A 230,686-nucleotide genomic window follows, 5' to 3' on the forward strand; every position below is an offset into this window, starting at 1 on the left:
ACAACTGTTCATGTTTCATTTAAGGAAATCACAGATTACGAGATAAATATAGGCATTAGTAATATTGGTAAACCCTTATCAACATTATGGGTTTATATTCTTGACGGTAATATGGGAGTTGTTCCAGAGGGCTGTTTGGGGGAGATCTATATCGGTGGTGCTGGTGTTTCGCGGGGTTACCTTAACCGTCCCGATCTGACGTCTTTGCGATTTGTAGCTGATCCCTACCGTCCCGGGGAGCGTCTTTACCGTACGGGCGATCTCGGTGTTCGTCTGTCAGGTGGAGAGATCGAGTACCGGGGCCGTATGGACGACCAGGTAAAGGTGCGTGGCTACCGTATCGAGCTTAGCGAGGTTGACCGTTTTGTTCAGAGCTGTTCGGGTATCCTGGGTAGTGTTACCGTTGCACGTGAGGTCAATGGGGGGGACCGGGAGCTTGTTTCGTATATTGTTAGCTCTGTCCCTGTTGATGTGGGCGCTCTTCGAGCGGAGCTTGGGGAGCTGGTTCCGTCTTATATGGTTCCGTCGCGTTATGTTGAGCTTTCGGAGCTTCCCCTGACATCGAACGGTAAGGTCGACCGGAAGTCATTGCCTGATCCCGACGAGGGTGTGTTGGGCACGGGTACGGAGTATGTGGGTGCGCGTAATGCGGTGGAGTCTCTTCTGGTTTCGATCTGGGAGGAAGTTCTGGGCCGTTCGGGCATCGGTATCCACGACAATTTTTTTGATCTTGGGGGGAACAGTCTGCGGGCTATCCGTCTTTCGGGCAGTGTTTCGCGGAGTTTCCATGTTCAGATGTCCCTGCAGGACCTTTTCCTGCACCCTACGGTTTCGGGTCAGTCAGGTCTTCTTTCCAGGGGCAACCTTCCGGGCGTTGTAGGCATCGCTCGGGTTCCCGACAGTGATTCCGGTTACCCTTTGTCGTCCTCGCAGCGTCGTCTATGGGTTCTGAGCCAGTTTGATGGGGGCAGCATGGCCTACCATGTTCCGTCGGTTTATGTTTTCCGTGGTGTTCTGGACATTTCTGCACTGGAGGGGTCTTTCCGCGAGCTCATCGGGCGCCATGAGATCCTTCGGACGGTTTTCCGTACGGTTGATGGGGGAGATGTGCGTCAGGTTGTTCTTTCAGCGGAAGATGCGGGATTTTCCCTTGCATACCGTGATCTTATTGGAGAGGGTTATGCAATAGAGGGAGGGGGTGTTGAGGGGCTGCTGTCCTCTGAGATCGTGCGTCCTTTTGACCTATCTTCGGGCCCCCTGCTTCGTGCGCACCTTTACCGTACAGGTCCCTCGGAGTGGGTTTTTCTGTGCACGATGCACCATATCATCAGTGATGGCTGGTCTATGGGTATCATGGTCAAGGAAGTTCTGTCGCTTTATGGTTCGCTTTCTTCTGGTTTGGTGGCGGATCTGCCGTCGCTTGAACTTCAGTACCGTGATTATGCGAGCTGGGAGTCTGGTCATCTGTCCGGGGACTTTTTTTCTGTCTCTCGTTCCTACTGGCTTGAGCAGCTGGGGGGTGAGCTTCCGGTGCTGCAGCTGCCTGAGGACCTTGTGCGTCCTGCAGTAAAGAGCTACCGTGGTTCCCGTGTTTCTGTTTCGTTGTCGTTGTCTGACTCCGTGGCCTTCCGTTCTGTGCTGCAGGGGTCAGGCTGTACGCTTTTCATGGGCTGTCTGGCTTCTGTCAACGGTCTTTTTTACCGTTACAGCGGTCAGACAGACCAGGTCATCGGTAGTCCCATTGCTGGGCGTGAGCATGCCGGTCTTTCCGGTCAGCTGGGTTTTTATGCGAACACGCTTGCTTTTCGGAGCCGTTTTACGGGAGAAGAAGATTTTCTGGGGCTTCTGTCGCATGTTCGTTCTGTGTGCCTTGGCGGTTATGCGCACCAGCTTTATCCTTTTGAGCGTTTAGTTGAGGAACTGGGAGTTGTCCGTGACATGGGGCGCAACCCGCTGTTCGATGTCATGTTGAGCGTTCAGGAAGATAGTGCTATAGGGTCTGGTGCTGTTTGTGTGGGCGGTGTTGAGGTTAGCGGTTACGAGGGTTCTTATGGGGACTCTACGAGCAAGTTTGACCTTCTGTTTACGTTTTCGGAATCCGGGGGCGTTCTTTCTGTTGGGCTTGAGTACAGCACGGATGTTTATAGCGATTCGCGGGCGCGGATTATCCTTGAGCACCTGCGTAGTTTCATCTGCTGTGTGTCATCGGGTCCTGGGGTTCGTCTTAGGGAAGTTGCCTATCTGGGGGCAGATGAGGTCGATCGTCTTGTTTATGGGGTTAATGCGACGGATGTTTCTTATCCTGAGGGGGAGAGTGTTGTGAGTCTTTTTGAGTCTAGTGCGGCTCTTTATGGTGATCTTCCGGCTGTGGTTTACGGGGATCGGGAGCTGAGCTACCGTGATCTGGACGTTTTGTCGAACCGTCTTGGGGACTATCTCAGACGGGAGCACGGTGTTGGCCGTGAAGTTCTTGTAGGTTTGCTTTTGGAGCGTTCGGAATGGATGGTGGTTGCGATTCTCGGTGTTCTTAAGGCCGGAGGAGCCTATGTTCCCATTGACCCCGGTTATCCGCGGTCGAGGGTTGAGTATATGTTGTCCGACAGTGGCTGCCGTGTTGTGATAGATGACTCTTTTCTGTCCGATTTTCAGTCGGTGATGGGCGATTACAGCGCGGGTTCCCTTGAAGGGGTTATCGATGGCAGTGACCTTGCATATGTTATCTATACTTCGGGTTCTACGGGTGAACCCAAGGGGGTTATGGTGGAGCACAGAAATGTGGTTAATCTAATTTTTTCTCAACTATCAACTTTTAATATTGATCATACTGATAATGTATTACAGCTTTCGAGTTATGCTTTTGATGCTTCTGTCGAGCAGATTTTTTTAGCTATTTCTAGCGGAGCGAGGTTAACATTAGTTTTTGAATATCAGAGGTTTGATCCTGTTGAATTAAATGCGGTACTTTCGGAGAAAGGTATCACTCATTTAGATACAGTTCCTAGTTTATTGATGCTACTAGATCCCAGATCATATAAGACATTGAAACGTGTTGTTTCTGGTGGAGAGCCTTGCCCTGCTAGATTAAAAGAATGGGAGGAATATTGTTTGTTTTATAATTCTTATGGCCCTACAGAAACAACTGTTACCTCAACAATGCAGTTATTAAATGGGGCTTCTAATATTGTTACGATAGGTCGACCTTTGCATAACGAATATATCTATATTCTTGACGGTAATATGGGAGTTGTTCCAGAGGGCTGTTTGGGGGAGATCTATATCGGTGGTGCTGGTGTTTCGCGGGGTTACCTTAACCGTCCCGATCTGACGTCTTTGCGATTTGTAGCTGATCCCTACCGTCCCGGGGAGCGTCTTTACCGTACGGGCGATCTCGGTGTTCGTCTGTCAGGTGGAGAGATCGAGTACCGGGGCCGTATGGACGACCAGGTAAAGGTGCGTGGCTACCGTATCGAGCTTGGCGAGGTTGACCGTTTTGTTCAGAGCTGTTCGGGTATCCTGGGTAGTGTTACCGTTGCGCGTGAGGTCAATGGGGGGGATCGGGAGCTTGTTTCGTATATTGTTAGCTCTGTCCCTGTTGATGTGGGTGCTCTTCGGGCTGAGCTTGGGGAGCTGGTTCCGTCTTATATGGTTCCGTCGCGTTATGTTGAGCTTTCGGAGCTTCCGCTGACACCGAACGGTAAGGTCGACCGGAAGTCATTGCCTGATCCCGACGAGGGTGTGTTGGGCACGGGTACGGAGTATGTGGGTGCGCGTAATGCGGTGGAGTCTCTTCTGGTTTCGATCTGGGAGGAAGTTCTGGGCCGTTCGGGCATCGGTATCCATGACAATTTTTTTATTCTTGGGGGAGATTCGATCAAGTCTATCCAGGTTGTTTCGCGGCTTCGGCAGGGAGGGTATGGTCTCGGTATCCAGGATATCCTCCGTTTTCCGACGATTTTTTCACTTTCGGGGCTTGTTGTTGCTCTTTCCCGAGAGCCTTTTCAGGGGGTAGAGACGGGTACCTTTGGTCTCAGCCCGATCCAGCATTTATTTTTTGAGGAGATACAGGTTGACCGTCATCACTATAACCAGAGCGTGATGCTTTCCTACGATGGTGTTCTGTTGGAGGATGGTATCCGTTTCTGTTTGGGCTCACTGATGCGCCATCATGATTCGCTGCGTTATGTTTACCGGGAGGGTCCTTCCGGTTGGTTCCAGGAGAACTCGGGGGATGCTGTGCCCTTGCTGGATGTGGTCAGCATAGGGGATGACGCTGATCTTGTGGCGCACTGTGAGCGATTACAGGGAGAGTTCAGTCTTTCCGGTGGTCCGCTTTTCCGGGGCTGTATCTTTCGGCGTGACGAAGGGGACCTGTTGTTTCTTTTGTGTCACCACCTTGTGGTTGACGGTGTTTCCTGGCGGATCCTGGTGGAGGATCTTTCTCATCTTTACCAGGGGTATGTTTCTGGGCGGGGCCATGATCTTCCTTCCAAGACAGATTCCTATGGCTACTGGCAACAGAGCCTTGTCCGTTATTGTGGGAGTTCGGCATTGCAGGAAGAGTCCGCTTACTGGTCTTCTGTTGATTCAGGGGATTATGATGATCTCCGGGTGGATTTCCCTGGGGGGTCCAATCTATATGGTGATGTTTCGAGTGAGCATTTTGTTCTGGACAGGGGGACCACTGCAAAGCTTGTGGGGAGCTGTTATTCGGCCTACCGTACAGATATCAATGATATATTACTGGCATCGCTTGGTCTTTCCCTGCATGGGGAGTTCGGTATGAGTCATATCCTTGTCGGACTTGAGGGGCACGGCCGGGAGCCGATCGGTGAAGATGTTGATGTCAGCCGTACGGTAGGCTGGTTTACCAGCATATATCCGGTGGTTCTGGATATTGACGGAGGCAGCACTGCACTGGATAATCTTTTGTGCATAAAGGAGCGTGTTCACCGTGTTCCGAACAAGGGTATCGGCTATGGTATTTTGCGTTATCTCGGTGGTGCCGGCTATAGTAGTTCCCCTAATGTTGTTTTCAATTATCTTGGTGATTTTGGTGTTTCGGGCTCCGCTTCCGGGGGGGAGGTTTTCGGTTATCGTGGAGGTTCGTGGGGTTCAGGAATATCTAGTGCAGGGCCTCGGACTTCTCAATTGGATTTTACGGGTATGATCATTGACGGTGAGCTTCATTTTACTGTTGTCTATAGCGGGTGCCTCCATCTGCGCTCTACGGTGCAGGGTGTCCTTGCTTGTTTTGAGGGTCACCTTCGTTCGCTTGTCGGCATTCTTTCGGAGTGCCGAGAGGCCTATGTTACCCCTGTGGACCTGAGCTATAATTCCCTGGATCTGGCGAGTGTGCGGGATCTGGATCTTAGTGTCGGTGTGGAGGATCTCTATGAGCTGAGCCCTCTTCAGCAGGGACTTTATTACCACTGGTTATCTTCGGGAGGCTCCGGGGGGCTTTATTTTGAGCAGCTCAGGTGCAGTATTGAGGGGTCGCTCGACAGTACAGTTCTTTCCCGGAGTTACGCGCATCTTGTGGAGCGCCATGGGGTCCTTCGGACCTTTTTCACGGATGCCTATGGGGACCGTATCCTGCAGGTTGTTGCACGTGAGGCTGTGCCCGACTTTGTTTATATCGATTCGCGTGCTTCGGAGGATTTTTCTCTTTCGGAGTATCTTTCGGCAGATGTTTCCCGGGGTTTTGACCTTGGTAGGGGTTCACAGATGCGTCTTTCTGTTGTACGTGTTTCCGAGGACCGTTATGAGTTTATCTGGAGCCATCACCATATTTTGATGGACGGCTGGTGCGTGAGTATCCTTGTGAACGATTTTTTTTCGATCTATGGATCCCTGTGCCGTGGGGAGCATCCCGGGCTAGCTTCTGTGCGCCCGTATTCGGACTATATCACGTGGCTTAGGGGTATAGACCGAGTATCTTCGTATGCATACTGGCGGGCGTATCTTTTGGGTTATGAAATGCTGAGCGGCCTCCCTAAGGGATTGGCTGCTGGTGAGAGCGGTGGATCTGGGCATGGCCATTTGTCCTTTGTTCTTGACGGGGCTGCTTACGGTTCCCTTCGGACATTATGTTCTGGTTTAGGAGTTACCGAGAGTACTTTTTTCCAGTGTGCCTGGGGCATTCTTCTGGGCCGTTATAACGACCGTGATGATGTTGTTTTCGGTACGGTTGTTTCGGGTCGTCCCAGTGATCTTGTGGGGGTAGAGGACATGGTGGGTCTTTTTATCAACACTGTTCCCGTGCGGGTACGTATTGTTGAAGGCGAGAGTGTGCATGACCTTTTACTCCGTGTGCAGGGCGACTCGATTTCGGGGCTTGGCCACCATTATGTTCAGCTTGCTGACATTCAGTCGGAGAGCGGTTTTTCGGGGGCTCTATTTGACCATATAGTTGTTTATGAGAACTATCCGGTGCAGGAGCGTCTGGAGTCCTCACAGTTTGATTTCAGGGTGCTTGGGGCCACTGCTCTGGAGCAGACGAACTATGGTCTTACGGTTGTTGTTGTCCCTGGAGATACTTTCGGGGTACACTTTCATTATGACAGGAGTGTGTATCCGGAATGGCTTATCGGCGGTATTGCCAGGCATCTTGAGGAGCTTTTGGGCAATATGGTTTCGGATGTGTTGCAGGGGGGGGCTTCGGTTGCCTATCTAGGATCAGATGAGGTCGATCGTCTTGTTTATGGGGTTAATGCGACGGATGTTTCTTATCCTGATGGGGAGAGTGTTGTGAGTCTTTTTGAGTCTAGTGCGGCTCTTTATGGTGATCTTCCGGCTGTGGTTTATGGGGATCGGGAGCTGAGCTACCGGGAATTATCGCGTGTTGTAAACGACCTGTCGCAGATCATCATCAGTTTAGGAGGCAATAAGGGCACAGGGGTTGGAGTTTTCCTGGATCGTTCGGAATGGAGTGTTATAAGTATGCTTGCTGTTATGAAATGCGGCTGTATCTACATTCCTATGGAGAAGGAACTGCCGGAGTCGAGACTTTCTTATATTATGGCAGAAAGTGGAGCTGCGCTTCTCATCACGGATACAGAAGGACCGGAATGGGCAGGTTCTTATCGTTTTATTAATGTACAAGATCTTCCAGAAGTTCCTGACGGGGATGCAGCTTCTGTTCATATCGGATTGGAGGATGCTTCATTCCTATTGTATACTTCCGGCTCTACGGGAATACCCAAAGGTGTTGTACAGACCCATTCTACGCTTTATAACCTGACGATGTGGAACCGCCTGGGGGCCGGTTTAAGATGGGGGCGGAAGCATCTTCAGTTTGCCTCATTTGGTTTTGATGTATCATTAAATGATGTTTATTATGTACTGTCAACGGGTGGTGAGCTGCATGTTGCCAGTGAGGCAGCTCGCAGGGATTTTGATCTGCTGAGGAGTTATATTATAGATAGTGGGATCAATATATTATATATGTCCTATTCTGCTTTGAGAGTATTTTTTGATTCCATGGGAGGGAATGGTCTTTCAGGGCATCAGATAGAGGAGATACTTTCCACAGGGGAACAGCTCTATATAACCGGGAATTTAAGGAAATTTTTGGAGGATTACCCTGAGGTAGATATATTTAATTTTTATGGTCCTACAGAGACACATGTTGTCACTTCTGTTTCTTATAGGCATAGTTGTCATATTTTACCGGACCGGGCCACGATAGGTACCCCGATTTACAACACATGGATCTATATTCTTGACAGTAATATGGGAGTTGTTCCAGAGGGCTGTCTGGGGGAGATCTATATCGGTGGTAGCAATGTGGCCATTGGCTATAATAATCAGCCTGATCTGACGTCTTTGCGATTTGTAGCTGATCCCTACCGTCCCGGGGAGCGTCTTTACCGTACGGGCGATCTCGGTGTTCGTCTGTCAGGTGGAGAGATCGAGTACCGGGGCCGTATGGACGGCCAGGTAAAGGTGCGTGGCTACCGTATCGAGCTTGGCGAGGTTGACCTTGCGCTTCAGAGCTGTTCGGGTATCCTGGGTAGTGTTACCGTTGCGCGTGAGGTCAATGGGGGGGATCGGGAGCTTGTTTCGTATATTGTTAGCTCTGTCCCTGTTGATGTGGATGCTCTTCGAGCGGAGCTTGGGGAGCTGGTTCCGTCTTATATGGTTCCGTCGCGTTATGTTGAGCTTTCGGAGCTTCCGCTGACATCGAACGGTAAGGTCGACCGGAAGTCATTGCCTGATCCCGGTCAGGGTGTGTTGGGCACGGGTACGGAGTATGTGGGTGCGCGTAATGCGGTGGAGTCTCTTCTGGTTTCGATCTGGGAGGAAGTTCTGGGCCGTTCGGGCATCGGTATCCACGACAATTTTTTTAGTATGGGTGGAAATAGCCTTAAAATTATCCTATTGGTTTCTAAAATTAAGACCATATTTGATATAAAAATGTCTGTTTCAGATATTTTTATGTTTCCTACAATTGAACTTCAAGGTAAAGCTATACAAGCGCAAATGTGGATTTTACAGAAACAAAATAAAAAATAACCAATTATATGAAATCAATTATAGACCTCATACTCCTTTTAATAGATAAAGGTATTGATATAACAGTGCGAAATGGTAAATTAATTATCTCAAATGAGGATAAATTAGATATTTCGATAATAAAAGAAATAAAATTGAGGGAAACAGAGTTAATTAGTTATTTTTCGGTAATTAACCAGAATAATTCGACTGATTCTATACCCAGGACTGATATTTCATCTAGTTACCCTTTATCGTCCTCGCAGCGTCGTCTATGGGTTCTGAGCCAGTTTGATGGGGGCAGCATGGCCTACCATGTTCCGTCGGTTTATGTTTTCCGTGGTGTTCTGGACATTTCTGCACTGGAGGGGTCTTTCCGCGAGCTCATCGGGCGCCATGAGATCCTTCGGACGGTTTTCCGTACGGTTGATGGGGGAGATGTGCGTCAGGTTGTTCTTTCAGCGGAAGATGCGGGATTTTCCCTTGCATACCGTGATCTTATTGGAGAGGGTTATGCAATAGAGGGAGGGGGTGTTGAGGGGCTGCTGTCCTCTGAGATCGTGCGTCCTTTTGACCTATCTTCGGGCCCCCTGCTTCGTGCGCACCTTTACCGTACAGGTCCCTCGGAGTGGGTTTTTCTGTGCACGATGCACCATATCATCAGTGATGGCTGGTCTATGGGTATCATGGTCAAGGAAGTTCTGTCGCTTTATGGTTCGCTTTCTTCTGGTTTGGTGTCGGATCTGCCGTCGCTTGAACTTCAGTACCGTGATTATGCGAGCTGGGAGTCTGGTCATCTGTCCGGGGACTTTTTTTCTGTCTCTCGTTCCTACTGGCTAGAGCAGCTGGGGGGTGAGCTTCCGGTGCTGCAGCTGCCTGAGGACCTTGTGCGTCCTGCAGTAAAGAGCTACCGTGGTTCCCGTGTTTCTGTTTCGTTGTCGTTGTCTGACTCCGTGGCCTTCCGTTCTGTGCTGCAGGGGTCAGGCTGTACGCTTTTCATGGGCTGTCTGGCTTCTGTCAACGGTCTTTTTTACCGTTACAGCGGTCAGACAGACCAGGTCATCGGTAGTCCCATTGCTGGGCGTGAGCATGCCGGTCTTTCCGGTCAGCTGGGTTTTTATGCGAACACGCTTGCTTTTCGGAGCCGTTTTACGGGAGAAGAAGATTTTCTGGGGCTTCTGTCGCATGTTCGTTCTGTGTGCCTTGGCGGTTATGCGCACCAGCTTTATCCTTTTGAGCGTTTAGTTGAGGAACTGGGAGTTGTCCGTGACATGGGGCGCAACCCGCTGTTCGATGTCATGTTGAGCGTTCAGGAAGATAGTGCTATAGGGTCTGGTGCTGTTTGTGTGGGCGGTGTTGAGGTTAGCGGTTACGAGGGTTCTTATGGGGACTCTACGAGCAAGTTTGACCTTCTGTTTACGTTTTCGGAATCCGGGGGTGTTCTTTCCGTGGGGCTTGAGTACAGCACGGATGTTTATAGCGATTCGCGGGCGCGGAGTATCCTTGATCACCTGCGTAGTTTCATCTGCTGTGTTTCATCGGGTCCTGGGGTTCGCCTTGGGGAAGTTGCCTATCTGGGGGCAGATGAGGTCGATCGTCTTGTTTATGGGTTTAATGCGACGGATGTTTCTTATCCTGATGGGGAGAGTGTTGTGAGTCTTTTTGAGTCTAGTGCGGCTCTTTATGGTGATCTTCCGGCTGTGGTTTATGGGGATCGGGAGCTGAGCTACCGTGATCTGGACGGTTTGTCAAACCGTCTTGGGGACTATCTCAGACGGGAGCACGGTGTTGGCCGTGAAGTTCTTGTAGGTTTGCTTTTGGAGCGTTCGGAATGGATGGTGGTTGCGATTCTCGGTGTTCTTAAGGCCGGAGGAGCCTATGTTCCCCTTGACCCCGGTTATCCGCGGTCGAGGGTTGAGTATATGTTGTCTGACAGTGGCTGCCGTGTTGTTATAGATGACTCTTTTCTGTCCGATTTTCAGTCGGTGATGGGCGATTACAGCGCGGGTTCCCTTGAAGGGGTTACCGATGGCAGTGACCTTGCATATGTTATCTATACTTCTGGTTCTACGGGTGAACCCAAGGGGGTTATGGTGGAGCACGGTAACCTGGTGAACTATGTTCTTTGGTCGATGGACTTTTATCTTGGGAATGTTTCCGGGGGATATTTTGGGGTTCCCAGCTCTTTGTCTTTTGATCTGACGGTTACGAGTATCTATAGCGGTCTGCTATCCGGAAGCGGTCTTTATATTTATGGCGATGGTACCGATACTGCTGATATTGTCCGCGACTCTTTGCGTGGTGAGTGCGGAGTTGGCTCTATCAAGCTGACACCTTCGCATGTGCGTCTTCTGGGTTCACTGGATTCTTTTAAGGGTAGTGTCGGTAGAGTTATCCTTGGTGGAGAGGAGGTTTTTCCGAGTGATGTTAAACTGCTTAGTTCAGTTATCGATGGTGTATCGCTTTATAATGAATATGGTCCTACGGAGGCTACAGTTGGCTGTATGGTCAAGAGCCTGGAGCCGGGTTCCGGAGTTACGCTCGGATTACCTATCAGTAATACATGGGTTTATATTCTTGACGGTAATATGGGAGTTGTTCCAGAGGGCTGTTTGGGGGAGATCTATATCGGTGGTGCTGGTGTTTCGCGGGGTTACCTTAACCGTCCCGATCTGACGTCTTTGCGATTTGTAGCTGATCCCTACCGTCCCGGGGAGCGTCTTTACCGTACGGGCGATCTCGGTGTTCGTCTGTCAGGTGGAGAGATCGAGTACCGGGGCCGTATGGACGACCAGGTAAAGGTGCGTGGCTACCGTATCGAGCTTAGCGAGGTTGACCGTTCTGTTCAGCGCTGTTCGGGTATCCTGGGTAGTGTTACCGTTGCACGTGAGGTCAATGGGGGGGATCGGGAGCTTGTTTCGTATATTGTTAGCTCTGTCCCTGTTGATGTGGGCGCTCTTCGAGCGGAGCTTGGGGAGCTGGTTCCGTCTTATATGGTTCCGTCGCGTTATGTTGAGCTTTCGGAGCTTCCCCTGACATCGAACGGTAAGGTCGACCGGAAGTCATTGCCTGATCCCGACGAGGGTGTGTTGGGCACGGGTACGGAGTATGTGGGTGCGCGTAATGCGGTGGAGTCTCTTCTGGTTTCGATCTGGGAGGAAGTTCTGGGCCGTTCGGGCATCGGTATCCACGACAATTTTTTTGATCTTGGGGGGAACAGTCTGCGGGCTATCCGTCTTTCGGGCAGTGTTTCGCGGAGTTTCCATGTTCAGATGTCCCTGCAGGACCTTTTCCTGCACCCTACGGTTTCGGGTCAGTCAGGTCTTCTTTCCAGGGGCAACCTTCCGGGCGTTGTAGGCATCGCTCGGGTTCCCGACAGTGATTCCGGTTACCCTTTGTCGTCCTCGCAGCGTCGTCTATGGGTTCTGAGCCAGTTTGATGGGGGCAGCATGGCCTACCATGTTCCGTCGGTTTATGTTTTCCGTGGTGTTCTGGACATTTCTGCACTGGAGGGGTCTTTCCGCGAGCTCATCGGGCGCCATGAGATCCTTCGGACGGTTTTCCGTACGGTTGATGGGGGAGATGTGCGTCAGGTTGTTCTTTCAGCGGAAGATGCGGGATTTTCCCTTGCATACCGTGATCTTATTGGAGAGGGTTATGCAATAGAGGGAGGGGGTGTTGAGGGGCTGCTGTCCTCTGAGATCGTGCGTCCTTTTGACCTATCTTCGGGCCCCCTGCTTCGTGCGCACCTTTACCGTACAGGTCGCTCGGAGTGGGTTTTTCTGTGCACGATGCACCATATCATCAGTGATGGCTGGTCTATGGGTATCATGGTCAAGGAAGTTCTGTCGCTTTATGGTTCGCTTTCTTCTGGTTTGGTGGCGGATCTGCCGTCGCTTGAACTTCAGTACCGTGATTATGCGAGCTGGGAGTCTGGTCATCTGTCCGGGGACTTTTTTTCTGTCTCTCGTTCCTACTGGCTTGAGCAGCTGGGGGGTGAGCTTCCGGTGCTGCAGCTGCCTGAGGACCTTGTGCGTCCTGCAGTAAAGAGCTACCGTGGTTCCCGTGTTTCTGTTTCGTTGTCGTTGTCTGACTCCGTGGCCTTCCGTTCTGTGCTGCAGGGGTCAGGCTGTACGCTTTTCATGGGCTGTCTGGCTTCTGTCAACGGTCTTTTTTACCGTTACAGCGGTCAGACAGACCAGGTCATCGGTAGTCCCATTGCTGGGCGTGAGCATGCCGGTCTTTCCGGTCAGCTGGGTTTTTATGCGAACACGCTTGCTTTTCGGAGCCGTTTTACGGGAGAAGAAGATTTTCTGGGGCTTCTGTCGCAAGTTCGTTCTGTGTGCCTTGGCGGTTATGCGCACCAGCTTTATCCTTTTGAGCGTTTAGTTGAGGAACTGGGAGTTGTCCGTGACATGGGGCGCAACCCGCTGTTCGATGTCATGTTGAGCGTTCAGGAAGATAGTGCTATAGGGTCTGGTGCTGTTTGTGTGGGGGGTGTTGAGGTTAGCGGTTACGAGGGTTCTTATGGGGACTCTACGAGCAAGTTTGACCTTCTGTTTACGTTTTCGGAATCCGGGGGTGTTCTTTCCGTGGGGCTTGAGTACAGCACGGATGTTTATAGCGATTCGCGGGCGCGGATTATCCTTGAGCACCTGCGTAGTTTCATCTGCTGTGTTTCATCGGGTCCTGGGGTTCGCCTTGGGGAAGTTGCCTATCTGGGGGCAGATGAGGTCGATCGTCTTGTTTATGGGGTTAATGCGACGGATGTTTCTTATCCTGAGGGGGAGAGTGTTGTGAGTCTTTTTGAGTCTAGTGCGGCTCTTTATGGTGATCTTCCGGCTGTGGTTTACGGGGATCGGGAGCTGAGCTACCGGGAATTATCGCGTGTTGTAAACGACCTGTCGCAGATCATCATCAGTTTAGGAGGCAATAAGGGCACAGGGGTTGGAGTTTTCCTGGATCGTTCGGAATGGAGTGTTATAAGTATGCTTGCTGTTATGAAATGCGGCTGTATCTACATTCCTATGGAGAAGGAACTGCCGGAGTCGAGACTTTCTTATATTATGGCAGAAAGTGGAGCTGCGCTTCTCATCACGGATACAGAAGGACCGGAATGGGCAGGTTCTTATCGTTTTATTAATGTACAAGATCTTCCAGAAGTTCCTGACGGGGATGCAGTTTCTGTTCATATCGGATTGGAGGATGCTTCATTCCTATTGTATACTTCCGGATCTACGGGAATACCCAAAGGTGTTGTACAGACTCATTCTACGCTTTATAACCTGACGATGTGGAACCGCCTGGAGGCCGGTTTAAGATGGGGGAGGAAGCATCTTCAGTTTGCCTCATTTGGTTTTGATGCCTCATTAAATGACGTTTATTATGTGCTGTCAACGGGTGGTGAGCTGCATGTTGTCAGTGAGGCAGCTCGCAGGGATTTTGATCTGCTGAGGAGTTATATTATAGATAGGGGGATCAATATATTGTCCATGTCCTATTCTGCTTTGAGAGTATTTTTTGATTCCATGGGAGGGAATGGTCTTTCAGGGCATCAGATAGAGGAGATACTTTCCACAGGGGAACAGCTCTATATAACCGGGAATTTAAGGAGATTTTTGGAGGATTACCCTGAGGTAGATATATTTAATTTTTATGGTCCTACGGAGACACATGTTGTCACTTCTGTCTCTTATAGGCATAGTTGTCATATTTTACCGGATCGGGCGACGATAGGTACCCCGATTTACAATACATGGATCTATATTCTTGACAGTAATATGGGAGTTGTTCCTGAGGGCTGTCTGGGGGAGATCTATATTGGGGGTAGCAATGTAGCCATTGGCTATAATAATCAGTCTGATCTGACGTCTTTGCGATTTGTAGCTGATCCCTACCGTGCGGGGGAGCGTCTTTACCGTACGGGCGATCTCGGTGTCCGTCTGTCAGGAGGAGAGATCGAGTACCGGGGCCGCATGGACGGCCAGGTAAAGGTGCGTGGCTACCGTATCGAGCTTGGTGAGGTTGACCTTACGCTTCAGCGCTGTTCGGGTATCCGTGATAGTGTTACGGTTGTACGTGAGGTCAGTGGTGGGGACCGTGAGCTTGTTTCGTATATTGTTGGCGCGGGCGCTGTTGATGTGGGCGCTCTCCGGGCTGAGCTTGGTGAGCTGGTTCCGTCTTATATGGTTCCGTCGCGTTATGTTGAGCTTTCGGAGCTTCCCCTGACATCGAACGGTAAGGTTGACCGGAAGTCATTGCCTGATCCCGATGAGGGTCTGCTGGGTACGGGTACGGAGTATGTTGGTGCCCGCAATGCGGTGGAGTCTCTTCTGGTTTCGATCTGGGAGGAAGTTCTGGGTCGTTCTGGCATCGGTATCCACGACAATTTTTTTGATCTCGGGGGGAACAGTCTGCGGGCTATCCGTCTTTCGGGCAGTGTTTCGCGGAGTTTCCATGTTCAGATGTCCCTGCAGGACCTATTCCTGCACCCTACGGTTTCGGGTCAGTCAGGTCTTCTTTCCACGGGCAATCTTCCGGGCGTTGCGGGCATCGTCCGGGTTCCCGATAGTGATTCCGGTTACCCTTTGTCGTCCTCGCAGCGTCGTCTATGGGTTGTGAGCCAGTTTGACGGGGGCAGCGGTGCCTACCATGTTCCGTCGGTTTATGTTTTCCGTGGTGTTCTGGACATTTCTGCACTGGAGGGATCGTTCCGCGAGCTCATCGTGCGTCATGAGATCCTGCGGACGGTTTTCCGTACGGTTGACGGGGGAGATGTGCGTCAGGTGGTTCTTTCAGCGGAAGATGCGGGATTCTCCCTTGCATACCGGGATCTTACCGGAGAGGGTCATGCAATAGCGGGGGGTGTTGTTGATGAGCTGCTGTCCACTGAGATCGGGCGTCCTTTTGACCTATCTTCGGGCCCTCTGCTCCGTGCGCACCTTTACCGTACGGGTCCCTCGGAGTGGGTTTTTCTGTGCACGATGCACCATATCATCAGTGATGGCTGGTCTATGGGTATCATGGTCAAGGAAGTTCTGTCGCTTTATGGTTCGCTGTCTTCTGGTTTGGAGTCGGATCTGCCGTCGCTTGAACTTCAGTACCGTGATTATGCGAGCTGGGAGTCTGGTCATCTGTCCGGGGACTTTTTTTCTGTTTCTCGTTCCTACTGGCTTGAGCAGCTCGGGGGTGAGCTTCCGGTGCTGCAGCTGCCTGAGGACCTTGTGCGTCCTCCGGTAAAGAGCTACCGTGGTTCCCGTGTTTCTGTTTCGTTGTCGCCGTCTGACTCCGTTGCCTTCCGTTCTGTGCTTCAGGGGTCCGGCTGTACGCTTTTCATGGGCTGCCTGGCTTCCGTGAACGGACTTTTTTACCGTTACAGCGGTCAGACAGACCAGGTCATCGGTAGTCCCATTGCTGGGCGTGAGCATGCCGGTCTTTCCGGCCAGCTGGGTTTTTATGCGAACACGCTTGCTTTTCGGAGCCGTTTTACTGGAGAAGAGGATTTTCTGGGGCTTCTGTCGCAAGTTCGTTCTGTTTGCCTTGGCGGTTATGCACACCAGCTTTATCCTTTTGAGCGTTTGGTTGAGGAACTGGGAGTTGTCCGTGACATGGGGCGCAACCCGCTTTTCGATGTCATGTTGAGCGTTCAGGAAGATAGTGCTGTTGGGTCTGGTGCTGTTTGTGTGGGGGGTGTTGAGGTTAGCGGTTACGGGGGTTCTTATGGGGACTCTACGAGCAAGTTTGACCTTCTGTTTACGTTTTCGGAATCCGGGGGCGTTCTTTCTGTTGGGCTTGAGTACAGCACGGATGTTTATAGCGATTCGCGGGCGCGGATTATCCTTGAGCACCTGCGTAGTTTCATCTGCTGTATTTCAGCGAATCCTGGAGTTCGTCTTGGGGAAGTTGCCTATCTGGGGGCAGAAGAGGTCGATCGTCTTGTTTATGGGTTTAATGCGACGGGAGTTTCTTATCCTGAGGGGGAGAGTGTTGTGAGTCTTTTTGAGTCTAGTGCGGCTCTTTATGGTGATCTACCGGCCGTGGTCTACGGGGATCGGGAGCTGAGCTACCGTGATCTGGACGGTTTGTCGAACCGTCTTGGGGACTATCTCAGACGGGAGCACGGTGTTGGGCGTGAAGTTCTTGTTGGTTTGCTTTTGGAGCGTTCTGAATGGATGGTGGTTGCGATTCTCGGTGTTCTTAAGGCCGGGGGAGCCTATGTTCCGATTGACCCCGGTTATCCGCGGTCGAGGGTTGAGTATATGTTGTCCGACAGTGGCTGCCGTGTTGTTATAGATGACTCTTTTCTGACCGCTTTTCGGTCGGTGATGGGCGATTACAGTGCGGATTCCCTTGAAGGGGTTACCGATGGCAGTGACCTTGCATATGTTATCTATACTTCTGGTTCTACTGGTGAACCCAAGGGGGTTATGGTTGAGCACGGTAATCTGGTGAACTATGTTCTTTGGTCGATGGACTTTTATCTTGGGAATGTTTCCGGGGGATATTTTGGGGTCCCCAGCTCTTTATCTTTTGATCTGACAGTTACGAGTATCTATAGCGGTCTGCTATCCGGAAGCGGTCTTTATATTTATGGCGATGGTACCGATACTGCTGATATTGTCCGCGACTCTTTGCGTGGTGAGTGCGGAGTTGGCTCTATCAAGCTGACACCTTCGCATGTTCGTCTACTGGGTTCGCTGGATTCTTTTAAGGGTAGTGTCGGTAGAGTTATCCTTGGTGGAGAGGAGGTTTTTCCGAGTGATGTTAAACTGCTTAGTTCAGTTATCGAGGGTGTATCGCTTTATAATGAATATGGCCCTACGGAGGCTACAGTTGGCTGTATGGTCAAGAGCCTGGAGCCTGGTTCCGGAGTTACGCTCGGATTACCTATCAGTAATACGTGGATCTATATTCTTGACGGTAATATGGGGGTTGTTCCTGAGGGCTGTCTGGGGGAGATCTACATTGGTGGTGCTGGTGTTTCGCGGGGTTACCTTAACCGTCCCGATCTGACGTCTTTGCGATTTGTAGCTGATCCCTACCGTGCGGGGGAGCGTCTTTACCGTACGGGCGATCTCGGTGTCCGTCTGTCAGGAGGAGAGATCGAGTACCGGGGCCGCATGGACGACCAGGTAAAGGTGCGTGGCTACCGTATCGAGCTTGGCGAGGTTGACCGTTCTGTTCAGCGCTGTTCGGGTATCCTGGGAAGTGTTACGGTTGTACGTGAGGTCAATGGTGGGGACCGTGAGCTTGTTTCGTATATTGTTGGCGCGGGCGCTGTTGATGTGGGCGCTCTTCGAGCGGAGCTTGGGGAGCTGGTTCCGTCTTATATGGTTCCGTCGCGTTATGTTGAGCTTTCGGAGCTTCCGCTGACATCGAACGGTAAGGTTGACCGGAAGTCATTGCCTGATCCCGATGAAGGTCTGTTGGGTACGGGTACGGAGTATGTTGGTGCCCGTAATGCGGTGGAGTCTCTTCTGGTTTCGATCTGGGAGGAAGTTCTGGGCCGTTCGGGCATCGGTATCCACGACAATTTTTTTATTCTTGGGGGAGATTCGATCAAGTCTATCCAGGTTGTTTCGCGGCTTCGGCAGGGGGGGTATGGTCTCGGTATCCAGGATATCCTCCGTTTTCCGACGATTTTTTCACTTTCGGGGCTTGTTGTTGCTCTTTCCCGAGAGCCTTTTCAGGGGGTAGAGACGGGTACCTTTGGTCTCAGCCCGATCCAGCATTTATTTTTTGAGGAGATACAGGTTGACCGTCATCACTATAACCAGAGCGTGATGCTTTCCTACGATGGTGTTCTGTTGGAGGATGGTATCCGTTTCTGTTTGGGCTCACTGATGCGCCATCATGATTCGCTGCGTTATGTTTACCGGGAGGGTCCTTCCGGTTGGTTCCAGGAGAACTCGGGGGATGCTGTGCCCTTGCTGGATGTGGTCAGCATAGGGGATGACGCTGATCTTGTGGCGCACTGTGAGCGATTACAGGGAGGGTTCAGTCTTTCCGGTGGTCCGCTTTTCCGGGGCTGTATCTTTCGGCGTGACGAAGGGGACCTGTTGTTTCTTTTGTGTCACCACCTTGTGGTTGACGGTGTTTCCTGGCGGATCCTGGTGGAGGATCTTTCTCATCTTTACCAGGGGTATGTTTCTGGGCGGGGCCATGATCTTCCTTCCAAGACAGATTCCTATGGCTACTGGCAACAGAGCCTTGTCCGTTATTGTGGGAGTTCGGCATTGCAGGAAGAGTCCGCTTACTGGTCTTCTGTTGATTCAGGGGATTATGATGATCTCCGGGTGGATTTCCCTGGGGGGTCCAATCTATATGGTGATGTTTCGAGTGAGCATTTTGTTCTGGACAGGGGGACCACTGCAAAGCTTGTGGGGAGCTGTTATTCGGCCTACCGTACAGATATCAATGATATATTACTGGCATCGCTTGGTCTTTCCCTGCATGGGGAGTTCGGTATGAGTCATATCCTTGTCGGACTTGAGGGGCACGGCCGGGAGCCGATCGGTGAAGATGTTGATGTCAGCCGTACGGTAGGCTGGTTTACCAGCATATATCCGGTGGTTCTGGATATTGACGGAGGCAGCACTGCACTGGATAATCTTTTGTGCATAAAGGAGCGTGTTCACCGTGTTCCGAACAAGGGTATCGGCTATGGTATTTTGCGTTATCTCGGTGGTGCCGGCTATAGTAGTTCCCCTAATGTTGTTTTCAATTATCTTGGTGATTTTGGTGTTTCGGGCTCCGCTTCCGGGGGGGAGGTTTTCGGTTATCGTGGAGGTTCGTGGGGTTCAGGAATATCTAGTGCAGGGCCTCGGACTTCTCAATTGGATTTTACGGGTATGATCATTGACGGTGAGCTTCATTTTACTGTTGTCTATAGCGGGTGCCTCCATCTGCGCTCTACGGTGCAGGGTGTCCTTGCTTGTTTTGAGGGTCACCTTCGTTCGCTTGTCGGCATTCTTTCGGAGTGCCGAGAGGCCTATGTTACCCCTGTGGACCTGAGCTATAATTCCCTGGATCTGGCGAGTGTGCGGGATCTGGATCTTAGTGTCGGTGTGGAGGATCTCTATGAGCTGAGCCCTCTTCAGCAGGGACTTTATTACCACTGGTTATCTTCGGGAGGCTCCGGGGGGCTTTATTTTGAGCAGCTCAGGTGCAGTATTGAGGGGTCGCTCGACAGTACAGTTCTTTCCCGGAGTTACGCGCATCTTGTGGAGCGCCATGGGGTCCTTCGGACCTTTTTCACGGATGCCTATGGGGACCGTATCCTGCAGGTTGTTGCACGTGAGGCTGTGCCCGACTTTGTTTATATCGATTCGCGTGCTTCGGAGGATTTTTCTCTTTCGGAGTATCTTTCGGCAGATGTTTCCCGGGGTTTTGACCTTGGTAGGGGTTCACAGATGCGTCTTTCTGTTGTACGTGTTTCCGAGGACCGTTATGAGTTTATCTGGAGCCATCACCATATTTTGATGGACGGCTGGTGCGTGAGTATCCTTGTGAACGATTTTTTTTCGATCTATGGATCCCTGTGCCGTGGGGAGCATCCCGGGCTAGCTTCTGTGCGCCCGTATTCGGACTATATCACGTGGCTTAGGGGTATAGACCGAGTATCTTCGTATGCATACTGGCGGGCGTATCTTTTGGGTTATGAAATGCTGAGCGGCCTCCCTAAGGGATTGGCTGCTGGTGAGAGCGGTGGATCTGGGCATGGCCATTTGTCCTTTGTTCTTGACGGGGCTGCTTACGGTTCCCTTCGGACATTATGTTCTGGTTTAGGAGTTACCGAGAGTACTTTTTTCCAGTGTGCCTGGGGCATTCTTCTGGGCCGTTATAACGACCGTGATGATGTTGTTTTCGGTACGGTTGTTTCGGGTCGTCCCAGTGATCTTGTGGGGGTAGAGGACATGGTGGGTCTTTTTATCAACACTGTTCCCGTGCGGGTACGTATTGTTGAAGGCGAGAGTGTGCATGACCTTTTACTCCGTGTGCAGGGCGACTCGATTTCGGGGCTTGGCCACCATTATGTTCAGCTTGCTGACATTCAGTCGGAGAGCGGTTTTTCGGGGGCTCTATTTGACCATATAGTTGTTTATGAGAACTATCCGGTGCAGGAGCGTCTGGAGTCCTCACAGTTTGATTTCAGGGTGCTTGGGGCCACTGCTCTGGAGCAGACGAACTATGGTCTTACGGTTGTTGTTGTCCCTGGAGATACTTTCGGGGTACACTTTCATTATGACAGGAGTGTGTATCCGGAATGGCTTATCGGCGGTATTGCCAGGCATCTTGAGGAGCTTTTGGGCAATATGGTTTCGGATGTGTTGCAGGGGGTTTCTTCGGTTGCCTATCTAGGATCAGATGAGGTCGATCGTCTTGTTTATGGGGTTAATGCGACGGATGTTTCTTATCCTGAGGGGGAGAGTGTTGTGAGTCTTTTTGAGTCTAGTGCGGCTCTTTATGGTGATCTTCCGGCTGTGGTTTATGGGGATCGGGAGCTGAGCTACCGTGATCTGGACGGTTTGTCGAACCGTCTTGGGGACTATCTCAGACGGGAGCACGGTGTTGGCCGTGAAGTTCTTGTAGGTTTGCTTTTGGAGCGTTCGGAATGGATGGTGGTTGCGATTCTCGGTGTTCTTAAGGCCGGAGGAGCCTATGTTCCCCTTGACCCCGGTTATCCGCGGTCGAGGGTTGAGTATATGTTGTCTGACAGTGGCTGCCGTGTTGTGATAGATGACTCTTTTCTGTCCGATTTTCAGTCGGTGATGGGCGATTACAGCGCGGGTTCCCTTGAAGGGGTTACCGATGGCAGTGACCTTGCATATGTTATCTATACTTCTGGTTCTACGGGTGAACCCAAGGGGGTTATGGTGGAGCACAGAAATGTGGTTAATACGATAAATTATCAAATGAAGGTGTTTAAAACATCTTCAGGAGAAAGGCATCTTCAATTTTGCAGTATTTCGTTTGATGCTTCCGTATCTGAAATTTTTACATGTTTGTTTTCAGGATCGTCATTGTTTATTATTCCTGAGATAATAAGATTAAATCCTGGTTTTCTTAATGAGTATATTGAAATTAAAAGTATAGACACTATTACTTTGCCAGTTGGTTTTTTTAATATAATGTCTGATAAGACATTAATTAAAGTAAAGAGAATAATACTTGGCGGAGATATTTTAGATGGAAATAAGATAGATAGTTTTATAGATAAATCAATATTTCATGTTTATGGGCCTACCGAGACTGCGATTACAGCAACTGTATATATAGCACATAGGCATTATCTAAAAAATAGGTTTATACTCCCACTCGGATTACCTATAGGTAATACATGGATCTATATTCTTGACGGTAATATGGAGGTTGTTCCTGAGGGCTGTCTGGGTGAGATCTACATTGGTGGTGCTGGTGTTTCACGGGGTTACCTTAACCGTCCCGATCTGACGTCTTTGCGATTTGTAGCTGATCCCTACCGTCCCGGGGAGCGTCTTTACCGTACGGGCGATCTCGGTGTTCGTCTGTCAGGTGGAGAGATCGAGTACCGGGGCCGTATGGACGACCAGGTAAAGGTGCGTGGCTACCGTATCGAGCTTGGCGAGGTTGACCGTTTTGTTCAGAGCTGTTCGGGTATCCTGGGTAGTGTTACCGTTGCACGTGAGGTCAATGGGGGGGATCGGGAGCTTGTTTCGTATATTGTTAGCTCTGTCCCTGTTGATGTGGGCGCTCTTCGGGCTGAGCTTGGGGAGCTGGTTCCGTCTTATATGGTTCCGTCGCGTTATGTTGAGCTTTCGGAGCTTCCGCTGACACCGAACGGTAAGGTCGACCGGAAGTCATTGCCTGATCCCGAGGAGGGTGTGTTGGGCACGGGTACGGAGTATGTGGGTGCGCGTAATGCGGTGGAGTCTCTTCTGGTTTCGATCTGGGAGGAAGTTCTGGGCCGTTCGGGCATCGGTATCCACGACAATTTTTTTGATCTTGGGGGGAACAGTCTGAAATTGATTCAAGTGGTTCAAAGAATGAGCATACAGCACAATTTAAAAATCTCTGTAACTGATGTTTTTAAATATCCGAATATAAATGAACTTTATAAATTTTTACAAAATTCAGATACAACTAAAGATGATAAAGCCGCTTTTTTGAATACAAATATTCTCGACAATACATTAAGAATATTAAATACAAAAGAGGATTAACCAATAAGTGAATTTTATGGTGAAAGACTATTGATAACAAACGGAAGGTTGATCGGAAATCATTGCCTGATCCCGATGAAGGTCTGTTGGGTACGGGTACGGAGTATGTTGGTGCCCGTAATGCGGTGGAGTCTCTTCTGGTTTTGATCTGGGAGGAAGTTCTGGGCCGTTCGGGCATCGGTATCCACGACAATTTTTTTGATCTTGGGGGGAACAGTCTGAAAGCGATGGAACTATCCCTGTTGGTTAGAAAAAAAATTGATGCAAAAATAGACTTAAGAAAGCTATTTCTTCATGCCGATATCGAAAGTTTAGCTGCTGAAATAGACCATGCTTTGTGGTTTGGAAAAGCTGATAATGTCAAAACTGACGATGAAAATAAAACGTATATAAGCGTATAGTTATCATAACTGTAAAATAAATATAATTTATGAACGATATTTTATCCTTTCTGAGGAAGAAGGAGATTGAGCTAAAAGTTGATAATAAAGATCTGTTGGTTAAGTTTCCCGGTAAGAAATTAGATAATGATGTTTTAGAAGTTATTAAGGCAAATAAAGAACTTTTACTGGCATATTTAACAGAGTTAAATCGTCAAAGTATTATTGATTCTATACCCAGGACTGATATTTCATTTAGTTACCCTTTGTCGTCCTCGCAGCGTCGTCTATGGGTTGTGAGCCAGTTTGACGGGGGCAGCGGTGCCTACCATGTTCCGTCGGTTTATGTTTTCCGTGGTGTTCTGGACATTTCTGCACTGGAGGGATCGTTCCGCGAGCTCATCGTGCGTCATGAGATCCTGCGGACGGTTTTCCGTACGGTTGACGGGGGAGATGTGCGTCAGGTGGTTCTTTCAGCGGAAGAGGCGGGATTTTCCCTTGCATACCGGGATCTTACCGGAGAGGGTCATGCAATAGCGGGGGGTGTTGTTGATGAGCTGCTGTCCACTGAGATCGGGCGTCCTTTTGACCTATCTTCGGGCCCTCTGCTCCGTGCGCACCTTTACCGTACGGGTCCCTCGGAGTGGGTTTTTCTGTGCACGATGCACCATATCATCAGTGATGGCTGGTCTATGGGTATCATGGTCAAGGAAGTTCTGTCGCTTTATGGTTCGCTGTCTTCTGGTTTGGAGTCGGATCTGCCGTCGCTTGAACTTCAGTACCGTGATTATGCGAGCTGGGAGTCTGGTCATCTGTCCGGGGACTTTTTTTCTGTTTCTCGTTCCTACTGGCTTGAGCAGCTCGGGGGTGAGCTTCCGGTGCTGCAGCTGCCTGAGGACCTTGTGCGTCCTCCGGTAAAGAGCTACCGTGGTTCCCGTGTTTCTGTTTCGTTGTCGCCGTCTGACTCCGTTGCCTTCCGTTCTGTGCTTCAGGGGTCCGGCTGTACGCTTTTCATGGGCTGCCTGGCTTCCGTGAACGGACTTTTTTACCGTTACAGCGGTCAGACAGACCAGGTCATCGGTAGTCCCATTGCTGGGCGTGAGCATGCCGGTCTTTCCGGCCAGCTGGGTTTTTATGCGAACACGCTTGCTTTTCGGAGCCGTTTTACTGGAGAAGAGGATTTTCTGGGGCTTCTGTCGCAAGTTCGTTCTGTTTGCCTTGGCGGTTATGCACACCAGCTTTATCCTTTTGAGCGTTTGGTTGAGGAACTGGGAGTTGTCCGTGACATGGGGCGCAACCCGCTTTTCGATGTCATGTTGAGCGTTCAGGAAGATAGTGCTGTTGGGTCTGGTGCTGTTTGTGTGGGGGGTGTTGAGGTTAGCGGTTACGGGGGTTCTTATGGGGACTCTACGAGCAAGTTTGACCTTCTGTTTACGTTTTCGGAATCCGGGGGCGTTCTTTCTGTTGGGCTTGAGTACAGCACGGATGTTTATAGCGATTCGCGGGCGCGGATTATCCTTGAGCACCTGCGTAGTTTCATCTGCTGTATTTCAGCGAATCCTGGAGTTCGTCTTGGGGAAGTTGCCTATCTGGGGGCAGAAGAGGTCGATCGTCTTGTTTATGGGTTTAATGCGACGGGAGTTTCTTATCCTGAGGGGGAGAGTGTTGTGAGTCTTTTTGAGTCTAGTGCGGCTCTTTATGGTGATCTACCGGCCGTGGTCTACGGGGATCGGGAGCTGAGCTACCGTGATCTGGACGGTTTGTCGAACCGTCTTGGGGACTATCTCAGACGGGAGCACGGTGTTGGGCGTGAAGTTCTTGTTGGTTTGCTTTTGGAGCGTTCTGAATGGATGGTGGTTGCGATTCTCGGTGTTCTTAAGGCCGGGGGAGCCTATGTTCCGATTGACCCCGGTTATCCGCGGTCGAGGGTTGAGTATATGTTGTCCGACAGTGGCTGCCGTGTTGTTATAGATGACTCTTTTCTGACCGCTTTTCGGTCGGTGATGGGCGATTACAGTGCGGATTCCCTTGAAGGGGTTACCGATGGCAGTGACCTTGCATATGTTATCTATACTTCTGGTTCTACTGGTGAACCCAAGGGGGTTATGGTTGAGCACGGTAATCTGGTGAACTATGTTCTTTGGTCGATGGACTTTTATCTTGGGAATGTTTCCGGGGGATATTTTGGGGTCCCCAGCTCTTTATCTTTTGATCTGACAGTTACGAGTATCTATAGCGGTCTGCTATCCGGAAGCGGTCTTTATATTTATGGCGATGGTACCGATACTGCTGATATTGTCCGCGACTCTTTGCGTGGTGAGTGCGGAGTTGGCTCTATCAAGCTGACACCTTCGCATGTTCGTCTACTGGGTTCGCTGGATTCTTTTAAGGGTAGTGTCGGTAGAGTTATCCTTGGTGGAGAGGAGGTTTTTCCGAGTGATGTTAAACTGCTTAGTTCAGTTATCGAGGGTGTATCGCTTTATAATGAATATGGCCCTACGGAGGCTACAGTTGGCTGTATGGTCAAGAGCCTGGAGCCTGGTTCCGGAGTTACGCTCGGATTACCTATCAGTAATACGTGGATCTATATTCTTGACGGTAATATGGGGGTTGTTCCTGAGGGCTGTCTGGGGGAGATCTACATTGGTGGTGCTGGTGTTTCGCGGGGTTACCTTAACCGTCCCGATCTGACGTCTTTGCGATTTGTAGCTGATCCCTACCGTGCGGGGGAGCGTCTTTACCGTACGGGCGATCTCGGTGTCCGTCTGTCAGGAGGAGAGATCGAGTACCGGGGCCGCATGGACGACCAGGTAAAGGTGCGTGGCTACCGTATCGAGCTTGGCGAGGTTGACCGTTCTGTTCAGCGCTGTTCGGGTATCCTGGGAAGTGTTACGGTTGTACGTGAGGTCAATGGTGGGGACCGTGAGCTTGTTTCGTATATTGTTGGCGCGGGCGCTGTTGATGTGGGCGCTCTTCGAGCGGAGCTTGGGGAGCTGGTTCCGTCTTATATGGTTCCGTCGCGTTATGTTGAGCTTTCGGAGCTTCCGCTGACATCGAACGGTAAGGTTGACCGGAAGTCATTGCCTGATCCCGATGAAGGTCTGTTGGGTACGGGTACGGAGTATGTTGGTGCCCGTAATGCGGTGGAGTCTCTTCTGGTTTCGATCTGGGAGGAAGTTCTGGGCCGTTCGGGCATCGGTATCCACGACAATTTTTTTATTCTTGGGGGAGATTCGATCAAGTCTATCCAGGTTGTTTCGCGGCTTCGGCAGGGGGGGTATGGTCTCGGTATCCAGGATATCCTCCGTTTTCCGACGATTTTTTCACTTTCGGGGCTTGTTGTTGCTCTTTCCCGAGAGCCTTTTCAGGGGGTAGAGACGGGTACCTTTGGTCTCAGCCCGATCCAGCATTTATTTTTTGAGGAGATACAGGTTGACCGTCATCACTATAACCAGAGCGTGATGCTTTCCTACGATGGTGTTCTGTTGGAGGATGGTATCCGTTTCTGTTTGGGCTCACTGATGCGCCATCATGATTCGCTGCGTTATGTTTACCGGGAGGGTCCTTCCGGTTGGTTCCAGGAGAACTCGGGGGATGCTGTGCCCTTGCTGGATGTGGTCAGCATAGGGGATGACGCTGATCTTGTGGCGCACTGTGAGCGATTACAGGGAGGGTTCAGTCTTTCCGGTGGTCCGCTTTTCCGGGGCTGTATCTTTCGGCGTGACGAAGGGGACCTGTTGTTTCTTTTGTGTCACCACCTTGTGGTTGACGGTGTTTCCTGGCGGATCCTGGTGGAGGATCTTTCTCATCTTTACCAGGGGTATGTTTCTGGGCGGGGCCATGATCTTCCTTCCAAGACAGATTCCTATGGCTACTGGCAACAGAGCCTTGTCCGTTATTGTGGGAGTTCGGCATTGCAGGAAGAGTCCGCTTACTGGTCTTCTGTTGATTCAGGGGATTATGATGATCTCCGGGTGGATTTCCCTGGGGGGTCCAATCTATATGGTGATGTTTCGAGTGAGCATTTTGTTCTGGACAGGGGGACCACTGCAAAGCTTGTGGGGAGCTGTTATTCGGCCTACCGTACAGATATCAATGATATATTACTGGCATCGCTTGGTCTTTCCCTGCATGGGGAGTTCGGTATGAGTCATATCCTTGTCGGACTTGAGGGGCACGGCCGGGAGCCGATCGGTGAAGATGTTGATGTCAGCCGTACGGTAGGCTGGTTTACCAGCATATATCCGGTGGTTCTGGATATTGACGGAGGCAGCACTGCACTGGATAATCTTTTGTGCATAAAGGAGCGTGTTCACCGTGTTCCGAACAAGGGTATCGGCTATGGTATTTTGCGTTATCTCGGTGGTGCCGGCTATAGTAGTTCCCCTAATGTTGTTTTCAATTATCTTGGTGATTTTGGTGTTTCGGGCTCCGCTTCCGGGGGGGAGGTTTTCGGTTATCGTGGAGGTTCGTGGGGTTCAGGAATATCTAGTGCAGGGCCTCGGACTTCTCAATTGGATTTTACGGGTATGATCATTGACGGTGAGCTTCATTTTACTGTTGTCTATAGCGGGTGCCTCCATCTGCGCTCTACGGTGCAGGGTGTCCTTGCTTGTTTTGAGGGTCACCTTCGTTCGCTTGTCGGCATTCTTTCGGAGTGCCGAGAGGCCTATGTTACCCCTGTGGACCTGAGCTATAATTCCCTGGATCTGGCGAGTGTGCGGGATCTGGATCTTAGTGTCGGTGTGGAGGATCTCTATGAGCTGAGCCCTCTTCAGCAGGGACTTTATTACCACTGGTTATCTTCGGGAGGCTCCGGGGGGCTTTATTTTGAGCAGCTCAGGTGCAGTATTGAGGGGTCGCTCGACAGTACAGTTCTTTCCCGGAGTTACGCGCATCTTGTGGAGCGCCATGGGGTCCTTCGGACCTTTTTCACGGATGCCTATGGGGACCGTATCCTGCAGGTTGTTGCACGTGAGGCTGTGCCCGACTTTGTTTATATCGATTCGCGTGCTTCGGAGGATTTTTCTCTTTCGGAGTATCTTTCGGCAGATGTTTCCCGGGGTTTTGACCTTGGTAGGGGTTCACAGATGCGTCTTTCTGTTGTACGTGTTTCCGAGGACCGTTATGAGTTTATCTGGAGCCATCACCATATTTTGATGGACGGCTGGTGCGTGAGTATCCTTGTGAACGATTTTTTTTCGATCTATGGATCCCTGTGCCGTGGGGAGCATCCCGGGCTAGCTTCTGTGCGCCCGTATTCGGACTATATCACGTGGCTTAGGGGTATAGACCGAGTATCTTCGTATGCATACTGGCGGGCGTATCTTTTGGGTTATGAAATGCTGAGCGGCCTCCCTAAGGGATTGGCTGCTGGTGAGAGCGGTGGATCTGGGCATGGCCATTTGTCCTTTGTTCTTGACGGGGCTGCTTACGGTTCCCTTCGGACATTATGTTCTGGTTTAGGAGTTACCGAGAGTACTTTTTTCCAGTGTGCCTGGGGCATTCTTCTGGGCCGTTATAACGACCGTGATGATGTTGTTTTCGGTACGGTTGTTTCGGGTCGTCCCAGTGATCTTGTGGGGGTAGAGGACATGGTGGGTCTTTTTATCAACACTGTTCCCGTGCGGGTACGTATTGTTGAAGGCGAGAGTGTGCATGACCTTTTACTCCGTGTGCAGGGCGACTCGATTTCGGGGCTTGGCCACCATTATGTTCAGCTTGCTGACATTCAGTCGGAGAGCGGTTTTTCGGGGGCTCTATTTGACCATATAGTTGTTTATGAGAACTATCCGGTGCAGGAGCGTCTGGAGTCCTCACAGTTTGATTTCAGGGTGCTTGGGGCCACTGCTCTGGAGCAGACGAACTATGGTCTTACGGTTGTTGTTGTCCCTGGAGATACTTTCGGGGTACACTTTCATTATGACAGGAGTGTGTATCCGGAATGGCTTATCGGCGGTATTGCCAGGCATCTTGAGGAGCTTTTGGGCAATATGGTTTCGGATGTGTTGCAGGGGGTTTCTTCGGTTGCCTATCTAGGATCAGATGAGGTCGATCGTCTTGTTTATGGGGTTAATGCGACGGATGTTTCTTATCCTGAGGGGGAGAGTGTTGTGAGTCTTTTTGAGTCTAGTGCGGCTCTTTATGGTGATCTTCCGGCTGTGGTTTATGGGGATCGGGAGCTGAGCTACCGGGAATTATCGCGTGTTGTAAACGACCTGTCGCAGATCATCATCAGTTTAGGAGGCAATAAGGGCACAGGGGTTGGAGTTTTCCTGGATCGTTCGGAATGGAGTGTTATAAGTATGCTTGCTGTTATGAAATGCGGCTGTATCTACATTCCTATGGAGAAGGAACTGCCGGAGTCGAGACTTTCTTATATTATGGCAGAAAGTGGAGCTGCGCTTCTCATCACGGATACAGAAGGACCGGAATGGGCAGGTTCTTATCGTTTTATTAATGTACAAGATCTTCCAGAAGTTCCTGACGGGGATGCAGCTTCTGTTCATATCGGATTGGAGGATGCTTCATTCCTATTGTATACTTCCGGCTCTACGGGAATACCCAAAGGTGTTGTACAGACCCATTCTACGCTTTATAACCTGACGATGTGGAACCGCCTGGGGGCCGGTTTAAGATGGGGGCGGAAGCATCTTCAGTTTGCCTCATTTGGTTTTGATGTATCATTAAATGATGTTTATTATGTACTGTCAACGGGTGGTGAGCTGCATGTTGCCAGTGAGGCAGCTCGCAGGGATTTTGATCTGCTGAGGAGTTATATTATAGATAAGGGGATCAATATATTATATATGTCCTATTCTGCTTTGAGAGTATTTTTTGATTCCATGGGAGGGAATGGTCTTTCAGGGCATCAGATAGAGGAGATACTTTCCACAGGGGAACAGCTCTATATAACCGGGAATTTAAGGAGATTTTTGGAGGATTACCCTGAGGTAGATATATTTAATTTTTATGGTCCTACGGAGACACATGTTGTCACTTCTGTCTCTTATAGGCATAGTTGTCATATTTTACCGGATCGGGCCACGATAGGTACCCCGATTTACAATACATGGATCTATATTCTTGACAGTAATATGGGAGTTGTTCCTGAGGGCTGTCTGGGGGAGATCTATATTGGGGGTAGCAATGTAGCCATTGGCTATAATAATCAGTCTGATCTGACGTCTTTGCGATTTGTAGCTGATCCCTACCGTGCGGGGGAGCGTCTTTACCGTACGGGCGATCTCGGTGTCCGTCTGTCAGGTGGAGAGATCGAGTACCGGGGCCGCATGGACGGCCAGGTAAAGGTGCGTGGCTACCGTATCGAGCTTGGCGAGGTTGACCGTTCTGTTCAGCGCTGTTCGGGTATCCTGGGAAGTGTTACGGTTGTACGTGAGGTCAATGGTGGGGACCGTGAGCTTGTTTCGTATATTGTTGGCGCGGGCGCTGTTGATGTGGGCGCTCTCCGGGCTGAGCTTGGTGAGCTGGTTCCGTCTTATATGGTTCCGTCGCGTTATGTTGAGCTTTCGGAGCTTCCGCTGACATCGAACGGTAAGGTTGACCGGAAGTCATTGCCTGATCCCGATGAGGGTCTGCTGGGTACGGGTACGGAGTATGTTGGTGCCCGCAATGCGGTGGAGTCTCTTCTGGTTTCGATCTGGGAGGAAGTTCTGGGTCGTTCGGGCATCGGTATCCACGACAATTTTTTTGATCTCGGGGGGAACAGTCTGCGGGCTATCCGTCTTTCGGGCAGTGTCTCGCGGAGTTTCCATGTTCAGATGTCCCTGCAGGACCTATTCCTGCACCCTACGGTTTCGGGTCAGTCAGGTCTTCTTTCCAAGGGCAATCTTCCGGGCGTTGCGGGCATCGTCCGGGTTCCCGATAGTGATTCCGGTTACCCTTTGTCGTCCTCGCAGCGTCGTCTATGGGTTGTGAGCCAGTTTGACGGGGGCAGCGGTGCCTACCATGTTCCGTCGGTTTATGTTTTCCGTGGTGTTCTGGACATTTCTGCACTGGAGGGATCGTTCCGCGAGCTCATCGTGCGTCATGAGATCCTTCGGACGGTTTTCCGTACGGTTGATGGGGGAGATGTGCGTCAGGTTGTTCTTTCAGCGGAAGAGGCGGGATTTTCCCTTGCATACCGGGATCTTATTGGAGAGGGTTATGCAATAGAGGGAGGGGGTGTTGAGGGGCTGCTGTCCTCTGAGATCGGGCGTCCTTTTGACCTATCTTCGGGCCCCCTGCTTCGTGCGCACCTTTACCGTACAGGTCGCTCGGAGTGGGTTTTTCTGTGCACGATGCACCATATCATCAGTGATGGCTGGTCTATGGGTATCATGGTCAAGGAAGTTCTGTCGCTTTATGGTTCGCTTTCTTCTGGTTTGGTGTCGGATCTGCCGTCGCTTGAACTTCAGTACCGTGATTATGCGAGCTGGGAGTCTGGTCATCTGTCCGGGGACTTTTTTTCTGTCTCTCGTTCCTACTGGCTTGAGCAGCTGGGGGGTGAGCTTCCGGTGCTGCAGCTGCCTGAGGACCTTGTGCGTCCTGCAGTAAAGAGCTACCGTGGTTCCCGTGTTTCTGTTTCGTTGTCGTTGTCTGACTCCGTGGCCTTCCGTTCTGTGCTGCAGGGGTCAGGCTGTACGCTTTTCATGGGCTGTCTGGCTTCCGTCAACGGTCTTTTTTACCGTTACAGCGGTCAGACAGACCAGGTCATCGGTAGTCCCATTGCTGGGCGTGAGCATGCCGGTCTTTCCGGTCAGCTGGGTTTTTATGCGAACACGCTTGCTTTTCGGAGCCGTTTTACTGGAGAAGAAGATTTTCTGGGGCTTCTGTCGCATGTTCGTTCTGTGTGCCTTGGCGGTTATGCGCACCAGCTTTATCCTTTTGAGCGTTTGGTTGAGGAACTGGGAGTTGTCCGTGACATGGGGCGCAACCCGCTGTTCGATGTCATGTTGAGCGTTCAGGAAGATAGTGCTATAGGGTCTGGTGCTGTTTGTGTGGGGGGTGTTGAGGTTAGCGGTTACGAGGGTTCTTATGGGGACTCTACGAGCAAGTTTGACCTTCTGTTTACGTTTTCGGAATCCGGGGGCGTTCTTTCTGTTGGGCTTGAGTACAGCACGGATGTTTATAGCGATTCGCGGGCGCGGATTATCCTTGAGCACCTGCGTAGTTTCATCTGCTGTGTTTCAGCGAATCCTGGAGTTCGTCTTGGGGAAGTTGCCTATCTGGGGGCAGAAGAGGTCGATCGTCTTGTTTATGGGTTTAATGCGACGGGAGTTTCTTATCCTGAGGGTGAGAGTGTTGTGAGTCTTTTTGAGTCCAGTGCGGCTCTTTATGGTGATCTACCGGCCGTGGTCTACGGGGACCGGGAGCTGAGCTACCGTGATCTGGACTGTTTGTCGAACCGTCTTGGGGACTATCTCAGACGGGAGCACGGTGTTGGCCGTGAAGTTCTTGTTGGTTTGCTTTTGGAGCGTTCAGAATGGATGGTGGTTGCGATCCTCGGTGTTCTTAAGGCCGGAGGGGCGTATGTTCCCATTGACCCGGGTTATCCGCGGTCGAGGGTTGATTATATGTTGTCCGACAGTGGCTGCCGTGTTGTTATAGATGACTCTTTTCTGTCCGATTTTCGGTCGGTGATGGGCGATTACAGTGCGGATTCCCTTGAAGGGGTTATCGATGGCAGAGACCTTGCATATGTTATCTATACTTCTGGTTCTACGGGTGAACCCAAGGGGGTTATGGTGGAGCACAGAAATGTGGTTTCTTTTTTCTTAAACTTTAATGTGAGTTTTAAAGAAATGAAATCGATTTTGTTTTTTACTAACTACACATTTGATATATCAGTCCTTGAAATCTTGGGAGGACTTTGCCATGGTTTGATTATAAATGTTTTGGATAGCAACGATCCTGAGGTAATTATAAGGGGAATTTTGAACAGGGACGTGGATGTTGTGCAAACTACCCCGTCGCGGCTTAAAGTTTTGCTGTCATATGATGAAAATTTCGTTGATAAGATCAAGATGTTAATAGTTGGAGGAGAGCTTTTGCCAATAAACCTATTTGAGAAGCTAAAGAGTTTTGGTAAAACGGAAATATACAATATGTACGGGCCAACTGAAACAACAATTTGGAGTACAGGATTAAAAATAAATGCAAGTGAAAGATGTACGATAGGTCGCCCCTTGCATAACGAATATATTTATATTCTTGACGGTAATATGGGAGTTGTTCCTGAGGGCTGTGTGGGTGAGATCTATATCGGTGGCGCTGGTGTTTCCCGGGGTTACCTTAACCGTCCCGATCTGACGTCTTTGCGATTTGTAGCTGATCCCTACCGTGCGGGGGAGCGTCTTTACCGTACGGGCGATCTCGGTGTCCGTCTGTCAGGAGGAGAGATCGAGTACCGGGGCCGTATGGACGACCAGGTAAAGGTGCGTGGCTACCGTATCGAGCTTAGCGAGGTTGACCGTTTTGTTCAGCGCTGTTCGGGTATCCTGGGTAGTGTTACCGTTGCACGTGAGGTCAATGGGGGGGATCGGGAGCTTGTTTCGTATATTGTTAGCTCTGTCCCTGTTGATGTGGGCGCTCTTCGGGCTGAGCTTGGGGAGCTGGTTCCGTCTTATATGGTTCCGTCGCGTTATGTTGAGCTTTCGGAGCTTCCCCTGACATCGAACGGTAAGGTCGACCGGAAGTCATTGCCTGATCCCGACGAGGGTGTGTTGGGCACGGGTACGGAGTATGTGGGTGCGCGTAATGCGGTGGAGTCTCTTCTGGTTTCGATCTGGGAGGAAGTTCTGGGCCGTTCGGGCATCGGTATCCACGACAATTTTTTTGATCTTGGGGGGAACAGTCTGCGGGCTATCCGTCTTTCGGGCAGTGTTTCGCGGAGTTTCCATGTTCAGATGTCCCTGCAGGACCTTTTCCTGCACCCTACGGTTTCGGGTCAGTCAGGTCTTCTTTCCAGGGGCAACCTTCCGGGCGTTGTAGGCATCGCTCGGGTTCCCGACAGTGATTCCGGTTACCCTTTGTCGTCCTCGCAGCGTCGTCTATGGGTTCTGAGCCAGTTTGATGGGGGCAGCATGGCCTACCATGTTCCGTCGGTTTATGTTTTCCGTGGTGTTCTGGACATTTCTGCACTGGAGGGGTCTTTCCGCGAGCTCATCGGGCGCCATGAGATCCTTCGGACGGTTTTCCGTACGGTTGATGGGGGAGATGTGCGTCAGGTTGTTCTTTCAGCGGAAGATGCGGGATTTTCCCTTGCATACCGTGATCTTATTGGAGAGGGTTATGCAATAGAGGGAGGGGGTGTTGAGGGGCTGCTGTCCTCTGAGATCGTGCGTCCTTTTGACCTATCTTCGGGCCCCCTGCTTCGTGCGCACCTTTACCGTACAGGTCCCTCGGAGTGGGTTTTTCTGTGCACGATGCACCATATCATCAGTGATGGCTGGTCTATGGGTATCATGGTCAAGGAAGTTCTGTCGCTTTATGGTTCGCTTTCTTCTGGTTTGGTGGCGGATCTGCCGTCGCTTGAACTTCAGTACCGTGATTATGCGAGCTGGGAGTCTGGTCATCTGTCCGGGGACTTTTTTTCTGTCTCTCGTTCCTACTGGCTTGAGCAGCTGGGGGGTGAGCTTCCGGTGCTGCAGCTGCCTGAGGACCTTGTGCGTCCTGCAGTAAAGAGCTACCGTGGTTCCCGTGTTTCTGTTTCGTTGTCGTTGTCTGACTCCGTGGCCTTCCGTTCTGTGCTGCAGGGGTCAGGCTGTACGCTTTTCATGGGCTGTCTGGCTTCTGTCAACGGTCTTTTTTACCGTTACAGCGGTCAGACAGACCAGGTCATCGGTAGTCCCATTGCTGGGCGTGAGCATGCCGGTCTTTCCGGTCAGCTGGGTTTTTATGCGAACACGCTTGCTTTTCGGAGCCGTTTTACGGGAGAAGAAGATTTTCTGGGGCTTCTGTCGCATGTTCGTTCTGTGTGCCTTGGCGGTTATGCGCACCAGCTTTATCCTTTTGAGCGTTTAGTTGAGGAACTGGGAGTTGTCCGTGACATGGGGCGCAACCCGCTGTTCGATGTCATGTTGAGCGTTCAGGAAGATAGTGCTATAGGGTCTGGTGCTGTTTGTGTGGGGGGTGTTGAGGTTAGCGGTTACGAGGGTTCTTATGGGGACTCTACGAGCAAGTTTGACCTTCTGTTTACGTTTTCGGAATCCGGGGGTGTTCTTTCCGTGGGGCTTGAGTACAGCACGGATGTTTATAGCGATTCGCGGGCGCGGATTATCCTTGAGCACCTGCGTAGTTTCATCTGCTGTGTTTCATCGGGTCCTGGGGTTCGCCTTGGGGAAGTTGCCTATCTGGGGGCAGATGAGGTCGATCGTCTTGTTTATGGGGTTAATGCGACGGATGTTTCTTATCCTGAGGGGGAGAGTGTTGTGAGTCTTTTTGAGTCTAGTGCGGCTCTTTATGGTGATCTTCCGGCTGTGGTTTACGGGGATCGGGAGCTGAGCTACCGGGAATTATCGCGTGTTGTAAACGACCTGTCGCAGATCATCATCAGTTTAGGAGGCAATAAGGGCACAGGGGTTGGAGTTTTCCTGGATCGTTCGGAATGGAGTGTTATAAGTATGCTTGCTGTTATGAAATGCGGCTGTATCTACATTCCTATGGAGAAGGAACTGCCGGAGTCGAGACTTTCTTATATTATGGCAGAAAGTGGAGCTGCGCTTCTCATCACGGATACAGAAGGACCGGAATGGGCAGGTTCTTATCGTTTTATTAATGTACAAGATCTTCCAGAAGTTCCTGACGGGGATGCAGTTTCTGTTCATATCGGATTGGAGGATGCTTCATTCCTATTGTATACTTCCGGATCTACGGGAATACCCAAAGGTGTTGTACAGACTCATTCTACGCTTTATAACCTGACGATGTGGAACCGCCTGGAGGCCGGTTTAAGATGGGGGAGGAAGCATCTTCAGTTTGCCTCATTTGGTTTTGATGCCTCATTAAATGACGTTTATTATGTGCTGTCAACGGGTGGTGAGCTGCATGTTGTCAGTGAGGCAGCTCGCAGGGATTTTGATCTGCTGAGGAGTTATATTATAGATAGGGGGATCAATATATTGTCCATGTCCTATTCTGCTTTGAGAGTATTTTTTGATTCCATGGGAGGGAATGGTCTTTCAGGGCATCAGATAGAGGAGATACTTTCCACAGGGGAACAGCTCTATATAACCGGGAATTTAAGGAGATTTTTGGAGGATTACCCTGAGGTAGATATATTTAATTTTTATGGTCCTACGGAGACACATGTTGTCACTTCTGTCTCTTATAGGCATAGTTGTCATATTTTACCGGATCGGGCGACGATAGGTACCCCGATTTACAATACATGGATCTATATTCTTGACAGTAATATGGGAGTTGTTCCTGAGGGCTGTCTGGGGGAGATCTATATTGGGGGTAGCAATGTAGCCATTGGCTATAATAATCAGTCTGATCTGACGTCTTTGCGATTTGTAGCTGATCCCTACCGTGCGGGGGAGCGTCTTTACCGTACGGGCGATCTCGGTGTCCGTCTGTCAGGAGGAGAGATCGAGTACCGGGGCCGCATGGACGGCCAGGTAAAGGTGCGTGGCTACCGTATCGAGCTTGGTGAGGTTGACCTTACGCTTCAGCGCTGTTCGGGTATCCGTGATAGTGTTACGGTTGTACGTGAGGTCAGTGGTGGGGACCGTGAGCTTGTTTCGTATATTGTTGGCGCGGGCGCTGTTGATGTGGGCGCTCTCCGGGCTGAGCTTGGTGAGCTGGTTCCGTCTTATATGGTTCCGTCGCGTTATGTTGAGCTTTCGGAGCTTCCCCTGACATCGAACGGTAAGGTTGACCGGAAGTCATTGCCTGATCCCGATGAAGGTCTGTTGGGTACGGGTACGGAGTATGTTGGTGCCCGTAATGCGGTGGAGTCTCTTCTGGTTTCGATCTGGGAGGAAGTTCTTGAAATGGAAAGTATTAATATTAAAGATGATTTTTTTAGTTTAGGCGGAAATAGCCTCAAGGCTATTCTATCTGTTTCTAAAATCAACAATATATTTAATGTAAAAATGTCTACTTCAGATATTTTTATGTTTCCTACAATTGAACTTCAAGGCAAAGCCATACAAACGCAAATCTGGATTTTACAGACACAAAATAAAAAATAACCAATTATATGAAAGCAATTATAGATCTCACACTCCTTTTAATAGATAAAAGTATTAATATAACAGTACAAAATGGGAGATTAATTGTCTCTAATAGGACTAAAAATAAAGTTTTTAGTGAAAAAAAATAAGATTTCAAGAAAAATTAACTACTTTGTAATATATTTTAGTAAATACGATTTTATGAACCATACAAATAACTATACAGGGCTAGAAGTTGCAATTATTGGTCTATCTTGTAGGTTTCCTGGAGCAAATAATTGGAGGGAATTTTGGGAGAATATCAAATCTGGTAAGGAGCAGCTTAAATATGTGGATTTTGAAGAAAGTATGAATCTGGACGAAGGTTATATAAATTCATATTTTTCTGTAGACAATAAAGATAAATTCGATCCAGTATTTTTCGGTTATCGACCCGATGAGGTAGAAATCATGAACCCAGTGCATAGAATGTTCCATGAATGTGTGTGGGAGGCTCTCGAAGATAGTGGATATGGAAATTCGAAAACTAGAGACATCACTGGAATATATGCAGGTGCCAATTCTGATTTCGATTGGCAAGTATATTCTAAAATTAAAGGAAGTGGTGCAACTATTGATAATTTTACAAAAGATATTCTATCAAATCGAGATTTTTTATGCTCTCTTATAGCATATAAATTAGATTTACGTGGACCTGCTTGTTTTGTTAATACGGCCTGTTCAACATCTTTGGTTGCAGTCCATATGGCGTGTAGAGCTTTATTAACAGGAGAAGTGAATTTGGCTATTGCAGGAGGAATAACATTAAAGTTAGAAAAAGAACAAGGATACCTTTATCGTGATGGTTTAACTATGTCGAAAGATGGTCACTGCCGAACCTTCGATAAAGATGCAACAGGTACTGTTGGAAGTGAGGGCGCAGGAGCAATTATTTTAAAGAGATTGGACGATGCGATTAAGGATGGAGACAATGTCTATGCAATAGTTAAGGGATCGCATATTAATAATGATGGAAATAGAAAAGTAGGATTTACAGCTCCAAGTGTGGTAGGGCAAACAGACTGTATTAAAGGAGCTTTAAAATTCTCTAAAGTTGATTATAAATCAATTGAATATATTGAAGCTCATGGTACGGCTACTAAATTAGGAGATCCTATAGAAGTGGCAGCTCTTAATAGAGCCTTTAATGATGACTGTTCACATGTTTGTAAGATTGGTTCCGTAAAGACAAATATTGGACATCTAGACATCGCAGCAGGAATCGCGGGGCTAATAAAAACAGTATTGGCATTGAAATTTAGGATGTTACCACCTAGTCTACATTTTAATGAAGCTAATCCAGAAATTAATTTTGCACAAGGCCCATTTGTTGTAAACAAAATATTAAGTAAAATTTCTAGTAAAACTGTTGCTCGTGCTGGGGTAACATCTCTAGGGATAGGAGGCACGAATGCTCATGTTGTCCTTGAGGAATTTAAAAATAATGAGACTTCAAGAAAAGAAAATAATGAAACACTTAAATTATTAGTTTGTTCTGCCAGAACTTCTTCATCGTTATCTGATTTGCTACAGAGACTAGCTTTATTTATCAAAACAAATAAAAATACAGATTTATCTGATTTATGTTATACACTTTTGATCGGCAGAACTGAGTTTGAACATAGAATAACTATTGAATTCGAAGCTAGAGGTGATCTTTTGATGATGTTGGAAGCTGAAGCTTCTTATCCAAAACAATTTACTTTAAACAAAAATGTGTCTCCAATTTTTATTTTAGGCGATAACTCTCAAATTTCTATCGATGCAGTGCGTAGCTTTTATAAAATATACGGAGGGTTTCGTGAAATAATTGACCACGGGCTGTCGTGTTTGGAGCGAATTGCAGGCAATAATATTTATTGGAAATATATTTTTTTAAGAGAAAATCCTGATTGGGAGGTAATTAGTAATCTAGATCCATTGTTTTTTTTAATAGAATATGGAATTGCCCACTTTTTAACGAGTGTGGGTATAAAACCAGCTTTTATTATCAGTTTTGGTAGAGGGGAATACGTTTCTGCCTGCTTAGCTGATGCATTTATATTAGAAGATGCTCTATGGGTATTGTATGAAAGGGAAAAAAACACTGAAGCTAAATATTTAGAGATTCTTCAGAATGTTCAATTTTCAAAAACAAAAATCCCTTTTTATTCAAGTGCCTTAGGTAAAGTTATAACGGCAGGTACCCAATTGGATATAAGTTATTTATTACAGCCTTCAAACGAACAGATTACAATTTATGATATCATTAAAATTACAAATGTCGATCTTGATAATTCACTATTTATAGAAATTGGAAATCTCTCTTATGTTTCAACTTTAACTCAAGAAATGTCTAGGGAAGATGTAAAAAATATTCAAATAGATTGTTCGATAATAAATGGTTCAATTTTAGATAGTTTTTTGAAAAGTATAACTAAGATTTGGGAATATGGATTTAATATAGATTGGCAAATTTTGGTAAAAGGAATGGGTAATAGGATCTCTATACCAACATATGCGTTTGATCAAAAAGTTTTTCCATCAGAGGTTGACTTTCAAGATTTGCTACGAAGTGTAGGCGAAACGAAACTGGTTAATAGAGATATTCTTGATTGGTTTTATATTCCTCAATGGAAATTACTGAATAAACATATTTATGATGATAATTTTTTAAAGAATAAAACAATAATAGTGTTTAGTAATCAGGGGGATTTTTTTGATAAGATAATCGAGGGTCTTGAGTGCGATAATGTTGTTGTAAAGATTTTAAGAGGAAGTAAATTTTTGGAAAGATCAACAAATTGTTATGAGTTAAATCCAAATAATGAAAATGAGTATCACCAACTTTTTGCAATGTTTAAAAGTAGAAATGTTTTGGTAGATAGTGTTTTACATTTGTGGAATATTGATTCCCAATTAACCACTATACGAAATATTTCTGATGAATATGACCATTATCATTTAATAGGATATCAATCTATATTGAAGATAGCTCGGACTTATTCACTGTTTTTCGGAGCAAAAGATCTATCATTCGATTTAGTAAGCGATAGAGTATATTCTTTAAACTCTGTGGATATTAACATAGCTGATAAAAGTTTGGGTATTGGAGCTCTAAAAGTCGTTTCTTTGGAATTCCCCAATATAAAATGTAGAAGTATAGGGATCGAGAGTAGCGGTGAACAAGGCCATTTTGAAATTTTAAATGAAATTAAAAAATATCATAAACATTTCATTGAAGTATTGATAAAAAATGGAATAAGATATTGTAAAGATTTCGAGAAATTAGAATTAACTAAGTCATTAGACAAATTTAGTTTTCGTAAGGGAGGGATATATTTAGTAACAGGTGGTACGGGTGGTTTGGGCCGCGTTTTAGTTCAGTTTCTTATTAATCAATATGAGGCTAAAGTTATAGTTTTGAGTAGAAGTTCTAATAATGAAGATATAGGGCAGGTAAGTGATATATTTTATTTGCAATGTGATATAGGATGTTATGATATTGTACAAAAGAAAATTCATGAAATAGAGTTACAGATCGGTAAAATTAATGGTGTATTTCATTTAGCTGGTAATGCAGATTTTGGTGGTGTAATAGTAAAAAGAAATGAAACTGACGAATCCTCTATCTTTAGCCCGAAAATTTTAGGGATAAAAAATCTTTATAATATTTTTCACAAAAGAAATCTAGATTTCTTTTTAAATTTTTCTTCTTTGGCTGCTTCTTTCGGGGCTTTTGGTCAGGTTGGATATACTGCAGCAAATTCTTATATAGATTCATTCGTTAATCAATACAATACTGAATTTCCATTCATTAGTGTGCAACTAGATCGAGTGCTAGATGTAGGTATGGCGACGAAAGTTAATTATATAAAGAAATCTAACTTAATCGGGGTTGGGGATGACTTTGGTCTGTTTTCGAGAGATTTTTGTAATATTATTGAATATGTGTTAAGTATAGGTGTTAAAAATCAAATTATTTCAAGAAAAGGAATTGAGTTCTATAAAAATAGATACTTGAAATCTGAAGACAAATTTAATATATCCGAACTGGCTAATTCAAAGGGCGAGATTGGTGAAATCCATAGTTTGAATAAATTGATAGAACTTTTTGAAAGCTTTTTTGGAATTAAAGGTATTCAAAAAAATGATAATTTTTTTGACTTGGGAGGCGATTCCTTAAAAGCAATGACATTTTTGAGAGAATTAAGAGCGAGTTTTGGTGTAGATCTTTCTTTGGCGGAATTATTTGATTTGGAAGATATTAAGGAATTGTCTCAAGTTATTGATGAGGTTAGATCATTTAAAGATCAGAATAAATCCTTAGGTAAATCAAGCTTTATTATATGAAAATTCTACATTTATTAAAAGTTTTAAAAAATTCTAATATAGAATTATCTGTGAATGGTGAAGATCTTATAGTTCATCATTCAGAGTTTGATATTCCAAACCCTTTATTAATAGATGAAATTAGGAGAAATAAGGTAGAAATTTTAAATTTTTTTAATAAAAATTCATCAAATAGGATTAATAAGGCGGCCGATAGTGATTCCGGTTACCCTTTGTCGTCCTCGCAGCGTCGTCTATGGGTTGTGAGCCAGTTTGACGGGGGCAGCGGTGCCTACCATGTTCCGTCGGTTTATGTTTTCCGTGGTGTTCTTGATATTTCTGCACTGGAGGGATCGTTCCGCGAGCTCATCGGGCGTCATGAGATCCTGCGGACGGTTTTCCGTACGGTTGATGGGGGAGATGTGCGTCAGGTTGTTCTTTCAGCGGAAGAGGCGGGATTTTCCCTTGCATACCGGGATCTTACTGGAGAGGGTTATGCAATAGAGGGGGGGGGTGTTGATGAACTGCTGTCCTCTGAGATCGGGCGTCCTTTTGACCTATCTTCGGGCCCCCTGCTTCGTGCGCACCTTTACCGTACAGGTCCCTCGGAGTGGGTTTTTCTGTGCACGATGCACCATATCATCAGTGATGGCTGGTCTATGGGTATCATGGTCAAGGAAGTTCTGTCGCTTTATGGTTCGCTTTCTTCTGGCTTGGTGTCGGATCTGCCGTCGCTTGAGCTTCAGTACCGTGATTATGCGAGCTGGGAGTCTGGTCATCTGTCCGGGGACTTTTTTTCTGTTTCTCGTTCCTACTGGCTTGAGCAGCTCGGGGGTGAGCTTCCGGTGCTGCAGCTGCCTGAGGACCTTGTGCGTCCTTCCGTAAAGAGCTACCGTGGTTCCCGTGTTTCTGTTTCGTTGTCGTTGTCTGACTCCGTTGCCTTCCGTTCTGTGCTGCAGGGGTCAGGCTGTACGCTTTTCATGGGCTGTCTGGCTTCCGTGAACGGACTTTTTTACCGTTACAGCGGTCAGACAGACCAGGTCATCGGTAGTCCCATTGCTGGGCGTGAGCATGCCGGTCTTTCCGGCCAGCTGGGTTTTTATGCGAACACGCTTGCTTTTCGGAGCCGTTTTACTGGAGAAGAGGATTTTCTGGGGCTTCTGTCGCAAGTTCGTTCTGTTTGCCTTGGCGGTTATGCGCACCAGCTTTATCCTTTTGAGCGTTTGGTTGAGGAACTGGGAGTTGTCCGTGACATGGGGCGCAACCCGCTTTTCGATGTTATGGTGAGCGTTCAGGAAGATAGTGCTGTTGGGTCTGGTGCTGTTTGTGTGGGGGGTGTTGAGGTTAGCGGTTACGGGGGTTCTTATGGGGACTCTACGAGCAAGTTTGACCTTCTGTTTACGTTTTCGGAATCCGGGGGCGTTCTTTCTGTTGGGCTTGAGTACAGCACGGATGTTTATAGCGATTCGCGGGCGCGGATTATCCTTGAGCACCTGCGTAGTTTCATCTGCTGTGTTTCAGCGAATCCTGGAGTTCGTCTTGGGGAAGTTGCCTATCTGGGGGCAGAAGAGGTCGATCGTCTTGTTTATGGGTTTAATGCGACGGAAGTTTCTTATCCTGAGGGTGAGAGTGTTGTGAGTCTTTTTGAGTCTGGTGCGGCTCTTTATGGTGATCTACCGGCCGTGGTCTACGGGGACCGGGAGCTGAGCTACCGTGATCTGGACTGTTTGTCGAACCGTCTTGGGGACTATCTCCGACGGGAGCACGGTGTTGGCCGTGAAGTTCTTGTTGGTTTGCTTTTGGAGCGTTCTGAATGGATGGTGGTTGCGATTCTCGGTGTTCTTAAGGCCGGAGGGGCGTATGTTCCCATTGACCCCGGTTATCCGCGGTCGAGGGTTGAGTATATGTTGTCCGACAGTGGCTGCCGTGTTGTTATAGATGACTCTTTTCTGACCGCTTTTCGGTCGGTGATGGGCGATTACAGTGCGGATTCCCTTGAAGGGGTTACCGATGGCAGTGACCTTGCATATGTTATCTATACTTCTGGTTCTACGGGTGAACCCAAGGGGGTTATGGTGGAGCATCGAAATGTAGTCAACACAATTCTTGGTCAGCAAGAAATATTCGGAGTAATTAAGCAAAAAAAACATCTCCAGTATGCATCATTTTCCTTTGATGCTTCTATTTCCGAGATTTTTGTTTGTTTATTTTCGGGAGGAAGTCTCTACATAGTGGATAATTTGACAAAAGAGGATCCAAATCTTCTTGGGAGTTATATCGAAAATAATTCAATATCAATTGCTACTATTCCACCTGCCATCCTTAGTCTTATGGGAAATAAATTCTTTAAGGAAGTAGAGGTTTTGATATTTGCAGGGGAGGTCACTTCACAAGAGACCTATCAAAAATTCGGAGAAGTACTGAATTACTTTTATAATGCATATGGGCCAACTGAAACTAGCATTTGTGCAAGCATCTATAAAGGTGAAGTATTATTGTGTAAATCACTTTCCAATGTACCCATTGGATTACCTATAGGTAATACATGGATCTATATTCTTGACGGTAATATGGAGGTTGTTCCTGAGGGCTGTCTGGGTGAGATCTACATTGGTGGTGCTGGTGTTTCACGGGGTTACCTTAACCGTCCCGATCTGACGTCTTTGCGATTTGTAGCTGATCCCTACCGTCCCGGGGAGCGTCTTTACCGTACGGGCGATCTCGGTGTTCGTCTGTCAGGAGGAGAGATCGAGTACCGGGGCCGCATGGACGACCAGGTAAAGGTGCGTGGCTACCGTATCGAGCTTGGTGAGGTTGACCGTTTTGTTCAGAGCTGTTCGGGTATCCTGGGAAGTGTTACGGTTGTACGTGAGGTCAATGGTGGGGACCGGGAGCTTGTTTCGTATATTGTTGGCGCGGGCGCTGTTGATGTGGGCGCTCTTCGGGCTGAGCTTGGGGAGCTGGTTCCGTCTTATATGGTTCCGTCACGTTATGTTGAGCTTTCGGAGCTTCCGCTGACATCGAACGGTAAGGTTGACCGGAAGTCATTGCCTGATCCCGATGAAGGTCTGTTGGGTACGGGTACGGAGTATGTTGGTGCCCGTAATGCGGTGGAGTCTCTTCTGGTTTCGATCTGGGAGGAAGTTCTGGGCCGTTCGGGCATCGGTATCCACGACAATTTTTTTGATCTTGGGGGGAACAGTCTGCGGGCTATCCGTCTTTCGGGCAGTGTTTCGCGGAGTTTCCATGTTCAGATGTCCCTGCAGGACCTTTTCCTGCACCCTACGGTTTCGGGTCAGTCAGGTCTTCTTTCCAGGGGCAACCTTCCGGGCGTTGTAGGCATCGCTCGGGTTCCCGACAGTGATTCCGGTTACCCTTTGTCGTCCTCGCAGCGTCGTCTATGGGTTCTGAGCCAGTTTGATGGGGGCAGCATGGCCTACCATGTTCCGTCGGTTTATGTTTTCCGTGGTGTTCTGGACATTTCTGCACTGGAGGGGTCTTTCCGCGAGCTCATCGGGCGCCATGAGATCCTTCGGACGGTTTTCCGTACGGTTGATGGGGGAGATGTGCGTCAGGTGGTTCTTTCAGCGGAAGAGGCGGGATTTTCCCTTGCATACCGGGATCTTACTGGAGAGGGTTATGCAATAGAGGGGGGTGTTGTTGATGAGCTGCTGTCCTCTGAGATCGGGCGTCCTTTTGACCTATCTTCGGGCCCTCTGCTTCGTGCACACCTTTACCGTACAGGTCGCTCGGAGTGGGTTTTTCTGTGCACGATGCACCATATCATCAGTGATGGCTGGTCTATGGGTATCATGGTCAAGGAAGTTCTGTCGCTTTATGGTTCGCTTTCTTCTGGCTTGGTGTCGGATCTGCCGTCGCTTGAGCTTCAGTACCGTGATTATGCGAGCTGGGAGTCTGGTCATCTGTCCGGGGACTTTTTTTCTGTTTCTCGTTCCTACTGGCTTGAGCAGCTCGGGGGTGAGCTTCCGGTGCTGCAGCTGCCTGAGGACCTTGTGCGTCCTTCCGTAAAGAGCTACCGTGGTTCCCGTGTTTCTGTTTCGTTGTCGTTGTCTGACTCCGTTGCCTTCCGTTCTGTGCTTCAGGGGTCAGGCTGTACGCTTTTCATGGGCTGCCTGGCTTCCGTGAACGGACTTTTTTACCGTTACAGCGGTCAGACAGACCAGGTCATCGGTAGTCCCATTGCTGGGCGTGAGCATGCCGGTCTTTCCGGCCAGCTGGGTTTTTATGCGAACACGCTTGCTTTTCGGAGCCGTTTTACTGGAGAAGAAGATTTTCTGGGGCTTCTGTCGCAAGTTCGTTCTGTTTGCCTTGGCGGTTATGCGCACCAGCTTTATCCTTTTGACCGTTTAGTTGAGGAACTGGGAGTTGTCCGTGACATGGGGCGCAACCCGCTTTTCGATGTTCAAGTTCTTTTTCAATATAATGATAATTCAATTGGTTTTGATAATAAAGATTTAAATATCAGTCCTTATAATGGGGTAGAAAATATAAATGCTGCTTTTGACCTGATATTTTTGTTTTCGGAATCGGAAGGAAGGCTTTCTGTAGATCTACAGTACAACACGGATGTTTATAGCGATTCGCGGGCGCGGAGTATCCTTGAGCACCTGCGTAGTTTCATCTGCTGTGTTTCAGCGAGTCCTGGAGTTCGTCTTGGGGAAGTTGCCTATCTGGGGGCAGATGAGGTTGATCGTCTTGTTTATGGGTTTAATGCGACGGAAGTTTCTTATCCTGAGGGGGAGAGTATTGTGAGTCTTTTTGAGTCTAGTGCGGCTCTTTATGGTGATCTACCGGCCGTGGTTTACGGGGATCGGGAGCTGAGCTACCGTGATTTGAATGGTTTAGCTAATCAGGTTAGTTATCATTTACGTACGCAGCACGGAGTTGGAGATGGTGCATTGATCGGAATTGTGCTGGATCGTTCGGAATGGATGGTGGTTGCGATTCTCGGTGTTCTTAAGGCCGGAGGAGCTTATGTTCCCATTGACTCGGGTTATCCCCAATCAAGAATAGATTATCTTATTCAGGATAGCTGTTGTCAAGCAATCATAACACAGGCTGATTATATTTTCAATTTTTCGAATTTTGAAGGGAGTCTATATGCTATAGATATAGAAATAAATTCTGAGGACACGTGTTTTGAGAATGTACCTATAGTAATTAGTAGCAGTGACCTTGCATATGTTATCTATACTTCTGGTTCTACGGGTGAACCCAAGGGGGTTATGGTGGAGCATCGAAATGTAGTCAACACAATTCTTGGTCAGCAAGAAATATTCGGAGTAATTAAGCAAAAAAAACATCTCCAGTATGCATCATTTTCCTTTGATGCTTCTATTTCCGAGATTTTTGTTTGTTTATTTTCGGGAGGAAGTCTCTACATAGTGGATAATTTGACAAAAGAGGATCCAAATCTTCTTGGGAGTTATATCGAAAATAATTCAATATCAATTGCTACTATTCCACCTGCCATCCTTAGTCTTATGGGAAATAAATTCTTTAAGGAAGTAGAGGTTTTGATATTTGCAGGGGAGGTCACTTCACAAGAGACCTATCAAAAATTCGGAGAAGTACTGAATTACTTTTATAATGCATATGGGCCAACTGAAACTAGCATTTGTGCAAGCATCTATAAAGGTGAAGTATTATTGTGTAAATCACTTTCCAATGTACCCATTGGATTACCTATAGGTAATACATGGATCTATATTCTTGACGGTAATATGGAGGTTGTTCCTGAGGGCTGTCTGGGTGAGATCTACATTGGTGGTGCTGGTGTTTCACGGGGTTACCTTAACCGTCCCGATCTGACGTCTTTGCGATTTGTAGCTGATCCCTACCGTGCGGGGGAGCGTCTTTACCGTACGGGCGATCTCGGTGTTCGTCTGTCAGGAGGAGAGATCGAGTACCGGGGCCGTATGGACGACCAGGTAAAGGTGCGTGGCTACCGTATCGAGCTTAGCGAGGTTGACCGTTCTGTTCAGCGCTGTTCGGGTATCCTGGGTAGTGTTACCGTTGCACGTGAGGTCAATGGGGGGGATCGGGAGCTTGTTTCGTATATTGTTAGCTCTGTCCCTGTTGATGTGGGCGCTCTTCGAGCGGAGCTTGGGGAGCTGGTTCCGTCTTATATGGTTCCGTCGCGTTATGTTGAGCTTTCGGAGCTTCCCCTGACATCGAACGGTAAGGTCGACCGGAAGTCATTGCCTGATCCCGACGAGGGTGTGTTGGGCACGGGTACGGAGTATGTGGGTGCGCGTAATGCGGTGGAGTCTCTTCTGGTTTCGATCTGGGAGGAAGTTCTGGGCCGTTCGGGCATCGGTATCCACGACAATTTTTTTGATCTTGGGGGGAACAGTCTGCGGGCTATCCGTCTTTCGGGCAGTGTTTCGCGGAGTTTCCATGTTCAGATGTCCCTGCAGGACCTTTTCCTGCACCCTACGGTTTCGGGTCAGTCAGGTCTTCTTTCCAGGGGCAACCTTCCGGGCGTTGTAGGCATCGCTCGGGTTCCCGACAGTGATTCCGGTTACCCTTTGTCGTCCTCGCAGCGTCGTCTATGGGTTCTGAGCCAGTTTGATGGGGGCAGCATGGCCTACCATGTTCCGTCGGTTTATGTTTTCCGTGGTGTTCTGGACATTTCTGCACTGGAGGGGTCTTTCCGCGAGCTCATCGGGCGCCATGAGATCCTTCGGACGGTTTTCCGTACGGTTGATGGGGGAGATGTGCGTCAGGTTGTTCTTTCAGCGGAAGATGCGGGATTTTCCCTTGCATACCGTGATCTTATTGGAGAGGGTTATGCAATAGAGGGAGGGGGTGTTGAGGGGCTGCTGTCCTCTGAGATCGTGCGTCCTTTTGACCTATCTTCGGGCCCCCTGCTTCGTGCGCACCTTTACCGTACAGGTCCCTCGGAGTGGGTTTTTCTGTGCACGATGCACCATATCATCAGTGATGGCTGGTCTATGGGTATCATGGTCAAGGAAGTTCTGTCGCTTTATGGTTCGCTTTCTTCTGGTTTGGTGGCGGATCTGCCGTCGCTTGAACTTCAGTACCGTGATTATGCGAGCTGGGAGTCTGGTCATCTGTCCGGGGACTTTTTTTCTGTCTCTCGTTCCTACTGGCTTGAGCAGCTGGGGGGTGAGCTTCCGGTGCTGCAGCTGCCTGAGGACCTTGTGCGTCCTGCAGTAAAGAGCTACCGTGGTTCCCGTGTTTCTGTTTCGTTGTCGTTGTCTGACTCCGTGGCCTTCCGTTCTGTGCTGCAGGGGTCAGGCTGTACGCTTTTCATGGGCTGTCTGGCTTCTGTCAACGGTCTTTTTTACCGTTACAGCGGTCAGACAGACCAGGTCATCGGTAGTCCCATTGCTGGGCGTGAGCATGCCGGTCTTTCCGGTCAGCTGGGTTTTTATGCGAACACGCTTGCTTTTCGGAGCCGTTTTACGGGAGAAGAAGATTTTCTGGGGCTTCTGTCGCATGTTCGTTCTGTTTGCCTTGGCGGTTATGCGCACCAGCTTTATCCTTTTGAGCGTTTGGTTGAGGAACTGGGAGTTGTACGTGACATGGGGCGCAACCCGCTGTTCGATGTCATGTTGAGCGTTCAGGAAGATAGTGCTATAGGGTCTGGTGCTGTTTGTGTGGGGGGTGTTGAGGTTAGCGGTTACGAGGGTTCTTATGGGGACTCTACGAGCAAGTTTGACCTTCTGTTTACGTTTTCGGAATCCGGGGGCGTTCTTTCTGTTGGGCTTGAGTACAGCACGGATGTTTATAGCGATTCGCGGGCGCGGATTATCCTTGAGCACCTGCGTAGTTTCATCTGCTGTGTTTCAGCGAATCCTGGAGTTCGTCTTGGGGAAGTTGCCTATCTGGGGGCAGAAGAGGTCGATCGTCTTGTTTATGGGTTTAATGCGACGGGAGTTTCTTATCCTGAGGGTGAGAGTGTTGTGAGTCTTTTTGAGTCCAGTGCGGCTCTTTATGGTGATCTACCGGCCGTGGTCTACGGGGACCGGGAGCTGAGCTACCGTGATCTGGACTGTTTGTCGAACCGTCTTGGGGACTATCTCAGACGGGAGCACGGTGTTGGCCGTGAAGTTCTTGTTGGTTTGCTTTTGGAGCGTTCGGAATGGATGGTGGTTGCGATCCTCGGTGTTCTTAAGGCCGGAGGGGCGTATGTTCCCATTGACCCGGGTTATCCGCGGTCGAGGGTTGATTATATGTTGTCCGACAGTGGCTGCCGTGTTGTTATAGATGACTCTTTTCTGTCCGATTTTCGGTCGGTGATGGGCGATTACAGTGCGGATTCCCTTGAAGGGGTTATCGATGGCAGAGACCTTGCATATGTTATCTATACTTCTGGTTCTACGGGTGAACCCAAGGGGGTTATGGTTGAGCATAGAAATGTGGTTTCTTTTTTCTTAAACTTTAATGTGAGTTTTAAAGAAATGAAATCGATTTTGTTTTTTACTAACTACACATTTGATATATCAGTCCTTGAAATCTTGGGAGGACTTTGCCATGGTTTGATTATAAATGTTTTGGATAGCAACGATCCTGAGGTAATTATAAGGGGAATTTTGAACAGGGACGTGGATGTTGTGCAAACTACCCCGTCGCGGCTTAAAGTTTTGCTGTCATATGATGAAAATTTCGTTGATAAGATCAAGATGTTAATAGTTGGAGGAGAGCTTTTGCCAATAAACCTATTTGAGAAGCTAAAGAGTTTTGGTAAAACGGAAATATACAATATGTACGGGCCAACTGAAACAACAATTTGGAGTACAGGATTAAAAATAAATGCAAGTGAAAGATGTACGATAGGTCGCCCCTTGCATAACGAATATATTTATATTCTTGACGGTAATATGGGAGTTGTTCCTGAGGGCTGTGTGGGTGAGATCTATATCGGTGGCGCTGGTGTTTCCCGGGGTTACCTTAACCGTCCCGATCTGACGTCTTTGCGATTTGTAGAAAATCCCTACCGTCCTGGTGAGCGATTCTATTGCACCGGAGATTTTGCTCGGTGGCTAAATAATGGCTCAATCGAATTTTTAGGACGAAAAGATGATCAAGTAAAAATACGTGGGCAGCGGATTGAATTAAATGAAATAGATACTTTCGTTCAACAATTTTCAGGAGTCAATACTTCTAAATCAGTTATGGCTGAAAAGCTAGGGATGGAACCGCAATTGATAACATATATTGTGTCATCTGAAAAAGTTGATATTAAAAAACTTCGAAAATTTCTTGCTGCAAAAATGCCTATAAGCTTACTACCGAATAGTATTATACAATTGGACGAATTTCCACTTAATTTCAATGGAAAGACAGACATACATCGACTAAGAATATTCCCTGAGCAAGAAGAGATTGAAGAGGAAGGATTTATAGGTCAATTCGAGGAAGAAACCCAAATGTTATTATTAGAAATTTGGAAAACAGTTTTAAAAGTAGATGAGTTAGGTGTAAAAGATAATTTTTTTGATATTGGAGGTGATTCTTTTAAATGTATTTCGGTCTTAAATTTCTTGAAAATGCAGTCAACATTTGAGTTATCTATAAGGGATCTCTATTTAAACCCTACGATAGAAGAATTGTCTAAATTAATTTTGGAGGAAAGGAATGAGTAATAGCGGATTTTATGAAATAATTTCTATAATAAACGTGAAATTATCTGAATATTCTACCAAAGTAGAATATTTGAAATTATGTAAGGAGAATATAATTAATTCAGGGGATAATATAAAAAAACAAGCGAACGCAATAATTATTATAGATATGGAGCTTAGAGCATATCAATTTTGTATTAATGAAATTAATGAGATTAAAAATAGGATATGTACAGAAAGATAATTTATATTAAGGCATGGGGCGGGTTGGGAGATATAGTGCTCTCAACCCCTCTTCTAAAAGAATTGAAACAAAAGGAAAATAAGAGAATTGTTATGTTATGTATTACTTCAAAATATAAAGAAATTTATGACAACAATCCATATATAGATTCTATATTATTATTAAATAAAATTAATAAACTTATTTTTCGAGTTTTGGCTAACTTAAAACTTATAGAAATCATTAGTTTTAATTATGCCAAATTACTTCCTAGTATGTTATTTGAGGAGCATGCTACAAAAATTATGGGACGACTGTATAATATATCTATAAAAAGTTTGACACCTCAGATTTATTTGAAAACGGAGGAAAATTTAGAAGCTCAAGAGATATTAAAAGAATATAAACACCCAATTATAATTCATGCTGCAACGTCATTATACAAGAATAAATTATGGAGTAAAGATAAATGGGAAAAATTGGTTGGAAGTATACCAAGTTACACATTTATTCAAATAGGTAGCGAAGACGAGGATAGAATCAAAGGAACTGTTAATTTACAGGGGCTTACGATCCGAAAGTCGATGGCACTCATCAAATATTCGAAAGCTCTTGTTGGCCTAGATTCTTTTTACGCACACGTCGCTGCAGCTTTTGAAGTGCCGGGCATAGTTTTGTTTGGACCTTCTTCCCCTTTAATTTGGGGTCATAAAACAAATATAAATATTAAAGCAAATGTATTTTGTTCACCCTGTATTGATTTATTAAGAAATGACACATGTCCCCATGAAGTCCTATGCATGGATTTGATAGATTTGAAAGAAGTTCGAGAAGCTATTTTATCTATATAGTGAAATTTTATGTGGTAATATGTGGAACATTTTATATCTTTAAGAAATGTTGAAGCATTTTGTAACTAATTATAAGTAACTAATTTCCATTAATGATTGCTGTAATCAAAGAAATAATAAAGGTATTTGGGATAAAAAAATTTTTTGAATGCATATGTTTGGGACTTTTGTCTGGTGTGTTAAATTTTTTTTTTATAAGATGTATAAGTTTTATATTGTCAATTAATCGTGATGATAATTTCTATGTATTGAGTCCTGACTACTTATGGTTATTGATATTGGTGCTGACATTATATATTTGGTCTCGAAGGTATCTAGCAATCGAGGTTATAACTACTTCACAGAAAGTATTATGGAAATTTCGAATCCATATAATTAACAGTGTTCTGAAATCAACATTTCTTGAAATTAAAAATAAAATTCCAAAAGTTCAAACTGGTTTATTGAATGATGTTAATGTGTTAACTGAGATTTCATTTCTTTTTGTTAATTTAATAACATCATTTATATTATCTTTAGCTTGCTTAATATTTATAATTCAAGTTTCTTTTAAATTATTTTTAATTACGGTAGTAGTCTCCATAGTAGGAGTGTATCTGCATCTTTTTAACGAGAAGACTAATACAAATTTTTTGGCATTGGCACGAGAAAATGAAATCTCATTTGTGGATTATGTTAATAAAATACTAAATGGATTTAAGGAAATACATATAGATCCGAAAAAAGGTTTTTTAATTTTAGAGAAAAGGATAATTTCAGTTAAAGATAGGTCCTTTTTTTTTAATACTAAAGCTAATATAGGTTTTTTGAATAGTCAAATCATTGGACAGATTCTATTCTATATTTTTATCGCGTTTCTATTGGTGAAGATATCTTTTCTTATTGGTATTAAATCCTCTGAGTTAATTAGTGTTGTTTTTGTGTTAATATATTTTTTAAACTCCATTCAATCGTTAGTTGGTTTATTGCCTACTTTTGCCAAAGCAAAAGTAACGCTCTTAAATTTAAAAATACTTGAAAAAGAATTGTCGCAGTCGAACTTTAACAATCTAATTTGTGATAAGAAAATGAAAAAAGATGATTTTTTTAACTTAGAGGTTAAGGAATTGGTGGTTGGTTATTCTAATGATGTTGCTAAATACGAAATAGGTCCATTTAATTGGTCTTTGAATAAAAATGAGGTAGTTTTCATTCAAGGTGCTAATGGCAGTGGAAAAACAACTTTTGTTAATTCCTTGCTAGGTTTAAGTGAGGTATTTAGCGGCTCTATTTATTTAAATAATCAAATTGTTTCTTCATCAAATTTTCCTTTATACAAATCGTCCTTTAGTGTAGTTTTTTCAGATTCATTTATTTTCGATGAATTATTATGGTTTGAAAGATATGATTTGAAACAATTTAATGAATATTTGAAACTGTTTGAAATAGAAGATAAAGTTACAATTGATTCTGATAATATAATAAATAGTGCTCTGTTGTCAACGGGACAGAAGAAACGGTTATCGTTAGTTTTAAACCTACTAGAAAATAATCCGATTATTATTTTGGACGAATGGGCCGCCGATCAAGATCCGTATTTTAAGAAGAAATTTTATACTGAAATACTTTCTATTTTAAAAAATGAGGGATTTTCAATTATAGCCATTACACATGACAATGAATATTTTGATTATTGTGATCGAATTTTTAAAATTGAAACGGGAATAATTATGGAGTTACAAAATACTAAATATCACTAAATTTATATAATGTTAAAACCGAAAATATTTTTTTTGCACTTTGCTGGAGGAAACAAATACTCCTATAATTTTATTAAACCATTTTTATTAAATTTTGAGATTTGCGTATTAGAATTGCCCGGACGCGGTGATCGAATACATGAACCTTTATTAAATAATTTTGAAGAAGCGGCAAATGATCTTTTGAGGCAAATATTGTATCAGCTGTCTGGGGAACATTTCATTATTTTCGGACATAGTATGGGAGCGGCGTTGGCTTTTTATATTACTTATAAGTTAGAAAAACTAGGTAAAAAACCGCTTTTTATAATTGAGAGTGGTAATCCCGGTCCTGGAGTAGTTGTTCGTGAAAACTATTCTTCTCTTGGCGATGATGCATTTTGTGATGTGCTAAAAAAAATGGGTGGAATTCCAGAAGCTTTTTTTTATGAACTTGATTTGATGAATTTTTATTTGCCTATTTTAAGATCTGATTTTCAGATAGTAGACGAGACTCAGTTTTTAGTAAATTTTAAAGTTGCTTCACCTATAATAGCTATGATGGGCGAAGAGGAAGAATATGCTAATAGTATTGCGAATTGGAGCAAACACACATATTCTGAATTTAAAGAGTTTGTGCTTAAAGGGGGGCATTTCTTTATATATATGCATCCCGAAGCAATATCAAGAATAATAAATTTAAATTATGGTAAATATTCTGTTTTCTCAAATTGATTTAATTGGCGATTTGGATTTGACTTTGTATAAGTCGCTACTACCAGATCATATAAAAAAAGAAGTCAACAGATTTCGTTTTATAAATGATCAAAAATTAAGTCTACTAGGTAAATTGATGTTGAAATATGCAATTAATTCGAGTGGTACAGGAGACCTAAACTCGTTTAAAAGAGCGGCTAACAATAAGCCATATATACTTGGATGGAAGAATTTTAATATATCGCATTCGAAGGATACAGTCGTATTTTGCACATCAAGTGCTGATATTGGAATTGATATAGAGGCAATTGATAGTTTATTTGCTGTAGATTTGTGTAACTTTTATACCCGAAACGAAAAAAAAATAATTAATGATACTAATAAAAAAGAGCAGAAAATGATAGAAATATGGGTTAGAAAGGAGGCATTTGCTAAAGCTTCTGGTGCAGATTTAGGTAATATTCTTGATAGTGTTGATTGTACACCAAGTAGTATTTTATACAATGATGAACAATGGAAATTCGTGGAATTTCAAGTAAGTAATGATTTTGTTAGTTTTTTCTGTACGAGCGGCTCTTGTTTGGAATTTAATATACAGACTTTCAATCCTAGATGTTTATTATGAATTCTAAGATATTTTCTCTTGTTTTTTCTACTTTTCTTTTATTTTTAGTGGTAATTGGTTTTTCTTCGAGATTATTTTTTATTCCGCCATTGGGCTCATTATTGAATCCGTTCAGTGGCATAGTGCAAAGTGGAAAGCCAGATTTTATTGATAATAAAATTAAAGTTTTCAAAGTAGCGATTCAAGATGAAGTCAATATTTATTATGATAATCGGTTAGTACCGCATATTTACGCCAAGAATACAAACGATTTGTTCTTTACACAAGGTTATGTATCTGCATTTTTGAGACTGTGGCAAATGGATGTCTCTTCTAGGTTTTCGGCGGGTAAGATGTCTGAGATCTTTAGTGGATCGAACTATTTAGAGTTTGATAGAAAGCGTAGGAGGGAGGGGATATTACAATCCGCTCAGGAAAGTTTACATTTGATTGAGAAAGATGCTGAAACAATTCAAGCTTTAACATCATATACAAATGGTGTTAATGCGTATATTAACAATTTAAGCTATGCTGATCTTCCGCTTGAATATAAAATTTATGATATTCCAGTTGAACCGTGGAGTAATTTAAAATCAGTATTGATATTAAAAGGCTTGTCAAGTACGTTGACGGACTACGAAGAGGATTTAGTTATGTCAAAAATGATTTTATCATTAGGAGACAAAAATTTTAATCGGTTATATCCTGAGTCAGTTGGCAATCTTACTCCAATTATAGGTGATGCAACTAGCGAAAAAAATATGCAAATACAGGTCAAAAAACCTGATTACTTGGATTATTCTTTTTTTGAAAAAAAATCTCAAATACACCCAAGATCTTATAATCCAAATTTGGGTAGTAATGCTTGGGCTATTTCGGGGGAGAAATCTGAATCCGGAAATGTTATTTTAGCGGCAGATCCCCATTTAGAATTGACGCTTCCGAACATCTGGCTAGAAATGCAGATACAATGCCCCGATTTATCCGCTTATGGTGTGGGTATACCTGGTATTCCTTCGATTTTAATAGGTTTTAATTCTGATATCGCATGGGGACTTACAAACGGAGCAGAAGATGTTAAAGATTGGTACAAAATGCAAATTTCTCCGGATTATAAAAGTTATAAAAGTGGTGATAAATGGTTGAGCCTGAATAAACGAATTGATTCCATTAAGCGGCGTGATAGTTTTATTTTTATTGATACAGTATATTATTCTCAATTTGGACCAATTGTATATGATAACAATTTTGGAAAAGGGGATTCGCATAAGGATTTCTCGTTGAAATGGGAATTGAATAATCCTTCAAATGATTTAAAAACTTTTATCAATATCAATAAAGCTAAGTGTAGTAATGATTTTATAAAAGCAATAAAAGAACATAGCATTCCTGTATTCAATTTTGTTTACGCAACGAAAGAAGATACAATAGGAGTCTTTCATCAGGGTAAGATTTTAAATAGACACGTAGGTGTAGGTAAGTTTGTATTCGATGGAAGCAAAGAGTCTGCAAACTTATATAATTATATTCCTATGGATAGCCTTCCACACTCAATTAATCCTATATCAAATTATGTAGTTTCAGCTAACCAGAGACCGACATTGCTATCTTATGAATATTATTTTTCTGGAAATTTTCAGGAAACCAGGGCTCAAAAAATAACGCAGTTATTGACAAAAAAAAGTAAGATGAATATTAATGATATGAAAAATATTCAATTAGATAATACAAATGTAATTGCTGAGGAATATTTGAAGCCGATTTTGAAAATGATTAATACACAATCATTAAATAGCAACCAGTTGAAAATTTATTCTAGGCTTTCTACATGGGATTATCAACATAACTTACAAGATTCTGTAGGCTATTTATATGAACAATTTTTAAACTATTTAACGGATATCACATGGGATGAATTGCAACAATACGATTTTGTACGGCGCGCTCCTAATAGTAGAGTTTTACTCGAAATGATTATTAAAGATCCCGAAAATATATATTTTGATCGTTTGGGGTCCAATCGGATAGAGAATTCATATGATGTCGTAAATGAGGCTTTTGGGGTGCTATTGGATAATATAAATACCGGAATGATCAATCAAAATATGTTGTGGGGGAGTTATAACAGTGTTAATTTTAGGTCATTAGGGAATATGTCAGAATTAGGGATGAACAACGTTGCGACCCCAGGTAGTCCTTCCTCAATAAATGCTACTTCTAATAAATGGGGACCTTCATGGCGTATGATTGTGGAACTTGGAGAGAAACCCAAGGCAATAGGTATTTACCCAGGTGGACAATCTGGAAATTTAGCTAGTAAATATTATCAAAACTCCATAATACCATGGAGGGACGGAACTTATTTTGAACTTAATTTTTACGACAATGAAAAGAAAATACCTAAAAAAAAGCACATGGTATGGAATTTTAGAAAGAATTAGTCTATTATTTTTAAATAGATATTTGTTGTTGATTCTACTTATAATAGCGATTAATATATCGCTCGGACTTTTTACTAATTTGGTATGGTGGGGAGTGATCTTTCCTTTAATAGTCATAGGTTATCTGTTTTTCTTTTTAAACCAGTTTAAAAATATTTTCTTAATTGGGTTCGCAGTTGGCTTTATAATTTGGATGGGCGGGAATATTTTATTTAGTTATTTTTACAAAACAGAAATCTTATTGAAGATTAGCACAATCAAAACACAGTACTCTTTTTTAATATTTTTAGTGGCAGGTTTGATAGGTGGAAGTATTAATGGTTTGAGTCTTTATATTGGAAAATTATTATTTAATTTATTAAAAAAATGAATAACTTATCTTACCTAAAACCAAATTTAGTAGTAGCTCCTTTATTTGATAATTGGTACGCATGGACACATCTTATCTCTCCTGCTACTGCGGCAATGAATTTAACAGGAAGACATCTTAAAATTATGAATTCTTTTATCCAATCCCCTAGAATTCATGCTTCAGCAGTAAAAAATCCTAAAATGCTGGGCGGGCCTTTTATGGATATTAATCCTGATAGAGTTGATGAAATAGTGAAATTAAGGGAGCAGACATTATTAAATCAAGCTAAGCTAATAGAATTTTCAGAAAGCATTAAAACACTTGATTTATTATTGAAAAGACATAAACATGGTTATAGTGTTGAATTGTTATACAATGAAATTCCTGATATTTTAAAAGGGTTCATCGAAATAGTTTATGATTTAAATAATAATCTTTCGTTTAGAATTTATGAAAGTTTACTTTATGGAAGTGAATTCTATAACAAAAGATCCCAATCAATAGCATTATGGCTTACAGAAAATGATGATAGGCCGTTTTGTTTAAGTACACCTTTATTATCGGAATCAAATGTTATACATTTACCAGTGTCGTTTGATGATTCTGGAATTGATAAACTTTGCAGCATGAAACGGAATCCAGGATCGATTACTGACATAGCTTTGGAAATTGGTGTGACAGAGGATCAAATGGATCTTTTTGAAACCTTTTTTACCGAAAGATCACATCCAACATATAGCGTCTATAATTCAGATAAGATTAGGATGAGATACTTTGGACATGCTTGCATATTAATTGAAACGAAGGAGATATCAATATTGGTTGATCCTTTAATAAGCTATTATGGATATGAGTCTAGTGTTGACCATTATTCTGATGTTGATTTACCAGATTTTATAGACTATGTTTTAATTACACACAATCATCAAGATCATGTCGTGTTCGAAACATTAATACCATTGCGGCATAAGATTGGAAAAATTATTGTCCCTTGTACAACGAGTGGCGCACTTCAAGATCCAAATTTGAAACTCACGCTGGAAAATACAGGTTTCAAAAATGTTATAGAAGTGAAAGATATGGAGAAACTTGTCTTAGGGGATTGTGTTTTAACAGGAATCCCTTTCATAGGTGAACACAGTGATTTAAATATTCAGGCTAAATCGTGTTTTCATTTGGCAATATCAGGTTTTACATTAATGTTTGTTGCCGATTCCAGAATAATTGACTTTAAAATTTACGAGCACATAGAGAAAATGGTTGGGGCTATCGATGTAATCTTTTTAGGTATGGAATGTGATGGAGCCCCCTTAACTTGGTTGTATGGGCCATTGTTAACCGAAGATATTTCGAGAGAAAATGATCAATCGCGTCGTCTTTCGGGCTCTGATTATCGTTTAGGAGTTAAATTAGTGGATATTTTTTCGCCTAAAGAAGTTTACGTGTATGCAATGGGCCAAGAGCCTTGGCTAAAATTTATAAGTAGTATAAAGTATACTGAAGAATCCAATCCAATTATACAATCTAATAAATTGGTAGAGGAATGTTTATCTAGGGGGATTATTGCAGAAAGATTGTTTGGTGAAAAGGAACTGTTATACAATTATTCAGGAAATAAGGTTAAATAGCCCCGTTTATTTTGTCAAATTTAATATTGTAGATTTATGTTTGGTTATTTTTCTTTTTGGAAGATATTTTTAAAAAACAACAATAAATATAAGGATTGTTTTACTGAAGATTTTATTAGAAATAGTGGTGTTTTTTTTTCAAAAAAAAAGAAGAAAAGCATGCGTAATTCATGGCAGGAGTTTGTATTACAAATAAAGGAGTATCCTATTGATAAATACAGGGGAAGAGGAATAGTGATTTGTGCTGGGGGATTTGTTTATTTGACCTGCGCTTGGGTCAATATAAAGATGTTGAGAAAGCTCGGATGTATATTGCCTATAGAGGTGTGGTACGAAGAAAATGAATTAAGCGAAGGTATTATTGAAGAACTTAATAAACTAGGAGTTGTATGCAAAAATTACTTTGATTATTCCAATAAGAAGATACATAGCTATGCGCTCAAACCGTTTTCGATCCTACATTCAGCTTTTGAAGAAGTTTTGTTCCTTGATGCAGATAATAATTGTGTTAAAGACCCAACATTTTTGTTTGATACCTCTGTCTATGATAAATATGGATGCCTCTTTTGGCCAGATATTTGGGAAACATCTTTAAATAACTCAATCTGGGATATAATTGGATGTAGACCACAGAATATGCGAGAGCAAGAAAGCGGGCAGATATTGATCAATAAAAAAAAATGTTGGCGAGAACTCAATTTGTGTATGTTTTTCAATGAAAACTATGAGGACTATTACCAAATTTTACTAGGAGATAAAGATACCTTCAAATTTGCTTGGTTAGCAATGGATCGTGAATATTTTATGATTGATACTCCTGTTGCTTATTGCGGGTACGAAAACGAATTTAAAGTGTTTTTTGGTCTTACAATGGTTCAACACGATTTGAATGGCCAAATATTGTTTTTGCATAGAAATCTTATTAAATGGGCAAAGACAAACAATGATGAATTTTTTTGGACTCATATTAAGCGAATTGTAGGGGAAAATGTTAAAATCTATAAACCATTTATTTCAATAAATGAAAGAAAAAATCTGTATTTGGATATACAGGGGGATGTTGAAGTCATTCCGTTTGTTAATTTATTAGGTAATTATGAGTATTTATGCATGGATATCCTAAGTTCCTTAAGGAAGGAAAAATTCTATCTGGAATATTTGTTATATCTCGCTTCGACGATGATAAGGGGTAACTATATGGAAAATAGGGCTAATCTATTTGACAAAGCAAAAGCCACCGACTATGCCAATTTTTAACTTGGCAATCATATTGGAGTGCAGAATTAATAGACTTTCATCCTTTGCGATTATTTAAAAAAAAAATATATATGGAAGAAAAAGTTAAATACCTTTTGTCGAGATTTAGTGCTTTAACGAAGCAGGAAAAGGAAATAGTGATGCGGATTGGGCAACCTGCTTTTGATTTCATTGAAGATATTGTCAGCGAGGAAGTTTTGAGCGATCCTAACCATTTATTAAACTCTATGGCAAAACTATCAAAAAATATTTTGGGAGAATATAGCCAAGCAGTCCTAGTTGATATTGAAGATGGGATTTTCTTAGTTGATTCTGAAGATATGGTTGTTGGTGCGATGTTAAGACAGGAAGGGCGATACCAAAAGGAGGAAATTGAGGCCATAAAATCTTTTATTAATAACGATTCAAAAGTTCTCTTTGTTGGTGCTCATATAGGTGTATTTGCTGTTCCAATAGCAAGAATTGTTGAGAATATTGTGTGTATTGAAGCAAATTTATCTAGCTATAAATTATTAGAGTACAATATGAAGCTTAATAATATTACCAATTGTAAGTTATATAATACTGTTGCTTTTAATTATGATGGTGAGATAGACTTCATAATAAATAGAGAAAATTCAGGAGGAAGTAAGATTGTACCATTCGGAAATTTAGATCCTTATGTAACGGAAACATCAAATATTGTTGAGTTAAGCTGTTGTAGATTGGATTCGCTTTTAAAGGATCAGGATTTTGATGTAGTGATCATGGACTTAGAGGGGGCTGAACTGTTCGCCTTATTAGGAATGCCTAAGATACTTGAGAAAGTGAAGCTTCTTTTTATTGAATTTATACCGCATCACATAAAAAACGTCGCAATGATCGAGATTTCTGCATTTTGCGAACCCTTAGAAATTTTTGATAAATTAATTATACCGGAATTGAGCAAAGAGATTGATAAAGAGGATATTCCTTCGGTTTTGAAAGTGTTTTTTGAGTGTGATAAAAGTTTTGATAGTTTAATTTTTAAAAAAAAATAAGGGAGTGTAACTCTAACTGCGTCATTGGATTAAAAACTTAAAAATCTCTTTCCAGTTTGAGCCTATCTCCAAATTTAATATAAAGTTGGAATATGGTCAAGCCCCAGTTGTGCACTTTTTTTGACCTCTCCCCAAAAAACTGGAGCATTTAAAAGTAGGGAATTCGGTTATGAATTACTAATTTTAAAAGGGAGGAAAAACGATGAAAAAATCAAAGTTTACCGAAGCACAGATCGCCTTTGCGATCAAACAGTCCGAGACCGGTACCCGCGTGGAAGAGGTCTGCAGAAAAATGGGCATCAGCGAGGCTACATTCTACAACTGGAAGAAGAAATATGGCGGTCTTGGCGTGTCGGAGTTGCGTAAGCTTCGGCAACTGGAAGAAGAGAATGCGCAGCTGAAAAAGCTTGTGGCAGATCTTACTCTGGACAAACAGATGCTCCAGGATGTATTAAAAAAAAGTTTTAAAGCCTTCGCAACGTAGAACAATGGTTACGGGCCTCATTTCTGATTATCGAATTTCCCTGCGCAGAGCATGCGAGGTATCTCTGCTGAGTACCTCAGTTTGGTATTATAAACACAATAGACGTGATGACGGTCCATTACGCCTTCGCATAAAAAGCATTGCAGAAACACGTGTCCGTTACGGCATAGAACGGATTGTTGTTCTATTGAAACGTGAAGGCTGGCGTGATAATCCAAAACGGATTTATCGAATTTATAAGGAAGAAGGCTTAAATCTACGTGTGAAACGGCCCAGACGTTGCCGCGCCGCCGCTCATCGATCCGAGAGGCCGGTTTTTTCCAATTTACATGACTGCTGGAGTATGGACTTTGTCGCTGATGCGCTGTTCGATGGCAGGAAAATCCGCTGCTTAACTATAGTGGATAACTATAGCCGTAAATGCATGGCTATTGAGGTTGGACAGGGGCTTAAGGGAAGTGATGTTGTTTCTGTATTGGAAGAACTCAGGTTATTCCAGCAGGCAATGCCTCGGAAAATCCAAGTGGATAACGGATCGGAGTTTATTTCCAAGAATGTCGATAGGTGGGCATATGAACATCAGGTGGAATTAGTATTCTCCAGACCCGGAAAACCAACAGATAATCCGTATATTGAGTCATTCAATGGAAGTTTTCGGGACGAGTGCCTAAATGCGCATTGGTTTCTGTCATTGGAAGATGCGAAGGAAAAAATTGAAATCTGGAGGGAAGAGTACAACACCTTCAGACCCCACAGCTGTTTAGGGGATATGACCCCTGAAATGTTTATCGAAAAACAGGTCAAAACAGCGGGATTTTCTACTTTAGAACACTCCTAAATTCTGGGAGAGGTCAATACGCTAAAGAATCTTTAGTTTCTTAACGTGTATTTTTATATTTATTCAATGTTTGAAAAGCGGGAAGGTTTCAAAATCAATAAAAAATGTGAAGCCCTTTTGAACTCCACATTTCTATAATTTACACACTTTATGAAACAGTGTGACTATATATCAACAACGACATCCATTTTGAAGTCATCATCTTTTAGATGGACGATCTCTGTCGCCTTTTCGTAGTTTGTCGATTTCTTAGAGAAGAAGTCGTGTTGTGTGGTTTCTGTATTCAAGCCATTCAATACAATTGGGTTGACTTGTTTTACTTCAAAGATCGGATCAAAACCTAAGTTCATCAATGCCTTGTTTGCATTGTAACGAACATATTCTTTCACCTCTGCAGTCAAACCGACTTCAGTATAGATCTCTTCGGTATACTTCAACTCGTTTTCATACAAGTTATAAAGTAAAGCCAAGAAACGTGCTTTTACCTGATCTTGATTCTTTAATTTTTTGAATTGATCTTGTGCCATCAATCCGACGAACACACCGTGAATAGATTCGTCAGCGACGATTTTCTTGATGATATCAGCAGAAGCAACCATTTCACCTTGACCACATAACCACAATGGTAGGAAGAACCCAGAATAGAACAAGAAAGATTCCAACAATACGGAAGCGGCCATAGCCATATAAATTTCCTCATCAGAAGCATCCTCCTTGTCGATAGCACGGTAATAGCCGTCGATCATCTGTGCTTTGTACTGTAGGTATTTATTTTGTTGAACCCATTCGAAGATATCATTGATTTCAGCTGTCGTTGAAACCGTTGTGAAAATAGTTGAATATGATTTCGCGTGAATAGCTTCCATCATACACATATAGGATAATACAGCTTTATTCTGTAAAGTATCTATGTGGTCGATGATTTTTGGCATACCTGTATGACTCTGCAAGGTATCTAACAGGGTCAAACCACCTAATGCTTTTTTATAGGCATCTTTCATTTCTGGGCTGATACGTTTCCAACTATCGATATCTTTTGATGGAATGTATTCGGTGTCAATCCAGAATTGACGAATGTTTTGTTCCCAGAACATCAATACATAATCGTTCTCGGGAGTATTCCAATTGACAGCTTTATATGTTTTACTCATTTTTATTTTAAAGTATTAGGCATTTATTATCATGTATTTGAACTTCTGATCCGTTGATTAAGCCAAAAGTTGCCGATAACTTGGCAACTTTTGACCTATTCACATTATATATCCAAATACTAAAATCTCAAGATTAGGCTGAACAAGAGACACATTCGTCGATGGTCGATTTTCTTGTTCGTGTGTAATAAAGGGATTTCAATCCCAATTTATGTGCATAGATGTAATATCTAGACAAATCTCTTGTGGAGTCTTTCGAATTGGTATGCAAAATTGTAGATACCCCTTGATCAATATGACGTTGGATAACCGAAATCAATTTCAATACTTTGAACTGATCCATATCATATGCCGATTTGAAATAGAAATAGTTATCGTTGGTCAGATATGGCATTGGGTAGTAAGTGGTACTATCACCATATTCACGCACTTCAATAATATCCACAATTGGCATGACAGACGCTGTCGCATTCATGATATAGGAAGTTGATTGATTTGGAGCAATCGCCAAACGGTACGCATGGTAGATACCATGTTCTTTGATTTTTGCTTTTAATTCTAACCAATCTTCAACAGTTGGAATGTGTATACCTTCAAACAACTCAGTTACCTTAGCTGTTTTTGGAATGTAATCACGGTTTATGTAATTATTGAAATAAGTGCCATCTGCATAGGCTGATTTCTCAAATCCAACAAATGTTTTTCCACGTTCTTTTGCAATTTCCATGGATGCTTCCAATGAATAGTAGTTCATCATCATGAAGAATGTATTGGCAAAATCCAAGGCTTCATTAGATTCGTACATGATAAAGCTTTTTGCAAGGTAGCCATGTAGGTTCATCGCACCAAGTCCTACGGAGTGCAATTCGCGGTTTGCTTTTGCAATCGAAGGTACCATATCGATGTTGGTTACATCAGTGACCACTGTTAGCGCACGCATCGCTGTTTTCACCGTTTCTTTGATGCGTTTATTGTCCATCACTGTAGCGATATTCAACGAACCAAGGTTACAGGAGATACCATAACGGATTGTATCTTGCTTGCCATAGATCTCGATATCGGATACTTGTGATACCTGCATGATCTCGGTACATAGATTTGAGAATTTCACCTGACCAATTTCATTCAAAGCATGTACACGGTTGGTGTTTTCTTTGAAGAAGATATAAGGGTAACCGGATTCTTTTTGTGTCTGTGCAATCTTAACCAACAGATGACGTGCGTTGATTTTTTTCTTTTTGACATTTGGATTGGTGATCAACTCATCGTACATCTTGTCCATATCCATTTCATCCAAGAATTGTCCATACTCTTGCATCACTGTATGTGGGTAGATCAAATAACAAGGCTCATCTTTCTCGGCTAGCTCCATGAATTTGTCGGGAACGATAATACCGATTGAAAGTGATTTGATACGTACTTTTTCGTCCACATTGATTTTTTTACAATCAAGGAACTCTTCAATATCAGAGTGGAAGATATTTAAGTATACTGCTCCAGCACCAGGACGTTGTCCCAATTGGTTTGCATAAGAGAAGGTATCTTCCATGATTTTCATGATCGGAAGTACACCCCCTGCACGACCTTCAACACCTTTGATCGCCTCACCACGTGCGCGGATTTTGGAGATATTGAATGAAACCCCGCCACCGATAGAGGATAATTTCATTGCTGAATCAACTGCATAACCGATACCGTTCAGGTTGTCACCAATTTCATCCAAGAAACAGGATACCAATTCCCCAGAGCGTTTTTTACCTGCATTCAAGAATGTTGGTGTAGCAGGTTGATACTCTTGGTTGATCATGATTTCGGCGTATTCTATCGCTTTTTTTACACCTTCTTCTCGTGCTAAGAATAAGGATACAGCAACAACGCGATCTTCATAGCGCTCTAGGAATTTTTCACCAGAGTCGTCGCGAAGTGCATAGCTCTGGAAAAATTTAAAGGCTGCCATAAAGGATTCGAAACGGAATTTTTTAGCATACACATAATTGAATACCTCTTCCATTTCTTCAAATGTAAACCATTGGTAAAAATCAATATAGTAGTTGTTTTCTATCAAATAGTCTATTTTTTCTTTCAATGTATAAAAGAACACAGTGTTCTTATTTACATATTCCAGGAAATATGCGCGAACAGCTTCCTTATCTTTATGTAAGCTGAACTCGTCATCATGCTTAATCATGATTTCATTATTAAGCAATATCCAGTTTTTTGCTACTTCGTTTGCTACCATCGCAAAAGTTCTTTAAGATGTCAATAAATTGGTTTATGTCTTCCATTGTTCCGGACAGTTCAAACTTGAATGCCAGTGGAATGTCGAAATCCTGTGAAATACGATCAGCTGCCAAACCGAAATTTGGACCCCAGTTGCGGTTGCCACTGGAGGTTACGGAATAGATATTTTTAGCTTCTCGTTTCATGAATTGTTTTGTGTTTTCGGGCACCTGTCCAAAATTTGTGGTAAATGTGACCAAATGGCCAGGGTGATTTACCTGAAGGTCAGCGCTGATTTTATGGATCTGCCAGCCAGTGATCTGTGCGACTTTATCCATAAAACGCTGTACGTTACCCGTTCTGGAATCGTAATAAATGTGTATCATACTGCTGTCTTTAATTTAATGATACCTTCGATTTATTAAAGTGCAATGGCAGCCAATTCTTCTGGTTTAAAGCCAATGATACGGTGTTGAATTTCTTCATCTTCCAATACGATTACTGTTGGTACCGTACGGATTTTGAATTTTGCGGCTAAGTCAGGTTCATCAAAAGGATTAACCGTTTCATATTGGATACCTTTTTGATCCAAATAAGCCGATACTTGTGCACAAGGAGCACAATCGTTTTTCTCAAATTTGATAATTCTTGCCATGTTTGTATGTTTATTTTTTTTATCCAATCTTCATAGAAAAAGAAAGGTCGTTACTTCGTTGAATTGCCAATTCTTTCATTAGCTTAACAAATATCATATATTTTCTTGCGAAGCGGTAGTTTGACTTTTCCACATTTTGGGTAAAAGTTTGTCATAGGATGCGTTTACTGCTAGTTGGTTGTGTTAAGTGTCTGTTATAGTGCGCGATATGAATGTGGATAACTTTAAATCAAGAAATTTTACCTGTTTTTTACGAAACAATCTAAGTTTAATTTTAGTGTCATAAAACGGCTACAATACTTGGTTTTTTTTATAAATTTATTACATTTTATTGCCCTAATATGCAAAATAAATTTATGAAGAAGCTATGCTATGCTCTCTTGTTGTTATTGTCTTTGAAGACGCATGCACAGGAGAATATCACTTTCCAAAAACCAACTTCCGAAATTTTGGCTTTGGCCGATTTTATTCGACCACCTCAGATAAAAATGTCCAGTGATAACAAATGGATGTTATTCACCTACCGGTCGACCTATAAGAGCTTGGAGGATCTGGGACAGGAAGAAATGAAATTGGCCGGATTGCGTATCAATCCGCGTACAAATATGGAAAGTTCGACAGTCTTTTTTAATAAGATTGGCCTGAAGAAAATTGGACAACAGTTAGAAGAAACAGATTTTGTTGGAATGCCAGAAAATCCCTCTTTGTCAAATTTTGCATTCTCCCCAGACAATAACCGTTTGGCATTTACCAATACAAATGAATCTGGAACCGCACTGTTTGTACTGGATTTAGCAACACGGAGAGTGAAACAATTGACAGCTTATAATCTGAATGCAACATTGGATGCGCCTTTTCAGTGGTTGGGCAATTCAACACGATTAATTATCACGGCCTTACCAAAGGAAAAAAATGCTTTGTTGGATCCTGCCAAGGATCTGCCCACGGGACCGGTCGTATCCACAAGCGACGGCAAAGTATCTCAACTCAGGACATACCAAGATTTATTGAAGAATCCACAGGACGAACGGAATTTTGAAACATTGGTACAATCTAATCTACAGTTTGTGGATCTAGATGGGACGATTTCCAAATTCAAAGATAAAGATATCTATACTGGGGTCGTCTTTTCGCCCAATGGTACCTATGTGATGGTAACAACAATCGCTAAACCCTATTCCTATCTGGTACCAGCTTCGCGTTTTCCACAACAGACGCGGATCTACGATCTATCGGGAAAAGAGATTGCACTGGTTAATGAAGTGCCTTTAACGGAGGTCATGCCAAAAGGATTCTCCTCTACACGTCCAGGTAGGCGTTCTTTGCAGTGGCGTGACGACCAGCCGGCAACCTTAGCTTATGTTGAAGCCCTGGATGGTGGTGATGCCAACAAACCGGCAGAATTTCGCGATGCGCTTTATACATTGGACTTCCCATATACTGGTGCGGGAAAGCTGATTTTCAAAACTAAAGATCGCTATGCTGGGGTTGTTTGGGGCAATGATAAATATGCATTGGTTCATTCGCAATGGTATGATACACGTAATGCGAAAACTTTTGTCGTTAATCCTTCCACTGGGGAATCCAAGTTGTTGCATGATCGCAACAGCCAAGATGTCTATAATGATCCGGGTACAGTATATCAACAAAAAAATGCCCTCGGAACATACAGTATGTATATGGACAAGGACAAAGTCCTATTTGTAGGCAAGGGCTTTACCAAAGAAGGAGAGTTTCCTTTTGTGGAAGAGCTGGATTTGCAAACGTTAAAGAAAAAACGCTTATATACGGCGGCAGCATCTGAATTGCAGGAACGGATTGGAGAGATTGTAAATCCAAAAACCGGTGAATTGTTGATCTCGCTCCAATCGGCATCAGTCTATCCAAATTATTACCTGAAAAACATGAAATCAGGCAAACAGGTTGCATTGACAACATTGGAAAATCCATTTAAATCGCTTGAAAAAGTTCACAAAGAAATCTTAAACTATAAACGTAAGGATGGGGTAGCGCTTTCGGGTACATTATATCTGCCGGCTGGCTATGATCTAAATAACAAGGAGAAATTACCCTTATTGATGTGGGCTTATCCAAGGGAATATAAAGACAAAAATACGGCTGGGCAAAGCACGGCGAACCCAAAGGAATTTACTTTTCCAAGTTATGGATCATTTATTTATTGGGTATCAAAAGGCTATGCGGTCTTGGATAATGCCGCATTTCCAATTGTAGGAGAGGGAAAGAAAGAACCAAATGATACCTTTATTGAGCAATTGGTCGCTAATGCGGAAGCGGCAATCAATGCCGTGGATAAATTGGGTTATATTGACCGAAAAAAGGTTGCTGTGGGTGGGCATTCGTATGGAGCCTTTATGACTGCACACTTATTGTCTAATTCAAAATTATTTGCAGCTGGGATAGCGCGTTCGGGAGCTTATAACAGGACATTAACACCATTTGGTTTCCAAAGTGAGCAACGTAACTTTTGGGATGATCCAGCCCTGTACATGACAATGTCTCCATTTGTCAGTGCTGATCGGATGAAGACGCCATTGCTGCTCATCCATGGTGGAGCGGACAATAATCCGGGAACATTTACCCTACAAACAGAACGTTATTTTCAGGCCTTAAAGAATTTGGGAGCACCCGTGCGCATGGTGATTTTGCCGCGTGAGGCCCATGGTTATGTAGCGAAGGAGAATATCTTTCACCTCCTATGGGAGCAAGATCAATTCCTTGAAAAATACTTAAAGAACTAATTATGAGACCTGATATATTTCGAGAAAAATCGCCATTATCCTCCGATGATTGCTTTGTGGTCTTTGACAGGCGAAAATCTTCTTTCACTTTTCCGGTGCATATCCATCCCGAATACGAGCTCAATTATGTGGAGGGTGCCTCCGGTGCACAGCGTATCATTGGTAATTCTGTAGAAACGATCGGTGAGCAAGATCTGGTACTGATTGCGAGTCCAGAGCTTGAACATGCCTGGAAAGATGGTGAATGTCAGTCCAATGATATCCATGAAATCACCATACAGTTTCACCCCTCGCTTATTGACCAATATCTGGACAAAAAGCAATTTGCAAGTATACAGCAGCTTTTGTCAAAAGCGTCGCGAGGGATTGTCTTCGGAAAAGATACAGTAGATCGGGTGCTTCCTTTGCTTCGCATATTGACCTTGGAGCGCGATGGATTTTATTCGGTCATGAAGCTGCTTGTCCTGCTGTATGAACTGTCAAAAGGTGAAGATATCCGTGTATTATCTACGGCGACAAATTCCGTCTTGAGCAATAGTGAGCTGCTTATGGGACGTCTACAGGAATATGTTGTTGCGAATATCAACAAAGAATTGAGCCTGCCTATGGTAGCTGCGATTATGAACATGAGCAAATCGACCTTCTCTCGTTTTTTAAAATCAGCTACAACATTAAATTTTACCGACTACTTACTTGACTTCCGGATCAATATGGCCGTTCGATTGTTAAAAGAGGAGACTCCAATTGCTGACATCGTCGAGCAATGTGGTTTTAATAGTGTTTCTTATTTCTACCGTGTATTCAAGAAGAAAAAAGGGATAACCCCGATTGAATACAGAAATAGCCTGCGGAAACAGCAGATGATTATCTAGCGATCTAGTTGCAACCTACCCCTATACTCAGATTCTGAGTACATTTTTTCATACATAATGATACCAATGGGTAAGCAAAGGCAATTTGTCTGACAATGACCATGCTGTCTGACAAACGATTGCATCGCGTTGCTCAACGCTGTGAAATAATTCAATAAAAATGAGTTCAGAGTTCAATGAATCACTGTTGACTTGTTTTTAATGTATTGTTTTTCAGCGTATTGTATTTCGTGCTGAACCAATGCATTTTTTCATTAATCTCTTTTTTTTTTTGGAGTGCGCAATCGTTTGCGTTTGTTTTTTTGCGATTCCTTTGTCGGAAATATGAATTAAAAGTACAATACAAATGACCTGATCTTGCTATCCTTGGTTTTTCGTTTTCTCTAATTTCGTCCTATAGACCAATAATAGCATACCAAATTAAGTATAGACATATTATATACAATCTATCTATTTATTGTAAACCTTAAATACACAAAATATGAGAAAAACAGCTCTACTGCTTTTACTTTCGGCTTATGGCACATTTGCTTGGGCGCAACAATCCCAAAAAGTACGAGGGAAAGTCCTTGATGCAGATAATAAGCCAGTGGCGGGGGCCACTGTAAACATCAAAGGTAGCACCGGGGGGACAAAAACTGATGCTGATGGTTCCTTCGCACTTGATGTTGAGAAAGGGAAAACCTTAAAAATTACCTATGTGGGGATGAAGGAACAGGAGATTCTTGTCAATGATGCATCAACTTATAGTATTGTGCTTCAATCAGGAACCGACTTGGATGAAGTTGTTGTTATTGGATATGGTACAGTAAAAAAACGCGATTTGACAGGTGCTGTGGCATCTGTATCGGGGAAGGATCTACAGTCCAATATAGCTAAAAGTACAGCGGGAGCGTTGCAAGGCCGTGTTGCGGGGGTATCCGTGACCAATGCGGGGGGAGCTCCCGGAGCGGGACTGAACGTGACTATTCGTGGTTTAAGCTCTTTTGGTAGCAATACACCGCTTTATGTTGTAGATGGTGTATTTGGGGACATCAATTTGGTGGATCCTAATGATATCGCTTCGTTGGAAGTCTTGAAAGATGCATCAGCAGCAGCGATTTATGGTTCACGTGCCGCTAATGGTGTAGTTATTGTGACCACCAAAAGCGGTCGGCAAAACACAGCCACTACACTCAGCGTAAACGCATTCACAGGTGTGCAAAAGGTTTCCAAAATGTTGGATCTTATGGACGCCACACAATGGAAAAATTTTCAGAAAGAGAATAAGTTACTGCCTCAGAGTGCCGAAGCGATGACAGCTAATACGGATTGGCAGAAAGAAGTATTCCGTGCGGCGCCTATGCATAAAGTTAATGTGGATGTTGCAGGCGGAGGTGAACGTTCAACTTATAGTGTTTCTGCTGGTTACATGGCTCAGGAAGGGATACTTTTGAATACAGATTACAAAACCTTTAATCTACGGACTAAAAATACCTTTAGCCTGTTTAATAACCATCTACGCTTGGGGAATACATTCTTGATTAAGAATGGGGATCAACAGCGGGGATCAGAATTGACGATTACCGATATTTTGCGCCAGAACCCTTTGGTTCCTGTATATGATTCGGCGGTATTGGGTGGGTACGGCACTCATTCTTCCTGGATGAAAAATATCGAAAATCCTGTTGGCGTCCTCAATTTGTACAACAACCAACGTCATCAGACCGATATTATGCTTAGCGGTTATGCGGAGGTTGACCTTTTTGTTAAAGGACTGAAGTATAGGTTGAATGTTGGGGCCAATCGTACTACAGGACGTAATTATAATAAAAAGGCAGAACCACATGTGTATGGTGATAAATTAATACAATCTTATTTGAGGGAAAGTGCATTTTTCAACAATCAGTGGTTGATTGAAAACACTTTACACTATGATCGTACATTTGAAAAGCATACGCTATCTGTTTTGGCTGGATATTCAGCGCAGGAAAACAATAACCGTGGATTTGGTTTGGGACGTTATGATATTCCATTAGGTACAGATGCTATCGATGCCGCAGCAATGGATCAGCAGTCTACCAATGGTAACCTTCAAGAGGATGCGTTGATTTCTCAGTTTGGTCGTTTGATGTACACCTATGACAACCGTTATCTTCTGACTGCTACCATAAGACGCGATGGTTCTTCGAAATTTGCAGAAGGTCATCGCTATGGTGTATTTCCTTCTGTTGCTTTGGGTTGGAACGTGATGAACGAAGCCTTCTTTGAGTCCGCTAAGAAAACGGTCAATGAATTTAAGATTCGCGCCAGCTATGGTCGTTTGGGTAACCAGAATATTGCTAACTACACCACACAGTTCACTACCCAATATGGTATCAATTACATTCAGGGAGGCAAATTGTGGCTAGGTGCTATTCCGGGCTACGAATGGGTATCCCCAAATGCCTTGACCTGGGAAGAAACCGAAACCAGTGACATTGGTTTAGATCTGGCTTTTTTGAATAATCGATTGAGCGTTAGTGCTGACTATTATGTGCGCGAGACTAAGAACATCCTTTTGGGAATCAACCGCGCGCCTTCATCGGGCTTAGGTGGTACTCCGGTAATGAATGCTGGGGTAATCAGTAACAAGGGATTTGAATTTTTGACCAGTTTTCGGGATGCTATAGGCGCGGTTAAATACAATATTTCTGTTAATGCATCTACTGTCAAGAACAATATGAAGGCTGTGACCCTAGGTTCTATACAAGAGTTTGCCGGTTTTAATCCGCATGCTGAAGGAGATATTACCTGGGCGAGAGTTGGCTATCCTATAGGAGGTTTCTGGTTGGTTAAGACTGATGGTATTTTCCAGTCTGATGCTGAAGTACAGGCGTATAAAAGTTCGAATGGTACGGTTATACAGCCTAATGCTAAGGCTGGAGATATTCGTTTTGTAGATTTCAATGATGATGGAAAAATCACAGATTATCAAGATGCCCAGTATTTAGGAAGCCCTTTTCCTAAGCTAGCTTATGGTATCCGAGGTAATGTGGAATATAAGGGCGTTGATTTGGGCGTTTTCTTTGACGGAGTGTCTGGTAATAAAATATATAACTATACCCGGGCGCGTATAGAATCAACCAATGAGGTCAATAACCATGCGACAAGTTTGTTGAACTCCTGGAAAACTTCAAATACCAATACGGATATTCCACGCTACACGCGTGAAGATCCGAATAACAATAGACGTCGTACATCTGACCGTTGGTTGGAGAATGGATCTTTCTTCCGTTTAAAAACCCTGGAGATAGGTTATACATTGCCACAGAATGTGTTGAGCAAAGCGGCATTGAAAAGTGCCCGCATCTTTTTCGCTGGTGACAACTTGTTTACTTCGACAAAGTATAAGGGATACACGCCGGATCTGGGAATCAATTCCGATGAGAATGGCGGTGGGTCCAGTACGATGACCGCAGGGACAGATTATGGTCGTTTCCCTTTGGCACGCACCTTTATGTTTGGTGTGCAAGCCAGCTTCTAAACGACATAATTATGTTTAGTCATTAATTTTAGCATTTTTAAAATACAACTATGAAATTTTTAATCAATAAATATACAATTGCGGTAGTAGTGGGACTGTCGCTAACAGGCTGTTCTAAGGATTTTCTGGACAAAACGAATCCCAATAAGCCGGTGGATGTTGTTTTTTGGAGGGATGAAAACGATGCGGTATCAGCTGTAGCAACTGTTTATTCACCTATTCGTAACCAGATGTCGGGTTATTATGGCGCATGGAGTGGGTATCAGACGATGAATCGGGCGGATGATACGTTTTTTCTGGTCGGGGAAGAAGCCTTTACCTGGGAATTTGTTAATTTTCTGAATAGCGCCTCGACGGGTAATAGTGAGTTTGGGAGCTTATACAAAGGTATTAACCGGGCGAATGTATTTTTCAAAAATATAAATAAAGTGCCTATGGATGAAGCCAAGAAAAAGCAACTGATCGGTGAAGTGAGTTTCCTAAGAGGGATGTACTATTTCTTATTGGCCGCCAACTGGGGTGACGTACCGTTGCGCTTGACGGTCGCTACAGATGATGCGGAACCAGGAGAAGCGGCATCTGCACCGGAGGCTGAAATCTGGAAGCAGGTGATTGCCGATTTCAAAGTAGCTAAAGAAAATTTACCTGTGGATAGACCAGCATCCGAATTGGGACGTGTGACCAAAGGAGCTGCGATTGCACATCTAGGTAAGGCATTAGTGTATACCAAGCAATATAGCGAAGCCGAAAAAGAACTGAAAGTACTACTTTCTTCACCTTATAATTATGATTTAGTAGCTGATTATCAGGATAATTTCAAACATACGACTAAGTTTAACAAAGAGTCGGTATGGGAGTTGGCATACGATGGTACCTTGAGTAGTGGTGGTGTATGGGGGAATGATCAACCAAACTCGCACTTGGGTATGGTGTTGCCTAACTTTGTAGGTCCTGATGGTACTGGAGCATGGTTCAAGATTATGCCATCACCGGCTATTATACGTGATTTTATCGCTGAGGAGAGACCAACAGGATCCGATACCCGTTTCGACAAACGTATGAATGCCAGTTTCCTATGGAAATATTCGGATTACCAGACTGGGGCTGTTGATGGTAAATGGTATGGTAATCAGACTTTTGATGATGTTTGGGAGAAATGTAAAGAGAAATTTAAGCGACATTCTCCTGAAGAGCTTGAAAAAGCTTTTCCAACTATTGATGGAAAACAGGGGCGTTTCTTGATGAATAAGTACACCAATGCTTATATGAATGCTGCGGGTTCCAACTCTCATTATGATCCCGCTAAGAATAACAACAACAATCTACGGGTGTTTCGTTTTTCTGAAGTACTATTGTTACATGCTGAAGCTTGTGCACAGAATGGAAATATTGCAGATGCCTCGTCCAGCCTTAAACGTATACGTAATCGTGCAGGATTGGCTAATAAGACTTGGAGTGGTAAAGATGATTTGATGAAGGAAATCATGAAGCAAAATGAATTGGAGTTTTTCTTTGAAGGACATCGTTTCTTTGACTTAAAACGTTGGTTTGCGTATGCTGACATGAAGAAGATTTTTGTGGATAACAAAAAGCAAGGGGCCAATAATTTCGGGCCTAAGCATTACTATCTTCCTATACCACAGGACGAATTGAATACCAATACCAAAATAGAACAACATCCGTTGTGGAAGTAATTATCAATTTTTCGGAGGAGCTTTTCAGCTCCTCCGAAAAATTAATCTTAACACCTAGGATCTATCAGCAATATAAACTATGTCAGCTACTTGTGTTTTTAATTATTTAAAAAAAAGGAACATCATACCTTATCTATATTTAGGAATGATGGTTATCCTATTTTATTCCTGCGCCAGGAATAGGGATGCTGTGTTAGAGATTCCTTCAAAACAGTCTTTGAATGAATGGGTTGATAAGGGAGAGCTGCTGCTTGACATTACGAAAGGTAAAGAAAACTATGTGTTCAACTTTGAAGGTGGAAAGGTGTCTGTCTCTTTGCAGGAAATTGCAAAAGTGGAACCGCAGCTGGAACGCTGGCAAACTAAGATTACTTTTAGTGATGGTTCGGAACTGGTTGTGCCCAGCAAGGGTACAGACCTTGGCTTTATAGTTGAAGGTATAAAACTTAACCCTTCGGGTTTAAATCCATTGGCGGCTTTGGTTAATGTATGGCTGCCTACCTATGGTCGGGTGAAAGTTACCGTACGGGGGAAACACGGTGATCAGGGCAATATTACCCATTTATGCCAAGATGATACGCCGAAGCAAGGAGTACCCATCTTTGGGCTATATCCCGATTACGACAATGTGGTAGAACTAACCTTTACCAGTATGAAGGGGATAGAACGAGGCAGTACCACGATACATATCCAGACAAATGCTATCGAAATACAGGACTTTCCGCGGTGGAAAAGTATCAAAGCGGAGCCCGCTAAGATGGAACCTGGAGTTAACCTAGTGAACTATCCCGGCATGAGCGAGATAGACGCATCTCTGCCTTATATGATCGATAACGAAGGCGAACTACGCTGGTTATTGGATTTTAAAAAGTCGCCGGAGTTGAAAAAGCTATCTTTATCCATCGGATTGAAACGGACAAAAAAAGGAACATTCATTGCGGGTGACCAATCTGAACCGCGCATTGTAGAAGTTGACATGTTCGGTAACTTGAAGCGTCAATGGGATTTAAGGAAATTAGGCTATACTTTTCACCATGAAATTACAGAGGCTGCCAACAGCAATTTTTTAATAACAGTGACAAAAACAGCCGCGCGTTTAGTTAATGGACAACCCCGAATGAATGACCACATCATTGAACTGAATCCCCAAACAGGGAGCTTGGTCAATGAATGGGATCTGGCCAAGCAGCTGGATACTACCCGTTACGTAAAACCTGACGGTATTACTCCTCCTGCTTTTTCGCAGACGGCAAATAACTGGGCACACAACAACTCCATCGCAGAAATAGGAAATGACTTATTGGTGACTTTACGTTATCAGGGTATTGTGCGTTTTAACCACGCAGGACAGACTCAATGGATGATTTCTCCACATAAATTCTGGGGTGCCAATTATCAATCGTTGTTGCTGAAACCTATTACTGAGGATGGTACAGTTATTACCGATCCTGCTGTCATCAATGGTGATGCAAGCATCGCGGGATTTGACTGGCCTTGGGGCCCCCATACACCAGTGGCACTTTCCGAAGATCGTATTTTAGTTTTTGATAATGGCTACAACCGAAGCTGGATCCCCAATTTTGGATCAGGTGTGAACAATTATAGCCGAGTAGTCGAATATAAAATTGATGCGGCTAAGAAAACAGTGCAACAACTTTGGTCTTATGGAAAAGAAAGAGGGGCAAATGCATTTTCTCAAGCTTTATCGGGGGTACAATACCTGCCACAGACTGGTAATATTCTATTCTTTCCCGGTATGGGGGTGAAAACAAGTATAGGGAATGGAGGTCGCGTGATGGAAATCGATCCGAAGACGAAGGAAGTTTTGTTTGAACTTGAAATAACTACCGGCAGCGGCTCAGCATTTCACAGGGTAACACGTATGCCACTCTATCCTTCGAATTTATAAATAACTTTTTTGAACTTACGTAATTTTATGTCCGAATCCTTTGAGCGCCAGCAAGCTTATATTATCGAAACACAACGTTTATTATTAGAAAAAGCAAACGTTGGATTATTCAGTCCGGGAAAAATTGTCACGCGTTATTTTAATCCTGTTGTCACCAAAGAACATATTCCGCTTACCTGGCGTTACGATTTCAATCCATTGACAAATCCTCATTTTTTGGAACGAATTGCCTTCAATTCAACCATGAATGCTGGAGCAATCTATTGGAAAGGAAAGTACCTGCTATTCGTTCGCGTGGAAGGTGTCGACCGAAAGTCTTTCTTTGCAATTGCCGAAAGTCACAATGGAATAGATCAATTTCGCTTCTGGGATCATCCTGTCTTACTCCCAGATTCGGAATCTGATGAAACCAATGTCTATGATCTTCGGCTTACGGCACATGACGACGGCTGGGTCTATGGAATTTTCTGCAGTGAACGCCGTGCGTCTGATGCTGCTCCAGGCGATCTTTCTAGCGCCGTTGCTTCTACAGGTATCATCCGGTCAAAAGATCTGATACATTGGGAACGCCTACCTAATTTAAAGGCTGGCAGTCAACAACGCAATGTGGTACTGCATCCTGAGTTTGTGGAAGGAAAATACGCGTTTTATACACGCCCCCAGGACGATTTTATTCTAGCAAAAAGCGGTGGTGGCATTGGATGGGCCTTGGTGGAGGATATCACCAAAGCTGTTATCCAAGAGGAAAAGATTATTAATAAACGTTTTTACCATACGATCAAGGAACTTAAAAATGGGGAGGGACCGACGCCACTAAAGACGGAGAAAGGCTGGTTGCACCTCGCACACGGAGTCAGGGGTACTGCAGCGGGCTTACGTTATGTATTATACCTTTATCTCACGAGCCTAGAGGATCCAAGTGAATTAATTGCGGAACCCGCGGGCTATCTAATGGCTCCCGAAGGCGAGGAAAGGGTGGGGGATGTTTCCAATGTGCTTTTTTCTAACGGTTGGATTATGAATGCAGATGGTACCGTGTATATTTATTACGCCTCCAGCGATACACGGACGCATGTTGCAGTTTCTTCCGTAACCAAATTGCTGGATTATTGCCTGAATACACCGGCAGACGGACTCCGCTCAGCAGAATCATTGCGCAAGGTGATTAATCTGATTGATCATAATATGCACTATATAAATAATAAAAGTCGGGGAGAGGTTGGTCATCTCTCACAATAGTGTGGGATCAGGAAGAAATACAAAGTGTACCCGAACCACAATAGATGATCGTAAATAGCATGCCGAAAATAGCGTGCTTAGTACACTTTAGCAACAGGGCAATAAAATGTATGAATAAAAAAAATGGGCAATCAACAAACCAATGCTATGTTAAAGAATGTTTGTGTTAAAATTCTCGCTTTGATCAGTCTTTGTAGTTTAGCATTTTCTGTGCGGGCTCAAGAATCGGAGAGCTTAAAAATTATCTCTTATAATATCTGGAATGGTTTTGAGAAACAGCAGGATCGAAAGGATAAATTTAGTGATTGGATTCGAAAAGAGCAACCTGATATAGTGGCATTGCAGGAACTGGTCAATTTTAAGCAAACAGATCTCGCAAAATTGGCTAAAGCATATGGACATACTTACACGGTTTTATTAAAAGAGCAAGGTTACCCTGTCGGTATTTCCTCACGTTATCCGATCAGGCTTGTAAAAGCACAAGTAGATCAGTTTTGGCATGGGATGCTGCATGTGAAGATCAAAAACTTAGATCTTATCGTAACACATCTAAGCCCTTTTTCCTGGAAATATAGACTTGGAGAGGCAAGACAAATTGTGGAATATGTAAAGAATAATAGCTTGGACAGCTGTATTATTATGGGAGATCTGAATGCCTACTCCCCATTGGATGCCATTTGGTTGGAAACGCAGTCTGTATTGAAAGCGAACTTGACAAAATGGGATCAGGAGCATCCGCAATATGGCAATATGAACTGCAGTAGATTTGACTATCGTGTATTATCAACTTTTCTGGCTGCTGGTTTTGACGATTGTATCGGACGGTACGTATTTCCTAAAATCAAACGTGCCAGCTACCCTGCAGCGACGCTTTACAATTGGAAATGGGGAGACTCCCGGTTGGGGGCCGTTTCTGAACGTCTTGATTATATTTTGTTGTCTGAACCTTTAGCATCTCATGTGAAACAGGTGGAAGTGCATAATGGTCCTGCACTTGAAGGGATATCTGATCATTACCCTGTTTCGGTCGTGATTGATCAATTGGAGAAATAGAAATATAATTGTAGATTGCGGATAACCACGAAAAGAATATTCATGGAAATTTCCGTAATAGATATAGTTATCATCGTCAGTTATTTGCTTGCGATGATTGTCATCGGTTTGATCCTTAAAAAGCGAGCAGCCAAGAATCTTGATTCCTATTTTTTAGGCGGAAAAACGCTTCCCTATTATATGCTCGGTATTTCTGATGCATCGGGTATGTTCGACATCTCGGGAACCATGTGGATGGTTTACCTTGCTTTTGTATATGGATTAAAAAGCATGTGGATCCCTTGGTTATGGCCTGTTTTCAATCAAATTTTTTTGATGGTCTATTTATCGGTCTGGTTGCGACGATCCAATGTCCTGACTGGAGCAGAATGGATCCGTACGCGTTTTGGTCATGGTCGGGGAGCTGACGGAGCCTATACGATCGTCATTCTATATGCCATAGTTGCGGTAATGGGTTTTTTGTGTTACGGCTTTATCGGTATAGGGAAATTCATGGAAGTTTTTTTTCCATGGGAACAGGTATCCCGCTTTATTCCATTGGCGATTGATCCGGCGATGGCCCCTCAATTGTATGGCATTTTCTTTACAGCGATTACGACTTTTTACGTCATGCTTGGTGGGATGCATAGTATTGTGTGGGCGGATATGGTCAAGTTTGGTATTATGATTATTTCGGGAATTGCCATCGCTGTTATTGCTATGCAGCAAGTTAGCCCCGAACTATTGGCCGCAAACACGCCAGAAGGTTGGGACTCGCCCTTCTTCGGTTGGCACCTGGATTTGGATTGGAGTACTTTACTTCCCTCCATAATGGACCGGATCGCCGATGATCAATATAATCTTTTTACGGTATTTGTCATGATGATGCTATTTAAAGGGATATTTATGAGCATGGCAGGACCGGCAGCCAACTATGATATGCAGAAGATATTGGCCTGTAGGTCCCCTAAGGAGGCGGCTTTAATGAGCGGTTCGGTGTCGGTCATCCTACTTATCCCACGTTATCTGATGATTATGGGGTTCACGGTATTAGCGCTAGTATTTTTTCGGGATGAATTTGCACATATGGGCAATCAGATGGATTTTGAAATTATCCTGCCCAAAGCTATCAGCCGCTTCGGAAAGGTTGGGTTGACCGGGCTATTGTTGGCAGGGCTATTGGCGGCATTCATGTCTTCATTTGCTTCAACGATAAATGCTGCTCAGGCTTATCTTGTAAATGATGTGTTGTTGAAGTTTATGTACCGGTCTGCTTCTCCCAAAAAGCAGATCCGTCTGAGTTATGCTGTTTCAATCGCTGTGGTTGTCTGTAGTACTATTATCGGCTTATATGTGCAGAATATAAACTCCGTTTTACAATGGATAGTCTCCGCGTTATATGGCGGTTATATTGCAGCAAATGTATTGAAATGGCATTGGTGGCGTTTTAATGGTGCCGGTTTTTTCTGGGGAATGCTAGCGGGTATATTTGGAGCGATCATATTACCGCAGGTTTTTCCGGATACACTGCCATTATATTTCTTCCCTTTTTTGTTTGTCCTATCTTTGTTTGGCTGTTTTGCAGGGACATGGTTATCCCGGCCTACCGAAGAGGAAGTGCTAGTAGACTTTTATGTGCGTGTACGCCCTTGGGGTTTTTGGGGGCCGATTCATCAAAAAGCACTAGAGAAATACCCTGATCTCAGGAAGAATGATCATTTTAAACGGGATATGGTTAATGTGGCTGTTGGTATAGTATGGCAATGTTGTCTGACCTTGGTGCCAATGTATATTGTGATCAAACAAGGACAGGGCTTGCTCACAACAATCTTGATACTGGGTATTACTACACTTATCCTGAAAAAGAACTGGTATGATAAAATGAATCGTGATGAGGAGGAATATAATGCCTTTATGGTAAAGTACGGGTTGAATAAAACAGACAAGACCGTCACTGAAAAGACGATTATTGACTAACCATACGAACTGTTTTTGACCATATAAAAGCTTTTCGATCATATAAAAATAGGCTACCAGTTGTACTTTGACCGGTAGCCTATTTTTATAAAACGGACTTATTGGATCAGCTAGTTACTTGCTTTGACCTTAAAAGGAATGACATATTCTCCCCATTCCAGTGAAATATTACCTTCGGGAGTCGCATTGATTTTGAACTGCTCCTGACTGTTATCCGATTTACCATTACTGACCGAAACGCGTAGCGCATCGTCTTTGGCGTCATATTTTGTTCCCCATTGATTCCACACTTTGCTGAACATAAGGGTTGTTTCGTGTTCTCCAGGGATACTATAAAGACCGTATTTCCCAGCGGCTAGTTTTTTTCCTTCAACCAATACATCTTTATTGAATTCGATCGTAGTGGCCTCATTGGCGCCTGTACGCCAAACTACACCGGCAGGAACAATATCAACACCGAGCTTGCGACCTTTGAGTGAAGGACGGCTGTAATTGATGTCGATGGTAACACCATCGGTTGTTATTACCTTGGTGTTGTCTGGAGGACTTGGACGTTTGCTTTTGTCTGTCTGGGCGAAGCTAAGTTGACCGATTAGGGTCAAAATCGTTAAAATTAGTACTCTCATCTGTTCTTATTTTTGATTAAACACTTAAATATAAGATTTTTATGTGATGAAAATAGTATTAATTTTAACAGATATAAACGACTGGGCAAATTGTTCAAACCAGTTTTTGATCCTGTCGAAAATATAAATATAGTTCCATTTTCCTGGTATTACTCAAACTAGTCCATAAAAAAATGGCGAGTTTATTTTCAGATCTAAGTTCGCTCATAATAATACAGCCCAAAAGTTAGACAGAAAACTTTTGGGCTGTGGTCCATTCTCTAATTTTGAATGTGCTTCTTTGTTTACTGCATTTAAATCGCAGCTTTTTATTTTTTAGACCAGATATTCGAATAATGTTTGATCTTTATTGATTTCAATGACATCGAATTTGTATTCTTTCATCCGTGCGATCAATGTTTCGTAATCTTCAGGCTTGTTGAGCTCAATGCCGACTAGGGCTGGGCCCCTTTCCCGTTCTGTTTTTTTGATAAACTCAAACCGCGTGATATCGTCTTTAGGGCCAAGAACTTCGGAAACGAAAAGTTTCAATGCACCGGGGCGCTGTGGGAAACGTACGATAAAATAGTGCTTGTATCCTTCATAAAGTAGAGACAGTTCTTTGATCTCACTCATGCGGTCAATATCATTGTTGCCACCTGAAATAATACAGACTACTTTTTTCCCTTTAATTTCATCTTTGTGGAACTCCAATGCGGCAACAGAAAGTGCGCCTGCAGGTTCAACGACGATTGCATCTTTATTGTATAACTCCAAAATGCAGGTACAGATTTTACCTTCAGGAATAGAGCGTGTATCATCGAGGAGTTGCTTAGCAATGGCAAATGTCGTAGCTCCTATTTTTTTTACAGCAGCTCCGTCCACAAACTTGTTGATGTGCTCTAATTCAAAGGGTGCGTCGTGTTCAAGTGCAGCCTGCATCGATGGAGCACCTTCAGGTTCTACACCATAACACTTGATCGCTTTGTTTTTGCTTTTCAGGTAATAGCTTGCTCCAGCAGCAAGTCCACCACCACCGATCGGAATAAATATGGCATCCATATCAGGAAGATCCTGCAATGCTTCAACGGCTACAGTACCTTGTCCTTCGACAACTTTGAGATCATCAAATGGTGGAATGAAAGTTATACCATGTTGTTCCGTGTACGCCAGGGCAGCTTTTTGACAGTCATCAAATGTATCTCCGGTCAATACAATTTCAACATTGCCATTACCCCACATTTCGGTCTGCGAGATTTTTTGACGAGGGGTCGGCCCAGGCATAAATATAACACCCTTAATGTCTAATTTGTTGCATGAAAAGGCTACACCCTGGGCATGATTGCCTGCACTTGCACAGACCACACCACGTTGTCTTTCTTCATCGGTCAACGAAATAATCTTATTGTAGGCACCACGCAATTTATAAGAACGTACAACTTGCAAATCTTCTCTTTTGAGATAGACTTCGGCGTTATATTTTTCGGATAAATGCCGATTATACTGTAGCGGTGTACGATTGACCACAGATTTGATGCGCTCAAGTGTAGCTTCGGAATCGATGTTTAGGGTTGATAGATCCATAGTTAGATGATATGTCTAATGAAGGTAGTAAAGAAAGCGGAGATATCCACCGCTATGTTAGAGATTCTACCTATACTGTGTTTAAAAGTTGATTTAAATTTAGTTGATTTTTATGAAAAAGACCTCGAGTGTATAGAACAAAAAAGTTTATACATGTGATTGTGGAATCCTCTTAAAAAATATGTTCTTGATGAAAAAAGGCTGCATCAGCAGCCTTTCCTTTTTTTATATCTTTTCTTGGATGAGGCTTTTTAGGTCATCATCACAAATATTTTTCTTTTCGTCGGCCAAAACCAAAAAGCGTTGATAGCAATCCGCAAGATCATCTTTTTCAAGATGGAAACCCAAGCGCTCTAAATGGTGTTTAAGTGCATGTCTTCCTGAACGGGCAGTTAAGATGATATCTGCTTCGTCAAGCCCTACATCTTCGGGTCTGATAATTTCATAATTTTCGCGGTGTTTCAAGAAGCCATCTTGGTGGATACCTGAACTATGGGCAAAGGCATTCCGGCCAACAATCGCTTTATTGGGTTGCACAGGCATGTTCATCATTTCACTCACTTTACGTGATAGATAGGTAAACATACGGCTATCAATATTTGAAGTTAAGCTACCGAAAGATTGGTTGTGTACTTTAAGGATCATCGCAACTTCTTCCAATGAGGTATTACCCGCACGTTCACCGATACCATTGATGGTACATTCTACCTGACGGGCGCCGTTTTGTATCGCGGCAATGGAGTTGGCTGTAGCAAGGCCCAAATCATTGTGACAGTGAGCAGAGATGATTGCTTGATCAATATTACGTACATTCTCCTTAAGATACTTGATTTTAGCACCATATTGGTCTGGTAAGCAATATCCGTTAGTGTCTGGAATATTCACCACTGTCGCGCCAGCAGCAATAACTGATTCAATCATTTTAGCTAAAAATTCCAGATCTGCACGGCCCGCATCCTCTGCATAAAACTCAACATCTTCCACATAGGATTTAGCATGTTTTACCGCCGCTACCGCACGCTCTAAAATTTCTTCACGTGTACTATTGAATTTATATTTGATATGCATATCTGAAGAACCAATACCGGTATGGATACGTGGGCGCTTGGCATATTTCAATGCTTCGGCAGCGACGTCAATATCGTTTTGATTAGCACGGGTTAATGCACATATAATAACATCATTCACCGCCTGGGATAACGCTACTACAGATTGAAAATCTCCGGGGCTGGAAACAGGAAAACCAGCTTCGATAATATCGACACCTAGTTTTTCTAAATCCTTCGCGATCTCAATTTTCTCTGGAGTAGTTAATTGGCATCCTGGTACCTGTTCGCCATCACGTAATGTGGTGTCGAAGATGTAAAGATGATTAGGATCGTGTAACATAATTTCTTAATTCAAAAGATTTACAAATAAAAAAGTAAGAAGTAAAACTCCCTACCCATATCTCATTACTATTTAATAAATGCTAATACTTTTTCACCCATTTCTTGCGTACCTAGGACTTTAGAAGCTTCGGTGTGGGCATTGGCGATATCTCCCGTTCTCCAACCTGCTTTTAGTGTTTCAGCAACAGCATTGGTAACTGCTTTTGCTTCTTCTTGAAGACCAAAGCTAATGTCAAGCATTAATGCCGCCGATAGAATTGAGGCAAGTGGATTCGCTTTATTTTGGCCCGCGATATCATGTGCCGAACCGTGGATAGGCTCAAAGAAACCTGTACCATCACCGACTGAAGCTGAGGCCAACATCCCCATTGATCCCGCGATCTGAGATGCTTCATCTGTCAAGATATCACCAAAAAGATTCGCTGTTAATACGACATCAAATTTCTTCGGATTCTTAACCAATTGCATTGCTGCATTGTCGATAAACATGTGTTCTGTTTCAACATCTGGGTATTCTTTCGCAATTTCTTGAACAACTTCTCTCCATAAGCGGGAAGTTTCCAATACATTGGCTTTATCAACTGAGCATAATCTCTTGTTACGGGTACGGGCAGCATCATAAGCTTTACGTGCGATACGCTCTACTTCATAACGGTGGTAGTTCATCAAATCCGAAGCGAAGGTATTGTCCTCATTGCGGTTTTTCTCTCCGAAATAAACGTCACCTGTCAACTCGCGGAAGAAAAGAATATCTGTTCCTTGTAGGATTTCAGGCTTTAAACTTGATGCATCTAATAGTTCATCAAATAAAAGGATAGGACGAAGATTAGCATACAAACCTAATTCTTTACGGACCTTTAATAAGCCTTGCTCAGGTCGTACTTTAGCAGATGGATCATTGTCGTATTTGATATGTCCGATCGCGCCGAAAAGGATTGCATCTGATGCTTTGGCTTTCGCTAGCGTTTCATCTGGAAGCGGATTGCCCGTAGCCTCAATCGCTGTGTGTCCCATGATCGCTTCATCAAAACTGAATTCATGACCATAATTTTCACCGATCTTTTCTAAAACTTTTTTACCCCATGTTGTTACTTCTTGGCCAATGCCATCTCCAGGGATGATTAATATATTTTTTTTCATTGTTTTATTAGTATTGCGTATAGAGATATGAGTATGGAGATGCTATTTTTATAAAATTTGAATATCCATCCGCTCATGTCCATTGTCTAATATCTATTATCTATCGTCTAAATATCTATTGTTAATTATCGTTTTCCACAATTTCTATGTTGATAAAGGCTCTTTTTTGTGGATAACTCGTTCTACGGATTTAATTTCACCCTTTTCCAGCACCATCTTGTTGTCTATACAGGTTGGTAATTGGCTTTGGAAATGACCGACATAAATAAGGGTCTGGCCATTCTTGCTCAGGTCATCGATCACATCGTTGAAATATTGCGATTGTTCCTTGTCTAATCCCTGACATGGTTCATCTAATATAAGCAATTCGGGATGTTTTACAATGGTGCGGGCCAGCAAGGCTAACCGTTGTTGGCCTAAGGGTAAAGATCCTAATGTTTTATGCTTCACTTCTTTGAGATCGAAAAAATGAAGTACCTGATCCAGCTTCTGCTGTTGCTCGTACCCCAATTTCTGATAGAGGCTCATCGAGTCGAAGAACCCCGAAGCGATTGTTTGTCCTACATTGGCATTCATATCGTAGTACCAATGTAATTCGGGAGAAATTATACCAAGATGTTCTTTAATTTCCCAGATACTTTCTCCTGATCCTCTTTTTTTACCAAAAAGGTGGATATCATTTGCATAGGCCTGCGGATGGTCTCCATTGATCAGACTTAATAAAGTCGATTTCCCAGAGCCATTATGTCCTTGCAACAACCATTTTTCACCTGCTTTAACTTCCCAATCGATGTTTTTTAAGACTTGCTTCTCTCCATAAGAAATATGAATCTGTTTCATCTTTACCATGGTTGGAGCGGAGACTTTGGGCGATTGTTGCAAGAAATAAGGTAATTCCTTTCGCTTTCGTGGTATTCCTTTTGAAATTTCGCTATTGTTTTGACGAATGACTATTTTTCCATCCTGGATTTCAGCAAAACGATTGATGCAATCAGGCTGCTCGTCATCATTACTGATAAGCAGGAGTGATACACCCTTTTCTGCAAGCTGATCAAAGACCTGATTCAGATCTTTTCTGGATTGTACATCCAGTCCAGTATAAGGCTGGTCAATAATCAATAGCTGAGGTTGAAGCCATAGCGCTTTGACCAACTGTAGCCTTTTATGTTCGCCACTGGAAAGTTCGATCAACTGTTGATCTTTGAAGTTTTCAAATCCAAAGATGGAGAGGTAAGGTGCTACATCTTCAAAGGATAGCTGTTGTTCCTTTGCAAAATGTTTTAATTCCGCAAAAACCGTTAGTGTATCGTTTTTTGCAAATTTATTGTAGCGTTGTTGGTAGTAGAAATTGCGATCACCTTCCAAATTGGTAAATTGAAACCAATTAGAGACGTAATGCACAATAGCTGGCAAGGGGCTATCCAAATCTAGATGGAAGGATAGGGCACCTTCATATTTTAGTTGTCCCGCAATTGCTTTCGCAAGCGTTGTTTTTCCAGTGCCACTCGGACCACCTAAGATCCATTGTTCACCAGGGAAAATTTGCCAATTTAAACCTTGCAGCACGGTATCTTTACCATGCTGAATAGTTAAATTGGCAATATGGACGACTGGGTCTACCATTTTCTTGTTGTTTCAAATGATTCAATTAAATCTTTTTGATTAAGGATGAAATCGATATCATCGTATCCATTAATCAAGCATGATTTTTTGTATGGATTGATTTCAAATTCAAATTGGTCACCTGTCTCTGTTAACATAACCGTTTGTTTTTCGAGATCAACGATAATCTCTGTGTTTGGATTTTGGTGTACCAGTTCGAAGATTTTCGCTAAGAACTCTTCCGAAACCTGTATCGGCAATACACCATTATTAAGGGCGTTACCTTTAAAGATATCTGCAAAAAACGAACTGATGACAACATCAAAGCCATAGTCTTGAATTGCCCATGCAGCGTGCTCACGGCTAGAGCCGCAACCAAAGTTTTTACCGGCAACCAATATCTTTCCTGAGTAGGTTGGGCTATTCAATACGAAATCTGCTTTGGGTTGATTTTCACTATCAAAACGCCAGTCACGGAACAGGTTGTCTCCAAAGCCTTCTCGTGTGGTCGCTTTTAGAAAGCGTGCTGGAATAATTTGGTCAGTATCAATATTTTCAATAGGTAATGGAACTACCTGTGATGTTAAAGTTTCAAATTTTTTCATGTCAAAAATTAAAAAGTCAAAATTAAATCAATTCTCATGTCTCACTATTCAATACTAGATCAACTCTCTAACATCTGTTACTTTACCAGTTACTGCTGCCGCCGCTGCTGTCAGTGGTGATACCAACATGGTGCGCGCATTTGGGCCTTGGCGTCCTTCGAAGTTTCTGTTTGAGGTTGAAACACAATATTTACCCGCAGGAATTTTGTCTTCGTTCATCCCTAAACATGCCGAACATCCAGGCTCACGCAATTGGAATCCAGCCGCTTCAAATATTTTATCCAAGCCTTCTTCTTTGGCTTGTTTTTCTACCTGCTTGGAGCCTGGTACAATCCATACTTCGACATCCTGTGCTTTTTGTTTTCCCTTAACGAATGAAGCTACTTCACGTAAATCTTCGATACGGGAGTTGGTACAGCTTCCGATGAAAACATAATCAACACGGTTACCTAAGACTGTTGAATCATCCTTAAAGCCCATATAGTCTAAGGCTTTTTGATACGATGGTCTTTCTGATTCAGGTTGTGCATTTGTTGCTGGGATATGTTCTGCAATACCCATACCCATGCCTGGATTTGTACCGTAGGTAATCATCGGGGCGATGTCCGCTGCATCAAAGGTCAATACTTTATCAAAGATGGCGTCTTCGTCTGAATACAATGTTTTCCAGTAGGCTAAGGCATTATCCCATTCTTCTCCTTTTGGTGCGAATTCACGACCTTCCACATAATCAAATGTAATTTGATCGGGTGCGATAAGTCCACCGCGTGCACCCATTTCGATACTCATGTTACAGATGGTCATACGTGCTTCCATGCTCAAAGAGCGGATTGCTGAACCGGCATATTCGATAAAATAGCCTGTACCACCTGCAGCAGAAATCTTGGCGATAATATAGAGGATAATATCTTTTGCGCCAACCCCTTTTTGCAAGGTACCATTAACTTCAATTTTCATTGTTTTGGGCTTGGACTGCAATAAACATTGCGTCGCAAAGACCTGTTCAACCTGAGAAGTTCCAATACCAAAAGCAATAGCTCCAAAGGCACCATGTGTTGAGGTATGGCTATCCCCACAGACCATCGTTTTACCGGGTAGTGTGATACCTAACTCTGGACCAATTACGTGTACAATCCCTTGATAAGGATGACCCAAACCATATAATTCAATACCAAATTCAGCACAATTTTTGGTCAGCATATCGACTTGGTATCGCGATAACTCTTCTTTGATCGGTAAATGTTGGTTGAGGGTCGGTACGTTATGGTCGGCAGTAGCTACCGTTTGCTTTGGACGAAAGACTGGAATTCCTCTTTTGCGTAGGCCATCAAAAGCTTGAGGTGAAGTAACCTCATGAATCAAGTGAGTATCGATATATATAATATCCGGAAACCCTTCTTCACGCTTGACGACGTGAGCATCCCAAATCTTTTCTACTAATGTTTTTGACATTTTTTAATCTCTCTTATGTTATTTTTATTTTAATCAGGGTGATATTGTAAATGTCTCAATATCACCCTGATTTCAATATACTAAATTACGAAATATTCATGATTTTGGAGCATATCTATGGATTGAATTCACCTCAATATGCTATCCGGCTTTAAAAAACAAATAATTCGTATAAATTTTTAAACAGTTTTGATTGCTTTCATTGCTGTCATTGCTTTACGCAATTTACGGCCAACGATTTCTACTGGATGATCACGTAAAATTTCGTTGATAACAACTAATTGGGCATTATCAACTGCTGCATCTTTGTTTTCGTTAAAGTTTTTACCTACTAAATCTGTGTCAACAGTTTTCATGAAATCAGCCAATAAAGGTTTACAAGCTTGATCAAATAGGTAACAACCGTATTCTGCAGTATCAGAAATAACACGGTTCATTTCAAACAATTTCTTACGTGCGATCGTATTTGCGATCAATGGTGTTTCGTGCAATGATTCGTAATAAGCAGACTCTGGTTTGATACCAGCTTCAACCATTGTTTCAAATGCTAATTCTACCCCAGCACGAATGAAGGCGACCATCAAGGTATAATTGTCGAAGTATTCTTGCTCGTTAATTTTAACATCACCAGCAGGCGTTTTTTCAAATGCAGTTTCGCCTGTTTCAGCTCTCCATTTCAATAAGTTAGCATCGCCATTTGCCCAATCTTCCATCATCGTCTTGCTAAAGTGACCTGACATGATATCGTCTTGGTGTTTTTGGAACAATGGACGCATGATATCTTTCAGTTCTTCGGAGATCTCAAAAGCTTTTACTTTTGCAGGGTTGCTCAAACGGTCCATCATACCGCTTACACCACCATGTTTCAAGGCTTCAGTAATTACCTCAACACCATATTGTACCAATTTGGATGCGTACCCAGCTTCAATTCCTTTTTCGATCATTTTGTCGAAAGATAAAATAGAACCTGTTTGCAACAAACCACAAAGAATAGTTTGCTCACCCATTAGATCTGATTTTACTTCCGCTACGAATGAAGATTTCAATACACCAGCTTTGTGACCACCTGTTCCTACACAGTATGCTTTAGCTTCAGCCCATCCTTTTCCTTGAGGATCATTCTCTGGGTGAACAGCGATCAAAGTAGGTACACCAAATCCACGAAGGTATTCAGCACGTACTTCAGATCCTGGACATTTTGGAGCAACCATGATTACCGTGATGTCTTTACGGATTTGCATGCCTTCTTCAACAATGTTGAAACCGTGTGAATAAGATAGGGTTGCGCCTTCTTTCATTAACGGCATAACTGCAGTGATAACCGAAGTATGTTGTTTATCTGGAGTCAAGTTAATGACCAAATCTGCTGTTGGAATCAACTCTTCATAAGTTCCTACATTGAAGTTATTGTCCGTAGCGTTTTTCCAAGAATCTCTTTTTTGTTCAATAGCTTCTTTACGTAGAGCATAGGATACATCCAATCCGCTATCTCTTAAGTTTAAACCTTGGTTCAAGCCTTGAGCACCACATCCTACAATTACGATTTTTTTACCTTTTAAAGCATTTACTCCATCCGTGAATTCGGTGTTGTCCATGAATTCAGCGTGACTTAATTGTTCTAACTGCTCTCTAAGCGGTAAGGTGTTGAAATAATTTGCCATTGTTTTGATTTAGTATTGAGTAATGAGATATGAGAATTGAGATTTTGGTTTTTCAAGCTTATGGCTTACCAGCTTTCTTTCTTCTCTTTTTATTTTTTAATTTCTATTTTTTTAATTTACAAACATCTGCGTTGTGCCAAAGCATAGCCATAATGAACATTATCATGTCCAGAGGTCAAAGCGATAACATCTTCAACTGTATCCATTGGATAACCATAGGTCGCGGTAGAAAAAGAAGTAATCTCTCCGAAAACACCATTTTCGTAGTCTTTGGCGATCTGTTCGATGCTTTTGATGGCAATTTCTTTTAGTTCGTCAATTTCAGCCTGCTCCACAAAACGTGTGGGTTTGGTATCTTTTCTGTAATCCTCGTTGTATTTCACCCAGGAGCTGTCTGCTTTGACACCTGTACGAACATAGACTAAAGTCTGTGTACTCACCACGATATGTCCGAAATTCCAGATAATATTATTATTAAATCCAGTAGGGATTTTGTTGAGTTGCTCTATGGAAAGACTATCCACCAATTCAATGAATTTTTGGCGTGCCTGTAAGATAAATTTAAATGTTTCTTGCATCTGATTACATAGTAAATACATCATCCCGTTTGTCGAGATATTCATTTTCAACGATTTCTATTGACGGTTCCTTTGCTTCAAACTGCACCAATTTGGAGTGGAAACCAGCGCTATCTTTAATGATAGCGATACGGGCACCACGGACAAATTCGATCAATCCGTATTTTGTCAATTCGTCGGTCAACTTATCAATTTCTTCGCGGTGACCTGCAGTTTCAAAAACGATATAATCATTACGGATCACAACCACATTGGCACCATATTGACGTAGTAAACGTTCAACATATACCTTCTCATTGACAACGTCAGCAGGGACTTTATATAAAGCCTGTTCTTGCCAGATCACTTCGTCATTGGTGTTATAGTAAGCTTTAAGAATGTCAATCTGTTTTTCCAACTGACGACAAAGCTTACGTAGAACATCTTCTGCCTCAGTAATGACAATGGTAAATCGATGTATGCCTTCTACTTCGGAAGGGGAGGTATTCAAGCTTTCGATATTGATTTTTCTTCTTGAAAAAATCGTTGAGATCCTGCCGATAAGACCGATAGAATTCTCTGTATATAGGGTAATGGTATATTCTTGTTTTTCCATTTTAAACTTTACTTTAAGCGGATCTCTGATACGGATGTTCCTTGTGCAACCATCGGGAATACATTGTTTTCCTTTCCTACCATAACTTCCAATAGGTAAGCACCATCGTGTTCAAGCATGGTCTGAAGGGCATTACGAAGATCTTTGCGTTCTGAAATTTTCTGTCCATCGATATAATATCCTTTGGCAACTGCAACAAAATCAGGACTAGTGATATTCACGAATGAATAGCGTTTATCATGAAACAGTTGTTGCCATTGACGTACCATACCTAAGAACTCATTGTTTAAGATCATAATTTTCACCTTTGCGCCAAACTGCATGATGGTTCCCAATTCCTGAATGGTCATTTGAATACCACCGTCACCGATGATCGCGACGACAGTTTTCTCTGGCGCGCCGTACCAGGCGCCGATCGCTGCTGGAAGACCAAAGCCCATGGTTCCCAGTCCACCTGATGTTACATTTGATTTACTGTTGTTAAATTTAGCATAACGACAGGACACCATCTGATGCTGACCTACGTCTGTTGTGATAATGGCATCACCACCAGTCAATTCATTCAACACATTGATTACCTCACCCATGGTCATGATATCCGTTTGCGGGTGAAGCTCATTTTGGATGACTTCTTTGATTTCTTCCTGTTCAAGCTGACGGAATTGTGCTAACCATGCAGAATGATCCACAGCATTTACCAATTCGGTAAGCATTGGAAGTGATTCTTTACAGTCACCCCATACCGGTACTGTCGTTTGTACGTTTTTGTCGATCTCAGCAGGGTCAATATCCAAATGGATCACTTTCGCCTGTTTGGCATATTTGTCCAATCGGCCTGTAACACGGTCATCGAAGCGCATGCCGATCGCGATTAAAACATCACACTCATTGGTCATGACATTTGGTGCATAATTGCCATGCATCCCTAGCATACCAACATGAAGTTTGTGGTCTGTTGGAAGGGCACTCAATCCCATGACAGTTGCTGCCGATGGAATGCCCGTCTTTTCGATAAAAGCTTTGAATTCCTCCTCGGCTTTACCTAAAATAATTCCCTGACCGAAAAGTATAAATGGTTTTTTTGCGTTGTTGATTAATTCAGCAGCTTGTTCCACATACTCTTTGCGGACCTGTGGTGCAGGTCTATAACTGCGTACGTGATTACATTTTTCGTAACCGAAGTAATCGAACAATTGTATTTGCGCATTCTTGGTGATATCGATCAGTACCGGGCCTGGACGACCGGTGCTGGCAATATAAAATGCTTTTGCGAGTGCGGCTGGAATTTCAGTTGCGTCAGTGACTTGGTAGTTCCACTTGGTGACCGGTGCGGTAATATTCATGACATCCGTTTCCTGAAATGCATCTGTTCCCAATAGTGAAGCAAAGACTTGGCCTGTAATACAGACGATCGGGTTACTGTCAATCATGGCATCTGCCAATCCAGTAACTAGGTTTGTTGCTCCAGGACCACTCGTCGCGAAGACGACACCTGTACGACCAGAAGTTCTTGCATAACCTTGCGCTGCATGGATTCCTCCCTGCTCATGACGCACCAAGATATGTTTCAAACGATCCGTATAATCATAAAGGGCATCATAAATGGGCATAATTGCACCACCTGGATAGCCAAATACGGTATCAACTCCTTCGCTCAATAAGGCCTCCATAACAGCTTTCGATCCCGAAATTTGTGTCGGAGTTTCCTGCTTGGTAGCAGCCTTATTTTCTGTTATTTCCAGTGTACTCATTACGTTGATTTTTTAGTTTTGTTGATTATTCAGTCTTTTTAGTATTTAGATATTAAATTTGGAGACATTAGATTTGAGATTTCGTTTGTTTAAATCTCTAGATGCTAAGAGTCTCCATTTTTTGATTTCCTATAAATCTGTTACACAGCCTTCTGATGCATCAGCAACGGTTTTAGCGTATTTGTATAACACACCTTTGCTCACTTTTAGTGCAGGTTGTACCCAAGCTGCACGACGTTTTGCAATCTCCTCATCAGAAAGTTGCACATTGATTGTATTATTAACAGCGTCAATCTCGATGATATCGTCATCATGTACCAAGCCGATTAATCCACCTTTGTAAGATTCAGGTGTAATGTGACCTACGACGAAGCCGTGTGTTCCACCGGAGAAACGACCGTCGGTAATCAATGCCACGGATTTACCTAAACCAGCACCTATAATTAGCGAAGTTGGTTTAAGCATTTCAGGCATACCTGGAGCGCCTATTGGGCCTTCGTTTTTAATAACGACCACATCTCCCTGTTTAATTCTACCCGAGGCAATACCAGCGACTAAGTCATGTTCACCGTCGAATACACGTGCAGGGCCGGTAAATTTTTCACCTTCTTTGCCCGATATTTTCGCTACCGAGCCTTTTTCAGCTAGGTTTCCATAAAGAATCTGTAAATGTCCTGTTGCTTTGATTGGGTCGCTCAACGGTTTGATAATAGGCTGATCATAAGCCATAATGGATTTTACGTCAGCTAAATTTTCAGCAACAGTTTTGCCGGTTACAGTAATACAATCGCCATGCAATAAACCTTCATCCAAGAGATATCTCATTACGGCAGGAGTTCCGCCATATTGTTGAAGATCCTGCATCAAGTATTTACCAGAAGGTTTAAAGTCTGCCAGTACAGGAGTTTCATCACTCATACGTTGGAAATCATCCTGAGAAATGTCAACGCCTACAGCTTTGCCGATTGCAATAAAGTGAAGTACCGCATTGGTGCTTCCTCCTAAGATAACGATGGCACGTAACGCATTTTCGAATGCTTTGCGTGTCATGATATCAGAAGGTTTAATATCTTTTTCCAGTAAGGTACGGATGTATTTACCCGCATCTAAACATTCATTTTTCTTTGCTTCAGAGATTGCCGGATTAGAAGAAGAATAAGGTAAGCTCATTCCCAATGCTTCAATTGCAGAAGCCATTGTATTTGCAGTATACATACCACCACAAGCACCGGCTCCAGGACAGGTATGTTTAATGATACCCTCATAATCTTCGTCGGAAAGATTACCACATATACGTTGTCCCAAGGCTTCAAAAGCAGAGACGATGTTTAATTCCTCACCTTTATAATGTCCAGGTGCAATTGTACCACCATAGACCATTAAAGACGGGCGATCTAAACGGGCCATTGCGATAATAGCACCGGGCATGTTTTTATCACATCCAGGAATAGAGATCAGACCATCGTAATATTGACCACCACAGATCGTTTCGATACTATCAGCGATTACATCACGACTGACCAATGAGTAACGCATACCATCTGTACCGTTGCTCATACCGTCACTGACACCGATAGTGCCAAAGGTCAAACCCACTAAGTCATTGTTCCAAACACCTTTTTTGACGATTTGTGCTAAATCATTTAGGTGCATATTACACGTATTACCATCATAGCCCATGCTGGCAATACCGACCTGCGCCTTATCCATATCGGCATCTGTCAAACCGATACCATAAAGCATCGCTTTAGCAGCAGGTTGCGTTTCGTCTTGTGTAAATGTACGGCTGTATTTGTTCATTGCATTTTCGCCGTTAGATAATGACTTCATAATTTTCGTTCTCTAATACTAAATTTTTATATCTTCTTTGGATCGACGCACCTATACTGTGTTCCCACTCTTCTTGATAGATCACATCGTCGACTTGTTTGATTCCGATAATTTCTGCTGCAGTACCGCATAGGAATGCGCTATCTGCAGTATAGATATCTTCTACCATCAATTGTTTTTCAATGACTTCGAAATTCAACTTTTTACAGATGTTTTTAACGGTCTGCCTTGTAATGCCGGGAAATATATTCTTCGCCGGTGGAGTATAGATTTTGAAATCTTTCTCAATAAAAATATTTTCACTGGAAGCTTGAGCGACGAAACCTTCATGGTCAAGCATAAGTGCCTCGTCGAAACCTCTGTTAATCGCTTCCGTTGTTGCCAGAATTGAGTTTACGTACTGCCCTGATATCTTCGAGTCAGTTTTAAAAGATTTGGGATTAGGTCTTTTGATATCAGAGATGCATACACGTAGCAGGTTATGACCAAGATAAGGTCCCCATTCCCAGGCGGCAATCATCAGATTAGCTTCCGTAGAGGAGGTCAGGTGCATATTGGAGCCTGTGAGCACTAGCGGGCGGATATAAGCCTCCCGTAAGTTGTTGACGGCCAAAAGCTCATAGCATTTGTCAATTAGCTCACGGTTGCTCCATTGATAAGGAATTCCAACCGCTTCACAAGATTTCTTTAATCGATCAAAATGCTTGTCCGCCTTAAAGATGCGCGGGCCATTGTGGGTATTGTACGCACGTAGACCATCGAATACAGCGTAGCCATAATGAAGCGATTGTGCAAAGGGATTCAATGCAGCCTCAGAAGCTTTTACAAAAGCTCCGTCTAAATAAATCAATGTGTTCTTGTCGTAATATTTCATAACCCAAAATTTCCCTTATTTAAATAATTCCCTCTTTTGGTTTTTTGCTGGTAAATCATGCTATCTCAGGCCTCGGTAAAAACCTTCGATTTTCATTTCCTCAAGGTAGCAGGAATTACAATAATTGGCAATAGCTAAAGTGCTAATTTTCTATTTAGAATAAAATTTTAAATTTTATAGTTTTAAAAAATTTTAAACTGTTATTATTTGGTTTTTTCGGTCTTAAATTTTGTTAGTCGTATACCGTATTTAAAATTGGTCTACATGGTCAAAAAATTATTTTTTGTTACAAAGGGCAATTTTCTTCCTAAAATGAAGAAATTGTCAAAAAAACTTTAAAAAAAAAGCTTCCGATATTTCTATCGGAAGCTTTTCAATATTTTAAAATCAATTGATTTAATCTCCGATAATTCCTTCAGCAAGCACGGTAATGACATTGTCTTTTGCTTCCACGACGCCACCTTTAATGAACACTTCTTGTCCACCTTTACCTTGTTGAATAATTACTTTTCCATCTTCCAAAGTAGAAACAATTGCCGCGTGGTCTTTCAAAATTTGGAAAGAGCCCGCAGAGCCAGGGACAGTAACAGATGTTACTTCGCCTTCGTATACTAATTTGTCGGGAGTGATAATTGTTAATTTCATTATTCTTAGATATAAGATTTGAGATATGAGATTTGAGAACTTTAGGTTTTCAAATAGATATGAGATAATCGAAAGTCTATTATCTCATACCTATGGTCTAATATCTAAATTAAACTGCTTCTGCTAATAATTTCTTACCTTTTTCGATAGCATCATCAATGTTACCTACTAAGTTGAAGGCAGCTTCTGGATATTCATCGACTTCACCTGCAATAATCATATTGAAGCCTTTGATGGTATCTTTGATGTCTACCAATACACCTTTTAAACCTGTAAATTGTTCGGCTACGTGGAAAGGTTGTGATAAGAAACGTTGGACACGACGAGCGCGGTGAACGGTTAATTTATCTTCTTCAGATAATTCGTCCATACCTAGGATCGCAATGATATCTTGCAATTCTTTGTAACGTTGAAGAATTTCTTTTACACGTTGTGCAGTGTCATAATGTTCAGCACCTAAAACAGCAGGAGAAAGGATACGAGATGTAGAATCCAAAGGATCCACAGCAGGGTAGATACCTAACTCAGCAATTTTACGAGACAATACTGTTGTTGCATCCAAGTGAGCAAATGTTGTCGCTGGAGCAGGGTCAGTTAAGTCATCGGCAGGTACATATACCGCTTGTACTGAAGTGATTGAGCCATTTTTAGTTGAAGTAATACGCTCTTGCATCAAACCCATCTCAGTTGCTAAGGTTGGTTGGTAACCTACAGCTGAAGGCATACGGCCTAATAGCGCGGATACTTCAGAACCTGCTTGTGTAAAACGGAAGATGTTATCGATAAAGAATAGGACGTCACGACCTTGACCTTCGCCATCACCATCACGGAAATATTCCGCAACAGTCAAACCTGACAAAGCAACACGTGCACGTGCACCTGGAGGCTCATTCATTTGACCGAATACGAAAGTACATTTAGATTCTTTCATTAATTCGTGGTCAACAGTGTCCAAAGGCCATTCACCTTTTTCCATGCCTTCCATAAAATGCTCACCATATTTGATGATACCTGATTCCAACATCTCACGCAATAAGTCATTACCTTCACGTGTACGTTCACCTACACCAGCAAATACGGAAAGACCACCGTGACCTTTAGCGATGTTGTTGATCAACTCTTGGATTAATACAGTTTTACCTACACCGGCACCACCAAATAAACCAATTTTACCACCTTTAGCATATGGCTCTAAAAGGTCAATAACTTTGATACCAGTAAAAAGTACTTCTGATTCAGTAGATAGATCTTCGAATTTAGGAGGGACGTTGTGGATAGGACGACCATTCTCTTTACTCAAATTTTGGATACCATCAATGGCATCACCTACTACATTGAATACACGACCTTTGATTTCTTCACCAACAGGCATTTTGATAGGAGCACCAGTATCAACAACTTCCATTCCGCGAACCAAACCTTCAGTTGCGTCCATGGCAATTGTACGTACACGATCCTGACCTAAGTGTTGTTGAACTTCCAATACAACACGTTGTCCATTTTCTTTTTGAATGTACAATGCATCGTAAATTTTAGGTAGATTTTCACTGTCGGCGAAGTTGACGTCAACAACTGGGCCGATAATCTGCGCTATTTTACCAATCTTGGGCATATTATAGGGACTAAATATTTATTAATCAATTTTATATAAGAGACATAAAAGGCCTCTTTTTTGGTCAGCAAAAATAAGGTTATTCGTTTTTAAAAACAAATAGAATTTGCAATTAAATTACAATTTTATTAATGGAGGTCAAAATGTTATCTCTTGTAATTCTGTTAGTTTCGATTCTTGAAGCCACAAATATACTTTTTCCGACGTATTGGTCGTCTATTTTTTAGCATCAGTCCTTCCTTTTTCGAATGGCCATACAATTAGATTCGCATGGTAACTAAATGTGATCGACCTGAAGCGAGGTTACGATTAAGCGCCGCTTCAGGTCGATCGGAATAGAGTAATATAGTCTTTTGGAGACTATATTATATCTTTTTATTTAATTCATCTTGCAATTGACGTTTCAGCAATTGTTCTTTTTCCATCGCCTTTTTACGGAATGTCGCAAACTCTTCTTGCGATTGTTCCGCTGTTTTCTGAAATTCTACGGTGTCAACCTTCGCTTTTCGATAAGAGAATAGGAAGATAAAGGTGGCGACAGCTAAGACTCCAATGATGGTCCAGACCACTGTGCTATATAAACCTTTGGAGGTATTGATGCCCAAGAATGAAAAACTATCTGTTTTTTGCTGTTCCTGTGCAAGCTGATCTTTTAATATCTGAATAGAATCCTGTAAGTTTTTGGTATTGGAGGTATAGTTGCTGGATGAAGATTTTAAGGTATTGATTTCCTTGCGCAACTTGGCTACAGTATCAACAACATTCTTTTTTACAATATCAAGGTTGGTTTTGCGGACCATCTTGAAATCATAATTGTTTTTTGATATATAATTTAAGTGATCAAACTGATTTGCCAAGCTCCCTTTTCTTAGTCCATCCGGGCTGTATTTGTAAGCATCATTGGCCTGCTGGGTGGCGGTAACTGGCGCTGCTGCAGGAGTTTGAGCCTGTAATAAAGTGTACGATGAAATAAATAAAATCGTAAAGAATACAAATGCTAATCTCAATTTGCTCATGTTGTCTATCGTTATTATAATAAGTTTAATCGGGATATTCCAGCTACAAAGCTAGCATATGCCTGTGATAAATATAAGGAATTATTGAAAAAACGAAAATTGAAAGTGAAATATATTTCAGTAAAACATTAAAGGACAATAAAACTAAAATAGATTCAATGCTCGACTTGCCACCTGTTTATCCTGCCATTATCCGAAAATATTATTTGTAAACTTCAATTTGATGCCCAATTGGAAATTGCCTATTGTTTTAAATATTTCCTTTAATGTAGCTTTCTCAATTTTTGTCAGGTTTTCCATCGCAATATAGTTGTCCGGACTCAACTTTGCAATCCGAATCTGATTCGTTTGGTTTTTCAGCCGGATGGACATCAGGTAATAATACGACTGATGGAGCTCATCATATTGTTCTTGGGTAAATATTCCCAGATTCAACAATGCCTTCAACCTACCGCCGGTATTCTCTTCATAAATTTGATTTTTCAGGGCATAGACACGCACGAGGTCGACGATGGGTGTCATTGCTTTCTTAATATTAAATACTTCTGTTGACCCAATGGTTTGTGTTTTTATTGTTTTGAAAAAGGTCAGCGGTGGTTCGTATTGCAACGCATTTTTCGCGATGAACGCAAAAAATCGTTCATTGGGTTTTTGCAACTCGACTGTCAGAAAATCTTTCAGTTGGTCAATGATGTACTGATCACCATATAACCTCCGACAATCGAAAAAGGTAGAGAACTTAATCGCATTTTCCGGAATGCTTTCTTCAATCCACATCTTATAATTGTTTTTCCAATGAGAAAGTGAATGTGTCCACTCGGGATTGCTAGCCATGTAGCCGCCGGTACAATAGCTGAAACCAATCGTGTTTAGATGATCCGAAACCTCCCGTGCAAATTTTAGAAAATAACCTCTTACATATTCCCGCTGTTCGTTGGCCTTGTCTTCATATATAATAGCATTGTCCTGGTCTGTCATCAGTGTCTGCTCTTTGCGTCCTTCACTTCCTGTGACCATAAATACAAACTTGGCCGGTGGTTCGCCCATTGCTTTGATAACTTTCTCGATCACCTTTAAGGCGATGCTGTCCGCAACGGTGGTGATGACTTGATTGGCAATTTCGGCATTAACCCCTCTAGCCAATAACTGATGGATGATTTCGGGGACATTGTTCCATTTGTCACGTAGCTCTTCGCGTGTTTCAGCAAGCTTTACCGATTGGATAAAAACCAGTGGAGATTGCCCCTGCTCGCTCAGGAGCCGATTGCGACTTAGAAAGCCGACGTATTTACCTTCTTTTTCAACGAGCAGGTACCTGGACTTGGTATGAAACATTTTGAGTACAGCTTCATACAGGTAGGCCTGATTAGAAATGCTGACTATCGGGTTGTCCATGACCGAAGCGATAGGTGCTGTGGCAGCTACCTGCTGTGCTATAACACGGTCTCTCAAGGTCATGTCGGTGACATAGCCAATGATAAGGTCTTCATCTTTGATGAACGCACAGCTCACTTTATACTGAGCCATGGTTTGTGCAACCTCATAAATTGGTGTATCAGATGCACAAGCAACAATATCCTTATATACAATATGTTCGATTTTGCGCGAATAGAGCTGATCCGCAGCAAAATAGCTTTCCTCAAAGGTGGCCGGTGATTTGACAAAATGGGCGAACTCTTCATCTAACATTCGTTTTCCAAAGGAATTGGTAAAGAATTGAAAGAATTCTTCATTGGCATTGCAGAGTTCAATAAAATTCTTCCGTGGCAACCGATAGATGATCGTTCCTTTTTTGGCAAGAACAGATTTGAGTGCTTTTGTTCGATTCAATAATACGGAGATCCCACCAAAACAGTAGGGATTATGATGGATCTCAACCAGCCTTTTGTTGTCCGAACTATCCAAGAAAAAAGTTTCATATTCACCTTTCTGTATAAGGTCGACACCCTCCATGTCGGTAATATTCTGCCGATAGACCAAAGTGTCTTTTGCGAAACGGTAGGGATACATCAGTTCAATAAGACTGATCTGAACAGTTTCGGGCAGTACTTGAAAGGGGTGGGTTGACTTTAGCAAGGCGAGGATGTCTTCCGCATTTTTCATAGTAGATATCATGATAAGATGTTATTGAATTCTCCTTGCTGCTTGTCGATATCCTCTTCACTGAGCTCTGCCCGCCGAACCATTTCAAAATAGCATTTTGCTGTAATCGCAGCATCTTTTTCGGCATTGTGTATTGCTGTGGGGATTTCGGAAAATAGTGCTTCGTGTAGCAATGCCAATGGAAGATGGACCATGTTGGGGTTGCGTACATATTTTTTGCTGTGCAACAACGTGCAAAAGCAATTCAGCCCATAAAATGGAATCGGTAAATTCGTTCGATGAAATTCCGCACAGAGTACCTGGAGGTCGAAAGAAAGAAAATGGCCGATCAGCTGAGGCTGATATTTTTTGATATCGTGGCTGAGCTTGCGGAGTACATCCTTCTTCTTTTCACCATGTTTCATCAAAAAGGGTGGCGTAAGACCATGAATCTGTTCAGAAGCCGGACTGATCGGAATCAATGGCTCATAGATATATTTATTGCTACGTTTGACCTCTTGCTGTTTTTCATCAAAAATAATCCAGGCCAATTGGAGTACATGGGGCCAGTTTTCACTATCCGTATATTTTCGATTCCATTTTTTTGGCAAGCCAGAGGTTTCGGTATCCAGGAATAAAAGATATTTCTTCAAAAATTTCAGTGTATTAATTCTAGCTAAACTTAGTTAAAATCCTCTTTATATGCAATGACAAGAAAGGTATTCCCAAATGCCCATAACAGTTCATAACAGTTGAGCCGATGGAAAGGTATATTTTAGTTTTCGTAATACCTAAACGATTATTATGAATGCTGTTTTTGGAGTTTTATTTCATTTTATTGGCGGTTTTGCCTCAGGAAGTTTTTATGTACCCTATAAGAAGGTTAAAGGTTGGTCCTGGGAAACCATGTGGATTCTTGGCGGGCTTTTTTCTTGGATCATTATTCCTCCTGTAGCGGCGATGCTGACCATACCCAATTTTATGGACATTATAAAGGGAAGCAGCAACAGTATTCTTGGCTATACATTTCTTTTCGGTCTACTCTGGGGGATAGGTGGGTTGACCTATGGACTGGGTGTTCGCTATTTGGGTGTCTCGTTGGGAAGCAGCATTATTTTGGGGTTAAGTATGGTTTTCGGCTCATTAATGCCAAGTATTTATTATTTCATGTACCCAACAACAGGTAAGCATGGAATAGACTACTTTTTCACCAGTAATGCCGGAGTATGTATTCTCCTTGGACTCGCTTTATGTTTGCTGGGGGTCTATCTCTGTGGAAAGGCAGGGGTATCGAAAGAAAGACATCTTGCCTCCTTTTCGAAAGCAGGGAGCTCCGACTACAATTTTGGCCTGGGTATTACAGTTGCGATTATATCGGGCATTCTGAGTGCCTGTTTTAATTTTGGCATCGAGGCGGGTAAACCAATGGCCGATATTGCCAATCTGTTTTGGAAAGCTAGCCATCCGGAACAAGGCGAATTTTTATATCAAAATAACGTAACCTATATCGTCATCCTTTGGGGCGGTTTTACAACCAACTTTCTCTGGTGCCTTTACCTCTTGCTGAAAAATAAAACCTTTTCGGAGTATACGAAAAAGGAAGTTCCCAAAAAGCGAAATCTCCTGCTTTGTGCCCTGGCCGGTACAACTTGGTATCTGCAGTTCTTTTTCTATGGAATGGGGGAAAGCCGTCTTGGAAATGGAGCAAGCTCGTGGATTTTACATATGGCCTTTATCATTCTTATTTCAAACGCCTGGGGTATTTTATTGAAGGAGTGGAGGGGGGTTGATCGGGCCACCCACCGGTCTATTATCGCTGGCATAATCACCATTATCCTGTCCATCTGTGTCGTGGGCTTTGCAAAAACATTGGAAAATTAGTGTAAAAATATAAATATGGAAGAAGTGAAAACATACAAATACGTAAACAATTTATGGGATGAACAAAAAGCAAAATCGCTTGGCGAGGATGAGATCGCATTGCTGTTATACCGTTCCAATATTTTGGGAGCAGATCTTCGCATCACCAACTATGGTGGTGGAAATACTTCCTGTAAAGTCAATATGGTCGATCCACTGACAGGTGAAGATGTCGAGGTGATGTGGATAAAAGGTTCCGGAGGTGATATTGGAACCCTGAAAAAATCGGGGCTTGCCGCTTTGTATCTGGAACGCCTGCATAATCTTGAAAGAGTATATAAAGGTATAAATCAGGAAGATGAAATGGTAGAGCTGTTCAATCATTGTATTTTCGACCTTGCCTCTAAGGCACCTTCAATAGATACGCCTTTACACGCTTTTTTGCCGTTCAAACATATTGATCATCTGCATCCGGACGCTGCGATAGCGATTGCCGCAGCCAAAGATGGAAAAGAAATTACCCAGCAGTTATTTGAAGGGACAATCGGTTGGGTCGACTGGCAACGGCCCGGCTTCGATCTAGGGCTGCAATTACGTGCCTGTCTCGAAGAAAACCCAGGGATACGGGGTATCATGCTTGGATCGCACGGTTTATTTACCTGGGGTGATACAGCCTATGCCTGTTATATGAACTCGTTGGATGTGATCGAACGTTGCGCCGCTTATATCGAACAAAATTATGGAAAGAAAGGTCCAGTGTTTGGTGGGCAAAAAAGCGACAGTTTGGATCAGGCCGGACGGGAATCTCAAGCTGTGAAATTGATGCCAGTATTGCGTGGATTCTGTTCTAGCGAACGTCATATGATCGGTCATTTTACGGATGATATACGCGTATTGGAGTTTATTAATTCAAATGACTTAGAACGATTGGCATCTTTGGGGACAAGCTGTCCGGACCATTTCTTACGAACGAAAATTCAACCACTGGTGTTAAATCTGGATAAATCTGAGGATCTGGACGATAGCGCAGCACTCATCGCGAAACTTGAACCTCTGTTTACCGCTTATCGCGCCATGTATACAGCCTATTATGAGCAGTGTAAACACGCCGATAGTCCTGCCATCAGAGATCAAAATCCTGTGATTGTGCTGTATCCCGGTGTTGGTTTGTTTTCGTTTGCCAAAGACAAGCAGACGGCCAGGGTAGCTGCCGAATTCTATATGAATGCCATAAACGTGATGAAAGGAGCCGAGGCCATAAGCGCGTACACGGCCTTGCCAAGACAGGAAGCGTTTGATATCGAGTACTGGCTATTGGAAGAAGCAAAACTACAACGCATGCCTAAACCCAAGGCGCTTTCGGGAAAAATTGCCTTCGTGACCGGTAGCGGCGGCGGGATAGGTAAAGCCATTGCGCGAAAAATGGTGCAAGAGGGGGCAGTAATTGTCCTGACCGATGTCAATACGGAGCGTCTTGCGGGCTGTGAGCAGGAGTTTGTCGGCGAGTTTGGAAGAGATTCGGTTATTTCGATAGCGATGGACGTGAAGGATGAACAACAGATTGTGCAAGCACTACAGCGTACATTACTGGCCTTTGGCGGAATTGATATTATCGTTAATAACGCCGGACTGTCCATTTCAAAATCTATAGAAGAGCATAGTCAGGCGGATTGGGATCTGCTATTCGATGTATTGGTTAAGGGGCAGTTTTTGGTTACACAGGCCATGGTTCCGATTCTGAAACAACAGGGTGTCGGTGGTGATATTATTAATATTGTCAGTAAAAATGCATTGGTAAGTGGCCCAAACAATACCGGCTATGGGAGTGCTAAGGGAGCACAGTTGCATCTGAGTAGGCTCTGTGCAGCGGAGTTAGGACCTTTTAAGATTCGTGTTAATGTAGTGAATCCAGATGCGGTCATCTCGGATAGTAATATCTGGGCCGGGGGATGGGCAGAAGGTCGGGCCAAAGCTTATGGGATTCGTGTAGAAGAGCTGCCGGCCTATTATGCCAAGCGGACATTGTTGAATGAAGTTATTTTACCGGAGGATATAGCAAACGCTTGCTTCTCTTTTGTAGGTGGTCTACTATCAAAATCCACGGGGAATGTTCTCAATGTGGATGGTGGTGTTGCCATGGCATTTGTCCGCTAATTTAGCTATCTTCGGTATTGAGTTTCTGTACTAAAGGAAACTCAGTACCCTATTTTAAATAAACCGAAAACGCAATTATTATGATTTTAGACCCATGTGCTATTGAAGTACATAATGACCAGCTCCGGGGGAAACATCGGCGTGCCTTTGACTTTGTTTCTCGGGAAATTCCACACATCGAAGACATCTTAGAAAAACTACAAAAATTTCAGATCGCGATTCCCAGTTGGGCACTGGGGACTGGAGGTACACGTTTTGGACGTTTCTCTGGCGCTGGAGAACCCGCCACATTAGAACAGAAAATTGAAGACGTGGGCTTGCTTCATGCATTAAATAGGTCGAGTGATGCAATTTCTTTGCACATCCCCTGGGATATCCCCAAGGATGCAAACAGATTAAAACAATTCGCGAGTGGTTTGGGTATCCACTTTGATGCGATGAATTCAAATACATTTCAAGATCAACAGGGGCAGCAACACAGCTATAAGTTTGGATCATTGCACCATGTTGATCCAGCTGTTCGCCAGCAGGCTATCGACCATAATATCGAAGTGATACGTTATGGTGAAGAGCTTGGATCCAAATGTTTATCGGTATGGCTAGCTGATGGTTCATCATTTCCCGGACAGTTGAATTTTCGTCAGGCATTTCAGCATACACTTTCCAGTCTGCAGGAAATCTATCGTCATCTGCCAGCGGACTGGAAGTTATTTGTCGAATACAAGGCTTTCGAACCTTACTTTTATTCGACAACCATTGGCGACTGGGGGCAATCCCTCTTGTTGACAAATAAGCTTGGACCCAAAGCATTCACCCTGGTTGATCTGGGACATCATCTTCCCAATGCAAATATTGAACAGATTGTCTCCCTATTGTTGATGGAAGGTAAATTGGGCGGCTTTCATTTCAATGATAGCAAGTATGGCGATGATGACCTCACGGCAGGATGTATGAAACCTTACCAGCTGTTTTTGATTTTCAGTGAACTGATTGATGGCATGGATGAAAAAGGAATGGCCCACGATTCGGGATTGGGATGGATGATTGATGCTTCGCATAACTTGAAGGATCCTTTGGTGGATTTATTACAATCTGTGGAAGCCATTAAAATCGCCTATGCACAAGCCTTATTGATCGACCGGAAATCCCTTCGGGCGGCTCAAAGCCAAAATGATGTTGTTGCTGCCCAGGAGATTTTACAACAGGCTTTTCGTACAGATGTGAGGCCCCTGCTAGCTGAAGCCCGCTTGCGTAGTGGTGCTGCACTCGATCCGATAAGTTTATTTAGAACATTGGGGGTACGGGAAAAACTGATAGAAGAAAGAGGACGCAATAGTGTAGCGACAGGTCTCTAAATGACAACCGACATGGAAAATAAACCTATACCTGTCGTTGCCGTATTTGATGTTGGAAAAACAAATAAAAAACTGCTCTTATTTGATCAAAATTATCAAGTAGTCTGGGAGCGTTCTGCTCGATTTATGGAAACTGTAGACGAAGATGGGGATCCCTGCGAAAATTTGGAGAGTCTACGGCTATCTATATTTGACGCCCTACATGAGGTGCTGCGTAAGCATGAATTTGATATCCGTGCAATTAATTTTGCGTCATATGGCGCCAGTCTGGTGTATGTTGATGTCGATGGGAAACCTTTAACTCCCTTGTATAATTACCTCAAGGAATTTCCACTTGCTATTCAACAACAACTCTACAATACCTATGGCGGAGAGACTATTTTTGCCTTAGAGACTGCATCCCCAGCATTGGGAAGCCTTAATTCAGGATTGCAGCTCTTGCGTCTTAAGCGTGAGCGACCTGATTTGTTTCGACATATTACCCATGCGATGCACTTGCCGCAATATTTAAGCTTCTTGGTTTCGGGCCAACTTTGTTCGGACTTGACCAGCATAGGTTGTCATACTGCACTTTGGGATTTCAATAAAAATAGCTACCACCAATGGGTGGAGGATGAAGGATTGATCCATGTTTTCCCAAAGATATATCCTGGCGATACGGCATTTGAAAGTACGTTCTTGGGGAAATCTTATCTGGTGGGGGTGGGCCTGCATGACAGCTCGGCGGCATTGATCCCGTATCTTCTGTTCTTCCAGGAACCCTTTGTCTTAATTTCTACTGGAACCTGGTGTATTTCTCTGAATCCCTTCAATGAAACCAGATTGACGATGAGCGAACTCCAACAGGACTGCTTATTCTATTTGTCTTATTTGGGTAAGCCGGTAAAGGCATCGCGCTTATTTGCCGGATATGAACATGAAATACAATCAAATCGTATTGCGGATTTCTATCAGATAACAACAGCCAAATTCAGATTAATGGAAATTGACTGGGGCATTATTGCCTGTTTGGAAGCTGAAGATCATGACAGTGAATTAAAGTCTTTTGGAAAAATAGACTTACAGCGTTATGATAATTATGAAATAGCCTATCATAGCCTGTTATTTCATTTGGTGAAAGCACAAGTTGCGGCGACCAGATTAGTATTACAGGGCACAGCAGTATCCCGGATATTCGTTGATGGTGGATTTAGTAAAAACCCCATATACATGAGCCTAATGGCCCGCGAGTTTCTAGATATTGAGGTGTTTGCGGCAACGATGCCCCAAGCGACAGCCTTGGGGGCCGCATTACTTATGCATCAACATTGGAATACATCTACCATGCCAGCCAATTTATTGGAATTGAAATTATTTACGTCGCACAATATTTCGTAAATCATTTTAGAACAGGATAGTACGGTATGGCTATTCAGTTTGTTTTCTATTACTTCGATATAGAATTACGAACAAATTAAACCAAAATTAATTAAACCTCTAATCAGAATGGAAAGTAAATTAAAACATTACTCATTAGTTCTTTGCGTGACAATGCTGATGGGGATGCCGTTTATGTTAGTTGCCCAGATCGCGAAAACTATTCAAGGTCATGTGGTCAATAGCAAGAACGGCCAGCCCATTGCCGGTGTCTCGGTTAAAGAAGTCGGCGGTAAAAATGCTAGTTCAACCAATGAAAATGGTGATTTTACCCTCTCCGTAAGCAACAACAAGGTTGTTCTTTCGATCCAATATGTGGGGTACATGACCAAAAGCGTTGAAGGTATTGTCGGTACCCCGCTTCGTGTCGAGCTACAGGAGGATAATACGATACTGGATGAAGTTGTGGTGGTAGCTTATGGGGAAGCTAAAAAGAAGGACCTGACGGGATCTGTATCAACGATCGATAATAGGGCATTAAACATGCAATCCAATTCTACCGTCAGCCGGGCGCTGGAAGGAGCCGCTCCGGGTATACAGGTTTCAGCGGTAGATGGTCAGCCGGGGATAGACATGGGGATTCGGGTGCGTGGTATCGGTTCTGCTAGTCAGAATACGTCAAATGCACTCGTTGTGATCGACGGTGTGCCTGCGCAAAATGATAATCCGCTGGCAACACTAAATCCAAAGGATATCCAAAGTATATCTGTCTTGAAAGATGCAGCATCCACAGCGCTATATGGTGCCCGGGGGGCAAACGGTGTGGTTTTGGTAACAACAAAGAAAGGGATGTCCGGTAAAACACGGATTTCATTTGAAGGTAAATTAGGCGTCAATCAGGTAGGCCCCTACCAGTTTGACAAAATCTCTGATCCAAAAGATATTTATGAATTTGCCTGGCTTTCGATTTATAATTCAGCACGCTACGGAGTAGATGGTACAGGAATCTCAAAAAGATATACCACCAATGTGCAGAACCCCAATATGTCGCACGAACAGGCCGCAGAATTTGCAAGTGCCCACCTGTTTGATTATATCGGTTCAACTACTAAATTTCAGCGAAATAGCTTAGGAAACTGGATGTTATATGATGTTCCTGGTGCCGTTTATACGCCATCTGGTACGGGGGCCGATGCGAGTTCAACCATGAGTGGTTCTTATCTCGTGAATACGGATGGTAAATTAAATCCCAATGCGCGTCTACTTTTTAGCGATCGTTATGATGATTACTTATTGGAAAATAGATTGCGGCAGGATTACGACCTGTCAGCTTCTGGTGGTAATGAGAAAGTAAGTTACTTTCTTTCCGGCGGATACCTTGAGGATCCTTCCTACATCAGGGGTTCTTCTTTCAAACGCTATAACGGTCGTGCCAATTTTGATGCGCAGGTTAATACCTGGTTGAAACTAGGTGCTAATATTGGTTATTCCAATCGGACGACCCAATCGCCAGCGACGCGCTTTGGACGGAATCCAGGTAGCTCAACAGCAAATGTATTTCGTTTTATAAACGGGCAAACCCCCTTGGTTCAGCTGTATGCACGTGATCAGAATGGCGCATTGATTAATGAAAATGGGGAAAATAAAGTGCATGTGCTTGCAGGGGATACCTATTCTCCACTTGGTCTGACCTCGGCAGCGCTTTCATCGACGAATGTGTTGACAGTATTAGACAATGATCTGGATCGACGCGTATCTGATGACTGGACAACACGGGTCTATGGGCAGGCTAAATTTCTCAATGATTTTACATTTACAGCGAATGTTTCGATGGACAAATTCAACGAAATGCGCACCCGCTATTGGAATAGCGAATCAGGACAGGCTGCCGGTATAGGTGCTTTTGGTAAAACAGCATCCAATACAACGATCCTAAATCTTCAACAATTACTTAACTATTCAAAAACAATTGGCTTGCATAATCTGGAGGGACTCCTGGGCCATGAGTATGATTCATTCAAAAACGAGCAACTCAACTACCGCTCATCTTATGCATTGATTGATGAATTTCCGTCGTATATCAATTTTGTAGGGCGTTATGATGGTGGTACCTTCCCTAATCCTGGAGGCGGCGAGGACAAACGGACTATGGAAAGTTATTTTTCTAGAATCAACTACAACTACAACGATAGGTACTTTTTCCAGGGATCCGTACGTCGGGATGGATCGTCGAAGTTTAAACTGAAAGACAAACGTTGGGGCACCTTCTGGTCCGTTGGTGGAGGTTGGCGCATCGATAGTGAACCTTTTATGCAAAATGCTAAAAACTGGATTGATCTCCTGAAAATACGAGGCAGCTATGGGGTGATCGGAAACCAGAATGGTATCTCCAATTACTCGGGTTATCAGACCTGGAGTTATTCGGCCACCTACACCCAGACCACAAACGGAACTGGGATACCCGCCAATATTACACTAAATCAAAATGCTTATGTTAATGATCAATTGACTTGGGAAAATATCCACACGATGGATGCGGGTATTGATTTTAGCTTCCTTGGACGGGTACGCGGATCGCTTGATTATTATAACCGTGTTACGGTAAATGCTATCTGGAACCAGCCGATCGCTATTTCTAAGGGACAGTCTTCGATCGCAACGAATTCGGCTAAAATAGGTAATAAGGGTTTTGAGGTCGATCTCTCTGTTGATATCATTAAGAAACCGGATTTCAATTGGACTGTGTCCACAAACGGAACACATTATACAACAAAATTAAAAGCAGTACCCAGTGGTGTTGGGTCAGATGCCCTGGGAGGTAACTGGACCGCCGGTACAGATGCCTGGGCCGCGGCAGGAACCAGTGCCGTCGCAAATATCACTTACTTACGTGGGGTGAATAAAGATTTCTTTAACCTTTACATGCTAAAATATGGTGGAGTTGACCAGACTACAGGCTTACCGCTATTTTACCATCAGGTCACCAAAGCCGATGTCGATGCGGGTACTTATCCCGGATATAAAGAGGGCGAGAGTCTGACAACTACAGACTATTCAAAAGCAAGCCGATATGAAATGGGAAGTGCGCTTCCTAAATGGATCGGCGGATTTAGCACTTCTTTACGCTATAAGAACTTTGACCTTTATCTTGCTTTGGCTTATCAGCTGGGAGGAAAGTTTTTCAGCACAGAATATGGAAACAACCTGTATGTCAGTGAGGATCCCGGTAAAGCGCTCTCTTCAGAACTTATTGGTAACACATGGACACCAAATAATACCGGTGCAAAATTCCCGATGGTCATGTATGGTAATACTTATGGTAATGGAGCTACCACGGGGAGCTGGTTATACAGTGATCTAGGTTTGTTTAGTGCTTCGTACCTTAATTTTAAGAATATCACTATTGGGTATACTTTGCCGGAAAATGTACTGGCAAAAATGAAGATCAAGAAACTCAGAATATTCGCTTCAGGGGATAATCTTTTTATGAAAACGGCCCATTCGGGAATCGATCCACGTCAATCACTGGTGGGTGGATTTGAAGTGGCGGCCTATTCTTATCCCACTATGCGGACATTCTCGGGTGGTGTCAGCCTGGAGTTTTAATGTTAAAATGAATTCGATTATGAAACCATCATGATTTATTCAAACCGAGCAAAGCGAGCTCATGAATATCGCTTAAAACATACACTCGATGAATAAATCTGATAGCTTCATCACAACTGAAACCGCCGAAGGCAGCATGAATGCCTTAAGGGGAAAATTGACTAATGAATAAAAATTTATACAGATGAAAAAGATATTTTTATGTGCATTGGCTGTGACATTATTCTTTTCTTGTAGCAAGGATCTGGATATTGCTCCACCAAATAGTATTACGGATGAACAGATCCGGAAGCTGCTCGAAAGTGGTGACGAAAAGAAAATCCAGGCAGTGCTTGGTGGTATGGCTAACAATATGCCTAAATTGATCAATTTTGGGGCATTATCCTCCGAATCGCGCTATGGCAGTAACCAGGGATTTGATGTGATGCGTAATCTGGAAGGAAATGATATTGTCCTTGGAAATAGGTTGTTAAATATTTTTGGTTCGGATGAATATAACCTGCTAGATTTTATTTCTGATGCTTCCGACAAAAACACACCTTACTGGAACTATGCTTGGAATATGGTTAATACAGCCAACAAAATGCTGAATTATCTTAATCCAACAACAGTCGGTACCAATAAAAAACTGCAGGAATACAAAGGCCGCGGGTTGATATTACGTGCCTATGCCTATAACTATTTGATGGAAAACTATCAGAATGCTTATCAACAGGGCGGAAAGAGCAAGTTGGGCATGCCGCTCTACGATACTTATTCTCCTGTTCAGGAAAGCAAGGCCCGATCTACAGCGGACGAAACGTATACCTTCATTAAAAATGACATCAATGAGGCTATTCGACTGTTTAAAGAGGCCGGGATTGGTTTTACAGCAGATCCCTCCGACTTTGATCTTGGTGTAGCCAATTTTATGTTGGCTAAGGTGTCGCTATGGACAGGCGATTGGAATAATACCATCAGTGCCAGTAATGAAATTCTGAGCAAGTACCCAACCTTGATGAGCCAAGCCATGTATGGCGCCACCAACAAAGGGACGCAGGCCGCTCCTGAAATGAGGCCGGAGCAAAATGGCTTCCTCAACATCAGCATCAATCCCGAAGTACTTTTTGGTTTTGCATTGGGCGAAGCAGTAACGGTGCATAACTGGTGGATGAACTGTTTTGCTGAAGGCAACGGTGGGATTGGTCAAGGCTTTCAACGCATAGACAACCGTTTATATGCTCAAATAGACAATCGTGACTACCGTATAAATTGTTTTATGGCTTCAGACTGGGGCGATTACACTTATCCAACAAATGGCGATAAAAGGACAATACCTCTATATACGAATCTCAAATTTGCCGCTACCCATGGCCTGGGCAGTGATGACAAAAAGAATGTCGGCCGTGTGAGCTGTTACTATATGCGCAGTTCGGAAATCCTGTTGATGAAAGCGGAGGCCCAGGCGCAGAATAAGGATGATCAGGGAGCGAAACAAACACTCAATACATTGTTGGCTGCACGCACAAAATCTGGGACAACGCCATTGACCTGCGACAACTATACTTCAATGCAAGGTCTTTCGGCCTTGGAGATGGTACAGTTTCAAACAAGGTTAGAACTCTGGGGTGAAGGGGGACGCGAATTTTATAATAACAAACGCTGGAATATCGCTATCAACCGTGCTGCATCACCTACGCACGTGGATAAATCTAGCTATCCTGTTAATAAAATGACCTTACAGATTCCATTGGATGAAATGTTGTATAACAATAAAATGGTGCAAAACTAAATAAATCAAAATGGGACAATGAAGCTTATATAATCAGACACTTGCATGATCTCATCATTGGGGCATGCAAGCTGTACTGATTATTTACAGGATAGTTCAGGATACAATTTCGTTCAATCTTGCGTATTTTCAAGTAGCTGAATATAATTCCATAAAACCTAAAATTTAATGATATGAAGAACCAATTGACCGAAGAACAGACCGCATTTTACCAAGAGAATGGTTACATCGTTATAGAAGATTTTCTGGACGCGGAAGAGTTGGCAACATGGCAAAGAATTGTTTTCGATGCGGTGGAGCAACGTGCCGGAAAGAAGATGCCTGGAAAGGAGGCAAAAGTAGGGGAAGACGATGGAATTAATAAGGATGCCGATTATTTCGGAAAAGTATTTGACCAGTTATTGAACCTCTGGCAGACGAGCGATCAGGTAAAGGAACTGATGGTGGATAAGCGTATCGGCGAAATGGCGGCGAAACTTGCCGGCGTTGATGGTATCCGCATCTGGCACGATCAGGCGCTCTTTAAGCGCCCCTTCGCGAATCCTACAGCTTGGCACCTCGATACACCTTTTTGGTCCTTTTCTGATCGTAAAGCGCTCTCGATATGGATTGCCTTGGACGATTCGACACTAGAAAATGGATGCATGTATTTCGTTCCCCAGTCGTATAAACATACGGGATTTGAAAATTTGGGTATCGGAAAGAATATGGGGACGATTTTTGAACATTACCCGCAAATGGCAAAGGTAAATCCGGTGGCAACACCGCTAAAAGCGGGCAGTTGTACCTTTCACAATGGATTGACAATTCATGGTGCAGGTCCTAATATGACCAATGGATTTAGACGGGCTATGACCTGTGCCTATATGCCCGATGGGAATGTCTACAATGGACAGGCAAACATTCTACCGGATGATTATCGGGGGACATTACAGGTGGGTGACTTATTGAACAATGATGAGCAAAATCCGCTAATCTACCATACAGCATGGTAAAACTGGATTTCTTTTATCCAAGATGGGGAAGTGAACATATTCCTTGGGCAGATTTCCTCGAACGTGTTCAGGCGGCGGGTTATGCTGGGGTGGAGTGGTTTCCTTTCGGAGAAAACATAGACCCGACATCGGTGCTGCAATTGCTCAGCAAGTATAAACTAAAATATAGCATTGTTACCTGTGTGCTGCAAAGCTTTGACACAACTGAGGCTTATTTTAAACTATTGGAGGAACAACTTTCCTATTATGGGAAGTTGGCGCAAGCATATGTTGCACCTGAATTTATTTCGGTACAGATGGGACGGGAATACTTTTCTCCTGTCGATGTTTTACAAGGTTTGCACTTATGTGAAAGAATCGAAAAGCAGTGTGGAATCGAGATTTTTCAGGAAACTCACCGCAACAAGTGGAGTTATGGCTTGCATACCGTTATGCCAATGCTGGAAAGCTATCCGGATCTGAAGCTTACCTTGGATATTTCCCATTGGTTTTGTGTTTCGGAAAGTTTTCTGGAAGATCGACCGGAGGAGCTGGCTCGTGTCTTGCCACATGTGAGGCATGTACATGCACGGGTTGGGTATACGCAGGGACCGCAGGTCCCCGATGTCAGAAAGAAGATATACCGCGATATTGTCGCTATCCACCTAGCCCTTTGGCAACAGTGGATAAACCTGAATAAAAGCAAATCCCGCTTGACCATAACGACCGAATTCGGTCCGCCGCCCTATCTTATTTCGTCTGGAAATCGCGAAAGGGACAATGAACGGCAATGGCAGCAAAATCTTTGGATGAAGAGATACTTATCCAGGTATCTCATCACCTAAACTCTATATTATGAAGCGAAGACTATTTTTACAGCAGAGCAGTCTACTTGGAGCTTCCTTTTTTCTTGCCAAGAATTTAAGGGCCTTCGGTAACACTAGCTATGCGGATACAGACCATTATTTTAACTTGTTTCAGTCTCCTTCAACAGGCAATAGGCCTTTTGTACGCTGGTGGTGGAATGGGAATAAGGTCAACAAGAATGAACTGCGTCGTGAACTGATGTTACTCAAAGAGGCGGGGATAGGCGGGGTGGAGATCAATCCCATTTCTTTTCCCAAGCGAACAGATGACCTGGGGATCCCCTCGTTGAAATGGCTGAGTCCAGAATGGATTGATATGGTACAGTATGCAGCTACTGAGAGCAAGAAAATCGGACTGACTGCCGACCTTATTGTCGGATCCGGTTGGCCCTTTGGTTCCGAAGACCTGAAAGAAGAAGAGACCGCCCAAGTTGTATTGGTCCATTGTGAATCCATTGAAGGGCCTACACGTTATGGGGTCAGACCCTACCATATTTTCAATATGATCGATCCTGCAGTGACGGATAAAAATCCGTTACGGAACCCAGAAATCCTGTCAGTCAAACTGGTCAAAGATCCCATGGAATCGATGACCGAAGTGATCGATTATACGGACAGGATCAGTGCGGATAAAATTGAGATTGATGTTCCTGCAGGTAATTACGTCTTATATGTCCTGGTAAAATTTAAGGCATTTGCATCAGTTATCAATGGTGCACCCGGGGCAGCCGGATCCATCCTAAATCATATGGATAAGCAGACTGTAACCCGTTATTTGGATCGGATGTCTACCCGTATGCAGGATCAGATCGGCCCACTAAAAGATTATGTGCGCGCGCTGTTTACTGACAGTATGGAGCTAGAGGGATGCAATTGGTGTGACGATTTTGCTGTCGAATTTGAACGCCGCCGAGGGTATGATCTTATGCCTTATTTACCATTTATCTTATTTAAAGTGGGACGGTTGGGTGCTGTGGTGGATGAAAACTATGGTGCTAAAAAAAGCAAAGAGCTCAGCGAACTCTTGAGTCGCGTACGCTTTGATTATGAATTTACCAAAGCATGCTTGTTAAAAGAACGTTTTACCGATACCTATGTTAATTGGTGTCGTTCACTTGGGGTTAAGTCACGGGCGCAAGCCTATGGGCGGGGATTTTTTCCGCTGGAGAGCAGCCTGGAGTATGATATTCCAGAAGGAGAATCGTGGACGACAAACTACTTGCGCCACAAGCTGGGGGAGGAGATGTCTGACGAGGATTACCGTCGGGGACGTGGCTATACCATGATTGATAAATATGTTTCTTCGGCAGCACATCTCAAAGGAAAACGGTTGGTCAGCTGTGAGGAAATGACCAATACCTACCTTGTTTTTAATACACCACTGGAGCTACTCAAGTTGGGCTCCGATCAGAGTGCCTTGTCAGGTATTACACATTCCGTCTGGCATGGATTCAATTATTCGCCACTGGAAGCACCTTTTCCGGGCTGGATTCAATATGGTTCCTTTTATAACGAACGCAACAATTGGTGGCCATATTTTAAATATTTAAATGATTATAAAGCCCGCCTTTCGTCGCAGCTTCAGCAGGGAGATTACTATGCCGATATGGCGATTTTACCTGCTAACTACGATCTGTGGACGGAAAATGGTGTGCAGACCGATCCTTTTCCGGAGAAACTGAATGTTCCCTATACCTCATTGCTTTGGGAGGCTATCAGTAAAAATGGGGGGAACGCGGACTATATCACCGAAATTGTTTTACAGGACAGTACTGTAGAAAAAGGGAAGCTTTGTTATGGTAAAAGACGGTACAGCGTGCTGTTTCTACCAGGGATCAAGCGTATGTCACCTGCAGCGATGTCACGATTGGTCGAATTTGTAGCTTCTGGTGGGCGTGTTATAGCCATTGAAACGCTTCCGCAGCAGAGTTTAGGCCTACAGGACCACGTAAAAAAAGATGAAGAAGTACGCCAACTATTAAAGCGGTTACAATCTTATCCGGATCGTTTTATAGCCGTCAAAAAGCCGCAGGACAATAATTTTATGGATTGGTACCGTCTCCTTATGCGGAAGTATCAGCTTCCTCATTATTTAACACTGGATCAGCCAGACCGTTACGTCATGCAAATGCGTTATATCCGCGATGATGGAAGTGAGTGTTATTTTATACAGAATGCCCATCGACTGAACAGTACCACTATAAATATTTCGTTTGTGGCACCTGAAATTCGAAAGCAGAATTGCTGGTTATGGGATTTAGATCGTGGTAAACGCTTTCGCGTACAACTAGACAAGGAGAATAGTTTATTGTTGGACCTAGGTCCTACAGATTCTTATCTTTTCGTGTTTGATCAGCATCACCTGGGCGATATTTGGCAGCCGTTGGCCACTAGCGGAAACAATAGCCAAGATTTGAATAACCAGTGGCATGTTGAGCTGCAGCATAAACAGGAGGGCAGTTCGAAGCAAATTCTCCTATCCCGTCTGGTTGATTTTAAAGACGATGAGCGTTTGATGTGGTTTTCGGGAACGGCTATTTATCGGCGTTCGTTTTTCTGGTCCGCGGGGGACAGTGCTCTGTTGAATTTAGGTCGTGTAGCGGGTGTATCTGAAGTTTTTGTCAATGGAAAATCACTTGGGGTAAAATGGTATGGAAGACGGATCCATAATCTCATAGGGAGCCTAAAGCAGGGCGATAACCAAATCGAAATCCGCATTACCACAACCATGGGGAATTATATGAAAACACTCAAGGATAATGAAAATGCCCAGTATTGGGTCAACCGCAAGGGGAGAGAACAAGAAATGCAATCGATGGGCTTGATCGGTCCAGTTACTTTATATACAAGCTAACTTATGAAGATATTACCTATTTTTTTTATTATCATCCAGGCGCTGATGTTTCGATTGGCGGTTGCCCAGGATTATAAAGCCATGGATTTTGGTATCAATGGCGACGGCCAGGCGCTTAATACGCGTTCTATTCAGGCTGCCATAGATTTCATTACGAACAAAGGTGGGGGAACATTGCGCTTTACCCCCGGCAATTATGTTACCGGATCGTTTTATTTAAAATCCAATGTGACTTTGCATCTCGAGCAGGGCGCAAATCTGTTGGGGTCAAACAATCCTTTCGACTATCATAAAGATACGGTGGTCAACTGGCAGTCGATGATTTATGCCATCCGGCAACACAATATTGGCATCGTAGGGAAGGGAACGATCAATGGTCGTGGATTCCAAACGGCAATGAATGCGCTTCAGAACGTGCATAAAGGAATTGTACAGGATGAGCTGAAGCTCGATCGCCTGCGTGAGTGGAACCGCCCGGAAAATATTTACTTCCGCGAGTGTAAGAATGTTGTGATAAAGGACATTACCCTACGGGATCCGGGAAGCTGGAACCAGACTTATGATCAATGTGAAGATCTTCATGTCGAAGGCATTTACGTAGATAGTAAATCGTATTGGAACAATGATGGTATCGATGTGGTGGACTGTAAGAATGTCGTCATCAGGAATTGTTTTTTTGACGCGGCAGATGATGCCATCTGTTTTAAATCCCATGATGCGAATGCCGTCTGTGAAAATGTACTTGTTGAAAACTGCACCGCCCGCTCAAGTGCCAGTGCTTTAAAATTTGGGACAGTGTCCCGCGGGGGATTTCGAAATTTTGTTGTCAAAAATCTGGTGGTGTACGATACCTATCGATCCGCCATTACCTTTGCTGCGGTGGACGGCGGTTTTGTCGAAAACATTCTGGTGGATGGCGTACGCAGCATCAATACTGGAAACGTTATTTTCCTGCGTATCGGTGACCGCTGGAGCAAAGGCAAGAAGCCTTTTATGAAGAATATCACCATCCGGAATGTATATGCTGAGGTTCCGGCTAATAAACCTGATTTGGGTTATAGCTATGAAGGACCTGTCGAAGATATGCCGCGAAACATTTCGCCGGCGAGCATTATAGGGCTACCCGATCATAAGATTGAAAACGTTACCCTTGAGAATATTGAAATGGTCTATCCCGGAGGTGGAAATGCCCTGTATGCTTATCGTGGTACGGATCCGAAATCCCTGGATGGCATCCCGGAGATGGCCAATGCCTATCCTGAGTTTTCACAATTCAAGGAGCTGCCAGCCTGGGGACTATACATCCGCCATGCAAAGCAGATCAATCTGAAAAATGTTTCCTTTCGCATAAAGAATACCGACTATCGTCCGACCATTGTCGCCGATGACCTGGAGGGAGGAGTTTGGGATTTTAAATCCTATTTAAATGGACAATTATTGAAGGATAGTTTCCATTTGCATCAGTCAAAAGAAGTCAAAACCAATTAGATCGCGCATCATGAAAAAGTACCTATTTTTAGTTTTTTTATGGGCGAGCTGTTTCAGGTTATTCGCCCAGGATTACAATGCATCTCTTTTTGGATGTAAGTCCGATGGAATAACCAATAACACAGGCTCCATTCAATATGCCATAGATTATATCGCCAAAAAAGGTGGCGGAACATTACATTTTTATGTAGGGCGTTACCTGACCGGATCTTTTAGCTTAAAATCCAACGTTTCCATTGAATTGCATGAAGGGGCAGTATTGTTGGGTAGCAGCAATGTTTTCGACTACAGTAGCCTGGATGGAAAAAGAGCGCTGATCATCGCTGTTGGCCAATCCAATATTCAGATTAAAGGAAAAGGCGTTATTGACGGGCAGCAACAGTTACTGCAAACCCACTTAACAGCATTACGCCAAAAAGGATACATCACATTATCAGATCAACCTGAAGATATTAACCTGATTTATTTACAGAATTCAAAGCAGATCCAGGTCACGGGTATCATGGAAATCAATTTGCTGGGCACGGCACAGTTTGTCGATCGATGTGAAGATGTGGTGTTTAACAGTTTGGATATCAATTGTCCGGGTAGTATTGGCGTATACATTAGAAATTCCAATAAAGTAATCCTGTCCAATATCTTTTTTCGGGCCATCGAGAAAGCGTTGGTCGAAAGCGATGGCAATCAGGGGCTGACGAAAGAAAACAGTCGCCTGGCTAATGGAAAATCTATCTAAATGGGAAAGAATATGAAAATCAACATCATCATGGTCATGATCTTCCTATGTGGGGGGATGTTGACCTTAAATGCCAAAGAATATAATGCTTCTTTGTTTGGCATCAAATCGAATGGAACAACACTCAATACAACGTCCATTCAACGGGCGATCGATTTTATCCATGAGCAAGGAGGTGGAACCTTACGGTTTTATGTGGGACGCTATCTGACCGGTACACTTGTCATGAAAGAAAATGTACATATCCAATTGGAGGAAGGAGCTATATTGGTGGGCTCAACGAATATTTACGATTATAATATTGATGTGCCTAATTGTGCATTGATCTATGCCAATGGGGCGAATAATGTGACGATAAAAGGAAAGGGTGTCATCGATGGGCAAGGTCGGGAGGTCGCCTATAACCTGCTGGCACAGATTCAAAGCGGTGTGCTGAAAGACCCGCTGGATTATGATCGCCCACGAAATAGAAGACCAAAAGCGATTTATATGCGGTCTTGTGAAAATGTGCGGATCCATGGTATTACGATCCGAAACTCGGCCGACTGGGTACAGGTTTATGATCAATGTGTCAATACGGTTGTTGACAGCATTACAGTTGACAGCAAAGCGTTTTGGAATAATGACGGTATCGATATCGTAGACTGCCGTAACTTTAAGTTGTTGAATTCATTTATCGATGCATCGGATGATGCCATCTGCCTAAAATCTCACGACGCTGCAAAGATCTGTGAAGACGTAGAAATCCGAAACTGTACAGCACGCTCTAGTGCTAATGGAATCAAATTTGGAACTGTATCTGCTGGGGGCTATAAGAATATCAGGATTATTAATAACAAGGTATATGACACCTTTCGTTCGGCACTGACAATTGCCACGCCCGATGGAGGACTTGTGCAAGATATTATTGTGGACAGTCTATTTGCATTTAATACCGGAAATCCCTTTTACCTGCGTATTGGCGCTCGTTGGAATAAGGGAAGAACAGGGGCTATCAATAATATTTTGATTCAGAATGTAAAGGTGGAAGTTGCAAAGGGTAAACCGGATAGCGGTTACCCTTATGAGGGGCCTATTGAGGATAATCCGAGAAATACCTCACCATCAAGTATTGTTGGGCTAAAAGATGCACCCATTCGCAATGTGACATTCCGGAATATAGAAATCACTTATCCTGGGGGAGCAAATCCAAATTATGCCTATCGGGGGACGAGTAAAGCTGAACTGGACAGTATTCCAGAAATGGCGGCAGCTTATCCCGAGTTTTCGCAATTTAAAGAACTTCCGGCATGGGGATTCTATGTTCGGCATGCGGAAAATATACATTTTGACCGGGTCGTGTTGAAATTAAAAGATAAGGAGTATCGACCTATGCTGGTCTTTGATGATGTAAAAGGTTATTCACTGTCACAGGTGAAGCAGTCAGGGGCAAAGGGTAAGAAGGAGCTCGTTGCAGTGGATTCTAAAAAGATAAAACCCCGAGCTGATTCTATAATCCGCTAAAAAGAAATATGATGCGATGCTATTGGGTACTGATTTTTTTATTGTCAATGACAAGAGTCTCCGCGCAGAATACAGCGCAAGATTCCGTATATGTCTATGCACATTATACCAAAAAGGAGGTCTACATCCCAATGCGGGATGGGGTCAAGCTCTATACGGCCATTTATATGCCAAAGGGTACCTCGATAAGCTATCCGATTTTGATGACACGTACGCCATATAGCATCGCGCCCTACGGTGAGCAGTCCTTTCGTGTTCCAATTGGTCCCAGTATGGAGTTTACAAAAGAAAAATTCATCTTTGTATACCAAGATGTGCGGGGTAAGTATAAATCTGAGGGAGATTTTGTTGCCAATAGGCCCTATATCGTCGAAGGTAATCCAACACAGGTCAATGAATCGACGGATACGTACGATAGCATTGACTGGCTCGTCAGACAGTTGAACTCCAATGGGAAAGTGGGTGTTTGGGGGATTTCTTCTCCAGGAATGTATGCTTCCATGTCATTGATTGATTCCCATCCCGCTTTGGCGGCCGTTTCGCCGCAAGCACCGGTGACCGATTGGTTTCTTGGAGACGATCGGCATCACAATGGTGCTTTTATGTTGATGGGGAGTTTTTCCTTTCTTTCCTCTTTTGGAAAAAAACGGGATTCCATCGGGATAAGAGGACCAGCAGGTTTTGCAGGTTATGGAACGGACAATGCCTATTCGTTTTTTCTCAAAGCTGGAGCGCTTAAAAATCTAAATAAACAGTTTCTGAAGAACGAGAGCATATTGTGGAACGAGATGATGGCCAATGCCGATTACAACGACTATTGGCAAGACCGGGCTTATTTGTCCCGCATCCGTGAAGTAAAACCACAGGTACTTGTAGTCGGAGGTTGGTTTGATCAGGAGGATTTATACGGTCCGCTGAAAACATATGCGGCTTTGCGGAAAATAGCACCTGATCGTGTCAAACTGGTGATGGGCCCCTGGTATCACGGTTCTTGGACCAAGGGAGCAGGGCGGTATTTGGATAGCCTGGACTTTGGCCAAAATACGGCTGTTTATTATCGTAAAGAAGTCGAACTACCCTTTTTTGTCAACTACCTTAAAGAAAAAGGAAAAGATACGCTCGCTGTAGCTACCATATTTGTGACTGGTGAGAACAAGTGGTCCACGCACGAGACTTGGCCTATTGTGAAAAGCAAGGCACAACCCCTATTTTTTACAACGGAGATGAAATTGAGTTTCCAACAAGCAACGAAGGCGGCCCCATCTTATGTATCTTATTATTCAGACCCCAATAAACCCGTTCCCTATACACGGGAGAAAACGGTTTTAAGGGGGTATAAGTATATGTATGAGGATCAATATTTTGCGGCTCAGCGACAGGATGTACTGGTTTTCGAAACAGATGTTTTGGCCCAAGACCTCAAATTAATGGGTAATATACAGGCAAACTTGTTTGTGAGTAGTAGTGGTACGGATGCTGATTTCGTCGTTAAATTGATTGATGTGCACCCGTATGCAAAAGGCGATAAGCTTTCCGATTGTCAATGTCTGGTTCGTGCCGAGGTGATGCGGGCCAAGTATAGAAAAAGTTTTTCCCATCCGGAGGCGATAAAACCCGACCAGATTCACGAAATTCGATTTGATATGCAGGATGCGGCACATGTGTTCAAAAAAGGACATAAGATTATGGTGCAGGTGCAGAGTTCTTGGTTTCCGTTGGTGGATCGAAATCCACAGCAGTTTATGAATATTTATGAAGCGTCGGATGCCGACTTCAAAAAGCAGGAACAACGGATTTATTGTCAGGGTAAATATGCATCCTTTATTTTATTACCGATTGTTAATTCTCATGAAAACTAAGATTTTTTATTTGTTTATTCTTTTGCTCAGTGGCATCTTCCCACTCCGGGCACAGGTCGACTATGCGCGGTCCGTTGTAAAAACTTTAGCCTCCAAGGCTTATGCAGGACGCGGCTATGTATTTGACGGTGACCGAAAGGCAGCAGCTTTTATTGCTTCTGAATATCAAAAAAATGGACTTTTACCTCTGGGTACTAGCTATTATCAGCCTTTCTCCATGCCCGCAAATGTTTTTCCGAAAGACGTAAAAATAGTGGTGGATGGCCGAAAACTCAAGTTAGGCGAGCAGGCACTGATCGAGGCCGCAAGTCCTTCCCTGAAGGGTAAATTTATACTGACCGAAATAAGGGTTTCTGCGGATCCTGCTGCGGTAGATCAGCTGATCCAGAACCCGCTATTCAAGGATAAATTTCTGGTGGTGGATGAGCGTGCCGCCTTAGCAACGATGAAGGCCGACCAGTTACGGATGACCTTGCTGCGTCTTGCATCCGGCGGGTACTATAAAGGAATTTTGGTGCAGACCGAACAAAAATTGCTTTGGCGCGGTGCTACAAACCAACTTAATCGACCAATTGTCTATGTAAAAAATAATAGTGTTATCCAGCTGGAAGGAAAGGTTCTGCAGCTCAAGGTACAGGCGGTTTTTCAGGAAAATTACCTGACCAATAATGTCTGTGGGATGATAAAAGGCACAAGCGAATCCGATTCTCTGATTGTGATCACAGCACATTATGATCATGTTGGTGCCATCGGTAAACGTGTAGTATTTACCGGCGCAAATGATAATGCTAGTGGTACAGCGCTGCTTTTATATCTGGCGACCTACTATCGGCAGCATCCCCCAAAATACAATACCGTATTCCTGGCTTTTTCAGGTGAAGAAAGCGGTTTGCTTGGCTCCACTTTTTTTGCGAATAATCCGCTCATCGATCTGCGGAAGATCAAGTTTTTACTCAATTTTGATATGGCCGGAACAGGGGATGATGGGATTCAGGTCGTCAATGGTACGATCTTTAAAGACCAATTTGAACGCTTGGTTGCCATTAATAAGGATAAAAAATATCTACCTGAAGTCAAAGTGCGCGGTCCAATGAACCGAAGTGACCACTATCCTTTTTATGCGAAAGGAGTTCCGTCATTTTTTATCTATACACTAGGGGGTATCGCTGCCTATCATGATATTTATGATCGCTATGAAACATTACCGTTTACGCGATTTGATGAGTATGTGCGGTTGATGATTGATTTTATCAAAACGATATAGTCAGTTAGGGACCGCTGTGTTCCTTTTGCCTGGTAACTAAATGTCCTGTTATGACACCATACCCTAATTATTTGAGATCCATCCGTATCGCATTTGTCTATTGTTTGTTGAGTTTGATTACCGTGGCCGCCTATGCGCAATTGGAGGTGTTTGTCGCCATGAACGGTGATGATCAATCTGCGGGCAGTATGGATCATCCGGTAGCGAGTTTGGAGCGCGCAATCGCGTTGATTCGGGAGCGGAGAACTACGGATCATGGGGGGATGGCAATTATACAGGTCCGGGAAGGAACGTACGCTTTTGTACATGGAATTTCACTCGACAGCAAGGATAATAACACCCTGATTCAGGCCTATGGTAAAGAGTCCGTCACTTTTAAAGGTTCAGCGGATTTGGCTCCGACAGCTTTGAACAAGATACGTGAAAGCGGCGGTATCAGTTATTACGAGATAAATCTGCTACAACAAGGGGTACAGGATCTGGGTAAATTGCGTAATGTTGGTTTCTCCCGTGCAAGCGGCAATGCCGCAGGCGAACTGTTTGTCAATGGCACAGCCTTCCATCTTGCGCGTTGGCCCAATCATGGGATGGTCCCCATGGGTAAGGTTATCGATGGGGGGTCTATTCCACGAAATAAAGATCTGAGTCATCGGGGTGGAGTTTTTCGGTATAAGGATTCGCGCATTGATCGGTGGGCACAAGAGGATGATCCTTGGGTCGCCGGTTATTTCAAATGGGGCTATGCTGATGATATGGTTCGCGTGAAGAGTATTGACGGGGAGAAACGAACTATTACAACGCGTGAACCGACCCTATATGGCTTTGATTACAAGAAAAAATATAGACAATGGTATGGTGTCAACCTATTGGTCGAACTGGATACTGTGGGTGAATTTTATGTAGATAGAAAGCTAGGGGCACTCTCATTTGCGCAAGATAAACCAATTACAAAATTGAGTTATTCGGTGTTGGACGAACCTTTTTTTAGTCTGATCGGAGCTGAATTTGTACAAATCAAAGGTATTCAATTTGAAGAATCAAGGGGAATGGGGATTTATATGCGCGATACGAAACAGGTGCTCATCGAAGACTGTACATTCCGTAATTTAGGCAGTTTGGGTATTGCTGTCGGATTTGGAATCAAACCCTTTGAGCAGATGCAACATGAGGGTTCAGGAGAACCACAAGATAACAGTATCGGTGACCTTCACCAGCATATCTATAGTCATCCCACATTTGATCATCGAGGTGGAGAGTCCAATGTGATCCGTCGTTGTCATTTTTATCGCTTGGGCGCCGGAGGTGTTTCCTTATCGGGTGGAAATCGGTTGAAGCTCAGCAAAGGTAATAATCGCATTGAACATTGTGTTTTCTCGGATTTGAATCGCCTGGAAAAATCCTACCGCCCAGCAATTGCACTCTATGGGGTAGGGAATGTGGTCAAAAATTGTGAGATCGCAGATCTGCCAAGTATGGCCATTCTTATCCACGGCAATGCACACACCATTGAATACAATTACATCCATCATGTGGCGCAGGAAGTTGACGATCAGGGAGCGATTTATATTGGACGGGATCCTTCGGAACGACATAATCTCATCCAGTATAATTTGCTAGCAAATATCCCGAAAAAACTAAGAACTTCAGGAATATATCACGATGATGCTTCCAGTGGAACGAAAGTCGTTGGGAATATTTTTGTGAATGCGGGCGAGCGATCCGCATTTATTGGGGGCGGGTCGGATAACTGGTATGTCAATAACTTATTTGTTGCTGCGGGAAGATGGGCCGTTCGTGTGGACAATCGTTTGGAAAACTGGCTAAAGAAACTCAATGTATACGGATCTGGCAGTTTGTTTTATGATCGCCTTGTCGGTGTACGTTATCTGATGGATCCCTATCGTAGTGCCTATCCAGAACTGGCATTACAATTCGATCGTAGCGGGAAACCGAGTGGAAATGTTTTTCAGGATAACCGCTTTTACAATTGCAAACGGACCTTAAAAGGAAAAAGAAAATGGTTGGCCTGGGATCAAAGTAATGCGGTGAAATATCTGCCTAGTTTAGAGCAAGATTATCAAAAGATGAATTTGAAAGATTTAAAGAAAGCCTTGCAAAGCCAAGCGATGAAGCAGCATATTCCTGTAGACTACATTGGTCCACAATAGCGATAGTGTGCTTTTTCGTTTGTGAAACCAACGTATTGATAATTATAAAGATACGGCAAAGAACTAGCGATATCGTCTGGGTGGTACTTTAGGGAAAAACGGAATCTAATGATACTAGATTCCGTTTTTTGTTATTATTTCATTTTTTCTGTTTGTTTTCTTATCCAATCGAACCATTCATTTTTTTGATCGGGATGCATCCAATGTCCGGTTTCCTTATAGATGCGTAATACTTTTGGTGCACTGATCCCATTGTAGCTCGCATACATGGAAGTTGGTGGACATACAACATCATTGAACCCCCATGAATAGAAACCCGGTACACGAATGCGTTTGGCAAAGTTGACCACATCGTAGTAGGAGAGCGTATTTTCTAGCCCATCGATCTTCTTTAAAACGCTGTAGTTGGTGGGCGCAAAATAATGGGGCCATCCACCCGCACGATGATGCAGATAACCTGTGACATCCGACAGTGCGGGATACAGTGCAGCTACTGCTGTAACGCGTTTATCCAATGCGGTGGTTACGATGCTTAGGGCACCGCCTTGGCTCCCGCCCATGACGATCAGGTTTTTTCCATCCCATTCGGGCAGGGAGGATAGATAGTCATTGGCCCTTATACAACCTAAATAAACCCGTTTATAGTAAAATTGATCTTTATCCTGAAGGTTATTGTTATAATATGCACGCAGGGCTCCGGCAGCGAGATCTTTGTAAACGACGGAATCTAAATCCACGGGAATGCCATGTATTCCGATGCTCAACACAATCATCCCTTTGGAGGCCAGTTCAATCTCCGGACCATAGGGACGGACCCCAGCTCCAGGTACACGTAAGACGGCGGGATATTTGCCCGGATCGGAAGGGACACTAAGGATTCCATAGATTTTACTGTTTCCGATGTTGTTGAAAGAAACTCGGAAGACATCAACTTCCACTGTGCTTCTGTCTGGTAATAGGGTCTTCGTTGCTTGCATCGGAACAGGTTTGAGTTCCGAAATAGCCTTATCCCAAAATGAATCAAAGTCATTGGGTGAATGCTGTGTTGCCGCAATCTTTTCGGGTGAGAAACCGATGGTGCAGAGTTTTTTGGTCTGCTTTCCATTTTTTGTTACGATAACTGTGCAGCGTAAAAATCCTGGCTTTTTTAAGGTAAAAGCACCACTTTTAAAATGTCCTGAAAAATCTGGAATCTGTTCTTTGACAAAGGGATTGACCATTTCGGCCCCAATCTCATAGGAAACGCTATCGCCTTTGAAGGGTTGCCCGTTAGCTTGGATACTAATACCAAAACTGACTTTATCTCCTGGTTTTGCAAGCCAGTCAGCATAGGCAGTCTTAATTTCAATAGCTAGTTTTCCAGATTGGCCCCTGCTGCTGAAGACACAAAGCAAGAATAGGATTGAGAGGAAAAATTTGTTGATCTGTTGCATTATAAGCGATTCTAAAGAGATTATTTGCCCGCTTCAATAAGAAGCAGAAGTCCGACAATAAATAAGATAAACATGAGCGTCAGTAATAAAACGACCTGCCTGGAGGCACCTTTAAATTCCCGCCATATAAATACACCCCAGAGTGCAGCGACCAATGTCGCACCCTGCCCCAGTCCATAGGAAATGGCTGGCCCCGCTTTACCGGCCGCAATAAGGTTGAGCGAGTTGCCGATCCCCCAGATGATACCCCCCAATAGACCAACAGTATGTACGCTAAAATTTCCGTTGAAATATTCTTTATAGCTCAAAGGAGGGCCATTTAATGGTTTTTTCATCAGCAAAGTGTTAAAAATAAAATTGCTCAATAAAATACCCGTCGAAAAGATAAATACGGCGGTATATGGGGTCATCTTTCCGCTTGCAGGTGCCTCAAAATTATCAAGGTCCATGGCAGAAGCAATAAAGCGATAAAAAAGCGACATCAAAAGTCCTGCTAGGAGGCTTAACAACAAGCCTTTAGAAGAGCGATTGTTTTGTGTTTTTGTTACTTTTTTGTATGCAATGGCATTGATTATAATGGCAATAGCGATACAGATGACCCCTATGAATAGGAGAGTAGGGTTTCCTTTGGTTGCGGCAATATAGTTGATCAGTACACCTAAAATCAATGCAGTCCCGATACCGACTGGGAATGCCACAGCCATCCCCGCTAGCGCGATGGCCGAAGAAAGAAGGATATTGGCGGCATTAAAAATAATTCCCCCCAATAGGGCATTGAAAATATGCTGGGATTCGGCCTGTTTCAGATCGGCGACAAAAGGCCTGCCGAGGTCGCCATGGCTACCCAGTGTAAAGGCAAAGATCAGCGAAAGCAGAAAAATACCTAATACGTAATCCCAATAGAAAAGTTCATAGCGCCAGTTTTTGTTCGCTAATTTTTGAGTGTTTGCCCAGGAACCCCAGCAAAGCATTGTTATGATGCAGAAAAAAATGGCCTGTGCATAGCTGCTTACAATAAACATAGGGTAATATTTGATCCGTTAATTTATTAAATTATCGCTTACTATCGTCCGGTTGTTGGTATCCATACCTTGGAAAAACCACCGGTTTGACTTGCATCCGCATAGGGCACCAGGAGAATAGATTGTTTCTTATTGTCACTTGTGCTGATGTCGGTTGAATAAGCCAAAGTACCCACCCAATTTTTAGGCAATTTATCCTGCGCTTCGGTCAGTTTGATCGCCACCTTTTCGGGGTAAACCAATTTGGCGGTTTCGAAATCTACTTGTGGATTTAGTGACTGATCTAGGGCAAAGATCTGTGGTCCTCTTTTTAAGGTGAAGCTTCCGGGATAGGTCTTCCCACCGTTGACGATTTCTGTTCGAATATCAAAAGATATGCTGATTTTATCGTTGTCCTTCCACTGACGCACTATTTTTAGAAGCTGGTTGGGCTCAGATCTATAGGTTTTCCCATTTACTGTTGCGGTATAATTTGTCGCCCATTCAGGAACCCGTAATTGTAGTGGGAACTGTGCTGATTGTGGGAGGTTTACCTGCAAGGTGGCGGTGCCTTTTCGTGGAAACTCACTCGTCAGGGTCAGCTCCAGCGGAATTGTCTGTTGTGATGAAGTCTTGATGTTTTCTTTGATCTGTGCCGGTTCGTAGAGCAATACGGTTGGAATATGGTTTAATTGACCAAAATTCAGGTAAGGAATAAGTGCGATCCCCCGTGGGACACTGCTCAAACAGCAGGTGATATTACAGCGGTAAGGTTTTTCGCCAATAAGCGGTGTGTAATAGCTCACACAACCTGTTTGTGGGTTTTCGGCACCCAGTAGATGGTTGTAGATTGTCTTCTCGATTTCATTGTAATATTTTAAATCGCCGGTAATGGAGAATAGCTGTGTATTGAACTGTAACCAGGTGGTAGTGACGCAGCCTTCACCCATGTGTGCTGAAGTATCTGCAAGTAAATAATGATCGTCCTGAAAACGTTCATGGTCGCTTGACGTACCGGTTACGAACAAACGGTTGGCACTGATATCATCGAAAGTATAGTTAATTACATTCAAAAGATCTTTATCGCCAGTTAAACGATACATTTTCACGAGTCCGACGATATTGGAAAGCATTTCGTAGGCTTTGGCATTGGCGACTTTGTCCACACGTTTGTATTTTAAAATGGAGGTGACGATGGCTGGGCCACCTTCGAAGTCGTAAGCGCGGATGATATAGCGGCAAAAATCAAGGTATTTTTTGTCTCCGGTCCATCGGTATAAATCCAACATGGGGTCAATGACAGAGGTGGCTGCCATACCCACGTGTGATCCAGATTTGAGGATGTTTTTTTTGCCAGGGGTATCGCCGAAAGTGTTGTAGAGCAAATCTCCGATCTGTGTTGCTGCCTTTAATGCTTTTGGATCACCTACAACACCATAGTAGGCTAGCAACCCGAAGAGGTCGTATTTGTGTACCCAAACATCCCAGGATGTCCAGCGGTTTTCGGGCAGATAGGTGCCGAGATAGCCATCTTCGCCTTGTGTTTCGAGCAAGCGATGAAACATCCGGTCCATCTGTTGTTTCAGCCGGCTATCTTTGGTGACAAGCCAGGTATTGGCCGCTGCTTCGAGGTATTTGCCAATATGTTCACCTATCCAGCGTTGCTTTCCCGGCCGCGTGTGAAAACCTTCCAATAAGCCCTCCTCATCTACTTGGAGGAGCCTCTTTTCCAGGTTGAGCTGGTAGCGATTGCCCAAGTAACCGCTCAGTATATCGATCTGGGGAATCGCAAGATCATATTGGGAAGGGACGACGTAATCTACTTTTGGCATAGCCGCTGTTGTGATCAGCTGTGCTATACTCTGTTGGATGGTTGTCAGTAGTAAGACTGTTGTTGATAAAAGAATACGAATAGACATGTTAATTTAAATAGGATGAATAATTGATTATATGAGGTTTTAATTGGATGCTGTACTGTATTCCCGCCAGTAGGGAATAGAGGTCTGTGCTCCTAGGCGTGTAACGGAGATTGCTGCAGCTTTTGAAGCCAGTCTAACGGCATCTATGACAGGTATATTCCTAGCGATGGCACTTGCTAAAACCCCACAGAAGGTGTCGCCAGCGGCTGTACTGTCAACTGCATCGACTTTTTCGGCAGGAACCTGGAAATAGTTGTTTGCTTCCTTGATAAGTGATCCTTTTGCGCCCATAGTAATGATAATAGTGCCTGGACATTTCTGACTGATCGTATCGGCAGCCAGACGAGCTGTCTCCCAATTTTCAATCCTGACTTCGGTGTAATATTGTGCTTCAGATGTGTTTAAGATCAGGATATCAATTCGGTTTAAAATACTGTCTGGGAGTGGCTGCGCAGGAGCAGTGTTTAAGATGATTTTGGTATTGTGCTGCATCGCAATAGCGCTGGCTTCTTCTATTGTTGCTATGGGGATTTCCAGCTGTATGAGCAATACCGCAGCTTCGCAGATAACGTTCTGAACAGCCAGTACTTCTTGTGGTAGCAGCGCTGCATTTGATCCGGGTGCAACAAGAATACAGTTTTCACCTTGTGCGTCTACAGATATGAGTGCAACACCGGAGGGGTTTGTCAGATCCTGAAAGATTGTGTCAACCTGAATGCCTTCCTGCTGGTAATGGGTAATGGCCTGTTGACCAAAGATGTCGTTCCCAACTTTGGCAATAAAAGATACCTGCGCACCAGCTCTGGCTGCGGCAACAGCCTGATTGGCTCCTTTTCCACCAGGGACCATGAAAAACTGTCCACCTAGCACTGTTTCGCCCGGCACAGGAAGATGGGAGGCTTTGATCACCATATCCGTATTGGAGCTGCCTAGCACGACAATATTTGTTCTGCTCATAAAATATTAGGTTTACACGTTATTACTTGATTACTAGTCAAAAGTACAGAATTCATGTCTTGGTTAATTATTATTACCTTTTTTTTCGTTCAGGTAAGGGCAGGATAGTTGAGGGAAGATATTTCCTATTTTTTTGATGTATATAAGGTATCTTAGTGTATTCTTCTGACTGAGGATACGAGAGATTCCTTTGTGTGCAATTTCAATCGGAGGATATACCAATTGAAACTTAAAAGTTTCTTATCGTGCTTATAATGTAGATATCCAAGCCATGAATATGACCAATGCAATAGCTCAGTTTTTAAAAACACTGGAAATTAGTGATTTTTCGGCCACACCCAAATACTTACAACTAGCAAATACGATTGTCGATGCGGTTAAAAATGAAATCTTGTCGAAAGATGATATGTTGCCTTCGATCAATGAACTGAGCACCTATCTAGACATATCCCGGGATACAGTCGAGAAAGCCTACCGTTATCTTAAACATCAGGAGATTATTGCCTCCAATCCTGGCAAGGGATATTACATCAATAAAATTGATGTGCAGTCAAAACTCAAAATTGCCCTTTTTTTAAATAAACTGAGCACACATAAAAAGATTGTTTATGACTCCTTTGCACGCGAACTGGGGGATTATGCCAATTTGGACCTCTTTGTCTACAACTCCGACCTGTCCTATTTGAATACCTTGCTGGGAAGTCTGACCAAAACATATGATCATTATGTGTTGTTCCCACATTTTAAAGAAGGACGGGATAAAGCGCCAGATGTTATCCGTAAGATTCCGACGGAGAAATTGATGTTATTGGGTAAGTTTATTGAAGATGTTCCGGGGGAGTTTCCTGCGGTCTATGAAAATTATGAACAGGATATCTATAATGCACTCGAGGAAGCAAATGAATCCTTGAGTAAATACCAAATGCTTAAGCTTGTCTTTCCAGACCATAGTGATTTTCCAAAAGCTATTATCAAGGGCTTTTACAAGTTTTGTCAGCAATACGCCTTTGAACACGAATTGGTCGCCGATCTGCATCGGGAGAAGGTGATCAAAGAGACCTGCTATATTAATATCATTGAAGACGATCTTGTCAAGTTATTGAACAAGATTATCCAAAAGAAATTAGTCATAGGTACTGATGTCGGCGTGATCTCTTATAATGAAACACCATTGAAGAAGTTTATCCTTAACGGTATTACCACAATATCGACCGACTTTGAGATGATGGGACGGTTGGCTGCGGAATTGATCAAAAATAAATCAAAGGACCGTGTGGAAGTTCCATTTTATTTGAAACTTCGACCATCGATCTAGTGAATAAAAGCAAAAGCCTAGTTTCATCAGAAACCAGGCTTTTGCTTTTATTGCCAGCTAGCACCCATTTTGTTGGCACGCTGTTTTATTTTTTTAATGTTTTTACGGGGAACAAATCAATCACACCTTTCGCTACTTTACTGATGTTGTTGATCGCCTTTTCAGGATTGTCCACATCACCCGAACCGCGTGCTTGCCAGATCACCGCATTTGTTTTGCGATCAATAGCCTCAATGATCAGGTGACCATAACGATAACGTTCTTTTGCAACAGGGTAATATCCACCACCATAAAAGTAAGGAGAGAACCATGGTCTGTACCAGCCCCAAGGACCACCCCAGCCATAATATCCGCCACCGCCATAGACCAAACGGCTTTTGTTATTGACGATGGTAATATAACGGAATAACAGATCAGGATTGTCCTTTGAATATTGGAGTCCCTTTGCCTCTAAAGCCGTATTTGCAGCATCCAAAATGTTAGTTTTGGCAATGTCATTGTCAAAATAAGATTTCGAAAGCGAGTCTACTGGCGGTAGCCAGGCATACGTTTTGAAAGGAGTGAAATCCATCTTTTCTACCCGAGTGGTATTATATTGATAAGACGAACATGATGCAAGCGCGATGCAGAGCACCAAAAATAATAGAATCTTTTTCATCGTAGTAGTTTGTTTATTAACTGTGATGAATCTACCATGAATATGCTGTTTTGCTTTTAAGCACTATATTCATGATGGTTTCATGGCCTATATGGAACTTTTATATTTATTTAACTTGTTTTAATTTCTCATCTATCTGCTTTTACTGCCTTTCTATGGCACAAAGCGTTATGGCAATTTGTTATCTGTGCTGTATGCACTGGATTTATTCTATAACGTTAGACAAAAAACTATAAATATGGTTTAATCCTAATTGTAAAATTAATAGGAATATTTTGCCACCAATGGAATCTGTCTTCCTGCGCCAAAAGCTTTTGGGCTGACCCGGAGAATTGGCGGTGCTTGAAAGCGTTTAAATTCAGCATTATTAACCAATTTACTTACTCTCTCTACTAACGCTTTTTCGAATCCCATTGCTACAACTTCGGAGCCGCTCTTTTCATTTTCAATCAACTCAAATAAGACCTTGTCTAGCAGGTCGTACTCTGGTAGTGAATCCGAGTCTTTCTGATCAGGTCGTAATTCAGCAGAAGGAGCTTTTTCGATCGTATTGACGGGTATAATCTCTCGCTCGCGATTGATATAACGTGCCAGGTCGTAGGCTTTGGATTTATAGACATCACCAATAACCGAAATGGAGCCAGCCATGTCGCCATACAAGGTGCCATAGCCAACGGCAGCTTCGCTTTTATTTGAAGTGTTTAATAGGATATGACCAAATTTATTTGATATGGCCATCAAGATAACCGCACGTGCACGTGCTTGTATATTTTCTTCTGCGGTATCAGGTTTTAAGCCTTCAAAAAGAGGAGCAAGAGTGCTCTCGTAAGCCGAAGCGATATCCTTTATGGGTACAATATGGTGTTTGCAGCCCGTATTGGTCACCAGGTCTAGGGCATCTTTGATCGAATGGTCCGAGGAGTAAACGGAAGGCATTAAAATGGAGAGCACATTGTCCGAGCCGAGGGCTTCACAGGCCAGCGCAGCGACTAAAGCGGAGTCCAATCCACCAGATAAACCGAGGATCGCTCTTTTGAAGCCTGATTTTCGGAAATAATCACGCAAGCCTAGGATCAATGCATCATGGATCAGTGCAATTTCAGCTACAGGATCTTTGATGGATGCCGTGGTTGAGGTAATATTTTTTTGATGATAAGTGACATACTGCAGATCATGATCAAATCGTTTTAATTCGGCAACCTTTTTTCCGTCAGCACTAAGTGCAAGTGATCTACCATCAAAGATAATATCCATATGTGCCCCCACCTGGTTCACATAGATTAGTGGACGGTTGGATTTTTTGACCTGCCGAGAAAGAACCTTGAGGCGTTCGTCAAAGTGTGCGTAGGAAAATGGTGAAGCAGCAATATTGATCAAAAGATCAGGATTCTCTTTTCGGAGTTCGGCCATAGGATCTCCCACATAGGAGTTGCCACCCTCATCGTCATCCCAGAGATCCTCACAAACTGTCAGGGCAATTTTTACACCATTCAATGTGATGCAGTCGAAACGCTTGTTGGGTTCAAAGTAGCGGTATTCATCAAATACATCATAATCGGGTAGCAGGCCTTTTTTTACGATGTTTCGAACAGCACCCTGTTCGATAAATACTGCGGTATTGTAAAGCTCTTTTCCTTCGGGATCATTGTTTTTGACCGGAGCTCCAATAATACAGGCGATTTCCTTACAATGAGCGGCAATCTGGTGGATAGCCTCATTGCACTGTTGCTTAAATACTTTACTTCGCAATAGATCTTTTGCGGGATAGCCGCCGATGGCAAGCTCTGAAAAGATGATAAGGTCTGCCGATGCTTCTTTGGCTTGGTTAATTGCTTGAATTATTTCCGCTGTATTTGCTTCAAAATTACCGATATGGTAATTCAATTGTGCTAAAGCTATTTTCATCCGTGTTTATTTTTTCTTTTTATTAGATCCGCAATCTTGTTTGGAAAACAGGACGGTTTCCTGTTCTCTTTATCGGGATAGTAGATCCTAATAAAATGCGGTATCTATCTACAAATTTATTCCTTTTTATTGAAAGTGTTTCTTTTATTGATCACTGTTTTTAAAGAATCCATGCATTACATTAGGTTTTTATTTATCTCTTTTGTACCCGGTCCGCACGGATAATGCTGATCTATCAATTCCCTTGCATAATGATTAAAAATATTGCAGATGGAAAAGGTTCTGCTTGTTGATTATAAAGTGCTAAATTGTTTTAACATAATTTTAACAACGTTAAATGCTGTTAAATTTCTTGATATGAACGGAAATGTGTCTTACCTTTGATATATCAAAACAGAAACATATATACAAAATAATATATAAAGAACTTTTCATAATTTAGGTTAATAATTGGTTAGGTAAAGCTCGGAGTTCCCCACTTCGAGCTTTTGTTGTTTAAAAGCTCTTATCACTCACTCATTTCAATCATCATTTAGGTTTATTACAGGTTAGAACATCACCACATATATCATAGTGATACTTTATGAATACTTAATACATACTGTATATATACTGAAACCTAATTTTAGCTGTGCATTGTGGTAAGGGCAACAAAACAACTGATTGCGGGTTTATACTTTCCAGTAGCCAAGGGGATGTATAATGCTGTGTTATTCGACAAGATATATTGTTGATCAGCGAAGAAATAAAAAACGCCTAAAGTTAGAATGCTTTAGGCGTTTTTTTACTTGTATTTTATAAATATTGCTGGTTCCTTGTGTTGGAGTGTACTATTTGATGTCTACGACTTCAATAACAAAATCTAAAGGAGAATTAGCTGGTATTTTTCCCATTGCACGGTTTGCATAACCCCATTTAGAAGGAACCATAATATGAATCTTAGAACCCTTTTGAAGCCCTTTTTCGGTCAGCCCCCCTAGTTTCATATCACCAATTTTCTTTGGTGCAAAAGCGAATGTCCACGCGGGTATAATCGTGCTGTCGAAAGGATAATAATAACCGGTATTGGTGAGGATCTCAAAGCTAGCTGTTTTATCGGTTTCGGTTTGGTCGAAAATACTGCCATTTAATAGTCTACCAGTATATTTTACAGTTGGCTGAACTTTAAAGAGTTTAGCATTTAAGGTGTCCACGATTTTATATTGGTAATTTCCTGTGCCTTCGGCTAAAATTTCATACCAAATTCCCTTTTCAGAATCGTACTGTGCATTAGGATATTTGCTGTCAACATAATTTTTAAGTAGTATGGAATCTGTTTTAAATTGCCCCTCTGCGTCATACACAGGAGTATCTTCGCTTTTACTACAGCTAACAATAAATAAAGCAATAGCTGCGATTCCTAGGAATAATGGCGATAAGAATTTTTTCATAGTGTTATTGATGGTTTTTAATAAGAAAGCCATTCTCAACATGAAAATGGCTTTTGTAAATATAATATACTTTTCTTATTTAACAGCTCCAACAGCTTTAAGATCGATCGTATATACAACGGGTGTATTTTTAGGAACAGTTACTTTTTCGCTTCCTGCAGTGTATTCTGTTTGATCAAAAGTGTAGTAAGAAGGAGAAATAAAACTGATTTTATCTCCTTTTTGAAGACCTTTAGGTAATAAGCCTTCAAATCTTACATCTTGCCCCTGAATATTAATAATTGTAGGGATAAATGCTTGAACCCAAGCGGTATTATATACCTTAATAGCTGTACGGATATCATCATAAACCTTAGGCACACCATCCGTGTTTTTATCAAATACTTGTCCACTCATTAATTCACCTTTAAAGTTGAAAGTCGCAGACCAAGCGTTCGCAGCAGGACCATAATACCCAATTGTTCCCGTATATGCATAAGGAGTTTCAGGAGGGGAAGCCAACTCTACTTTATACCAAATGCCTGTAGAGTCAGAATATTTTGCGTCTGAACCCCATTTTGTTTTAGCATATTGCTCTAATTGAGGAGCTTGAATTCTTAAAAGTGAATCTCTACGCGCTTTTTCTTTTCTGGCAGCTTCTATTTGTTGTCTATTCAATTCATCATAATCGATGTTATCTTTGTTACAAGACGCGAAGATCATTCCCAGACACAAAAATGCCATTAAAAATTTCGTGATATTTTTCATAATTTCTTAAAGTGTGTATTAATTATAAAACTCAAAACGCACTATCGTTTGGTTTCGCTACACAAATATGTTAAATTATTCTAAAAAATCATTTAACTCTTTTGAGTTCAGGTATTTTTGTTGTATATTTTTTAAGCGAAATTCACTGTTAAATCGAAGAATACTCGGGAAAATCATTCGTTTTCCACTTAATAGCTGTAAGGCCAGGGCATGATACTGTCCAGTTCTTTTTTTGTCGGATTTTGCTTTCCAAATGCTCTGATCAAAGGTAATCTCCCCCACAGATTCCGCATCCAGTTGGACCGCATAGTAACTTTTATCGATCACTGTAACAATATCCGGCTTTGTAAATATTTCCCGTTCCATTTTTCGGCAATAGCTACACCAATCGGTATGGATAAAAATTAGGGTCTCCCTTGGCTCTACCGCCAGCAAAGAGTCGAGCTGCTCAAAGCTGACCCAATTTATCCGCTCTTGCCCAAAATGGAAGAGCGGATAAAGTAAGCTGATCAGCAGGATGCTTATTTTCCTAAAATATTTCATTGTTCTACTTTTGTTTATGGGAAATTTATCCCAGTACCCATGTCCTAATGAAAATGTCCTACCCGGAGACCGAAGGTAAATGTTCGTGGGCGAGTAGGGCCATAGATGTAGTCCGAATCCCGTAATGCACCTTTGTCGAAATCCTTTTGAAAGGCGTTGAACATATTCTGTACGCCACCAAAAAATTCGATACTAAAATCCTTGTGTACAGGTAATGTATAGCCCAGACGAAGATTCAATTCGACAAAATCACGTGCATTTTTAAGCGTCATGATATCTTGCTGGATATGTGGTACAATCATTTTGCCTGTATATACTCCTGTCAGGTCTACTGCGAATCGCTTCGTCGCTTTCAGATTTGTATTCATATACCCGTAAACATTGGGAGTACGCACATATTGCTTTGTCCAGATGTCGTGCGAATCGTCTTTACCCTCATAGATTAGCTGGTCTTTTTTATAACGCGAACGTTGGATTGTTCCGCCAGCTTGAAACGATAACCACGATGAAGGGGCGACATTGATTTCAATGTTGGAGCCATATACACGTGCACCTTCGCCATTTTGCATCTCCTGAATAATCAAACCATCCTTCTGTGATGCCATGATATTGACAAACTGATTATTGAGGTCTGTGTAGAAACCTTCAACTAGAAAACTCGTTTGTACATTTCCAAAATTCTTATTGTAACTAAACGACCCGGTATAGGCATTGGAATATTCTGTTTTCAAGTTTTCACCGATCAGGACAAATACCTGGTTGCCACCAATGGAAGTCACGTGCATGTCTTCGTTAAATGCCTGTGGGGCCCTGAATCCACGTGCGTAACCCCCTCTGAACTGTAGATCTTTTGTCAGATCATATAGGATCGTTAACCTTGGGCTGAATGTTCCGAAACGTTGATCCGAACTGCGGTTTATCCCAGCCAGACTATATTTGCCATCGACATAGGTATAGTCGTATCGGGCACCGATCAGGGTTTTGAATGTATCAAAGGGTTTCCATTCGTATTGGGCATAGGTTCCCAATCCTTTATTCTGCTGATCAATTGTCCGCTTATAGCCTGGGATTTCATCCTGGGTATCATTATAGGAAAACTCCACACCTGCAGTAAACACATCTTTCTCAAAATTGTAGGTATACTGACTTCCTACAACCAGTGCAATATCGTTTGTCTTTCCATACGAATTGGACGCTAGCGTACTGTCTGCTAGCGTTGTCGCGCCACCAAGTCCACCATAATAACTATCACGGACAGTTTTCTGGACGGAACCATAAGCCGAAATCTTGTGTTTAAAGTCTTCGGAATAACGGTCATAGGTAATTCCACCAACGATAGAACTGGTTTGCAACTGTTCGGTAATCTGGGTCAGGTGTGGGGCCTTGTTGAGTTGGTCTCCGCCACGACGAAATTCATTGACTGTGCTAAAATCTACTGTAATTTTATCGAGGTCGCTTGGTTTGTAAAATAATTTGGTGCCAAAGGTGGTGTTTCGAAGCTTGGTGATCTCCGAAAACCCGTCCCCATTGACGTCATAGGATTCTCTATTGCGGTGCATACCATAAAATGTTGCACCGGTATTTAAGTCTTCTGCGACAATGGATGTATTGAAGTCTACGGTGTTGTCCCAGCTTTTACCACCAATCAGTGAATTGGTGGACTTTACCTGCCAATCACTCTCAACAGGATCTTTTGTAATGATATTGATGGTTCCGGCAATGGCATTGGCTCCAAATAGTGCCGAACCGCCACTACGCACGACCTCGATCCTGTCGATCATACTGGTGGGGATCTGATCCAATCCGTAGACGCTGTTTAACGATGAAAATACGGCCCTGCTGTTAATTAGTATTTGTGAGTATGGACCTTCGAGACCATTGAGCCTAACTTGTGAAAAACCACAGTTTTGACAATTGTTTTCCACACGGACGCCGGGTTGGTAATTCAGCGTCTCAGACATCGCTACAGACTGTGTTGCGTTAAATAGCTTGGGGCCGATGACATTAACTACAACAGGTGCATCCTTACGTTTTACGCCATAACGGGTTGCGGAGACCACTACCTCATCGAGATTGAGGTTATCTTCTTCAAGCTGGATCTGCAATGGTGATTTTAAGGTATCCAAAGCAACTACCTTCGTCAGCGAACGATAGCCCACGGCGGAGATATTTAACGTTACTTTTGGGGTAACGACAGTATTGAATTTAAAGTGTCCATCAGCATCCGATGTAGTGGCTGATTTGCTATTTTTTATAGTCAATGTCCCCGAAGCAATGGCTTCCCGGTTTTTATTGAATAAATATCCCTCCAATGGTGACTGTGCATATATTGAGGATGTTCCGGCCAATAGTGTAGCCAGTAACGTGTATTGCTTTAGCATTTTTATCGTATTGAGTATTTCGTATTGAGATCTTGGCTGCACAAGCTTAAAGCTCCCATATTGTATACTTTTTTGCCTTAGGTTTGATACTCGTCTTTCGTATCTCGTCCATAAGGTTTATTGTATAGCTAGGGCATACTTTCGTCTTGAAACCTGCTAAGATGCTATGATATAAGTATATGAGCGGAATTCGTCCACTTTCTTTTTTAATATGAAAACATCGGTTTTTTGTACTTATGGTCTATTGAAACCAAAGCCGTTAACTCCGTTTTAGCGAACCCGAAAATAAATAGAGCGACAAGTGCCAAAAGCGTTGTCTTAATCTATTTCACTGGATGTACGTCAGACTAAAAATGAATAGTGTTATGCTAAGCAAGGGGGACCCCGGAGGTAATAGGGACTGCTTGTGGTGCTGGTAACTTCTGGGCAGATCGAACAATAATTCGTTAGCTGAATTTCCTTTGGTACAGGAAGTTCGAGAACGATGAAATCGGTCTGTACGTAATTGTTTTGATAAATGACATTCAGATAATCAATCTGATCGTCGGTCTCTTGAGGTTTTTCTTTTTTTGTAAAATCATAAGGGTGCGTGTGCATCACGATTTCCCCATTTGATTTTACCTCTTTGTGCATAAAAATAACACCCGAAAGAATAATCAGCGACATCAAAGCCAATTGGAATGATGCGATAAGCTGACGCAGATTTCTTGTTATTTTTGATTGCATAAAAAAGCGCTACTTGTTAGAGTAGCGCTTCAAAAATACGATTTTTATTTAGCAGTATATAGTTCTGCTAGATAAAATTATTATTAAGTACTGTAGTAAGTACCTCAATACTATCTAATCAAATGATTGTTATCATCCGGGAATACTAAAGACGGTTTAAACTGCTTTGCTTCCTCAAAATCCATTGTTGCATATGAAATAATAATAACAATATCGCCAACCTGCACTAGACGTGCTGCAGCTCCGTTTAGACAGATTGTGCCCGATCCGCGTTGTCCTGGAATGACATAGGTTTCTAGACGGGCCCCATTGTTATTGTTTACGATTTGAACTTTCTCGTTAGCGATGATATTTGCAGCGTCCATCAAATCTTCATCTATCGTGATACTACCCACGTAATTCAATTCCGCCTGTGTGACTTTCACGCGGTGAATCTTGGATTTCATTACTTCTATTACCATGGCGCAAAGGTAGAGTTTTTTTTATTAAGCTAATATCATATTATCAATAAGACGGACACCTTCTACCCATGCTGTGACAAGTGCAACATGTTGCTTGCTTGGATCAATCTGTTGGACTTCTTGTAAGGAGCTGCTTTCGCAGATTGCAAAATATTCGACGGTTACTCCTGCTGTATCCGTCAAAATCGCTAAAGCATTATTCTTAATTTCTTGTAAACTGGCATTGTCCGAAATATGATCTTTGACATATTGTAAAGAACGGGAAAGTGCCAGGGCTTTTGTTTTTCCATCTTCGCTCAGGCGCATGTTACGTGAACTCAGGGCTAAGCCATCTTGATCCCTGATGATGGGGCAGATTGCCAATTGGATCGGAAGATCTTTGAGCTCGATCATGCGTTTGATGACCATCACTTGCTGAAAGTCTTTTTGCCCAAAACAGGCGATATCGGGTTGTACTAAGGTGAACAATTTATAGACCACCTGTGTTACACCCTGAAAATGACCTGGACGTTTTTCACCTTCCCAGATTTGATCCAATTCACCAAGATCAATATGCCAATGTTCATCCTTGTTGGGATACATTTCTTCTACACTTGGCATAAATAAAATGTCACAATCGACAGATTCCAATAGCTTGATATCATTTTCAATTGGACGCGGATATTTTTCTAGGTCTTTGGGATCGTTAAACTGTGTAGGATTGACAAAAATGCTACAAACACGAATATCACTGATGGGTTTCGCATATTTTAATAACGATAAATGTCCTTCATGAAGTGCTCCCATGGTGGGGATCAAGGCTATCTTTTTACCTGCCGAGCGTGCTTTTTGGAGATGTGCTTGGAGGGATGCTTTCGTTTTGAAAATTTCCACTTTGCTGAATAGTTTTTTGTTCGCAAAGTTGCATATTATTTTGGGAATATAAAACGATGATTGATAGTAAATTGCATGGTAAGTATTTTTTTTGTACCTTTGTAGACCGATTTTACTGTTCGAAAATAATAAATAAAAATAACTGGAGATGGCAAAAACGAAGATATTGTTTATTACTCACGAGATGTCGCCTTTCCTCGAATTAACCAAAATTTCTGAAATTACACGTCAACTGCCTCAAGCGATGCAAGAGAAGGGTTTTGAAATCCGTATCTTAATGCCTCGTTTTGGGAATATCAATGAGCGTAGAAATAGATTGCATGAGGTGATTCGTCTTTCAGGCTTGAACATTGTTGTGGATAATAATGATAATCCGCTAATTATTAAAGTAGCTTCACTGCCTGCAGCTCGGATGCAGGTGTATTTCTTGGATAACGAGGACTACTTTCAGCGTAAAAAAGTTTTTAGTGATGAGCATGGCGAATTCTTTGCAGACAATAATGAGCGTTCGGTGTTCTTCTGTAAAGGAGCGTTGGAAACTGTTAAGAAATTAGGCTGGTCGCCCGATGTAGTACACTGTCATGGCTGGTTCTCTGCTTTGGTGCCTGCTTACGTGAAAACAACGTATAAGGATGATCCTACATTTAAGGATGCAAAAGTGATGTATTCTTTGTTTAACGAAGAATTTAAAGGTACATTGGGTTCAAAGTATGCTGAAATGGCGCCAGAAGGTGCTTTTAAAGCTGAAGATGCGCAAGTGTATGGCGATGGTAGCTATGAGGCAATCTATAAAGGTGCATTGCATTTTACGGATATGGTTGTCGTAGCTGATGAAAATGTCAATACTGAGATTGTTGATTTCGCTAGATCCAAAGATATTCAGGTTTTTGAACCTAACGGTGATCAGGACTATGATGCTTTTGGCGAGGTGTATGATCAGTTTGCGCCTGAAGAAGTGGAAGCATAGACCCTTTTCTTGAGGATCTGCGTAAAACAAACAGACAATAAATTATTAGAAAGGGCTATTTCCAATGAAATAGTCCTTTTGTTTTTTCTGAATTGTCTGTTTTTACTGATTCGTATTTTTTTATTGAATTATCAATGAGCTTGTTACGATCGGTTTATTGGCCAAAAAAATCTTCAGTCGATTTTCATGACTGATAGTGTTTGTGAAAGCATGAAGATTTTGTTTGTCAATACATTTATTTACTACATCGTATTCTTACAGGGGTACAATGCCTGATAATAAAACTCCATTTCAAAATATCGGCACTAAAATGGTATCTTCGTAGCAATGAATCGTCATAAGCGTAAAATAGTCCTGAGGTAATAATAGCTTATGGTAAGGTGTGTTATTGTTACAGGAAAAACGGCGCAGAACGAGCTTATTTATTACGTTGAAAAGCGTATTCTCATAATATAATTATAATAATGAAGATTAAGGTAGGATTTGGGTTTGATGTTCATCAGATAAAAGAAGGACACCCATTTATTGTTGGTGGTGTGCAGTTGGAACATCATGCCGGAGCTTTTGGCCATTCAGATGCCGATGTCTTGGTGCATGCTATCTGTGACGCTATTTTGGGCGCAGCAAACTTAGAGGATATCGGGTACCATTTTCCCAATACAGATATGCGTTGGAAAGGGATTAGTAGCTTGCTGTTGTTGAAAGAGTGTATGGGTTTGATTCAGGCCAAAGGATACCAGCTCGGTAATATTGATGCCATGCTTTGCCTTGAAGCTCCCAAGATCAAACCTTATATTCCTCAAATGAAGATCAAATTAGCTGAAGTGACCGGTCTAGATATAGATGATATTTCTATTAAGGCAACGACCAACGAGACAATGGGTTTCATTGGTCGGCAAGAGGGGGTTGTCGCCTATGCTGTCTGTTTAATTGAACGGGTTTAATGTCGGATAGGCAAACATTTTCATGTTTTAATGCACACTTTTGAATGAATTAGTAATACCTTTGCCATGAAGCATTCTTTGGCACACTATCTGATAGAGTGGACATTAAAATCATATTGAAGTCTATATAAAAGCGAATAGCGTAATATCCAATTAGAAAAGATACACACGGATCAAAAAACTGGATATTCCACGTAGCTTAAAAAAAACAAAATGCAGCACATTCATAAATGCCAATGAAAACAAGCATAAATGAATAATATTTGCACATGAAATTTAGTAAATAGATGAAGCGAGTATCAAAAAAAAATCAACTTACTGAAGGCGATATTAAACGATATACGTTCAATTTTTGGAAGGTCATCATTGGCATTGTAGCCCTTGGATTCCTATTTATATTGAGTATACGTCTTGGGTTATTCGGGAAATTACCTTCGTTTAGCGATTTGGAAAATCCAAAAAGCAATTTAGCCTCTGAAGTCATTACTGATGATCATAAAGTATTAGGGACTTATTATGTACAGAATAGGTCGAATGTTAAATACAGTGAATTATCTCCATATCTGGTTAAAGCGCTCGTATCTACAGAGGATAAGCGGTTTTATGACCATTCAGGAATAGATTATTCCCGTACGTTTACGGTTATCTTCCATACCCTGACTGGCAATAAACAGGGGGGGAGTACAATAACGCAACAGTTGGCGCTTAATCTTTTTTCTGACGGCCGTCAGAAAAACTTTCTAAAACGTATCATTCAGAAATTTCAAGAGTGGGTGACGGCTGTTCGTCTGGAAAGAAATTATACCAAGGACGAAATCGTTACGATGTATTTTAATACAGTGGATTTTGGTGCATACAATACGTTTGGGATAAAATCTGCTGCGCGGACCTATTTCAATACCACTCCAGATAAGCTGACTGCTGATCAGGCTGCACTCTTGGTCGGGATGCTGAAAGGCCCTGGTGCCTATTCGCCGGTGAGATTTCCTGAGAAATCAAAAATACGTCGTAATACGGTTTTAAATAATATGGTGGCCGCCAATTTTATTTCGGCAGAAGAAGCTTCTAATGCGAAGGAGAAACCACTCGGACTAGAACTCAAGATCGCAAACTATGGTGAAGGATTAGGTCCTTATTTCAGGGCGGTATTAAAAGACCAGATTAAGAAAGAATTTGCTAATCTTAAGATTGTCAGAGCTGACGGTACACCTTATGACTTAGATCGTGATGGATTAAAAATCTATACGACTATCAATATGTCCATGCAACAGTATGCTGAGGATGCGCAGAAAGAATGGATGAAGCAGCTACAATCGAAGTTTTCGGCACAGTGGAAAAATAGGGATCCGTTCAAAGGTGATAAAGCGAAGTTGTTGATCAGTGGAATGAAACGTTCTGATCGTTACCGTATCTTGCGTGAGGAGGGTTTAAATGAGGATGAGATCAAAAAAGCCTTTAATGTGAAGGTTCCGATGAATATTTTTACCTGGAAAGGCAGCAAGGATACCATGATGACACCAATGGATTCCATTAAGTACAACAAGTTGATGCTAAGGAATGCGATGATGTCCATGGAGCCCAAAACAGGACATATTAAAGCTTGGGTGGGCGGTATTGATTTTGACCATTTCAAATATGATCAGGTTAAAATGGGGACACGCCAAGTCGGGTCTACAGCTAAGCCGTTTACTTATGCGGTAGCTATTGATAATGGTTATTCACCTTGTTATAGCATTCCCAACTACCAGCAAACTTACAATGGTTGGACACCAAGAGGAAATGCACAGGGAGGAAATCCGATTACTTTAGCGAAGGCATTAGCTTATTCACAAAACTTTGCAACAGCTTACCTTGTACATGAAGTAGGAGCGGCGGAGGTCGCTGCATTGACCAAACGTATGGGAATAACGAGCGACGTGCCGAACTACCCTTCTATTTCCTTAGGGGCATACGAAGCGTCTGTTTTTGATATGGTTGGCGCTTATTCTGCTTTCGTTAACCAGGGAACCTGGATAGAACCGACAGCCATTTTACGTATTGAAGATAAAAATGGGACACCTATCTATGATAAGGCGCCGAAAGTAGTGAAAGCCTTGAATAGCGAATCTGCTTATATTATTGTTGATATGCTGAAAAAAGTGGTATCTCAGGGTACTGCTCGACGTATTCAGTGGAAATATAACCTCACCAATCCGATCGGAGGTAAAACGGGTACAACCAATGATAACTCCGATGCCTGGTTTATTGGTATTACACCAGAACTGGTCACCGGTGTGTGGACTGGTGCGGAAGATCGGGGGATCAGTTTTGACCGGATGGAATATGGGCAGGGAGCTGCTGCAGCTATGCCAGTTTTTGCTTTCTTTATGCAAAAGGTCTATAAAGATTCAAATTTAAAATATACAAAAGGTGATTTCGAACAGCCTCAGGGTGGACTGACCCGTGTCATTGACTGTAACCAGTATTGGGGCGGTGGTGGCTCTGATGTCGAAGATGGATCCACAGACTCAAGCGGCAAGGAAGATCCGAAACTAAAGGATGATCGCTTGGGATTTTAATTTTCAGTATTGAGTGGATAGAATTGAGCATTGAGATTCTGGCTGCACAAGCCTGCGGCTTCCAAGCTGTCTTCACTTTCTTGTTTTGACTTTTCAGATCTGAGTATGGAGACTTTGGTTATACAAGCTTGTTTTTCGAAGATTAAAGAATAAGTGCTCTAGTTCGATAAGCCTAAGGCTTAGAGGCTGTATCCGTTTTTTACTTTTTAATTTTAAAGTTTTGACATTTGACTATAGAGAAGAATTAAAGAAGATACCTCATCGACCGGGAGTCTATCAATATTTTGATAAACATGATGAATTGATCTATATCGGTAAGGCGAAAGACCTTCGTAACCGAGTGGGATCTTATTTTGTCAATGAAAATCAATTGAACGGAAAGACCCGTGTTTTAGTCCGTAAGATCAACCGTATTTCTTTTACTATAGTAGATACCGAAATTGACGCTTGGTTGCTTGAGAATTCATTAATCAAGAAACATAAGCCAAAATACAATGTCATGCTCAAAGATGATAAGACCTATCCATGGATTGTCATCAAGAACGAACCCTTTCCTCGTGTTTTTTGGACCAGGCAATACATTAAGGACGGCTCCCGTTATTATGGGCCGTATCCTTCTGTCAGTATGATGCATATCGTACTGGATCTGATCCGTGAGTTATTTCCACTTCGGACATGTAACCTTGCGCTTACGCAGGAGAATATCCGAAAGGGAAAATTTAAGATTTGTCTTGAATATCAGATCGGGAATTGTAAAGGGCCTTGTGAGGGCTATCAGTCTGAGGAAGATTATGATCAAAATTTGAGCGATATTAAGGATATTTTAAATGGTAAGATTTCTGTCGTCACCAATAGGTTAAAGGAAGGTATCGCAGCAGCTGCTGCTGCACTGGATTTTGAACGAGCACAATTTATTAAAGCTAAACTCGATAAACTGGATAATTATCAGAGTAAATCGACTGTAGTTAATTCTTCGATTACCAATGTGGATGTATTTAGTATTGCCTCGGATGATGGGTATGCCTTTGTAAATTATCTAAAGGTAATGAATGGTGTTATTATTCAGACACAGACCCTGGAAATGAAGCGCCGTTTGGACGAGAGCGAGCAGGAATTGCTATCACTGGCGATACCTGAAATACGTGAACGGTTCAAAAGTCTGTCGCGGGAGATTATTGTTCCGTTTGAACTGGATATCGAAGAAAATGAGCGGATACGTTTTACGATTCCAAAATTGGGCGAGAAGAAAAAGCTGTTGGAACTGTCCCAGAAAAATGTGGCTTTTTTCAGAAAGGAACGGCTGTTGCAATATGAAAAACTGAATCCGGATATTCGTACGGAACGTATTTTAAAACAGATGCAGAAGGATCTTCGGATGAATGTGTTGCCACAGCATATCGAATGTTTTGATAACTCCAATATCCAGGGAAATTATCCTGTATCAGCTATCGTGGTATTTAAAGATGCAAAGCCTTCCAAAAAAGATTATAGACATTTTAATGTGAAAACAGTGGAGGGGCCAAATGATTTTGCGACCATGGAGGAGGCTGTTTTTAGACGTTATAAGAGATTATTGGACGAAGATCAGTCATTACCTCAATTGATTATTATCGACGGCGGTAAGGGACAATTAGGTGCCGCATTGAAGAGTTTACGTTTATTAGGGATAGAACGTAAGGTGACGGTTATCGGTATTGCTAAACGATTGGAAGAACTTTTCTATCCTGGGGACCAATATCCGCTGTATTTAGATAAGAAATCGGAAACCTTAAAAATAATCCAGCATCTGCGTGACGAGGCTCACCGCTTTGGGATCACTTTTCACCGTAATCAGCGTAGCCGAAAGACCTTTGTCTCTGAGCTGGAAAATATTCCGGGGATCGGAAAGACAACGGTGGAGAAAGTATTGACTGAATTTAAATCGGTAAAAAGGGTGAAAGAAGCTTCAGATGAGGATCTAAAAAAAGTGCTTAATCTGAAACAGATTAAAGCACTTCGTGTATATTTTAGTGAAACGAGCTTATCGAGCTAAGACTTGCACAACCAAGGCTCAATACTCAATTCTAATATCTCAATACTCGATTAATCGTCGTAGCCAAAACGTTTGAGGTAGTTCTTTTTGCTTCTCCAATCAGGGATTACCTTAACGAAGAGTTCCAAGAAGACCTTTCCGTTTATAAATTCTTCTATATCCTGACGGGCATAGGTGCCGACTTTCTTAATCATAGCACCAGCTTTTCCTATAATAATGTTTTTCTGTGAATCACGTTCAACAATAATCTCTGCAGCAATGCGGGTGATATTTGCTTCCTCTTTGTAGGATGTAACAATTACTTCGGTACTGTAGGGGATTTCTTTATCATATAATTTGAATACTTTCTCGCGGATCATCTCAGAGACAAAGAAGCGCATGGACTTGTCTGTCAGTTCATCTTTTTCGTAGTAAGCTTCGTGGATCGGCAACTTATCTTTGATGTACTGCATGACAGCCGCAACATTATGATCCAACTTGGCTGAAATAGCGAAGATGGTATCTGGATTTAGTTTTTCTTGCCAGAACTCGATTTTGGCTTTTACTTCTTCTTCAGAAGATTTATCAATTTTGTTGATCAGGACAGCTACTGGAGAGTTTGTCTTACGAAGTTTTTCCAATACGTCATTCTCATCGTATTTCTCGTGGATATCAGTCACAAATAAAATAATGTCCGCATCAATAAGCGATCCCTGGACAAAGTTCATCATTGATTCCTGTAGAGAATAGTTTGGTTTGATGACGCCCGGTGTGTCGGAAAACACAATTTGATGGTCTTCATCGTTTACAATACCGATAATGCGGTGTCTTGTCGTTTGCGCTTTAGGTGTGATGATAGACATCTTTTCACCTACTAAAGCGTTCATTAGGGTGGACTTACCAGCATTTGGCTTTCCGATGATACTTACGAATCCTGCTTTATGTGACATTTTTCTAAATTTTATTAGGATTACAAAGAAACAAAATATATCTTTGTACTCCAATTCGGAAGGATCATAATCTTGTTTTTTCAAAAGAAAAAAGCAATTTTGTTCAAAAATATATTGCGGGGTGGAGCAGTTGGTAGCTCGTCGGGCTCATAACCCGAAGGTCACTAGTTCGAGTCTGGTCCCCGCTACTAAAGGAAAGAGCTGGTTTGCAATGACCGGTTCTTTTTAAAGAAATTAAAAATACATTGCGGGGTGGAGCAGTTGGTAGCTCGTCGGGCTCATAACCCGAAGGTCACTAGTTCGAGTCTGGTCCCCGCTACTAAAGGAAAGAGCCGGTTTGCAATGACCGGTTCTTTTTAAAGAAACTAAAAATACATTGCGGGGTGGAGCAGTTGGTAGCTCGTCGGGCTCATAACCCGAAGGTCACTAGTTCGAGTCTGGTCCCCGCTACTAAAGAGAGAGCCGGTTTGCAATGACCGGTTCTTTTTAAAGAAATTAAAAATACATTGCGGGGTGGAGCAGTTGGTAGCTCGTCGGGCTCATAACCCGAAGGTCACTAGTTCGAGTCTGGTCCCCGCTACTAAAGAGAGAGCCGGTTTGCAATGATCGGTTCTTTTTAAAGAAATTAAAAATACATTGCGGGGTGGAGCAGTTGGTAGCTCGTCGGGCTCATAACCCGAAGGTCACTAGTTCGAGTCTGGTCCCCGCTACTAAAAGAAAAAGCCGAGGTGTAAACCTTGGCTTTTCTGGTTTTTATACCTCGCTCATATTAATATTCAGAAATAAAATATAGAACGAATCAACGCCAAAATAGACGTATTCCAAAGTATTATTTTTTGTTTACCTTAAATCCTAGTATTATTTATTGTACCTCATGATGTTAAATATGTCGTGAATTTACTGGTTCATAAATCCAGTTGTACTGGTTAGGAAGACCAGTAAAAAAATATCGCTACAATTGGATGGTTATGCAATCGTTTGTTTGAAATAGCGCAATCGATTTCGTTGTTTTAGAATTTTGATATCCCCATATCTTATTCTAGTTTTAGCATTCATGTACCTAAATTTTGATTAGCAAGCTAATCAATTTTTAAACTAACTATTAAATATTATGATTTCAAAGATTCTCGACAATCACAAGTTGAGTCTGTTATCATTAGCTTTACTCATAACAAGTACACATAACCCAGCTAATGCTAATGGTCTTAAATTTCCAGACCGTAATGTTCTGTTGAAAAATGCTGTTTTTCAGCAGAAAGTAAACGGAAAGGTACAGTCTGCAGACGGTCCGCTGGCGGGCGCAACGATTCGTGTTAAAGGTACCTCACGTTCTACTTCGGCTGGAGCAGATGGTAGTTTTAACATTGAAGCTAAGAACGGGGATGTTTTAGTGATCAATAGTATCGGTTACAAGTCACAGGAAGTGACGGTAACAGGTGTGGTGGTCAATATCAACATGGAGTCCAATAGCGAGGCGCTTGAAGAGGTTGTTATTGTTGGTTACGGAACACAACAGAAAAAGGAGAGTTTGACCGGGGCACTTCAGGCAGTTAAGGGAAATAAGTTGCGTGATGTCACTACACCTTCTGTGGAAAACATGTTGAATGGCAAAGCTGCCGGGGTATATGTTGCACCAGGAGCCGGTAAACCGGGATCTAATGGTGGTGTGGTCATCCGTGGACAAGCAACAATAAGTGGAACAACAAGCCCTTTATGGGTAATTGATGGTGTTATTGTTGGAAGTAGTCCCGGGGATATCAATCCAGATGATATCGAATCATTAACAATTCTGAAAGACGCGGCTTCGACATCCATTTATGGTTCGCAAGGCGCAAATGGTGTGGTTGTTGTGACGACGAAAAATCCTACTGCATCCAAGACAAGTATCAGCTTCTCTACAAAAATGGGGGTCAATCAATTGACCAATGGGAATGTGGAAATGATGGATGGAGCAGAACTTTACGACTATTTCTCGTCGTTTACAAACCCTGCGGATATCAAATTTTCACGTTGGAATCCGGAATTGCGTAATAGTAACTTTGACTGGTGGAAACTTGCAACGAAGACAGGTTTTGTCCAAAACCATAATCTTTCTATTCAGGGAGGTACAGAAAAGTTACAATCCTTTTTGTCATTAGGTTATTATAATGAAGCTGGAGCTGTAAAAGGCTATGATTACGACCGTTATAATTTCAGATTACGTACGAATTACAAGCCGTTCGATTGGCTGACCATAAAACCTTCGATTGTCGGTTCGAGACGTGCTGTTGATGATCGTCAGTATAGTGTAAATGCAATGTATTCTAATCTGCCATGGGATAGTCCTTATGATGCCAATGGGAATTTGGTTCCACATCGCTACAGTGGCTGGGTAAATAATGCGAGCACGAATTACCTATACGACCTTCAATGGAATAAGTCTGCCAATACAAACTACGAGTTTATGGGGAATTTGGACTTTGATATTAAATTGACCGATTGGTTAACTTTCTCTTCGGTGAATAATTATAGATATAACAGTTATTCCGCTAGTGGATATGAAGATCCTCGTTCGAATGGTGGTGAAAGTGTTATCGGTCGTATTACAGATTACCGGATGGAATTTGCGCGACGTTATACCAATCAGATCTTACGTTTCAATAAGTCCTGGGACAAACATAGCTTAAATGGATTGGCCGCTTATGAATTTAATGATTACTGGTCAAAAACCCTCGATGCATACGGTACGGGCATTGTGAATGGATTTGAAGTGTTGGATGTTGTCGCGAAGCCTGAGCGTACAAAAGGTGGAATTTCTGAATGGGCAGTACAATCTTTTTTATCTAATGCAAACTATGCCTATGACAATAAGTATTTAGCCCAAGTGTCTTTCCGTCGTGACGGTGCGTCTAATTTTGGTACAAATGCAAAATATGGTAATTTCTTTTCGGTAAGTGGTGGATGGAATATCAATAAAGAGAGTTGGTTTAATATTGATTGGGTAGATAATTTAAAATTAAGGGCTGCCTATGGTTCTGTAGGTAACAGGCCAAGTTCTCTGTATCCACAATATAATCTTTATTCTGTTTCAGGTTCCTCAAGCTATAATGGTATCCCCGGTGCTTTAATCAGCCAGATCGGCAATAAAGATCTTACATGGGAGAAAACATATACAACAGGTTTCGGATTGGATGCTGCTTTATTTAAAAATAGGTTAAGATTAAATGTCGATTATTACGATAAAAAGACTGATAATGTGCTTTACCAGGTTCCGATTAGTGGTTTAACTGGTGTGACTTCGATTTGGAAGAACATTGGGAAGATGCAAAATAGAGGAATTGAGTTGACTATTGGTGGTGATATCGTTCGGAATGAAGATTGGCACTGGAGCATGGATGTCAATTTAAGTCACAATGTTAATAAATTGACTGAATTATTTGCGACAAAGGATGCTAACGGTAATTTGGTCTCCAAGCCAATTATCGCTAGTGATGGGCTTGGTATTGCTGGATCTGCAGACCGATTATTATTGCCGGGATTGCCTGTAGATACTTATTATTTGGTAGAGTGGGCTGGTGTGAATACTGATGATGGACGACCAATGTGGTATAAGTATACAACGGATGCAAATGGAAATGAAACAAAAACAACAACAAGTAACTATGCCGAGGGTACACTACAAAAAGCGGGTAAAGGAGCTGCAGATGTTTTTGGCGGTTTCAATACATCCTTGAGTTACAAACAATTTGATTTCAATGCAGTATTTGGTTTTTCATTAGGTGGTAAATTGTACAACTATGCTCGTCAGGAATTTGACTCAGATGGTACATATACTGATCGGAATCAAATGAAATTGCAAGATGGATGGAACCGTTGGGAGAAACCTGGAGATGTAGCCACTCATCCACGCGCAAAATATGATAACCAAGATGGGGGCAATAAACCTTCGACACGCTTTTTGGAAAGTAATGATTTCTTGAAATTGAGATCTTTGACCCTAGGGTATAATTTCGATTTGAAAAAATATAATGTCAAAAATCTGCGTGTGTTCTTAGCGGGGGAGAATTTGTTTACCATTACAAACTATTCAGGTGTAGATCCTGAGCTTCCATTAACTGAACCAGATGGTAAAGGATCCGGTGGCGCGATTGTGCGCTCTACAGGTCCTTCAGTTTATCCAATGGTCCGCAAATTCATGTTCGGTGCAAGTGTCACCTTTTAATTTTAATTTTAGATAGTCAATAATGAAAAAGATAATAATAGGACTATTGGTAGCGGCAGCTGTATCTTCTTGTGATATAGATCGATTACCTTATGGATCCATGGATTCTGATAATATTGCGAGTAATCCCGATGCAATGATCACAGGTACCTATGCACAATTGAAGGCTTGGTCTGATCCTATGCATCGTCTTGGTGAATATGCAGGGGATAATATGATGATCCGTGGTTCATCAACTGATGCATTTTATGAATTCATTTCTTATGCAAGAACGCCTAATAACTATCGTTTGCAAAACTTTTGGGATAGTGGCTACAAGGCAATAGCACAATCTTCCAATGTGATCAAGATGTTTGCAGAAGGTCAAAATGCTGAAATGGATAATAAATTGGGCGAATGTTATTACATCCGCGGTATGATGTATTTCTACCTTTGTCGGGCATTTGGAAAACCATATTACCAAAATCCGGAGACAAACTTAGGGGTTCCCATTGTAAATGGTACACCGGATGATGTTTTTAATGATCTGAACTTACCGGATCGTTCATCTGTGAAAGATACCTATGCGCAGGCAATCAATGACCTTAAAAAAGCAGAATCTTTAATGACGGTCAATAAAGGCGCTTCATATGCTTCTAAAGAAGCCGCACAAGCCATGCTTTCTCGCATCTATCTCTATATGAGTGGTACCTATAAAAGTCCTAACGCTGAATATGCGCGTCTTTCTTTGGAGTATGCCGACAAGGTAATTAATTCGGGCAAGTTTGTTTTGTTGGGACGTGAACAATTCATGAAATATAATACCTTCCGACCAGAGGATAATAAGGAGACTATATTTGCGATAAAACGTGTTGCTTCGGAGTTTTCGGGTGACGACCATTACTATGGTATTGGCGGTATGTATTCCAATATTGGCGGTATGGGTTGGGGAGAAATGTATGCCAGTGCAAAATACATTGACCTTCTGAATGAAACAGGGCGTAACGACTGGAGACCAAATCGTTATACGATTGTTGATGCTCGTGCGGCCTTTATAGAACCTACTTATTCACAGGATGATAAGGGGAATTATTCAACTGTAATCAGGTTTATCAAACAGGATGTGCCGGCTAAAGCTGGTGACCCTGTGACCCAAAGTTATGTCCAGATTCCTGTTGTTATTAACGGTAATTCAGTGATTGCGCGGGAGCAGGAAAAAGTTGGAAATGAAACGGTCATTAAAGAATATCCTTTGACGGCTATCGATGCCACTCAGCAGACCTATTCGATTATATATAAAGATGGGAAGACATATGGTGGGATGCTTGATTACTATATTTCATTAAATCGTGCGTACCCACAATTTTATATTGTGAAATGTTCACGTGAAGGAGAGGAGTCCCAATTGCATTCACCAGTAATTAGCCGGTTAGGTGAAATTTATCTCAATCGTGCCGAGGCTAATGCAAAATTAGGGAACTATGGCGCTGCTTTAACTGATTTGAATACCATAAGGAATCGCTCTATCATTAATGGCGGATATTCGGCTATTGATGCCAGCAATGCAAGTAAATTAATTGACAAAGAACGTCAATTGGAGCTAGCATATCAGGCTGAGCGTAGTTATGACGTGTTTCGGAATGGAGAGCCGTTGAAACGTGCATATCCAGGACCCCAAAAGCAATCGGAAGATATCGCTCCAACGGACTATCGCGTTATCTATTTTATTCCACAGAGTGCAATAAATTCTTACCCTGGTAAATTAACTCAGAATCCAACGTCTAACTAAACGAATATTCATAATTTAAACCCTATAAATGGCTTTACTTCACGGTAAAGCCATTTTTGTTTTTCTGTCTCCATAATCCCTTTTGAATCCGTATCTTTGTACCCTTAACGTGTAATTTAGCATAAAAGTGCCATCTGCTGTGATAGTGGGTGGATCAAATAAAATAAATATGGCAAATATTGTTGCAATTGTTGGTCGTCCCAATGTTGGTAAATCTACCTTATTCAATCGTCTTACAGAAAGTAGAAAAGCGATTGTTGATGACTTTAGCGGGGTGACGCGCGACCGTCATTATGAGACGGCGGAGTGGATCGGAAAGAAATTTACAGTAATCGATACAGGTGGTTTTGTCCATGGTTCGGATGATGTCTTTGAAGAAGCAATCCGTGATCAGGTTTATATCGCTATTGAAGAAGCGTCAGTCGTTATATTCATGGTAGATGTTACTACTGGTATTACTGACCTGGATGATGAAATCGCTGATATCCTTAGAAGAAGTTCCAAACCTGTATATGTGGTTGCCAACAAAGTTGACCATGCTAAATTGCATCATGAATCAGCCGAATTCTATGCTTTCGGTTTAGGTGAAGTATTTAATATATCTTCCGCTACCGGTTCTGGTACCGGAGAATTACTGGATGCTGTTGTATCGCATTTTGAAGAAGAGCAAGAGGAAGATGAAGCTTTACCGAAATATACGATCGTAGGACGCCCAAATGTAGGTAAATCTTCACTTACAAATGCCTTGATCGGTAAAGACCGTAATATTGTAACGCCGGTGGCAGGTACAACACGCGATTCTATTCGTATTCACTACAATCAATATGGACATAATTTCCTTTTGATTGATACAGCTGGTCTTCGCCGTAAGTCAAAAGTAAACGAAGATATAGAATTCTATTCAGTCATGCGTACCATCAAAGCCCTCGAGGATTCTGATGTGACGATTTTGATGTTGGATGCGCAGGATGGCCTAGAGGCTCAAGATGTGAATATCTTCAACCTGGCAGAAAAGAATCGCAAAGGTATTGTGATTGTCGTCAATAAATGGGATTTGATCGAAAAAGACAACAAGACCATGAAAGCTTTTGAAGACCGCATCCGGGAGAAAATTGCTCCATTTACTGATGTGCCGATTGTCTTTACTTCCGTAACTGAAAAACAACGTGTGCTAAAAGTATTGGAAGTGGCTGATAAGGTCTACGCCAACAAAACAAAAAAGATCCCGACATCGAAGTTGAATGAAGTGATGTTGGATATTATCGAGAATTATCCTCCACCCTCCCTAAAAGGAAAATATATCAAAATTAAATATGTGACACAATTGCCAGGAAGAACACCAATGTTTGCCTTCTTCTGTAATTTGCCACAATACATCAAAGATCCATATAAACGCTTTGTTGAAAATAAATTGCGTGAGCACTTTGACTTTACAGGCGTGCCTATTCAAATATATTTCAGACAAAAATAGATTTCCAAGCAGATAACAAACATGGACCATAATCTCTTTTTATACAATACGCTTTCGCGAACAAAAGAAAAATTCGAACCAATCCACCCCAACCTTGTTGGAATGTATGTCTGTGGACCTACCGTTTACAGTGATGTACATTTAGGTAACTGCCGAACTTTTGTTTCTTTTGATTTGATTTTTAGATATCTACGTCATTTGGGTTATAAAGTACGTTATGTACGGAATATTACAGATGCAGGGCATTTGGAGGGCGATCGTGACGAAGGAGATGACAAATTTGCGAAAAAGGCTAAATTGGAACAGCTGGAACCAATGGAAATCGTACAGAAATATACCATTGGTTTTCATGATGTTTTGCGTCTGTTTAATACTTTGCCTCCTAGCATCGAACCTACTGCGACAGGACATATTTCGGAGCAGATCGAAATGATTGAACAGATCATCAATAACGGCTATGCTTATGAGACAAATGGTACTGTCTATTTCGATGTGGAGAAATATGTACAACAGTATGATTATACCGTATTGACCAATCGTAAATTGGAAGATATGTTGAACAATACACGTGAGCTGAGTGGTCAGGATGAGAAAAAAGGTCGTTTGGATTTTGCACTGTGGATCAAAGCCAAGCCTGAAACGATTATGCGCTGGCCAGCTCCTTGGAGTGTAGGTTTTCCAGGGTGGCATATTGAATGTTCGGCGATGAGCAGGAAGTATTTAGGAGATCAGTTTGATATCCACGGTGGTGGAATGGATCTGGCTGCTACACACCATACTAACGAAATCGCGCAGTCCGAAGCATGTAATCATACTGCACCTGCCAAATATTGGATGCATACCAATATGTTGACGGTCAATGGTGCGCGGATGTCCAAATCTGCAGGTAATGGATTCTTACCAGGGGAATTGTTCACAGGTAACCATCCTTTGTTAAATAGAGGGTATTCGCCGATGGCCGTTCGTTTCTTTATGTTGCAGGCTCACTATAGAAGTACATTGGATTTTTCCAATGAAGCACTTGATGCAGCAGATAAAGGATATAAGCGCTTGATGAGTGCAATAGGACTCTTGGATAAACTAAAAGTTTCAAAGGGAGCTGATTCATTCAATCTGGCTGAGATCCGGAATAAATGTTATGCAGCGATGGATGATGATTTCAATAGTCCGGTTTTGATTGCCGAACTGTTTGAGCTGGTGCGGATCATCAATTCCATCTATGATGGCAAAGCAAAGGTATCAGAAGAGGGATTGGAAAAGCTAAAAGTTTTCATGAAGGAGTTTGTCGAAGACATCCTTGGACTGAGAAATGATCAGGCTTCTGGAACAGATGATATTGATGATGTCATGAATCTGGTGATCAGATTACGCAACGAAGCGAAGACAAATAAAGATTTTGTCACTTCGGATCGTATCCGTGATGAACTTAATGCAATTGGTATCCAACTGAAAGATAGTAAAGAAGGAACACTTTGGAATAAGATTTGATAGATAAAAGATCGAATTAAAAAAGAGGGAATAGAGGGGAATATTTATCGTTAGAAAGTCTAGATACTTTTGAAACCAGAGAATATTTCCTCTTGCCTTTAAAATAAAACCCGAGTGTAATGGGTTCATTTAAAATAATTAGGATGAACTCTGATAAATAATCATTTGCATATGAATTTTTGGAATAGGTTATCCATTGTCGCGTTAATGAGTACAGTAGGTACAACATTGTACGCACAGATACCCGAAAAAGTAGGAAGCTTACTGCAGGCAGATAAAGATGCTGCCGCATTAGCGAAAGCTTCTACACCGCATCAAGCGTTTTTATCTATTATCGACAAGGAATCCACATTTTATGTTCCTTCAGCGGTAAATGCATACAATTATCTTAATAATAGACCCAATATTCCAGATGTATTAAATTGGCAGCCTACTTTTGCTCTTGTCGCGAAGAGCTTGGAGTTTGGTGTAACATCTGGTTCCCTGGATTTTCAGAAAGTGGGAGCGAGGCTGCGTCATGGTGAGTATTTGACAGTTTGGAAACGTAACAAGAAAGGCAAATGGTTAGTCGATATTCGTGCCGAAGTAGAAAATAACGGTAAGGATGGTGAGTTTGACCTGGAATATATTGAACCAACTGATTCCTGGTACCTAAAACACCGCTCTAAAGTACGCCTGAATCAGCGGGAGGATATTGTCCTGGAAACAGATAAATTGATGTCTACTGTCCTTAAGGCCGACAATCCTACTGCTTATAAAGAATTTTTGAGTGAGGATGTTCGTTTTTTGTTTCCTTGGACCAGTCCAATGGAAGGAAAGGGCAAAATGATGGCTTATTTGAAGAAACAACGTATGACGATAGAAACAGTGCCGGAGGAGGTCAAACGTTCTTATAGCGGGGATTTTGCGTATACAAAGGGAACTGCAACTGTACGACAAAAAGATAAGGTCGTCAAGTATAATTATATTCGGGTATGGCAGTTAAGCGAATTAGCGAAGGATGATGTGAAGAAAGCGAACTGGAATATCCTGATAGAAATGATGTTTGAGAAATAAGTCGCGCGAGAGTGATTACCATAAATAAATAAGGCCTGAATATTTATATTCAGGCCTTATTTATTGCTAGGAAAAAGTCTTTTATTTCTTTCTCCATTTTGCTAGTTCATCACAGGCGTCAAAGTCATCACTGATATCAATGAATGTATTCTTCGCCTTATCGTCAAACCATTTGCTAAGGTTACGACGTACTTTATCTTCTTTCGCAGCATCTTTGATCTTTGTGAAATCCTGATCCAAATTTGCTTTATGTGGTGCGATACGGGTTTTTAAATAGTTGAAACGGTAACCAACATCTCCAGTTTTGTCTGTGAATTGCTCTGGTTTGGAATACTCCCCTGGCTTTAACGGGTCAATGGTTGTAAATACGGCCTTTTCCAATCCATCCATAGGAATTAAAGTTGTACGGTTGGATCCTTGAGGATTCAAGACCATACCTCCATTAAATTTGCTTTCTTCAGCATCGGAATTGTTGGTTGCAGCGTGATAAAAATCTAATTTCTTATCCACAACCAATTTGTAGATACTGTCCAGTTTATTTTTGGTTCGTTCCAATGCTGCAGCGCCCGGATTCATTTTCATCAAGATATGACGGGTATGCACCTCTTCTCCACGTCTTTCCAGTACCTGGATGATATGAAACCCGTATTTTGACTCTACAATAGGTGATATTTCTCCCGGTTTTAATTTAAACGCCATTGCGGAGAACTCTTTTACATAGTTATCACGTGTACCGAAGCCTAGGTCACCACCATAAGGTGCGGAGCCTGGATCTTGCGAGTACAGACGCGCCATTGTTCCGAAATCCGAACCATCGACAATCTGTTTGCGAATACCTTCGATTTTCTCCCGTTGTTCTTTTTTCTCTTCGTCAGTCAATTTCGGCATCATGACAATTTCACCGATTTCAACTTCCGTATTGAAATAAGGAAGACTATCTTTATTCAGTCCTTCAAAATAACGTTTTACTTCCAATGGCGTTACATCCACTTTCTGAACGATATTTTGTTGCATTTTATTTGCTTTCAGCTGTTCAAAAACACTTGCACGCATTTCTTCTTTGTATTGTAACAAAGAACGGTTCAGGAATTTCTCTAAGCGTTCTTGTCCACCAGCTTGTTGGGACATATGGCGTAAACGGGAATTTAAGTTGTCATCCACTTCTGTTTCCGTGACGTCAATCGAGTCAATTACCGCCTGTTGGGAAAGTAATTTCTGAATGATCAATTGCTCAAGAACACCACATTTAAACTTTTCATCGGGTTTATTCCCTTGCGCAAGCCATTGTGAATATTGCATGTCCAGATCGGATTGCAGAATAATTCCCGAACCAACCGTTGCCACTACTCGGTCAACAATCTGACGTTGTGCAAAGCTGGCCTGAATTGATACAAACAGCAACAAAAACAATATATATATGTTTTTTTTCATCTAAATAATATATTTCTAAACACTGATGAAACAATCATGAACAATTTTTAGATCCTGTACTGGTCATACAGATCCATGTCACGATGAAATCATCTAAATCACTAATAATCTCCCGATTCTATCATTCAATATATACTATTTTGAACAACAGCACAAAATTATCAGATTATATGAATTATTCGTATTTTTATTTAACAATATTTTTATAATCCCAATATTTCAAAAGGAGATTCTAGACTTGTTAAAATTGATTCGCTAAAAATACGGATTTGCCTATTAGAAAGGGCGGTTTTAACCTAATTTAACAAGTTTATCTGCAATAGTAATGACTTAGGAAGGTATCTTTATTTTTTGTGCTACGTAGCGAGCAACGGGGAAATTCGAACAATTATTTTTAATAAATTGTATACACATGAAAAAAGCTTTTATTTATCTGATGACATTCCTGCCTTTGGCTAGTTTTGCGCAACAGATTCCAATGTTTGTTGGAACCTATACGAACAAAACAGAAAGCAAAGGTATTTATATCTATAATTTCGATACAAAAACGGGTGAAGCCACCTTGGTCGGCACCCAAGAAAGTAAGGACCCTTCTTTCTTGGCTCGAAATAATAATTTTGTTTATGCTGTCAATGAACTTCCAAATCAGGAGGGTATGGTGTCTGCCTATTCTTTTAAGGATGGACAGCTGACTTTTCTGAACTCACTTCCTACGGGCGGGGAATCACCGTGTTTTGTTGAAGTGCATCCTAAAGGTAATCTATTGGCAGTAGCAAATTACACCGGCGGATCGGCGGCATTATTTGATCTAGAAACAAATGGTGTTTTGAGTAAAAGAAATCGACTGATTCAACATGAAGGTAAAGGTGTAGATCCAGTCCGTCAGGAGAAGCCACATGTACATTCAACTTTTTTTTCCAGTAAGGGCGATCGTTTATATGTGCAGGATCTGGGGTTAGATCAAATTTCTGTATTTCCTGTTAATAAATCCGGAAATGCATATGGTCTTGCTGAAGAATCTGAGGATTTCTTTACGCCCGCGGGTGGGGGGCCTCGTCATATTGCTTTTGATAAAAAGGAAAAATTTCTCTACGTCGTATTGGAAATGACCGGACAGGTTGCTAGCTATAAAAAGGAGGGTAATGACTGGATGTATCAGAGTACTTACGAAATCAACCCCGAGGGCTTCAAGGGACAAAATGGTGGGGCAGACATAAAAATTTCTGCTGATGGCAAATTTTTATACGCGACCAACCGCGGTGACGCAAATACAATAGCGACTTTCTCAGTGGAGAAAGACGGCGGATTAAATAAATTGTCCAACACATCGGTAAAGGGGAAAGGGCCGCGGAATTTTAATCTTTCTCCCGATGGAAAATACTTGCTTGTGGCGAATCAATATACCAATAATATCGTACTGTTTAATCGAGATACAAAGACTGGATTGCTGACAGATGCTGGTAAAGAAATCAAAGTTCCGGCTCCGGTCTGTATTATATTTTAGTCTTTCGAGTCAAGAACGAAGAGGCTCATCTATTGAAAAGGTCTTATACAATTAAGGCATCAAAACCTGGTTTTGATGCCTTAATTGTTTCTGATGAACTTCTGTTGATAGTACTATTTTTGCGAATATCAACAGAAGAGTCTAAAAATCTTCTTTCCTACAATCTAGTTGGCCTTCTTTTTCCAGGTCGTTTAAGATTGTCCCTTTCCAGGTCTTTACACGCTGTATGTAAGCGGCCCGTCCAATCATATGGGCGGCAACTGGTGCGGTCAAGATTAAAAAGAAACCAATTGCTATTGCTTTGGTCGTCACGGACACGTCAGGGAAGGTCATTGCGGCGCAGATCAATAGGAGACCGACTCCTAAGGTTGCTGCTTTTACAGTTACTGAAAGGCGTAAATAGAAATCGGGCATCCTTAATATGCCAATCGACGCAAATAATATGGCCAGTGCGCCAATGGTGCTTAAAATTGCTAAAGTAATATCAGTCATCATTGCGTTGTTTTTCTAAATAAAATGAAAAGGCTATAGTTCCTAGAAATGCGATCAGTGCCAAAATCATCGCAATATCTAAAAATACTTCTTGTGAAGTTCGTATACTATAGACTGTAATAATTCCAATTCCAATTGTGATAATGAGATCCAGGGCAATGACGCGATCAAAGATCTGTGGACCCTTGTATAAACGGATAAAAGCCAGAATAACCGATAAGGTTAATATCGGGAGGATAACATAATCGAAGTAAGTAGTTAAAGTCATCGTAAGAGTTCTAAAAGTCTTCGTTCAACATTGTTTTTTAGCGTGGAGACAAATTGTTCTTTGCTCTTCATGTACATGACATGGATAAAAAGAGTTTTCTTATCCTCACTCACATCCAAAATAAGCGTACCGGGTGTTAATGATATAAAAGTTGAAAGCAAATTGATCTCCAGATCTGTCTTAGCATCCATCGGGTACTTAACGATAGCTGGTTTAATAAAAAACTTTGGGGTGATCACATCATAAGCAACCTGCACATTAGCGACAATCATTTCCCATAAGAAAAATAGAATAAAACTCACCGTTTTGGGAACACGATAGAAATAACGTTGATCGGCTTCATTTTTGTTCATGATCCAAAGAATCGCGAAACCAAGTAAAAAACCGAACATGAAATTCGTATAATACATTGATCCTGTCAGTGCTACCCAAATAAAAGATAGCATAAGGTTCATTAAAAACTGTTTTATCATATCAATTCTGCCCTCCTAATACAGCATTTATATAAGGTGAAGTGTCCAGTAATTGTGTCGCTATCTTATCTGCAACATGTATAATGGCTTCTGCATTAAATCCGATATAAAGCGATGCCGAAGTTAATATAATGACGGGCAAGAGTAGCATCGTTTTTTTATAGCCTATCATTCCAGCAAATTTATCTTCGATGATCTCAGGCTCGGGAGCATCCTTCCAAAATACCTGGGACCACATTTTGGCAATAACATAGAGTGTAATAAAACTACCGATAATCAATGCTCCTGCGAAAGCATATTTTTCCAATTGAAAGGCATCTCTAAAAAGATAGATTTTGGGCCAGAAGCCCGATAAGGGCGGGATGCCGACCAGGGAAAAAAGTACGATTGCAAAAAGTAAAGAAATCTTTGGGTATTGCGCATATAGTCCCCCCAGCTTGTTCATATCCATAGTACCCCGAAGCTGACGAATAACACCTGCCATTAGGAACAAGTTGGTTTTTACCATAATATCATGAATAAGATAAAAAATAGCACCCAACAGCGCCCATTTGCTATATAAACCTAAACCACCAATCATAAAACCAATATGGCAAACAATCAAATAGGAAAATAACCTGCGGATATTGGTTTTAATCAATGCACCAAAGGCGCCCGTCAAAATGGTGAGTATCGCCAATATGACCAACAGTTCTTTGGTGAAATGGTTTGGAATAAACAATAAAGAGAATACCCTGAATAAGGCATAAATCCCAACTTTGGTCAATAGTCCTCCGAAAGTTGCGGCAACAGCTGAAGGCGGTGTATGATAGGAGGAGGGAAGCCAAAAATAAAGCGGGAATACAGCCGATTTGATTCCAAAGCCGATAAGGAAAAAGGTAGCTGTAATTTCAACGAGTGCCTGATTTTGTATCTTTGGGATACGTAGCGCAAGGTCAGCCATATTGAGGGAGCCCGAGATGCCATACAGGATACCGATTCCTGTCAAGAAAAAAGTGGAGGCCAATATATTCATGGCCATATATTTTACGGCACCTTCCAATTGCGATTTACGACCACCGAGCGTCATCAGCACAAAGGAAGAAATAATGATCACCTCAAACCAGACATAGAGATTGAAAATATCTCCGGTCAAAAATGCTCCATTTAATCCCATCATCAAGAAATGAAAAATAGGGAAATAGCCGTATAAAATGCGTTGTCTTCCAACGCCGACACAAGAAAAAATCGAAACTGCAAGTCCAGCAATTGAGGTGAGGACGACCAGGGTACTACTAAAAAGATCGGCGACAAAGACGATTCCAAATGGAGCTTTCCAATTGGCGGCATTCATGGTCAGGATTTCACCATCATAGACTTTGAAAAAAAGCTTAAATGCGAGAATAAGCGCCAAGAGGCTTCCACCGACGCTCAGAAAACGCTGCGCAGTAGACTTTCTCCAGAGTATTAGCTGGACAATAGCAATAAAAAGGTGCACGATAACCGTGGCAATAATCTGGTTGTCTATCATATATCTTCTTCCTCAGGCGTGTTCAAATTATCCAAATCATCTGTGCCCAGTAAAGCGTAAACGCGTTTAAGTAGTACAATAGCAAACGAAGTCAGTCCAAAACTGATAACGATTGCGGTTAAAATAAGGGCTTGTGGTATGGGATCGGCATAGATATCCGTAAATACCTTTAAGTCGGGACCGATTATTGGCGGCTTGCCTTTGACAATATTCCCCAACAAAAAGATCAATATATTGGTCCCATTTCCCAATAACATAATTCCTAATAACAGTTTCACCATGCTGCGACGCAGGATGAGGTATATTCCGGCAGCATATAGAATACCGATCAATAAAACGAGAATCAGTTCCATTATTCCTCCTCTGTATTTAAAGCAATTGTGAATAAAATAGTTAATACGACCCCAATGACGACAAAGTATACACCAAGATCAAAAAATAAAGCTGTGCCAATCATTCCAATGACAGGAATCTTTTCCTCCAACCAAAGTCCAGTCATGACCGGATAGCCAAAAAAAGTAGGCAGAAACATGCTCACAGCAGCAATTCCCAATCCGATGGGAATAAGGGATAAGGGTTTGTATTGAATGAGCTTCATGGTGTTTTGAGGGCCAAAAGCAAAACTATGCAGCACAAAGGCTATGGATGCAACCAAACCACCTACAAATCCTCCTCCGGGATAGTAATGCCCCCGAAGCAAGAGAAATACCGAAAACAATAAAAGTATCGGTAAGAGATACCGCGTTGCGGTTTGTAATATCGTGCTATTCATTTAGTATTGAGTAGTTAGATTTGAGTATTGAGATTTTGGTTGTGCAAGCCTGTGGCATTCCAACTGATTCTCTTTTTTTAATTAATTTTTAACCTTTTATTTTTATTCTTTATCAGATGATTTTAGACGTAATTTCAATAAACTGTACACTCCAAGTGCAGCGATGCTCAATACCACAATTTCAAACATGGTATCAAAACCTCTAAAGTCAACAAGCAGTACATTGACAACATTCTTTCCCTTGGCCAGTACGTATGCATAATCACCATAGAACTTACTGATATTTGTAGTTGTAGGTTCATGTAGCACACGTAAGGCAACCATAGATAGCATACTACCAAATATAATCGCGACCACTGCATCCCGAATGATGGTACGCCGGTTTGCCAAGTTTAAAAAAGAAGGCAATTTGAACAAGACCAATACAAATAGTACAACTGTTAGGGTGTCGATTGTAAATTGAGTCATTGCCAAATCTGGAGCGCTATAAAAAACAAAGATGAGACATATTGCATAGCCAACAACACTAGTTGCTACGACTGCGGTTAACCTAGATGAAGTTCGGATTGTTAATACGATAGCGCCGATCAGAATACATACTGTTGTCACTTCATAAAAGCTGATAGGGGACAAGGTATCCCATTTGATATGCAACGGACCACCTAGGTATAGCTGATAACCGATCAATAATTCCGCAAACAAGATGATTTTTAAAAGATATGAACGTAGGTAACCGTTGTGCATCTTGTTTGTGAAAAAAGCGGAGAATAGGACAATCTCCTGTGCACAGACCTTAGTAATGTTCTCTGGGGAAATTTTATCAAAAGTAGCAATCCATGCCAATTTCTTCCCACTTGGTTTGTTTGAAATAAATACAAGTGTTCCGACCACAATTGTTATGGCACTCAGTAAAAGTATCAGATTAAAACCATGCCATATTTTTAGATGAAAAACTTCCTGTTGAGCTAAGATACTATTTGCGGTTGGTCCGGAGATCCAGTTGCCAATAAAGCCAGGAATACAGCCGAATATGACCCCCAATACAGCCAGCAGCAACGGGGGAATCCACATGGATTTATAGGGCAGGTGCACATGGGCAAACTGTTCCGGTAATTTGCCGGCAAAGGGTTTTATTCCGGCCATAAATCCAGCAGATACGAGGAGGATGTTAGTGAGGACAGCAGCTGCTGTCAAATAAAAGAATAATTGTGAGTCACTTTGTAAAGTGGCGTCGTAGATCAGATCTTTTCCGATAAATCCAAAGGTCAAGGGGACTCCCGCACTTGACAATGCTGCTAGAAACCCTGCAATAGCAACAGGGGCTAGGACCTTGCGTAATCCGCGCAAGACAGTTAAGTCACGTGTTCCGGTTTCGTGGTCGATAATACCCGTAATTAGGAACAAAGCTGCTTTGTATAAAGCATGCACAAGGATAAAGACACTCGCTGCGATCACTGCTTCCTTGGATCCAAGACCGAGTAAGAAGACCAAGATCCCCAATGCGGATATCGTAGAATAGGCGAGTACCCCCTTGAGATCCGTTCTGAAAAGAGAATGAAATGCAGCATAGAGCATGGTAATACCACCGATGATCATAAGCGAATATGTCCAGATCGGGTTTCCACCCAAGATCGGTGAAAAGCGAGCCAGCAGGTATATACCTGCTTTTACCATGGTGGCTGAGTGCAAATATGCAGATACCGGTGTAGGGGCTTTCATTGCCCCAGGCAACCAAAAATGGAAAGGAAATTGTGCTGATTTTGTGATGGCACCAAGCGCTACCAATCCAAAAATAAGGGGAAAGAGTGGATGTTGTTGAATCAAAGCAACCTTGCCCACAAGTTCGGTGATATTATACGTACCAGCGATATTGCCCATTAATATAAAACCAGCAAGTAGAAAGAAACCGCCCAGGCCTGTAATGGATAGCGCGGTCATAGCACTCTTGCGGGAATCAGCGTTGTCATTGTTGAATCCAATTAGAAAAAAGGAACTAATAGATGTTAATTCCCAAAAAATAAAGAGCAATAGCATGTTGTCCGAAAGCACCAGACCCAACATGGCCGACATAAACAAACAGAGGTAGCCGAAAAAACGGTCGATGTATTTATGTCCCTTAAGATAGGTATTTGCATAAAAAAAGATGCAGGCTCCAATTCCGGTAATCAATAATGTAAAGAGCAGTGACAGACCATCTAATTTGAAATCCAGATTAATGCCTAGCGAGGGGACCCACGCTGTCGACTGTACAAAATAAGATCCCTGACTAATGGGTATCACAAGTTTTATATAATACAGAAATAAGAGTACCGGTAAAAATGCGAGAATAAAACCCCATTTGGTTTTAAGGAATCTACCAAACGGAACAATAAGGCTCGATGTTATTAATCCTGATAGAACAGTAAATAGCATTTAGTCTTTGTTTAAATTTTTTGAAAGTCTACAATATAGTAAAAAAACTCGAAAAACGGGAGATTTTTGCATGTTTTGCTTAGTATAAATACAAAAAACTGAGGTTTTGTTTTTGTTGAAGGGAAGGTTTATTTATGGATGAAAGTGGAGCGGTGGTGAAAATAGTATTTGGAAAGGGATGGTGTTAATTTGTTGATAGGTAGTGTTTTAAGTATTGTTCTTGCAATATATGTAATAAACATGTTAATAATTGTTAAAGTAAGATTAAAATTCTATCTTTACGCTAGACTAGTTTACTGAACTCCATCAATAGTGACTAATCAATTGTTTTATACACCCGTTTTACGCTATGGGACCTGAAGAAAAGTTATTTAGACAGTATTATAAAAGCTTATGCCACTTTGCCTGGAAATTTGTAGGAGAATCATCTGTTGCAGAAGATCTGGTACAGGAAGCTTTTATTACATTTTTTAGGGAAAAACAGCGTATGGATGAATCCGAGAATTTTGTTCGCAATTATTTATATACTGCTGTCCGGTTTTCTTGTTTAAAATATATCCGACACGAGAAGGTAAAGGAAAAATATTGGTCGCAAGTTGGTTTTACGGAAGAAGATGATCATTCCGTTGAACTATCTATGATCCATACAGAAGTAATAAATGAAGTTTACCGAATTATTCAAGAGATGCCAACTGCCTGTCAGCAAATTTTCACGCTGGGATATTTAGACGGTTTGTCCAATTTAGAGATTACTGAAAGGCTTCAGATCAGTATTAATACCGTTAAGACACAAAAACAACGTGGTATGAAGATGCTACTTGAAAAGTTACATCCTGAATTTTTGCCTATTATTATTTTTTTGTTAAAATAATTTTAAATTCTTGTCACCCCATATTGATCTATAGGGTTTCTAACCTATAGATATGAAAGCTAATACCAATTACATAGCCAAATTAATTCAAAAGTTACTTCGTGGACAGGAAACTGTTGCTGAGCGTGATTCAATTGAGCATTGGCGCAAATCTGATAAAAGAAATGACAATCTGATTGAGGAATTTCGGGATGCAAGAAATATTGAACAAGACCTGATTTTTTTTGCAGATCTCGAGGAGGGAGAAGCTTGGCGAAAAGTAGATGCTGGTAGACATAGCAAAAAGATAAATTATTGGCCTTTTCTACGTATTGCTGCAGTTTTCGTGATGCTATTCGGTGCGGTAATGTTTTACCTGCGTGACAAAGAAATAAGTGATTCGGGTAAATTGGCCTCAAAGAAAGTTTTTAAAAAGGACATCTTACCCGCAGAGTCTGGCGCTTTATTGCTGATGGCTGATGGATCTGTTGTGCCCTTGGAAAGTTCTGTTAAAACCTTAGATCCAAAAATTTTTATAGCGGAGACTAAAGTGGGGGCTGGTGCAACAGTAACACCAACCACAGAGCCCTCAATTGAATACAATACATTAGTCGTACCAAAAGGACATTTCTATAAATTATCTCTGGAAGATGGTACACAAGTTTGGGTCAATGCAAATTCACAGCTCAAATTTCCTGTCAAGTTTGATAAAAATGAACGTCGTGTTGTATTGGAAGGAGAAGCATATTTTGAAGTCTCACATGATACAAAACGACCATTCTATGTTGAGTCTAGGGGTAACGAGGTCAAGGTATTAGGTACACATTTTAATATTAATGCCTATAACGCTGATGTGCGTACAACTCTTTCGTCTGGACGGGTGCAAGTCAGTCATTCTGGAGAGGTATTATTTTTAGAGCCTGGGGAATATGCGAATCTTGCAGGTGGGAGACTGAGTAAAGGAAAGGCAGATCTAGAACATGATTTATCCTGGCATAATAATCAGTTTTATTTTAAGAAAGAGACCATTGTAGAGATTGCGTCCACTCTCTCCAAATGGTATGATATCCATGTTAAATTTAAGCAAGATGTGGCATTAAATAAAGTATATACAGGGAATTTTAAGCGCGATGTTAAGCTTTCGGAAGTGCTAGAAATGTTGACCTATGTATGTAATCTGAAGTTTGAACTTAATGGAAAGGAACTAACAATAGAAAATAAATAAAAAAGGAGTGCTTATGTAATCAATCAATACCTAACCAATAGCCTAGAAAAAAATAGAACAGGAATGTTGCAGCATCCCTGTCCGTAGATGATTAAAAGGCTAAAAAATTTAAAAAAGCGAATTAAGTAAACCCAATTAACCACAAAGAGTAAATGTATGAATAACTTACCATTTGGCAAAACGTGGCGACTGATACCTCATGACCCGCGGTTTTGCAAACCTTTACGTATTATGAAAATTAGTACTTGCCTTCTTTTCGCCTTTGTGACCGGAGTCCAAGCCAATGGCGTTGCGCAGAAAGTTACGTTGAAAATGAAAAATGCACGGATTGAAGAGGCGCTGAACGCGATTTCTAAACAGTCCAATTTGCAGCTGTTTTATGGAGAAAATATTGATTCCAAAGCGAGGGTCAATGTCAATCTGAAAGATGCTTCTGTAGCCGATGCATTAAATGCCGTTCTGAAGAACAATAATATTGAATATAAGATTATTGCCAACACGATTTCTGTCAATGGAAAAAGTGAAGCTAGTAGATCAATTAATATTGTGCAGCAAGGGGTCTCTGGTACAGTCAAGGATAAGGAGGGAAATGCGTTGGCTGGAGCAACAGTAACTGTCAAGGGAACCGCTATTACTACGCAGACCGCTAGTGATGGAAGTTTTAGAATAAACGCTGGGGTAGATGCAATACTGGTGGTCCGTTATGTCGGATATGGAGCTGTAGAAATAGGCGTTAAGGGAAGGAATGTCATTTCCATTGCATTGGCTTCGGATGAGAGACAGATTGAAGAGGTCGTCGTGACCGGTATGGGGCAGCGGCTTGACAAGCGCCTCTTTACAGGGGCTACCTCACAGGTTTCTGGTGCTACTGCACAGATCGGTGGGCAGATTGATCCCAGTCGCGGTTTAGAAGGGCGAGTTGCTGGGGTTTCTGTTCAAAACGTAACTGGAACATTTGGTACGGCTCCCAAGATTCGGGTGCGGGGTGCGACATCTATCTATGGTAGTTCAAAACCGCTGTGGGTAGTTGATGGTGTTATCATTGAAGACGTTGCTGATGTGAATGCGGATCAGCTTTCTTCGGGTGATGCATTGACATTGATCAGTTCAGCTGTTGCAGGTTTGAATGCCCATGATATTGAATCATTTCAGATTTTGAAAGACGGGTCTGCAACATCTATCTACGGAGCTAGAGCCATGGCGGGGGTAATCGTAATTACGACAAAGAAAGGTACTGCGGGGCGTAGTTCATTAAATTATACTGGTGAATATACTTCGCGTGCGACACCGCGATATTCTGAGTTTAATATCATGAACTCTCAGGAACAAATGTCCGTTTACGACGACATGTATAATAAAGGTTATATCGGCTTTGCAGATCTACCAGTTGCGAGTAACAGTGGGGTATATGGTGATTTATATAAGCGAATTCAACGCGGAGAAATTCCAAATGATTTATTTACAGATCGACGTAATGTAAATAATTTTTTACGGGAAGCGGAATTTCGTAATACTGACTGGTTTAGCGAACTATTTCAGCCCAGTCTGCAGCATAACCATTCCGTAAGTATGTCCTCTGGAACCGAGAAATCTCAATATTATTCCTCTTTAAGCGCATTAGTTGATCCAGGATGGACCAAGCGCAGTAAGGTAAACCGCTATACGGGTAATTTGAATGCGAATTATAATATTTCTGATAAACTGAGGTTAAATATCATTACAAATGGATCTTATCGTAGACAACAGGCTCCCGGAACATTGGGACAGACTTCAGATGTTGTATTTGGAGAAGTGAAACGTGACTTTGATATCAATCCCTATGCCTATGCAATGAATACCTCACGGACCTTGGATCCAAAAACATTTTACACCCGGAATTATGCGCCTTTTAATATTCTTCATGAGTTAGAAAATAACTACATGGATGTCGATGTGGCTGATTTGCGTTTTCAGGGTGATCTAAAATGGAAGGTAATCCCGGGATTGGAATTAGGGGCATTTGGTTCTGTACGTTATCAGACAACAACACAGCATCATTATATTAAAGATCGCTCAAATCAAGCAATGGCCTATCGGGCGGGATTAGTTGAGCCAGACAACACCACAATCCGTGACAATAATCCATTTTTGTATAAGGATCCAGATGATCCCTATGCAAGACCGATTTCTGTATTACCAGAAGGCGGAATCTATAATCGAACAGATTATACCATGTTCGAGCAGCTATTCCGTTTTACAGCACAATACAATAAGACTTTCAATCTGAATCATATCGTTAATGTATTTGCTGGTTCTGAACTTACTGCATCCGATAGGAACAATACCTGGTTTAGAGGCTGGGGAATCCAATATGACTTAGGAGAAAGCCCTTTTACCGATTATCGGGTATTTAAACGTGGACAAGAAGAGAACTCGCCCTATTTTCATGTAAATAGAAATAAAGACAATGATCCAACAACTACAAGGTATAAACAAGCTGCTTTCTTTACCAATTTAACCTATTCATATGCTGGTAAGTACACTTTGAACGGTACATTTAGATATGAAGGAGCGAATAAATTGGGAGAGGCAACTTCCGCACGTTGGATGCCAACTTGGAATATTGCCGGTGCCTGGAATGCGCATGAGGAAGCTTTTTTTGAAAACCTAAAGCCTACTTTTTCTCATCTTATGCTAAAAGCATCGTACAGCTTGACGGGCGATAGGGGGCCTTCAAATGTGACAAACTCGTATGCTGTTTACCGTTCCTACACGCCTTGGAGACCCACTGCAGGGGATGCTGAATCGGGTTTGGAGATAGCGGATTTAGCAAATAATGAATTGACCTATGAGAAAAAGCATGAATTGAATATCGGTACATCCATGGGTTTCCTGGACAATAGGATCAATGTAGAATTTGATTGGTTCAAAAGGAATAATTTTGATTTGATTGGTGTAATCAATACACAGGGGCTTGGAGGTCAGATTTCAAAATTTGGTAATGTCGCGGATATGAAATCGCATGGTGCTGAATTGAGCATTACTGGACACATTTTACGTGATCAAGCCTTTAAATGGACCTCCAGCTTTATTTATTCAAATGTGAAAACAAAAGTAACGCGTTTGGATACTAGAAGTCAGGTTATGGATTTGATAACAGGAACAGGCTTTGCTCTCCAAGGAGGTCCTGTGCGTGGATTATATTCTATACCATTTGTTCGTTTAAATGATGAAGGGCTGCCCGTATTTTTGGATGCTGATAATAAAGAAACTATTACCGCTATTAATTTTCAAGAAAGAGATAAGATTAGCTATTTAAAATATGAAGGTCCTACAGATCCGCTTCATATCGGAAGTTTCAGAAATATGTTCAACTATAAAAACTTTGGTTTGGATGTATTTATAACCTATTCATTTGGTAATGTAGTCCGTTTAAATCCTGTCTTTTCAAATCAGTATTCCGACTTAACTGCTTCGACAAAGGAATTTGCCGACCGCTGGATGGTTCCTGGAGACGAAAACTTGACCAATGTGCCAATTATTGCAACGACAGGACAGAATAGAGCATATAGTAACAACTTAAAGTATGCGTATAGTGCATATAACTATTCTTCGATACGAACAGCCAAGGGCGATTTCATTCGTATGAAAGACGTCTCATTGAGCTACGAATTTCCAAAAGATCTCGTCAACAGATGGAAACTAAATTCGTTGGGCTTACGTTTTAATGCAACCAACCTATTCTTGATTTATGCGGATAAAAAATTGAATGGACAGGATCCAGAGTTTGTCAATGCGGGAGGTGTTGCTGCGCCTATTGCGAGACAATACACATTAACCTTGCGTTTGGGACTGTAATCGAAACTTTATATCGTAATTAAAATGAAAAAAAATAGCAAAATATATATCGCAATTGCCCTGATCTGCGGAGTGGGTTTATCTTCCTGCAATAAGTTTTTGGACGAAATGCCTGACAATAGGTCAAAACTTGATAATGCGGCAAAAATTGATAAATTATTGGTATCAGCTTATCCACAAACAGCCTACTTAGTTAGTGCTGAAATATCTTCTGACAATGTAGATGACTATGGATCTACTAACCCAAATAGTGAGCGTTATCTTGAGGAATTATTTCATTGGAAAGATATCACCGAGAATAAAGATGATGGACCTAAAAATCTTTGGGAGGCTTGTTATACGGCAATTGCTAGCGCCAACGCTTCATTAAAAGCCATAGAGGATATGGGCAGCCCAGAGAGTTTGAACCCACAAAGGGGAGAAGCTTTGGCGGTCCGGGCTTATAATCACTTTATATTAGTGAACTTATTTGCCCAGCATTATTCTAAAGCAAATGCGTCTACAGATCTTGGGGTTACCTATATAGATAAGCCAGAGGTTACGCTTGATCCTAAGTATGATCGCAATACCGTACAGGATGTCTATAATCATATTATTCGTGATTTGGATGAGGCCATTCCTTTAATTGATGATTCTTCTTATGGCTCAACACCAAAATATCATATGAATTCTCAAGCTGCTAATGCATTGCGGGCTCGAGTCGCTCTATATATGCAAGATTGGGAGAAGGCGATTAGTTATGCAAATGCGGCGATAGGGGCAAATCCAACAACATTGCTGCGTGATTATGAAACGATTGCCGCAGCTGCGGTTGGTACTAGAGGATTTCCAAATGGGGCTATTGCCTATAATCGTAGTGATATTAAGGCAAACTTAATGCTAGCTACCGCAGGGACATCGCATGGACTGATATTCGGCTCCTATGCTTACGGCTCGAGATATGCTCATGGTGCATTTTTAGCTAATAATGAAACATCGCTTGCAGGTGGACCCTATGGAGCGATAGCGGCAAATGGCTATAAACTGAATGTTTCGGTTTATGCGGGAACAAATTTGGATAAAGTATTATTCCCACGTGTTTCTTACATGTTTGAAATTAAGGATCCGGTAGCTGAAACTGGTTTCCGCCGTGGCGCATACGCACCCTTTACAATAGAGGAGACAATGCTGGTTCGCGCAGAGGCACTTATTCATCTGAAACGATATAATGATGCTATTGTTGATTTGAAAAGATGGGTTGATAATACTTTGGTGCGTCCGCCAGCCGTATTTACAGTCGAAAGCATCAATCAGTGGGCGAACAACATCGCATATTCTACTCCTACAAAACCTACAACGAAGAAAAAATTGGATTCTAATATGATCGCTTTTGAGAATGGTACACAAGAAAACATGCTTCAAGCTTTGCTGTACATTCGTCGAATAGAGACGCTTCATATGGGGTTACGGTGGTTTGATATTAAACGTTATGGTATTGAGATAGAAAGACGTGTAATCAGTTCTGGAAGTACGGTGGCTTCTGTGGAGACAGATAAGAAATTGATCGCTCGCGATAAAAGGCAAGCATTGCAAATTCCTTCGGAAGTTATTGCTGCTGGTTTAACCCCTAATCCTAGATAATTATGAAAGCATTTAAAAAGATTGGCATATTCATGTTTTCTTCGGCGCTTTTGTTTTCATGCTCCAAAGAAAAAATAAATTCAGAAAGCATATTCGTTGATCGCGAGATCGAAAGAAATGAATTGGATAACTATATTGATAAAACATATACAAAAGATTATAATATATCTATACTGTATAAATTCGTTGAAAAAGAGTCTGATCTAGATTATAATCTAAGTCCCGCAAATTATGAAAGCTCCATTCGAATGACGAAGCTGTTATATCATTTGGGTATTGATCCATATAACAAAATTACGGGCAGTAAGGATTTTATTCAGAAATATTTCCCCAAATTATTAAACTACATAGGTTCCCCAGCATATCGAAATAATGGAACATTTGTACTTGGGACAGCCGAGGGCGGTGTTAAGATTACATTGTATCTATTGAACAGGTTAAATGCGGAAACAGGTAAGGATGTCAAATTCCTTAACTATTACTACTTCCATACCATGCACCATGAATTTGCGCATATTTTGCATCAAACAAAAGGATATCCAGCAGCTTTTGAGCAAATAACGGGGGCAAAATATGTTGCGGATTCATGGAGTAATATCTACAGCGATAATAATTTAAAAGACGTTATTTCAAATGGATTTATATCTCCTTATGCATCGAAGGAACCTAATGAGGATTTTGTAGAGACCTACTCTTACTACATTACATTGTCCCCAAAAGAATGGCAGGACCGTATTAATAATGGAAATGAAGCGGGAAAAGCATTGGTTCAAGCAAAGCTTGACATTGTGCGAACCTATTTTCAAAATATTTGGAATATAGATATAGATGAGTTGCGTGATGAAATTGTCTCCAGACAAGCGGATTTAGCAAACTTTGATCAAACATCCTTAAAATAAAAAAATCATGAAATTGAAATATTTATTTTTCTTATTGTTACTCCCTGCTTTTTGGATCAGTTCATGTAAGCGAGATGATGATAGAATATTTGAGACAAATGCAACAGTCCGTATGACTGAGGCGGTACAACAAGCATATACGGTTTTACAGGCAAACAAAGCCGGATGGATGATGAAATTTTACCCGAGTAGTAATCAGGAATTCGGCGGGTATACTATTTTCACTAAATTTATTTCCAAAGAGGAGGTTTCGGTTGCTTCTGACCCTTTTTCCGGTTTTAAAACAAGTACCTACTCTGTCAACCCTGAATCTGGTCCAGTGCTTTCATTTGACGGATATAATAAGAATATTCACTGGTTTTCAGAGCCTGGAAAAGACAATGGCGGGATAGGGGCAGATGATAGTGGTATGCGTGGTGATTTTGAATTTATTGTTCTTAAGGCTACAGCGGATTCTGTTGTGTTGAAGGGAAAGAAAAGCGGGAGTCATTTGGTGATGCTGCCCCTGAAAGGGACTGAGTTTGAGAGCATGTCCAAAGCTTATCAAGAAGCTGCAAGCAAATTTAAAGAATTTGAGATTTACCAATTGGAAACGGCTGGAAATAAAATTGTCGAGTTAGGTTACGACCCAACAATGCGTGTGTTTAGTAATCCGAGCGATCCTTCGGCGAAAGATATGTCGTTTCGAGTAGTTCCAGGTGGTTTGGAGTTTTATGAGCCTTATACCATAGCAGGAAAGGCTGTAGATCGCGTGGATTTTGTTGCGCCAACAAGTACATATCCATATGGTTATTATACTGATAAAGATAAAACTTTAAAGATAATTCCCGTTCCTACACCGCTTAACCGTTGGTTTCGGAATAACCTGTGGTCTGCGTCTTATAAAAATATGGGAGCGCTAGGACAGTTATACTGGAATGCAGGTAGGCCCATGTTAAAGGAAAGAGGGATTGTGGTGAACAATTTTTACATTGGTAAAAATGGACCAGACGGGGGCATAATTTGGGTCTTACAAGGCGGATCTGTAGTAGGCGGACTAACGCATGTAATTCAACCTATAGCAGACACTGAAGATCAGGTATATATCGAACTTGAAGGATATGGTGTCGGTAACTTCGTTCTTGCACATTGGCAGGGAGGGTTAAACTATCTTTCAGCTCCGTTTGATGGTAATACTTTCAAGATCACAGCAGACAATGCGCTAAAACCCTCAGTTATTACCCTAAGCGATATGGCTGATTCGAGAAATGTAATCAAGCTGACGTTGGATGACATTGATGATCCGTTAAACAATTAGAATAAGGTAAGTGTGATAGTTTAATTGTTTATGTTTATTTAATGGCTCTTCCATCCTTGTATGGAGGAGCTATATTTACTTTTAATATATGAATAATTCCAATTTAAAAATAGTATTCATAGGTTCAATAAGTAGCTTGGTTTACGTGTTGCTTTTAATAGCTCATTTTTACCTCATTTCTACAATACCTGAAAATATAGAAACTGTAATTGGTGTTATTGTTGAATTGTTTACAATCCCTATATTAGTTTTAATATTGATCTGTATCGGGATTTCTTTTTACCAAATTTTTGTGAAAAAGCAATATAAACCTATATTTTTCGTAACCTTATTTTGCAATTTTATTAGCGTCTTCTTGTTATTTTTTGGTGAAAATTTCTTCATGTGAATACAAAGAATTTTCTTTCTCAAAAGAATGTATTAAGATAATATAAAGAACTTGGTGTTTAAAATTAGAAAGATGTTAATTATAAAAAGTCGTTATAAGCTATTTTTAGGATACTGTTTAACAATGCTTGTTATCATTATTGGTCAGGAATGCACAAACTATTATTTTCGAGATGAAGTTAGAGCATATACTTCAGGTTGGATGGCGTCAGCATTTGTATGGATAATCCTTGGTGGTTTGACCCTAACATTTATTGATGGGAGGACTAGACAAACTAAATCAAATAAATAGCTTCAGTTTATAAATATGATAGGTACCTAGGATGCTAGTTCCTATATCTTGGTAGCATGTTATTAATTATAAAATTTCTTTCCGAAAAATGTAATAAAAGAGTGTTCTGAAATGTCTTCGTTAATGAACGTTGTAGAGCATTCTAAATAATTTAAACTAACATTTTTTGAAATTTTATGAAATATATTGTAAGCGTAGTATTATCCCTATGTGCTATAAACCTAGTTGCGCAAGAAAAAGAGAATAAAATTAAGCATTTACCGGTTGAAGTGATCTATTTCGGCGGAATTCAATTTAACAACGCGAGTAATCTGAATAGAATCTTAAGGCAAGAAGGGGTTGGAAAATTTCCAGGCTTTGGGTGGAATGCTGGTGCAGGCGTAGCTTACCGTATCAAACAAACTCTAATCGGAGGCAGTCTTAGTTTATCCACAAATAGTAAGAAAGATAATACGCTGAACACTGGGGATATCATCGTATACGTTGCAACCAATGCGGTTCATGCCGGCAATCTAATAGTAAGTCCACAGCTCGGTGTTGGGAGCCAATGGTCCACTTTTACAATTCAAAAACACAATCAGTCTGGTTCATTTGATGACTTCCTAACTTCCGCATCTAATCAGACTCAAATGGAGCATAATGCAGCGATTGTAGATTTCAATATTACACTGAAGTCAATGAATAAAAACAGAACAATATTTTACCCCGAATGTAGAGTTGGCTATAAATCCTCCATAACAAAAAATGAATGGAAGATTATCGGCACAAAAGCCACAAATATACCTTCAGATAGATTAGGAAGTTTCTATGTACAGCTAGCATGGGGAATTGGTCGATAATAGAAAAAAAGACCTTTGCGGCCAAATTATAAATAAAATATTTATTTCAGATATCCTAAAATAGGATGTCTTACGACTAGCGAGACTGTGCAAGTGACATGTCTCGCTAATGTTTTGTGACAATCAAATCCCAAATGATTGATATTTTTTCATTGATAATTTATTCCTCAACTTTCTGTAAATATTTTGTTTTTAATAACCTTAATGCGATTTCTTTTTGTTTTTATTTCTGGTATAAATCAATTATTGGAACGTAAAATAGATAAAAATTGGATTTTGGAATATATTTTTTGTGAATAATAAAAAATATTAGTCATTTTTATGACACAGTTATTTTGAATCTGTGATCACTTGTACCTAACATCCTAAACTATAGTATCTATGAAATGCAATAGTACTGCGGATATCGATGTAATCTAAACTATGCAAAAGGAAGAAATATTATTCAAGACACATTATAACGGGCTTTGTCATTTTGCTTGGAAGATATTGGGAGATCTCACCACAGCAGAGGATCTCGTACAGGATTCATTTATTGCTTATTTTAAGAATACAGACCAGGTTAGTGCCAATGATATTGCAATAAAGAATTATCTCTATAGTTCTGTCCGTTTTGCTTGTTATAATCATATTCGGCACGAAAAAGTAAGACAAAAGTATTGGAATGTAGTTGGTTTTACCGAAGAAGATAATACAGCACTTGAATTAAACATGATTCATAGTGAAGTTATTCAAGAGATATACAAAATCATTGAACAAATGCCCGCCTCCTGCCAGCAAGTCTTTCGATTGGGATATCTCGAAGGTTTATCCAATCTGGAGATTACGAAAGAATTACAGATTAGTATTAATACTGTAAAAACACAAAAACAACGCGGTATGAAAATGCTGCTAAAGCGCCTAAACCCTGAATTTCTCCCTCTTGTTATTTTTTTGTTAAAAAATATTTAAATTCTTGTCACCCCTTTTTCCGTCTTGCGTTTCTTTAGTATAATATATGAAAGAAAACACAGGACATATTGCGAGCATTATCCGAAAGTTCCTTAGTGACCAATTGACTATAGAAGAGCAAATTGAACTTGACGAATGGCTGAATGCTAATGCACAGAATAGACAAATTTTGGAATCATTTCGTGATGCGAGAAACATAGAAGAAGATTTATCCATTGTTCGGCAATTGGATTCGAATAAGGCATGGGATAAGTTGAATAATAAAAATCGCAAAACCATAAAGCCATTTGGGAAATGGTCGTTAGGAATAGCTGCATCAATTATTTTTCTAATGGGTACTTTCCTATTCTGGAAAGCCAAGTTTTCGCAAGGCCATTCTGAAAGAATACATGTCGCTATTAATAGAAAGCAAGATATTGCACCAGCGACAAGTGGAGCAGTTTTAGTATTGGCCGATGGAACGAACGTGCCGCTAAATGGAGATTCAACAAAAACCTTGAGTAAAAACAATAATTTGATCGGTAATGGTAGCGAATTAATCGTGAAAGATATTGATAAACCGATTCCCTCTCAGTACAATTTGCTAATTGTGCCAAAGGCTAGTTTTTATAAAATGACTTTAGGTGATGGAACGAAAGTATGGGTAAATGCGTTGTCCCAATTGAAATTTCCTTCCCAATTTTCGACTACTGAACGAAGGGTTTTTTTAGATGGAGAAGCCTATTTTGAAGTAGCACATGATCCAGATCATCCATTTATAGTAGAATCTAAAGGGAATGAAATTAAGGTATTGGGGACACATTTTAATGTGAATTCCTATACCGATCTAGTGCGTACAACATTAGCGGAGGGACGGGTAGAAGTATGGCAAGATAATCAGCATGTTGCCCTCTCACCGGGAGAATATGCGGCCGTCTCTAAGGGGCGTCTGATAAAGGGAAAAGCGAATTTACAGCAAGATCTATCCTGGCATAACAATGAGTTCTATTTTAGAAAAGAAACAATTGTGAATATTGCACATCAATTATCAAGATGGTACGATTTGGATGTGAAATTTAGAGGAAATGTACAGATGGATAAAGAATATACTGGAAGTATTGAGCGCGATGTCAAACTATCGCAGGTCCTGGAGATGTTGTCCTATGTTAGTGACCTAAAATTTGATGTGGATGGTAAAAAATTGACTATCGAGACAAAAAACTAAAAATTATACAGAGTTTTCACCAATACCAAATGCTTATGATAAATTAATAACTAAACCAAATGACCTAATAAAAGAGAACAGGAATGTTGGCGCATCCCTGTTCAGAAAAGATGTGATAACCAGGTCTAAATTAGAAGTAACAATTAAAAACCCCAATTAACCACAAACATGTAAATGTATGAATAACTTACCATTTGGCAAAAAGTGGTTCTTGATCCCTCAAGATCCGCGATTTTGCAAACCCCTACGTATTATGAAAATTAGTACATGTCTTTTATTTGCATTTGTGACAGGCGTACACGCGAAAGGTACGGCTCAGAAAGTCACTTTAAATATGAAAAATGCACGAATTGAAGAAGCGCTGTCTGCTATTTCCAAACAGTCTCACCTACGTGTGCTGTACAGTGAGAACTTGAACGCTAAAGCGCGGATTTCTGTCAATGTCAAGAATGCTTCTGTAGAAGAAGCACTAAATGCAGTATTAAAAAATAATAATATTGAATATAAGATCATTGCCAATACGATTTCTGTAAATAGCAACTCAAAAATTAGTAACAGCAGCTTTACAGAGATTCAGCAACAATCTGTCACAGGTACTATTAAAGATAAAAATGGGAAGGGGTTGAGTGGAGCTACAGTGACTGTAAAAGGAACATCAATTTCTACTCAAGCGGATGAAGCTGGTCATTTTAAAATTAACGCTTCATCTAATGCCACCTTGGTGATTCGGTATGTTGGTTTTGTGAGTACAGAAGTAGCCGTTGGAGGAAAAAAAGATGTCAATATCACGTTGGAACCAGCAGATCGTACACTGGAGGAGGTGAATGTAGTTGCAACAGGATACCAAAATCTTGATCGGAAATTGTTTACTGGTGCCGCCTCTAGAATAGATGCGAAGGAAGCAGAACGTGCTGGAGTTCCAGACGTATCGCGTATGCTAGAGGGTCAAGCAGCGGGTGTTTCCGTTCAAAACGTATCGGGTACATTTGGTGCCGCACCCAAAATTAGGGTGCGTGGCGCGACATCGCTTACGGGAGATAACAAACCATTGTGGGTAATCGATGGCGTTATTTTGGACGAAGCTGTCAATATCTCAAACGAAGCTTTGTCAACAGGGGATGCAAATACCTTATTGGGCTCTTCCGTTGCCGGTTTAAATCCGGACGATATTGAATCCATTACAGTCTTGAAAGATGCAGCGGCTACGGCTTTGTATGGTGCAGCAGCCATGAATGGTGTTGTCGTTGTTAATACAAAGAAAGGGAAGAATACAGAAGGCCAAACTCATTTTAGCTATTCGGGTAATTATACCACTTATATCAAACCCAATTACAATCAATTCGATATCATGAATTCTGCTGAGCAGATGCAGTTGGTCATTGATATGGAAAATAAGGGTTACCTGAACCACTCTCAGGTATCAAGAGCCGGAACCGGTGGTGTGTTTACTAAAATGTACAATTTAATGTACGAATATGATCCAAGAACGGATTCGTTTAAACTTAGAAATGATGCACCTTCGCGTTATAATTTCTTGCAGCGCTATGCAAATGTAAATACAAACTGGTTTGATTTATTGTTTCAGAACAGTTTCGTGCATGACCATTCATTAAGTATGAGTACAGGAACACAGAAAGCACAGACCTATGCTTCGACGAGTTATATGAATGATCCGGGATACACTCTTGGTAACCAAGCTAAGCGTTTTACAGCTAATATTCGAAACAATTACAAAATCAATGATAAACTCAGCACAGAGCTTATTTTTCAGGGGAATATTCGGGATCAAAGAACACCAGGTACCCTAAATCGTAACTCTGATGCGGTTTATGGTAGCTATTCCCGGGATTTCGATATCAATCCATACTCATATTCTTTAAATACCAGCCGTATTATTACCCCGTTTGATGAAAATGGCGATCGGGAATATTTTACACGGGATTATGCTCCATTCAATATCTTAAATGAGCTCGATAATAATTACATCAAACTCAAATTAATGGATATTAAAGTGCAAGGGGGGATTACTTATAAAATACTTCCTACACTAACCTACTCTGCTAATGGAATGTATCGGTATTATAATTCCGAAAGACAGCACATGATCACAGAGAACGCCAATCTTTCCAAAGCATATCGGGCAAATCAAGATCAAACGGTGAATGGCGGAAATCGTTTTTTATATGCTGACCCTGATTTTCCAAATACAGATAAGTATGTTATTCTTCCAAGTGGAGGTTTTTTCAATTTGGCAAATAATAATATGATCAGTTATTATATGCGTCATAATTTGGAATTCAATCAAAAATGGAATGACCATACAGTGAATTTGTTTGGAACATATGAACTCCAATATGCGGATAAACAGAGTCATGATTTTAATGGTCCGGGAATAGAGTATGGCAATGGCAATTTAGTTTTACCGGCATATCGGTATTATAAAAAACAAATTGAATCTGGCGGTACACCATTCGCGATGAATTATACCTATGATCGTAAACTGGCTTATGCGTTGAGAGGTGCTTATAACTATAAAGATAAGTATTCATTTAACTTCACTACCCGTTATGATGGATCGAATAAAATGGGTCGAACCAATGTTGCAAGATGGTTGCCGACCTGGAACTTATCGGCGGCATGGGATATTAATCAAGAGAATTTTTTTAATAAAGACAATAAAATTCTTTCGCGTGCCAGATTACGGGGAACCTATGGTTTAGTCGCCAATATGGGGAATGCATCTAATTCAACCGCTGTATTTTATAATGTCGCTACCTACAGGCCTTATGATGGAGAAAAAGAAGGTAAGATTAACATAAGTGGTTTGGAAAACTCTGAGTTGACCTGGGAGAAGATGTATGAGCTTAATGTTGGTGCCGATTTGGGTTTCTTAAATGATCGCATTGATCTGAATTTTGATTATTACAGACGTAATATATTTGATTTAATAGGGCCGATTCGTACCTCTGGGATTGGTGGACAATTTGAAAAATTAGCCAATTATGCGGATATGAAGGGACATGGTGTTGATATTCAAGTTGGGGGATACCCATTTAGAGATCCGGATGGCTTTACTTGGCGTACCCAGCTTACATTGGGCTTTAACAAAACGAAAATTACGAAATTGAATGTAACCCGTAATATTTGGGATTTGATTTCGGGTGAGGGTGGAGCAATGATTGGTATGCCGCATCGAGGTTTATATTCCTTGGATTTTGATAAATTGGCAGCTAATGGAGGATATCCCACCTATATTGGTACGGATGGTACGCCTGGTGAAACCTATTTTTGGTTTCAAGATAATCAGACGAACTTCCTGAAATATGAGGGACCAGTGGATCCTACGCTCGCTGGTGGTTACTACAACCGACTGGAATACAAAAATTTTAGCTTATCCTTTCTGCTTAAATTTGGTTTAGGTAATATGGTTCGTTTACAACCTAACTATTCACCAGCCTACCTGGATATGTACAATGTGTCAAGAGAGCTGATAAATCGCTTTATTTATCACGGCGATGAATACCTAACTGTGATCCCATCTACACTGGATGGATTAACAGCAGAATTTGATATTAAGAATGCAGTTGGTGATCGTACAGCATCTGTTTACTCCTACAATGCATATAACTATTCATCTGAACGGGTTGCAAAGGGTGATTATCTCCGTTTATCACAAATTTCTGTAGGTTATAATATTCCCAAATCTGTCGTCAATAAAATTAAATTTAGAACAGCACAAGTAAATCTTGTTGGTAATAATCTGTGGTTAATATACGCGGATAAAAAGCTAAATGGAGTTGATCCAGAATTTTATAGCAATGGTGGTGTAGCGCTACCAGTTCCGAAACAAGTGACCTTATCTGTGAAATTAGGATTCTAAAAGATTAAATTATGAAACTCATACACCTTAAATATTTATTTATTTCTTCTGCGCTGGTATTGAGCAGTTGCAGTAAATACCTGGATCAGCAACCAGATATGAGAGCGGAAATCAATACGGTTGATAAAGTCAAGCGACTGATCACATCGGCTTATCCGTTCGGTAATTACCTAGCGATGTCTGAAACCTATTCGGATAATGTGGAAGATAAAGGCGTTGGTGGATTGTATCAACCGGTGCCTTCCCTGTATCGTTGGCAGGATATCAATAATAGCGATACTGATAGTCCCAATAGTTATTGGAACAATTGTTATGAAGCTATTGCAGCGGCCAATCATGCTCTAGCTGCGATAGAATCCAATAATTTTGGCGATGATATTTTAGCCTTCAAAGGCGAAGCGTTAGTCGCGCGGGCCTATGCACATTTTATGCTTGTCAATTTCTTTGCGAAAGTATATGATTACAAGAAGCCTGAGAGTAATACATCACCAGGTATTCCTTATGTGACGGAACCAGAAACCGTAGTTATCAAAAAGTATGACCGCGGGACAGTGAAATCCGTTTATGAAAATATTCGGAAGGATCTGGAAGAAGGTTTAGCTCTTTTGGATGCAAATCCAGCAGAGTGGAATGTACCTAAATACCATTTTACACCCGCCGCTGCTCACGCGTTTGCAACAAGATTTTATTTGTTTACCGGTGAATGGCAAAAAGTGGTAGACAATGCAAACAAAATTTTTGCAGGGGGAAATTTCGCAGGAAAATTGATTCCCTATAACTCCACTTTTAAAAAGATGACCTTTGAAGAAGTGCATAATGTTTTTTCTAAAGCAGACCAACCCTATAGCTTATTGATCAATGAAACCTATAGTGGTTATCAGCGTTGGTGGGATAATCGTTATTCAATGGGTATTAATGTTTTCCAGAATATTTATAATGGCGAAACTGCGGCAGGAGCCAAGTTTTATAATTTCGGTGTATCCTATGGTGCCCCACATTATACAACTTATATCTGGAAGGAATTCTGGTATGTGACAAATGCGACTGCAAATACAGGTTTTCCAATGCTTATGGTGCCGGTCTTAATTACAGACGAAGCACTGATGAACCGGGCTGAGGCCTATTTGGAACTAGGGAATAATGCTGCGGGTATTGCCGACATGAATTTAATGGCAAGCAACCGAATTGATAATTACAACCCTGCGAACCATGCTGTGACAGCAGCAAAATCCAAACAATTTTTTAATGTACAAAATGATAAGGAAGCACTGATTCAGACGGTCTTACAATTTAAGCAAGTTGGCTTTATGTCAATGGGCTTGCGTTGGTTCGATATTATCCGTAAGGGTATAACAGTAAGACATCTCCTCATTGCAAATGATGAAACAGAGAGTTATATCGAATTAAAACCAGAGGATCCGCGACGCGTTTTCCAGATCCCGCAAGAAGCAAAATTGTCAGGTGTTGAACAAAACCCAAGGTAATTTATGAAAACGATTATAAAAGCAACCCTACTAGCTGTTTTACTGGCTGGTCTATACTCCTGTACGAAAGAGGAGAAACTTAATGTGAAAATTGAAAACTACGATACATTTGTGCCCGGGAAAATTGACGAGTGGATCAAAACAAACTTAACTGATCCTTACAATATTGAGGTTGTCTATCGGTACCAGCGTAATATGCATGATATCAATAAGAATATAGCGCCGGCCAATGAGGATAAGGTAATTCCACAAATGGACGTGGTGATTAATGGATTTTTGGATGTTTATAAGAAAATTGGCGGCGTACCATTTATAAAGGCCTATACACCAAAACAATTTGCTTTGTTTGGGTCAGGTGATTATGATGTCGATGGGTCTGTGAAAGGAGGGACAGCAGATGGAGGAAGGCGTATCACCTTGTACGGAATAAATAATTTCGATGCTACAAATGCCAATTCAGTCAGCGGAAATCTTCAAGTTATCCACCATGAATTTACGCATATACTTAACCAGATGAGATTTATTCCTGGTGAGTTTGGGAAGGTTTGTGTAGGAGATTATTATTCAAACTGGACGGCGCAGGAGAATACCCAAGCAAAAGCGAGGTCATTGGGCTTTATTACTCCTTATTCGAGAAAAGCAATTGGTGAGGATTTTGCGGAAGTCCTGTCGCACTTGATTGTTGCGGGGCAATTATATTATGATGACTTTGCCTATAATAGTGGCAAGGATGCTTATCCAAAATTTAAACAGAAGGAGTCTATTGTACGCGATTACATGGTTCAGAATTTTAATATCGATGTAACGCAGTTGCAGATTGAATTTCAGCGTATCATGGCTGAAAAGTATCATTCTACACGATATGAAGCAGCAACGGCATTGGGAAATAATTATTTGGGCTCTTTAGATTGGGATATTCGGAGTACTTGGGGCCTAGAAAATACGCTTTCTAATAAACAGAAGAATCTTTTTATGGCGATTTTGGACGAATTGGGAGGCTGGACTACGAAAACAATGGAATTCCAATTTGTTTCTGCGACAAAAGCGACATTAAGGATCGGTTTTGGCGATAATAGCGTCACCTATACTGCAGCTTATGATTTTGATATTAAAAGGAATGCGGACAATACATTTAATATTTCCAAGTCTGGGACACAAGGAACAGGTGCCATTTACGATAATGGAAATATAGGTTGGGTATTGAAAGATACACAACCCTTAATAGATTATTTAGGTAGTACGAGTTTTTCTGCAGAATGGAAAAAAGTTGATTTAACTGTTAATCCTAGTGATTATCTACAATATTTTATCTTGAAAGATACAAAGGATCCAAATGCAACATTGATGGGTAAAGTAAATTTGAGGAAGTATTAAATTATGAAAAAGATATTTTATTTAATGTTTTTGGTATTACTGGCTTTCAGTTGCAGTAAACCACGGGAAGTGGATCAAATATTTGGTGATCCAACTGAAAGGGTGGCAGATACTCTCGCTTATGTAAAGTCCACCCTAGTGAAAGCACCTTTTGGCTGGAAGGCTTATTTAAGCACGGAGTATTCGGGAGGTTATGGCTTTTATATGCAATTTCAGGAAAATGATAGATTAAAAATGGTCGCAGATTTAAATGAACAGAGTTCATCTGAGCTCAAAGAATCAACATACAGAATCAGGCAAATCATGTATGCAACATTATCATTTGATACCTATAATTATTTAACGATGTTGCAAGATCCAAATCCAGATGTGTTTGGAGGTCAGGCCGGCAAAGGGCTGGGAAGTGACGTTGAATTTGACTATATCCAGACTCATGGCGATACTTTATTTTTTGAAGGTAGGAAATTTAAAAAACCTCTTGTCTTGATAAAAGCAAAAGAATCTGAAGCAAAAGTGTATACGAGTAAAGGGTATGCACAAGCAATTGAAAAGATTAACAAATTCTTCGTTGAAAATTCAAATCCATATATTGAAGAAAACGGACAGAAATATCAAATTACAATTAATAATGATTCCAAGGAAGTTGGTGCGACTACCATTCTAGCAGGTAATAAAGTGGAGAGTTCGTCAGCTAAGTTTTATTATACCTTAGATGGCATTGGTTGTAATGCGGAGTCTCCACTTAAGGCGGGAAAAGTTAATATTGTAAAAATTGGATGGGATAATGATAAGCTAACTGCGTATGACGCAGATGGTAGAAAATTTGAAGTAAAAAATTCAGTTCAACCATTAATTCCGCTGCATTTGTTGATGGGAACAAAATATTCTAAATTATATTTACCGTTCAATATATTACTGCCTGGCAATTCACCAAAAGGAACAGATATCTTAAATCGATATTTCAAAGGATTGGGAAATGGTGCTACGGGTTATGTTTTTAATTGCGGTGATATCAGTTTGGCTTGGAATCTCGCGAATAAGAGAATTTCTTTCATTGGATTCGCCAGTCAAAATAACTGTGGCGGTGGTTGGTCAACAACAATTGTGTACGACTATACTATTGACGAAGCGACAGGTGTGTTGAAGTTAACCAAGAGGTCAGCTGCTTCTGGAGGATACAGCGCCAAGATTATGGACCAGCTTGACGATTTTCTGCTCAATAGCAGCTTTAAACTGGAGTATGTAATTGATGGAAAAAATCTGTATGCAAAAATCATAGGTATAGATAGACCTGATGTTTCAATGACATTTACGTTGCAATAATACTTTCTGTAACTGCGTCCTGTGATAATAGTGAATAGTGTTATCACAGGACGTTTGTATTAATACCGCAGCTCGATGGCGCTGAATGCATTCTATTCTGAGTTTTCCACATCGTGTTAATAACAATGTGGAAAAATTGCTTTTAAGCCCACCTGGATGACTCCGCCGCGAAAATGTTTCAAATTGCACTATGGCGGAATCGTTTTCTCCTCTGTCTGTTTCATTTCGACGCCTATCTAAGCGAAAAAGTGTCCAGTCTGTGCCATACAAATGGGCGACTTTTTCATTCTGAAGGGCAACTAACTCATTCTGACCTGAGAAAATGTTAAATTGCCGTCCGTCGAATTGGTTTCGACACAGGGCTAAATCGTTCAGATACTCGGGGAAATGTTAATGTCCGAGCGCGAAATCGAGCTTTCGGACTGCAATCTTACACTTTACTTTGCTATGGACGTCATGGCGTCGAAGTGATTTCCTCTGAAGTGATAGCCATCTTGATCGTCAAGGTATGAAGGTCGCTTAACAAGGAATTTGCCTCCAATTAAATGTAGTGCAATTTTTCTATAGCCATAATCTTTTACCGCTCCATCGGCCTCATTCACCGACTTTTTCCGAAGGTTAGTCTAAATGTAATAAAATCGCATGCTGAGTTGTTTTACTTTTGAATCAGAAACCATCATGAGCTATACCAACTTACAAATAAAAGATCGGATCTCTTGCTCATGATAGCTTCATTGCCAATAAGAGAAAAATTAAAGAATGAAAGTTGAAGGAAATGTTGCAACAAAATCAATATTCCTGCGACTACTAGAAAAGAGACAATAAAAAACTAACACTATAAAGTAGAAACGATTATGAAACCATCATGATTTATTCAATAAATAAGAAATGAATAAATCTGATAGCTTCATCACAACTAAAAACAATTATAACGATGAAAACTTTAGTAAAGACATTTGTAGCAGCCGCTTTGATCGCAGTATCAACATGTACGATGGCTGCAGGTAACCCTGGTAAAACGTTGAACCTATCCACCGCAGACTTGGCTATTGATAGCTATCTATCGGTGATGACAGAAGGTGTGTCGGGGGGTGTTGAGCACCTATTCGCTTCCGATTTCAGCCAAAAGATTCAAGGCGAAACTGGGCGTACCAATACGCGTTCAGAGGTAATTTCTTTTTTGAAAAAACAAAAAGGTGAAAAACTGAACTGTAGTACTAATACGGAGGTTCTGGAGGAATCCGAAAATTATATGGTGGCACGCATCACGATGAAATTCGAAACATTTACAAAAACCGATCTAGTTACTTTAATAAATGAAGCCGGAAGCTGGAAGGTCGCGAGTTCAGTAAACTCATATAAATAGCAACTGTTTAATTAAATTCATATGTTTATTTTTAGCCACGTCGTGATGATGTGGCTATTTTTTTGCTGTAAAATCTCGTCTGCAATCTTTTGAATGAATACCCAAATAATCCTATATCTTGGAGGAAATGGTTGGACTCTGAGAAGAGGAAGGGTTTGTCGCTTGTTGAGTTGTTAACACCGTTATTAACATCATGTGGAAAACTTAGTATTTTTAATTGTGGTTGTGTTGAATATAGGTAATGATTATTTAACCAATCAATTTCTAATTTACTCAAGAGATTTATTAAATTGCGCAGATATTAGGAATTATTATGAAATATTATCTGCATTTGCCAGTCAAACTTATTTGTTTTTTTCTATTCAACCTTTGTGGATTGAGTCTTTCAGCACAAATCGCCTTTACCACATATCATAAAAAAGATGGTGATGAAACAAAACAACAAGATTCGGCCTATTTTTTAAGGACAGTTCATGTGGATGCCAATGGCAAAGATAAAATTTATCGAATTGAGGAGTATTATATGCGCAACGACTCCATCAAACTCAACGGTATCAGTAAGAATGCACGTAACCCATTCCAATTTCAAGGTAAGAAATATGAATTCTATGAAAATGGTACGCTGAAGTGCTTAGAGAATTTTACCGATGAAGGAGAACTCGTGGATTCTGCATTTTACTTATATCCCAATAATAAGTTGAAAATGATGGTTTTTTATCCTAGTGAACTTTACAAAAAGAAGTTGCAGGTTAAAAAGCCGATCTACATTGTGTATTATGATTCTCTTCAAAACAAGACATTGGAACATGGAAATGGACGTATTCGTTTTAATGTAGAAGGAAAAGAGGAGTATGAAGAAGGTGAAATGGTTAATAATTTACGTGAGGGAGCATGGAAAGGAGGGGCCGGACAAGATTCCTTTGTAGAAAACTATAATCAGGATCGGTTACTATCAGGAATCTTAACAAAGAAGAATGGTGCTATTATTCAATATGATTCAACAACTTATAAAGTCAATCCGGAGTACCCGGGAGGCACATACAAGTTGATGACTTTTGTAGCCAGAAATTTTGACTACCCAAAAGAAGCAATGAAAAATGGTATAAGCGGTATTTTGGAGATAGATTTTGTCATTAATAAAGTTGGCCAGGTAGAGGATATTAAGGTCAAGCAGGACTTGGGTTTTGATACCGGGGAAGCAGGTATACGTGTCGTAAAAAAGCTTGGAAAATGGAAACCCGGAATGCGAAGGGGAGAGCCTGTGCGTGTTGGATATACGCTACCAATAAGGTTAAATTTAAGATAAAAATCAGAAATTCATTTAAAGCTGAAAAGCCTCCCAAATGAGGAGGCTTTCTTTGTTAAAGGTTCTTGTAGAACTATTTTTTCAGGCCCTCAGCACCTTGTATGATACCTTCAACCACCGTAGGGTCCTGCAAAGTAGATGTGTCACCTAAATTACTGATATCTCCCTCCGCAATCTTGCGTAGAATACGGCGCATGATCTTTCCGGAACGTGTCTTTGGAAGGTCATTGACAAACTGGATAATATCAGGTTTGGCAATAGGACCGATAATACGCGATACAGTCTCCATGATATCTTTCTTGGTCGCTTCTGCATCCGTGTGGTGATTGGCGATAACGTAAGCATAGATGCCTTGGCCTTTCACCGGATGTGGATAACCGACGATAGCAGATTCCACAACATCAGCATGCATATTAATAGCATTTTCTACTTCAGCAGTGCCGATGCGGTGACCAGATACATTCAACACATCGTCCACGCGACCTGTGATTTTGTAATATCCTTCTGGGCTACGGTAGCAACCATCACCGGTAAAGTACATGTCTTTATAGGTTGAGAAGTACGTTTGTCTACAACGATCGTGGTCTCCCCAGGTCGTACGTAGCATACCTGGCCAAGGGAATTTGATACATAGATTTCCGGTGACATCATTGCCCTCAATTTCTTTTCCATTCTCGTCCATCAACGCTGGTTGTACACCAGGCATTGGGAACATCGCATAACTTGCTTTTTCTGGCGTAACACCGGCTAAAGAGGTGATCAGGTGACCACCATTCTCCGTTTGCCAATAAGTATCAACGACAGGACAGTTCTTTTTACCGACCTTTTCATTAAACCAGTTCCAGGCTTCTTCGTTGATAGGTTCGCCCACTGAGCCCAGTACACGCAGTGACGAAAGGTCGTTTTTATCTACAAACTGATCTCCAAAAGCCATTAAAGAACGTAATGCTGTAGGGGACGTGTAAATGATATTGACTTTATACTTGTCAACAATATCCCAATAACGGCTCGCATCTGGGAATGTTGGGATACCTTCAAACATCAATGACGTTGCACCTTGGGATAATGGTCCGTAAACAATATAGCTATGGCCAGTAATCCAACCAATGTCAGCTGTACAGAAAAATACATCATTTGGTTGATACTGGAAGGTATTCATAAAGGTATATCCCGTATAGACCATATAACCACCACAGGTGTGTACAACTCCTTTTGGCTTACCTGTAGATCCAGAAGTGTAAAGGATAAATAGCGTATCCTCTGCATCCATTTCTTCAGCCGGGCAAGCCGGATTGCCTTGAGTCTCTACCTTCTTGATCTCATCTTCCCACCATACATCACGGCCTTTGATCATGGATACCGGTGTACGTGTACGTGTTAATACAATGACTTTCTCTACAGTATCACATTGCATCAATGCATCATCAACAATATTTTTAAGTCCAATGGTTTTATTACCACGGTAGCTACCATCGGAAGTAACGATCAATTTGCATTCCGCATCCTCAATACGATCTGCGATCGAACGCGCGGAGAATCCGCCAAAAACAACTGAATGGATAGCACCTATACGCGCACAGGCCAATACCGCAATCACTAGTTCAGGTACCATCGGTAAGTAAATACAGACCCGGTCGCCCTTTTTGATGTTGTTGTTCTTTAATACATTGGCAAATTGCTCGACCTTCTGTAACAATTGTTTATAGGAAAGGATGCGGTGTGCTTCATTTGGGTCATTTGGTTCCCAAATAATCGCAGGTTTATCCCCATTCGCATAAATATGACGGTCCAGGCAGTTTTCTGTAATATTTAATTTTGCACCTTCAAACCATTTGATATTAGGTTCCTCAAAATTCCAGTTTAGCACTTTGTTCCATTTTCTCTTCCAGAAAAAATGATCCGCTATGCTCGCCCAAAACTCCTCAGGTTGTTCTACACTTCGCTTATATTCACTTTGATATTCTTCAAATGATTTTATTTGTAGGCTCATTGTTATAGGATTATTATGAATTATTTTAATTTATAAAGTTATCGTTGCGAAATTGTTTTTAATAGCTCAATTTCGGTGTACAATTTAGCGGTTTTTGCCCATTTTATCAACAATTTGATGTTTAATATAATGTTAAACTACTTTTATCTATCAAGATTGTTATATTGCAGCAAGATTAAACACAGATGTTGTTTCTAAGAAAGATATTCTATATCAGCATTTATACGAATATTTTGATTGCATTGGCCGCCATGGCCCAATGTGCACTGACCTATATCATATTTGAACGGCCGATCAATTGGTCTATTGTCTTAGTTGAGGGGACAGCAACATTATTGCTTTATAATTTTAGCTTATGGTGGTCTAAACCCCAAAATCCAAAAGAATCAAAATTTGCCCGTACTCGCTGGATATTTAACCACGAGTGGGTGATGTGGCTGAATAATGTCATCGCATTGGTTGTTCTTGGTTACTGTTTGCTAGACATCCATCTTTATTCGTTCTTATTTTTAGGTTTTATTGGAATATTGAGCTTATTGTACGGGATGCCGCTGTTCACTTTTCACGATCGCAAAGTTGGGCTTCGGCAAATTCCTGGGGCGAAGATCTTCCATATCGCCTTGGTTTGGGTATGCAGTAGTGTGGTACTTCCTTATGTTGAATTGCTCAATGTGGGTGACAGGATAGACTCTTGGGTACTTGTTGCACTTTGTGTGCTGAAATTTATATTTTTGATTATTTGCACTTTGCCTTTTGATATTCGGGATATCCAACAGGATTCCTATTATCATTTGCGGACATTGCCCAATATGTTAGGGGAGCAGAAGGCAAAAAGACTTACCTATACTTTATTGGTGTTACATAGTCTCTTAATCCTTATTGCTCCATATCTGATGGAAATCAAGATTGGGTTGATCCTGACCAATCTTGTGATATTTGCTCTTTTGAAACTAGCGGTCTTCAAGACCAAGGAGCATTATCACTATGCTTACTTACTAGATGGAAGTCTGGTACTCCAATTTTTGATCGTAGTGTTGATTAATATTTAAACCCCATCCTGTTGTCCTAAAAATGCGATAATCTTATCTGCAGCAACTTCTGATAATTTGTAATAGCTTTCAAACGTCCAGCCCGCTACATGGGGAGATAAAATGACATTATCCCTACTGATAAGGTCGGGATACCAGGTTTGTTCAGCAAGTTTGGGGAATTTTTCGACAGGCAGCACATCAAAGGCCGCTCCGAGAATATCACCCTTATTAAGACTATTTAATACAGCCGGAACTTGTACAATCCCACCTCTGGCACCCAATAGGAAAAAGATAGGTTTGTTAAACTTCGATAAATAGGCATCATCAATCATTCCCTTTGTTTCGGCAGTCAATGGAATATGGAAACTAATAACATCGGCTTGCTCATAGATATTTTCCATACTGGCCTCCACAGCATATTGGTCGGTATAATCCCTCCGGTATTTGTCGTAAGCGAGTACCTTCACGTCAAAACCAGAAAGCTTTTTGGCCATCGCCATACCATTGTGGCCATAACCGATCAAGCCAACAGTACGGCCTTTAAGTTCATAGCCTCGGTTGGCTTCGCGTAACCATAGGCCAGTTCTCACTTGTTGATCACTGCGGTTGAGATTATTCATCAGACTCAATAACATTCCGATCATATGTTCGCCCACCGCATCCCGGTTACCTTCGTTTGCGGGAATTAATGTAATCTGTCGCTGTGCGGCAATTTCATCATCGATATTATCCATTCCGGCTCCTGCCCGGGCGATGAAACGCAAGCTAGGAGCCAGGTCAAAGAACGGTTTATCTACCTGAAATTTGGACCGAATGACCATGCCTGAGTAGTTAGCAATGATTTTTTCCGTTTCTTGGCGGTCAATGTCAGGTTGGTAGTCATAGGGAATCCCCGCTTGTTCAAATTTCTCCAACATAATTTCGTGGATGTCGTCTACAATCAAAATATTAGCTTTCATGATTACGGTTGATTTGCATAAAGTCTACTGACAATAACTTGTTTAACTGTTGTTGCTTGAGTCTATTCGGCATGATTTTCATGATGAAATTGCGCATACCGATCAGAAATGGGGTCTCCCATTGAGCGATCTTCCCGGTCTGCCAAGAAGTATTCGTAATATAGTTGACGCGCTCCATTCGACGTATTTCAAATCGAGAGAAAGCTTGTCGAATAGATGAGGCTGTTTTGAGTTCGTCCAGCAGCACAGCAACATCTTCTATTGCTTGACAGGCTCCCTGTCCTAAATTGGGGGTAGTGGCGTGACCCGCATCTCCAAGCAAAAGGATATTGTCAAAAGCAAGCTGTTGTAATGGGGCGATATCTATAATGTCATTCCAGATCAGTTCGGCATCCTTGGTCTCCGATAGAATCGTTGGAATAGGATCGTGGTATTCCTTGAAGTTGTTCAATAATTCTGCAGTAGTCCAGTTTTTTAGTGTCGGATTTTGCTGTACACTGTTGATGCAGGCGTACCAATACACGCGATTACTAACAAGGGGTGTCATTCCAAATCTACCTTTTGCACCCCAGGTTTCAGTGCTTTTTTTGAGTTGGATACTGCTGTTATCTATTGTTGCCCGCCAGCAGGTATAACCTGAATAACGGGGGCTTGAGGCCGGTATCAGTTGTTGACGTAATAGTGAATGCACGCCATCGGCAATAAGTAATGCAGCTCCTACAGCTTGGCTTCCGTCGGTAAAATGAACACAAACTTGTTCCCCTAACCGTTCGAAGGAAGTCGCACGTTTGCCAAGATGAACCTGGTTATCGGGGATTTTTGATAAAAGAAATTGGTGTAGGTCCGCTCGGTGTATCGCAAAATTGTCCTGATTGTATTTTTTGCTGATGGATTTGGTATTCGGTTCGACCAAAATATTTCCTTTTTGATCCAAAACATTATAGGAACCCAGATAATGTCCAATTTGACTGATTTCATCTTTTAATCCTAGGTGATCTAGGGCCTGCATGGCATTGGCAGCGAGTCCAAAACCTGCACCTATACCTTTAAGTTCAGCTACACTTTCATAGACATGGGTTTTAAGACCCAATTTTTGAAGGCCTATCGCGGCACATAATCCAGCGATCCCACCGCCAACAATAATAAAAGTGTTATCTGCAAAATTCATATCAAAGGCAATTTGCGATCTCGTTAGTCAGGCTAACAAAATCGTCTACAGTTAACCGTTCGGCCCGCAGCTCATAAAGCGGATTATCTGACATCTTATCTTTCGGAACAACCCCTGAAAGGGAATTGCGTAAAGTTTTGCGGCGTTGATTGAATCCTGCTTTGACGACACGCCAAAATAGCTTCTCATCACAGGCCAGTTGCTCACGGTCATTGCGGGTCATACGGATGACACCCGACAGTACCTTAGGCGGCGGATTAAAAGCGCCAGCCTTTACAGTAAAGAGATATTCTACTTTATAGTAAGCTTGTAAAAACACACTCAGAATTCCATACTCTTTACTGCCTGCTTTCGCTGTACAGCGCTCAGCGACTTCTTTTTGAAACATACCTGTCATCTGAACAACACGTTGACGTTCGTCCAAAATTTTGAAGAGGATCTGAGAGGAAATATTATAGGGAAAGTTGCCAATGACAGCCATCTTTTCGCCAAAATATTGCGAAAAATCAAGGTTTAGAAAATCGCCATGGATCAATCTTTTTCCCAACTGTGGGTATTTATCGTCCAAATAGGCAATCGATTCATCATCAACATCGATCAGATAGGTCTCATATTCTTCTTTCTGTAATAGAAAATCCGAAAGGACACCCATTCCCGGACCAACTTCGAGTACTTGGCTGAAACCCAATTTAGGATCCAATGCCTCTACAATACGTTGTGCGGCATTCTTATCGTTTAAGAAATGCTGTCCTAGATGTTTTTTTGCTCTAACTGTACTCATGATGCAAAATTAGAAATTAAAAAGCTTTATAAAGTAAAAAGTCAAAATTAAAAAGCAGAGACAGTTTGCAAACCATAGGCTTCTCTGACCAAAATCTCAATACGCATATCTAACTACTCAATACTAAAAAAAAATCCCTATTTTTGATTCAAAGCATTTAAAAAGGATGAGTGATAAACTAAAAATCGGAATTACCGTAGGGGATATTAATGGTATTGGACTTGAAGTAATTATCAAGTCATTGGTAGATCAACGTATGTGCGATTTTTTCACACCAATTGTTTATGGAAATACAAAAGTTGCCTCTTTTCATCGGAAAGCGGTGGGAATAAACGATTTTAGTTTTAATGTAGTAAATGATGCTGAACAAGCCCATCCTAAAAGGGCAAATATGATCAATTGCTGGCAGGAAGATGTCAAGATCTCTTTGGGAGAGGAGAACGAAATTGGTGGAAAATATGCTTTTTTGTCTTTGGAAAGAGCGATTGAGGATTTGAAAGCTGGTAAAATAGATGCTTTAGTGACTGCACCCATCAATAAGCATAATATTCAACAGGAGGGATTCCAATTTCCTGGTCATACCGAATATTTGCAGGCCAAAGTTGAAGCTGATGATGTATTGATGTTTATGGTATGTGACGAACTACGCATTGGTGTGGTGACAGGACATATTCCGCTACATGATGTGGCTGCGAATATTACTGAAGAGGCGATACTGAAAAAGCTGATCCTCATGAATGAGTCTTTGAAAAAGGATTTCTGGGTAGAGAAACCCAAAATTGCCGTTTTAGGACTTAATCCACATGCTGGGGATCATGGAATTATCGGTACGGAGGACGACCAGATTATTCGACCAACAGTAGAAAAAGCAAATGAGCAAGGGATTTTTTGTTTTGGACCCTATCCAGCAGATGGTTTCTTTGCAAAAGGAGCATATGAAAAGTTTGATGCCGTATTGGCGATGTACCACGATCAAGGATTAATTCCGTTTAAGCATATCGCAAAAGGTGCTGGTGTAAATTATACAGCAGGATTACCTATTGTACGTACTTCGCCAGATCATGGTACAGGCTACGATATCGCTGGAAAAAATCTGGCTTCACCAAGCTCATTTGTAGAAGCAATTTTCACTGCAGTCCATATTGTAAAACGCCGCAGGGAACAGGCTGAATTACTGAAAAATCCATTGGCATTCCGCAAATTGTCCAAAGATCGGGATTAGGTTGATAATAATTGATGATTTTTTTGATCTATAAGGTTATATAAGTCAGGTTAAGCAGGTGACGAGAACCATAGCCGTCATTAAGGATCATAATGATTCTCGAGGGATAAGTAAAACAGAAATCGTATCAGCCTACAGCTTCTATAATCAAAATCTCAATACTTAATACTAAAAAAAGTATTACTTTTGCAAACTGTTTGGTTTTTTACCTGCTGTTCTAACTATGTGCGATAATTTACAACATCCAATATTTTCTATCATCAAAGAGCTCGCCGAGCAGACAAATACGGAGTGTTATGTCATCGGAGGGTATGTACGCGACTACATTATGAAGCGTCCATTCAAGAATGATGTGGATATTGTTGTGGTGGGAAGTGGTATTGAATTTGCAACTTTACTAGGTGAAAGGCTTCATACTAAAGTGGCGGTCTATAAGAATTTTGGAACTGCAATGCTCGTTTTTGAGGGCTTGAATGTAGAGTTTGTGGGTGCGCGGAGGGAATCTTACCGAGCAAACTCCCGGAAACCAATTGTAGAGGATGGCACATTGACCGATGATCAAAACCGTCGTGATTTTACTATCAACGCCATGGCTTTTTCGCTGAATAAAGCCGATTACGGTACAATGGTAGACCCCTTCGATGGGGTAAAGGATCTCGAGCACCGTGTGATTCGGACGCCTCTTAATCCAATTGAAACTTTCTCAGACGATCCATTGCGTATGATGCGTGCGATCCGTTTTGCAACCCAGCTAAATTTCAAGATTGACATTGCGGCTATTACAGCAATTACTGATACAAAAGAACGTATTAAGATTATTTCGAGGGAACGGATTATCGATGAGATCAATAAGATCATTCTTTCCCCAAAACCCTCGGTGGGTTTTAAATACCTTTTTGATACAGGCTTATTAGAATTGATTTTTCCGGCCATGTACAACCTGCATGGAGTTGATATTATTGATGGAAAAGGACATAAGGATAATTTCTACCACACATTGGAAGTACTGGATAATGTCTGTGAATTATCGGGGGATCTCTGGTTACGCTGGGCTGCTATTATGCACGATATTGCTAAACCTGCGACAAAACGTTTTGATAAGAAATTGGGCTGGACATTTCATGGGCATGAAGACCGCGGTGCACGTATGGTGCCTAAGCTTTTTGCTGAACTAAAATTGCCGCTTCATGAAAAGATGAAATTCGTACAGAAACTTGTACAATTGCATCTTCGTCCGATTGTCCTTGCTCAGGATATTGTGACAGATTCTGCTGTCAGACGCTTATTATTTGAAGCAGGTGATGACATTGATGCATTAATGATGCTGTGCCACGCCGATGTGACAACGAAGAATGAGTTTAAAAAGAAAAAGTACCGCCAAAATTTTGAACTTGTCAAGCAGAAACTAAAGGATGTAGAGGAACGTGACAAGATACGAAATTGGCAACCGCCGATCAGTGGAGAAGATATTATGATACTTTTTGGATTAACACCCGGCCGCGCTGTTGGGCAATTAAAAAACTTGATCCGCGAGGCTATTTTGGAGGGTGAGATTCCGAATTCCCGGATTGAAGCCTATCAATATCTAGTAAAAAAGGCTGGAGACATGGGTTTGGAGGTCAAACAAGAAATCCAGTTGGAAATTTCCAATTCTTAAAATATAGTATTAATTTTAAACTGCTAAAAAGAAGAATACATAGAAGATGGCAATTTATAGATTTAGAGTTACTTTTGAAGATTATGAAGATGTATATCGTGAAATTGATATGCCTTCGAAAAGTACATTTTTAGACATGCACGAGGAAATCCATAAAACGACAGGTTATGCGACGGATACTTCTTCCTCTTTTTATGTGAGCAATGATCAATGGAAAAAAGGGACAGAAATAGCGTTTAAACCGAACCAGCGAAAAAAAGATGCTGAAGTTTTGTTAATGGAGAATATTCGCCTGAGCAAGTTTATTGATGATCCTCACCAAAAGTTTTATTACGTCTATAATTTTGACCGCCCTTATGATTTTCAAGTGGAGCTGATCAAGATTTTGAAAGAGGAAGTGGGTAAAGACTATCCGGCATTATTCAAATCTGTTGGCCAGGTGCCTAAAACTATGACTGCCGCTAACTTCCCGGTATCCGATGCTGTTGAGGAGGATGAATTTGTTGAGGAAGATGATACACAATATGGTGTGGATGACGAAGACGAATTAGATGGCTTTGATAGCGAAGATGAAGACGAAGAGGGTGAAGGCGAGGAAGAGCGCGAGGGATCTAACGGCTACGAAGACGAATATTAATTGAAAATGCTTTCAATGCATATTTGAGCATTTGAAGCAAATATTATGGCAAAAAAGAAAACACTGATAGCCATTGTAGGTCCGACTGCTGTTGGAAAAACTGCAATGGCTATTTCATTAGCTCAATATTTTAAGACCGAAATTATTTCTGCCGATTCCCGGCAGTTCTATCGCGAGATGACGATTGGTACAGCAAAGCCAGATCTAGAAGAACTGGCTAGTGCTCCGCATCATTTTATAAATTCACATTCCATTACCCAAGATTATTCTGCTGGAGATTTTGAACGGGAAGCCTTACACAAGTTGGATGACCTTTTCCGGCAACATGATGTGGTCGTTATGGTCGGAGGATCTGGACTTTTTGTACGTGCGCTCTGTGAAGGCTTGGATGATCTCCCTAAAGCAGGAGATGAGGTACGCGAAAGACTTAACAATGAAATGGCACAGCTGGGGCTTGAACAGATGAAAGAGCGATTAAAAACAATTGATCCAGCCTATTATCAAATCGCTGATATTGATAATCCACAGCGTGTCGTTCGTGCCTTGGAAGTATTTGAGGCAACAGGCAAACCCATGTCCTTTTATCACAAAAAAAACCTAAGTAAGAGACCATTTGATATCCTGACGATCGGATTGAATATGGCACGTCCCCAGTTGTACGAAAGGATTAATCTTCGGGTGGAACGGATGATGGAATTGGGATTGTTGGAAGAGGTAAAATCATTATTTCCCTTTAGAAACAAGCCGGCTTTGTTGACGGTAGGCTACGCTGAATTGTTTGATTACCTCGACGGAAATATTTCCTTGGAAGAAGCTGTGGAGAGGATCAAGCAAAATTCAAGACGCTATGCGAAGCGGCAGATTACCTGGTTTAAAAAATATGGCAATACCTCGTGGTTTCAACCTGATGAAACAGGGACGGTTATTGATTTCATAAATGCTAAGCTAATTGAAGGGAACACAATAAGTTAATCAGCATCTCATTACAATAAAACTTTCATTCTCTCACGAGAGGAACAACAGTTATAAAAATTAACTGAAGGTTCTTTTTCTGGCCAATGCAAAGAAAAAAGGCTGTCGATGATTACCAACAGCCTTTTTTATGAACCTTATTAGCTTACTTTACCAAGTAATTCCATCCAAATGGATCGGCTACTTTACCATAGCGCAATTCATTTAGATAATGTAAAACTTTATTGGAGAACTCACGGCCCTCAACTGGAGGTAAATTGTAGTCTTGTCCTTCAAAACCGATCCGGCTAATGTCAGTAATCGTAGCAGCTGTTCCTGCAGCAAATGCCTCAGTAACTGTACCTGCTTTAATCCCATCAATAAGCTCCTGTACGGATACTTTCCGCTGCTCAGTTTTATAACCCCATTTTTCTGCCAATTCCATAATTGTACGACGCGTTACACCATGTAAGATGGTATCGCCATGCGGCGTGATAATGGTATCACCAATACGGAAGATTAGGTTTGCGGTACCCGCTTCTTCGATATATTTGTGTTCTGAAGCATCAGTCCACATAATTTGATCGTAGCCTTCATCGTTAGCCAATTGGGTCGGATAAAGCGACAGCGCATAATTACCTGCATTTTTCGAGAATCCAACACCGCCTTCAGCTGCACGTGTATAGTACGTTTCAACTTTTAAGCTAATCGGTTTACTATAGTAAGCACCAACTGGGCCAGTGATAATGATAAACTTGTATGATTTGGATGGATGTACGCCCAACGCAGCTTCAGTACCGAACATAAATGGACGTATATACAAAGAAGAACCTTCTTTAGCAGGAACCCAATTACGGTCAATATCCAATAGTTTGTTCAGACCATCCATAAAAATTTCCTCAGGAACCTCAGGCATCTGAAGGCGTGCTGCAGATTTGTTGAATCTTTCCCAGTTTCTGTCTGGACGAAAGATGCTCACTGTACCATCTGCGAATTTATAGGCTTTAATACCTTCAAAGATTGCTTGACCATAATGTAAAGCTGACATGGAAGGACTGAAACTGATATCTCCGTAAGGGACGATGCTGACATCTTTCCATTCACCATCATCATAGTCTGCGACCAGCATGTGGTCGGATAATATCTTTCCGAATTTTAGATTGTCGAAATCTACTTGCGAGAGTCTTGAATTTTGAGTTGGCTCTACGCGAATTGAATAGTTCTCTGTCGCGTTCATCTTATTTTTTATATTACTTAGGCTAAGTTAGGAAAAATTGAAATATAAATCGCACTTTGCTACGATAATTTCCCGTTTAGAAAAATGCCTTTTATTTCGGACAGTCATTCTCCTATTTACTACACTTCCCTATGAAAATGAAAAATAAACCGATAAAATTTATCGAGGCAACCTGCTTTCAATTAATTGTATTAATTTTGTGTTAATTAACACTGTTTCTGTATTTGTGGCATAAAGTTTGGCAATAAAGACTGCGACCGTAGATGGGCATTGGGTCGCTTTACGCTATAAAATCACTTATCATAAAATAAACTTAGTATGGAATTGACTCACCGTCTTAACAAAAGCAATGAAGTAACATCGGGTGAAACTCGCGAATTGTTACAGCGTGATGTTGAAATTCAAAAGAAAGGTATTTCTGTGAATTTTATTCTTGGTTTTTTTGTGTTTTTGTATAAAACCGCAATTAAACCCTAAAAAAACAGAGATTAGCCAAGATAGTCTCGTAAAATTTTGGCTAATCTCCCCAAGAATAGACGTTCGGTCAATCTTGTAAAATCTTTAAAAGCGGGTCAAGATATTCTCTATTATTGCTCAATCGAGGGACTTTATTCTGTCCACCCAGTTTACCTCTAGATTTCATCCACTTATAAAAAGTATCTGATGGTGCATTATGGACAATTGGCGGGCGAAGTGCCATGTTCTTGAATCGCTTTGCGTCGTAATCTGAATTTATTTCCCTCAACTTGGCATCCAATATTTCACAAAAACGTTTAAAATCGTTGGGTTGCTGTTCAAATTCAATGACCCATTCGTGCGCGCCTGCTTCAGCATCCCTAAAATAAACTGGTCCTGCGGTGTAATCTTTTATACGCGCATTTGTCAGTTTGCTTGCTTCGGCTAGTGCCTGTTCGGCATTGTCAACAATCACTTCTTCACCAAATGTATTGATATATTGTTTTGTACGTCCCGATATCTGAAAGCGGTAGGGCGACAAAGACGTAAACTTGATTGTGTCGCCTATTTTATAACGCCATAGTCCGGCATTGGTGGAAATGATCAGCGCATAGTTCTTGCCGATTTCGACCTGATCCAAACGTAGCGTTGTCGGGTTTTCCTCATGCATTCGTTCCGTGGGAAGGAATTCGTAATAAATCCCATAATCCAACATGAGCAGAAGATCTTCAGAGTCTGATTCATCCTGTAACCCAAAATACCCTTCTGAGGCATTGTAGTTTTCTAGATAGTACATCTTATCTGAAGGAATCAGTTTGTGGAACTGCTCGCGGTAGGGCTTGAAACTCACACCTCCATGACCATAAAACTCAAGGTTTGGCCATACTTCCAATAGATTGTTCTTGCCTGTGATTTCCAGTACACGTTTAGCCATCACAATATTCCATGTTGGTACACCCGCCAGACTAGTGACATTTTCTTTGATGGTAATTTGCGCGATCTGCTCAATTTTCTCTTCAAAATTGGGATTTAAAGTCACCTCCATGTTTGGGGTTCGTTTGAATTCCGCCCAAAATGGAAGGTTGCGGATCAGGATGGAAGATAGATCTCCATAATAGGAGTCTGGGCTAAAGTTGTTGATCTGCGATGAACCGCCGATGACAACAGACTTTCCTGTAAAAACACGGTTTTCAGGTCTATTGTGACAGTATATAGTCAACATGTCCTTCCCTCCCTGGAAGTGGCATTCTTCTAGGGCCTCTTCGCTCACCGGTATAAATTTGCTACGATCAGAGGTTGTTCCAGAAGATTTTGCAAACCATTTGATATCCGAAGGCCACAGAATATTCTGCTCACCTTTGATCATCCGATCTACATAACCTTTGATATCGTCATAATCCTGTATAGGTACGCGCTCTTTGAAGATTTCTGGGGTGAGTATGCTGGTGTAGTCGTATTTTTTTCCCCATTCCGTCGCCTCGGCAGTAGAAATTAAACTTTGGAACCATTCCTCTTGTACATCGTGGGGATATTTCATGAAAAGCTCGATTTGGTGAATCCTTTTTTTCATGAACCAAGTAAAAATGGAGTTTAATAAGGCCATATAGGGTATTCGTTATGCTTTAAAATTTTTTCCTTCTTAATTCAAAATGACGACCAAGATAGAACTTTCGAGCCAGTTCATTATCCGCGATCTCTTCAGGTGTGCCCGTAAGCATAATCTTTCCTTCGGTCAAAAGGTAGGCTCTATCTGTAATGGATAAAGTTTCCTGTACATTGTGGTCGGTGATTAAGATGCCAATATTACGTGTTTTGAGTTTAGCAACAATCGTTTGGATTTCCTCTACGGCAATAGGGTCAACCCCCGCAAATGGCTCATCCAATAGGATAAACGATGGATTTGCGGCCAATGCTCGAGCGATTTCCGTACGTCGGCGCTCGCCCCCCGACAAAAGATCACCTCTGTTTTTACGGACACGATGCAGACTGAATTCGGATAGCAATTCTTCCAACTTGGCCATACGTTCTTCTTTGTTGGGGTAGTGGATCTCCAGTACAGCCAGGATATTGTTTTCTACGGATAACTTGCGGAAAACAGAAGCTTCCTGTGCCAAATAACCTATTCCACGCTGCGCGCGTTGGTACATCGCATCTTGCGTGATCTCTTGATCATCTAAAAATACTTTTCCGTCATTGGGTTTGATCAGACCTACAATCATATAAAATGAGGTCGTTTTACCAGCACCATTTGGCCCCAGTAACCCGACAATCTCTCCTTGTTCTACATGAAAGGATACGTTGTTGACAACAGTACGTTGTTTATATTTTTTTATGAGATGTTCTGCCTTTAAAATCATCTTCTTGATTTATCTTGTCACTATAAATTTCTGCTCTACTTATTCCGCAAAATGCCAGATAATGCTGAATTTACCGTTGGAGCATTTGAATGCAAATCTATGGTAAATATATTTAATATCTTCTTAGTATTAAGTATTTAGATGCTAAAACGCTAATATCGAATTCCCTTGATGTTAAGCTGTAAGTTTCTTTTATTGCGCCACACATTCTCTTCAATGCTATAACAAATATCAAAACTCTGCCCCGAATTGATATGATCAATATGTTCTGCTAATCCGAAACCGATGCAATCAAAAGATGGAGAGTCTTCCTGGACAACTGTCATTTTTAAATGATTTGTACCTACAGGGAAAGCCGACCCTACTGAATTCACTTTCTTACTCAAGAAAATTGGTGACTCATTTTGTGGGCCAAAAGGTTCAAACTGTTGGAGTATGCGAAAAAATTTAGCGTCTATATCCTTCAGATGGAGTTTAGCATCGATCTGAATTTCTTGTGTCAGCATTTCGGGACTGATCCTACGAGCCACGACCTCTTCAAATCGATCTTGAAACAGGCTTACATTGTCCAGTGACATGGTCAGTCCAGCAGCATATTTGTGCCCTCCAAATTGCTCCAGTAAATCAGCACATTCGTTTAATGCTTCATATAGATCAAATCCGATTACTGATCGACACGAGCCCGCGATATGGCCATTCGTTTCCGTCAATATGATGGTGGGACGGTAATATTTCTCAGTCAATCGTGAAGCCACAATACCGATTACACCTTTATGCCAGTCTGATTTGTATAATACGGTAGATTTTCGGCTCTTGAGAACTACATTTTCTTCAATGAGCGCCAGCGCCTCCTCCGTTATTTTAAGGTCAAAATCCTTGCGGACATTGTTTTGATCATCAATGCTCGAACTAAAGTCTTTCGCTTCCTGTAGGGATTTTGAAATTAATAATTTGACGGCATCCTTAGCGTGGTCAATGCGGCCGGCTGCATTGATGCGTGGGCCGATTTGGAATACGATGTCATTGACCGTAAAAATCTTTGTTCTATTGTTGGATAGGTCAACCAATGCTTTTAATCCCACGCAGGGATTGGTATTGAGCTTGATCAACCCAAAGTGGCTTAAGATTCTATTCTCCCCAGTGATTGGGACGATATCTGATGCTATACTCACTGCAACCAGATCTAAAAATTGATAACAGGCATTGATATCCATTCCGTTGGTCAGTATGAACGCCTGGATGATCTTGAAGCCGATACCGCAACCAGAAAGTTCCTTGTAGGGATAATCACAATCTACACGTTTTGGATCTAAGACAGCGAAAGCGTTTGGAAGTTCTTCACCTGGGAGATGGTGGTCGCCAATGATAAAGTCTATCCCCTTCGTGTTGGCATAGTCAATTTTATCAATGGCTTTTATTCCACAGTCTAATGCAATAATAAGAGAAAAGCCATTAGCAGCGGCATAATCAATGCCCTGCGTAGATATACCATAGCCTTCTGCATAACGGTCCGGAATATAAAACTCCAGTTGACTATGAAATTCTCTGAAAAAACTGTAGACTACAGCAACTGCTGTAGTGCCATCAACATCGTAATCACCATAGATCAGGATCTTTTCTTTATTGCCGATAGCCTGAATGATTCGAGATATGGCTTTTTCCATATCCTTCATCAAAAAAGGATCGTGCAAATCGGACAATTGTGGCCTAAAAAACTGTTTCGCTTCGTCAAAACTTCCAATTCCCCTGTTGACGAGCAACTCTGCTAACACAGCGTTGATGTTTAATTCCTCGCGCAGTTTGTTGGTTATTTTGACATCAGTTTTAGATTTTAGTACCCACCTTTTTTGCATATCTTTGCACAATATTTTAAGTGTAAATATACGTTTTCAGGCTGGACTTACCTAATTCCTAAACCTGGTATTGGCCGCCTGTCGCTTAACGTGCATATTCCCAATGTTTTAAATATGGTACAGGCTTATTCTCTATATGAAGGTTCTTTTTCTGTCGATAAAAGTAGAAAATTCGTTCCCTTTGATCCATCCGTGGATGATCCGAAAGACCGTCCGGGATCCATGTTTATCCATGTCCATCCTTTTTTGATCAAAACAGAATCAGGTATTGTGATCTGTGATACCGGTTTGGGGCATACCGATGATAGTGGTGTGCTGAAGTTGCACAACAATATCCGGAAATTGGGTTATGAGCCAGACGATGTGAAATACGTATTAATGTCGCACCTGCATAAGGATCATGCCGGTGGTATGGTAAGTATGGAAAGTGGCTCCCCCCGAATTGCATTTCCCGAAGCTGAATATATAGTGCAAAGGGGAGAATGGGAAGATGCCTATTCCGGGATTTCGAGCTCATACCGTACAGAAATTTTTGATGTTGTCCAACGAAGTGGAAACTTGGTATTGGTAGAAGGAGAGGGGCAAGTAAATACTGAAATCAGTTATGTTCATAATGGTGGGCATACGCCACATCACCAAGCTTTTCATATCCGTACAGGTGGAATGCATTATTTTTTCGGGGGCGATGTTTTACCTGAACCAGAAGAGATTTTTCATAATTATGTAGCTAAATATGATTTTGATGGTCGGCGCTCGAAGGAGCTACGGCAAGCTTATTGGGGAGAAGGAGCTCCAGAAGGTTGGACCTTTTTATTCTATCACTCCAAAAATATAACCATTGGCCATAGCCAACTGCGGCCTGATGGAAGTTATAAACTGGTTGATGCAGTGTAGTGCGGGCGAAAATGGGTGATATGTCAACCAAAAAGCCTCATAGACTTTCGGATCTATGAGGCTTTTTTGATGTAAGAGTTAATATCCGGCATTCTGCGGGAAAGCAGCGCCAGTATTGCTATCAATGACTTCCTGTGGAATTGGCCAAAGAATAAATTCTTTCTTGACCACATCTTTAGATTGCGGGTTAAGCGTCTTTACACGGCGTAGGAAAACGTCAGCTCCGAAACGAGACAATGTCATTCTGCGCATTTCTTCGCCCATTAGCTCTCTTGCACGCTCATCCAATATAAAATCTTCGTTGATTGCCGAGGTATTTATTGGAGAAGCTTTTGCACGGGCACGTACAGCATTGATGGCATCTTTTGCAAGGTCAGGTTTATTCGCTCGCATGTATGCCTCAGCCAATAAAAGATAGGTTTCTGCCAATCGTATTTTGACCCGATCTTTCATGTTTCCTTCAAATGCAGGGTTTGCCGCTGTTTTTCCATAGAAAAATTTGGTAATTGTTGGGAATACATTGCCCGAAGCAATAATTGCATCGGTTAGCTCAACCTTCTTACCGTAAAGTTCAGGAACGGAAGGGTCATTATAATACCAGTCCCGTTTGATGTTGTAAGGTGAATTTCTAACATCTTGTTTTTCATAACTATCCAGCCACCATTGGTAAGGACGTACGTGGCCAAGGCCCCTTCCGCCAAGTGAGTCGGCAAGAACAAAACCTTTTTGTTGGGAATAAAAAGGAACCCATGCGCGTTTACTCCAGTCCGTATAATTGTCTCCACCTCCCTGGGTATTGTATTCCAGCTGGATTGCCCAAATGGTTTCTTGATTGCCCGATGAGCGATTTTGATTGTTTTCGATAAACATATCGTGGAAATAGTCGCCGGCTTTATCTTTCTCAGCTCCAAAACGTTGATCGTTCAACTTAAAATAACCACTTTGAATCACTTTGTTAGCTGCTTCAGCTGCCAGATCTGGCTGTCCTGCTTCGATATAGGCCTCTGCAAGGTAATGTAATGCGGCCCATTTTGTCAATTTCCCTTCCTGTACAGTTCCAGGGTTGTCCGGAAGGTTGTCTCCAGCATATTTGAGATCATCGATCATATGTGCCAATATCTCAGCTTTGGGTGTACGGGTAAAATCGCGGCGCGGTGTTGCCGATACCTTGTCTACCCATGGCACATCTCCATAGAGGTTGACCAAATAACGATAGCTATAGGCGCGGAAGAAACGGGCCGTAGCTTCTACACGTTTTGGATCATTCTCTTTGTCTGTCCATTGGATTGTGTTTTTACTTAATGCTTCCAGGATAATATTGGTATTTCCGATAAAACCATAGGCGTACTTCCAATAATTGCGCACATACGACGAAGCCGGATTTAGACTGTAATTGCTAAAAGGCGCTAAAGTTGCATCGGTTCCTGTGGTTTTGATCGCAACAATGTCTGTACCGACCTGTAAAGCCTCCTGTGGGGTAGCTCCCTGAGAGAATATACTGCCGTTCCAGGTCCAGAATTCCATCCGGGCATAAGAATAAAGGCCATTCAATCCAGTTTCGAAACCTTTTGTATTGATATAGGTATTGTCTGGTGATTGAAAACTGCTGGTGTCTTCGTTTAAAAAATTTTTGCTGCAACCGATAAAGATTAAGCTTATACCGGCAACGAATGCATATAAAGTTGTATTTCTTTTCTTCATGATGTAGAGGTGTTTAAAATTGAACATTTAATCCCAATGAGACCGTTCGGGCAACAGGATAAGGGTAGGCGATATTTGTTGTCGTTGGATTTCCTGTTGTTGAACTGACACCCAATGCCTCCACATTGTATCCTTTTATTTTGGAGAATGTGTAGATATTGCGGGCGTTGATAAATGCTCTGACGGAGGAAAGATTCAATCGCTTTAGAAAATCGCCTTCAATGGTATAGCCCAGACTCAGATCACGAATCCGCCAATATGCTGAATTGATGTAATAAGTATGGTTGTTGATAGGCGTGTAACCCGGAGAAGGTATGTCTGTACTTGGATTCTGTGGCGTCCAGTAAGGCATATCTGCGAGATAATTGGCACCGTTATTTGGTAAAAAACGTTCTATATTTTTAAAATCATCCACTTTTGTGCCGCCAAAGGCACCGTTCATAAAAATAGAAAGCGAGAAGTTTTTGTAGGTAAAATCATTACCGATACCAAGGGTGTAAGGTGAAATCTTGTTGCCCATGACCGTGCGGTCATTCGCATCGATTTTACCATCGTTATTTAAATCCGCTAATTTTGCATCACCGGCTTTCGCTTTTGGCTGATAAGAGTTTGCAATATCGTCACCTTCCTGCCATACGCCGATTACTTTGTAATCATAAAAGATACGTATTGGTTTGCCAATAAGCCAGGCATTAGTCAAATCATCCTTTCCATCTGCACGCAATTTGGTTATCTTATTGTTGTTGTATGCAAAATTAGCTGTTGTATTCCATTGGAAATTGTCATTTTTGATGGGAACAGCATTCAATGTGACCTCAAATCCTTTATTGGAAGTCTCACCAATATTATTCAAAATTGTATTGTAACCATTCATCACTGGGACTTGTTCGCTCAGTAAGAGATCTGTTGTCTTGGATGTATAATAATCAATCGTTCCAGAAAGACGATTTTGGAGAATGCCAAAATCTAAACCGACATTTAAGGAAGTGGTAGTTTCCCATGTCAAATTGCTCCCTCGCCCATTGAAATTCATCACGAGTCCTTTGACAGGATCTAATCCATATATGTAGTCTACGTTCGTCAAGCGATCATACGTCTGGTAAGGAGACACGGCCTGGTTCCCATTTTTACCATACGAAGCACGTAGTTTTAACAAATCAAAGTAATCTTGTACATTACCTTCTTTGGAAATTACCCATGCTCCGGCGACAGAAGGGAAGAAGGCATACCTATTATCAATGGAAAAAGCGCTATAACCATCCGAACGACCTGTTAAAGTTAATAAGTAGCGATCTTTGAATGCATAGTTGATCCGTCCCATATAAGAAATCATCGCAGTGTTCTCAAGCTTAGATTCCATTTTCAGGTTTTTAGAAGCAGAAGCCATGTTGTTGTAGCCGGCGTCTGAAACAAAATCATCTCCAGTCATTTTAGATGTCTTGAAGTTGGTCTTTTGAGAGGAATAAAGCCCGACGACGTTAATTTTATGATCGCCAAAAGTCCGGTCGTAAGTCAGGAGATTTTCCCATGTCCAATCCCACAAATGATCATTTTTTATCTCACCCCGTCCATTCACGCCGCGGCCTGTCAGGGTATTTGAACCATAATAAGAGTTTTCATTGATATTTCTGTAGTTCGTACCAAAGGTAGACTTAAAGCTTAGCCCTTCAATCGGAAGCTTGACATCTAACCAAGAGTTTGCATAAACAGTCCGTCTAGTTTCATCCCATTGACCATTTTCGTCGGCGAAAGGGTGACCCCATAGTGTTTGTGCGTACATTGGGTAGGTGACAGCTGTACCGTTTTCGTCACGGTTTTTACTATAAGGAGCTAGTTTTACCACGCTTTCCAGGTTGGGTTGTATACCATCACGGTTGCCCTGTGAAGCTTGCATGGTCATACCCAGTTTGAGCCAAGAGTTTAGGCTTTGATTGAGATTTAGATTGACATTGTAGCGTTCGTATGGTGTGTTTTTAACCACACCATCCTGATTGAGGTAACTCACCGATGCATAGTAATCGGATTTATCAGTACCGCCAGAAAAACTGAGCTGATGTTCGTGAATGGGAGCTGCGCTGTTAAAGGCTTCATTTTGCCAATTGACTTCTTCACCTTTCTTATACTGTTCCAGTACATTCGCAAAAAGGTAGTTTTCGGGATTAAGCTGATCACCTGTTTTGCCTTTAGAGGCTTGATAGTCACGCATAAACTGAATGTATTGTGGACCATTCATCAATTTCAGACGACGTTCTACGCTCTGGAGCCCAAAATAACCATTGTAATTGATTCGCGCTTTTCCGGCAGCACCTTTTTTGGAAGTTATTAAAATAACACCGTTTGCTGCACGTGATCCATAGATGGCGGTAGAAGAAGCATCTTTTAATACGGAAATGCTAGCAATGGTATTGGAGGAGATATCACCTAATGATCCGCTGAAAGGGATTCCATCCAAAATTATCAATGGACTGTTGGAAGCGGAGATTGAATTTTCACCACGTATATTGATCGCTGCGGTTTCTCCTGGTTTAACATTTCCAGAGTTTATTGCTAAGCCAGAGACCTTGCCCTGAAGCTTGTCCACGATATTCGGAGAATTGATCCGCTCCAAAGACTTAGCTTCCACAGTAGCAACGCTACCAGTAAGGTCGCTTTTCTTCTGTTTACCATAACCGACTACGACAACCTCTTCCAGCATGTCTTCGGATTTTTTCAGGGTTACTTGAGCTACTTGGGAAGCCGGTAATTCCTTTGCAATAAATCCGATGGAATTAAAGACCAATGTGGCATTTTGTGATGTGACTGTCAGTGTAAATCCACCATCTTGTCCAGTCGTGGTGGCTGCTGTTTTGCCTTTCTCTGATACTGTAACACCGCTGATAGGTTTTCCCGTTTCGTCTACCACCTTTCCCGAAATGGATTGTTGAGGGGCAACTTGGACAATTGATGTCCTAGCATTATTAGGAAGCGCTGCTACATAAAAAGGCGCTGCTACTGAAAGAATTGTTAGGGGTGTCAGTAGAATGAGGTGACTCTTTTTGACCATAGTGTGTAATTTAGATTCGCTAGTTTTATTGGCGGCAAGTATAAAGAAATTAAGCGGTGCCGTTTCTTTGCATCTTTGAACAAACGATTGCACTAACTACGAAAACGTTATAGAAATTCATCTTTGTAATAAAAAAGGGAATAATGGATTTTAGTGATCTTAACTAATATTTGAACCTGAAAATTGCTTATGATAAAGGGATAATTGTTTTTTTTAACTGCTGTAAATACAGTCGATTCTGGCAGGTTGGTTATCACGTACAAACCTTGGTATTCAGATGACCTTATTCATTTGAATCGAAATAGAACGTATAAAAACTCGCATTTCTGGTCTTTTTTTAGTATTTTGGGGTAATCTGCATGTTCACATCCCCTGCCGTCGCGCGACGAGGATTCGTTTAAGATTGAATTTTTGGTTAAATTTGTTTTTGGTAAAACAGCGCTACGCTGTTATTATTGGTATTTATTTAAATAGAAGATTATGTCTATTGTAAGAGAGTCCGATCTGATAGGAATTGGAAAGAAATTTCAAATTGAAACCGATGCGGGTGACAATATGGTTGTTGTGATCCACGATGATGGTCGACGGGAACTGTATCGTTATGATGACGAAGAACATGAATCGCGTTGTGTGATGACACTCAATGATGATGAATCACGTCAGATAGCGGGTATTATAGGTGGTTTGTCTTATAAGCCCAAGGCATTGGAAACAATTGAAGTGGCTTTGGATGACTTGCGTATCGAATGGTACAAGCTTGAAGGCAAATGGGAAGGAGCAGGAAAAACAATTGGTGAACTAGAGGTACGACAACGTACTGGAGCTTCCATTATTGCTGGGATTAGAGACGACGAAACGGTCATCAACCCCGGACCATCTTATCTGATTACTCCAGGCACAACTTTGGTCATTGCCGGAAAGAAAAACAATATCAAACTTTTAAAGGAAATTTTACTGTAATCTATGCTATCACATACCTTAATATTAGAAATTGGAATCGCTGTCGGACTTGTTGCTATTGTTGGATTGATTGCCAACAAGCTTAAGTTTTCCGTTATTCCTTTTTTTATTATTATAGGAATGGTTTTGGGGCAACACGCACCGCAGATTGGATTGGTGGATCTGACCTTTACCGAAAGCAAACCCTTTATAGATTTTATGGGCAGGCTAGGGGTATTATTTCTTCTGTTTTATTTGGGACTAGAATTTTCAGTCAATCGGCTTATCAAATCTGGTAAAGCCATCGTAACTGGCGGAACAATCTATGTCCTGCTCAACTTTACCTCGGGACTATTGATAGGCTGGCTGATGGATATGCCTTTTAAAGAGATGATGGTCCTTTGTGGGATCATGACGAGCTCTTCGACAGCAATTGTGGCTAAGGTCCTCACTGATCTTAAACGGACGGCAAATCCAGAGACCGAAGTCATTATGGGAATGATCATGTTTGATGATCTCTTTATTGCCATGCATATTTCCTTTCTGTCAGGATTGATATTGACGGGTAGTAGCTCATTTTGGACGGTTGCTGGGACTTCCCTATTGGCATTGGGCTTTATCTTGGCCTTTTTGGTTTTGGGACGCAAGCTGGTGCCAGCCATAGACCGTTTGTTAAAGGAAAAAACTTCTGAACTATTTATACTTGTTATCTTTGCACTGCTTTTTATCGTTGCCGGATTTTCGGAGACTATTCATGTTGCCGAGGCTATTGGTGCATTAATGGCAGGATTGGTACTAGCGGATTCGCAGTATATCAAAAAAATTGAAGCAATGGTGTTGCCTTATAAAGACTTCTTTGGGGCGATGTTTTTCTTTAGCTTCGGACTATCCATAGATATTATGTCGTTGGGAGGAGCCGTATTTTGGGCATCAATAGCGGCGTTAGTAACTGTGATGGGTAATCTCGCCTCAGGTTATTTTGCTGCGAAATTTTCTGGGATGAAACCGAAAACATCTTTTGATATTGGTTTTACGCTGTCGGCACGGGGAGAGTTTTCAATTATCATGGCCAATATCGGTAAAGCAGGTGCTTTGCTCCCTGTTATCCAATCATTCGTTGTGGTTTACGTTTTGATCCTTTCTATTGTGTCACCACTCTTGACCAAAGAATCCCGCAATCTATGGAAATTGCTCTTTGGAAGTGATGCCAATACAGCCAAACCGCTGAAGAAACTGAGCGACCTGGAAAATAATAGTACCGGTTAATGCTAATGCTAATGCTACTTTTTTGCACTGACCATTAGCAGTTACGATATATTTAAAATAACATCACAATAAAAATGCCTCCGAAAGACTATTAGGAGGTATTAAATATTTCTCAAACGATTTCTATAGGAACCCAAGTTCAAGCTTTGCTTCTTCAGACATCATATCTTTGGTCCAAGGCGGATCAAAAGTTAATTCCACCAAGGCTTCTTTAATACCTTCTATTCCAGCAACTTTTTCCTGCACTTCATTCATGATTTCTCCTGCAACTGGACAGCCCGGAGCCGTTAGGGTCATGACAATTTTTGCTATGCCATCTTCCTTGGTAATAATCTCATAGACAAGTCCTAGATCGACAATATTTGCTGGTTTTAATTCAGGATCATAGATCGTCTCCAGTGTAGCTTGGATTTGAGATGCCAAACCCAGTTTATCCATTACAATAATACTCATTTGTTTAATTTTTTATCTTCAATAGCGTTTTTATAGATCGCTAATAATTTGCTCTCATTTATATCAGGAGTAAAATTACTAAAATAATAGGCCATACAGGTCTTTCTTATCTCATCTTTTTCATCGGTTGGCTTGGCATTCCATTGCGTCAGGCAAGAAACAATTTCGTTTCTATTGTGTGGATCAAATGTCTGCCCGGTTTTATTTGGGATAATCATTTCAGGTAAAGGCCCAAGGTTTGAGCAGAGTACCGGAGTTCCCACAGAGTAGGCCTCGAGGATTGTGATTGGCATTCCTTCAAAGCAAATGGAGGGGACGATCAGGGCTTGTGCTGCAGCAACGAGTGGTAAAATCTCGGATCGGGGTTTAAATCCGAGATAACTGATGTTGGGCTGATCTGTTATCCTTTTTTTGACCTCCTCCTCGAGAGGACCACCACCAATAATGCGGAGCTCCAGATCCTTTCCTTTCACAGACTCAATCAGATTTAATATACCTTTTTCGTCCGATAGTCTGCCAACATATATAAAATAAGGTTGTGCAGTTTCTACTGGCAGAGTTGAAGGGAAAACAAAATTAGCTTTTACTTCAAACTTTTCTGCGGGTACCCTTAACGTTGAGTCAACAAATATCGACTTGGCAAAGCTGCTTAAATTAATATACCGATTGACCTTTTGCCATGTACCTATTTTGCGGTGAAACCAGTAGTTAAAGGCAAGGAGGAATGTTTTAATAACGGAATCATTAAATGCTTTTTCCTTAACTGCAGTCCAGGGAAATTCTTCTTTTAGAGAATCCAGAAACAGATGATTGTGATGATACAGTGTTGCCGAGGGGCAAAGTAACCTAAAATTGTGCAGGGTCATTACCTGCGGAACACCTTGTTTGGCTATCGTACGTATTAGAATTGGCCCAGCAGCGTAATGTGTATTGTGGAGATGGACGACATCCGGTTTGAATTCCCGGATTGTTTTTTTTAATCTATTTGCAGCGAAAATATTCCAGATGGAACCTAGGGTCTGTAAGGCACCTCGCCAGCCTTTTTTATTTTGAAAGGTCAGGGTGCGGACTTGGTGATCTTGCGAGAGGAGCGACAATTCCTGTTGAAAGACAGTATCTTCTCCACCTGCTGTTTGATAATATGTATGGATAATTAGTATGCGCATAACAAAAGACTTATACAAATGTACGATTTTGCCCCGAATGCTTTGACGGCACAAAATTGCCATTTCTATATGATTATTGCTATATTCGCATGATTCGATCGTAAAGATATATGCAACACTTACAACAGCTCGTGATAGAGGCGATAGAGACAAGTCAATTTCCTGAAACTCCAACAAATTTATATGATCCCATACGGTATATATTGACTTTGGGCGGCAAGAGGGTTAGGCCAGTGCTAACATTGATGGCGGCCGAGTTATTCGGTATGCAGGAGATGGACGAAATTATTCCGGCAGCAAAGGCTGTAGAGTTTTTTCATAACTTTTCCTTGATACATGACGATCTGATGGATAAAGCTCCTTTACGGAGAGGAAAAACTACCGTCCATGAAAAATGGGATGCAAATATTGCCATTCTCTCTGGAGACGGGTTATTAGTGAAGGCCTATGAGGAAATCTCCAAATGTAATCCGGTTTATCTACCTGCAACTTTACGCATTTTGAGCAAAGTAGCCATGGAGGTCTGTGAGGGCCAACAATTGGATATGGACTATGAAGGTCGCGCATCATTGCTTATGCCCGAATATCTAGAGATGATTCGTTTGAAAACATCGGTACTATTGGGCGGAGCATTGCAGTTGGGCGCCATTCTTTCCGGAGCGAATGAACAACAACAACAATTGATCTATGATTTTGGGGAAAATGTTGGCTTGGCCTTCCAGTTGCAGGATGATATATTGGATGCTTATGGTGATCCGGATACTTTCGGGAAAATCGTTGGTGGTGATATTATGATCAATAAGAAAACCTTTTTATTGGTTAAACTGATGGAAGTTATTGCTGAGGAGGATGTCCCTACGATGCAGCGCTTATTACATTCAACCGTCGAGACTGTTCCGACAAAAGTTGAAGATATGCTAACCTTATATGATAAGTATCAGGTCCGAAAAGCAGCGGATGAATTAAAAGATATATACACGCAGCGCGCATTTGAAAAAATGGATGCTTTGGATGTACCAAATGAACGTAAAGAAGCGTTATTACTGTTAGCAAACAATCTTTTGGTAAGACAGCAGTAGATAGAAATTCTATTAAAATTCGTATTTTGCCAATAAATGGCTATTTTGTACTAAATAATTAAATAAATTTTAGATAACGTTCATGGATCCTTTAAAAATCACGGTATTTCAAGCATATTTATTCTGGGAAAATATTGAAAAAAATCTGAATAATCTGGCGTTGCGACTTTCATCATTACGCGAGAAAACAGATTTGATTATCTTACCGGAGATGTTTAATACGGGATTCACGAATAACGTTGAGAAATGTGCCGAGCCCGCCAATGGTCCTACCACAAGATGGTTGTTTGAAATGGCAAGTTCGTTAAACTGTGTTGTTGCCGGCTCATTAATCATTGAAGAGGAGGGAAAATACTACAACCGTTTTTTATGGATGTTTCCTGATGGCAAATATGTGAAATACGATAAGCGCCATCTTTTTGGCATGTCCAAAGAAAGCGAGTATTTTGAACCAGGCAACGAACGTATTTTAGTGGATATCAAGGGTTGGAAAATTTGCCCTATGATCTGTTACGACCTTCGTTTCCCTGTTTGGTCCAAGAATCAAAATGCTGCCTACGATATCTTGGTTTATACAGCAAGCTGGCCAGATAAGCGTTCAGCACATTGGCGAGCATTGATCCCGGCACGTGCCATTGAAAATCAATCTTATGTCGTTGGCGTGAACCGTGTGGGGCATGATGGTAACGATATCTATTACTCCGGTGGGTCAATGTGTATATCACCATTGGGTGATGTCGTTTATTATAAGCCCGAAGATGAAGATTTATATACCTTTACATTAAATCCGAATGATCTTTTGGAGGCTCGGGAAAAATTCCCGTTTTTAAGAGATTCAGATTCATTTACAATCGGATAACTCTTTCTTACAATCGGATAAATCTTTCTTGTAATTTAGGTATAAAGACAAGCAATTTATTTTGTTTGTCTCCTTTTTTATTGCTAAATTCAGTCTACCGTAAATCGTTTATGATGATTTATTAACATCTATTTATTGCATGTTGATAAAATTTGTTTGACACAACTGTAGAAAAACGTAATTTAGGCTAAATATTAGCCAAAATAAGTTTAGTTTTCTTTGTTTTGATTTGAGCATAATATTTATTAGTAACATAAGTTGCGTAAACAACCATAACCATTATTTATATGTTAGACCAAGATTTAGTATCGCAAGAGTATTTTTATAATTTCCTGACCGGGAAATACTCAATTGCTGTTATGCGGAGATTACAGCGTAATCTCAGGGAAGCTGGATTAAGTATTACTTCAGAGCAATGGAGTATTATGTACAATCTGTGGGTAGAGGAGGGACTGACCCAGCAGGAATTGGCTATCCGGACATTCCGGGACAAACCGAGTGTAACGCGCCTGATCAATAATCTGGAACGACTTAATCTGGTGATCCGTGTCAATGACAAAAATGATAGACGATCTAATTTGATCTATTTAACTAAAATTGGCCGGAAGATGAAAGACGAAGGGATGAAGCAAGCCACGAATACGATCGAACAGGCCTTAGGTGGACTGACCGATGATCAGATTGCTTTATCTCATACCACTTTACATCGTGTGCTGTTCAATCTGAAATAGTATGGGCAAGTAAATTACTACTGATCACATTGATTATGAAATTATCTAGGTCGAAAGGCCAATAGGGGAAAGAAAAGAAACAGGAAGCCCTCAGCGTTAACAACGACTGAGGGCTTCCTGTATAGGATATGTATCCAATGGCTAGTCTTCGAAAAGCTTGCTTTCGAAATCTGTATGGCTATTGACCAGTTTTCCTTCGGTACCAAAATAGATTTCTTGGAAGCTTAACGTCCGTATCGCATCTACTTTGCGGTAGAATTTATCTGCGGATACTTCAGATAAGGTTTTGAAACCACAGGCTTCCATAATCTCAACGGTAGCGCGTAATGTATTGCGATGGAATTGGGCTACGCGTACATACTTGTCATTAACATCTAGCCCTTTGTACAGGTGCGGTTGTTGCGTTGCAACACCTACCGGACAAACGTCTTCATTACATTTTAAGGCTTGAATACAACCCAACGCGAACATCATTCCACGTGCACTATAGCATGCGTCAGCACCTAGAGCAATAACTTTTAGGATATCAAACCCAGTAACAATACGGCTTGACACAATCACTTTGATGTGTTTCTTCAGACCAAATGCGATCAACGTTTTGGTTACAAAAGTTAATGCATCATAAAGAGGCATCCCTAGGTTGTCTGTAAATTCCAAGGGTGCAGCACCTGTACCACCTTCAGAACCATCGACTGAGATAAAATCTGGGAAGATCTGCGTATTCTGCATGGCATGACAGATGTCCATAAACTCATGCTTGTCACCTATACATATTTTAAATCCGATCGGTTTTCCTCCAGATAGTTCCCGCATGTGCTGGATGAAGCGCATCATTTCCGTTGGCGAAGAGAATGCACTATGTGCAGGAGGAGACATGACATCTGTTCCAGGGATAACGTGGCGTATTGCCGCGACCTCAGGTGTATTTTTAGCAGCTGGTAAGATACCTCCGTGACCAGGTTTCGCGCCCTGTGAAAGCTTAAGCTCGATCATCTTCACGTTTTCACGGTTTGATTTTTCCCGGAATAGCTCAGCGTCAAACTTGCCTTCCGAATTACGACATCCGAAATAACCTGTACCAACCTGCCAGATCAGATCACCACCGTTATTGTGATAGTCACTGATACCACCTTCTCCGGTGTTGTGCGCGAAATTTTGTAAGGCGGCGCCTTTGTTTAATGCAGTGATAGCTGTTTTGCTCAAAGCACCGTAACTCATCGCTGAGATATTGAAAACACTTAAACTATAAGGTTTTTTACAGGATTCGTTTCCAACTGTCGTACGTAAATCGTGATTTTCGATATGACAGGGAAAAACGGAATGTGCTGCCCATTCGTTACCGACCGCTTGTGGATCGGTTTGCATACCAAATGCTACGGTCTCGCGTTGATTTTTTGCCCGCTGATAAACAATGGAACGCTGTCTTCTATTGAATGGACGACCATCCATATCCGATTCCCAAAAGTATTGTCTCAACTCAGGACGGATCGATTCGAAGATATAACGAAAGTATCCAACAAGAGGGTAGTTTCGCAAAATCGCATGTTTGGTTTGGAAACTATGGTATAAGGCGATCAATAATAATGGGAATGGAAAGATCAATAACCAAAACCAGCTTGATGTAAATATTAAGCCAAATGATACAATGATTAAATTAATCACAATCATTATTGAAATAATGAGTTTTCTAACTTCCATAGAAAATACGATTGTTTAGTTTTAATTCGCTATTTTAATGTTTAGTCCAATTGAATATATTACTGCTCAATTAGCATTCCAAAATGCGCTTTTGGACAGAGCAAATGTACTAAAGTTCCCCAAGTAAATGGATATATTTACTATGCTAGAATAAGTTTTGATAAGTTTATAACTGTTTCTAACAAACTATTTTCTTTTAGTAATCTGTTGCGATAAAAGTTGATAGATTTGCTGTAAATCCGGTTTATTACTAATAAATTTCAAATGTTTTTGCTGTGTCGCTTCATCACCCCGGATCGCTGGACCTGTCTGAACTGTTATTGGAACATGATTTTGAACTTTTTCTGCCGTTTCTAAAATGATCGGTCTGACCAGGTCAAAGGAAAGATTATGTTCTTCCAATAGTTCATAAGCAAACTGATAAAGGATATTCGAGAAGTTATTAACCATGACCGAAGACAGATGGATCGCCAGCCGTTGCTTTGAATTGCAATAGATACTATGGGTTGAAAAGGTACCTGCAAGTTGGAGTAAAGCCGCTGTATTGCCTTCATTGTTGCCTTCAACACAAAATGGAATTGCTGAAAAATCAATAGTTTTACTTTTGGATAGCGATTGTGGTGGATAGATAACACCAGCATTCTTAAATCGTTTCAGGACATCTAGATCCGTTGCTCCGGAACAATGCACTACAATCCCATTGATGTCTTGCGGTATCGTTTCTACAAGGGTAGGAATAGCCTGGTCTGACACAGCGATAAGATAAAGATCTGCATCACGCTGCAGCTGGCTGAGCTGGTCTGTGCTTGGACAATGAAGCGCAAAGGCCAATGCATCCGCATTGGCCTTTGTTTTACTATAGATCTGAACGATCCGATGTCCTAGCTCTTGAAACGCTTGTCCAAAATGTGTTGCGGCATTTCCGCTCCCTAAAATGACAATGTTCATTATTTCGCTAATTTTCGTTTCTCTTCTTTATTTCTTCTGACAATGGACATGATAAAACCGATGGTCATGATAATCGTTCCACACCAGAAGAAGTTGATGTATGGAAATTTGATCGCTTTAAAAACCACCCATTTTTTCTCAGGTAATGGCTTTTGATAGACCATGATTTCCAACTTGTCTTTGTCCGGTTTGATACCTGTAAACCTAAATTTAAGGCCTTGATCAGTGACATCTTTATTAAAATCATAGATTCCACCATCTTTAATCAAGTAAATGGGCTGTACTTCGTATTGTTTATTATCCGCTGCAACCACTTTTATTTTTAATCCGACCATTACGTCGTTAGGACCTTTTGGGATTTTCTCCAGTTGAGCCTCTTTATTGAGCCCTTCAATCACATAGTACCCATTGCGGTAACGTAAAGTGTCACCGATATTGACTTGATAGGTCGCAGGTTCTTCGTAATCTTCAAAGCCTGTTTTCTCTTCGTTTGCTGTTTTTGAATGCTGTGCCTGGCTCTCCGCTGCCGCAGCCGTAATCAGGGTATATACATCATGCGTAATGTAATGTTTGGTTGCCGGAGTACCGATCAGACCGCCCATCTTGGCATTGTTTTGTGCGAAAGGTTGTAGTACAAACTCTTCTTTCACTTTACCTGTTTCCTCATCAATACGTTCGTATTTGATTTTGTAATAGGTATTTGGCGCAGCAATGCTATCACCTATATAGGTGATTTTATATTCCCCCATTTGTACGGGTTCTCCTTCGGTTAAGAATAAGTTCTCTCCCGGCTTTTCGACTTTGTCAAAACCAGATACTGCGATATAGCCTGTATTGTTGACCGAGATAACTTCATTTGTCGCTGCAGCGACCATAGCACCGATAAGTAGCAGTCCAAAACCAATATGAGCGACCGAAGAACCTGCCAATTTCCATTTACCTTTGACTGCATCACCCAATACCCGGATATTCGCCAGGATACAGAAGATACTGGCAAAGGTGATCAGGATATAGATCAGGTTGGTATATGTTTTGGTAAAATACGAAATAATTGCTGTCAGGATAATGGCTACAGCAAGAGATGCTACAGTTGAAGCCAAGAATTTACGGCTATCGCTGCGTTTGTATTTTAAAAACTGGGTAAACCCGGTCATGATCATGACAATAACGGCGAATCCAGATTGCCATTTATTATAATGTTGAATTGGTTCTAAAGGTGGCGCCACCTTGGTGCCGAAGATTTTGTTAAATACAGGAATAGATGTGGAGGCGATGATCTGTGCACAGGCAACAGTCAGGACCAAAGCACCGATAAACAACCAGAACTCTCTCGAATAAATCTCTTCGTCTTTTTCAGTAATCGGCATCTCTTTCTTCTTAACGACAAGAAAGACGACCATAATTACTAAAAATGCTACATTGAACAAAATCAACTGCCCACTCATGCCTAAATCGGTAAACGAGTGTACTGAAGTCTCGCCGAGGACACCACTACGCGTTAGGTAGGAGGCATAGATCACCAGCACAAAGCTGATCATAGCTAGGAATGTTGCGGTGAAATAAGAATGTCCCGAATTTTTATAGGCGATCATCACGTGAACTGCGGCGATCAAGGTGAACCAAGGAATAATAGACGCATTTTCCACCGGATCCCAAGCCCAGAAGCCGCCAAAGTTAAGTGCTTCGTATGCCCAAAAAGACCCCATAATAATCCCAGCTCCAAGAATCATAACCGCAAATAGAGCCCATGGAAGCGCAGCACTGATCCATTCCTTATAGCGTTTGGTCCATAGGGCTCCAGTCGCATAAGCAAAAGGAACAATCATGGACGCAAAACCAAGGAATAAGGTCGGTGGGTGAATCACCATCCAATAATTTTGTAAAAGTGGATTTAAGCCATTACCATCTGTGATCAATGATAAATAGTTTGCTTGTTTTAAGATCGGAATATCCATTGCATCACGCAAAAGGATAAATGGAGAACTACCGATACGTAATCCAAAAATTTCTACACCAACGATCATGGATGCCAAAAACGCCTGGCATAACATCACAAAAGTCATGACGGAAGTTTCCCAGCTTTTGGCTTTGAATAGCAATATTGCTCCTAGTACTGTTTGCCAGAACATCCAGAGCCAGAAACTTCCTTCCTGCCCTTCCCAAAAGCTGGAAATGATATAATACGTTGGTAATGTCTTGGATGAGTGTGCCCAAGCATAATTGTACTCAAATAAATGATTATAGATGATATAAAATAAGGTTGCACCGATAGCGACAACAGAAACGGCATTAATCCAGAATCCAATGCGGGCGATCTTTTTCCATGAAGTCTCTTCAGGGTTTTTAGTCGCGAAAAAATAAGCGATACAAGATAAAAGTGCGGCACCAAAGGAAAGAACAATAAAGAATTGTCCGATCTGCCCAGGTAGCAGGTGCTCACCAACGTAATTAACGTCCATTGAAAAATTGATTTTACAAATTAATTATTGAAAGCTGTGGCATTGATTTCAGTCACGACCGATTTATCGTTGTATTTCGATGGACACTTCATCAATATTTTACTCGCTCTAAACACATTCCCGTCCATTTTGCCCGTCAATACAATTTGTTCTGAACGCTCAATGTCCTGAGGTTTTGCGCCTCTGAATACAACCTCACATTCTGTACCTTCATTGTCGTACATGAAAAAGCTGAATTTATTGGCATCTGTTTTCGGGTCATAGTGAAGTACCTTATCTTTGTTGAGCTGGCCGACCACATATAGTTCTGTTTTCTTTTCTTTTGCCTCGGTAAATGTCGAGTAGGTACTTGAATCCGTATAGATGACAAGTATCATGGCAATAGCCACTGCAATAATAGCGATTAGAATGATGGAACTTTTTTTCATTAGTATTATTTGTTTTTATCGGTAATGAAACTATCATGAGCAATTGTTCGAACGATGAACTAAAACTGATGACGGTTTCATTCGTATGATTTGTTTATGCTATTGTGCCAACCTTTGGTGATCTTCATGTTCCCAGTAAAAGCTTGTGTATCGATAGCAATGAATCCCTTATAAGCATTCATTTTGACAAAAGCTGACACTTAATCGAATGCAAAATTACAAATAGATTTGCGAAGAAAGGAATAATGCAACTTTTCGACATTATTTATATTTGTTCTAAATAGGTTGTTGTGCCTGAAAAAATGAGGTATATTTGGATGCTTTTGAATAATTTAAGTTGAGATTTAATATTTTATTGCAGTTTATATCGCATGAATTTTACAATTGCCTGTTAATATGAGTGTTGCTTTGCGGTCTTTACTGCTCTTATATGGAGTTGTATTTCCATTTTTTTTGGTTTTTGGGCAGGTAAGGTTGCGCAACCAAGAGGTTTCCCTTCAAAATGACAATGATGTCTATCTATTGATTGGCCAGGACCGATATTATACCAACGGTATCAATGTCAATTACCGTATTGCACTACCAACAGGAGGGGCTTCAGAGATTTCGAATACCGTATTGGATTTCGAAGTCGGACAGCGCATCTACAATGGTATTAGTATTATAGATTATCGTAGACAGAATAAGAAATACGACAGACCTTTCGCCGGATACCTTTATTTGAGCGCATCGGGTACTCGTTTTTTGAAAGCTGATCAGGTGGT

At 41.9% G+C, this 230,686-nt stretch carries 136 protein-coding genes and 5 tRNA genes (2 of these 141 running past the window's edge); 81 read left to right on the plus strand and 60 right to left on the minus strand.

The annotated features are described in order from the left end of the window. The 15 genes from OGI71_RS22205 to OGI71_RS22275 all read left to right on the plus strand — a co-directional run. On the plus strand, positions 1 to 8,514 hold the 3' portion of the coding sequence (locus OGI71_RS22205; RefSeq protein WP_282252009.1) for a non-ribosomal peptide synthetase. The gene continues 5,601 nt to the left of window position 1, outside the view; only the last 8,514 of its 14,115 coding nucleotides appear in the window; the start codon falls outside the window, past its left edge; the stop codon is at positions 8,512 to 8,514. An 8-nt stretch (positions 8,515 to 8,522) separates the two neighbouring features. Beyond that, positions 8,523 to 22,694, plus strand: coding sequence for a non-ribosomal peptide synthetase (locus tag OGI71_RS22210; protein WP_282252010.1), 14,172 nt, complete (start codon positions 8,523 to 8,525; stop codon positions 22,692 to 22,694). 62 nt (positions 22,695 to 22,756) lie between these two features. After that, on the plus strand, positions 22,757 to 23,095 hold the full coding sequence (locus tag OGI71_RS22215; RefSeq protein WP_282252011.1) for a phosphopantetheine-binding protein: 339 nt from the start codon (positions 22,757 to 22,759) through the stop codon (positions 23,093 to 23,095). Positions 23,096 to 23,124: 29 nt separating this feature from the next. Then, on the plus strand, positions 23,125 to 37,272 hold the full coding sequence (locus tag OGI71_RS22220) for a non-ribosomal peptide synthetase (protein ID WP_282252012.1): 14,148 nt from the start codon (positions 23,125 to 23,127) through the stop codon (positions 37,270 to 37,272). Positions 37,273 to 37,389: 117 nt separating this feature from the next. Beyond that, a complete protein-coding gene (locus OGI71_RS22225; protein WP_282252013.1) occupies positions 37,390 to 41,625 on the plus strand; it encodes an SDR family NAD(P)-dependent oxidoreductase in 4,236 nt (1,411 codons plus the stop codon). Then, a complete protein-coding gene (locus tag OGI71_RS22230) occupies positions 41,622 to 51,239 on the plus strand; it encodes a non-ribosomal peptide synthetase (RefSeq protein WP_282252015.1) in 9,618 nt (3,205 codons plus the stop codon). Before OGI71_RS22225 ends, OGI71_RS22230 begins: the two co-directional genes overlap by 4 nt. A gap of 207 nt (positions 51,240 to 51,446) precedes the next feature. Then, positions 51,447 to 52,292, plus strand: a complete 846-nt coding sequence (locus OGI71_RS22235) for a glycosyltransferase family 9 protein (protein ID WP_282252016.1) — start codon at positions 51,447 to 51,449, stop codon at positions 52,290 to 52,292. 92 nt (positions 52,293 to 52,384) lie between these two features. Next, positions 52,385 to 54,031: an ATP-binding cassette domain-containing protein gene (locus OGI71_RS22240; protein ID WP_282252017.1), complete on the plus strand. Its 1,647-nt coding sequence runs from the start codon at positions 52,385 to 52,387 to the stop codon at positions 54,029 to 54,031. Between the two features lie 9 nt (positions 54,032 to 54,040). Beyond that, positions 54,041 to 54,745 carry an alpha/beta fold hydrolase gene (locus tag OGI71_RS22245; RefSeq protein WP_282252018.1) on the plus strand — a complete coding sequence of 235 codons (705 nt, stop codon included), beginning with the start codon at positions 54,041 to 54,043 and terminating at the stop codon, positions 54,743 to 54,745. Next, entirely contained in the window at positions 54,717 to 55,352 is a 636-nt protein-coding gene (locus OGI71_RS22250; protein ID WP_282252019.1) for a 4'-phosphopantetheinyl transferase superfamily protein, read from the plus strand. Before OGI71_RS22245 ends, OGI71_RS22250 begins: the two co-directional genes overlap by 29 nt. Beyond that, positions 55,349 to 57,772, plus strand: coding sequence for a penicillin acylase family protein (locus OGI71_RS22255; RefSeq protein WP_282252020.1), 2,424 nt, complete (start codon positions 55,349 to 55,351; stop codon positions 57,770 to 57,772). The genes OGI71_RS22250 and OGI71_RS22255 overlap by 4 nt, the downstream gene beginning before the upstream one ends. A 366-nt stretch (positions 57,773 to 58,138) precedes the next feature. Next, complete coding sequence (locus OGI71_RS22260; RefSeq protein ID WP_282252022.1) at positions 58,139 to 59,752, plus strand: MBL fold metallo-hydrolase; 1,614 nt, start codon at positions 58,139 to 58,141, stop codon at positions 59,750 to 59,752. Between the two features lie 36 nt (positions 59,753 to 59,788). Next, on the plus strand, positions 59,789 to 61,009 hold the full coding sequence (locus tag OGI71_RS22265) for a hypothetical protein (RefSeq protein WP_282252023.1): 1,221 nt from the start codon (positions 59,789 to 59,791) through the stop codon (positions 61,007 to 61,009). Between the two features lie 71 nt (positions 61,010 to 61,080). Next, positions 61,081 to 62,028: an FkbM family methyltransferase gene (locus tag OGI71_RS22270; protein ID WP_282252024.1), complete on the plus strand. Its 948-nt coding sequence runs from the start codon at positions 61,081 to 61,083 to the stop codon at positions 62,026 to 62,028. Positions 62,029 to 62,230: 202 nt separating this feature from the next. Next, positions 62,231 to 63,350 (plus strand): IS3 family transposase gene (locus OGI71_RS22275; protein WP_282252025.1). Its coding sequence is split into 2 segments (ribosomal slippage): positions 62,231 to 62,484 and positions 62,483 to 63,350, totalling 1,122 coding nucleotides; the frame shifts between segments, so codons are not numbered across the junction. Positions 63,351 to 63,514: 164 nt separating this feature from the next. Here OGI71_RS22275 and nrdF read toward each other — a convergent pair. The 4 genes from nrdF to OGI71_RS22295 all read right to left on the minus strand — a co-directional run bounded on the left by nrdF (position 63,515) and on the right by OGI71_RS22295 (position 67,376). Further along, positions 63,515 to 64,501, minus strand: a complete 987-nt coding sequence (gene nrdF / locus OGI71_RS22280; protein WP_257087099.1) for a class 1b ribonucleoside-diphosphate reductase subunit beta — start codon at positions 64,499 to 64,501, stop codon at positions 63,515 to 63,517. A 133-nt stretch (positions 64,502 to 64,634) separates the two neighbouring features. After that, a complete protein-coding gene (gene nrdE, locus OGI71_RS22285) occupies positions 64,635 to 66,740 on the minus strand; it encodes a class 1b ribonucleoside-diphosphate reductase subunit alpha (protein ID WP_282252032.1) in 2,106 nt (701 codons plus the stop codon). Further along, positions 66,700 to 67,107 carry a class Ib ribonucleoside-diphosphate reductase assembly flavoprotein NrdI gene (gene nrdI, locus OGI71_RS22290; RefSeq protein ID WP_282252034.1) on the minus strand — a complete coding sequence of 136 codons (408 nt, stop codon included), beginning with the start codon at positions 67,105 to 67,107 and terminating at the stop codon, positions 66,700 to 66,702. The genes nrdE and nrdI overlap by 41 nt, the downstream gene beginning before the upstream one ends. A gap of 35 nt (positions 67,108 to 67,142) precedes the next feature. Next, positions 67,143 to 67,376: a thioredoxin family protein gene (locus OGI71_RS22295; protein ID WP_077437059.1), complete on the minus strand. Its 234-nt coding sequence runs from the start codon at positions 67,374 to 67,376 to the stop codon at positions 67,143 to 67,145. A gap of 341 nt (positions 67,377 to 67,717) precedes the next feature. On the opposite strand from OGI71_RS22295, the gene OGI71_RS22300 reads away from it, so the two are divergent. The 8 genes from OGI71_RS22300 to OGI71_RS22335 all read left to right on the plus strand — a co-directional run bounded on the left by OGI71_RS22300 (position 67,718) and on the right by OGI71_RS22335 (position 82,363). Then, complete coding sequence (locus tag OGI71_RS22300) at positions 67,718 to 70,135, plus strand: prolyl oligopeptidase family serine peptidase (protein ID WP_282252036.1); 2,418 nt, start codon at positions 67,718 to 67,720, stop codon at positions 70,133 to 70,135. Between the two features lie 2 nt (positions 70,136 to 70,137). Continuing rightward, on the plus strand, positions 70,138 to 71,007 hold the full coding sequence (locus OGI71_RS22305; RefSeq protein ID WP_282252037.1) for an AraC family transcriptional regulator: 870 nt from the start codon (positions 70,138 to 70,140) through the stop codon (positions 71,005 to 71,007). A gap of 481 nt (positions 71,008 to 71,488) precedes the next feature. Further along, positions 71,489 to 74,512 (plus strand): TonB-dependent receptor, encoded by a 3,024-nt coding sequence (locus OGI71_RS22310; RefSeq protein ID WP_282252038.1) that lies wholly within the window; start codon positions 71,489 to 71,491, stop codon positions 74,510 to 74,512. A 50-nt stretch (positions 74,513 to 74,562) separates the two neighbouring features. Continuing rightward, complete coding sequence (locus tag OGI71_RS22315) at positions 74,563 to 76,206, plus strand: RagB/SusD family nutrient uptake outer membrane protein (protein ID WP_282252040.1); 1,644 nt, start codon at positions 74,563 to 74,565, stop codon at positions 76,204 to 76,206. Between the two features lie 145 nt (positions 76,207 to 76,351). Next, on the plus strand, positions 76,352 to 78,115 hold the full coding sequence (locus tag OGI71_RS22320) for an aryl-sulfate sulfotransferase (RefSeq protein ID WP_282252042.1): 1,764 nt from the start codon (positions 76,352 to 76,354) through the stop codon (positions 78,113 to 78,115). 9 nt (positions 78,116 to 78,124) lie between these two features. Beyond that, the gene (locus OGI71_RS22325) at positions 78,125 to 79,354 is read left to right on the plus strand and encodes a glycosidase (RefSeq protein WP_282252043.1); all 1,230 of its coding nucleotides are present in this window, start codon (positions 78,125 to 78,127) and stop codon (positions 79,352 to 79,354) included. A 123-nt stretch (positions 79,355 to 79,477) separates the two neighbouring features. Beyond that, positions 79,478 to 80,407, plus strand: coding sequence for an endonuclease/exonuclease/phosphatase family protein (locus tag OGI71_RS22330; protein ID WP_282252044.1), 930 nt, complete (start codon positions 79,478 to 79,480; stop codon positions 80,405 to 80,407). Between the two features lie 42 nt (positions 80,408 to 80,449). After that, positions 80,450 to 82,363: a sodium:solute symporter family protein gene (locus tag OGI71_RS22335; protein ID WP_282252045.1), complete on the plus strand. Its 1,914-nt coding sequence runs from the start codon at positions 80,450 to 80,452 to the stop codon at positions 82,361 to 82,363. Between the two features lie 110 nt (positions 82,364 to 82,473). Here OGI71_RS22335 and OGI71_RS22340 read toward each other — a convergent pair whose 3' ends face one another. The 18 genes from OGI71_RS22340 to OGI71_RS22425 all read right to left on the minus strand — a co-directional run bounded on the left by OGI71_RS22340 (position 82,474) and on the right by OGI71_RS22425 (position 104,039). Beyond that, positions 82,474 to 82,989: a DUF2911 domain-containing protein gene (locus OGI71_RS22340; protein ID WP_282252047.1), complete on the minus strand. Its 516-nt coding sequence runs from the start codon at positions 82,987 to 82,989 to the stop codon at positions 82,474 to 82,476. 315 nt (positions 82,990 to 83,304) lie between these two features. Next, positions 83,305 to 84,552 carry a threonine ammonia-lyase IlvA gene (gene ilvA / locus OGI71_RS22345; RefSeq protein WP_282252049.1) on the minus strand — a complete coding sequence of 416 codons (1,248 nt, stop codon included), beginning with the start codon at positions 84,550 to 84,552 and terminating at the stop codon, positions 83,305 to 83,307. Positions 84,553 to 84,777: 225 nt separating this feature from the next. Next, on the minus strand, positions 84,778 to 85,941 hold the full coding sequence (locus OGI71_RS22350) for a 2-isopropylmalate synthase (RefSeq protein ID WP_223581820.1): 1,164 nt from the start codon (positions 85,939 to 85,941) through the stop codon (positions 84,778 to 84,780). 68 nt (positions 85,942 to 86,009) lie between these two features. Then, positions 86,010 to 87,083: a 3-isopropylmalate dehydrogenase gene (gene leuB, locus OGI71_RS22355; RefSeq protein ID WP_282252056.1), complete on the minus strand. Its 1,074-nt coding sequence runs from the start codon at positions 87,081 to 87,083 to the stop codon at positions 86,010 to 86,012. A gap of 144 nt (positions 87,084 to 87,227) precedes the next feature. Further along, positions 87,228 to 88,706 (minus strand): ATP-binding cassette domain-containing protein, encoded by a 1,479-nt coding sequence (locus tag OGI71_RS22360; RefSeq protein ID WP_282252057.1) that lies wholly within the window; start codon positions 88,704 to 88,706, stop codon positions 87,228 to 87,230. Further along, a complete protein-coding gene (leuD, locus tag OGI71_RS22365) occupies positions 88,700 to 89,290 on the minus strand; it encodes a 3-isopropylmalate dehydratase small subunit (RefSeq protein ID WP_223581826.1) in 591 nt (196 codons plus the stop codon). The genes OGI71_RS22360 and leuD overlap by 7 nt, the downstream gene beginning before the upstream one ends. A 54-nt stretch (positions 89,291 to 89,344) precedes the next feature. After that, complete coding sequence (gene leuC, locus OGI71_RS22370; protein WP_282252061.1) at positions 89,345 to 90,742, minus strand: 3-isopropylmalate dehydratase large subunit; 1,398 nt, start codon at positions 90,740 to 90,742, stop codon at positions 89,345 to 89,347. A gap of 179 nt (positions 90,743 to 90,921) precedes the next feature. Then, complete coding sequence (gene ilvC / locus OGI71_RS22375; RefSeq protein ID WP_257087125.1) at positions 90,922 to 92,403, minus strand: ketol-acid reductoisomerase; 1,482 nt, start codon at positions 92,401 to 92,403, stop codon at positions 90,922 to 90,924. A 116-nt stretch (positions 92,404 to 92,519) separates the two neighbouring features. Continuing rightward, positions 92,520 to 92,981, minus strand: a complete 462-nt coding sequence (locus OGI71_RS22380) for a DinB family protein (protein WP_282252062.1) — start codon at positions 92,979 to 92,981, stop codon at positions 92,520 to 92,522. Positions 92,982 to 92,985: 4 nt separating this feature from the next. Continuing rightward, on the minus strand, positions 92,986 to 93,576 hold the full coding sequence (gene ilvN / locus OGI71_RS22385) for an acetolactate synthase small subunit (RefSeq protein WP_282252063.1): 591 nt from the start codon (positions 93,574 to 93,576) through the stop codon (positions 92,986 to 92,988). An 8-nt stretch (positions 93,577 to 93,584) separates the two neighbouring features. Further along, entirely contained in the window at positions 93,585 to 95,327 is a 1,743-nt protein-coding gene (gene ilvB / locus OGI71_RS22390) for a biosynthetic-type acetolactate synthase large subunit (RefSeq protein WP_282252065.1), read from the minus strand. A 129-nt stretch (positions 95,328 to 95,456) separates the two neighbouring features. Then, positions 95,457 to 97,157, minus strand: coding sequence for a dihydroxy-acid dehydratase (gene ilvD / locus OGI71_RS22395; protein WP_282252067.1), 1,701 nt, complete (start codon positions 97,155 to 97,157; stop codon positions 95,457 to 95,459). Beyond that, positions 97,141 to 98,031 (minus strand): branched-chain amino acid transaminase, encoded by an 891-nt coding sequence (locus tag OGI71_RS22400; RefSeq protein ID WP_282252069.1) that lies wholly within the window; start codon positions 98,029 to 98,031, stop codon positions 97,141 to 97,143. The genes ilvD and OGI71_RS22400 overlap by 17 nt, the downstream gene beginning before the upstream one ends. A 396-nt stretch (positions 98,032 to 98,427) precedes the next feature. Further along, on the minus strand, positions 98,428 to 98,676 hold the full coding sequence (gene atpC / locus OGI71_RS22405) for an ATP synthase F1 subunit epsilon (protein ID WP_028071934.1): 249 nt from the start codon (positions 98,674 to 98,676) through the stop codon (positions 98,428 to 98,430). Positions 98,677 to 98,785: 109 nt separating this feature from the next. Further along, complete coding sequence (gene atpD / locus OGI71_RS22410; RefSeq protein ID WP_282252075.1) at positions 98,786 to 100,288, minus strand: F0F1 ATP synthase subunit beta; 1,503 nt, start codon at positions 100,286 to 100,288, stop codon at positions 98,786 to 98,788. 365 nt (positions 100,289 to 100,653) lie between these two features. Beyond that, the gene (locus OGI71_RS22415; RefSeq protein WP_223581846.1) at positions 100,654 to 101,304 is read right to left on the minus strand and encodes a hypothetical protein; all 651 of its coding nucleotides are present in this window, start codon (positions 101,302 to 101,304) and stop codon (positions 100,654 to 100,656) included. 189 nt (positions 101,305 to 101,493) lie between these two features. Next, positions 101,494 to 103,419 (minus strand): DUF294 nucleotidyltransferase-like domain-containing protein, encoded by a 1,926-nt coding sequence (locus OGI71_RS22420; RefSeq protein ID WP_282252077.1) that lies wholly within the window; start codon positions 103,417 to 103,419, stop codon positions 101,494 to 101,496. After that, positions 103,416 to 104,039, minus strand: coding sequence for a 3'-5' exonuclease (locus OGI71_RS22425; protein ID WP_282252093.1), 624 nt, complete (start codon positions 104,037 to 104,039; stop codon positions 103,416 to 103,418). The genes OGI71_RS22420 and OGI71_RS22425 overlap by 4 nt, the downstream gene beginning before the upstream one ends. 151 nt (positions 104,040 to 104,190) lie before the next feature. Between OGI71_RS22425 and rhaT the strand changes: the two genes are divergently transcribed. The 15 genes from rhaT to OGI71_RS22500 all read left to right on the plus strand — a co-directional run bounded on the left by rhaT (position 104,191) and on the right by OGI71_RS22500 (position 129,200). Then, on the plus strand, positions 104,191 to 105,267 hold the full coding sequence (rhaT, locus tag OGI71_RS22430) for an L-rhamnose/proton symporter RhaT (protein ID WP_282252095.1): 1,077 nt from the start codon (positions 104,191 to 104,193) through the stop codon (positions 105,265 to 105,267). 15 nt (positions 105,268 to 105,282) lie between these two features. After that, positions 105,283 to 107,400: a bifunctional aldolase/short-chain dehydrogenase gene (locus OGI71_RS22435; RefSeq protein WP_282252097.1), complete on the plus strand. Its 2,118-nt coding sequence runs from the start codon at positions 105,283 to 105,285 to the stop codon at positions 107,398 to 107,400. 80 nt (positions 107,401 to 107,480) lie between these two features. Next, positions 107,481 to 108,755 carry a TIM barrel protein gene (locus OGI71_RS22440; protein WP_282252099.1) on the plus strand — a complete coding sequence of 425 codons (1,275 nt, stop codon included), beginning with the start codon at positions 107,481 to 107,483 and terminating at the stop codon, positions 108,753 to 108,755. A gap of 12 nt (positions 108,756 to 108,767) precedes the next feature. Next, positions 108,768 to 110,132, plus strand: a complete 1,365-nt coding sequence (locus OGI71_RS22445) for an FGGY family carbohydrate kinase (RefSeq protein WP_282252102.1) — start codon at positions 108,768 to 108,770, stop codon at positions 110,130 to 110,132. Between the two features lie 108 nt (positions 110,133 to 110,240). Then, a complete protein-coding gene (locus tag OGI71_RS22450; RefSeq protein WP_282252104.1) occupies positions 110,241 to 113,717 on the plus strand; it encodes a SusC/RagA family TonB-linked outer membrane protein in 3,477 nt (1,158 codons plus the stop codon). Positions 113,718 to 113,901: 184 nt separating this feature from the next. After that, positions 113,902 to 115,488, plus strand: a complete 1,587-nt coding sequence (locus OGI71_RS22455; RefSeq protein ID WP_282252106.1) for a RagB/SusD family nutrient uptake outer membrane protein — start codon at positions 113,902 to 113,904, stop codon at positions 115,486 to 115,488. A 173-nt stretch (positions 115,489 to 115,661) separates the two neighbouring features. Beyond that, positions 115,662 to 116,483, plus strand: coding sequence for a phytanoyl-CoA dioxygenase family protein (locus OGI71_RS22460; RefSeq protein ID WP_282252108.1), 822 nt, complete (start codon positions 115,662 to 115,664; stop codon positions 116,481 to 116,483). Further along, positions 116,477 to 117,307, plus strand: a complete 831-nt coding sequence (locus tag OGI71_RS22465) for a sugar phosphate isomerase/epimerase (RefSeq protein WP_282252110.1) — start codon at positions 116,477 to 116,479, stop codon at positions 117,305 to 117,307. The genes OGI71_RS22460 and OGI71_RS22465 overlap by 7 nt, the downstream gene beginning before the upstream one ends. A gap of 10 nt (positions 117,308 to 117,317) precedes the next feature. Then, complete coding sequence (locus tag OGI71_RS22470; RefSeq protein ID WP_282252111.1) at positions 117,318 to 120,182, plus strand: glycosyl hydrolase; 2,865 nt, start codon at positions 117,318 to 117,320, stop codon at positions 120,180 to 120,182. A 3-nt stretch (positions 120,183 to 120,185) separates the two neighbouring features. Then, positions 120,186 to 121,670, plus strand: a complete 1,485-nt coding sequence (locus OGI71_RS22475) for a glycosyl hydrolase family 28 protein (protein WP_282252112.1) — start codon at positions 120,186 to 120,188, stop codon at positions 121,668 to 121,670. Positions 121,671 to 121,680: 10 nt separating this feature from the next. Beyond that, the gene (locus tag OGI71_RS22480; RefSeq protein WP_282252113.1) at positions 121,681 to 122,406 is read left to right on the plus strand and encodes a glycosyl hydrolase family 28 protein; all 726 of its coding nucleotides are present in this window, start codon (positions 121,681 to 121,683) and stop codon (positions 122,404 to 122,406) included. Positions 122,407 to 122,418: 12 nt separating this feature from the next. Beyond that, positions 122,419 to 123,909 carry a glycosyl hydrolase family 28 protein gene (locus OGI71_RS22485; RefSeq protein WP_282252114.1) on the plus strand — a complete coding sequence of 497 codons (1,491 nt, stop codon included), beginning with the start codon at positions 122,419 to 122,421 and terminating at the stop codon, positions 123,907 to 123,909. A gap of 47 nt (positions 123,910 to 123,956) precedes the next feature. After that, positions 123,957 to 125,768 carry a CocE/NonD family hydrolase gene (locus OGI71_RS22490; protein ID WP_282252115.1) on the plus strand — a complete coding sequence of 604 codons (1,812 nt, stop codon included), beginning with the start codon at positions 123,957 to 123,959 and terminating at the stop codon, positions 125,766 to 125,768. Then, entirely contained in the window at positions 125,758 to 127,032 is a 1,275-nt protein-coding gene (locus OGI71_RS22495) for a M28 family peptidase (protein ID WP_282252116.1), read from the plus strand. The genes OGI71_RS22490 and OGI71_RS22495 overlap by 11 nt, the downstream gene beginning before the upstream one ends. Before the next feature lie 50 nt (positions 127,033 to 127,082). Beyond that, complete coding sequence (locus OGI71_RS22500) at positions 127,083 to 129,200, plus strand: right-handed parallel beta-helix repeat-containing protein (RefSeq protein WP_282252117.1); 2,118 nt, start codon at positions 127,083 to 127,085, stop codon at positions 129,198 to 129,200. 134 nt (positions 129,201 to 129,334) lie between these two features. Here OGI71_RS22500 and OGI71_RS22505 read toward each other — a convergent pair whose 3' ends face one another. Genes OGI71_RS22505 through rbsK form a run of 4 tightly spaced genes read right to left on the minus strand, consistent with a single transcriptional unit; the run spans position 129,335 to position 134,510 of the window. Beyond that, positions 129,335 to 130,633, minus strand: a complete 1,299-nt coding sequence (locus OGI71_RS22505) for an acetylxylan esterase (protein ID WP_282252118.1) — start codon at positions 130,631 to 130,633, stop codon at positions 129,335 to 129,337. Positions 130,634 to 130,653: 20 nt separating this feature from the next. Then, entirely contained in the window at positions 130,654 to 131,655 is a 1,002-nt protein-coding gene (locus OGI71_RS22510; protein WP_282252119.1) for a GRP family sugar transporter, read from the minus strand. Between the two features lie 41 nt (positions 131,656 to 131,696). Beyond that, positions 131,697 to 133,553: a beta-L-arabinofuranosidase domain-containing protein gene (locus OGI71_RS22515; protein ID WP_282252120.1), complete on the minus strand. Its 1,857-nt coding sequence runs from the start codon at positions 133,551 to 133,553 to the stop codon at positions 131,697 to 131,699. Positions 133,554 to 133,592: 39 nt separating this feature from the next. After that, complete coding sequence (rbsK, locus tag OGI71_RS22520; protein WP_282252122.1) at positions 133,593 to 134,510, minus strand: ribokinase; 918 nt, start codon at positions 134,508 to 134,510, stop codon at positions 133,593 to 133,595. Between the two features lie 271 nt (positions 134,511 to 134,781). Here rbsK and OGI71_RS22525 point away from each other — a divergent pair, with 271 nt between their 5' ends. After that, positions 134,782 to 135,825 (plus strand): GntR family transcriptional regulator, encoded by a 1,044-nt coding sequence (locus tag OGI71_RS22525; protein ID WP_310446392.1) that lies wholly within the window; start codon positions 134,782 to 134,784, stop codon positions 135,823 to 135,825. Positions 135,826 to 135,910: 85 nt separating this feature from the next. On the opposite strand, the gene OGI71_RS22530 is transcribed toward OGI71_RS22525, so the two are convergent. The 9 genes from OGI71_RS22530 to panC form a co-directional block, all read right to left on the minus strand. Next, the gene (locus tag OGI71_RS22530) at positions 135,911 to 136,483 is read right to left on the minus strand and encodes a DUF4136 domain-containing protein (RefSeq protein ID WP_120260184.1); all 573 of its coding nucleotides are present in this window, start codon (positions 136,481 to 136,483) and stop codon (positions 135,911 to 135,913) included. A 261-nt stretch (positions 136,484 to 136,744) separates the two neighbouring features. Next, positions 136,745 to 138,388 (minus strand): NAD+ synthase, encoded by a 1,644-nt coding sequence (locus tag OGI71_RS22535; protein WP_282252123.1) that lies wholly within the window; start codon positions 138,386 to 138,388, stop codon positions 136,745 to 136,747. An 830-nt stretch (positions 138,389 to 139,218) separates the two neighbouring features. Further along, the gene (locus OGI71_RS22540; RefSeq protein WP_282252124.1) at positions 139,219 to 139,851 is read right to left on the minus strand and encodes an FKBP-type peptidyl-prolyl cis-trans isomerase; all 633 of its coding nucleotides are present in this window, start codon (positions 139,849 to 139,851) and stop codon (positions 139,219 to 139,221) included. Between the two features lie 42 nt (positions 139,852 to 139,893). Beyond that, positions 139,894 to 140,565, minus strand: a complete 672-nt coding sequence (locus OGI71_RS22545; RefSeq protein WP_282252125.1) for a hypothetical protein — start codon at positions 140,563 to 140,565, stop codon at positions 139,894 to 139,896. Positions 140,566 to 140,640: 75 nt separating this feature from the next. Then, complete coding sequence (locus tag OGI71_RS22550) at positions 140,641 to 141,108, minus strand: thioredoxin family protein (protein ID WP_282252127.1); 468 nt, start codon at positions 141,106 to 141,108, stop codon at positions 140,641 to 140,643. 44 nt (positions 141,109 to 141,152) lie between these two features. After that, complete coding sequence (locus OGI71_RS22555; RefSeq protein ID WP_282252128.1) at positions 141,153 to 143,489, minus strand: TonB-dependent receptor; 2,337 nt, start codon at positions 143,487 to 143,489, stop codon at positions 141,153 to 141,155. Between the two features lie 363 nt (positions 143,490 to 143,852). Then, complete coding sequence (locus OGI71_RS22560; protein WP_282252129.1) at positions 143,853 to 144,215, minus strand: hypothetical protein; 363 nt, start codon at positions 144,213 to 144,215, stop codon at positions 143,853 to 143,855. 110 nt (positions 144,216 to 144,325) lie between these two features. Then, entirely contained in the window at positions 144,326 to 144,676 is a 351-nt protein-coding gene (gene panD / locus OGI71_RS22565; protein ID WP_104383850.1) for an aspartate 1-decarboxylase, read from the minus strand. A 24-nt stretch (positions 144,677 to 144,700) separates the two neighbouring features. Continuing rightward, the gene (gene panC, locus OGI71_RS22570; protein ID WP_282252134.1) at positions 144,701 to 145,549 is read right to left on the minus strand and encodes a pantoate--beta-alanine ligase; all 849 of its coding nucleotides are present in this window, start codon (positions 145,547 to 145,549) and stop codon (positions 144,701 to 144,703) included. 148 nt (positions 145,550 to 145,697) lie between these two features. On the opposite strand from panC, the gene OGI71_RS22575 reads away from it, so the two are divergent. The 4 genes from OGI71_RS22575 to uvrC all read left to right on the plus strand — a co-directional run bounded on the left by OGI71_RS22575 (position 145,698) and on the right by uvrC (position 152,050). Then, positions 145,698 to 146,516 (plus strand): glycogen/starch synthase, encoded by an 819-nt coding sequence (locus OGI71_RS22575; RefSeq protein WP_104383852.1) that lies wholly within the window; start codon positions 145,698 to 145,700, stop codon positions 146,514 to 146,516. 464 nt (positions 146,517 to 146,980) lie between these two features. Continuing rightward, positions 146,981 to 147,460, plus strand: a complete 480-nt coding sequence (gene ispF, locus OGI71_RS22580; RefSeq protein WP_223581907.1) for a 2-C-methyl-D-erythritol 2,4-cyclodiphosphate synthase — start codon at positions 146,981 to 146,983, stop codon at positions 147,458 to 147,460. 287 nt (positions 147,461 to 147,747) lie between these two features. Further along, positions 147,748 to 150,018 (plus strand): transglycosylase domain-containing protein, encoded by a 2,271-nt coding sequence (locus OGI71_RS22585; RefSeq protein ID WP_282252138.1) that lies wholly within the window; start codon positions 147,748 to 147,750, stop codon positions 150,016 to 150,018. Positions 150,019 to 150,238: 220 nt separating this feature from the next. Continuing rightward, entirely contained in the window at positions 150,239 to 152,050 is a 1,812-nt protein-coding gene (uvrC, locus tag OGI71_RS22590) for an excinuclease ABC subunit UvrC (RefSeq protein WP_282252139.1), read from the plus strand. A 50-nt stretch (positions 152,051 to 152,100) separates the two neighbouring features. Here uvrC and era read toward each other — a convergent pair whose 3' ends face one another. Continuing rightward, complete coding sequence (era, locus tag OGI71_RS22595) at positions 152,101 to 152,979, minus strand: GTPase Era (RefSeq protein ID WP_120260533.1); 879 nt, start codon at positions 152,977 to 152,979, stop codon at positions 152,101 to 152,103. Positions 152,980 to 153,094: 115 nt separating this feature from the next. Here era and OGI71_RS22600 point away from each other — a divergent pair. The 10 genes from OGI71_RS22600 to OGI71_RS22645 all read left to right on the plus strand — a co-directional run bounded on the left by OGI71_RS22600 (position 153,095) and on the right by OGI71_RS22645 (position 162,963). Beyond that, positions 153,095 to 153,167: transfer RNA gene (locus OGI71_RS22600), tRNA-Met, on the plus strand. Positions 153,168 to 153,225: 58 nt separating this feature from the next. Continuing rightward, positions 153,226 to 153,298 (plus strand) — tRNA-Met (locus tag OGI71_RS22605). Between the two features lie 58 nt (positions 153,299 to 153,356). Next, a tRNA-Met gene (locus OGI71_RS22610) sits at positions 153,357 to 153,429 on the plus strand. Between the two features lie 57 nt (positions 153,430 to 153,486). Next, positions 153,487 to 153,559 (plus strand) — tRNA-Met (locus OGI71_RS22615). A gap of 57 nt (positions 153,560 to 153,616) precedes the next feature. Then, positions 153,617 to 153,689: transfer RNA gene (locus OGI71_RS22620), tRNA-Met, on the plus strand. A 401-nt stretch (positions 153,690 to 154,090) separates the two neighbouring features. Continuing rightward, the gene (locus tag OGI71_RS22625) at positions 154,091 to 157,180 is read left to right on the plus strand and encodes a TonB-dependent receptor (RefSeq protein WP_282252140.1); all 3,090 of its coding nucleotides are present in this window, start codon (positions 154,091 to 154,093) and stop codon (positions 157,178 to 157,180) included. A gap of 22 nt (positions 157,181 to 157,202) precedes the next feature. Next, positions 157,203 to 158,948 (plus strand): RagB/SusD family nutrient uptake outer membrane protein, encoded by a 1,746-nt coding sequence (locus OGI71_RS22630; protein ID WP_282252141.1) that lies wholly within the window; start codon positions 157,203 to 157,205, stop codon positions 158,946 to 158,948. A 169-nt stretch (positions 158,949 to 159,117) separates the two neighbouring features. Next, a complete protein-coding gene (gene der / locus OGI71_RS22635) occupies positions 159,118 to 160,419 on the plus strand; it encodes a ribosome biogenesis GTPase Der (RefSeq protein WP_282252142.1) in 1,302 nt (433 codons plus the stop codon). Positions 160,420 to 160,440: 21 nt separating this feature from the next. Continuing rightward, complete coding sequence (gene cysS, locus OGI71_RS22640) at positions 160,441 to 161,907, plus strand: cysteine--tRNA ligase (protein WP_282252144.1); 1,467 nt, start codon at positions 160,441 to 160,443, stop codon at positions 161,905 to 161,907. A gap of 171 nt (positions 161,908 to 162,078) precedes the next feature. Continuing rightward, complete coding sequence (locus tag OGI71_RS22645; RefSeq protein WP_282252146.1) at positions 162,079 to 162,963, plus strand: DUF4440 domain-containing protein; 885 nt, start codon at positions 162,079 to 162,081, stop codon at positions 162,961 to 162,963. Between the two features lie 81 nt (positions 162,964 to 163,044). On the opposite strand, the gene OGI71_RS22650 is transcribed toward OGI71_RS22645, so the two are convergent. Then, a complete protein-coding gene (locus tag OGI71_RS22650) occupies positions 163,045 to 164,394 on the minus strand; it encodes a peptidylprolyl isomerase (RefSeq protein ID WP_282252147.1) in 1,350 nt (449 codons plus the stop codon). A 412-nt stretch (positions 164,395 to 164,806) separates the two neighbouring features. On the opposite strand from OGI71_RS22650, the gene OGI71_RS22655 reads away from it, so the two are divergent. Beyond that, a complete protein-coding gene (locus OGI71_RS22655) occupies positions 164,807 to 165,898 on the plus strand; it encodes a lactonase family protein (protein WP_282252148.1) in 1,092 nt (363 codons plus the stop codon). A 141-nt stretch (positions 165,899 to 166,039) separates the two neighbouring features. Here the strand turns inward: OGI71_RS22655 and mnhG are convergent, their stop codons facing one another. The 7 genes from mnhG to OGI71_RS22690 form a co-directional block, all read right to left on the minus strand. Continuing rightward, positions 166,040 to 166,393 carry a monovalent cation/H(+) antiporter subunit G gene (gene mnhG, locus OGI71_RS22660; RefSeq protein ID WP_259180156.1) on the minus strand — a complete coding sequence of 118 codons (354 nt, stop codon included), beginning with the start codon at positions 166,391 to 166,393 and terminating at the stop codon, positions 166,040 to 166,042. Continuing rightward, on the minus strand, positions 166,383 to 166,658 hold the full coding sequence (locus OGI71_RS22665) for a monovalent cation/H+ antiporter complex subunit F (RefSeq protein ID WP_259180157.1): 276 nt from the start codon (positions 166,656 to 166,658) through the stop codon (positions 166,383 to 166,385). Before OGI71_RS22665 ends, mnhG begins: the two co-directional genes overlap by 11 nt. Continuing rightward, a complete protein-coding gene (locus OGI71_RS22670) occupies positions 166,655 to 167,113 on the minus strand; it encodes a Na+/H+ antiporter subunit E (RefSeq protein WP_223581930.1) in 459 nt (152 codons plus the stop codon). Before OGI71_RS22670 ends, OGI71_RS22665 begins: the two co-directional genes overlap by 4 nt. Positions 167,114 to 167,132: 19 nt before the next feature. Next, positions 167,133 to 168,641, minus strand: coding sequence for a proton-conducting transporter membrane subunit (locus OGI71_RS22675; protein WP_282252161.1), 1,509 nt, complete (start codon positions 168,639 to 168,641; stop codon positions 167,133 to 167,135). After that, positions 168,638 to 168,994, minus strand: coding sequence for a Na+/H+ antiporter subunit C (locus tag OGI71_RS22680; RefSeq protein ID WP_077438800.1), 357 nt, complete (start codon positions 168,992 to 168,994; stop codon positions 168,638 to 168,640). Before OGI71_RS22680 ends, OGI71_RS22675 begins: the two co-directional genes overlap by 4 nt. Beyond that, on the minus strand, positions 168,994 to 169,413 hold the full coding sequence (locus OGI71_RS22685) for a Na+/H+ antiporter subunit B (RefSeq protein ID WP_172396330.1): 420 nt from the start codon (positions 169,411 to 169,413) through the stop codon (positions 168,994 to 168,996). Before OGI71_RS22685 ends, OGI71_RS22680 begins: the two co-directional genes overlap by 1 nt. Positions 169,414 to 169,515: 102 nt before the next feature. Beyond that, on the minus strand, positions 169,516 to 171,825 hold the full coding sequence (locus tag OGI71_RS22690) for a putative monovalent cation/H+ antiporter subunit A (RefSeq protein WP_282252165.1): 2,310 nt from the start codon (positions 171,823 to 171,825) through the stop codon (positions 169,516 to 169,518). A 349-nt stretch (positions 171,826 to 172,174) separates the two neighbouring features. On the opposite strand from OGI71_RS22690, the gene OGI71_RS22695 reads away from it, so the two are divergent. From OGI71_RS22695 to OGI71_RS22765, 15 genes are all read left to right on the plus strand, one after another. Next, positions 172,175 to 172,696 carry an RNA polymerase sigma-70 factor gene (locus OGI71_RS22695; protein ID WP_282252167.1) on the plus strand — a complete coding sequence of 174 codons (522 nt, stop codon included), beginning with the start codon at positions 172,175 to 172,177 and terminating at the stop codon, positions 172,694 to 172,696. Between the two features lie 52 nt (positions 172,697 to 172,748). Further along, positions 172,749 to 173,900: a FecR domain-containing protein gene (locus tag OGI71_RS22700; RefSeq protein ID WP_282252168.1), complete on the plus strand. Its 1,152-nt coding sequence runs from the start codon at positions 172,749 to 172,751 to the stop codon at positions 173,898 to 173,900. 231 nt (positions 173,901 to 174,131) lie between these two features. Further along, the gene (locus OGI71_RS22705; RefSeq protein WP_282252169.1) at positions 174,132 to 177,737 is read left to right on the plus strand and encodes a SusC/RagA family TonB-linked outer membrane protein; all 3,606 of its coding nucleotides are present in this window, start codon (positions 174,132 to 174,134) and stop codon (positions 177,735 to 177,737) included. A gap of 24 nt (positions 177,738 to 177,761) precedes the next feature. Beyond that, positions 177,762 to 179,357 (plus strand): RagB/SusD family nutrient uptake outer membrane protein, encoded by a 1,596-nt coding sequence (locus OGI71_RS22710; protein ID WP_282252170.1) that lies wholly within the window; start codon positions 177,762 to 177,764, stop codon positions 179,355 to 179,357. 2 nt (positions 179,358 to 179,359) lie between these two features. Then, on the plus strand, positions 179,360 to 180,256 hold the full coding sequence (locus OGI71_RS22715; RefSeq protein WP_282252171.1) for a putative zinc-binding metallopeptidase: 897 nt from the start codon (positions 179,360 to 179,362) through the stop codon (positions 180,254 to 180,256). A 7-nt stretch (positions 180,257 to 180,263) separates the two neighbouring features. Then, positions 180,264 to 181,553 (plus strand): DUF4302 domain-containing protein, encoded by a 1,290-nt coding sequence (locus tag OGI71_RS22720; RefSeq protein ID WP_282252172.1) that lies wholly within the window; start codon positions 180,264 to 180,266, stop codon positions 181,551 to 181,553. 855 nt (positions 181,554 to 182,408) lie between these two features. Beyond that, a complete protein-coding gene (locus tag OGI71_RS22725) occupies positions 182,409 to 183,071 on the plus strand; it encodes a hypothetical protein (protein WP_282252173.1) in 663 nt (220 codons plus the stop codon). 423 nt (positions 183,072 to 183,494) lie between these two features. Further along, positions 183,495 to 184,022, plus strand: coding sequence for an RNA polymerase sigma-70 factor (locus tag OGI71_RS22730; RefSeq protein WP_282252174.1), 528 nt, complete (start codon positions 183,495 to 183,497; stop codon positions 184,020 to 184,022). Positions 184,023 to 184,068: 46 nt separating this feature from the next. Beyond that, on the plus strand, positions 184,069 to 185,226 hold the full coding sequence (locus OGI71_RS22735) for a FecR family protein (RefSeq protein WP_282252175.1): 1,158 nt from the start codon (positions 184,069 to 184,071) through the stop codon (positions 185,224 to 185,226). A 253-nt stretch (positions 185,227 to 185,479) separates the two neighbouring features. Beyond that, positions 185,480 to 189,106, plus strand: a complete 3,627-nt coding sequence (locus OGI71_RS22740; RefSeq protein ID WP_282252176.1) for a SusC/RagA family TonB-linked outer membrane protein — start codon at positions 185,480 to 185,482, stop codon at positions 189,104 to 189,106. 11 nt (positions 189,107 to 189,117) lie between these two features. Continuing rightward, positions 189,118 to 190,590 (plus strand): RagB/SusD family nutrient uptake outer membrane protein, encoded by a 1,473-nt coding sequence (locus OGI71_RS22745; protein ID WP_282252178.1) that lies wholly within the window; start codon positions 189,118 to 189,120, stop codon positions 190,588 to 190,590. A 3-nt stretch (positions 190,591 to 190,593) separates the two neighbouring features. After that, the gene (locus OGI71_RS22750; protein WP_282252179.1) at positions 190,594 to 191,964 is read left to right on the plus strand and encodes a substrate import-associated zinc metallohydrolase lipoprotein; all 1,371 of its coding nucleotides are present in this window, start codon (positions 190,594 to 190,596) and stop codon (positions 191,962 to 191,964) included. A 3-nt stretch (positions 191,965 to 191,967) separates the two neighbouring features. Then, on the plus strand, positions 191,968 to 193,287 hold the full coding sequence (locus OGI71_RS22755) for a DUF4302 domain-containing protein (RefSeq protein ID WP_282252181.1): 1,320 nt from the start codon (positions 191,968 to 191,970) through the stop codon (positions 193,285 to 193,287). A gap of 934 nt (positions 193,288 to 194,221) precedes the next feature. Next, a complete protein-coding gene (locus OGI71_RS22760) occupies positions 194,222 to 194,653 on the plus strand; it encodes a nuclear transport factor 2 family protein (protein WP_282252182.1) in 432 nt (143 codons plus the stop codon). Positions 194,654 to 194,966: 313 nt separating this feature from the next. Beyond that, on the plus strand, positions 194,967 to 195,959 hold the full coding sequence (locus OGI71_RS22765; protein WP_282252183.1) for an energy transducer TonB: 993 nt from the start codon (positions 194,967 to 194,969) through the stop codon (positions 195,957 to 195,959). 73 nt (positions 195,960 to 196,032) lie between these two features. Here OGI71_RS22765 and acs read toward each other — a convergent pair whose 3' ends face one another. Further along, the gene (gene acs, locus OGI71_RS22770; RefSeq protein WP_282252184.1) at positions 196,033 to 197,949 is read right to left on the minus strand and encodes an acetate--CoA ligase; all 1,917 of its coding nucleotides are present in this window, start codon (positions 197,947 to 197,949) and stop codon (positions 196,033 to 196,035) included. 185 nt (positions 197,950 to 198,134) lie between these two features. Here acs and OGI71_RS22775 point away from each other — a divergent pair, with 185 nt between their 5' ends. Then, entirely contained in the window at positions 198,135 to 198,998 is an 864-nt protein-coding gene (locus tag OGI71_RS22775) for a hypothetical protein (RefSeq protein ID WP_282252185.1), read from the plus strand. On the opposite strand, the gene OGI71_RS22780 is transcribed toward OGI71_RS22775, so the two are convergent. Genes OGI71_RS22780 through rsmA form a run of 3 tightly spaced genes read right to left on the minus strand, consistent with a single transcriptional unit; the run spans position 198,995 to position 201,888 of the window. Then, entirely contained in the window at positions 198,995 to 199,939 is a 945-nt protein-coding gene (locus OGI71_RS22780; protein WP_282252186.1) for an NAD(P)-dependent oxidoreductase, read from the minus strand. The genes OGI71_RS22775 and OGI71_RS22780 overlap by 4 nt on opposite strands. Beyond that, positions 199,929 to 201,107 (minus strand): FAD-dependent monooxygenase, encoded by a 1,179-nt coding sequence (locus tag OGI71_RS22785; protein ID WP_282252187.1) that lies wholly within the window; start codon positions 201,105 to 201,107, stop codon positions 199,929 to 199,931. The genes OGI71_RS22780 and OGI71_RS22785 overlap by 11 nt, the downstream gene beginning before the upstream one ends. 1 nt (position 201,108) lies before the next feature. Next, positions 201,109 to 201,888, minus strand: coding sequence for a 16S rRNA (adenine(1518)-N(6)/adenine(1519)-N(6))-dimethyltransferase RsmA (gene rsmA / locus OGI71_RS22790; RefSeq protein ID WP_104383896.1), 780 nt, complete (start codon positions 201,886 to 201,888; stop codon positions 201,109 to 201,111). 166 nt (positions 201,889 to 202,054) lie between these two features. On the opposite strand from rsmA, the gene pdxA reads away from it, so the two are divergent. The 4 genes from pdxA (at position 202,055) to miaA (ending at position 206,376) form a co-directional block, all read left to right on the plus strand. Next, positions 202,055 to 203,110, plus strand: a complete 1,056-nt coding sequence (gene pdxA / locus OGI71_RS22795) for a 4-hydroxythreonine-4-phosphate dehydrogenase PdxA (protein WP_282252191.1) — start codon at positions 202,055 to 202,057, stop codon at positions 203,108 to 203,110. Positions 203,111 to 203,333: 223 nt separating this feature from the next. Then, positions 203,334 to 204,767: an HD domain-containing protein gene (locus OGI71_RS22800; protein WP_282252192.1), complete on the plus strand. Its 1,434-nt coding sequence runs from the start codon at positions 203,334 to 203,336 to the stop codon at positions 204,765 to 204,767. 46 nt (positions 204,768 to 204,813) lie between these two features. Further along, the gene (locus OGI71_RS22805; RefSeq protein ID WP_282252193.1) at positions 204,814 to 205,404 is read left to right on the plus strand and encodes a hypothetical protein; all 591 of its coding nucleotides are present in this window, start codon (positions 204,814 to 204,816) and stop codon (positions 205,402 to 205,404) included. Positions 205,405 to 205,449: 45 nt separating this feature from the next. Beyond that, a complete protein-coding gene (gene miaA / locus OGI71_RS22810; protein ID WP_282252195.1) occupies positions 205,450 to 206,376 on the plus strand; it encodes a tRNA (adenosine(37)-N6)-dimethylallyltransferase MiaA in 927 nt (308 codons plus the stop codon). Positions 206,377 to 206,521: 145 nt separating this feature from the next. Here miaA and OGI71_RS22815 read toward each other — a convergent pair whose 3' ends face one another. From OGI71_RS22815 to recJ, 4 genes are all read right to left on the minus strand, one after another. Further along, positions 206,522 to 207,592 (minus strand): branched-chain amino acid aminotransferase, encoded by a 1,071-nt coding sequence (locus tag OGI71_RS22815; protein ID WP_282252197.1) that lies wholly within the window; start codon positions 207,590 to 207,592, stop codon positions 206,522 to 206,524. A gap of 544 nt (positions 207,593 to 208,136) precedes the next feature. Beyond that, positions 208,137 to 209,651 (minus strand): GH3 auxin-responsive promoter family protein, encoded by a 1,515-nt coding sequence (locus OGI71_RS22820; RefSeq protein WP_282252199.1) that lies wholly within the window; start codon positions 209,649 to 209,651, stop codon positions 208,137 to 208,139. Positions 209,652 to 209,670: 19 nt separating this feature from the next. Further along, positions 209,671 to 210,405: an LPS export ABC transporter ATP-binding protein gene (gene lptB, locus OGI71_RS22825; RefSeq protein WP_120260132.1), complete on the minus strand. Its 735-nt coding sequence runs from the start codon at positions 210,403 to 210,405 to the stop codon at positions 209,671 to 209,673. A gap of 152 nt (positions 210,406 to 210,557) precedes the next feature. After that, positions 210,558 to 212,258 (minus strand): single-stranded-DNA-specific exonuclease RecJ, encoded by a 1,701-nt coding sequence (gene recJ / locus OGI71_RS22830; RefSeq protein ID WP_282252201.1) that lies wholly within the window; start codon positions 212,256 to 212,258, stop codon positions 210,558 to 210,560. A 114-nt stretch (positions 212,259 to 212,372) separates the two neighbouring features. Here recJ and OGI71_RS22835 point away from each other — a divergent pair, with 114 nt between their 5' ends. After that, positions 212,373 to 213,152 (plus strand): MBL fold metallo-hydrolase, encoded by a 780-nt coding sequence (locus tag OGI71_RS22835; protein ID WP_282256158.1) that lies wholly within the window; start codon positions 212,373 to 212,375, stop codon positions 213,150 to 213,152. Positions 213,153 to 213,230: 78 nt separating this feature from the next. Here OGI71_RS22835 and OGI71_RS22840 read toward each other — a convergent pair whose 3' ends face one another. Next, entirely contained in the window at positions 213,231 to 214,853 is a 1,623-nt protein-coding gene (locus OGI71_RS22840) for a RagB/SusD family nutrient uptake outer membrane protein (protein WP_282252203.1), read from the minus strand. A 13-nt stretch (positions 214,854 to 214,866) separates the two neighbouring features. After that, entirely contained in the window at positions 214,867 to 217,896 is a 3,030-nt protein-coding gene (locus tag OGI71_RS22845; protein WP_282252204.1) for a TonB-dependent receptor, read from the minus strand. Positions 217,897 to 218,376: 480 nt separating this feature from the next. On the opposite strand from OGI71_RS22845, the gene OGI71_RS22850 reads away from it, so the two are divergent. Continuing rightward, the gene (locus OGI71_RS22850) at positions 218,377 to 218,856 is read left to right on the plus strand and encodes a cation:proton antiporter regulatory subunit (RefSeq protein ID WP_077438826.1); all 480 of its coding nucleotides are present in this window, start codon (positions 218,377 to 218,379) and stop codon (positions 218,854 to 218,856) included. A gap of 3 nt (positions 218,857 to 218,859) precedes the next feature. Then, positions 218,860 to 220,101 (plus strand): cation:proton antiporter, encoded by a 1,242-nt coding sequence (locus OGI71_RS22855; RefSeq protein ID WP_223581990.1) that lies wholly within the window; start codon positions 218,860 to 218,862, stop codon positions 220,099 to 220,101. A gap of 123 nt (positions 220,102 to 220,224) precedes the next feature. On the opposite strand, the gene OGI71_RS22860 is transcribed toward OGI71_RS22855, so the two are convergent. Continuing rightward, entirely contained in the window at positions 220,225 to 220,554 is a 330-nt protein-coding gene (locus OGI71_RS22860) for an iron-sulfur cluster assembly protein (RefSeq protein WP_282252209.1), read from the minus strand. Next, a complete protein-coding gene (locus OGI71_RS22865; protein WP_282252210.1) occupies positions 220,551 to 221,720 on the minus strand; it encodes a glycosyltransferase in 1,170 nt (389 codons plus the stop codon). The genes OGI71_RS22860 and OGI71_RS22865 overlap by 4 nt, the downstream gene beginning before the upstream one ends. A 110-nt stretch (positions 221,721 to 221,830) precedes the next feature. On the opposite strand from OGI71_RS22865, the gene OGI71_RS22870 reads away from it, so the two are divergent. The 3 genes from OGI71_RS22870 to OGI71_RS22880 all read left to right on the plus strand — a co-directional run bounded on the left by OGI71_RS22870 (position 221,831) and on the right by OGI71_RS22880 (position 224,389). After that, positions 221,831 to 222,799, plus strand: a complete 969-nt coding sequence (locus OGI71_RS22870; RefSeq protein WP_282252211.1) for a polyprenyl synthetase family protein — start codon at positions 221,831 to 221,833, stop codon at positions 222,797 to 222,799. 82 nt (positions 222,800 to 222,881) lie between these two features. Next, complete coding sequence (locus OGI71_RS22875) at positions 222,882 to 223,658, plus strand: amidohydrolase (protein ID WP_120260124.1); 777 nt, start codon at positions 222,882 to 222,884, stop codon at positions 223,656 to 223,658. A 287-nt stretch (positions 223,659 to 223,945) separates the two neighbouring features. Continuing rightward, positions 223,946 to 224,389 carry a MarR family transcriptional regulator gene (locus OGI71_RS22880; protein WP_223582003.1) on the plus strand — a complete coding sequence of 148 codons (444 nt, stop codon included), beginning with the start codon at positions 223,946 to 223,948 and terminating at the stop codon, positions 224,387 to 224,389. Positions 224,390 to 224,530: 141 nt separating this feature from the next. On the opposite strand, the gene OGI71_RS22885 is transcribed toward OGI71_RS22880, so the two are convergent. The 4 genes from OGI71_RS22885 to OGI71_RS22900 all read right to left on the minus strand — a co-directional run bounded on the left by OGI71_RS22885 (position 224,531) and on the right by OGI71_RS22900 (position 229,922). Beyond that, on the minus strand, positions 224,531 to 226,087 hold the full coding sequence (locus OGI71_RS22885) for an FMN-binding glutamate synthase family protein (RefSeq protein WP_282252218.1): 1,557 nt from the start codon (positions 226,085 to 226,087) through the stop codon (positions 224,531 to 224,533). 186 nt (positions 226,088 to 226,273) lie between these two features. Beyond that, on the minus strand, positions 226,274 to 227,035 hold the full coding sequence (locus OGI71_RS22890; protein WP_282252220.1) for a Rossmann-like and DUF2520 domain-containing protein: 762 nt from the start codon (positions 227,033 to 227,035) through the stop codon (positions 226,274 to 226,276). Then, on the minus strand, positions 227,035 to 229,494 hold the full coding sequence (ccsA, locus tag OGI71_RS22895) for a cytochrome c biogenesis protein CcsA (RefSeq protein WP_282252222.1): 2,460 nt from the start codon (positions 229,492 to 229,494) through the stop codon (positions 227,035 to 227,037). Before ccsA ends, OGI71_RS22890 begins: the two co-directional genes overlap by 1 nt. A 20-nt stretch (positions 229,495 to 229,514) precedes the next feature. Next, the gene (locus OGI71_RS22900) at positions 229,515 to 229,922 is read right to left on the minus strand and encodes a cytochrome c maturation protein CcmE (protein ID WP_120260530.1); all 408 of its coding nucleotides are present in this window, start codon (positions 229,920 to 229,922) and stop codon (positions 229,515 to 229,517) included. Positions 229,923 to 230,318: 396 nt separating this feature from the next. On the opposite strand from OGI71_RS22900, the gene OGI71_RS22905 reads away from it, so the two are divergent. Beyond that, positions 230,319 to 230,686 carry the start of a lipid A deacylase LpxR family protein gene (locus OGI71_RS22905; RefSeq protein WP_282252225.1) on the plus strand. Its footprint extends 592 nt past the window's final position, so only the first 368 of its 960 coding nucleotides appear in the window; the start codon lies at positions 230,319 to 230,321; its stop codon lies beyond the right edge, outside the window.

Source organism: Sphingobacterium sp. ML3W, assembly GCF_029542085.1.
Lineage (GTDB): Bacteria > Bacteroidota > Bacteroidia > Sphingobacteriales > Sphingobacteriaceae > Sphingobacterium.

What these genes read in the sequence shown, in the direction of transcription:
- OGI71_RS22210 (WP_282252010.1), top strand. Translation starts at nt 8,523, where the DNA reads ATGAAATCAATTATAGACCTCATACTCCTTTTAATAGATAAAGGTATT.
- OGI71_RS22220 (WP_282252012.1), top strand. Translation starts at nt 23,125, where the DNA reads ATGAACGATATTTTATCCTTTCTGAGGAAGAAGGAGATTGAGCTAAAA.
- OGI71_RS22230 (WP_282252015.1), top strand. Translation starts at nt 41,622, where the DNA reads ATGAAAATTCTACATTTATTAAAAGTTTTAAAAAATTCTAATATAGAA.
- OGI71_RS22235 (WP_282252016.1), top strand. Translation starts at nt 51,447, where the DNA reads ATGTACAGAAAGATAATTTATATTAAGGCATGGGGCGGGTTGGGAGAT.
- OGI71_RS22240 (WP_282252017.1), top strand. Translation starts at nt 52,385, where the DNA reads ATGATTGCTGTAATCAAAGAAATAATAAAGGTATTTGGGATAAAAAAA.
- OGI71_RS22245 (WP_282252018.1), top strand. Translation starts at nt 54,041, where the DNA reads ATGTTAAAACCGAAAATATTTTTTTTGCACTTTGCTGGAGGAAACAAA.
- OGI71_RS22250 (WP_282252019.1), top strand. Translation starts at nt 54,717, where the DNA reads ATGGTAAATATTCTGTTTTCTCAAATTGATTTAATTGGCGATTTGGAT.
- OGI71_RS22255 (WP_282252020.1), top strand. Translation starts at nt 55,349, where the DNA reads ATGAATTCTAAGATATTTTCTCTTGTTTTTTCTACTTTTCTTTTATTT.
- OGI71_RS22260 (WP_282252022.1), top strand. Translation starts at nt 58,139, where the DNA reads ATGAATAACTTATCTTACCTAAAACCAAATTTAGTAGTAGCTCCTTTA.
- OGI71_RS22265 (WP_282252023.1), top strand. Translation starts at nt 59,789, where the DNA reads ATGTTTGGTTATTTTTCTTTTTGGAAGATATTTTTAAAAAACAACAAT.
- OGI71_RS22270 (WP_282252024.1), top strand. Translation starts at nt 61,081, where the DNA reads ATGGAAGAAAAAGTTAAATACCTTTTGTCGAGATTTAGTGCTTTAACG.
- nrdF (WP_257087099.1), bottom strand. Translation starts at nt 64,501, where the DNA reads ATGAGTAAAACATATAAAGCTGTCAATTGGAATACTCCCGAGAACGAT.
- nrdE (WP_282252032.1), bottom strand. Translation starts at nt 66,740, where the DNA reads ATGGTAGCAAACGAAGTAGCAAAAAACTGGATATTGCTTAATAATGAA.
- nrdI (WP_282252034.1), bottom strand. Translation starts at nt 67,107, where the DNA reads ATGATACACATTTATTACGATTCCAGAACGGGTAACGTACAGCGTTTT.
- OGI71_RS22295 (WP_077437059.1), bottom strand. Translation starts at nt 67,376, where the DNA reads ATGGCAAGAATTATCAAATTTGAGAAAAACGATTGTGCTCCTTGTGCA.
- OGI71_RS22300 (WP_282252036.1), top strand. Translation starts at nt 67,718, where the DNA reads ATGCAAAATAAATTTATGAAGAAGCTATGCTATGCTCTCTTGTTGTTA.
- OGI71_RS22305 (WP_282252037.1), top strand. Translation starts at nt 70,138, where the DNA reads ATGAGACCTGATATATTTCGAGAAAAATCGCCATTATCCTCCGATGAT.
- OGI71_RS22310 (WP_282252038.1), top strand. Translation starts at nt 71,489, where the DNA reads ATGAGAAAAACAGCTCTACTGCTTTTACTTTCGGCTTATGGCACATTT.
- OGI71_RS22315 (WP_282252040.1), top strand. Translation starts at nt 74,563, where the DNA reads ATGAAATTTTTAATCAATAAATATACAATTGCGGTAGTAGTGGGACTG.
- OGI71_RS22320 (WP_282252042.1), top strand. Translation starts at nt 76,352, where the DNA reads ATGATGGTTATCCTATTTTATTCCTGCGCCAGGAATAGGGATGCTGTG.
- OGI71_RS22330 (WP_282252044.1), top strand. Translation starts at nt 79,478, where the DNA reads ATGGGCAATCAACAAACCAATGCTATGTTAAAGAATGTTTGTGTTAAA.
- OGI71_RS22335 (WP_282252045.1), top strand. Translation starts at nt 80,450, where the DNA reads ATGGAAATTTCCGTAATAGATATAGTTATCATCGTCAGTTATTTGCTT.
- OGI71_RS22340 (WP_282252047.1), bottom strand. Translation starts at nt 82,989, where the DNA reads ATGAGAGTACTAATTTTAACGATTTTGACCCTAATCGGTCAACTTAGC.
- ilvA (WP_282252049.1), bottom strand. Translation starts at nt 84,552, where the DNA reads ATGGATCTATCAACCCTAAACATCGATTCCGAAGCTACACTTGAGCGC.
- OGI71_RS22350 (WP_223581820.1), bottom strand. Translation starts at nt 85,941, where the DNA reads ATGTTACACGATCCTAATCATCTTTACATCTTCGACACCACATTACGT.
- leuB (WP_282252056.1), bottom strand. Translation starts at nt 87,083, where the DNA reads ATGAAAAAAAATATATTAATCATCCCTGGAGATGGCATTGGCCAAGAA.
- OGI71_RS22360 (WP_282252057.1), bottom strand. Translation starts at nt 88,706, where the DNA reads ATGGTAGACCCAGTCGTCCATATTGCCAATTTAACTATTCAGCATGGT.
- leuD (WP_223581826.1), bottom strand. Translation starts at nt 89,290, where the DNA reads ATGAAAAAATTTGAAACTTTAACATCACAGGTAGTTCCATTACCTATT.
- leuC (WP_282252061.1), bottom strand. Translation starts at nt 90,742, where the DNA reads ATGTCAAAAACATTAGTAGAAAAGATTTGGGATGCTCACGTCGTCAAG.
- ilvC (WP_257087125.1), bottom strand. Translation starts at nt 92,403, where the DNA reads ATGGCAAATTATTTCAACACCTTACCGCTTAGAGAGCAGTTAGAACAA.
- OGI71_RS22380 (WP_282252062.1), bottom strand. Translation starts at nt 92,981, where the DNA reads ATGCAAGAAACATTTAAATTTATCTTACAGGCACGCCAAAAATTCATT.
- ilvN (WP_282252063.1), bottom strand. Translation starts at nt 93,576, where the DNA reads ATGGAAAAACAAGAATATACCATTACCCTATATACAGAGAATTCTATC.
- ilvB (WP_282252065.1), bottom strand. Translation starts at nt 95,327, where the DNA reads ATGAGTACACTGGAAATAACAGAAAATAAGGCTGCTACCAAGCAGGAA.
- ilvD (WP_282252067.1), bottom strand. Translation starts at nt 97,157, where the DNA reads ATGAAGTCATTATCTAACGGCGAAAATGCAATGAACAAATACAGCCGT.
- OGI71_RS22400 (WP_282252069.1), bottom strand. Translation starts at nt 98,031, where the DNA reads ATGAAATATTACGACAAGAACACATTGATTTATTTAGACGGAGCTTTT.
- atpC (WP_028071934.1), bottom strand. Translation starts at nt 98,676, where the DNA reads ATGAAATTAACAATTATCACTCCCGACAAATTAGTATACGAAGGCGAA.
- atpD (WP_282252075.1), bottom strand. Translation starts at nt 100,288, where the DNA reads ATGCCCAAGATTGGTAAAATAGCGCAGATTATCGGCCCAGTTGTTGAC.
- OGI71_RS22415 (WP_223581846.1), bottom strand. Translation starts at nt 101,304, where the DNA reads ATGAGCAAATTGAGATTAGCATTTGTATTCTTTACGATTTTATTTATT.
- OGI71_RS22420 (WP_282252077.1), bottom strand. Translation starts at nt 103,419, where the DNA reads ATGATATCTACTATGAAAAATGCGGAAGACATCCTCGCCTTGCTAAAG.
- rhaT (WP_282252095.1), top strand. Translation starts at nt 104,191, where the DNA reads ATGAATGCTGTTTTTGGAGTTTTATTTCATTTTATTGGCGGTTTTGCC.
- OGI71_RS22435 (WP_282252097.1), top strand. Translation starts at nt 105,283, where the DNA reads ATGGAAGAAGTGAAAACATACAAATACGTAAACAATTTATGGGATGAA.
- OGI71_RS22440 (WP_282252099.1), top strand. Translation starts at nt 107,481, where the DNA reads ATGATTTTAGACCCATGTGCTATTGAAGTACATAATGACCAGCTCCGG.
- OGI71_RS22445 (WP_282252102.1), top strand. Translation starts at nt 108,768, where the DNA reads ATGGAAAATAAACCTATACCTGTCGTTGCCGTATTTGATGTTGGAAAA.
- OGI71_RS22450 (WP_282252104.1), top strand. Translation starts at nt 110,241, where the DNA reads ATGGAAAGTAAATTAAAACATTACTCATTAGTTCTTTGCGTGACAATG.
- OGI71_RS22455 (WP_282252106.1), top strand. Translation starts at nt 113,902, where the DNA reads ATGAAAAAGATATTTTTATGTGCATTGGCTGTGACATTATTCTTTTCT.
- OGI71_RS22460 (WP_282252108.1), top strand. Translation starts at nt 115,662, where the DNA reads ATGAAGAACCAATTGACCGAAGAACAGACCGCATTTTACCAAGAGAAT.
- OGI71_RS22465 (WP_282252110.1), top strand. Translation starts at nt 116,477, where the DNA reads ATGGTAAAACTGGATTTCTTTTATCCAAGATGGGGAAGTGAACATATT.
- OGI71_RS22470 (WP_282252111.1), top strand. Translation starts at nt 117,318, where the DNA reads ATGAAGCGAAGACTATTTTTACAGCAGAGCAGTCTACTTGGAGCTTCC.
- OGI71_RS22475 (WP_282252112.1), top strand. Translation starts at nt 120,186, where the DNA reads ATGAAGATATTACCTATTTTTTTTATTATCATCCAGGCGCTGATGTTT.
- OGI71_RS22480 (WP_282252113.1), top strand. Translation starts at nt 121,681, where the DNA reads ATGAAAAAGTACCTATTTTTAGTTTTTTTATGGGCGAGCTGTTTCAGG.
- OGI71_RS22485 (WP_282252114.1), top strand. Translation starts at nt 122,419, where the DNA reads ATGAAAATCAACATCATCATGGTCATGATCTTCCTATGTGGGGGGATG.
- OGI71_RS22490 (WP_282252115.1), top strand. Translation starts at nt 123,957, where the DNA reads ATGACAAGAGTCTCCGCGCAGAATACAGCGCAAGATTCCGTATATGTC.
- OGI71_RS22495 (WP_282252116.1), top strand. Translation starts at nt 125,758, where the DNA reads ATGAAAACTAAGATTTTTTATTTGTTTATTCTTTTGCTCAGTGGCATC.
- OGI71_RS22500 (WP_282252117.1), top strand. Translation starts at nt 127,083, where the DNA reads ATGACACCATACCCTAATTATTTGAGATCCATCCGTATCGCATTTGTC.
- OGI71_RS22505 (WP_282252118.1), bottom strand. Translation starts at nt 130,633, where the DNA reads ATGCAACAGATCAACAAATTTTTCCTCTCAATCCTATTCTTGCTTTGT.
- OGI71_RS22510 (WP_282252119.1), bottom strand. Translation starts at nt 131,655, where the DNA reads ATGTTTATTGTAAGCAGCTATGCACAGGCCATTTTTTTCTGCATCATA.
- OGI71_RS22515 (WP_282252120.1), bottom strand. Translation starts at nt 133,553, where the DNA reads ATGTCTATTCGTATTCTTTTATCAACAACAGTCTTACTACTGACAACC.
- rbsK (WP_282252122.1), bottom strand. Translation starts at nt 134,510, where the DNA reads ATGAGCAGAACAAATATTGTCGTGCTAGGCAGCTCCAATACGGATATG.
- OGI71_RS22525 (WP_310446392.1), top strand. Translation starts at nt 134,782, where the DNA reads ATGAATATGACCAATGCAATAGCTCAGTTTTTAAAAACACTGGAAATT.
- OGI71_RS22530 (WP_120260184.1), bottom strand. Translation starts at nt 136,483, where the DNA reads ATGAAAAAGATTCTATTATTTTTGGTGCTCTGCATCGCGCTTGCATCA.
- OGI71_RS22535 (WP_282252123.1), bottom strand. Translation starts at nt 138,388, where the DNA reads ATGAAAATAGCTTTAGCACAATTGAATTACCATATCGGTAATTTTGAA.
- OGI71_RS22540 (WP_282252124.1), bottom strand. Translation starts at nt 139,851, where the DNA reads ATGGCTTTCTTATTAAAAACCATCAATAACACTATGAAAAAATTCTTA.
- OGI71_RS22545 (WP_282252125.1), bottom strand. Translation starts at nt 140,565, where the DNA reads ATGAAAAATATCACGAAATTTTTAATGGCATTTTTGTGTCTGGGAATG.
- OGI71_RS22550 (WP_282252127.1), bottom strand. Translation starts at nt 141,108, where the DNA reads ATGAAATATTTTAGGAAAATAAGCATCCTGCTGATCAGCTTACTTTAT.
- OGI71_RS22555 (WP_282252128.1), bottom strand. Translation starts at nt 143,489, where the DNA reads ATGCTAAAGCAATACACGTTACTGGCTACACTATTGGCCGGAACATCC.
- OGI71_RS22560 (WP_282252129.1), bottom strand. Translation starts at nt 144,215, where the DNA reads ATGCAATCAAAAATAACAAGAAATCTGCGTCAGCTTATCGCATCATTC.
- panD (WP_104383850.1), bottom strand. Translation starts at nt 144,676, where the DNA reads ATGGTAATAGAAGTAATGAAATCCAAGATTCACCGCGTGAAAGTCACA.
- OGI71_RS22575 (WP_104383852.1), top strand. Translation starts at nt 145,698, where the DNA reads ATGGCAAAAACGAAGATATTGTTTATTACTCACGAGATGTCGCCTTTC.
- ispF (WP_223581907.1), top strand. Translation starts at nt 146,981, where the DNA reads ATGAAGATTAAGGTAGGATTTGGGTTTGATGTTCATCAGATAAAAGAA.
- OGI71_RS22585 (WP_282252138.1), top strand. Translation starts at nt 147,748, where the DNA reads ATGAAGCGAGTATCAAAAAAAAATCAACTTACTGAAGGCGATATTAAA.
- era (WP_120260533.1), bottom strand. Translation starts at nt 152,979, where the DNA reads ATGTCACATAAAGCAGGATTCGTAAGTATCATCGGAAAGCCAAATGCT.
- OGI71_RS22625 (WP_282252140.1), top strand. Translation starts at nt 154,091, where the DNA reads ATGATTTCAAAGATTCTCGACAATCACAAGTTGAGTCTGTTATCATTA.
- OGI71_RS22630 (WP_282252141.1), top strand. Translation starts at nt 157,203, where the DNA reads ATGAAAAAGATAATAATAGGACTATTGGTAGCGGCAGCTGTATCTTCT.
- der (WP_282252142.1), top strand. Translation starts at nt 159,118, where the DNA reads ATGGCAAATATTGTTGCAATTGTTGGTCGTCCCAATGTTGGTAAATCT.
- cysS (WP_282252144.1), top strand. Translation starts at nt 160,441, where the DNA reads ATGGACCATAATCTCTTTTTATACAATACGCTTTCGCGAACAAAAGAA.
- OGI71_RS22645 (WP_282252146.1), top strand. Translation starts at nt 162,079, where the DNA reads ATGAATTTTTGGAATAGGTTATCCATTGTCGCGTTAATGAGTACAGTA.
- OGI71_RS22650 (WP_282252147.1), bottom strand. Translation starts at nt 164,394, where the DNA reads ATGAAAAAAAACATATATATATTGTTTTTGTTGCTGTTTGTATCAATT.
- OGI71_RS22655 (WP_282252148.1), top strand. Translation starts at nt 164,807, where the DNA reads ATGAAAAAAGCTTTTATTTATCTGATGACATTCCTGCCTTTGGCTAGT.
- mnhG (WP_259180156.1), bottom strand. Translation starts at nt 166,393, where the DNA reads ATGATGACTGATATTACTTTAGCAATTTTAAGCACCATTGGCGCACTG.
- OGI71_RS22665 (WP_259180157.1), bottom strand. Translation starts at nt 166,658, where the DNA reads ATGACTTTAACTACTTACTTCGATTATGTTATCCTCCCGATATTAACC.
- OGI71_RS22670 (WP_223581930.1), bottom strand. Translation starts at nt 167,113, where the DNA reads ATGAACCTTATGCTATCTTTTATTTGGGTAGCACTGACAGGATCAATG.
- OGI71_RS22675 (WP_282252161.1), bottom strand. Translation starts at nt 168,641, where the DNA reads ATGATAGACAACCAGATTATTGCCACGGTTATCGTGCACCTTTTTATT.
- OGI71_RS22680 (WP_077438800.1), bottom strand. Translation starts at nt 168,994, where the DNA reads ATGGAACTGATTCTCGTTTTATTGATCGGTATTCTATATGCTGCCGGA.
- OGI71_RS22685 (WP_172396330.1), bottom strand. Translation starts at nt 169,413, where the DNA reads ATGAATAGCACGATATTACAAACCGCAACGCGGTATCTCTTACCGATA.
- OGI71_RS22690 (WP_282252165.1), bottom strand. Translation starts at nt 171,825, where the DNA reads ATGCTATTTACTGTTCTATCAGGATTAATAACATCGAGCCTTATTGTT.
- OGI71_RS22695 (WP_282252167.1), top strand. Translation starts at nt 172,175, where the DNA reads ATGGGACCTGAAGAAAAGTTATTTAGACAGTATTATAAAAGCTTATGC.
- OGI71_RS22700 (WP_282252168.1), top strand. Translation starts at nt 172,749, where the DNA reads ATGAAAGCTAATACCAATTACATAGCCAAATTAATTCAAAAGTTACTT.
- OGI71_RS22705 (WP_282252169.1), top strand. Translation starts at nt 174,132, where the DNA reads ATGAAAATTAGTACTTGCCTTCTTTTCGCCTTTGTGACCGGAGTCCAA.
- OGI71_RS22710 (WP_282252170.1), top strand. Translation starts at nt 177,762, where the DNA reads ATGAAAAAAAATAGCAAAATATATATCGCAATTGCCCTGATCTGCGGA.
- OGI71_RS22715 (WP_282252171.1), top strand. Translation starts at nt 179,360, where the DNA reads ATGAAAGCATTTAAAAAGATTGGCATATTCATGTTTTCTTCGGCGCTT.
- OGI71_RS22720 (WP_282252172.1), top strand. Translation starts at nt 180,264, where the DNA reads ATGAAATTGAAATATTTATTTTTCTTATTGTTACTCCCTGCTTTTTGG.
- OGI71_RS22725 (WP_282252173.1), top strand. Translation starts at nt 182,409, where the DNA reads ATGAAATATATTGTAAGCGTAGTATTATCCCTATGTGCTATAAACCTA.
- OGI71_RS22730 (WP_282252174.1), top strand. Translation starts at nt 183,495, where the DNA reads ATGCAAAAGGAAGAAATATTATTCAAGACACATTATAACGGGCTTTGT.
- OGI71_RS22735 (WP_282252175.1), top strand. Translation starts at nt 184,069, where the DNA reads ATGAAAGAAAACACAGGACATATTGCGAGCATTATCCGAAAGTTCCTT.
- OGI71_RS22740 (WP_282252176.1), top strand. Translation starts at nt 185,480, where the DNA reads ATGAAAATTAGTACATGTCTTTTATTTGCATTTGTGACAGGCGTACAC.
- OGI71_RS22745 (WP_282252178.1), top strand. Translation starts at nt 189,118, where the DNA reads ATGAAACTCATACACCTTAAATATTTATTTATTTCTTCTGCGCTGGTA.
- OGI71_RS22750 (WP_282252179.1), top strand. Translation starts at nt 190,594, where the DNA reads ATGAAAACGATTATAAAAGCAACCCTACTAGCTGTTTTACTGGCTGGT.
- OGI71_RS22755 (WP_282252181.1), top strand. Translation starts at nt 191,968, where the DNA reads ATGAAAAAGATATTTTATTTAATGTTTTTGGTATTACTGGCTTTCAGT.
- OGI71_RS22760 (WP_282252182.1), top strand. Translation starts at nt 194,222, where the DNA reads ATGAAAACTTTAGTAAAGACATTTGTAGCAGCCGCTTTGATCGCAGTA.
- OGI71_RS22765 (WP_282252183.1), top strand. Translation starts at nt 194,967, where the DNA reads ATGAAATATTATCTGCATTTGCCAGTCAAACTTATTTGTTTTTTTCTA.
- acs (WP_282252184.1), bottom strand. Translation starts at nt 197,949, where the DNA reads ATGAGCCTACAAATAAAATCATTTGAAGAATATCAAAGTGAATATAAG.
- OGI71_RS22775 (WP_282252185.1), top strand. Translation starts at nt 198,135, where the DNA reads ATGTTGTTTCTAAGAAAGATATTCTATATCAGCATTTATACGAATATT.
- OGI71_RS22780 (WP_282252186.1), bottom strand. Translation starts at nt 199,939, where the DNA reads ATGAAAGCTAATATTTTGATTGTAGACGACATCCACGAAATTATGTTG.
- OGI71_RS22785 (WP_282252187.1), bottom strand. Translation starts at nt 201,107, where the DNA reads ATGAATTTTGCAGATAACACTTTTATTATTGTTGGCGGTGGGATCGCT.
- rsmA (WP_104383896.1), bottom strand. Translation starts at nt 201,888, where the DNA reads ATGAGTACAGTTAGAGCAAAAAAACATCTAGGACAGCATTTCTTAAAC.
- pdxA (WP_282252191.1), top strand. Translation starts at nt 202,055, where the DNA reads ATGAGTGATAAACTAAAAATCGGAATTACCGTAGGGGATATTAATGGT.
- OGI71_RS22800 (WP_282252192.1), top strand. Translation starts at nt 203,334, where the DNA reads ATGTGCGATAATTTACAACATCCAATATTTTCTATCATCAAAGAGCTC.
- OGI71_RS22805 (WP_282252193.1), top strand. Translation starts at nt 204,814, where the DNA reads ATGGCAATTTATAGATTTAGAGTTACTTTTGAAGATTATGAAGATGTA.
- miaA (WP_282252195.1), top strand. Translation starts at nt 205,450, where the DNA reads ATGGCAAAAAAGAAAACACTGATAGCCATTGTAGGTCCGACTGCTGTT.
- OGI71_RS22815 (WP_282252197.1), bottom strand. Translation starts at nt 207,592, where the DNA reads ATGAACGCGACAGAGAACTATTCAATTCGCGTAGAGCCAACTCAAAAT.
- OGI71_RS22820 (WP_282252199.1), bottom strand. Translation starts at nt 209,651, where the DNA reads ATGGCCTTATTAAACTCCATTTTTACTTGGTTCATGAAAAAAAGGATT.
- lptB (WP_120260132.1), bottom strand. Translation starts at nt 210,405, where the DNA reads ATGATTTTAAAGGCAGAACATCTCATAAAAAAATATAAACAACGTACT.
- recJ (WP_282252201.1), bottom strand. Translation starts at nt 212,258, where the DNA reads ATGCAAAAAAGGTGGGTACTAAAATCTAAAACTGATGTCAAAATAACC.
- OGI71_RS22835 (WP_282256158.1), top strand. Translation starts at nt 212,373, where the DNA reads ATGGTACAGGCTTATTCTCTATATGAAGGTTCTTTTTCTGTCGATAAA.
- OGI71_RS22840 (WP_282252203.1), bottom strand. Translation starts at nt 214,853, where the DNA reads ATGAAGAAAAGAAATACAACTTTATATGCATTCGTTGCCGGTATAAGC.
- OGI71_RS22845 (WP_282252204.1), bottom strand. Translation starts at nt 217,896, where the DNA reads ATGGTCAAAAAGAGTCACCTCATTCTACTGACACCCCTAACAATTCTT.
- OGI71_RS22850 (WP_077438826.1), top strand. Translation starts at nt 218,377, where the DNA reads ATGTCTATTGTAAGAGAGTCCGATCTGATAGGAATTGGAAAGAAATTT.
- OGI71_RS22855 (WP_223581990.1), top strand. Translation starts at nt 218,860, where the DNA reads ATGCTATCACATACCTTAATATTAGAAATTGGAATCGCTGTCGGACTT.
- OGI71_RS22860 (WP_282252209.1), bottom strand. Translation starts at nt 220,554, where the DNA reads ATGAGTATTATTGTAATGGATAAACTGGGTTTGGCATCTCAAATCCAA.
- OGI71_RS22865 (WP_282252210.1), bottom strand. Translation starts at nt 221,720, where the DNA reads ATGCGCATACTAATTATCCATACATATTATCAAACAGCAGGTGGAGAA.
- OGI71_RS22870 (WP_282252211.1), top strand. Translation starts at nt 221,831, where the DNA reads ATGCAACACTTACAACAGCTCGTGATAGAGGCGATAGAGACAAGTCAA.
- OGI71_RS22875 (WP_120260124.1), top strand. Translation starts at nt 222,882, where the DNA reads ATGGATCCTTTAAAAATCACGGTATTTCAAGCATATTTATTCTGGGAA.
- OGI71_RS22880 (WP_223582003.1), top strand. Translation starts at nt 223,946, where the DNA reads ATGTTAGACCAAGATTTAGTATCGCAAGAGTATTTTTATAATTTCCTG.
- OGI71_RS22885 (WP_282252218.1), bottom strand. Translation starts at nt 226,087, where the DNA reads ATGGAAGTTAGAAAACTCATTATTTCAATAATGATTGTGATTAATTTA.
- OGI71_RS22890 (WP_282252220.1), bottom strand. Translation starts at nt 227,035, where the DNA reads ATGAACATTGTCATTTTAGGGAGCGGAAATGCCGCAACACATTTTGGA.
- ccsA (WP_282252222.1), bottom strand. Translation starts at nt 229,494, where the DNA reads ATGGACGTTAATTACGTTGGTGAGCACCTGCTACCTGGGCAGATCGGA.
- OGI71_RS22900 (WP_120260530.1), bottom strand. Translation starts at nt 229,922, where the DNA reads ATGAAAAAAAGTTCCATCATTCTAATCGCTATTATTGCAGTGGCTATT.